This is a genomic window from Amycolatopsis sp. NPDC045836 (assembly GCF_056431745.1).
Genome location: NZ_JBWKKF010000015.1, coordinates 1 through 216,742 on the forward strand (window position 1 = coordinate 1; position 216,742 = coordinate 216,742).

The 216,742-nt window shown below is 72.7% G+C and carries 206 protein-coding genes and 2 pseudogenes; 112 read left to right on the forward strand and 96 right to left on the reverse strand.

What is annotated here, in order from left to right; genetic code table 11:
• Window positions 1-166 precede the first annotated feature (166 nt).
• The 7 genes from AC07EG_RS26835 to AC07EG_RS26865 form a co-directional block, all read right to left on the reverse strand.
• The gene (locus tag AC07EG_RS26835; RefSeq protein ID WP_478255956.1) at window positions 167-505 is read right to left on the reverse strand and encodes a nuclear transport factor 2 family protein; all 339 of its coding nucleotides are present in this window, start codon (window positions 503-505) and stop codon (window positions 167-169) included.
• A 16-nt stretch (window positions 506-521) separates the two neighbouring features.
• On the reverse strand, window positions 522-1,460 hold the full coding sequence (gene ligD, locus AC07EG_RS26840) for a non-homologous end-joining DNA ligase (RefSeq protein ID WP_478255957.1): 939 nt from the start codon (window positions 1,458-1,460) through the stop codon (window positions 522-524).
• Window positions 1,461-1,485: 25 nt separating this feature from the next.
• Window positions 1,486-1,998, reverse strand: a complete 513-nt coding sequence (locus AC07EG_RS26845; protein WP_478255958.1) for a YbaB/EbfC family nucleoid-associated protein — start codon at window positions 1,996-1,998, stop codon at window positions 1,486-1,488.
• A gap of 19 nt (window positions 1,999-2,017) precedes the next feature.
• The gene (locus tag AC07EG_RS26850; protein WP_478255959.1) at window positions 2,018-3,073 is read right to left on the reverse strand and encodes a hypothetical protein; all 1,056 of its coding nucleotides are present in this window, start codon (window positions 3,071-3,073) and stop codon (window positions 2,018-2,020) included.
• An 8-nt stretch (window positions 3,074-3,081) separates the two neighbouring features.
• A complete protein-coding gene (locus AC07EG_RS26855) occupies window positions 3,082-3,459 on the reverse strand; it encodes a hypothetical protein (protein ID WP_478255960.1) in 378 nt (125 codons plus the stop codon).
• Window positions 3,460-3,533: 74 nt separating this feature from the next.
• Window positions 3,534-5,042, reverse strand: coding sequence for an asparagine synthase (glutamine-hydrolyzing) (gene asnB / locus AC07EG_RS26860; protein ID WP_478255961.1), 1,509 nt, complete (start codon window positions 5,040-5,042; stop codon window positions 3,534-3,536).
• Window positions 5,043-5,073: 31 nt separating this feature from the next.
• The gene (locus tag AC07EG_RS26865) at window positions 5,074-5,637 is read right to left on the reverse strand and encodes a hypothetical protein (RefSeq protein ID WP_478255962.1); all 564 of its coding nucleotides are present in this window, start codon (window positions 5,635-5,637) and stop codon (window positions 5,074-5,076) included.
• Between the two features lie 92 nt (window positions 5,638-5,729).
• Here AC07EG_RS26865 and AC07EG_RS26870 point away from each other — a divergent pair, with 92 nt between their 5' ends.
• The 6 genes from AC07EG_RS26870 (at window position 5,730) to AC07EG_RS26895 (ending at window position 9,323) form a co-directional block, all read left to right on the forward strand.
• Window positions 5,730-6,068, forward strand: coding sequence for a hypothetical protein (locus tag AC07EG_RS26870; protein WP_478255963.1), 339 nt, complete (start codon window positions 5,730-5,732; stop codon window positions 6,066-6,068).
• Window positions 6,069-6,154: 86 nt separating this feature from the next.
• Complete coding sequence (locus AC07EG_RS26875; protein WP_478255964.1) at window positions 6,155-6,622, forward strand: hypothetical protein; 468 nt, start codon at window positions 6,155-6,157, stop codon at window positions 6,620-6,622.
• A gap of 2 nt (window positions 6,623-6,624) precedes the next feature.
• On the forward strand, window positions 6,625-7,812 hold the full coding sequence (locus AC07EG_RS26880) for a WXG100 family type VII secretion target (RefSeq protein ID WP_478255965.1): 1,188 nt from the start codon (window positions 6,625-6,627) through the stop codon (window positions 7,810-7,812).
• Window positions 7,809-8,099: a hypothetical protein gene (locus AC07EG_RS26885; RefSeq protein ID WP_478255966.1), complete on the forward strand. Its 291-nt coding sequence runs from the start codon at window positions 7,809-7,811 to the stop codon at window positions 8,097-8,099. The genes AC07EG_RS26880 and AC07EG_RS26885 overlap by 4 nt, the downstream gene beginning before the upstream one ends.
• A complete protein-coding gene (locus AC07EG_RS26890) occupies window positions 8,089-8,796 on the forward strand; it encodes a hypothetical protein (RefSeq protein ID WP_478255967.1) in 708 nt (235 codons plus the stop codon). The genes AC07EG_RS26885 and AC07EG_RS26890 overlap by 11 nt, the downstream gene beginning before the upstream one ends.
• A complete protein-coding gene (locus tag AC07EG_RS26895) occupies window positions 8,793-9,323 on the forward strand; it encodes a hypothetical protein (RefSeq protein ID WP_478255968.1) in 531 nt (176 codons plus the stop codon). Before AC07EG_RS26890 ends, AC07EG_RS26895 begins: the two co-directional genes overlap by 4 nt.
• Here the strand turns inward: AC07EG_RS26895 and AC07EG_RS26900 are convergent.
• Window positions 9,298-10,053 (reverse strand): helix-turn-helix transcriptional regulator, encoded by a 756-nt coding sequence (locus AC07EG_RS26900; RefSeq protein ID WP_478255969.1) that lies wholly within the window; start codon window positions 10,051-10,053, stop codon window positions 9,298-9,300. The two genes, AC07EG_RS26895 and AC07EG_RS26900, sit on opposite strands and share 26 nt — an antisense overlap.
• A 62-nt stretch (window positions 10,054-10,115) precedes the next feature.
• Between AC07EG_RS26900 and AC07EG_RS26905 the strand changes: the two genes are divergently transcribed.
• Window positions 10,116-10,889 carry an ESX secretion-associated protein EspG gene (locus tag AC07EG_RS26905; RefSeq protein ID WP_478255970.1) on the forward strand — a complete coding sequence of 258 codons (774 nt, stop codon included), beginning with the start codon at window positions 10,116-10,118 and terminating at the stop codon, window positions 10,887-10,889.
• Here AC07EG_RS26905 and AC07EG_RS26910 read toward each other — a convergent pair.
• The 8 genes from AC07EG_RS26910 to AC07EG_RS26945 all read right to left on the reverse strand — a co-directional run bounded on the left by AC07EG_RS26910 (window position 10,880) and on the right by AC07EG_RS26945 (window position 16,510).
• Entirely contained in the window at window positions 10,880-11,419 is a 540-nt protein-coding gene (locus tag AC07EG_RS26910; protein ID WP_478255971.1) for a hypothetical protein, read from the reverse strand. The genes AC07EG_RS26905 and AC07EG_RS26910 overlap by 10 nt on opposite strands.
• Window positions 11,419-12,603, reverse strand: a complete 1,185-nt coding sequence (locus AC07EG_RS26915) for a hypothetical protein (protein WP_478255972.1) — start codon at window positions 12,601-12,603, stop codon at window positions 11,419-11,421. The genes AC07EG_RS26910 and AC07EG_RS26915 overlap by 1 nt, the downstream gene beginning before the upstream one ends.
• The gene (locus AC07EG_RS26920) at window positions 12,600-12,908 is read right to left on the reverse strand and encodes a WXG100 family type VII secretion target (RefSeq protein WP_478255973.1); all 309 of its coding nucleotides are present in this window, start codon (window positions 12,906-12,908) and stop codon (window positions 12,600-12,602) included. The genes AC07EG_RS26915 and AC07EG_RS26920 overlap by 4 nt, the downstream gene beginning before the upstream one ends.
• Window positions 12,901-13,146: a hypothetical protein gene (locus AC07EG_RS26925; RefSeq protein ID WP_478255974.1), complete on the reverse strand. Its 246-nt coding sequence runs from the start codon at window positions 13,144-13,146 to the stop codon at window positions 12,901-12,903. Before AC07EG_RS26925 ends, AC07EG_RS26920 begins: the two co-directional genes overlap by 8 nt.
• On the reverse strand, window positions 13,146-13,433 hold the full coding sequence (locus AC07EG_RS26930; protein ID WP_478255975.1) for a YbaB/EbfC family DNA-binding protein: 288 nt from the start codon (window positions 13,431-13,433) through the stop codon (window positions 13,146-13,148). Before AC07EG_RS26930 ends, AC07EG_RS26925 begins: the two co-directional genes overlap by 1 nt.
• Window positions 13,430-14,473 (reverse strand): CHAP domain-containing protein, encoded by a 1,044-nt coding sequence (locus tag AC07EG_RS26935; RefSeq protein ID WP_478255976.1) that lies wholly within the window; start codon window positions 14,471-14,473, stop codon window positions 13,430-13,432. Before AC07EG_RS26935 ends, AC07EG_RS26930 begins: the two co-directional genes overlap by 4 nt.
• Window positions 14,473-15,162, reverse strand: a complete 690-nt coding sequence (locus tag AC07EG_RS26940; RefSeq protein WP_478255977.1) for a transglycosylase SLT domain-containing protein — start codon at window positions 15,160-15,162, stop codon at window positions 14,473-14,475. The genes AC07EG_RS26935 and AC07EG_RS26940 overlap by 1 nt, the downstream gene beginning before the upstream one ends.
• A 205-nt stretch (window positions 15,163-15,367) precedes the next feature.
• Window positions 15,368-16,510, reverse strand: coding sequence for an ROK family transcriptional regulator (locus tag AC07EG_RS26945; protein WP_478255978.1), 1,143 nt, complete (start codon window positions 16,508-16,510; stop codon window positions 15,368-15,370).
• Window positions 16,511-16,605: 95 nt separating this feature from the next.
• Here AC07EG_RS26945 and xylA point away from each other — a divergent pair, with 95 nt between their 5' ends.
• From xylA to AC07EG_RS26960, 3 genes are read left to right on the forward strand one after another with little or no spacing between them, the layout of a single operon-like run.
• Window positions 16,606-17,775: a xylose isomerase gene (gene xylA, locus AC07EG_RS26950; RefSeq protein ID WP_478255979.1), complete on the forward strand. Its 1,170-nt coding sequence runs from the start codon at window positions 16,606-16,608 to the stop codon at window positions 17,773-17,775.
• A 21-nt stretch (window positions 17,776-17,796) separates the two neighbouring features.
• On the forward strand, window positions 17,797-18,741 hold the full coding sequence (locus AC07EG_RS26955; protein WP_478255980.1) for an aminoglycoside phosphotransferase/kinase family protein: 945 nt from the start codon (window positions 17,797-17,799) through the stop codon (window positions 18,739-18,741).
• A 37-nt stretch (window positions 18,742-18,778) separates the two neighbouring features.
• Window positions 18,779-19,891: a glycosyltransferase family 9 protein gene (locus AC07EG_RS26960; RefSeq protein ID WP_478255981.1), complete on the forward strand. Its 1,113-nt coding sequence runs from the start codon at window positions 18,779-18,781 to the stop codon at window positions 19,889-19,891.
• A 333-nt stretch (window positions 19,892-20,224) separates the two neighbouring features.
• On the opposite strand, the gene AC07EG_RS26965 is transcribed toward AC07EG_RS26960, so the two are convergent.
• On the reverse strand, window positions 20,225-21,154 hold the full coding sequence (locus AC07EG_RS26965; RefSeq protein WP_478255982.1) for an extracellular catalytic domain type 1 short-chain-length polyhydroxyalkanoate depolymerase: 930 nt from the start codon (window positions 21,152-21,154) through the stop codon (window positions 20,225-20,227).
• Window positions 21,155-21,273: 119 nt separating this feature from the next.
• Between AC07EG_RS26965 and AC07EG_RS26970 the strand changes: the two genes are divergently transcribed.
• Window positions 21,274-22,554, forward strand: coding sequence for a 3-hydroxybutyrate oligomer hydrolase family protein (locus AC07EG_RS26970; protein WP_478255983.1), 1,281 nt, complete (start codon window positions 21,274-21,276; stop codon window positions 22,552-22,554).
• Here AC07EG_RS26970 and rnhA read toward each other — a convergent pair.
• Window positions 22,551-23,003, reverse strand: a complete 453-nt coding sequence (rnhA, locus tag AC07EG_RS26975; RefSeq protein ID WP_478255984.1) for a ribonuclease HI — start codon at window positions 23,001-23,003, stop codon at window positions 22,551-22,553. The genes AC07EG_RS26970 and rnhA overlap by 4 nt on opposite strands.
• A gap of 122 nt (window positions 23,004-23,125) precedes the next feature.
• Here rnhA and AC07EG_RS26980 point away from each other — a divergent pair, with 122 nt between their 5' ends.
• A complete protein-coding gene (locus AC07EG_RS26980) occupies window positions 23,126-23,926 on the forward strand; it encodes a DUF3050 domain-containing protein (protein WP_478255985.1) in 801 nt (266 codons plus the stop codon).
• On the opposite strand, the gene AC07EG_RS26985 is transcribed toward AC07EG_RS26980, so the two are convergent.
• Genes AC07EG_RS26985 through AC07EG_RS27020 form a run of 8 tightly spaced genes read right to left on the reverse strand, consistent with a single transcriptional unit; the run spans window position 23,877 to window position 33,760 of the window.
• Window positions 23,877-25,340: a class I adenylate-forming enzyme family protein gene (locus tag AC07EG_RS26985; RefSeq protein ID WP_478255986.1), complete on the reverse strand. Its 1,464-nt coding sequence runs from the start codon at window positions 25,338-25,340 to the stop codon at window positions 23,877-23,879. The two genes, AC07EG_RS26980 and AC07EG_RS26985, sit on opposite strands and share 50 nt — an antisense overlap.
• Window positions 25,337-26,791, reverse strand: coding sequence for a CoA transferase (locus tag AC07EG_RS26990; RefSeq protein ID WP_478255987.1), 1,455 nt, complete (start codon window positions 26,789-26,791; stop codon window positions 25,337-25,339). The genes AC07EG_RS26985 and AC07EG_RS26990 overlap by 4 nt, the downstream gene beginning before the upstream one ends.
• Window positions 26,788-27,576: a class I SAM-dependent methyltransferase gene (locus AC07EG_RS26995; protein ID WP_478255988.1), complete on the reverse strand. Its 789-nt coding sequence runs from the start codon at window positions 27,574-27,576 to the stop codon at window positions 26,788-26,790. Before AC07EG_RS26995 ends, AC07EG_RS26990 begins: the two co-directional genes overlap by 4 nt.
• On the reverse strand, window positions 27,567-29,117 hold the full coding sequence (locus AC07EG_RS27000; protein ID WP_478256150.1) for a class I adenylate-forming enzyme family protein: 1,551 nt from the start codon (window positions 29,115-29,117) through the stop codon (window positions 27,567-27,569). The genes AC07EG_RS26995 and AC07EG_RS27000 overlap by 10 nt, the downstream gene beginning before the upstream one ends.
• 11 nt (window positions 29,118-29,128) lie before the next feature.
• A complete protein-coding gene (locus tag AC07EG_RS27005; protein WP_478255989.1) occupies window positions 29,129-30,454 on the reverse strand; it encodes a protoporphyrinogen/coproporphyrinogen oxidase in 1,326 nt (441 codons plus the stop codon).
• The gene (locus AC07EG_RS27010) at window positions 30,451-31,425 is read right to left on the reverse strand and encodes a UbiA family prenyltransferase (protein WP_478255990.1); all 975 of its coding nucleotides are present in this window, start codon (window positions 31,423-31,425) and stop codon (window positions 30,451-30,453) included. Before AC07EG_RS27010 ends, AC07EG_RS27005 begins: the two co-directional genes overlap by 4 nt.
• The gene (locus AC07EG_RS27015; RefSeq protein ID WP_478255991.1) at window positions 31,422-32,579 is read right to left on the reverse strand and encodes a DegT/DnrJ/EryC1/StrS family aminotransferase; all 1,158 of its coding nucleotides are present in this window, start codon (window positions 32,577-32,579) and stop codon (window positions 31,422-31,424) included. The genes AC07EG_RS27010 and AC07EG_RS27015 overlap by 4 nt, the downstream gene beginning before the upstream one ends.
• Window positions 32,576-33,760 carry a DegT/DnrJ/EryC1/StrS family aminotransferase gene (locus AC07EG_RS27020; protein ID WP_478255992.1) on the reverse strand — a complete coding sequence of 395 codons (1,185 nt, stop codon included), beginning with the start codon at window positions 33,758-33,760 and terminating at the stop codon, window positions 32,576-32,578. Before AC07EG_RS27020 ends, AC07EG_RS27015 begins: the two co-directional genes overlap by 4 nt.
• 158 nt (window positions 33,761-33,918) lie before the next feature.
• On the opposite strand from AC07EG_RS27020, the gene AC07EG_RS27025 reads away from it, so the two are divergent.
• The 6 genes from AC07EG_RS27025 (at window position 33,919) to AC07EG_RS27050 (ending at window position 40,465) form a co-directional block, all read left to right on the forward strand.
• Window positions 33,919-34,923, forward strand: a complete 1,005-nt coding sequence (locus AC07EG_RS27025) for a Gfo/Idh/MocA family oxidoreductase (protein WP_478255993.1) — start codon at window positions 33,919-33,921, stop codon at window positions 34,921-34,923.
• Entirely contained in the window at window positions 34,913-35,755 is an 843-nt protein-coding gene (locus tag AC07EG_RS27030) for a sugar phosphate isomerase/epimerase family protein (RefSeq protein WP_478255994.1), read from the forward strand. Before AC07EG_RS27025 ends, AC07EG_RS27030 begins: the two co-directional genes overlap by 11 nt.
• Complete coding sequence (locus AC07EG_RS27035; RefSeq protein ID WP_478255995.1) at window positions 35,752-37,029, forward strand: M20/M25/M40 family metallo-hydrolase; 1,278 nt, start codon at window positions 35,752-35,754, stop codon at window positions 37,027-37,029. Before AC07EG_RS27030 ends, AC07EG_RS27035 begins: the two co-directional genes overlap by 4 nt.
• Window positions 37,026-38,075, forward strand: a complete 1,050-nt coding sequence (locus tag AC07EG_RS27040; RefSeq protein ID WP_478255996.1) for an Ldh family oxidoreductase — start codon at window positions 37,026-37,028, stop codon at window positions 38,073-38,075. The genes AC07EG_RS27035 and AC07EG_RS27040 overlap by 4 nt, the downstream gene beginning before the upstream one ends.
• A 1,113-nt stretch (window positions 38,076-39,188) precedes the next feature.
• On the forward strand, window positions 39,189-40,058 hold the full coding sequence (locus tag AC07EG_RS27045) for a Gfo/Idh/MocA family protein (RefSeq protein ID WP_478255997.1): 870 nt from the start codon (window positions 39,189-39,191) through the stop codon (window positions 40,056-40,058).
• Window positions 40,055-40,465: a DUF6917 domain-containing protein gene (locus AC07EG_RS27050; protein WP_478255998.1), complete on the forward strand. Its 411-nt coding sequence runs from the start codon at window positions 40,055-40,057 to the stop codon at window positions 40,463-40,465. The genes AC07EG_RS27045 and AC07EG_RS27050 overlap by 4 nt, the downstream gene beginning before the upstream one ends.
• Before the next feature lie 47 nt (window positions 40,466-40,512).
• Here AC07EG_RS27050 and AC07EG_RS27055 read toward each other — a convergent pair whose 3' ends face one another.
• The 4 genes from AC07EG_RS27055 to AC07EG_RS27070 form a co-directional block, all read right to left on the reverse strand.
• Window positions 40,513-41,046 (reverse strand): EF-hand domain-containing protein, encoded by a 534-nt coding sequence (locus AC07EG_RS27055; protein ID WP_478255999.1) that lies wholly within the window; start codon window positions 41,044-41,046, stop codon window positions 40,513-40,515.
• Window positions 41,047-41,111: 65 nt separating this feature from the next.
• Window positions 41,112-42,374: a nucleotide sugar dehydrogenase gene (locus AC07EG_RS27060; RefSeq protein WP_478256000.1), complete on the reverse strand. Its 1,263-nt coding sequence runs from the start codon at window positions 42,372-42,374 to the stop codon at window positions 41,112-41,114.
• Window positions 42,371-42,676, reverse strand: coding sequence for a hypothetical protein (locus AC07EG_RS27065; protein WP_478256001.1), 306 nt, complete (start codon window positions 42,674-42,676; stop codon window positions 42,371-42,373). The genes AC07EG_RS27060 and AC07EG_RS27065 overlap by 4 nt, the downstream gene beginning before the upstream one ends.
• A 159-nt stretch (window positions 42,677-42,835) precedes the next feature.
• Window positions 42,836-44,176, reverse strand: a complete 1,341-nt coding sequence (locus AC07EG_RS27070; RefSeq protein ID WP_478256002.1) for a DHA2 family efflux MFS transporter permease subunit — start codon at window positions 44,174-44,176, stop codon at window positions 42,836-42,838.
• Between the two features lie 31 nt (window positions 44,177-44,207).
• Here AC07EG_RS27070 and AC07EG_RS27075 point away from each other — a divergent pair, with 31 nt between their 5' ends.
• The 5 genes from AC07EG_RS27075 to AC07EG_RS27095 are packed head-to-tail and all read left to right on the forward strand — an operon-like array spanning window position 44,208 to window position 49,868.
• Window positions 44,208-44,789, forward strand: coding sequence for a TetR/AcrR family transcriptional regulator (locus tag AC07EG_RS27075; RefSeq protein WP_478256003.1), 582 nt, complete (start codon window positions 44,208-44,210; stop codon window positions 44,787-44,789).
• Window positions 44,790-44,848: 59 nt separating this feature from the next.
• Window positions 44,849-46,204: a PQQ-dependent sugar dehydrogenase gene (locus tag AC07EG_RS27080; protein WP_478256004.1), complete on the forward strand. Its 1,356-nt coding sequence runs from the start codon at window positions 44,849-44,851 to the stop codon at window positions 46,202-46,204.
• A gap of 9 nt (window positions 46,205-46,213) precedes the next feature.
• Window positions 46,214-47,554: a 3-carboxy-cis,cis-muconate cycloisomerase gene (gene pcaB / locus AC07EG_RS27085; RefSeq protein WP_478256005.1), complete on the forward strand. Its 1,341-nt coding sequence runs from the start codon at window positions 46,214-46,216 to the stop codon at window positions 47,552-47,554.
• Complete coding sequence (locus AC07EG_RS27090; protein WP_478256006.1) at window positions 47,551-48,321, forward strand: ABC transporter ATP-binding protein; 771 nt, start codon at window positions 47,551-47,553, stop codon at window positions 48,319-48,321. Before pcaB ends, AC07EG_RS27090 begins: the two co-directional genes overlap by 4 nt.
• Window positions 48,297-49,868 (forward strand): hypothetical protein, encoded by a 1,572-nt coding sequence (locus AC07EG_RS27095; protein ID WP_478256007.1) that lies wholly within the window; start codon window positions 48,297-48,299, stop codon window positions 49,866-49,868. Before AC07EG_RS27090 ends, AC07EG_RS27095 begins: the two co-directional genes overlap by 25 nt.
• Before the next feature lies 1 nt (window position 49,869).
• On the opposite strand, the gene AC07EG_RS27100 is transcribed toward AC07EG_RS27095, so the two are convergent.
• The 3 genes from AC07EG_RS27100 to AC07EG_RS27110 are packed head-to-tail and all read right to left on the reverse strand — an operon-like array spanning window position 49,870 to window position 52,213.
• Complete coding sequence (locus AC07EG_RS27100) at window positions 49,870-50,253, reverse strand: PGPGW domain-containing protein (protein ID WP_478256008.1); 384 nt, start codon at window positions 50,251-50,253, stop codon at window positions 49,870-49,872.
• Window positions 50,254-50,264: 11 nt separating this feature from the next.
• The gene (locus AC07EG_RS27105) at window positions 50,265-51,062 is read right to left on the reverse strand and encodes a GNAT family N-acetyltransferase (RefSeq protein ID WP_478256009.1); all 798 of its coding nucleotides are present in this window, start codon (window positions 51,060-51,062) and stop codon (window positions 50,265-50,267) included.
• Entirely contained in the window at window positions 51,059-52,213 is a 1,155-nt protein-coding gene (locus AC07EG_RS27110; RefSeq protein WP_478256010.1) for a trans-sulfuration enzyme family protein, read from the reverse strand. Before AC07EG_RS27110 ends, AC07EG_RS27105 begins: the two co-directional genes overlap by 4 nt.
• 59 nt (window positions 52,214-52,272) lie before the next feature.
• Between AC07EG_RS27110 and AC07EG_RS27115 the strand changes: the two genes are divergently transcribed.
• The 3 genes from AC07EG_RS27115 (at window position 52,273) to AC07EG_RS27125 (ending at window position 54,238) form a co-directional block, all read left to right on the forward strand.
• Complete coding sequence (locus AC07EG_RS27115; RefSeq protein WP_478256011.1) at window positions 52,273-52,773, forward strand: Lrp/AsnC family transcriptional regulator; 501 nt, start codon at window positions 52,273-52,275, stop codon at window positions 52,771-52,773.
• Window positions 52,774-53,208: 435 nt separating this feature from the next.
• Entirely contained in the window at window positions 53,209-53,619 is a 411-nt protein-coding gene (locus AC07EG_RS27120; protein WP_478256012.1) for a histone-like nucleoid-structuring protein Lsr2, read from the forward strand.
• Window positions 53,620-53,710: 91 nt separating this feature from the next.
• Window positions 53,711-54,238, forward strand: a complete 528-nt coding sequence (locus tag AC07EG_RS27125; RefSeq protein WP_478256013.1) for a GNAT family N-acetyltransferase — start codon at window positions 53,711-53,713, stop codon at window positions 54,236-54,238.
• On the opposite strand, the gene AC07EG_RS27130 is transcribed toward AC07EG_RS27125, so the two are convergent.
• From AC07EG_RS27130 to AC07EG_RS27155, 6 genes are all read right to left on the reverse strand, one after another.
• The gene (locus AC07EG_RS27130) at window positions 54,219-56,354 is read right to left on the reverse strand and encodes an MMPL family transporter (RefSeq protein ID WP_478256014.1); all 2,136 of its coding nucleotides are present in this window, start codon (window positions 56,352-56,354) and stop codon (window positions 54,219-54,221) included. The two genes, AC07EG_RS27125 and AC07EG_RS27130, sit on opposite strands and share 20 nt — an antisense overlap.
• A gap of 109 nt (window positions 56,355-56,463) precedes the next feature.
• On the reverse strand, window positions 56,464-56,712 hold the full coding sequence (locus AC07EG_RS27135; RefSeq protein WP_478256015.1) for a hypothetical protein: 249 nt from the start codon (window positions 56,710-56,712) through the stop codon (window positions 56,464-56,466).
• Window positions 56,709-57,038, reverse strand: coding sequence for an ArsR/SmtB family transcription factor (locus AC07EG_RS27140; RefSeq protein WP_478256016.1), 330 nt, complete (start codon window positions 57,036-57,038; stop codon window positions 56,709-56,711). The genes AC07EG_RS27135 and AC07EG_RS27140 overlap by 4 nt, the downstream gene beginning before the upstream one ends.
• 60 nt (window positions 57,039-57,098) lie before the next feature.
• A complete protein-coding gene (gene metF, locus AC07EG_RS27145; RefSeq protein ID WP_478256017.1) occupies window positions 57,099-57,983 on the reverse strand; it encodes a methylenetetrahydrofolate reductase [NAD(P)H] in 885 nt (294 codons plus the stop codon).
• Window positions 57,980-61,447: a methionine synthase gene (gene metH, locus AC07EG_RS27150; protein ID WP_478256018.1), complete on the reverse strand. Its 3,468-nt coding sequence runs from the start codon at window positions 61,445-61,447 to the stop codon at window positions 57,980-57,982. Before metH ends, metF begins: the two co-directional genes overlap by 4 nt.
• A complete protein-coding gene (locus AC07EG_RS27155; RefSeq protein WP_478256019.1) occupies window positions 61,444-62,409 on the reverse strand; it encodes a carbohydrate kinase family protein in 966 nt (321 codons plus the stop codon). The genes metH and AC07EG_RS27155 overlap by 4 nt, the downstream gene beginning before the upstream one ends.
• 181 nt (window positions 62,410-62,590) lie before the next feature.
• Here AC07EG_RS27155 and AC07EG_RS27160 point away from each other — a divergent pair, with 181 nt between their 5' ends.
• Entirely contained in the window at window positions 62,591-64,393 is a 1,803-nt protein-coding gene (locus AC07EG_RS27160) for a hypothetical protein (RefSeq protein ID WP_478256020.1), read from the forward strand.
• Between the two features lie 43 nt (window positions 64,394-64,436).
• Window positions 64,437-65,141, forward strand: coding sequence for an NUDIX hydrolase (locus AC07EG_RS27165; protein ID WP_478256021.1), 705 nt, complete (start codon window positions 64,437-64,439; stop codon window positions 65,139-65,141).
• A 210-nt stretch (window positions 65,142-65,351) separates the two neighbouring features.
• Here AC07EG_RS27165 and AC07EG_RS27170 read toward each other — a convergent pair whose 3' ends face one another.
• Window positions 65,352-66,071 (reverse strand): NUDIX hydrolase, encoded by a 720-nt coding sequence (locus tag AC07EG_RS27170; protein WP_478256022.1) that lies wholly within the window; start codon window positions 66,069-66,071, stop codon window positions 65,352-65,354.
• A gap of 164 nt (window positions 66,072-66,235) precedes the next feature.
• On the opposite strand from AC07EG_RS27170, the gene AC07EG_RS27175 reads away from it, so the two are divergent.
• The 3 genes from AC07EG_RS27175 to thiG all read left to right on the forward strand — a co-directional run bounded on the left by AC07EG_RS27175 (window position 66,236) and on the right by thiG (window position 70,223).
• The gene (locus tag AC07EG_RS27175; RefSeq protein ID WP_478256023.1) at window positions 66,236-67,153 is read left to right on the forward strand and encodes a 5'-methylthioadenosine/S-adenosylhomocysteine nucleosidase family protein; all 918 of its coding nucleotides are present in this window, start codon (window positions 66,236-66,238) and stop codon (window positions 67,151-67,153) included.
• Window positions 67,153-69,333 carry a hypothetical protein gene (locus tag AC07EG_RS27180; RefSeq protein ID WP_478256024.1) on the forward strand — a complete coding sequence of 727 codons (2,181 nt, stop codon included), beginning with the start codon at window positions 67,153-67,155 and terminating at the stop codon, window positions 69,331-69,333. Before AC07EG_RS27175 ends, AC07EG_RS27180 begins: the two co-directional genes overlap by 1 nt.
• 176 nt (window positions 69,334-69,509) lie before the next feature.
• Window positions 69,510-70,223, forward strand: coding sequence for a thiazole synthase (thiG, locus tag AC07EG_RS27185; protein WP_478256025.1), 714 nt, complete (start codon window positions 69,510-69,512; stop codon window positions 70,221-70,223).
• An 8-nt stretch (window positions 70,224-70,231) separates the two neighbouring features.
• Here thiG and AC07EG_RS27190 read toward each other — a convergent pair whose 3' ends face one another.
• Both AC07EG_RS27190 and AC07EG_RS27195 read right to left on the reverse strand, forming a co-directional pair.
• The gene (locus AC07EG_RS27190) at window positions 70,232-71,005 is read right to left on the reverse strand and encodes an ABC transporter permease (RefSeq protein ID WP_478256026.1); all 774 of its coding nucleotides are present in this window, start codon (window positions 71,003-71,005) and stop codon (window positions 70,232-70,234) included.
• Window positions 71,002-71,898 carry an ATP-binding cassette domain-containing protein gene (locus AC07EG_RS27195; protein ID WP_478256027.1) on the reverse strand — a complete coding sequence of 299 codons (897 nt, stop codon included), beginning with the start codon at window positions 71,896-71,898 and terminating at the stop codon, window positions 71,002-71,004. The genes AC07EG_RS27190 and AC07EG_RS27195 overlap by 4 nt, the downstream gene beginning before the upstream one ends.
• A 91-nt stretch (window positions 71,899-71,989) precedes the next feature.
• Between AC07EG_RS27195 and AC07EG_RS27200 the strand changes: the two genes are divergently transcribed.
• A complete protein-coding gene (locus tag AC07EG_RS27200) occupies window positions 71,990-72,730 on the forward strand; it encodes a TetR/AcrR family transcriptional regulator (protein ID WP_478256028.1) in 741 nt (246 codons plus the stop codon).
• On the opposite strand, the gene mgrA is transcribed toward AC07EG_RS27200, so the two are convergent.
• Window positions 72,699-73,691 carry an L-glyceraldehyde 3-phosphate reductase gene (mgrA, locus tag AC07EG_RS27205; protein ID WP_478256151.1) on the reverse strand — a complete coding sequence of 331 codons (993 nt, stop codon included), beginning with the start codon at window positions 73,689-73,691 and terminating at the stop codon, window positions 72,699-72,701. The genes AC07EG_RS27200 and mgrA overlap by 32 nt on opposite strands.
• Before the next feature lie 101 nt (window positions 73,692-73,792).
• Complete coding sequence (locus AC07EG_RS27210) at window positions 73,793-75,475, reverse strand: tetratricopeptide repeat protein (RefSeq protein WP_478256029.1); 1,683 nt, start codon at window positions 75,473-75,475, stop codon at window positions 73,793-73,795.
• 123 nt (window positions 75,476-75,598) lie between these two features.
• Here AC07EG_RS27210 and AC07EG_RS27215 point away from each other — a divergent pair, with 123 nt between their 5' ends.
• The 3 genes from AC07EG_RS27215 to AC07EG_RS27225 all read left to right on the forward strand — a co-directional run bounded on the left by AC07EG_RS27215 (window position 75,599) and on the right by AC07EG_RS27225 (window position 79,441).
• Window positions 75,599-78,358, forward strand: a complete 2,760-nt coding sequence (locus AC07EG_RS27215) for a helix-turn-helix transcriptional regulator (protein WP_478256030.1) — start codon at window positions 75,599-75,601, stop codon at window positions 78,356-78,358.
• Between the two features lie 4 nt (window positions 78,359-78,362).
• On the forward strand, window positions 78,363-78,794 hold the full coding sequence (locus AC07EG_RS27220) for an SRPBCC family protein (protein ID WP_478256031.1): 432 nt from the start codon (window positions 78,363-78,365) through the stop codon (window positions 78,792-78,794).
• Window positions 78,795-78,868: 74 nt separating this feature from the next.
• Window positions 78,869-79,441: a TetR/AcrR family transcriptional regulator gene (locus AC07EG_RS27225; protein ID WP_478256152.1), complete on the forward strand. Its 573-nt coding sequence runs from the start codon at window positions 78,869-78,871 to the stop codon at window positions 79,439-79,441.
• Here AC07EG_RS27225 and AC07EG_RS27230 read toward each other — a convergent pair.
• Window positions 79,414-80,277 carry an SDR family oxidoreductase gene (locus AC07EG_RS27230; RefSeq protein ID WP_478256032.1) on the reverse strand — a complete coding sequence of 288 codons (864 nt, stop codon included), beginning with the start codon at window positions 80,275-80,277 and terminating at the stop codon, window positions 79,414-79,416. The genes AC07EG_RS27225 and AC07EG_RS27230 overlap by 28 nt on opposite strands.
• A gap of 113 nt (window positions 80,278-80,390) precedes the next feature.
• On the opposite strand from AC07EG_RS27230, the gene AC07EG_RS27235 reads away from it, so the two are divergent.
• Window positions 80,391-80,753: a winged helix-turn-helix transcriptional regulator gene (locus AC07EG_RS27235; RefSeq protein ID WP_478256033.1), complete on the forward strand. Its 363-nt coding sequence runs from the start codon at window positions 80,391-80,393 to the stop codon at window positions 80,751-80,753.
• 356 nt (window positions 80,754-81,109) lie between these two features.
• Here AC07EG_RS27235 and AC07EG_RS27240 read toward each other — a convergent pair whose 3' ends face one another.
• Together AC07EG_RS27240 and AC07EG_RS27245 are read right to left on the reverse strand one after the other, a co-directional pair.
• Window positions 81,110-81,757, reverse strand: coding sequence for a response regulator (locus AC07EG_RS27240; protein WP_478256034.1), 648 nt, complete (start codon window positions 81,755-81,757; stop codon window positions 81,110-81,112).
• Window positions 81,732-82,955 (reverse strand): sensor histidine kinase, encoded by a 1,224-nt coding sequence (locus tag AC07EG_RS27245; protein WP_478256035.1) that lies wholly within the window; start codon window positions 82,953-82,955, stop codon window positions 81,732-81,734. Before AC07EG_RS27245 ends, AC07EG_RS27240 begins: the two co-directional genes overlap by 26 nt.
• A 138-nt stretch (window positions 82,956-83,093) precedes the next feature.
• Between AC07EG_RS27245 and AC07EG_RS27250 the strand changes: the two genes are divergently transcribed.
• The 4 genes from AC07EG_RS27250 to AC07EG_RS27265 are packed head-to-tail and all read left to right on the forward strand — an operon-like array spanning window position 83,094 to window position 86,840.
• A complete protein-coding gene (locus tag AC07EG_RS27250) occupies window positions 83,094-84,020 on the forward strand; it encodes an ABC transporter ATP-binding protein (protein ID WP_478256036.1) in 927 nt (308 codons plus the stop codon).
• Entirely contained in the window at window positions 84,020-84,802 is a 783-nt protein-coding gene (locus AC07EG_RS27255) for an ABC transporter permease (protein WP_478256037.1), read from the forward strand. The genes AC07EG_RS27250 and AC07EG_RS27255 overlap by 1 nt, the downstream gene beginning before the upstream one ends.
• A complete protein-coding gene (locus tag AC07EG_RS27260; RefSeq protein ID WP_478256038.1) occupies window positions 84,799-86,211 on the forward strand; it encodes an ArnT family glycosyltransferase in 1,413 nt (470 codons plus the stop codon). The genes AC07EG_RS27255 and AC07EG_RS27260 overlap by 4 nt, the downstream gene beginning before the upstream one ends.
• Window positions 86,208-86,840: a GOLPH3/VPS74 family protein gene (locus tag AC07EG_RS27265; RefSeq protein ID WP_478256039.1), complete on the forward strand. Its 633-nt coding sequence runs from the start codon at window positions 86,208-86,210 to the stop codon at window positions 86,838-86,840. The genes AC07EG_RS27260 and AC07EG_RS27265 overlap by 4 nt, the downstream gene beginning before the upstream one ends.
• Here AC07EG_RS27265 and AC07EG_RS27270 read toward each other — a convergent pair.
• Window positions 86,837-87,703 (reverse strand): arginase family protein, encoded by an 867-nt coding sequence (locus AC07EG_RS27270; RefSeq protein WP_478256040.1) that lies wholly within the window; start codon window positions 87,701-87,703, stop codon window positions 86,837-86,839. The two genes, AC07EG_RS27265 and AC07EG_RS27270, sit on opposite strands and share 4 nt — an antisense overlap.
• 15 nt (window positions 87,704-87,718) lie before the next feature.
• Window positions 87,719-88,318: a TetR/AcrR family transcriptional regulator gene (locus AC07EG_RS27275; protein ID WP_478256041.1), complete on the reverse strand. Its 600-nt coding sequence runs from the start codon at window positions 88,316-88,318 to the stop codon at window positions 87,719-87,721.
• A 92-nt stretch (window positions 88,319-88,410) separates the two neighbouring features.
• Here AC07EG_RS27275 and AC07EG_RS27280 point away from each other — a divergent pair, with 92 nt between their 5' ends.
• From AC07EG_RS27280 to AC07EG_RS27295, 4 genes are read left to right on the forward strand one after another with little or no spacing between them, the layout of a single operon-like run.
• Window positions 88,411-88,905, forward strand: a complete 495-nt coding sequence (locus AC07EG_RS27280) for a PH domain-containing protein (RefSeq protein WP_478256042.1) — start codon at window positions 88,411-88,413, stop codon at window positions 88,903-88,905.
• Window positions 88,902-90,413 carry a PH domain-containing protein gene (locus tag AC07EG_RS27285; protein ID WP_478256043.1) on the forward strand — a complete coding sequence of 504 codons (1,512 nt, stop codon included), beginning with the start codon at window positions 88,902-88,904 and terminating at the stop codon, window positions 90,411-90,413. The genes AC07EG_RS27280 and AC07EG_RS27285 overlap by 4 nt, the downstream gene beginning before the upstream one ends.
• Window positions 90,414-90,423: 10 nt before the next feature.
• Window positions 90,424-91,443 carry an aminotransferase class V-fold PLP-dependent enzyme gene (locus tag AC07EG_RS27290; protein ID WP_478256044.1) on the forward strand — a complete coding sequence of 340 codons (1,020 nt, stop codon included), beginning with the start codon at window positions 90,424-90,426 and terminating at the stop codon, window positions 91,441-91,443.
• 35 nt (window positions 91,444-91,478) lie between these two features.
• Entirely contained in the window at window positions 91,479-92,171 is a 693-nt protein-coding gene (locus AC07EG_RS27295) for a hypothetical protein (protein ID WP_478256045.1), read from the forward strand.
• Window positions 92,172-92,202: 31 nt separating this feature from the next.
• Here the strand turns inward: AC07EG_RS27295 and AC07EG_RS27300 are convergent, their stop codons facing one another.
• On the reverse strand, window positions 92,203-93,132 hold the full coding sequence (locus AC07EG_RS27300) for a ferritin-like domain-containing protein (protein WP_478256046.1): 930 nt from the start codon (window positions 93,130-93,132) through the stop codon (window positions 92,203-92,205).
• A 112-nt stretch (window positions 93,133-93,244) separates the two neighbouring features.
• On the opposite strand from AC07EG_RS27300, the gene rimP reads away from it, so the two are divergent.
• The 7 genes from rimP to AC07EG_RS27335 all read left to right on the forward strand — a co-directional run bounded on the left by rimP (window position 93,245) and on the right by AC07EG_RS27335 (window position 100,048).
• Window positions 93,245-93,784, forward strand: a complete 540-nt coding sequence (rimP, locus tag AC07EG_RS27305; protein WP_478256047.1) for a ribosome maturation factor RimP — start codon at window positions 93,245-93,247, stop codon at window positions 93,782-93,784.
• A complete protein-coding gene (gene nusA, locus AC07EG_RS27310) occupies window positions 93,781-94,887 on the forward strand; it encodes a transcription termination factor NusA (RefSeq protein WP_478256048.1) in 1,107 nt (368 codons plus the stop codon). The genes rimP and nusA overlap by 4 nt, the downstream gene beginning before the upstream one ends.
• Window positions 94,888-94,961: 74 nt before the next feature.
• Entirely contained in the window at window positions 94,962-95,207 is a 246-nt protein-coding gene (locus AC07EG_RS27315; protein ID WP_478256049.1) for a YlxR family protein, read from the forward strand.
• A gap of 173 nt (window positions 95,208-95,380) precedes the next feature.
• Window positions 95,381-98,374, forward strand: a complete 2,994-nt coding sequence (gene infB / locus AC07EG_RS27320; RefSeq protein WP_478256050.1) for a translation initiation factor IF-2 — start codon at window positions 95,381-95,383, stop codon at window positions 98,372-98,374.
• Window positions 98,375-98,436: 62 nt separating this feature from the next.
• Entirely contained in the window at window positions 98,437-98,730 is a 294-nt protein-coding gene (locus tag AC07EG_RS27325) for a DUF503 domain-containing protein (RefSeq protein WP_478256051.1), read from the forward strand.
• Between the two features lie 15 nt (window positions 98,731-98,745).
• Entirely contained in the window at window positions 98,746-99,192 is a 447-nt protein-coding gene (gene rbfA / locus AC07EG_RS27330) for a 30S ribosome-binding factor RbfA (protein WP_478256052.1), read from the forward strand.
• Window position 99,193: 1 nt separating this feature from the next.
• Window positions 99,194-100,048 carry an alpha/beta hydrolase gene (locus tag AC07EG_RS27335; protein WP_478256053.1) on the forward strand — a complete coding sequence of 285 codons (855 nt, stop codon included), beginning with the start codon at window positions 99,194-99,196 and terminating at the stop codon, window positions 100,046-100,048.
• 154 nt (window positions 100,049-100,202) lie between these two features.
• On the opposite strand, the gene AC07EG_RS27340 is transcribed toward AC07EG_RS27335, so the two are convergent.
• Window positions 100,203-101,234 carry a TRM11 family SAM-dependent methyltransferase gene (locus AC07EG_RS27340; RefSeq protein ID WP_478256054.1) on the reverse strand — a complete coding sequence of 344 codons (1,032 nt, stop codon included), beginning with the start codon at window positions 101,232-101,234 and terminating at the stop codon, window positions 100,203-100,205.
• A 23-nt stretch (window positions 101,235-101,257) separates the two neighbouring features.
• On the opposite strand from AC07EG_RS27340, the gene AC07EG_RS27345 reads away from it, so the two are divergent.
• Entirely contained in the window at window positions 101,258-102,259 is a 1,002-nt protein-coding gene (locus AC07EG_RS27345; protein ID WP_478256055.1) for a DHH family phosphoesterase, read from the forward strand.
• Between the two features lie 82 nt (window positions 102,260-102,341).
• On the opposite strand, the gene AC07EG_RS27350 is transcribed toward AC07EG_RS27345, so the two are convergent.
• The 5 genes from AC07EG_RS27350 to AC07EG_RS27370 form a co-directional block, all read right to left on the reverse strand.
• Window positions 102,342-103,688, reverse strand: coding sequence for an alpha/beta hydrolase family protein (locus AC07EG_RS27350; RefSeq protein ID WP_478256056.1), 1,347 nt, complete (start codon window positions 103,686-103,688; stop codon window positions 102,342-102,344).
• Window positions 103,689-103,786: 98 nt separating this feature from the next.
• Window positions 103,787-104,368 carry an ArsR/SmtB family transcription factor gene (locus AC07EG_RS27355; protein WP_478256057.1) on the reverse strand — a complete coding sequence of 194 codons (582 nt, stop codon included), beginning with the start codon at window positions 104,366-104,368 and terminating at the stop codon, window positions 103,787-103,789.
• Between the two features lie 80 nt (window positions 104,369-104,448).
• On the reverse strand, window positions 104,449-105,126 hold the full coding sequence (locus AC07EG_RS27360) for a hypothetical protein (RefSeq protein ID WP_478256058.1): 678 nt from the start codon (window positions 105,124-105,126) through the stop codon (window positions 104,449-104,451).
• A gap of 237 nt (window positions 105,127-105,363) precedes the next feature.
• Window positions 105,364-106,182, reverse strand: a complete 819-nt coding sequence (locus tag AC07EG_RS27365; protein ID WP_478256059.1) for a helix-turn-helix domain-containing protein — start codon at window positions 106,180-106,182, stop codon at window positions 105,364-105,366.
• Window positions 106,183-106,451: 269 nt separating this feature from the next.
• Window positions 106,452-106,664 carry a DUF397 domain-containing protein gene (locus AC07EG_RS27370; protein ID WP_478256060.1) on the reverse strand — a complete coding sequence of 71 codons (213 nt, stop codon included), beginning with the start codon at window positions 106,662-106,664 and terminating at the stop codon, window positions 106,452-106,454.
• A 143-nt stretch (window positions 106,665-106,807) separates the two neighbouring features.
• Between AC07EG_RS27370 and AC07EG_RS27375 the strand changes: the two genes are divergently transcribed.
• From AC07EG_RS27375 to AC07EG_RS27425, 11 genes are all read left to right on the forward strand, one after another.
• Window positions 106,808-108,127 carry an MATE family efflux transporter gene (locus AC07EG_RS27375; RefSeq protein ID WP_478256061.1) on the forward strand — a complete coding sequence of 440 codons (1,320 nt, stop codon included), beginning with the start codon at window positions 106,808-106,810 and terminating at the stop codon, window positions 108,125-108,127.
• Window positions 108,128-108,258: 131 nt separating this feature from the next.
• Window positions 108,259-109,584 carry an MFS transporter gene (locus AC07EG_RS27380; protein WP_478256062.1) on the forward strand — a complete coding sequence of 442 codons (1,326 nt, stop codon included), beginning with the start codon at window positions 108,259-108,261 and terminating at the stop codon, window positions 109,582-109,584.
• Between the two features lie 21 nt (window positions 109,585-109,605).
• A complete protein-coding gene (truB, locus tag AC07EG_RS27385; protein WP_478256063.1) occupies window positions 109,606-110,520 on the forward strand; it encodes a tRNA pseudouridine(55) synthase TruB in 915 nt (304 codons plus the stop codon).
• A gap of 10 nt (window positions 110,521-110,530) precedes the next feature.
• Window positions 110,531-111,496 (forward strand): bifunctional riboflavin kinase/FAD synthetase, encoded by a 966-nt coding sequence (locus tag AC07EG_RS27390; RefSeq protein ID WP_478256064.1) that lies wholly within the window; start codon window positions 110,531-110,533, stop codon window positions 111,494-111,496.
• Between the two features lie 89 nt (window positions 111,497-111,585).
• Complete coding sequence (locus tag AC07EG_RS27395; protein ID WP_478256065.1) at window positions 111,586-112,065, forward strand: XRE family transcriptional regulator; 480 nt, start codon at window positions 111,586-111,588, stop codon at window positions 112,063-112,065.
• A gap of 1 nt (window position 112,066) precedes the next feature.
• Complete coding sequence (gene thpR / locus AC07EG_RS27400) at window positions 112,067-112,582, forward strand: RNA 2',3'-cyclic phosphodiesterase (RefSeq protein ID WP_478256066.1); 516 nt, start codon at window positions 112,067-112,069, stop codon at window positions 112,580-112,582.
• Window positions 112,583-112,685: 103 nt separating this feature from the next.
• On the forward strand, window positions 112,686-112,955 hold the full coding sequence (rpsO, locus tag AC07EG_RS27405; protein ID WP_209665300.1) for a 30S ribosomal protein S15: 270 nt from the start codon (window positions 112,686-112,688) through the stop codon (window positions 112,953-112,955).
• Window positions 112,956-113,237: 282 nt separating this feature from the next.
• Entirely contained in the window at window positions 113,238-115,523 is a 2,286-nt protein-coding gene (locus tag AC07EG_RS27410) for a polyribonucleotide nucleotidyltransferase (RefSeq protein ID WP_478256067.1), read from the forward strand.
• Between the two features lie 83 nt (window positions 115,524-115,606).
• A complete protein-coding gene (locus AC07EG_RS27415; protein ID WP_478256068.1) occupies window positions 115,607-116,980 on the forward strand; it encodes a M16 family metallopeptidase in 1,374 nt (457 codons plus the stop codon).
• Window positions 116,977-117,723, forward strand: coding sequence for a 4-hydroxy-tetrahydrodipicolinate reductase (gene dapB, locus AC07EG_RS27420; protein WP_478256069.1), 747 nt, complete (start codon window positions 116,977-116,979; stop codon window positions 117,721-117,723). Before AC07EG_RS27415 ends, dapB begins: the two co-directional genes overlap by 4 nt.
• The gene (locus AC07EG_RS27425; protein WP_478256070.1) at window positions 117,720-118,172 is read left to right on the forward strand and encodes a tetratricopeptide repeat protein; all 453 of its coding nucleotides are present in this window, start codon (window positions 117,720-117,722) and stop codon (window positions 118,170-118,172) included. The genes dapB and AC07EG_RS27425 overlap by 4 nt, the downstream gene beginning before the upstream one ends.
• Window positions 118,173-118,497: 325 nt before the next feature.
• On the opposite strand, the gene AC07EG_RS27430 is transcribed toward AC07EG_RS27425, so the two are convergent.
• On the reverse strand, window positions 118,498-119,019 hold the full coding sequence (locus tag AC07EG_RS27430; protein ID WP_478256071.1) for a hypothetical protein: 522 nt from the start codon (window positions 119,017-119,019) through the stop codon (window positions 118,498-118,500).
• Between the two features lie 138 nt (window positions 119,020-119,157).
• Here AC07EG_RS27430 and AC07EG_RS27435 point away from each other — a divergent pair, with 138 nt between their 5' ends.
• Window positions 119,158-119,643 (forward strand): GtrA family protein, encoded by a 486-nt coding sequence (locus AC07EG_RS27435; protein WP_478256072.1) that lies wholly within the window; start codon window positions 119,158-119,160, stop codon window positions 119,641-119,643.
• On the opposite strand, the gene AC07EG_RS27440 is transcribed toward AC07EG_RS27435, so the two are convergent.
• Window positions 119,609-120,169 (reverse strand): N-acetyltransferase family protein, encoded by a 561-nt coding sequence (locus AC07EG_RS27440; RefSeq protein WP_478256073.1) that lies wholly within the window; start codon window positions 120,167-120,169, stop codon window positions 119,609-119,611. The genes AC07EG_RS27435 and AC07EG_RS27440 overlap by 35 nt on opposite strands.
• Window positions 120,170-120,233: 64 nt before the next feature.
• Between AC07EG_RS27440 and AC07EG_RS27445 the strand changes: the two genes are divergently transcribed.
• Window positions 120,234-121,445, forward strand: coding sequence for a winged helix-turn-helix domain-containing protein (locus AC07EG_RS27445; protein ID WP_478256074.1), 1,212 nt, complete (start codon window positions 120,234-120,236; stop codon window positions 121,443-121,445).
• Between the two features lie 214 nt (window positions 121,446-121,659).
• Here AC07EG_RS27445 and AC07EG_RS27450 read toward each other — a convergent pair whose 3' ends face one another.
• The 4 genes from AC07EG_RS27450 to AC07EG_RS27465 form a co-directional block, all read right to left on the reverse strand.
• Window positions 121,660-122,217 (reverse strand): NADPH-dependent FMN reductase, encoded by a 558-nt coding sequence (locus tag AC07EG_RS27450; protein ID WP_478256075.1) that lies wholly within the window; start codon window positions 122,215-122,217, stop codon window positions 121,660-121,662.
• A 112-nt stretch (window positions 122,218-122,329) separates the two neighbouring features.
• On the reverse strand, window positions 122,330-125,203 hold the full coding sequence (locus AC07EG_RS27455) for a helix-turn-helix transcriptional regulator (protein ID WP_478256076.1): 2,874 nt from the start codon (window positions 125,201-125,203) through the stop codon (window positions 122,330-122,332).
• A 40-nt stretch (window positions 125,204-125,243) separates the two neighbouring features.
• Entirely contained in the window at window positions 125,244-126,146 is a 903-nt protein-coding gene (locus AC07EG_RS27460) for a DUF4097 family beta strand repeat-containing protein (RefSeq protein WP_478256077.1), read from the reverse strand.
• Window positions 126,146-126,667, reverse strand: coding sequence for a toxin-antitoxin system HicB family antitoxin (locus AC07EG_RS27465; protein WP_478256078.1), 522 nt, complete (start codon window positions 126,665-126,667; stop codon window positions 126,146-126,148). The genes AC07EG_RS27460 and AC07EG_RS27465 overlap by 1 nt, the downstream gene beginning before the upstream one ends.
• Before the next feature lie 145 nt (window positions 126,668-126,812).
• Here AC07EG_RS27465 and thyX point away from each other — a divergent pair, with 145 nt between their 5' ends.
• The 9 genes from thyX (at window position 126,813) to AC07EG_RS27510 (ending at window position 135,692) form a co-directional block, all read left to right on the forward strand.
• The gene (thyX, locus tag AC07EG_RS27470; protein WP_478256079.1) at window positions 126,813-127,565 is read left to right on the forward strand and encodes an FAD-dependent thymidylate synthase; all 753 of its coding nucleotides are present in this window, start codon (window positions 126,813-126,815) and stop codon (window positions 127,563-127,565) included.
• Window positions 127,566-127,568: 3 nt separating this feature from the next.
• Window positions 127,569-127,961 (forward strand): ACT domain-containing protein, encoded by a 393-nt coding sequence (locus AC07EG_RS27475; protein WP_478256080.1) that lies wholly within the window; start codon window positions 127,569-127,571, stop codon window positions 127,959-127,961.
• Window positions 127,962-128,175: 214 nt separating this feature from the next.
• Window positions 128,176-129,414 carry an Nramp family divalent metal transporter gene (locus AC07EG_RS27480; protein WP_478256081.1) on the forward strand — a complete coding sequence of 413 codons (1,239 nt, stop codon included), beginning with the start codon at window positions 128,176-128,178 and terminating at the stop codon, window positions 129,412-129,414.
• A gap of 98 nt (window positions 129,415-129,512) precedes the next feature.
• Window positions 129,513-131,048 (forward strand): serine/threonine-protein kinase, encoded by a 1,536-nt coding sequence (locus AC07EG_RS27485; RefSeq protein ID WP_478256082.1) that lies wholly within the window; start codon window positions 129,513-129,515, stop codon window positions 131,046-131,048.
• 129 nt (window positions 131,049-131,177) lie between these two features.
• Window positions 131,178-132,191, forward strand: coding sequence for a 4-hydroxy-tetrahydrodipicolinate synthase (dapA, locus tag AC07EG_RS27490; protein ID WP_478256083.1), 1,014 nt, complete (start codon window positions 131,178-131,180; stop codon window positions 132,189-132,191).
• A gap of 5 nt (window positions 132,192-132,196) precedes the next feature.
• Window positions 132,197-133,885 carry a ribonuclease J gene (locus AC07EG_RS27495; protein WP_478256153.1) on the forward strand — a complete coding sequence of 563 codons (1,689 nt, stop codon included), beginning with the start codon at window positions 132,197-132,199 and terminating at the stop codon, window positions 133,883-133,885.
• A gap of 49 nt (window positions 133,886-133,934) precedes the next feature.
• Window positions 133,935-134,576: a hypothetical protein gene (locus tag AC07EG_RS27500; RefSeq protein ID WP_478256084.1), complete on the forward strand. Its 642-nt coding sequence runs from the start codon at window positions 133,935-133,937 to the stop codon at window positions 134,574-134,576.
• A gap of 109 nt (window positions 134,577-134,685) precedes the next feature.
• Complete coding sequence (locus tag AC07EG_RS27505) at window positions 134,686-135,006, forward strand: vWA domain-containing protein (RefSeq protein ID WP_478256085.1); 321 nt, start codon at window positions 134,686-134,688, stop codon at window positions 135,004-135,006.
• An 89-nt stretch (window positions 135,007-135,095) separates the two neighbouring features.
• Window positions 135,096-135,692 carry a DUF305 domain-containing protein gene (locus AC07EG_RS27510; protein ID WP_478256086.1) on the forward strand — a complete coding sequence of 199 codons (597 nt, stop codon included), beginning with the start codon at window positions 135,096-135,098 and terminating at the stop codon, window positions 135,690-135,692.
• A gap of 332 nt (window positions 135,693-136,024) precedes the next feature.
• On the opposite strand, the gene AC07EG_RS27515 is transcribed toward AC07EG_RS27510, so the two are convergent.
• A complete protein-coding gene (locus AC07EG_RS27515) occupies window positions 136,025-136,978 on the reverse strand; it encodes an EamA family transporter (protein ID WP_478256087.1) in 954 nt (317 codons plus the stop codon).
• Between the two features lie 73 nt (window positions 136,979-137,051).
• On the reverse strand, window positions 137,052-137,852 hold the full coding sequence (locus AC07EG_RS27520; protein ID WP_478256088.1) for a lysophospholipid acyltransferase family protein: 801 nt from the start codon (window positions 137,850-137,852) through the stop codon (window positions 137,052-137,054).
• A gap of 129 nt (window positions 137,853-137,981) precedes the next feature.
• Here AC07EG_RS27520 and AC07EG_RS27525 point away from each other — a divergent pair, with 129 nt between their 5' ends.
• Window positions 137,982-140,483, forward strand: a complete 2,502-nt coding sequence (locus tag AC07EG_RS27525) for an FtsK/SpoIIIE family DNA translocase (protein WP_478256089.1) — start codon at window positions 137,982-137,984, stop codon at window positions 140,481-140,483.
• A 14-nt stretch (window positions 140,484-140,497) separates the two neighbouring features.
• Here AC07EG_RS27525 and AC07EG_RS27530 read toward each other — a convergent pair whose 3' ends face one another.
• Together AC07EG_RS27530 and AC07EG_RS27535 are read right to left on the reverse strand one after the other, a co-directional pair.
• Window positions 140,498-140,965: a phospholipase gene (locus tag AC07EG_RS27530; RefSeq protein ID WP_478256090.1), complete on the reverse strand. Its 468-nt coding sequence runs from the start codon at window positions 140,963-140,965 to the stop codon at window positions 140,498-140,500.
• Between the two features lie 139 nt (window positions 140,966-141,104).
• The gene (locus tag AC07EG_RS27535; protein WP_478256091.1) at window positions 141,105-142,460 is read right to left on the reverse strand and encodes an ABC transporter substrate-binding protein; all 1,356 of its coding nucleotides are present in this window, start codon (window positions 142,458-142,460) and stop codon (window positions 141,105-141,107) included.
• 87 nt (window positions 142,461-142,547) lie between these two features.
• Between AC07EG_RS27535 and AC07EG_RS27540 the strand changes: the two genes are divergently transcribed.
• Window positions 142,548-143,915: an LVIVD repeat-containing protein gene (locus AC07EG_RS27540; RefSeq protein ID WP_478256092.1), complete on the forward strand. Its 1,368-nt coding sequence runs from the start codon at window positions 142,548-142,550 to the stop codon at window positions 143,913-143,915.
• On the opposite strand, the gene AC07EG_RS27545 is transcribed toward AC07EG_RS27540, so the two are convergent.
• Complete coding sequence (locus AC07EG_RS27545; protein ID WP_478256093.1) at window positions 143,905-144,426, reverse strand: amino-acid N-acetyltransferase; 522 nt, start codon at window positions 144,424-144,426, stop codon at window positions 143,905-143,907. The genes AC07EG_RS27540 and AC07EG_RS27545 overlap by 11 nt on opposite strands.
• A gap of 51 nt (window positions 144,427-144,477) precedes the next feature.
• Between AC07EG_RS27545 and rimO the strand changes: the two genes are divergently transcribed.
• From rimO to AC07EG_RS27580, 7 genes are all read left to right on the forward strand, one after another.
• Window positions 144,478-145,926 (forward strand): 30S ribosomal protein S12 methylthiotransferase RimO, encoded by a 1,449-nt coding sequence (rimO, locus tag AC07EG_RS27550; protein ID WP_478256094.1) that lies wholly within the window; start codon window positions 144,478-144,480, stop codon window positions 145,924-145,926.
• The gene (gene pgsA / locus AC07EG_RS27555; protein ID WP_478256095.1) at window positions 145,923-146,573 is read left to right on the forward strand and encodes a CDP-diacylglycerol--glycerol-3-phosphate 3-phosphatidyltransferase; all 651 of its coding nucleotides are present in this window, start codon (window positions 145,923-145,925) and stop codon (window positions 146,571-146,573) included. Before rimO ends, pgsA begins: the two co-directional genes overlap by 4 nt.
• A complete protein-coding gene (locus tag AC07EG_RS27560; RefSeq protein ID WP_478256096.1) occupies window positions 146,570-147,049 on the forward strand; it encodes a CinA family protein in 480 nt (159 codons plus the stop codon). Before pgsA ends, AC07EG_RS27560 begins: the two co-directional genes overlap by 4 nt.
• Before the next feature lie 98 nt (window positions 147,050-147,147).
• Window positions 147,148-147,591, forward strand: a complete 444-nt coding sequence (locus tag AC07EG_RS27565) for a helix-turn-helix domain-containing protein (protein ID WP_478256097.1) — start codon at window positions 147,148-147,150, stop codon at window positions 147,589-147,591.
• Window positions 147,592-147,893: 302 nt separating this feature from the next.
• The gene (locus AC07EG_RS27570) at window positions 147,894-148,754 is read left to right on the forward strand and encodes a PspA/IM30 family protein (protein WP_478256098.1); all 861 of its coding nucleotides are present in this window, start codon (window positions 147,894-147,896) and stop codon (window positions 148,752-148,754) included.
• Between the two features lie 28 nt (window positions 148,755-148,782).
• Entirely contained in the window at window positions 148,783-149,802 is a 1,020-nt protein-coding gene (gene pspM / locus AC07EG_RS27575) for a phage shock envelope stress response protein PspM (protein WP_478256099.1), read from the forward strand.
• A gap of 196 nt (window positions 149,803-149,998) precedes the next feature.
• Entirely contained in the window at window positions 149,999-151,261 is a 1,263-nt protein-coding gene (locus AC07EG_RS27580; protein ID WP_478256100.1) for an allophanate hydrolase-related protein, read from the forward strand.
• A gap of 649 nt (window positions 151,262-151,910) precedes the next feature.
• Here AC07EG_RS27580 and AC07EG_RS27585 read toward each other — a convergent pair.
• From AC07EG_RS27585 to AC07EG_RS27605, 5 genes are all read right to left on the reverse strand, one after another.
• Window positions 151,911-152,963 carry a quinone-dependent dihydroorotate dehydrogenase gene (locus tag AC07EG_RS27585; RefSeq protein ID WP_478256101.1) on the reverse strand — a complete coding sequence of 351 codons (1,053 nt, stop codon included), beginning with the start codon at window positions 152,961-152,963 and terminating at the stop codon, window positions 151,911-151,913.
• Between the two features lie 2 nt (window positions 152,964-152,965).
• On the reverse strand, window positions 152,966-153,535 hold the full coding sequence (locus AC07EG_RS27590) for a GNAT family N-acetyltransferase (RefSeq protein WP_478256102.1): 570 nt from the start codon (window positions 153,533-153,535) through the stop codon (window positions 152,966-152,968).
• A gap of 324 nt (window positions 153,536-153,859) precedes the next feature.
• Entirely contained in the window at window positions 153,860-154,882 is a 1,023-nt protein-coding gene (gene add, locus AC07EG_RS27595) for an adenosine deaminase (RefSeq protein ID WP_478256103.1), read from the reverse strand.
• Between the two features lie 124 nt (window positions 154,883-155,006).
• Window positions 155,007-155,810: a DNA-formamidopyrimidine glycosylase family protein gene (locus AC07EG_RS27600; RefSeq protein WP_478256104.1), complete on the reverse strand. Its 804-nt coding sequence runs from the start codon at window positions 155,808-155,810 to the stop codon at window positions 155,007-155,009.
• Complete coding sequence (locus tag AC07EG_RS27605; RefSeq protein WP_478256105.1) at window positions 155,811-156,707, reverse strand: ParA family protein; 897 nt, start codon at window positions 156,705-156,707, stop codon at window positions 155,811-155,813.
• Between the two features lie 43 nt (window positions 156,708-156,750).
• On the opposite strand from AC07EG_RS27605, the gene AC07EG_RS27610 reads away from it, so the two are divergent.
• From AC07EG_RS27610 to AC07EG_RS27620, 3 genes are all read left to right on the forward strand, one after another.
• The gene (locus tag AC07EG_RS27610) at window positions 156,751-157,500 is read left to right on the forward strand and encodes a methyltransferase domain-containing protein (RefSeq protein WP_478256106.1); all 750 of its coding nucleotides are present in this window, start codon (window positions 156,751-156,753) and stop codon (window positions 157,498-157,500) included.
• Between the two features lie 21 nt (window positions 157,501-157,521).
• Entirely contained in the window at window positions 157,522-158,790 is a 1,269-nt protein-coding gene (gene dinB / locus AC07EG_RS27615) for a DNA polymerase IV (protein ID WP_478256107.1), read from the forward strand.
• A 198-nt stretch (window positions 158,791-158,988) separates the two neighbouring features.
• Entirely contained in the window at window positions 158,989-159,393 is a 405-nt protein-coding gene (locus AC07EG_RS27620; RefSeq protein WP_113697168.1) for a DUF3040 domain-containing protein, read from the forward strand.
• 176 nt (window positions 159,394-159,569) lie between these two features.
• Here the strand turns inward: AC07EG_RS27620 and AC07EG_RS27625 are convergent, their stop codons facing one another.
• From AC07EG_RS27625 to AC07EG_RS27635, 3 genes are read right to left on the reverse strand one after another with little or no spacing between them, the layout of a single operon-like run.
• Window positions 159,570-162,125, reverse strand: coding sequence for a transglutaminase TgpA family protein (locus tag AC07EG_RS27625; protein WP_478256108.1), 2,556 nt, complete (start codon window positions 162,123-162,125; stop codon window positions 159,570-159,572).
• Window positions 162,122-163,396: a DUF58 domain-containing protein gene (locus AC07EG_RS27630; RefSeq protein WP_478256109.1), complete on the reverse strand. Its 1,275-nt coding sequence runs from the start codon at window positions 163,394-163,396 to the stop codon at window positions 162,122-162,124. The genes AC07EG_RS27625 and AC07EG_RS27630 overlap by 4 nt, the downstream gene beginning before the upstream one ends.
• A gap of 7 nt (window positions 163,397-163,403) precedes the next feature.
• Complete coding sequence (locus tag AC07EG_RS27635; RefSeq protein ID WP_478256110.1) at window positions 163,404-164,483, reverse strand: AAA family ATPase; 1,080 nt, start codon at window positions 164,481-164,483, stop codon at window positions 163,404-163,406.
• Between the two features lie 296 nt (window positions 164,484-164,779).
• Here AC07EG_RS27635 and AC07EG_RS27640 point away from each other — a divergent pair, with 296 nt between their 5' ends.
• From AC07EG_RS27640 to AC07EG_RS27680, 9 genes are all read left to right on the forward strand, one after another.
• Complete coding sequence (locus tag AC07EG_RS27640) at window positions 164,780-165,136, forward strand: hypothetical protein (protein ID WP_478256111.1); 357 nt, start codon at window positions 164,780-164,782, stop codon at window positions 165,134-165,136.
• Complete coding sequence (locus AC07EG_RS27645; RefSeq protein WP_478256112.1) at window positions 165,133-165,660, forward strand: DUF3558 domain-containing protein; 528 nt, start codon at window positions 165,133-165,135, stop codon at window positions 165,658-165,660. The genes AC07EG_RS27640 and AC07EG_RS27645 overlap by 4 nt, the downstream gene beginning before the upstream one ends.
• Window positions 165,661-165,682: 22 nt before the next feature.
• A complete protein-coding gene (locus AC07EG_RS27650; protein WP_478256113.1) occupies window positions 165,683-166,252 on the forward strand; it encodes a PE-PGRS family protein in 570 nt (189 codons plus the stop codon).
• The gene (locus tag AC07EG_RS27655; protein ID WP_478256114.1) at window positions 166,249-166,980 is read left to right on the forward strand and encodes an ESX secretion-associated protein EspG; all 732 of its coding nucleotides are present in this window, start codon (window positions 166,249-166,251) and stop codon (window positions 166,978-166,980) included. The genes AC07EG_RS27650 and AC07EG_RS27655 overlap by 4 nt, the downstream gene beginning before the upstream one ends.
• A gap of 302 nt (window positions 166,981-167,282) precedes the next feature.
• Window positions 167,283-167,714 carry a division/cell wall cluster transcriptional repressor MraZ gene (gene mraZ, locus AC07EG_RS27660; protein ID WP_478256115.1) on the forward strand — a complete coding sequence of 144 codons (432 nt, stop codon included), beginning with the start codon at window positions 167,283-167,285 and terminating at the stop codon, window positions 167,712-167,714.
• A 207-nt stretch (window positions 167,715-167,921) separates the two neighbouring features.
• Window positions 167,922-168,872, forward strand: coding sequence for a 16S rRNA (cytosine(1402)-N(4))-methyltransferase RsmH (gene rsmH, locus AC07EG_RS27665; RefSeq protein WP_478256116.1), 951 nt, complete (start codon window positions 167,922-167,924; stop codon window positions 168,870-168,872).
• Complete coding sequence (gene ftsL / locus AC07EG_RS27670; protein ID WP_478256117.1) at window positions 168,869-169,558, forward strand: cell division protein FtsL; 690 nt, start codon at window positions 168,869-168,871, stop codon at window positions 169,556-169,558. Before rsmH ends, ftsL begins: the two co-directional genes overlap by 4 nt.
• Window positions 169,558-171,540 (forward strand): peptidoglycan D,D-transpeptidase FtsI family protein, encoded by a 1,983-nt coding sequence (locus AC07EG_RS27675; protein ID WP_478256118.1) that lies wholly within the window; start codon window positions 169,558-169,560, stop codon window positions 171,538-171,540. Before ftsL ends, AC07EG_RS27675 begins: the two co-directional genes overlap by 1 nt.
• A gap of 45 nt (window positions 171,541-171,585) precedes the next feature.
• Entirely contained in the window at window positions 171,586-172,635 is a 1,050-nt protein-coding gene (locus AC07EG_RS27680) for a dipeptidase (RefSeq protein WP_478256119.1), read from the forward strand.
• 586 nt (window positions 172,636-173,221) lie between these two features.
• Here the strand turns inward: AC07EG_RS27680 and AC07EG_RS27685 are convergent.
• Window positions 173,222-173,872 (reverse strand): sortase domain-containing protein, encoded by a 651-nt coding sequence (locus tag AC07EG_RS27685; protein WP_478256120.1) that lies wholly within the window; start codon window positions 173,870-173,872, stop codon window positions 173,222-173,224.
• 153 nt (window positions 173,873-174,025) lie between these two features.
• Between AC07EG_RS27685 and AC07EG_RS27690 the strand changes: the two genes are divergently transcribed.
• From AC07EG_RS27690 to AC07EG_RS27705, 4 genes are read left to right on the forward strand one after another with little or no spacing between them, the layout of a single operon-like run.
• A complete protein-coding gene (locus tag AC07EG_RS27690; protein WP_478256121.1) occupies window positions 174,026-174,970 on the forward strand; it encodes a Ppx/GppA phosphatase family protein in 945 nt (314 codons plus the stop codon).
• A gap of 29 nt (window positions 174,971-174,999) precedes the next feature.
• On the forward strand, window positions 175,000-175,494 hold the full coding sequence (locus AC07EG_RS27695) for a hypothetical protein (protein WP_478256122.1): 495 nt from the start codon (window positions 175,000-175,002) through the stop codon (window positions 175,492-175,494).
• A 41-nt stretch (window positions 175,495-175,535) separates the two neighbouring features.
• Window positions 175,536-175,724: a hypothetical protein gene (locus AC07EG_RS27700; protein WP_478256123.1), complete on the forward strand. Its 189-nt coding sequence runs from the start codon at window positions 175,536-175,538 to the stop codon at window positions 175,722-175,724.
• A 59-nt stretch (window positions 175,725-175,783) separates the two neighbouring features.
• Window positions 175,784-176,431, forward strand: coding sequence for a dihydrofolate reductase family protein (locus AC07EG_RS27705; protein WP_478256124.1), 648 nt, complete (start codon window positions 175,784-175,786; stop codon window positions 176,429-176,431).
• Window positions 176,432-176,434: 3 nt separating this feature from the next.
• On the opposite strand, the gene AC07EG_RS27710 is transcribed toward AC07EG_RS27705, so the two are convergent.
• From AC07EG_RS27710 to AC07EG_RS27730, 5 genes and pseudogenes are all read right to left on the reverse strand, one after another.
• Window positions 176,435-178,726, reverse strand: coding sequence for a glycoside hydrolase family 65 protein (locus tag AC07EG_RS27710; RefSeq protein WP_478256154.1), 2,292 nt, complete (start codon window positions 178,724-178,726; stop codon window positions 176,435-176,437).
• A gap of 53 nt (window positions 178,727-178,779) precedes the next feature.
• On the reverse strand, window positions 178,780-179,511 hold the full coding sequence (locus AC07EG_RS27715) for an HAD family hydrolase (RefSeq protein WP_478256125.1): 732 nt from the start codon (window positions 179,509-179,511) through the stop codon (window positions 178,780-178,782).
• An 88-nt stretch (window positions 179,512-179,599) separates the two neighbouring features.
• Window positions 179,600-179,998: pseudogene (locus tag AC07EG_RS27720) on the reverse strand (FAD-binding domain-containing protein); the annotation flags it as partial.
• A gap of 179 nt (window positions 179,999-180,177) precedes the next feature.
• Window positions 180,178-182,628 carry a M14 family zinc carboxypeptidase gene (locus AC07EG_RS27725; RefSeq protein ID WP_478256126.1) on the reverse strand — a complete coding sequence of 817 codons (2,451 nt, stop codon included), beginning with the start codon at window positions 182,626-182,628 and terminating at the stop codon, window positions 180,178-180,180.
• Window positions 182,629-182,774: 146 nt separating this feature from the next.
• Window positions 182,775-183,260, reverse strand: a complete 486-nt coding sequence (locus tag AC07EG_RS27730) for a MarR family winged helix-turn-helix transcriptional regulator (protein ID WP_478256127.1) — start codon at window positions 183,258-183,260, stop codon at window positions 182,775-182,777.
• 19 nt (window positions 183,261-183,279) lie between these two features.
• Between AC07EG_RS27730 and AC07EG_RS27735 the strand changes: the two genes are divergently transcribed.
• Together AC07EG_RS27735 and AC07EG_RS27740 are read left to right on the forward strand one after the other, a co-directional pair.
• Window positions 183,280-183,756, forward strand: coding sequence for a pyridoxamine 5'-phosphate oxidase family protein (locus AC07EG_RS27735; protein ID WP_478256128.1), 477 nt, complete (start codon window positions 183,280-183,282; stop codon window positions 183,754-183,756).
• Between the two features lie 94 nt (window positions 183,757-183,850).
• Window positions 183,851-184,612, forward strand: a complete 762-nt coding sequence (locus AC07EG_RS27740; RefSeq protein WP_478256129.1) for a S1 family peptidase — start codon at window positions 183,851-183,853, stop codon at window positions 184,610-184,612.
• Window positions 184,613-185,334: 722 nt separating this feature from the next.
• Here the strand turns inward: AC07EG_RS27740 and cobN are convergent.
• The 4 genes from cobN to AC07EG_RS27760 form a co-directional block, all read right to left on the reverse strand.
• Window positions 185,335-188,904 (reverse strand): cobaltochelatase subunit CobN, encoded by a 3,570-nt coding sequence (gene cobN, locus AC07EG_RS27745; RefSeq protein ID WP_478256130.1) that lies wholly within the window; start codon window positions 188,902-188,904, stop codon window positions 185,335-185,337.
• 72 nt (window positions 188,905-188,976) lie between these two features.
• The gene (locus AC07EG_RS27750) at window positions 188,977-189,216 is read right to left on the reverse strand and encodes a helix-turn-helix transcriptional regulator (RefSeq protein ID WP_153034440.1); all 240 of its coding nucleotides are present in this window, start codon (window positions 189,214-189,216) and stop codon (window positions 188,977-188,979) included.
• 13 nt (window positions 189,217-189,229) lie between these two features.
• The gene (locus tag AC07EG_RS27755; RefSeq protein ID WP_478256131.1) at window positions 189,230-190,084 is read right to left on the reverse strand and encodes an ABC transporter permease; all 855 of its coding nucleotides are present in this window, start codon (window positions 190,082-190,084) and stop codon (window positions 189,230-189,232) included.
• Window positions 190,081-190,965: an ABC transporter ATP-binding protein gene (locus tag AC07EG_RS27760; protein ID WP_478256155.1), complete on the reverse strand. Its 885-nt coding sequence runs from the start codon at window positions 190,963-190,965 to the stop codon at window positions 190,081-190,083. Before AC07EG_RS27760 ends, AC07EG_RS27755 begins: the two co-directional genes overlap by 4 nt.
• A 156-nt stretch (window positions 190,966-191,121) precedes the next feature.
• Here AC07EG_RS27760 and AC07EG_RS27765 point away from each other — a divergent pair, with 156 nt between their 5' ends.
• The 3 genes from AC07EG_RS27765 to AC07EG_RS27775 are packed head-to-tail and all read left to right on the forward strand — an operon-like array spanning window position 191,122 to window position 194,314.
• Complete coding sequence (locus AC07EG_RS27765) at window positions 191,122-192,204, forward strand: precorrin-3B synthase (protein ID WP_478256132.1); 1,083 nt, start codon at window positions 191,122-191,124, stop codon at window positions 192,202-192,204.
• A complete protein-coding gene (locus tag AC07EG_RS27770) occupies window positions 192,201-192,824 on the forward strand; it encodes a precorrin-8X methylmutase (protein WP_478256133.1) in 624 nt (207 codons plus the stop codon). The genes AC07EG_RS27765 and AC07EG_RS27770 overlap by 4 nt, the downstream gene beginning before the upstream one ends.
• The gene (locus AC07EG_RS27775; RefSeq protein WP_478256134.1) at window positions 192,821-194,314 is read left to right on the forward strand and encodes a precorrin-2 C(20)-methyltransferase; all 1,494 of its coding nucleotides are present in this window, start codon (window positions 192,821-192,823) and stop codon (window positions 194,312-194,314) included. Before AC07EG_RS27770 ends, AC07EG_RS27775 begins: the two co-directional genes overlap by 4 nt.
• A gap of 168 nt (window positions 194,315-194,482) precedes the next feature.
• Here AC07EG_RS27775 and AC07EG_RS27780 read toward each other — a convergent pair whose 3' ends face one another.
• Both AC07EG_RS27780 and AC07EG_RS27785 read right to left on the reverse strand, forming a co-directional pair.
• The gene (locus tag AC07EG_RS27780; RefSeq protein WP_478256135.1) at window positions 194,483-197,665 is read right to left on the reverse strand and encodes an arabinosyltransferase domain-containing protein; all 3,183 of its coding nucleotides are present in this window, start codon (window positions 197,663-197,665) and stop codon (window positions 194,483-194,485) included.
• 10 nt (window positions 197,666-197,675) lie between these two features.
• Window positions 197,676-198,443 carry a cobalt-precorrin-6A reductase gene (locus AC07EG_RS27785; protein WP_478256156.1) on the reverse strand — a complete coding sequence of 256 codons (768 nt, stop codon included), beginning with the start codon at window positions 198,441-198,443 and terminating at the stop codon, window positions 197,676-197,678.
• A gap of 232 nt (window positions 198,444-198,675) precedes the next feature.
• On the opposite strand from AC07EG_RS27785, the gene AC07EG_RS27790 reads away from it, so the two are divergent.
• Entirely contained in the window at window positions 198,676-200,310 is a 1,635-nt protein-coding gene (locus AC07EG_RS27790) for a protein-arginine deiminase family protein (protein ID WP_478256136.1), read from the forward strand.
• Here the strand turns inward: AC07EG_RS27790 and cobM are convergent.
• Window positions 200,307-201,068, reverse strand: a complete 762-nt coding sequence (gene cobM / locus AC07EG_RS27795; protein ID WP_478256157.1) for a precorrin-4 C(11)-methyltransferase — start codon at window positions 201,066-201,068, stop codon at window positions 200,307-200,309. The two genes, AC07EG_RS27790 and cobM, sit on opposite strands and share 4 nt — an antisense overlap.
• The gene (gene cbiE, locus AC07EG_RS27800; protein WP_478256137.1) at window positions 201,065-202,231 is read right to left on the reverse strand and encodes a precorrin-6y C5,15-methyltransferase (decarboxylating) subunit CbiE; all 1,167 of its coding nucleotides are present in this window, start codon (window positions 202,229-202,231) and stop codon (window positions 201,065-201,067) included. Before cbiE ends, cobM begins: the two co-directional genes overlap by 4 nt.
• Before the next feature lie 121 nt (window positions 202,232-202,352).
• On the opposite strand from cbiE, the gene AC07EG_RS27805 reads away from it, so the two are divergent.
• The 4 genes from AC07EG_RS27805 to cobC are packed head-to-tail and all read left to right on the forward strand — an operon-like array spanning window position 202,353 to window position 207,276.
• Complete coding sequence (locus AC07EG_RS27805) at window positions 202,353-204,311, forward strand: putative cobaltochelatase (protein WP_478256138.1); 1,959 nt, start codon at window positions 202,353-202,355, stop codon at window positions 204,309-204,311.
• Window positions 204,311-204,925: a cob(I)yrinic acid a,c-diamide adenosyltransferase gene (gene cobO, locus AC07EG_RS27810; RefSeq protein WP_478256139.1), complete on the forward strand. Its 615-nt coding sequence runs from the start codon at window positions 204,311-204,313 to the stop codon at window positions 204,923-204,925. Before AC07EG_RS27805 ends, cobO begins: the two co-directional genes overlap by 1 nt.
• 4 nt (window positions 204,926-204,929) lie before the next feature.
• Window positions 204,930-206,267 (forward strand): cobyrinate a,c-diamide synthase, encoded by a 1,338-nt coding sequence (locus tag AC07EG_RS27815; protein ID WP_478256140.1) that lies wholly within the window; start codon window positions 204,930-204,932, stop codon window positions 206,265-206,267.
• Entirely contained in the window at window positions 206,260-207,276 is a 1,017-nt protein-coding gene (gene cobC / locus AC07EG_RS27820; protein ID WP_478256141.1) for an Rv2231c family pyridoxal phosphate-dependent protein CobC, read from the forward strand. The genes AC07EG_RS27815 and cobC overlap by 8 nt, the downstream gene beginning before the upstream one ends.
• On the opposite strand, the gene AC07EG_RS27825 is transcribed toward cobC, so the two are convergent.
• The 3 genes from AC07EG_RS27825 to AC07EG_RS27835 are packed head-to-tail and all read right to left on the reverse strand — an operon-like array spanning window position 207,245 to window position 209,660.
• The gene (locus tag AC07EG_RS27825; protein ID WP_478256142.1) at window positions 207,245-207,991 is read right to left on the reverse strand and encodes an adenosylcobinamide-GDP ribazoletransferase; all 747 of its coding nucleotides are present in this window, start codon (window positions 207,989-207,991) and stop codon (window positions 207,245-207,247) included. The genes cobC and AC07EG_RS27825 overlap by 32 nt on opposite strands.
• Entirely contained in the window at window positions 207,991-209,016 is a 1,026-nt protein-coding gene (gene cobT / locus AC07EG_RS27830; protein WP_478256143.1) for a nicotinate-nucleotide--dimethylbenzimidazole phosphoribosyltransferase, read from the reverse strand. The genes AC07EG_RS27825 and cobT overlap by 1 nt, the downstream gene beginning before the upstream one ends.
• Entirely contained in the window at window positions 209,013-209,660 is a 648-nt protein-coding gene (locus tag AC07EG_RS27835; protein ID WP_478256144.1) for a bifunctional adenosylcobinamide kinase/adenosylcobinamide-phosphate guanylyltransferase, read from the reverse strand. Before AC07EG_RS27835 ends, cobT begins: the two co-directional genes overlap by 4 nt.
• 38 nt (window positions 209,661-209,698) lie before the next feature.
• Here AC07EG_RS27835 and AC07EG_RS27840 point away from each other — a divergent pair, with 38 nt between their 5' ends.
• Complete coding sequence (locus AC07EG_RS27840; RefSeq protein ID WP_478256145.1) at window positions 209,699-210,634, forward strand: cobalamin biosynthesis protein; 936 nt, start codon at window positions 209,699-209,701, stop codon at window positions 210,632-210,634.
• Window positions 210,631-212,100 (forward strand): cobyric acid synthase, encoded by a 1,470-nt coding sequence (locus AC07EG_RS27845; protein ID WP_478256146.1) that lies wholly within the window; start codon window positions 210,631-210,633, stop codon window positions 212,098-212,100. The genes AC07EG_RS27840 and AC07EG_RS27845 overlap by 4 nt, the downstream gene beginning before the upstream one ends.
• On the opposite strand, the gene AC07EG_RS27850 is transcribed toward AC07EG_RS27845, so the two are convergent.
• The 4 genes and pseudogenes from AC07EG_RS27850 to AC07EG_RS27865 all read right to left on the reverse strand — a co-directional run bounded on the left by AC07EG_RS27850 (window position 212,069) and on the right by AC07EG_RS27865 (window position 215,431).
• Window positions 212,069-212,809, reverse strand: a complete 741-nt coding sequence (locus tag AC07EG_RS27850; RefSeq protein WP_478256147.1) for a CbtA family protein — start codon at window positions 212,807-212,809, stop codon at window positions 212,069-212,071. The two genes, AC07EG_RS27845 and AC07EG_RS27850, sit on opposite strands and share 32 nt — an antisense overlap.
• Window positions 212,810-212,819: 10 nt before the next feature.
• Window positions 212,820-212,921: pseudogene (locus tag AC07EG_RS27855) on the reverse strand (CbtB domain-containing protein); the annotation flags it as partial.
• 144 nt (window positions 212,922-213,065) lie between these two features.
• Window positions 213,066-213,962, reverse strand: coding sequence for an alpha/beta fold hydrolase (locus AC07EG_RS27860; protein WP_478256148.1), 897 nt, complete (start codon window positions 213,960-213,962; stop codon window positions 213,066-213,068).
• Window positions 213,959-215,431 (reverse strand): WS/DGAT/MGAT family O-acyltransferase, encoded by a 1,473-nt coding sequence (locus AC07EG_RS27865; protein WP_478256149.1) that lies wholly within the window; start codon window positions 215,429-215,431, stop codon window positions 213,959-213,961. Before AC07EG_RS27865 ends, AC07EG_RS27860 begins: the two co-directional genes overlap by 4 nt.
• Before the next feature lie 110 nt (window positions 215,432-215,541).
• Between AC07EG_RS27865 and folP the strand changes: the two genes are divergently transcribed.
• A complete protein-coding gene (folP, locus tag AC07EG_RS27870) occupies window positions 215,542-216,354 on the forward strand; it encodes a dihydropteroate synthase (protein WP_478256158.1) in 813 nt (270 codons plus the stop codon).
• The last annotated feature ends 388 nt before the right edge of the window (window positions 216,355-216,742 follow it).

Consider the following 216,742-nt stretch of genomic DNA (forward strand, 5'->3'; position numbering starts at 1 on the left):
GGGGGGGGGGGGGGTGGGGGGCGGAAAGGCCTCTCACTTACGGTGCTCCCTCCCACCTCTCCTCCCCCCCCCCCCCCCCCCCCCCCTTCCCCCTTTTCTCCCCCCCCCCCCCCCCCCCCCCCCCCCCACCCGGTGCGCATCGGAAAAGGTCCGGAGTGGACGGTGGTCAGGCCGGTGAACCCGGGTGGACGTGCCATTCGGCGACCAGGTCACCGGCGAGCACGGCGGTCCACCGGGCCGGGCCGTCCAGGTCCGGGTGGCCGGGGCAGACGGAACGCCCGGTGATCGTGACGCGGTCCCCGGAAGCGGTCACCGAATCGAAGACGTTCCGGTATTCCGGGAAGGCCACGAAGAAGGCCGACCACGCCTCCAGGCAGGCCCGCTTCCCGGCGACGATGCTGCCGTCGGTGTCGACGAAGCGGTGGTCGTCGGTCATCAGGCGGCCCAGGCCGGTCAGGTCGTGGGCGTTGATCCGGGCGTTGAACTGCTCGGCAACGGTTTCCATACCCACACGGTAGCCGCTATTCGGCGGGATCCAGGCCGTCCCGGTCGGCCCACTCGAGCAGCGTGTCCAGCCGGTGCGCCACCTCGTCGATCTTCTCGTGCGGATCACCGATTTCCGCGAACCGCCGCGAAACCACGCCGATGGTGCATTCCCGCGGCTCCACCGAATCGACCTCCGCCCAGGTGATCGGGGTGGACACCACGGCTTCCGGCACCCCGCGCACCGAGTAGGCGCTGGCGATGGTGTGGTCCCGCGTGTTCTGGTTGTAGTCCACGAACACCCGGTCCGGCTCGCGGTCCTTGCGCCACCACGCGGTGGTCACGTCGTCCGGGGCACGCCGCTCGACCTCCTTGGCGAAGGCGAGCGCGGCCCGCCGGACCTCCTGGAACCCCCACTCCGGCTCGATCCGCACGTAGACGTGCAGGCCGTCGCCGCCGGAGGTCTTCGGCCAGCCGGTGATGCCGAGGTCGCCGAGCACCTCGTGCGCCACCCGGGCCACCCGCCGCACGCGGCCGAAGTCGCAGTCCGGCATCGGGTCGAGGTCGATGCGCCACTCGTCCGGGCGCTCGGTGTCGGCCCGCCGGGAGTTCCACGGGTGGAACTCCACAGTGGACATCTGCACCGCCCAGATCACGCTGGCCAGCTCGGTCACGCACAGCTCGTCGGCGTGCCTGCCGTACCGCGGGAAGTGCACCCGCACCGTCTCCAGCCACGGCGGCGCCCCGTTCGGCACGCGCTTCTGGTGCACCTTCTCGCCGCTGACCCCGGACGGGAACCGGTGGAGCATGCACGGCCGCTCCCGCAGCGCCCGCACGATGCCCGCACCCACGGACAGGTAGTAGTTGACCAGGTCCAGCTTGGTCTCACCCCGGGCGGGGAAGTACACCCGGTCCGGGTTCGACACCCGCACCGTGCGCGGGCCGACCTCGATCTCCACCGCGGCTGACTTGCTCATGGCCTCGAGGCTATCCCTTCCCCGCTCACCACGAAGGGTCGAACCGGACGCCCTTCTCGTAGAACTCGTCGTCCGACTCGGGCTCGGCCCGCTTCTCCGGCTCCCGCCACGACCCGGACCGGTCGCGCAGGACCCCGCCACCGGCCGCGGGCGCCGGACCCGGCGGCCCGGGCCCGGCCGCGGCCGGACCCGGGTGGAACTTCAGCCGCCACCGCAGCCGGTCGGTCAGGTAACCGGCGCTGCCCAGCGGGCTCAGCAACTCGGCGCTGCGCTGCGCGGACTCCCGCTGGGCCTGCGCGTACGTGCGCAGCACCAGGTTGGCCAGCTGGGCGGGCGGCAGCTTCGCGGCGTTCTCGGACAGGCTCAGCCGGGTCATCACCCCGTCGGTGTTGACCGTGACGCCGACCGTGCCGTCCGGTGACCCGGCGTCCACCGAGAGCGACTGCAGCGCCTTGACGATCGCCGCCCGGTCCGGCTTGGCCGGCTTCTCCGGCGGCTTCCGCTTCGCGCGCCGCGGTACGGGCTCGTCGTCGGCCATGCTCAGCCCACCTCCGCTGTCAGGTTAACGGCGCCGGGGTGCTGCCGGAGTCGTCCACCCGGCCACCCGGGGTGAGGTCCACGCCCGAGTCGCGCACCCGACCCTCGGTGTCCTTGTCCAGCCGCTCGGTCTCGAAGTCGTCCGGGTTGAACGCGCTGCCCGGGCTGACGTCGGGCGGCGGCGGGACCTGCGGCAGGTCGCCCGCCTCGATGCCGATCTGCTCGGCCAGGTCGTCCATCGCGTCGACCATGCCGTCACGCAGCTTGCCCGCGTTCTCCAGGAAGCTGGCGACCAGGTCGAACACGTTGTCCCCGGCGATGTCCGCCGCGTTGGCGATGCCCGCGCTGATCGCCGAGCCCGCCACGTTCCCGGCGATGATCGCACCCTTCGCGGTGGCGGAGAGCACCGCCGCGCCCGCGGCCGCCCCCGCCCCGGCGGTGGCCACGGTGAGCAGTCCGGCCACCGCGCCGGCGAAGGCCGCGCCGAGCACCTTGAGCGCGGCCGACTCGCTCTTGCGGGACTGGTCCTCCCGGTACTTCTCCGCCACGGCCTTGAAGGATTCGCCGAGCTTGGTCAGGTCGGAGCGGGCCGAGGCGATCGCCTCGCGCGCGGCCACCACGTCGGCCTCCAGCACGGTGATCTTCGTGCCGACCCGGTCGTAGGTGTGCGCCAGCCTGCTGATGTAGGACTTGACGTCGTTGGCCGCGTCTCCGCGCCAGTGCTCCAGCCGCTTCTCCGCCTGGTCCAGCTCGGACATCGAGCCGTCGATCAGCGCTTTCCAGATCTTGTCGTGCCCGTTGATCAGCGCCTGCAGCCCGGATTCGGATTCGCGGTCGATGTCGGCCGCGGAGAACTCGCGGTAGAAGTCCGCCACCTGCTTCCGCCAGTCCTCGACCTGCTCCTCCGGCAGCCAGAGCTCCGTCCACCGCAGGATTTCGATGGCGTCGAGCGCGTCGTTGGCGCCGTCGCGCAGATCCTCGCCGATGCCCTCGAGGTGGGTCTCGCGCTTGTCGTCGTAGTCGCCGCCCCAGGAGGTGGTCCCCACGTCGAGCGCGCCGAAGTAGTCGTCGTCCACGGCGCGCCTCAGCTCTCGTCCAGTTCGGCGGCGGCCCGCTGCAGCCGGGTGCGCGAATCGACGTCGGCCTGCTCGTAGAGTTCCGCGACCCGGGCCAGCGCGTGGCTCGAATCCAGCGTGCTCTGGTGCAGTTCGGCGAGCAGCTTCTCGATCTTCGCGCGGTGGTTCTCATACGCCCGCGCGACCTTCTGCAGGCCCAGTGAGCCGCCGAAGGCGTTCTCCACCGGGATCATGCCGGAGAGGTCGTACCAGTGCTCCTTGGGCGGGGCCACCGCCACGTCCTGCTGGTGCTCGCCGTCCCTGGCGTCGGCGGCGGCGTCGGCCGCGTTCGCCAGGTGAACGCTGGACGCGCGGAGGTCGTCCAGGTCCGTTTCGAATCCGATCATGGATTGCATACAAGCACTGTCGATGCAGGTCACCGCGCGGAATGGGGCGTCGAGTGGTGCAACTCACCGCCCGCTCAGGTGGTCGCGAACAAACCCAGCGTCGACCCGGGACGAATGCCATCGAAGGCACTGCGCCAAATGGCGTAGAACCCGGCCTCCTCTTTGGACCGCAGCTCCACGCCCTCGGCCCCGGCCACCTCCGGCGCGGCGTGCACCGCCCGCTCCAGCACGTCCTTGGCGCCCGAGCCGTCGCCGAACTGCTCCTTGCCGCGGCGCAGGATCTGCTCGGGCAACCACCCCTCGAAGGCGTCGCGCAGCAGCTGCTTGGGTTCCCGGCCGGGGCCGGTCATCTTGTGCTCCGGCGGGATCGACAACGCCTGCGCGATCACGTCCCGGTCCAGGAACGGCACCCGCGCCTCCATGCCGAAGGCCATCGTGGTGCGGTCGCAGCGCTGGAGGTTCAGGTGGTGCAGTTCGTTCACCGTGCGCACCAGTTCGGCCTGCAGCGCGTCGGGATCGGTGAACGGTTCGGCGTGGTAGTAGTCGTACCCGGCGAACAGCTCGTCGGCGCCTTCACCGGTGAGCACGGCGTGCACCCGCTTCGAGGCGTACTCGGCCAGCAGCAGGTTCGGCACCGCGCTGCGCACCAGCGACGGGTCGAAGTGCTCGATCGCGCGCACCGCCTCCGGCAGCGCCGCCACCGCGTCCTCGGCGGTCATCACGATCTCGTGGTGCTCGGTGCCGAGGTGCTCGGCGACCACCCTGGCCGCGGCCAGGTCGGAGCTGCCGGGAGCGCCGATGGCGAAGGTCGGCAGCGGCTGGTGGTGGCGCAGCGCGTACTCGGCGGCGACCGCGGCGACGATGGCCGAATCGAGGCCACCGGAGAGGAACACGCCGATGCCGACGTCGCTCATCATCCGGTTCTCCACCGCGGTCACGATCGTCTCGCGCACCGACTTCAGCAGGTCCTCGCTCCAGACCCCGGCTTCTCCGGCGCGACGGGCGGGCCGCAGCACGGCGGGCACGGCGTCGGCGAAGCGCACCAGGCCACCGGCCGGGCTCCAGCAGCACCCCGGCGGGAAGCTCTCCACCAGCGGGCGGTCGGCTTCGTCGAAGGCCCGCAGCTCGCTGGCGAACAAGGTGACCTCCGGGCGCCGCACCCAGTAGAGCGGCTTCACGCCCACCGCGTCGCGGGCGACGAGGAACTGCCCGTCGTCGGTCATGAACGCGAGCGCGAACATGCCGCGCAACCGGGCCAGCCCGGCCGGGCCGTCCACGATCAGCGCGTGCAGCGCGGCCTCGCTGTCGGAGCCGGTCTCGAACAGCTCGTGCCCGAGGTCCTCGCGGATGCGCCGGTGGTTGTAGATCTCGCCGTTGGCCACCAGGTACGTGGTACCACCGGGATCGCTCATCGGCTGGGCGCCGCCGTCGACGTCCATGATGGACAGCCGCTGGTGGCCGAGCCAGACCCGGCCGCGCCGGATCTCCCCGGTGTCGTCCGGGCCCCGGTGCTTGATCCGGGCGAGCATTTCCCGGCAGCGCCGGGTGTCCACTTCACCGACCGCAGCGACGATTCCGCACACGTGCTGTACCTCCCGTGGTCGGGAGACGAGTCTAATTGGCGACCGGTGAATTCGCCGGGCTCGGCCGCAGCGGGCGTGACGCGGCGTACAGGCTGCCCGCCAGCAGCGTCACCCCGGACAGCACCCCGCTGACGACCGGCGTCCAGGCCACGGCCGGGGTCAGCGCCATGACCAGCCCGGCGGCGCCGAGCGCGGTGAGCACGTAGGCGGGCCCCAGGATGCTCCGCTGCCGCCAGATCGTGGCGAACGGGATGAAGTGCACACCGACCACGAACGCCACCCAGGCGACCCCGGTCTGCGGCGGGGCGCCGAGCAGCCGCAGCACCGCCGAGCCGGCCACGAAGAGCACCAGTTCGCCGGTGACCACGATCCAGTACCGGACGCCGAAGAAGGTGGCGCCGCCCGGCTCGGGCCTCGGCGGCGCCGCGAGCCCGCGCCGGAGCGCCGGCACGGCCATGATCAGGAACGAGACCAGTGCGAGACCGGCGAGTACCCGCAGGATCAGGGCGACCGTAGGATTGAGCGGTTCGCCGGCGTTCACCACGACGAACACGGTGCCGAACACGGCACCGATGAGGGCCCCCAGAATTGGCATGGCGCGACAGTACTCAACCGGGGGAGCGCGGGGGCGGGTTAGGGTGAACGCCCAGTGACGCCTTTCGAATGCAAAGGCGAAGGGAGACAGCGATGGCAGGGAGTCCGAAGTTCGGGCGGATCGACCCCCTCTGCTGGGTCGTTGTCGTTCCGATGGTGGTCGTTTCGGTCGTTTTGATCGTCTTTGTCGGGCTCCGTGACGTCGGCATCTACCTCGCCGTGCTCGCGGTGTTGCTGCTCGTGTTCGACTCGTGGGCCAACCGGCCCAAACCCGAGGCGGGCGAAGCGGAGCGGGAGCGCCCGCCGTCACGGCCGGCGCAGCCGCAGCGCGACCGGCCGGCGCAGCCGCAGCGCCAGCAGCCCCGCTCGCCGCAGCAGCGGCAGCCGCAGCGCCGCCCCCAGGAGCAGCGCCGCCCCCGGCAACGCCGCTGAACGGGGTGGTTCCACCCTGTGTAGTTCTCGTGCCTCGTGGTGCAATGAAGCCGACCATGGTCGAGTTCGTCGGCGAGGATGGCGGCATGGCGAGAGTGCGTGACAGGGAAGACGCCCGGCGGCTGGCCGAGAGCGCCGAGAACGCTGAGGAGAACCGCGGGCCGTCGCGGATTCCGCGGGCGGCCGAGGTGGCTCCGCCGACCGGCGCGGGTTCGGCCGGTGTGGTGGCCGGCCCCACCGCGGACGTGATCGAACTCGACTACGACGAGATCCTCGCCGCGGAGGCCGAGTTGGCCCGTCGCCACGAGGAACTGTCCCGGTACCTGGCGCAGGCCGCTCAGCTCGGTGCCACGCTGCGGGACGGCTCGAGCCCGGTGACCCGCCCCATGCGCACCGCGTTCGGCTTGCGCGGCGGCGACTCCGCCGGTGGGCTGCAGGCCGCGTTGCGCGGTTACCTCACCGAACTGACCGCGCTCCGCGAGACCATCGGGCGGGTGCGGGCCGCGCACGAGCAGCACGACCAGGCCGCCGCGACCACCCTCCGGCCGGAGTGAGCATGGAGTACAACGAGCACCGCAAGAAGCGCTACCGCTCCGAAGGCCGGGAGAAGACCCCCGGTCAGCGGAAGCGCGAGCGCAAGGTGATCAGGCAGCGCAAACGGAACTGGCGTGACGACGGGGAGTTCGCGCCGATCAACTGGCAGGTCTACGAACACCGCCAGCTGTGGGAGATGATCAAGACGGCGGAGCCGGGCGCGCTGGGCGAGACCGCGCACAACTGGGGGCAGGTGGCGAAGAACGTCGACCAGGCCACCGAGGACATCCGCCGCACGGTGCAGAAGCTGATGTACTCCTGGCGCGGGCCGTCGGCGGCGCGGGCGGCGGAATCGGTGTCCGCGCTGACCACCTGGGCGGCGCGGGTGAGCGGGCACGCGCACCGGGTCGGCGGCGGGCTGGACGCCTACACCTCGGCCATCGTCGAGGCCCAGCACAAGATGCCGGAGCCGGTGCACTACCACGCCGAGCGCTGGTTCCGGCAGGGCTACGACGTCAAGGCGCTGGACGGGCCCGCCGGGCTGTACCTGATGGACCAGCTGCTCGACGACCACCTGCCGACGAAGAAGGAAGCCACCGAGGCCAAGGCCGAGGCGGTGCGGGTGATGCAGCAGTACGAGTCGGCCAGCAAGGGTGTCCACAGTGGACTACCGCAGCCGTTCGACGCGGCACCCGCGGTGGCCCACCAGGACGCCGGTGCGCCGCCGCCGGTGGTCACCGTGCCGGCGGAGGAACCGCCCGGGCTGACCCCGGTGGCGCCGAGCCCGCCGACGGCGCCGCCCGCGCCGGGAAACGGGGCCGTGGACGACAGCACGCACGCCGCGGGCCTGGTGCCCGGCGGCAGCACCGGCGTGCCGGGAACCGGGGTACCGGGCCCCGGCCCCGGCCCCGGAATCGGCACCGGAATCGGGGGACCGGCGGCCGGAATCCCCGCCGGGCCCGGTGGGGCCGGTAACGGCGGGGTGATCGGCGGAGTGCCTTCCGGCGGGGTGCGCGGCGGGCCCGCGGGCCCGGCCGGTGGTGCCGGTGGCATCCGGGGCGGCGGCGCCGGTGCGGGATCGGCCTTCTACCCGCCGCTCGGCCAGGGCGCCGGTCGCGAGGAGGACCGGGAGCACCGCGTGCGCTGGGCCGACGGCCTGGACCTGCTGGACGACCTGCCGCCCGCCTATCCGTCCGTGCTCGGCGAATGAGCGGGCACCGGGTCGATCCGGCCGAACTGGCGGCGGCGGCCGCCCGGCTGGACGCGGCCGCCGACGACACCCGCGAGGCCGCCGCCGCGCTGGGCACCGGAGCGGGCGGGGAACTGGGCCCGGCGGGCCTCACCGAGGTGGTCGACGAGCTGATCGGGGCTTGGGCGGGCAGAATCGACGGTGTGCACACCCAGCTGAGCCAGGCCGCGCGGGACCTCCGCCGCGCCGCCGGTGCCTACACCGGGGGCGAGGCCGAAGCCGTCCGGGGACTGTCCGATGCCGACTGAGTACCGCGGCCTCGACTTCGATCCCGCACCCGGCTCCCCGGACGCGGTGATGGCCTCGGCCGAGCGCTGCGCCCGCGCCGCGGCCCTGCTGCCCGAGCCACCGGCCGGACCGGCGGGGTGGCGCGGTTCCGGCGCGGCCGGGTTCGGCGAGCGGCTGGCGGCGGCACCGGGGGAACTGGCCGCGGCGGGCCGGGCGCTGCGGGCGGCGGCGACCATCCTCGACGAGTGGGCGGGCACCCTGCTGGCCAACCGGCGCCGCGCCGAGCAGCTGGACCAGCGGGCCCTGCGGCTCAAGCGCGCCCTGCTCACCGCCTCCGACGACCTGGACACCGCCACGGTGACCGCCCAGTTCAGCACCGCGCCGGGGGTGGAGGCCCAGCGCCGCGCCGCGGTGGCGCGGCACGAGCAGCTGACCCAAGAGCTGGAACGCGTCCTGGAAACCGCGCGCCTGCTCGAACGCGACCACCTCGCCGAGGCCGGGCGCGTGCGCACCCGGCTGCGCACCCTCGACGGTGAGGGCGCCGAGGCGGCGGCCAGGGTGCCCGGCCGCGCCGAGTTGTTCGGCGGGCTGGGCCAGGCGCTGACCGGCCAGTCCGCCTTCGCCGCGGGGCTGGCCGCCGCGGTGCTGCGCCCGGCCGCGACGCGGGCGGAGCCGGAGTTCGCGGCGGGGGCCTTCGCCGCGGCCCTGGCGCGATGAAGCTGGGCTCGGTCCCCGGGATCACTTCGGTCTCCCTGCGCTCGCCGGAACAGACGACCGCCGAACTGCGGAAGCTGCTGGCCGTCCTCCGGGAGAACGACCCGACCCTGGAGGCGGCCGCGATCCAAGCCGCCGAACTGGCCCACGAGCACGCCGCGGAACTCCTCGCGCTGGTCGAGCACCCCGCCGCCGATCCGGGCATCCTGGTCGGCGGCACGGTGCCGATGGACCGGGCGGTGACCGCGGAGCACGCCGCCGAACTGCGGTACCACCTGGCCGACGCGGGCGGGCCCGGTATCCGCGAGGTGACCCAGGCCGAGACGCGGCGCGGTTATCCGGTGGTGATCACCGAGCGCATCCTGCTCACCGGCGCGCAACTGCAGGCCGTGGTGCTCGACCGGGCGGGCGCGCGGGCGGCGGTGTTCACCCTGCACTCGCCGTCCGGCCGCGGCTGGCTCGACCTCGCCGCGGTCGCCGGGCGGTTCGTCAGCGGGGTCGACTTCACCCCGCGCGCACCCGTTCCCTGAACTCCCGCGGCGTCTGCCCGACCAGTTTCCGGAACGCCCGGGAGAAGTGCGTGGCGTTGGTGAACCCGCAGTCACGGGAGATCTCGGCGATGCCGCGGGCGGCCTTCGCCGGATCGGTGAGCAGCGCCTTGGCCTTCTCGATGCGCAGCACCCGGATGCGTTCGGAGATCCCGTGCCCGTCGTCGAACAGCTGGTAGAGCCGCCGCCGCGAGATGAACAACGCGTCGGCGATCCGCTCCGCGCTCAGCGCCGGATCGGCCAGGTGGGCCCGCATGTACGCGATCGCCTCGCGCCGCCGCGCCGCCGCCGCGTCGGACCGGTCCAGTTCGCTGCGCAACGCACTGCGCAGCACCAGTTCGGCCAGGCCGAGCAGGTGGTGGGCCAGGCCGTGCGGGTCCAGCGCGTGCCCCGCCGCGAGCAGCTGCGCCACCGCGCCGGAGAACACCGACCGCAACGCCGGGGCCACCTCCACCGGCTGGAACATCAGCGGCCGCAGTTCGGCGAAACCGATGGTCAGCCGGGCCTCCGGCACGGTCAGCAGCACCACCCCGCCCGGCTGGGTCCGCAGCGAGCAGTCCCCGAAGCTGAACGCGGCGGCCTGCGGCACCGGGCAGCCCAGCAGCAGCTGGATGCGGTCCGGGGTGGCCGGTGCCCCGGTGAGCGCGGCCTTCACCGCGTCGGCGCCCGAGGCCCGCACGATGAGCAGTCCGCCGGCTACTTCTGGTCGCATGCTGGGTGATCACCGCGTTCCGTGCCGCTATTCTGCCTACGGTAAACGAGAGAGGACCAGGCATGGCGCGGCGCACGTCGACCACCAGTGGCGTGGTGCTCTCCCACCTGGAGTTCGACCTGCTCTGGGAGGACCTCGCCGACGGCGAACCGCCCTACCCGCTCGAGGTGCCCTCCCACGGCGCCACCCTGCCCGAGCGCGAGGTGCTGGGCACCGAGGTCTTCGCCGGGCTCGAAGCGGCCGGGCTGGCCCGCGGTGACGAGCTGGACGCCGACCTGGTGCGCATGTTCGAGGTGCTCGACCGGCCGCTGGCCTCGGTGGACGCGCTGGTCTTCGGCGCGCGCCCGCTGCGGGTGCTGGCCGCGGGGGACGGGGAGCGGGGGGTGCTGGCCGTGCTCGACGACCGCGAGGTGGCGCTGGAGCCGCTGCCGGTGACCCGGCTGACCACGGCGATCGCGAACGTGATCGGGGAGCTGCCCGCGGGCCCCGGCGAGCCGGTCCGGGTGCCGCGTGCGGCGTTCTCCGCCGCGATGGACGCCTACGCCCGCAACGGTTACGACGGGTTCGAACGGGCGCTGGCCGAAGCCGGGGTCACCGGCCGCGCGGTCCGGGCGTTCGCCACCGTCGCCGGGGCCGGCCGCACGGCCGCCGGGCAGGTGGCGGCGAACGGCCGCGGCGGCCGGTCGCCGATCCTGAGCTGGTACGACACCGAAGCCGGGCGTTACGCGGTGACCGTGGAGGCGGTCAACGGCGAGCAGCTGGCCACGCTGACCCCGGCGGACGGCCAGTGGCTGACGCGGCGGCTGAACGGCTTGCTCGACGCCGTTCACCGCTGACCCGCCGTTGCCACCAGCTCGAAGAACCAGCGCTGGTGCACGTCCCAGCCGCGGGCCGACGGGCCGGTCAGGGTGAGCAGCAGCATCCGGCTGGTCCCGGGGTCGACCAGGAAGCCCTGCAACTGCAGGCTCAGGCGCTCACCGGTGCGGCCCTGCTCGACGCCGGGCACGCGCTGGGTGAGCACGGCCGGCCCGAGCGCGGTCTCCAGCGCCCTGGTCTCCCGCACCCCGGGCCCGCCGACGTCTTCGATCGAATCCCGCAGCGCTTCGGCGCCGGTGGCGTCCCAGCCGTCCGGCACCGCCATCGCCACCAGGGTGAGCAGGGCCGGGTCGGCGTGCTCGGGGGTCACCACGGCCAGCTCGAACGCCCCGCCGCCGACCGCCGTTTCCACCACTTCGCAGGCCATCGGCTCCAGCACGCCCACCGGGTCGCGGCGCAGCCCGGCGAGCACCCCGGTGAGTTCGCGAATGGCTCGTTCGGCGTCGGTGAGCTGGATCCGGCGTGTTCCGGCGGGGAAGGCCAGGCGCATCACTTGGCGATCTCCTTGCCGAGGTTGGTGACGACCCGTTCCACGCGGTCGGCGGACGGATCGGCGGCGAAGGTCAGGCCCTCGCGGAACAAGGCGGCTTCCGGCGGCAGTTTCCCACCCCGGTCACCGAGTTTTTCGTAGCTTTCGTAGCCGTCGAACGGGGTGCGCAGGCCCGCCGCGATCGCCTCCCGGCCGGCCTGCGCCCTGGCCAGTTCCCGGAGTTCGCCGTGCTTGAGCTCCCCGGCGCGCTCGCCCGCCAGTTCGCGGCCCCTGGCCAGTTCGTCCCGGCTGGCCTTGTGCGCCAGCGCTTCCCGCAGCGAGGGCGTGCCCCGCCGGTGCCGTCGCACGGCTTTGACGTCGTTGGCCACCTTGACGAAGCTGTTCTCGCCGAAGCCCTTCTTCGCGCCGTTGAGCGCACCACCTCGGCGGAGCCCTCGGACCGCCGAGGTGGCCGTGCGGACCGGGACCACGCCGAGCGCGAGCGTGCCCCAGCTGGGTGCGTTCGCCGAGCCCGCGGCCTTCTGCCCGAGCCCGGCCAGCGTGTTCACCCCGGCGGCACCCGCCGCGAGCGTGCCCGCCCCGGCGGCCAGCGGCTGCCCGCCGGGCACCACGGCCGCCACCGCGGCGACCGTGCCGCTCCACTTGGCGACCTCACCGGAGGCCACCGAGATCCCGTCGAGCAACTGCACGCCGAAGCCGTCGTTCTCCGGTTCGAAGGCCCCGTCCGGGCCGCTGCGGATCGCCGACGCGGCGGCGTTCGCCTCACGCAGGTGCTTGGCCTGCAAGCGGTGCGCCTGGTCGAGGATCGCCCGGAGCCGGGCTTCCTGCTCGTCGTCGAGCTCGCCGCCGGACGCGCGCATGACCGCCTTCGCGCGGTTCTCCAGTTCCCGGGCCTTGTTCTGGTTCGCCACCAGCTGGCCGAGCCAGGTGTCGAGCGCGTTGCCGACCGCCTGCACGGCGGTCATCCCGGTGCCCAGCGCCCTGGGCAGGTCGTCGCCGTGGTCGCTGAACTCTTCGGCCGCGTCGCCGCCCCATTCGCTGTCGTCGGTGATTTCGACGGCGTCGAGCAGCCGTTTCGAGCATTCGGTGAGCTGGTTGTGCGCACCGGCCATGGCTTCCAGCACCGCGGCCACGGCGAACCGGTCGCCGGGGGCGGGGTCGAAGCCGAGCGTTTCGCAGGTCATGGCGTGACCACCGGGCCGAACTGCTGCCGGAACGCCTGCGCGCTTTCGCTTTCGTGGGTCTCGTAGCCGTCGACCGCGTCGGCCACGTTGCCCGCGATCGTGTCGATCTTCCCGGTCATTTCGGCGAGCCCGTCCCGCCACTGCTGGGCCACCTCGGTGACCGCGGCGTTCAGCTCCCCGGGGCCGAGGTCCCCGCCCGCATCGTCCAAAGCGGACGCGGCGGTGGCGATCGCGTCGGCGACCGCCCGCAGTTCGCCCACCCGGGCGGCCAGGCTGGTGGTGTCCACCGTGTACCCGTCAGGCATGGTCCAGCTCCTCCAAGCCGAGTCCGGTCAGGTGGGCCACGCCGTCGATCAGCGCGGCGGCCGTGGCGGTGGCGGCCAGCCGCCGGATCAACGCGGCCAGGTCACCGGGGGACCGCGTCATCGCCGCGTGGCCGAGCACCAGCCCGGCCAGCCTGCCGCCGTGGTCGACGGTCACCTCGGCGCCACCACCGGCGGCCGACCGCCGGATCGCCGCGAGCGCGGCGGTTTTCGACTCCATCAGACCCTCCAGGTCTCCGGGGTGGTTTCCTCGGCCAGTCCGGCCAGTTCGGCGCCGCCGCCGAGCCCGAGCGCGGTCAGCTCCGCCTCGTCCAGCCCGAACTCGTGCCGCACGCGCTGGTCGGCGGTGGCGGTGGCGGCGCCGGTCAGCCGCAGCAGCGCCTCGGCGAGCCGTTCGCCGCCGAGCCGCATCGACCGCTGGTCCAGCTCGAGCGCGACCAGTGCGCCGCCGGGCCCGACCTCGACGGTGATGCCGTTGTCCGCGTCCCGCGCGGTCCCGGTGATCACGGGTGCACCCCGCCGTAGAAGGTGGCGGAACTGAGCTGGTGCGTGTTGCGGCGCACCTGGTCACCGGAATTGCCTTCGATCAGCGTGACTTCATCGCCGTCGACCTTCTCCACGATGCCGATGTGCGTGCTGGTCGACGGGCTCGACGGCCCGGTGCCGAACAGCAGCACGTCACCCGGGCGCGCCCGGTCCAGGTGTTCGCGGCCGTAGGCCTTGCCGTGTTCCTGGCCCCAGCGGTAGACGTCGCCGGTGAACGGCAGCACCGGGATCTTCACCCCGGCCCTGCGCCACATCGCGGTGGCGAAGGAGGAGCACCACGCGGCGGCCGGGCCGTAGGGGTTGCGGTTGCTGCCCGGCGGGTTCTCCCGCGTGCCGATCTCCCCGCGGGCGGCGGAAACGATCGTGTGTGCCTTGCCGTCGCCGTCGCCGTCGTCGCCGTTGCCGCCGCCGTCGCCGCCCCGGCCGGCCGGTTCGGTCCGGTCGTGGACGCCGTCGTGCTCGATCTCCCTTTCCAGGGCACGCAGCTTTTTCGCGGCCTCCTCCAGGTCCCGGTGCACGCGGCGGAGGTTGGTGGCGGATTCCTCGGTGTAGTGCGGAACCAGGTCCGCCACCGCGGCCACCGCCTTCTGCAGCGCGGCCGGGGCACCGGCCCCGCTGACCGCGAACCCGGCGTCGAGCACCCGCGTGGCCCTGGTGAGGTACTCGTCGATCAGCCGTTGCGCGGCGGTGTGCCCGCCGGACAACGCGGCGCTCACCTCGGAGACCACCCGCTCGGCCTGCCTGCCCGCGGCACCGGTCACCGCCAGCCGGCGGCTCAGGCGGCGGCTCTGGCGTTCGAAGCCCCGTTCGCCTTCGCCCTTCCAGTGGCTGAGCACGTTCTCGGCCGCCTTGGTGTGCGCGTCCCGGTGCTCGTCGAGCGTGGTGGCGGTCTGGTGCAGGGAGAACTGCACGCGTACGGCGTCTTCGGCTTTGCCGGCCAGCTTGTTGCGGTGGGCGAACAACTCGGGGGCGAGTTGCTTCGCCAGTTGCCTGGTGTCCACTAGGGAGCCTTCCTGCCGAGCCGGCGGGCGGTGTCGTCCTCGGTGTCGCGGTAGGCCCTCGCCGCCCTGGCCGTGCGGTCGGCGAGCGCGTCCGCCCCGGCCGAGAGGCCGCGGACCTGGCGGTGCAGGGCGGCGGAGAAGCCGTCGAGCGCGGCGGTGAACCCGGACTCCCTGCCGATGCGCCCGAAGCCGTCCCCGGCGGGGTGTTCCTTGCCGGTGGTGGCGAGTTCGTCGGACAACCGCCTGGTGCGCCTGACGTAACCGGCGACCAGTTCGGGGTCGACGGTGTAGCCGTTGCCGCCGCCGGACGAGCCGCCCTGCGGTCGCTCGCGGGTGGCCCGGCGGGCGTGGTCGAGGTACTTCCGGTAGGCGCCGTTGGTGTAGGCCGACCAGGGGGTGAACGACCGGCCGTCACCGGAGATCCGGTTCGCCGCCCTGGCGTTGACCGCGGGGTCGAACAGCTCGGCGTTCGACTCCAGCCCGAACTGCCTGCGCCGTTCCGGGCCCAGTGCGCCGAGCATGTTGATCTGCCAGAGCCCGTAGGAGTTGTCGGGCGGGGTGTCGTTGTGCGCGCGGGGATCCCCACCGGACTCGGCCAGCGCGACGGCTACCGCCGTGGTCAACCCCTCGCCGCTGAACCCGGCTTCCCGCGCGTGCCGGGCGATCTGCTCGGCGCTCAGCTCGCTCATGCCGTCGATCGTGCGGCTCGGTGCCGGTGGCGGGGTAGCTGCGCTGCACAACCGGTCGGCCGGGCTGCACACCGGGTACAGCCGGATAACGAGCCGGCGGCGAGCCGCGACTCCTTCCGGGGAGGGTCTTCATGCCGGCCAGCCTGCTGCCCGGCTTCCTGGTCGGCCGCCGAGGAACCGGCGCGCCTGGAGAAGCCGGAGTGAGTCAGCTCGCCAGCCAGGACTCCGGGGCGGCCAGGATGCCCCGGACGACCGAGGCCGCCGCGCCCCGGACGGCGGCGCCGGTGCCGAGGGCGGACCGCAGCAGGCTGACCGGGGACCACGCCGAGCTGGCCACCCGCTGCGTCAGTTCGGCCAGCAGCGGTTCCCGCAGCCACGGCTCCAGCCGGGCGTAGGTGCCGCCGAGCACCACGGCGGGCACGTCCACCAGGTTGACCACGGTGGACAGGCCAAGGCCCAGCCAGCGCGCGGCCTCCCGCACCGCCGCCGAAGCGGTGGGGTCGTCCGCTTCGAGCCGGGCGACCAGTTCGTCCACCGAACCGGCGCCGGAGAGCCGCAGGATCTCCTCCTGCCCGGCCATCCGCTCCAGGCAGCCGCGTGCCCCGCAGGAACACCGCGGGCCCTGCGGGTCCACCGGCAGGTGCCCGATCTCCCCGCCCAGCCCGCGCACCCCCTCGAACAGCGACCGCCCGAGCACCAGGCCCGCGCCGATGCCGATCTCCCCGGAGACGTGCACGAAGTCGGGCAGCCCCGAACCGTGCCACAGCTCGGCCAGCGCGGCGAAGTTCGCCTCGTTGCCAACGGAGAAGGTGCCGCCGAGTTCCGCGGCCAGGTCGACGTCGCGCCAGCCGAGGTTGGGGGCCAGCCGCACCACCCCGGTCGACGACTCGACCAGGCCCGGCACGGCGACGCAGACCCCGCCCACCGGCACCCCCAGCGCACCGGCCTCCTGCAACGCCGAGCGCAGGAACCCGGCGGCCCGGCCGAACACCTCCGGCGTGCGGTTGTCGGCGAAGCGGACCTCCTGCGCCCGCACCTCACCGGTCAGGCCGACCAGGCAGTAGGCGAGGTAGTCCACGCCGACCTCCACGCCGAGCCCGTGCGGGCCGGTGGGGGACAGCGACACCGCGGTGCCGCGCCTGCCCGGCCCGTTCCGGCGCTCCGGCTCGCCCTCGGCGACCAGGTCGGCGGCCAGCAGCCGGTCGACCACGCTGGACACGGTCGCCTTGGTCAGCCCGGTGGCCGCGGCCAGCCCGGCGCGGGAGGCCCCGGGGCCGTCGGCGATCGCCCGCAGCACCAGGGCGGAGTTGTGCTGGCGCACGGTGTGCTGTCCGGCGGGCCCGATCATCGGGCGATTGTATTCGTTCGATGCCTGAACGAAAGCCTTGACCCGCCGACGTGCCGCAGATAAGTTCAGGCATCAAACTTATTGATGGAGGCGTGATGACGCAGGCACCGACGCGCGAGGACAAGTTCAGCTTCGGGCTGTGGACCGTGGGCTGGGAGGCCAACGACATGTTCGGCCCGGCCAGCCGGGCACCGCTGGACGCGGTGGACGCCGTGCACCGCCTGTCCGAGCTGGGGGCCTGGGGCATCACCTTCCACGACGACAACCTGTTCCCGTTCGGCTCCGCCGACGACGAGCGCGATCGGCGGATCAAGCGGTTCCAGGCGGCGCTGGCCGAAACCGGGCTGGTGGTGCCGATGGTCACCACGGACCTGTTCAGCCACCCGGTGTTCAAGGACGGCGCGCTGACCAGCAACGACCGCGCGGTCCGCCGGTTCGCGCTGCGCAAGGTCATGCGCAACATGGAACTGGCCGCCGAACTGGGTGCGTCCACCTTCGTGCTCTGGGGCGGCCGCGAAGGCTCGGAGACCGACGCGGCGAAGGACGTCAAGGCGGCGATGGACCGCTACCGCGAGGGCATCGACTTCCTCGCGCAGTACGTGCTCGACCAGGGCCTCGGCCTGCGCCTGGCGCTCGAACCGAAGCCGAACGAGCCGCGCGGTGACATCCTGCTGCCCACCGTCGGCCACGCGCTGGCGTTCATCTCCACCCTGCAGAACCACGAGATCGTCGGGGTCAACCCGGAGGTCGGCCACGAGCAGATGGCCGGGCTCAACGTGGTGCACGGCATCGGGCAGGCGCTGTGGCAGGGCAAGCTGTTCCACATCGACCTCAACGGCCAGCGCGGGCCCCGCTTCGACCAGGACCTGGTGTTCGGCCACGGCGACGTGCTGTCCTCGTTCTTCCTGGTCGACCTGCTGGAGAACGGCGGCTACGACGGCCCGCGGCACTTCGACTACAAGCCGCTGCGCACCGAGAACACCGAGGGCGTGTGGGCCAGCGCGGAAGCGAACATGCGCAGCTACCTGATCTTCGCCGAGCGGTCCCGCGCCTTCCGCGCCGACCCCGAGGTGCAGGAGGCGCTGGCCGCGTCGCTGGTGCCGGAACTGGCCGTGCCGACGCTGAACGAGGGCGAGACCGCCGCCGGGCTGCTCGCCGACCGGTCCGCCTACGAGGACTTCGACCCGGACAAGGCCGCCGAGCGCAACTACGGCTTCGTCCGGCTCTCCCAGCTCGCGCTGGACCACCTGACCGGCGCGCGCTGAAAGATCACCTAGATTGGGGGAGTGCTTTCCCCTGAGGAACTCGCTGCCCGTACCGATCGAGCCGCCCGCGCCGCCGCCGAGGCGGCGCGGGAACTCGGGCTCACCGTGACCGGACCCAGGGTCATCTACGACGTGTTCTCCGTCGTGGTGGTCCTGGACCCGGCGCCGGTGATCGCCAGGGTGCCCACCGTGCTGCCGGGCACGGCCACCCCGCAACAGCAGGGGCGCTTCCAGCGCAACGAGATCGCCGTGACCCGGTGGCTGGCCGGACGCGGGGAGCCGACCGTGGTGCCGAGCCCGCTGCTGCCCGCGGAGCCGGTGCGGCGAGACGGGTTCGGCATCACCTTCTGGGAACTGATCGACGGTGTGGCCGAACCCGCACTGGACACCGCGCCGCGGCTCGCGCTCACCGCCCGGCTGCATTCGCTGCTGCGCGAGTACCCCGGCGAACTGGGGTTCCTGGAGCCGATGGACGGGTTCGTGGACGACGCGCTGGCGCGGCTGGCGGACCGCCCCGACCTGATCGAGCCCGGCGACCTCGACCGCGCCCGCCGGGAATGGGCGATCCTCGAGCCGGTCGTCTCCTCCGAAGCCGCCTTCCGCACCGAATTCCCCGACGCCGGCCTGCAACCCGTGCACGGGGACGCGCCGTACTACAACCTGATCGAAACACCCGGCCGCGTGTACTTCTCCGACTTCGAGCACGTCACCCGCGGGCCGGTGGAATGGGATCTCGCCGGGGTCGGCGACGAGAACATCGACGCCTACAACGCCGAAGCCGCCCGGTTCGGCCTGCGGCCGGTGGACCCGCGGCTGCTGCGGGTCATGGAAGCCCTGCGCAACCTGCAGGCCGTCGGCTGCCTGGCGATGGTCCCGGAACTCCCGCTGCTGGCCGACGGCCTGAAGCCGGTGCTCGAGCACTGGCGCACCACCGAACTCGCGGGCGGGCTCAGCGGCGGAAAATGAGTATCGCCACCCCGGCGACCGCTGCCAGGGTGTGGCCATGGCCGATCGGGTGCTGCTCAACTTCTTCTACGCCCATCCCGTCGGGCACGCGGTGGAAGCGCTGTACTACGCCAACGGGCACCACGCCGCGCGGCCCGGCCGGGAGATCTCCGTGGCGCTCAACGCGGCCACCGCGGTGGAGCTGGCCGGCTTCTGCCCGTTCGTCTCCGGCAGGTACGCGGTGGACCACTCCTTCGCAGAGCCCTGCCCCGATTCGGCGAGCAGGCTGGCGGCGCTGCCCCGCGAATGGGACCTGGTGATCGAGGACTCCCGGCGGTACCAGGACTTCCAGCTGGAGATGTTCCCCGGTATGCGCGACTACTACGCCGCGGCCGACCGGTACTTCGTCGCCGGGGAGAAGCGCACCTTCGCCGGGGACCCCCGGGTCGGTTACCTGCCGCGGCAGCGGCTGCGCTTCGAACTCCCGGAGAGCGCGCGCCGGGAACCCCGGCCGCGGATCGCCGTGCTGCCGGGCGGGTCGAGCGAGCCGGCGATGTACCCGTCGGTGGCTTCGTGGCTGCTCATCCTGGACGCACTGGCCGAGGCGCACCCCGAAGCCGAGATCGTGCTGCTGGGCAAGACCGCCAGGGACGGGCGCACCACCACGGCACTGGGACGGGACGGGCTGCGCCGGTTGCTCGCGCACCGGTCGGCGCCGGTGAACGCGGTCGATGTCCCACTGGTCGAACAACTGGCGCTGGTCCAGGCGAGTGATGTGTTCGTCTCGCCGCACACCGGCTTCGGCCTCGCCGTGCTCGCCGTCGGCACCCCGTGGCTGACGATCTCCGGTGGCCGCTGGTTCGAGTACTTCTTCAACGGCGTGCCGTTCCGCTCGATCCTCCCGGACACCGGCCGGTTCCCCAGCTTCAGCCAGTTCGACCCGGCGCTGGTGACCGAGGACGAGGACGGGCCGCGCACGCCGTCGATGAGCCGCGCGCGCATCGAGGCCGACCTGGATCGCATCGTCACCGCGGCGGGCGAACTCGCCGGGGGCACGGTGACCTACGAGCAGGCGCTGCGTGACTACTTCCCGGCGCTGGTGGCCGCGCACGGTGGTGACGCCTCCGGGCTCTGGTCGATCGACGGTGTCCACCTCGACTATCTCTGCTAGGGTCCCGGCTCGCTTGGGAGCGCTCCCAAACGCCACCCGGAAACGAGGAGCGATGATGCGCCCGCGTATTGGGAAAGCGCTTTCTGCCGCCGCCCTGCTCGCCGCCCTGGTGCCCGCCGTACCCGCCGCCGCAGCCGGTCCGCCGGCCGACTGCGGCACCGGCTCGTTCAGCGCCGAAGCGGTGAACAACGGCGGCACCTGGACCGTGCGCAACGGCGGCAACACCGTCTACACCGGCACCGAGCAGGGAGCGGTGCAGCGGACCTCCTCGACGAGTTCCGGGAGCGCTCCCAAACCCCGCTGCCGACCTTGCCCACTGGCCACCCGGTGCGGTCAGAGCCCCCAGAACGCGCTGATCCGCGCAGCCGCGCAGATCCCCGCGTCCAGGAAGTACGCCCCCGCCGCCCCGCACGCCGGTGGGTCGACCGGCTGGCCGTGGCCCATACCGGTCAGCGAGTACGTCTCCACCACGGCCCGCCCGCCGCCATCGCGGTAGACCGCGTGCGGGTGACCGGCCACGGTGCCGGTTTCGCTCGGAGTGGGTGCGATGCCGTGCACGTTCGTCCACTGCTCGACCAGTTCACGCTGGTTCGCCGCCGCCACGGTGTGGTCCGCGGTGCCCTGCCACAGGCTGACCACCGGCCACGGCCCCTGGTGCGGGCTCGCCGCGCGCACGCTGCCGCCCCAGGCGGCGGGCGTCCGGTCCTTGCCGGGGTTCATGCAGGAGAAGGCGTCGATCATGGTGGCGGCGCAGCCGTGCGGCAGGCCCGCCACCACCGCACCCCCGGCGAACAGGTCCGGATAGGCGGCCAGCAGCACCGAGGTCATGCCACCACCGGCGGACAGCCCGGTGGCGTACGCGGTGGTCCCGCCGAGGTCCGCCCGCGTGTGGCGGACCATCTGCGCGATCGACTCCGCTTCACCCGAGCCACGGGTGGTATCGCCCGACTGGAACCAGTTGAAGCACCTGTTCAGGTTGTTCGACGGCTGCTGCTGCGGCAGCACCACGCTGAACCGCCCGCTGTCGGCCAGCGCCCGCCACCCGGTGGCGGTGCCGTACCCGGTCGCGTCCTGGGTGCACCCGTGCAGGGCGACCACGACCGGCCGCCCGGCGGGCAGCCCGTCGGGCACGTACCGGTACATCTTCAGCGCCCCCGGATTGCTCCCGAACCCGGTCACCTCCACGATGTTCGCCGCCGAAGCCGGGGTCGTTCCCGTCAGCAGCGCTGCCAGCAGGGCCATGGCGATCGTCAGCGTTCGCATCTTTCCCACGGTACGAAACGACCGCGAGCCGGGCCGACGGCCGAACCCACACAATCGGCACCAGCACTGTGTGGCCGCCGGACATGGCCGGGTGCCGCCACCCGGTCTACCTTCGCCGGATGCTGCCGAAACTCGCGCTGGCCGGCGCGCTGCTGGCCACCGTCCTGCTCCCCGGCACCGCCGTCGCGGCGGACGACTGCGCGGCACCGCACGTGCCGGGCGCGGCCCACCAGATCAGCGCCTGCCTGGCCGACCTCACCACGACCGGCACCGTCGCGAGTGGACACACCGTGCCCGCCGACTGGGCCGGGCTCACCTCGGCCGGGCTGCCGCGGCCGGGTGCGGTGCCGGGTGTGCAGGTCGACGGCTACTTCCCGGATTCCTCGGCCACCAACGGAAACCACGGCTGGCGGCACGACGCGCAGTTCGTGCTCCGGTTGCCCGAGCGGTGGAACGGCGGGCTGGTGGTCTCCGGCTCGCCGGGCAACCGCGCGCAGTACGCCGGCGACCGCGCCATCTCCGACCACGTGCTGGCGGCCGGTTACGCCTACGCCGCCACCGACAAGGGCAACACCGGGGTGAACTTCTTCACCGACGGCCACCGGCCCGGTGACGCGGTCGCCGAGTGGAACCACCGGGTCACCCAGCTCACCGTCGCGGCGAAGCTCGCGGTGGTGCAGCGCTACGGTCACCTTCCACGGCGGACGCTCGTGGCCGGGATCTCCAACGGCGGTTACCTGGTGCGCTGGCAACTGGAGAACCGCGCCTGGCTCTACGACGGCGGAATCGACTGGGAAGGCACGCTCTGGACCGAGCACGGCCCGAACCTGTTCACCTTCCTCCCCGCCGCCGTCCGCCATTTCCCGGCTTATTCACAGGGCTCCCCCGAAGCGCACCGGGCAATTCTCGACGCCGGTTTCGCGCCCGGTTCGGAATTTCTCTGGCCCTATCACGACCAGGTCTACTGGAGCCTGACCCAGCGCATCTACCGCACCGAATTCGACCCGGAATACGCCGGTTCCGACGCCGAGTACGACTACGCCGACCGGCCCCGGCGGGTGCACCGGGCGGTGGAACGGAGCTCGCTCACCGGGCGCATCGGCAAGCCGCTGATCACCCTGCACGGCACGCTGGACGCGCTGCTGCCGATCAGCCGCGACTCCGACGTCTACGCCGGGATGATCCAGGACGGAACAGCCCACCGGTACTACCGGATCACCGGCGGCACCCACGCCGACGCCCTCTACGACACCCACCCGGACCGCCTGCGCCCGATCGGCCCCTGCTTCCTCAGCGCCTTCGCCGCGATGGGGGCGTGGCTCGACGGGCACCGGCCGCCGCCGTCACGCACGGTGCCGCCCACCCCGGGCGCGGATCCCGCCACCACCTGCGTGCTCTAACCCGCGGCGACGGCCTCTTCCAGGCCCTTGACCGCGAGCCGGTCGGCCCGCTCGTTCTCCGGGTGCCCGGCGTGGCCCTTGACCCAGTGCCACTCCACCTCGTGCCGGGCGGCGGCGGCTTCCAGCCGCTGCCACAGGTCGGCGTTCTTCACCGGCGTCCGGCCCGTGGTCTGCCAGCCGTTGCTCTTCCAGCGCGGCAGCCACGAGGTGATGCCGTTGCGGACGTAGGTGCTGTCGGTGTAGAGCCGGACCTCGACCGGGCGCTTGAGGCTCTCCAGCGCCCGGATCGGGGCGGTCAGCTCCATCCGGTTGTTCGTGGTGGCGGCCACCTGCCCGCCGTAGAGCTCCTTCTCGTGCCCGCCGTACCGCAGGACCGCACCCCAGCCGCCGGGGCCGGGATTGCCGCTGCACGCACCGTCGGTGTAGATCTCCACGACCCGCTCTGCCACGCCGGTACCCTACCTCGCCCGATCGAGCGCTCCGGTTCGACCTATCGATACGTGGTGGTGGGCAAAGCAATGTGCTTTTCTCGAATCGGCAGCGCACGCCGGAAGGACTGGTGGAAAACCCCGTGCCCGCATTCCAGAATGCCCGCAGTGCTCAGCTCGACCGGATCGGTGCCGCGATCGCCGGTGCCATGGCGCAGGTGACCGGCCACCGGCTCCACCGCGAACTGCGTGACCGGGCCGGCGTGGCGGTGTTCATGGCGCACCACGTCTTCGCCGTCTGGGACTACATGTCCCTGCTGAAAACCCTGCAGGGAAAGCTGACCTGCGTGCGGGTGCCGTGGATCCCGCAGGGCGACCCGGCGGGCAGGCGGCTGCTCAACGAGGTGGTGCTGGTGGAGGAGAGCGACGCGCTCGAAGGCGGCTACGGCAGCCATTTCGAGCTGTACCGCCAGGCGATGGCGGTGGCCGGGGCGGACACCGTGCCGATCGACGAGTTCCTCGGCCTGCTGCGCAGCGGTATCCCGGTCCGGCGGGCGCTGGTCACCGCGGGCGTGCCGGAGGCCGCCGCGGAGTTCGTGCGCACCACCTGGTCGCTGATCGGCGAGGGCGGCGTGCACCAGCAGGCGGCGGCGTTCCTGTTCGGCCGGGAGGAGCTGGTCCCGGCGGTGTGCGAGCAGCTGACCGCCGACGACGACCGGCTCGCGTTGTTCCGCCTCTACCTCGGCCGCCACCTCGAAGCCGACCGGGTGCGCCACGCCCCGATGGCCGGGCGCCTGCTCGCCGATCTCTGCGGCGACGACGAAGACCGCTGGCGCGAGTGCCTCGACACCGTGCGCGCGGTGCTGCGGGCCCGGCTGGCGTTGTGGGACGGCATCAGCGCGGCGCTGCCCCGGCCGCGGGTCGGTTCGGTGCGGCCAGGGTGAGCAGGGAGGTCCGGCAGATCTTCCCGGTGGGGCCCAGCGGCAGTTCCGGGAGCAGGACCAGGGCCTCCGGCAGCTTCCGGCGTTCGAGCCCGCGGGCTTCGAGGAAACCGGTGAGCGCGGGCAGCGTCAGGCCGGAGTCCCGTGGCACCACGAAGGCGCACATCCGTTCGCCGAGGTCCTCGTCCGGCACGCCGACGCAGGCGACCTCGGCGATCCCGGGGTGCGCGCCCAGTTCGCCCTCCACCTCGGCGGGGCTGATGTTGTACCCGCCGCGGATGATCACCTGCCGCTGCCTGCCGAGCACGTGCAGCCTGCCGTGGCAGTCGATCCGGCCGAGGTCGCCGGTGCGCACCCAGCCGCCGTCGGTGCGGTACCGGGAATCGAGTTCGGGTGCGCCGGCGTAGCACAGCGGGCTCATCGGCCCGCGTGCCTGGATCTCACCGTCGACGATCCGGATGCTGGTGACCGCCGGATCCGGGACCCCGTCGCGGCAGTTGACCCCGTCGGAGGAGCCGTAGACCGCGTGCACCCGGCAGCCGAAGCGCGCCTCGGCCGCCCGGCGCACGCCTTCTGGCAACGCGGCCCCACTGGCCACCAGGGCGGCCAGACCGGACAGGTCCTCCTCGGGGCCACGGGGGACGGCGGCCATCCGGCCCAGCATCGTCGGCACCGCGAACACGTGCGTGGGCCGGTGGGTGGTCAGCGCGCGCACCGCGGCCGCGGCGTCGAAGGCGGTCTGCACGACCAGGGTCGAGCCGAGCGCGGCGACACCGACCGGGACCCCGCACGACCCGAACGACGAGGCCAGCGGGACCAGCACCAGGTTCCGCATCGGCTGCCCGGCCCCGAGCGCGCGGACGTAGTTGGCCCGCCCGCCGGCGAACGCGTTGTGCGAGTACGCCACCAGCTTCGGCTCGGCCTCCGAACCCGAGGACACCAGCAGCCGCGCCGGGTGCTCCGGCTCGACCTCCGGCCGTGGCCAGGACCCGGAGCCGTAGGGCACCGCGGTGAGCAGCCCGCGGGCCAGCGACCGGCCGAGCAGCGCACGCAGGTCGCGGGCCCGTGAACTCAGCGGAACGGGCAGCGCGACCGCGCCCAGCGCGTAGACGGCCAGCTCCACCGCGACGGCGTCCCGGCCGTTCGGCAGGTGGATGCCGACCACGTCGCGGGCCCGGAAACCCGCCCGGTGCAATCCGGCGGCGGCCCGGCCGGCCAGCTCCAGCAGACCGGCGTAGTCGAGCGTCCCGCGGGCGTCGATCACCGCGGGGCGGTCCGGGTGCGCCTCGGCGTGCTCGGTGAACAGCGTGAACAGGTCCCGGTCCGGGCAGAAGCCGCGGCGCACCCAGTCGGCCCGGCGGCCGGCGGGCACCAGGTCACGCAGGACGAGACCGGTGTTCGACACCCATTCGGTCAACGGAACTCCCACGGTGGCAGCGGATAGGTGCAACCGGCGAAGCCCAGCGCGGCCCCGAAGCGGGGATCCGCGGCCAGTTCGGCGAGATCGGTGCACACCTCGATCGGCTCGTCGCCGGCGTGGTGCAGCAGGCCGTCGCGGACCTCGATCGCCGATGTCCACAATGGACGATCTTGCGGTATCAAGGAAGAGGCGGAGTAGAGCGAGGAGTCGACCCGTGCGCCCTGGCCCGTCCGCACCCGGTCGAGCAACGCGGAGAGAACGCCCTCGGCGCAGACGAGACCGCCGAGCACGTCGGTCAGCGTCATCAGCGACGGCGTGGCGGGGGACCCCAGTGCGGCGGCCACCCCGGTGTGCGCCTGCACCAGGTAGTCGGTGCCCAGCGGCGGGTGGTCGCCGAAGGCGTTCCCCCAGCCACCGGCCCAGGCGTACACGAGTCCGGAGTGGACGGTCAGCAGCCGGTCGGCGTCCAGGTCCCAGGTGGCCGCCTTGCCCGGGGCCCAGTTGTGCAGGAAGACGTGGGCGCGCGAGAGCAGTTCCACCAGCTCGGCCCGCCCGGCCGCGGTCGACAGGTCGGCCTCCACGGCCGCCTTGCCCCGGTTCAGCGCGAGGAAGCGGGCCGAGCAGTCGCCCGCGATCGGCGGCACCCACCGCGCCGGGTCACCGCCGGGCGGCTCGACGCGGATCACCTCGGCGCCCAGCAGGCCCAGCACGTGCCCGGCCAGCGGCCCCTGCACCCGGCGAGTCGATTCGACGACGACGAGTCCGGACAACGGCTGCGTTCCCGGCGGTGGCGGGACCGCCCCGGCCGCTCCGAGCGGGGTCACCCGGAACGCCGGTCCGGGCACCTCGCCGGGCTGCTCGCGCACCGGCAGCACGCTCACGCCGGTCGCCGCCGCGGCTTCGGCCACCCACCCGAACCCGGCGGTGGCCAGGCGGGAGACCAGTTCGCCGGGCAGCGGGCACACCGCGCTGCCGAACCGCCGCTGGAACGGCGGCCACCCGGCGCGGATGGCCTGCCGGGAGGCGCCGAGCCTGCCCCAGAACCGGCACCAGTCCTCGGCGTTCAGCGTCTCGATCTCCACCCGGACCCCGTCGGCGGTGACGAACGGCGGCCCGCCGGTGCCCCGGTCCTCCACCCAGTCGTCGTCCGTGGTCGCGACGGCGAGGTACTGCGCCACCGCGTGCAGCGCCGCCTGCGCCACCGACGTGCGCACGGCACGCACCGGCAGCCCGCGTGCGGTGGCGATCGAGGCGGCCAGCGCACCCTGGCGCGCGAACACCTCGGCGACCGCGCGGGCGTAGTCCACGGTGATCGGCTCGGGACGGCCGGACCGGCGGCCGTGGACGTGCATCAGCCCGCACGCCGCCTGCACCGCCGGTTCGCTGGTCAGCGGCAGGTCCACCGGCCCGGCCCAGCCGAGCTCGCAGCCGAGGCCGAGCGCGGTCACCGCCGGCCCTGCACCACGAACGTCGGGCACGACACGGCGAGGAACGCCGGATCGGTCATCACCGCCCGCACCTCGGCCAGCTGCCGCCCGGTGAACCCGGCCGCCAGCAGTTCGTCCCGCAGGTGGTGCGTGTGGTGCACGAGCAGCTGCAACCCCGGCGAACCCGCGGTCCACACCTCCAGCGACGGGCGGGCGGTGACCTCGGTGAAGCCGGCCGCGGTCACCGCCGCCACCGCCCGGCGCCCCCAGGTCCGGTCGGCACCGGCCCGGTTCATCACCGTGGCCACCGCCGCCAGGAAGTCCCGGTACAGCGCCGCGGCCGCCGGGGTGGGGGCCCGCAGGCAGTGGCCGTAGGAGGTGTCGAACTCGTCGATCTGCAGCCAGCCACCGGGTTTGAGCGAGGCCGCCAGCTTCTCCAGCACGGCCTGGCGCTCGGGCAGGTGCCGCAGCACCAGCCGGGCGTGCACCAGGTCGAACTCCGCCGTCGGCAGGGGATCGAGCACCACGTCGTGGCGGGCCCAGGACAGCCCCGGCGCCGGGAGCCCTTCGTGCGGGCGGAGGTCGGTGGCCAGCACGTGCCCGGAGGGCGCGGCACGGGCGGCCAGCCAGCGGGCGATCGAACCACCACCCGCGCCGATCTCCAGGCACCGCCAGCCGTCGCGGACGCCGGTGGCGGTCAGCCCCTCGATGGTCAGCGGGTCGTAGGCGGCGGACAGGCAGCGGGCCTGCTCACGCCGGGCGTCCGCGTGGTCGCCGAAGACGTAGGCGGGGGCGGTCACGTCCATCGGCCGGTCCCCGGGGTGTCGGCGCAGCCGGTGAGCGCGGTCCGCAGGGCCAGCCGCCGGACCTTGCCGGTGCCGGTGCGCGGGACCTCGTCCCAGGTGAGCACGCGTGGTGGCTGCAGACCGGGCAGGCCCGCCACCGCGGCCGACCACTCCCGCGGATCGAGCTCCCCGTCGGCGGTGACCACCACCGGCAGCGGGTCCCGGCCGGGCATGGCCAGCACCAGGCACTCCAGCGCGCCGGGCAGCCGGTCCTCCAGCACGTCCTCCAGTTCCAGGCAGCTGAGCCCGGGTGCGGTGTCCACCTCGCGGTCGAGCAGCAGCACCCGGCCGCCGCGCCGGCGCACGGCGATGTCCCCGGTGTGCCACCACCCGCCGGTGTGCTTGTCCTGCCAGCGCTGGTTCTCCCCGACGTAACCGAGGCAGCGCGCGGGGGTGCGGGTGAGCACCAGCCCGGCCCGCCCGCGCGGCACCGGGTCGAGGGTGACCGGATCGACCACCTTCAGCCGGGTCCGGATCGGGATGGCGCGGCCGAGGTCGCGGGTGGCCCGCTCCCGGGCGGCCGCCGAACGCCGGGTGTGCAAGCGGAAGGTGAGCGGGCCGGTCTCGGTCTGCCCCCAGCCCTGCATCCACAGTGGACGGCGGCGCTGCGAGGCACGCAGGTAGTCCCGGATCACCGGCGGGTGCACGGCGTCGTAGGTGCTCAGGAAGAAGCGGACGTCCCGGAAGGCGTTGTCCAGCCGGGACAGCAGCGGCCGCAGCCGGGCGAAGGTGGCGGGCAGCGCCTCGACGAAGGTCGGCGGGAAGCGGCGCAGCAGCACGTCCACCTGGTCGGGGTCCGGCCGGGACAGGACCACGATCCGCGCCGGGGCCAGGCAGAACACGCTCGCCGTCCAGCAGAAGGTGCGGCCGTGGGCGTAGGAACTGGCGTTGGCCAGCGTGTCGTCGCGGCGCACGCCGACCACGGGCAGGCGGAACGACTCCAGCCCGGCGAGCTTGCGGATGATCGTCGAGGTCGAGTGCACCACCAGCTTCGGCACCCCGGTGGTGCCGGAGGTGTGGTTGATCACCAGCGGGTCGTGCTCGCGCGGACGGCGCGGGGCCGGTGGGCGGTGCCCGCGGAGCAGGTCGAGGTGGATGGCGCCGGGGGCCGGGCCGTCCAGGGTGAGCACCCGGCCGGCGAAGGCCGTGCCGAGCGCGGCGTGTTCGGCGGTGGTCACCAGTACCGCCGGGTTCAGCCGGCGCAGCATCGCGGTCAGCGATTCGGGTGGCAGCTGCGCGGAGAGCTGGGCGGGCACCGCACCGAGCCGGATCGCCGCGCAGGCGAGCAGGTCGTAGTCCCAGTGGTTGGGCTTCAGGACGGCCACCCGGTCACCGGCCCCGGCGCCCGCCGCGGCCAGCCAGCCGGACGCCTCGGCGACCAGTCCGGCCAAATCACCCACGCCGTAGTCGGTGCCGCCGCCCGGTGCGATGTCGAACGGCCGGTCCAGCTGGACCCGCGTGGCGGACCCCCGATCGGCGCACTCGTCGAACAGCACGCCCATGTCGTACGGCCTCACACGGCCTCCTTCAGCTCGACGCGGCAGTGACGCAGCACCCTCGACGCGGCCAGCGCCCCGGCGCGGATCGCGCCTTCGCTGCTGGGCCGCAGGGAGATCCAGTCGCCCGCGTAGTCGACCGGGCCGACCGGCCGGGCGGCGAACCCGGCCCGCGACTCCAGCGCGGCCGGGGTCGCTTCGGGCAGGCCGTGCCGGAACCGGTGCACCAGGGTTTCCCGGGTGGCTTCGCCGAGGCCCGGCAGGAACCGTTCCCCGGCCGCGAGCAGGCGCGGCACGATCTCGTCCTCCGGCGCGTCGATCAGTTCGGCGGCCACCGAGGGCGCGGCGCACAGGCTGACCAGGCCACGTCCGCTGGGCGCCCGGCCGGCGTGCTTCTCGTGGTCGACGATCACCCCGGAGAGCACGGCTTCCTCGGCGGACGGTGTCAGCAGCACGTACAGCGGCCGGCGCGCCGCCAGCCCCAGCGGCCGGTCCAGCAGGCAGCTGAGCTTGAGCATCGGGGTGAACGAGCACGCGCCGAGGAACGGCTCGGCCGCGGGATCGGGATTGGCGTGCAGCTCCGCCGCGACCGGGGCGGGCACGCACAGCACCGCCGCCCGCGCGTGGAAGGTGCCCGCCGCCGTGGTCACCCTGGCGTGCGAGCCCTCGCTGACCACTTCCTCGACCGGGTGGCCGGTTTCGACGCCGAGCCCTTCGGCCAGGCGGCGGGCCAGGGTGTCCATGCCGCCGGTGTAGGTGCGCCACGCCGTGGCCGGGCCGACCGCCAGCATCAGGCAGGCCATCGGGGCCATCGCGGACCGTTCCGCCCGCCAGCCGAAGAAGTTCGCGCCCAGCGGCTGGAACAGGTAGTCGTGCAGGTCGCGGTGGAAGCGCCCGGTGAACTCGGCGACCGTGGCGGAGCCGAGCGGGGTGTGCTCGGGCCGGTCGGTGTCGTACCGGCGCCGGTGCCGCCTGGCGTGCACCAGGAACCGGGCCAGGTCCCAGCGGGCCCGCAGGGACAGCGCCGTGCTCTCCGGGGACAGCGCCGGGTGCGCGCGGCCGTCGCGCCACACCCCGACCGCGCTCCGGATCGGGGGCACCTCCGCCGCTTCGAGCCCGGCGCGGCGCAGCAGTTCCCAGGTGGCGCGGTAGCCCTCGGCGGAGATCTGCTCGGCGCCGGCGTCGATGGTGTACCCGCCGTGGCGGACGGTGGCCATCCGGCCGCCGACCCGCCCGGCGGCCTCGAACACCCGCACCGACAACCCGGCCCGGCGCAGTTCGTGCGCCACGGTCAGCCCGGCGATGCCCGCGCCGACCACGGCCACGTCCGGTGCCGCGCTCACGCGATCGCCAGCACGATCAGGTTCGCCAGGACCAGCAGCACCACCGAGACCCGGTGCACCCGGAAGCCCAGCCGTCGTGCGCCCATGATGTCGCCCGCGCGGAACCCGCGGTGGAACTGCACCGCGCGCAGCACCGTCGCCGGGGCCATCGCGAACACGAACCACCACGGCGCGGCGCCGGTCAGCGAGCCGACCGCGCCGATGGCGAACTCGGCCAGTGAAAGCGCCCCGACGAAGCAGGCGTTGGCCCGGGGGGAGACCGTCGAGGCCACGGTGACCCGCCCGACGCTGCGATCGCCTTCGATGTCGTTGGTGTTGGAGTAGACGCCGAACAGCAGCGGCCCCAGGCCGAAGATCAGCGCCTGCACCAGCACGAACGAGTCCAGCCCGCCGGTGGCCAGCCCGTACGGCGCGAGCACCAGCACCCAGCCCAGCGCGGCCAGGAAGACCTCCTGGAACCCGTGGTAGCTCAGCTTGATGCCGTAGCTGTACTGGATGGACACCACGAAGGTGATCGCGATCACCACCACGGTCCACACCGGACTGAACGGCCCGACCAGCACGGCCGCGGCCCACAGCAGCGCGCCCGCGGCCGCCGCGCCCCAGGCGAACCGGAGGGCTTCGGCCGGTGTCAGCGTGCCCGCCACCAGCGGTTTGCGCAGTTTCCGCCGCAGCGGGGCGTCGGGTCCGTAGTTGGCGACGTCGCTGCCGTCGGCGAAGCCGGTGTAGTCGTCGAAGGCGACCAGCGAGGCCAGCACGCACACCTCACCGGCCACGAAGCACAGCAGCATCGGGAAAACGCTCAGGCTGAACTGCTCGGTGGTGGCCAGGATCGCGGTGAAGACCACGAACAGGCTCAGGTAGTAGTCGTAGACGTCGAGCTTGGCGAGCCGCGTGTAACTGCGCAGCTTGCTCTCCCGGATCGGTTCGGACCGCCACTGGGCGAGCAAGCGGTCCTGGCTCCTGGTCATCGTGCCTCCTGATCGGCGAGCTGGCGGAACTCGGTGGCGTGGCGCCGGGCGAAGGCGCAGACCGCGTCGGCGACCCGTTCCACCTCGGCGTCGCTGAGCTGCGCGTGGACCGGCAGCGACAGGATGCGCGCGGCGGCCAGTTCGGCCTGCGGCCAGTGCTGACCCGGCGGCGCGAACCGGGCGAAGGCGGGCTGGCGCGGCAGCGGGTGCGGGTAGTAGACGTGCGTCTCGATCCCGTGGGCCAGCAGGTGTTCCGCCAGCGCTTCCCGGTCTTCGGCCAGCAGGGTGTAGACGTAGTAGCAGCGGCCGTCGCGCCCGGCGGGCGGCGGCTGGATGCCCGCTTCGGCGAGCGGGGCGAAGCGTTCGGTGTAGTAGTCGGCGATGCGGGCGCGGCGTTCCAGGCGGGCGGCCAGCCCGGCGAACCGGTGCAGCTGGAAGGCGGCCTGGATCTCGTCGAACCGGCTGTTGTACCCGATGCGGTGGTGCAGGAACCGGGTCCGCCCGTCCTGGCCGTGGTTGCGCAGCAGGCGCACCGCCCGTGCCAGTTCGGCGTCGTCGGTCAGCACCGCGCCGCCCTCACCCGGCATGCCGAAGGACTTGACCTGCACGAAGGAGAACACCCCGGCGTCACCCCAGGTGCCCGCCTGCCTGCCGCCGAGCGCCGCGCCCTGCGCGACGGCCGAATCCTCCAGCACACGCAGGCCGTAGGTCAGGCCGAGGTCGAGGAACCGCGGCATCTCGGCCATGATCGAGAACAGGTGCGCGGGCATCAGCACCTTGGTGCGCGGGGTGATCGCCGCCTCCGCGAGCTCGGGATCGAGCACCATGGTGCGCGGCCGGATGTCGGCGAACACCGGGGTGGCGCCGAGTTCGGCGACGGTGGAGGCCAGCGGCGCGCAGCCGAACGCGGGCACCACCACCTCGTCACCCCGGCCGACACCCATCGCCCGCAGGGTGAGCGTGAGCGCCGAAGTCCCGGTGGCGCAGGCGATCGCGTCCCCGACCGGCAGTTCGGTGCGCAGCAGCTGCTCGAACCGGGCGGTGTGCTCACCGAGGATGAAGCGCTGGTCGGCCGCGGTGCCGATGGCGTGGAGCAGTTCCAGCAGCACCTCGCGGTCCTGTTCGAACAGGCCGGGCGGGAAGAACGGGATCACGCGGCGGCTCCGGCGTAGAAGCGGCGGATGCGCGAGCAGACGGTGTGCACGTCCCGCGCCTCGAGGTCCGGGTACAGCGGCAGGGCCAGCGCGCGGGTGCACGCCCGTTCGGCGTGCGGCAGCCGCCGCGGCGGGCGGAAGCCGGCGAAGCAGGGCTGCCGGTGCAGGGGGACGGGGTAGTAGGTCTCGGTGCCGATGCCCGCTCCGGCCAGGTACGCGGCCAGTTCGTCGCGGCGGTCGGCTTCGATCAGGTAGACGTAGCAGACGTCGTCCCGGCCGAGCACCGGCCGCCGCCGGACGCCCTCGAGGCCGGCGAGCCCGGCCTCGTATTCGAGCGCGAGCGCCCGCCGCCTGGCGATGTCGTCGTCCAGGCTGGTCAGCTTCGCCAGCAGGATCGCCGCCTGGATGTCGTCCATCTTGCTGTTGGTGCCGATCAGCCCGGAGGCGGTGGAGATGCCGGGGAAGTGGTCGAGGGTGCGGCCGCCGCGGCCGTGGTGCCGCAGCGCGGCCGCGCGACCGGCGATGCCGGGGTCGTCGGTGAGCACCGCGCCAGCGTCACCGAGCGCCCCCAGGGTCTTGCTCGGGAAGAACGACAGCACACCGCCTTTTCCGTGCAGTCCGGCATGTATGCCCCGCTGCCGCATGCCGATGCCCTCGGCGCTGTCCTCGAGCACGGTGAGCCCGTGCCGCCGGGCCACTTCGCCGATCGCGGCCATGTCGGCCATGCCGGTGAACAGGTGGGCGGGCAGCACGAACCGGCTGCCCCGGGTCACGGCCGCCGCCACCGTCTCGGAGTTCAATGCGTAATTGCCGGGATCCACGTCGGCGAATTGCGGGACCCCGCCCGCCAGCACCACGGCGGAGGCGGTGGCGACGAACGAGAAAGCGGGCACGATCACCCCGTCACCCGGTTTCAGCCCGGCCGCCCGCAGCAATAGAACCAGCGCGTCGGTGCCGCTGTTGACGCCCACCACGTATTGGGCTCCGGTGTATTCCCGCAGCCGGTCCTCCAATTGGGCCACCTGTTTGCCGTGGGAGAACTTGCCGTTGTCGAACACCTCGCCCACCCGGGCCCGGATGAGCGGCCACAGTCGCTCGAACGTGGCGTGCTGCGAGAAAAAGCGCACTTCAGGGGTGGTTTCGGCGGGATCGTCGGCGGTCACGCTCCGCTGCGGGGTCACGCACCGAAAGTAGCGGAGCGCCGGGTGCGCGAAAAGAGATGAATGGTGGCGGACCCACTTTTCACTCTTTGCGGTCGGTTTCACCGGGTGGTTCTCGACTAGCCGGGTCCGCGCGGCGGATATTGATGATCATCAGCTCCCCCGAACGACGGAGAATCATGCTGCAAACCCTGGTGCTCGGGCTCGGCCGCGCCGGCGCCGCGCTCCACCTGCCGGTGCTGGCCCGCCTCGGCGAAACCGGATTGCCCGGGGTGTTCGCGGACCACCCGATCTTCGCCTACGACCCCCGGCCGGTGGAACTGCGGCACCTGCCGCGGGTCCGGCAGGTGCGAAGCCTCGCCGAGGCGATCGCGCAGGTGGACCCGGCGCACACCGTGGCCCACCTGTGCACCCCGCCGGGGTCCCGGCTCACCGTGCTGGAAGAGTTGGCGCACCACGGTTTCCGCCGGTTCGTCGTGGAGAAGCCGCTGGGCGCGGGCCGCCGGGAACTCGACCGGATCGGGGTGCTGCGCCGCCGGTACGGGCTGCACCTGGCGGTGGTGGCGCCCTGGCTGGTGGCCGGGCTGACCGAACGGCTGGCGCAGCTGGTGCGCTCGGGTGAACTCGGCGCGCTGCGCTCGCTGACGGTGAACCAGCACAAACCCCGGTTCCACCGCTCGCTCACCAATTCGGGCCACAGCACCGCCTGCGAAGTGGAACTGCCGCACGCGGTCCCGGTGGCGCTGCGGCTGGCGGGTCCGGCCGAGCTGGTCGACGCGGAGCTGTCGGACATGGCCTGCGGTGAGCGCTCGATCCCGCGCCTCGGCGGGGCGCAGCTCACCCTGCGGCACGCCGACGGGGTGGTGAGCAGGCTCCAGTCCGACCTCACCTCGCCGATCCGCGAACGCAGCATCACGCTCAGCCTGGACCGCGGCATCGTCACCGGGCACTACCCGCTCAGCGCCGAGGACAACCACGCGCAGCTGGAAGTGGTGTCCCCCGAACGGATCGAGCGCCAGGTCTTCCGCGACGACGCGCTCACCGCGTTCTTCCTCCGCACCTACCGCGCCTTCCGCGACGGCCTCCCGCTCGACCTCGACGTGCACGAGCGCGCGGCCCGGCTGCTGATCGAGGCGAAGGAGCGGTGCGCCCGGCGCGGACTGGTGGCCTCGCATGCGCCGTGAACTGTGCTTCGCCGGCATCGGCGACGAAGCGGGCGCGAGACTGCCGGACCAGGTGGCCGCGATCCGGCGGCTGGGCTGGCGGCAGCTGGAACTGCGCAGCGTGGACGGCCAGGCCGTGGCGGACCTGGGGCGCGCCGGATTGCGGCGGGTGGAGTCGGCCGTCCGCGACGCCGGGCTCGAGGTGGTCTGCCTCGATTCGCGCATCGGGAACTGGGCGCGCCCGATCACCGTGCCGTTCGCCAGGGAGCTGGACGAACTCGACGAGCTGATCGAGTGGTGCCAGGTGCTGGACACCCGGTTCATCCGCATCATGTCCTATCCGAACGCCGGACTGCCCGAGGACGAGTGGCGCCGCCGCGTGCTCGACCGGGTGCGGCGGCTGGCCGAGCGCGCGGCCGAGGCGGAAGTGGTGCTGCTGCACGAGAACTGCTCCGGCTGGGCGGGTGCCGACGCCGAGCGCGCGCTGGAGCTGATCGCCGCCGTCGGCAACCCGGCGTTGCGGTTGCTCTACGACACCGGCAACGGGGTCGCCCACGGCTACGACGGCCACCAGCTGCTCGCCGAGATCGTCGAGCACGTGGCGCACGTCCACGTCAAGGACGCCGTGGTGGTCGACGGGGAGGCCCGCTACTGCCTGCCCGGCCTCGGCCGCGCGCGGGTGGCCGAGTCGCTGCGGCTGCTGCTGGCACACGGGTACCGCGGGGCGTTCTCGCTCGAACCGCACCTGAGCACGGTGCCGCACCAGGGCCGGGCCGCCGGGGACACCGCGGCCGCCACCTTCGCCGCGGCCGGGCGGGCGCTGGGCAGCCTGGCCGTGGAGATCCCGCGGTGAGCGGGCTGCTGCTGCCGTCCGACCACGAACTGCTGCTGCGGCTGCTGCGCACCCCGACGGTCAGCCCGCTCGAAGCCAGGAACGGGGAACCCGCCGGGCAGCTGTGGCAGGCCCAGGCCGACTACGCCGAGGCGGCGCAGACCATCGGCTTCCGCACGGCCCGCCACGACTGCGCGCGCCCGGCGGACGCGTTGCGCGAGGACGTGCCGGCCGCGGTCCGGGTCGCCGCCGGGCGGCCGGGCTTCCTCGCCGGGCAGCCCAGCCTGGTGCTGCGGCTCGGCCGGGCCCTGCCGTTCGGCTCGACGGTGATGTTCAACGTGCACCTGGACACGGTGGGGGGCCTGGAGCCGGTGAGCTTCGACGGCAGCCGGTTCACCGGGCGCGGGGCGATCGACGCGAAGGGACCGGCGGTGGCGCTGCTCGCCGGGGTCCGGCAGGCGATCCAGTCGAACCCGGCGATCGGCCGCGACATCGGCGTCATCCTGCAGGTGGTCTCCGGCGAGGAGGGCGGGGCGCTGGGCACGCTCGGCACCCGGCGGCTGGTCGCGGCCGGGTTCCACGGCAGGCTCAACATCTTCTGCGAGCCCACCGGACTGCGGTACCTGACCAGGGCGACGGCGGCGATGACCGCCCGCGTGCGGGTGGCCGGGCAGGGCTCGGTCGACGACCGGCCGGAAGCCGGGCACAACGCCACCGTGCTGCTCGGCTTCCTCGCCCAGTACTTCGCCGCCACGCTCGGCGGCAGCTTCTGCGTGGCCGGCCTGCACACCGGCGACCAGCACAACCGGGTCTACGGCACGGGGGAGCTGCTGCTGAACCTGCCGTACGAGTCCTCCGCCGACGGCGAGGAACTGGCGGCGCGGGCCGAGCGGGTCTACCGCGCGGGGCTGGCGGAGTTCGTGACCAAGTTCGGCGGCACGGCGGTGTTCGGCCGGACCGCCGAGGACGTTTTCGAAATCACCTCGCTGGACTGGCTCAAACGCGGCCTGCCCTGCCTCGACGGCGGTGACCGCTGGGCGGAGAACCTGCTCACCGCGCACGCCGGCCTGGTCCCGCACGAGCCGGACGAACCGGCGTTCACCTGCGACGCGATCTGGATGGACGGGGTGCCCGGCGCGTTCACCGCGGTGTTCGGCCCCGGCTCGCTGGCCGCGAACAACGCGCACGCGGCCGGTGAGTACGCCGAGCTGGCCGAACTGGAGGAGTTCGCCGACGCCGTCTCCCGGATCCTGCTCGCCTTCGCCCGCACCCCCGTGCTGAAAGGAACCCGATGACCGCCGAAGCGGTGGCACCCCCGACGATCCGCGTGCCCCACGCCGAGCTGATTTCGTACACGACGCTGGCTTTCGTGCGGTGCGGGGTGCCCCGGCACCGGGCGCGGCTGGCCGCCGAAGCCCTTTGTTACGCCGATCTGCACGGGTTCGCCTCGCACGGCCTGGCGAACCTGCGGCCCCTCTACCTGAAGCAGTTCGAGGAACAGCGCATAGCCGCCGACGCCGAACCGCAGGTGGTCAGCGATCTCGGCGCCTGCGCGGTGGTCGACGCCCGGCGTGCGCTCGGCCTGTGGGCGGCGGCGGAGGCGATGGACGCGGCGGTGGAGCGCGCGGAGTGGCACGGGATCGGCCTGGTGTCGGTGCGGGGTGCCACGCACTTCGGCAGCGCGGGCTTCCACGCCCGGCGGGCCGCGTCGAGCGGATTCGTCGGCGTGGTGATGAGCAACTGCGGCAACCAGCGGATCGCGCGCCCACCGGGTGGTGCGCTGCCGATGCTCGGCACGAACCCGCTGAGCGTGGCCGCCCCCGCGTTGCCGGGACGGCCGTTCGTGCTGGACATGAGCACCACCGTGGTCCCCACCGGCCGCATCCGGGCGGCTGAGCGGGACGGGCAATCCATCCCGCCAGGCTGGCTCACCGACGACGACGGCCACCCGGTGACCGACCCCGCCGCCTTCGACCGGGGCCAGGCCCACCTGCAGTGGCTGGGCGGGACGCCGGAAACGGGGGCCTACAAGGGTTTCGGCCTGGGCCTGGTGGTGGAGTTGCTGGCCGCGGCCCTGTCGGGGGCCGGGCACGGCCCCAGCGCCGCCGCCCTCACCGGCGACCGCGGCCAGGACGACGACATCGGCTTCTTCGTGATGGCCATCGCCCCCCAGGTGGCCGACTTCGCCACCGACGTCCGGGCCATGTTCGATGCCCTGATTTCCTGCCCCGGGACGGTGCGCTACCCGGGCTGGCCAGAAGCAGACCTGGCCGACGCCCACCTCCGGGACGGCGTGCCGATCGGGGCTCGCCTGCATGCCGAGTTGGGGTTGCCGGGGTGAGGGGCGGGGGAAGGGGCTGGTGGTGGGGTGGTTGCGTCGGGTGCCCGATGATTGAGCAGCCGAGCGGCCGGAGGTTCAGGCGACTGAGCGGCTCGGTGCCCGTCCAGCCGGGTGGCTCGGTGTTCGAGCGAACGGGCGGCTCAACGGCTGAGCATCCGGGTGGCTCGGTGTTTGAGCGGACGGTTGGCTTGGCAGCTGGGCGGCCAAGTGCCTCGGCGCCTGCGTGGGTGGGTGGCTCGGTGCCTGTGCAGCCGGGTGGCTCGGTGTTCGATCGAACGGGCGGCTCAACGGCTGTGCAGCCGGGTGGGTTGGTGTTGGAGCGGACGGTGGGTTTGGCAGCTGGGCGGCCAGGTGCTTCGGCGCCTGCGTGGGTGGGTGGCCCGATACTCGAGCGCTCGGCGTCTGCGCGAACGGGCGGCGGCTCAATGGCTGAGCATCCGGGCGGCTCGACGCTTGAGCAGCCGGGCGGCTCGGCGGCTGCGCGGATGGGCGGCCCCATGACGGAGCCGACAGGCAGCTCGGTGCTTGAGTGGCCGAGTGGCTCAGTGGCTAGACCAGTCGCCGTGTGGGACTGGGGTAGTGGGCCCGGTGCTGCGGCAGCGGCAGGAAGATCAAGAAAAGAGCGGCGAGGTGGCTGAGCCATTCGCGAGGCACCGGGTCGATGGGCTGACGGTGCGGTGAGCGCAGGGGCGAAGAGATCAGGCTCCAGCCGGGAAAGTGGTTCAGTGGCTGAGCCACTTGCGAGACAGCAATGGGGTACTGGGCTCGATGTTGCGGCACCAAGATCCGGCACCGAGCGGCGAAGTGGCTCAGTTGCTGGGCGAACGGGCGGCCCAGTAGTCAGGCGGCCAAGCCCGGCCGGGCCGCCCGGTCGCTTGGTGACCAGGTGGCCTAGTGGACCAGTGGATGAGCCACTAGGCCACCTGTACCGGAGCGGCGGCTTGTCCGGTCGGTCGGTTCGAGGGCCTGCCAAAGCGGGGGCTTCTCCCGGTGCTCGCCGGTGCGACTGGCTCAGTGGACTGGTGGCTGAGCCACTCGACCAATCGAGGAAGCCGATGAAGTCAAAGAGCGAGGGAGCCAATGACACCGTCCAAACCAGCCAAACCGGTCCGGATGGGGGTAGCCGGGCTCGGAGTCATCTCCAAGTACTACCTGGCAGCCATCCAAGCCAACCCAGCCACCGAACTGGCCGCAGTCTGCGACCTCCGCCCCGAAGCGCTCGAACCCTTCCGGGGCACCACCGCAACCTTCACCGAGCACACCGCCATGCTCCGCCACCTGGACGCCATGGTGATCACCACACCCAACGACACCCACGAGCAACTGTGCCGCGACGCGCTCCAAGCCGGAGTGGCGGTCTGCGTGGAGAAACCGCTGGCCACCGACGTAGAAGCCGGGCGGGAACTGGCCGAACTCGACGGTCGCCTGTTCACCGCATTGCACAGGCGCTACAACCGCAACGCCGGAGAACTCAAGCGCTCACTGCGCGAAGCCCCCGGAATCACCGCCCTGCGAGTGCGCTACCTCGAACTCATCGAGGAACACGTGGGCGACGACGCGTGGTACCTCGACGTCGAGCGCTGCGGCGGTGGCTGCGTGGCCGACAACGGGCCCAACGCCTTCGACCTCGTGCGGTTGTTCCTCGGCGAAGTGACCGTCGAGGACGCGGCGATCACCCGCGACGCCGACGGCGTCGACCGCCTGGCGGTGGTGGGGTTGCGAGCGGCTGACGGTACCCCGGCACGCGTCGAATTGGATTGGGGGCACGGCGGCGAGACCAAGGACGTCGGCGTCCGGCTGGCTGACGGGAGCACCCGCCGCGCCGATCTGCTCGGCGGCTTCCCCGGGTTCAAGAACTCGCTGTGGCACGAATACGAAGGCGTGCTGGCGGACTTCCTCGGGGGCGGCCCGGACCACGGCCTCGCCGCGCTGGAACTGGTGGCCGCCGCCTACCGCGGGCAACCGGCATTGGAGGTCGGGTGAACGAGAACGGGCCGAAGCGCGCGGTCGGCGGCGTGCTGGTGAAGGTGCTGCTGCACCGGCGGGACGAACGCGGGATGAGCCTCGAACCCCACGCCAGCCGCTGCGTCCGCCGGGGCGAGGTGCACGAGCTGGTCACCACCGACCACCGCGAAACCGGGGCGGGGGCCCGCATCGACCGCGTCGGGTTCCTCGGGTTCGCCGAGATCACCAATGCGGGTGTGCTCGACCGCGGGGACGAGTTCTGGCTCGGTGACCTCTTCGTCGGCACCCTGCTCGGCTTCGACGCCTGCCACTTCCCCAACCACTACAACATCCTGATCGCCCGCGCCGACGTGGTCACCGGCGCCGACCTCGCGCTCACCCCGGAAACCCCGGTTTCCTTCCAGCCCGCCCGCGTGCTCGCCTGACGCGAACCGGCGCCCACCCGGGGGAGGGCGCCGGTTCCGGCGGGAGCTCAGCCCAGCAGCGGCACGTTCAGCTTGCCGAAGTGGAAGCTGCGCACGGCGGCGAGCAGTTCCTCGGTGGAGAGCTGGCCGTCGCCGGAGGTGTCGAGCTGCTGGAACGCCGAGCGCGCCTCGGCCTTGCCCACGCCGACCGCGCTCAGCCAGGTGGCGAACTCCTCGCCGTTGATCTGCCCGTCCTTGTTCTTGTCGCACATGCCGATCACGCCACGGATCACCGGGCGCATCACGCGGTTGAAGCCGGCCTCACCCTCCTCGAAGATCAGCCGCTCGGTCACCGCGCTGAACTGCTCCTGCGACAGCGAACCGTCCGGGGCGACGCCCGCCCGGGAGGCGAGGTATTCGAACAACCCGGTGAACGCGTTCGTCAGGTTCCTGGTTTCCGGGGCGGAGGGGTCCTTGCCGAAGGCGTCCGCGATCCGGCGCGCCTCCTCCTGGAAGTCGGCGAGTTCGAGCGAGCCGTCCCCGTTGGTGTCCCACCTGAGGAAGCGCTGGGCGATCCGGTCCTGAGCAACAGCCGTGGTCATGGAATTCCCTTTCGTACTCCGGGTAGTTCGAACAGCTCCCACCGGTGGACCCGGCGGAAGATCTTTCAGAGCAGCTGCACGCGGTGCCCGGCCACCCGCCCGCGGGTGTCGAGCAGGCAGCGGGCTTCTCGCGCCAGCAGCGCGCTCTCGTAGCACTGGTGCTCCTGCAGCAGCACGGTCAGGTCGGCGGAGGCGAGCGCGGCGGGGAGGTCCTCGACCCGCTCCAGCGCCACTCCGTCCACTTCGAACCGATCGATGTGGGGGTCGTGGAACCGCAGCCTCGCCCCGCGTGCGGCGAACGCCCCGGCCACCGCGAGCGCCGGGGACTCGCGCACGTCCGGCACGTCGGCCTTGTAGGTGACGCCGAGCAGCAGCACCTCGGCCCCGGCCAGGCCGGCGCCCTGCTCCGCGAGGATCGCGCCGGCCCGGCGCACCACGTACTCCGGCATGCCGTCGTTGACCTGCCTGGCCGCGGAGACCAGGCTGAACGAGAACCCCTCCCGCTGCGCCTTGCTGGTCAGGTACAGCGGGTCGACCGGGATGCAGTGCCCGCCGATGCCGGGGCCCGGCCGGAACGGCGCGAACCCGAACGGCTTGGTCGCCGCGCACTCCAGCACGTCCCAGACGTCGATGCCCATCCGGTCGCAGAACACCGCGATCTCGTTCACCAGCGCGATGTTGACGAACCGGTAGGTGTTCTCCAGCAGTTTCGACATTTCCGCTTCCCGCGTGCCCCTGGCGACCACCACGGTGTCCACCAGTCCGCCGTAGAAAGCGGCACCGTGCTTCGCGCACAGCGGGGTGCACCCGCCGACGACCTTCGGGGTGTTGGCGATGCCGAACCGCGCATTTCCCGGATCGATCCGTTCCGGTGAATAAACCAGGTGGAAATCCTCGCCCGCCCGCAGGCCGCTGCCGTTTTCCAGAATGGGCCGCAGCAGTTCTTCGGTGGTGCCGGGAAAACTGGTCGATTCGAGCACCACCAGCGTGCCCGGCCGCAGCCGCCCGGCCACCGCGTGCGCCGCCGCGCGGACCGGGCCCAGGTCCGGTTCGCCCTGCGGGGTGAGCCCGGTCGGCACGCAGATCACCACGGTCTCGGCGGTCGCCAGCACGGCGTCGTCGGTGGTGGCGGTGAAGCCGGCGGCGAGCATCTCGGCGACGTCGGCGTCGCTCACCCCGTGCACCGGCGAACGACCCGCGTTCAGGCTGGTCACCACCGGTTCGGCCACGTCGAGGCCGCGGGTGGCCAGCCCGGCCCGGCAGGCGCGCCTGGCCAGCGGGAGGCCGACGTAGCCGAGCCCGACGACCACCAGGCCGGTGGGGCTCACACGGAGAAGCTTCCGCTGCCGGCGGCCACGTGGGAGCCGTGGTCCGGCTGCACGGTCAGCGACGGGGTGAGGCAGAACGGGTCGCCGTGGACGCGCACCGGCTTGTTCGTTCCGTTGGCCAGCACGTGCGCGGCGAGCGGCAGTTTGTGGCAGCCGGACGGGTTGTCGTACACGGTGAGTTCCTGCAACTCCGTTTCGAACACGACCACCTGCCCGGAAGCCGCCGGGGCCGCCGAAGCCGGTGCGGCGAACAATGCGGTGCAGGCCGCGGCGACCGCGGCCAGGGAAATTGTTTTGCGCATGCAGAATTCCTCGAAACGTGAAAGCGGGAAAGTAATGCGTTGCAAAACGTAACGTAGCAGCGGCCCAAGGGGACGGTAAGGGGTCGCGCACAAGGGAAGCCGGTGGGGTGAACGCGTGGCGGAGCCGGAACCCGTCAGTGGTGAGCGGTCACGGTGCGTTCACCGCGGCGACGGTCCGCGGTGGCCGGAACGCCGAGGCCGGCCCGGCCGGGTGGGCAGCGCGGCGGCGGTGGCCACGGTCAGCACCGACAACGCGGCCAGCGCGCCGAACGCCCACGCGTAGCCGGCCTGGGTGAGCAGGGCGGCCACCCCCGCCGCGCCGATCGCGCCACCCGCCCGCTGCACGATGTTCACCAGTGTGGTCGCGTCGCCGAGGCGGTCCGCGGTGACCACGGAGTAGGCGGCCGCGGTGGCGGGCAGTTGCGCCAGCGCCAGCCCGGCACCCCGCAGCACCAGCAACGCGGTCAGCGCCGGGACCGGCAGCGGCAGCGGCAGCAGGAACGGCACCGTGGTCAGCACCAGCAGCACGGCGCCGGTGACGGCGACCGGCCGGGTGCCGTGCCGGTCGGCCAGCGCGCCGCCGAAGTACAGCGCGCCCGCGCTGCCCAGGCCCATGGCGAGCAGCTGCAGTCCGGTGGCGGTGCTGTCCAGACCGGCGTCCAGTTGCAGGAACAACGGCAGCAGCAGCAGTCCGCCGTACATGTTCGCGCCGGTGCACCCGGTGGTCACCGCCGCCGCGGTGAACCGGCGGGAGGCCAGCAGCCGGAGGTCGACCAGCGGGTGCGCGTTCCGCGAGGCGGTCCACGCGAAGGCGGCGACGAGCAGCCCGCCACCGAGCAGCAACGGGATCGAGCGGACGGTGGCGCCGTAGAGCAGCACCGGCAGCCCGCCGCCGAGCAGCACCAGGCCGACCCGGTCCAGCGGGCGGCCGGGGTTCCGGTCGCCGGGCGGGACCAGGCCGCGGGCGGCGAGCAGGCCGAGCACCCCGATCGGCACGGTCAGCCAGAACAGCCAGCGCCAGGACGCCACGTCCAGCAGCAGGCCGCCGATCGCCGGGCCCAGCGCCGGGCCGAGGCTGACCGCCACCCCGAGCGCGCCCATCAGCCTGCCCAGCTGCCGCGGCCCCGCGACCGAGCCGAGCACCGCCTGGCCGGCGGGCACCAGCAGCCCGGCGGCGAGCCCCTGCAGCACCCGGGCGGCGATCAGCGCGACCACGCCGGGGGCGAGCGCGCACAGCGCCGAAGCCAGCGTGAAGACCGCCAGTGCGACCGTCCACACGCGACCGTGGCCGAAGCGGCCGCCCAGCCAGCCGGACGCGGGCAGGGAGACCGCCAGCGCGATCAGGTAACCGGTGACGATCCACTGCACCACCGGCAGCGTGCTGCCCAGCTCGGCCCGGACGGCCTCGACGGCCAGGTTGACCAGGGTCGAGTCGAGCATCGCGAGCAGGGCGCCGAGGCCGGTCACCGCGGCGATCTTCCAGGTGCGCGAAGGGATCACGGTTTTTATCGTACCGTGGTACTATAAAAACGTGCCGAAGCGAGTCGACCACGAGCAGCGGCGGCGGGAGCTGGCCGCCGCGCTGGTGCGCTGCGCCCGGGTGCGCGGCCTGCACGCGACCGGGTTCCGGGAGGTCGCGGCCGAGGCCGGGGTTTCGCCGAACCTGGTGCAGTACTACTTCCCGAGCAAGGAGCAGCTGCTCCAGGGCGGGCTGGTGCACGTGCGGGAGCGGATCACCGAACGGCTGCGGCAGCGGCTGGACGAGCTGCCCGCCGATCCGGAACGCCGGGTGCGGGCGATCCTGGCCGAACTGCTGCCGGTCGACGAGGCGAGCACCGATCTCTACTGCGTGCACGCCGCCTACGCCGCGCTGGCGCTGACCGAGCCGCTGCTCGCGGCGCAGCCGCACGCCGCCGGGCCCGACGAGTTGCACCCGCGGCTGACCGGGCTGCTGGCCGAGGCGGGGCTGGCCGAACCGCAGGTGGCCGCCGTCAACCTGCTCGCGCTGGCCACCGGCCTGTCCGCCTACGTGGTGTCCGGGTACCACCCGGTGGAAACCGCGCGCGCCGCGCTGGACGCGCAGCTGGACCTCGTCTTCGGCCGGTCGGGCTGACCGGTGCCCGCCGCCGCCGTTTCGGCCAAGCTGGGGGTGGAACGGACGAGGAGGCGGTCATGGCGGAAGGCCGGCGACCAGGACGGCTGCGGCGGCGGCTCGGCTGGGTGGCACTGGGGTTCGTGCTGGTGGTGGCGTTGCTCGCGGCGGTGGGGGCGTATGCGCTCGATCCCGGCGGTGATCCGCCGGACCCGGCCGGGCTGGGGGTGAACCCGCAGGTCGGCGCACCGGACGCGCAGACCGTTCCGACGGTCAACGGGGCGAACGTGATCGGCTGGCCCGAGGACAGGGCGCCGAACGCTCCGGCGGGGTTCACCGTGACCCGGTTCGCCGCCGGGCTGGACCACCCGCGCTGGCTCCGCGAACTGCCGAACGGCGACGTGCTCGCCGCCGAATCGGCCACCGCGCGGGGGGATTCGCTGTTCAGCTCGCTGTTCGACCTGGTGCGCGGCAACGACGGCTCACGCGGGCAGAGCGCCAACCGCATCACCCTGCTCCGCGACGCCGACGGTGACGGTATCGCCGAATTCCGCACGCCGTTCCTGGAGAACCTCAACCAGCCGTTCGGCATGGCGCTGATCGGTGAATCGCTGTACGTCGGCAACACCGACAGCGTGTGGCGGTATCCGTACCGCAGCGGGGAAACCCGGATCGGCGGGCCGGGGCAGAAGATCCTCGACCTGCCGGCGGGTGGTTACAACAACCACTGGACGCGCAACGTCGTCGCCGCGCCGGACGGGTCGAAGCTGTACGTGACCGTGGGTTCGGGCAGCAACATCGGCGAAAACGGGCTGGACAACGAAATCCGCCGGGGTGTGGTGCTCGAGGTCGATCCCGGCGGCACCGGCGAGCGGATCCTGGCCTCGGGCATGCGCAATCCCAACGGCCTCGACTTCGAACCGCGGACCGGTACACTGTGGACGGTGGTGAACGAGCGCGACATGCTCGGCGACGACGTGCCGCCGGACTACCTGACCCGCGTGCGCGACGGCGACTTCTACGGCTGGCCGTGGAGCTACTGGGGGCAGCGCGTGGACGACCGGGTCGAGCCGCAGCGGCCGGACCTGGTGTCGAAGGCGCTGGTACCGGACTACTCGCTCGGCGCGCACACCGCACCGCTCGGACTGGCTTTCTACCGGGGGACCACCTTTCCGGAGCGCTTCCGCGGCGGTGCGTTCGTCGGGGAGCACGGCTCGTGGAACCGGGGCCGCTCGGTCGGCTTCACCGTCGACTTCGTGCCGTTCCGCGACGGCATGCCCGCCGGGCCGCCGGAGGAGTTCCTCACCGGGTTCAAACCGGATCCGGACGACGACGACACCCACGGCCGCCCGGTCGGGGTGATCGGTACGAAAACGGGCAACCTGCTCGTCGCGGACGACGCGGGGAACACGGTGTGGCGGGTGGCCGCGGGATAGGGTGGCGGCATGGACATCGACTCGGGCCTGCTCGCCCCGGTTTGGGCGGGTACCGGGCTGGCGGCACTGGTTTCCGACGAAGCGTGGTTGCGCGCGATGCTCGACGCGGAGGTCGCGCTCGCGCGGGCGCAGGCCGAACTGGGCGTGATCCCGGCCGAGGCCGCCGAACGCATCGCGGCGGGTGTCCGAACGGGAGAGTTCGACCTGGCCGCGCTCGCCGAACAGGCCCGCGGGGCGGCGAATCCGGTGGTGGCGCTGGTCAAGCAGCTCAGCTCGGCGGTCGGTGCGGAAGCCGCCGAGTTCGTGCACCGCGGCGGCACCAGCCAGGACATCTTCGACTCCGCTTCGATGCTGATCGCCAAGCGTGCCCTCGAAACCATCGGAACCGATCTGCAGCGCACCGCCGGGGCGCTGGCCGGGCTGGCCGAGGAGCACCGCCGCACCCCGATGGCCGGGCGCACGCTCACCCAGCACGCCGTGCCGATCTCGTTCGGCCTCAAGGCGGCGACCTGGCTGCAGCTGGTGCTGGACGCACTGGAGCGGATCCGGGCGGTGGTGCTGCCGGCGCAACTCGGCGGGGCGGCGGGAACCCTGGCCGCGTACCAGGAATTCGCCGGGCGGCGGCCGATCGGCCCGGAGCTGGCGGCGGCGTTCGCGCGGCAGCTCGGGCTGGCCGAGCCGGTGCTGCCGTGGCACACCGCCCGCACGCCGGTCGCCGACCTCGGCGCGGCGCTGGCGTTCACCGCCGGGGCGCTGGGCAAGCTCGCGGTGGACGTGCAGGTGTTGTCCCGCACCGAAATCGGCGAGGTGGCCGAACCGGCCGCGGAAGGCCGCGGTGGTTCCTCGGCCATGCCCCAGAAGCGGAACCCGGTGCTGGCCACCCTGCTGCTCTCGGCGGCGAAGCAGGTGCCGCCGAACGCGCTGGTCCTGGTGCAGAGCCTGGTCGCCGAGGACGAGCGCGCCGGGGGCGGGTGGCACGCGGAGTGGCAGCCGCTGCGGGAGTGCCTGCGGCTGACCGCCGGTGCCGCCCGCACCGCGGCCGAACTCGCCGGTGGGCTGGAGGTGCACGCCGGGCAGATGCGGGAGAACCTCGAGCTGACCGGCGGTGGCATCGTCTCCGAACGGCTCACCGCCGCGCTGGCGTCGGCGATGGGCAAGTCGGCGGCCAAGGACCTGCTGGCCCGGCTGAACCGGGAGGCCGCCGCGGGCGGGCGCTCGTTCGCGGACGTGGTCGCCGCCGAGCTACCGGACGCACCCGGCGTCGGTGCCCCGGAGGAATACCTGGGTGCCTCGGCCGAACTGGTGGACCGGGTACTGGACCGCGCCGCGAACGTACTGGGGGAAAGATGACGGATGATCCGGCAATGGGCCTCTACGGCCTGAGCAAGCGCTTCGGCCCGACGGTCGCGGCGGACCGGGTGAGCCTCGAGGTGCCGCGCGGCTCGTTCTTCGGGCTGGTCGGGCCGAACGGGGCAGGCAAGACCACCTCGCTGTCCATGGCGGTCGGCCTGCTGCGGCCCGACGCGGGCACGGTGCGGATCTTCGGCACCGATCTGTGGCGGCAGCCGGACCAGGCCAAGGCGCTGGTCGGGGTGCTCCCGGACGGGCTGTCCATTCCGGAGCGGCTGACCGGCCGCGAACTGCTGACCTACCTGGGACGGCTGCGCGGGCTCGAACCGGCCGCGGTGGCCGAGCGCACCGAGGAACTGCTCGGCGTGCTGGAGCTGGCCGACGCCGAACGCACCCTGGTGATCGACTACTCCGCCGGGATGCGCAAGAAGATCGGGCTGGCGCTGGCCCTGCTGCACGCACCCCGCCTGCTCGTGCTGGACGAGCCGTTCGAGGCGGTGGACCCGGTTTCCGCGGCCACCATCCGCACCATCCTCAACCGGTTCGTCGCCTCCGGTGGCGCGGTGGTGCTCTCCAGCCACGTGATGGCGCTGGTCGAGCAGTTGTGCAGCCACGTCGCGGTGATCACCAGGGGCCGGGTGGTGGCCGCGGGCACGGCGGCCGAGGTCCGCGGCGACGGCACGCTGGAGGAGGCGTTCGTGCGGCTGGTCGGCGGGCGCACCGGCGGCGGGGAAGGACTGTCGTGGCTGGCGTCTTCGTCCGACTGAAGCTCCGCGTCCTGCGCAACTCGCTGCGGGGCAGCCGGATCGTCGGCTGGGTGCTCGGCGGGCTGTTCGGCCTGCTGGCCGCGGCGGGCACGATCCTGCTCGGCCTGGTGCCGTTCGACCGGCCGGAAACCCCGGTCGACCTGCTCTCCGCGGTCTACGCGCTGTGGTTGCTCGGCTGGGTGCTGGCCCCGGTGGCCACCGGTGGTGGTGACGAGACGCTGCGGCCGGAGCACTTCGCGCTGCTGCCGCTGCCGAACCGGCGGCTGGCCACCGGACTGCTGGCGGCCAGCCTGGTCGGGGTGACCACGCTGGTCAGCCTGATCGCCTTCGCCGGGCTGTTCGGCTACGGACTGCGGCTCGGGGCCGGCGCGGCGCTGACCGGGCTGGTTTTCGCGGTGCTGCAACTGCTGCTGGTGGTGCTGGTCTACCGGGTGGTGATGGCCGCGCTCGGGGCGCTGCTCAGTTCCCGCCGGGGCAAGGAACTCGGCATCCTGCTGGTCGCGCTGACCGGGCTGTCCGGTGTCGGGCTCAACTACGCGCTGAACGACGTGGGCCCGGCCATCATCGAGGGGCAGGCGCCCGGACTGGTGGCGGTGACGCGGGCGCTGCCGTCGGGCTGGGGTGCGGTCGCGGTGCGTGCCGCCGGTGACGGTTCCTGGGGCCTGGTCGCCTTGCTGCTCGCGGGCCTGGTGGTGCTGCTCGGGGTGCTGCTGGCGAGCTGGGGCGCGCTGCTGGCCAGGCGCCTGACCGCGCCGCCGTTCCGCGGTGCGGCACGGGTGCGCTCGGCCACGCGGCAGCCGGTTTCGGCGGTGTCACCGGTGGGTGCGGTGGTGCGCAAGGAACTCCGCACCTGGTGGCGGGACGCGCGGCGGCGGGTGGCGCTGATGGGCACGCTGATCATGGGCGTGGTGGTCTGCGTGGTGCCGTCGTTCTCCGGGCGGTCCGAGGCACCGCTGGCCCTGCTCGGCGTTTTTGTCGCGGTGTTCGCTTCGCTGCAGGCGGGCAACCTGTACGGCTTCGACGGCAGCGCGCTGTGGCACACGCTGGTCACCCCGGGCGCCCCGCGGGCCGACGTGCGCGGGCGCCAGCTCGCCTGGTTCGTGCTGGTCGCGCCGCTCGCGCTGGTGCTCGCCCTGGTCACCCCCGGGCTGAGCGGCCGGCCGGACCTCTACCCCTGGGTGCTCGCCACGCTGCCCGCGCTGCTCGGCGCCGGGGCCGGGGTGGTGCTGCTGCAGTCGGTCTACGTGGCCTACCCGCTGCCGGATCCGCGCCGCAACTCCAGCCCGTGGTCCTCCGGCGGGCGGCCCGGGTGCGCGCGGGTGCTGCTGATGCTGGCCATCACGCTGCTGCAGCTGGTCGCCGCGCTGCCGGTGGTGGCCGTGGAGATCGCCGGTTCGCTGACCGGCTCGGCGGTGCTGCAGTGGGCGGGGGTGCCGCTCGGCGTGCTCATCGGCGGCCTGGTCGCGTGGTGGTGGGGCCACCTCGCGGTGCGGCGGCTCACCGCACGCGGCCCGGAACTGCTGGGCACCGTCGCGAAGGAGGTCTGAGTCAGGCCCGCCGGGCCCGCACCCGCCGATAGCTGTAACCGAGCAGGACCAGCAGCACGATGCCGGACAGGATCAGGCTGGTGCCGGTGCTCCAGCCGGCCAGCGGCAGGCCGGGCACCAGGCCCCAGACCACGCCGGCGGCGATCAGCGCCAGCCCGGCCAGCACCGAACCGGTGATCCGCAGCGGCGAGGACACGCTGTCCTCGGCGGCCTTCATCGCGCGCTCCTGCACCGGGTCGACGTAGCGTTCCAGCTTCGGGAACACCGAGGCGAGGATGAGCAGCCCGGCCAGCACCAGCAGCAGGCCGGGCCCGGGCAGCACCAGCAGGACGACGCCGATCACCAGGATCAGCGCGCCGGCCACGGTCAGCAGCACGCGCTTCATCGGGACCAACCCTAACCGGGCGTGGCCGTCCGGGCCGGATGAGCGGCGTACTCGGTGAACGTTCCGGCCACGGTGAACCCGAGCCGCCGGTACACCGGTTCCCCCTCGGCCGACGCCTGCAGGACCAGGGCCGGGAAGCCCGCTTCGACGGCGGTGCGCATGGTCGCCAGCGTCATCGCCCCGCCGAACCCGCGCCGCCGGTGGCCGGCCAGCGTGCTGATGTTGTAGATGCCCGCGACCCCGGCGTGCAGGAAGACCTCGCCGGTGCACACCGGCACGCCGTCGTGGTAGCCGACCAGGTAACGCGCCGGGCAACCGGGCGCCAGCGCGAGCCGAGCCGTTCGCGTGACGAAGTCCACCACGGTCTCGGCGGGCGGCTCCCAGTTCGCGGCCAGCACCCGGGCGTAGTCGTCCAGTTCGGCTGCCGTGCGGGCCCGGCGGATGTCCAGGCCCACCGCCGGTTCCGCGGGCAGCGGACCGTCCACGGTGGTGGACATCGCGGCTTCGGTCTCGCTCGCGAGCAGGCCCGCGGCGGCCAGCCGGTCCGGCAGGTCGGATGGCGTGGAGGCGGGCCCGACCCACCAGGAGAACGGCCGCGGCCCCAGCGACCGCAGCACCTCGGTGATCCGGTGGTCCGCTTCCCGGTCGCCGAAGCGGGCTCGGGCGACGATGTTGTAGGTGTCGTCGTCGAGCCCGCTGTCGGCGATCAGCAGGTCGCCGGGCTCGTGCACGGTCATGCCCGGCGACCCGCGGTGCAGGTGGCAGGCGTGCTCGGCGAGATTGGCCTCGGCGGCCTCGGCGGGGTTCACCCGGCCGATGATCCCAGTGCCTGGTCGAGATCGGCCCACAGGTCCTCGACGTCCTCCAGGCCGACGGAGATCCGCAGCAGCTGCTCGCTGATGCCGCCGTCGGCGCGGTCGGCCGGGTCCAGGATGTGGTGGCTGAGCGAGCCGGGGTGCTGGATGAGGCTGTCCACGCTGCCGAGGCTGACCGCGGGGGTGAACAAGCGCACGGCGCCGATCACCGCGTGCGGGTCGCCGTGGACCTCCACCGCCAGCATCGGCCCGCCGCCGGTCATCTGCTTCTCCGGCCGGTTCTCGTTCCGCCCCGGGTAGTGCACCTCGGCGACCCGGGGGTGCCCGGCCAGCCGGTCGGCCAGTTCGGCGGCGGTCTCGGAAGCCGCCTTCACCCGCAGCGGCAGCGTGGACAGCCCGCGCAGCAGCAGGTAACCGGCCAGCGGGTGCAGCATCGCGCCGGTGAGGAACCGCAGCTGACGGAGCTTGCGCGCGTACTGCTCGTCACACGCCACCACCCCGCCGAGCACGTCGCCGTGGCCGCCGAGGAACTTGGTGGCGCTGTGCAGCACGATCCGCGCCCCGTGCTCGGCCGGGCGTTGCAGGACCGGGGTGGCGAAGGTGTTGTCCGCGAGCAGCGGGACCGGGCCGCAGGCGTCGGCCAGCCGCCGGAGGCCGGTCTCGGACAGCGTCGGATTGGCCGGGGTCTCGACGACGACCAGCCCGGTGTCCTCCCGGATCGCCCCGGCGACCTCCTCCCGCCCGGCGAAGGTGACCTCGTTGCCGAGCAGCCCGGAGGCGATCAGGTGGTCGCTGCTGCCGTACAGCGGCCGGACCGCCACCACGTGCGGGCGGCCCGACGAGACCCCGGCGAGCAGGCAGGCCGACAGCGCCGCCATGCCGCTGGCGAAGGCGACGGCCGCTTCGCAGCCCTCCAGTTCGGCCAGCGCGGTTTCGAACCGGGCGACGGTCGGATTGCCGGCCCTGGCGTAGACCGGCGGGCCGTCCACCTGGGCGCCGGTGCAGAGCACGTCGAGGCGGTCGGCCTCGGCGCGGCTGTCCCGCGAGGGGTGGGTGGTGGACAGGTCGAGCGGGACCGCGTGCACGCCGAGTTCCACCAGGTCGTCGCGGCCGGCGTGCACGGCACGGGTGTTCAGTGTGGTCATGCGGTGAACCTGGCAGCCGGACCGGGCCGCGGCCACCGGTACCGGACTATGTTCGGCGCATGGAGCAGAACGTGCGCCTGGATTCGGTGGACGCCGAGATCCTGCGGCGGTTGCAGAACGACGGACGGCTGGCGAACAAGGAACTGGCGGCGGCGGTCGGCATCGCGCCGTCGACCTGCCTGGACCGGGTGGCGCGGCTGCGGCGGGCCGGGGTGATCACCGGCTACACCGCCCAGGTCGACCCGGCCGCGGTGGGCCGCCCGATCGAGGCGCTGCTGGCGGTGCAGGTGCAGCCGCACGCCCGCCCGCTGGTCGACCCGTTCGTCACCCACCTGCTCGGCCTGCCGGAGACCCGGGCGGTGCACCACGTGACCGGGCCCGACGACTTCATCGTGCACGTCGCCTGCGGCAGCAGCCAGGACCTGCAGCGGCTGGTGCTCGACGAATTCACCGCGCGCCCCGAGGTGGCCCGGCTGCAGACGCACCTCATTTTCGCCACCTGGCCGGGCGGCCCGCTCACCCCATACCCGGGCCGGACCTCCACAAAGGACCCGCGCTGAGCCGCTTTCCGGCGGGGGTGGGCCGGGAAATGCGACCGGCAATTCCACGATGCGGTGCCGGTGGGCCGGGCGCCCGATCCGGCAAATGGCGGATCTGCCCCCGGCCGGCCCGGCGCCGCCCGGCCCGGAGCCGCGGCCGGGTGGCGCTAGGCCGATCGGGCCACGCATAACAGGTGTTTCCACTGCCGCCACCGGCGGCATTTGCCGGGGCCGGTCGATTCGCCACCGCCGGTGCACCGCCCTGAACTGCGGCGTCCTGTGTGGACCGCCCGTTTCTTGTCCGGCGTGCAACCGGATTGCCGGGTCGTTCGAGATCCGGCTTTCGCCACCGGCACCGAGAATGAGAAACTATTCCCGGCGGGGCCTCGCACGCCGCGACTGCCGTGCCCGTTATGGTGCGGCTTGCTGATCAACGAAGCGGGAAGAGAGCACATTATGGCGCAGAAGGTTCTGGTCGAGATGATCGACGACATCGACGGCGAGATCGCCACGCAGACCGTGCCGTTCGGTTTGGACGGTGTCTCCTACGAGATCGACCTGTCCGACGACAACGCCGCCAACCTGCGCGAAGAACTGGCCCGGTTCATCGCGGCCGGTCGGCGCACCGGCGGCCGCAAGGTGCGCCTGGCCACCGGCGAGTCGGCTTCCTCCTCCAGCGGGGCCGACCGCGAGCGGGCCCGGCAGGTCCGGGAGTGGGCCAGGGAGAACGGCTACCAGGTTTCCGAACGCGGCCGCATTTCGGCCGAAATCACCGAAGCCTTCGAGGCGGCGCAGCGCAAGCCCGCCGCGGCTGCCGCCAAGGCCCCGCGCAAGCGCGCCACCCGCAAGAAGGCCGCGGCGAAGTAGTGCCCGCCCAGTCCGGCGCCGCCGGTTCCGGGTGGACCCTCCACTCCGGACCGGTGGCGCCGGACCGCGCGGCCCGGTTAGGCTGCCGGGCATGGGGGCGGCCCACGAGGAACTGGTGACCGGGCGGCTGAGCCTGCGCCGCCCCCGCACCGCCGACATCGACGCCATCCTCGCCATTCACCGCGATCCGCTGGCCTGTGCGCACAACCCGTCCGATCGGCTCACCGCGCGTGACGAAGCCGAACGGCTTTTCCACCGCTGGGACGCGCATTGGTCCGGTTACGGCTTCGGCTATTGGGCCGTGCGCCCGGCCGGGCAGCCCGATCCCGCCGGTTTCTGCGGGCTGAAAGTGGTCCGCCTCGGCGACCGGCTGGTGCTCAACCTGTTCTACCGTTTCGCCCCCGCGCACTGGGGTGACGGCCTGGCCACCGAGGCCGCCACTGCCGTGGTGGAATGGGCCGCCGCGCACCAGCCGGGCTATTCCGTGATCGCCCGCGTCCGCCCGGCGAATACCGCCTCGGCGAAGGTCGCCACCCGCGCCGGCCTGACCAGAGCCACCCACCTGGACGGCCCCGGCCACGACGGGCACGACCTCGTCTTCACCGCGACGGCGAATTAGCCGATTTTGGCCAGGCGCGGTCGCCGAGCAGGGAGAGGGCGGCGGGCAGGAGCACACCGCGGACCACGGTGGCGTCGATGAAGACGGCGACCGCCATTCCCAGGCCGAGCATTTTGTACTCGATGGCGGTCAGCGTGAGGAAAACCGCGAACACCGCGATCATGATCACCGCGGCGCTGGTGACCACGCCGGAACTGGCGCCGATTCCGCGGACGATGGCACCACGGGCGTCGCCGGGGGTGAAGCGTTCGTGGATGCGGCTGAGGATGAAGATGTGGTAGTCCATGCTCAGGCCGAAAAGCAGCACGAAGACGAACAGCGGCAGCCAGCCGACCACCCCGCCGTACGCGGTGAAACCGAGTTGCGCGCTCAGATTGCCGTACTGGAAGACCCAGGTCAGCACGCCGTAGGCGGCGCCGAGGGAGAGCAGGTTCAGCACGATCGACACCAGCGGGATGGCGATCGAGCGGAACGCCGCGGCCAGCAGGACGAACGCCAGCACCAGCACGAAGGCGAAGACGAACGGGCTGCGTTCGGCTATCCGGCCGGCGAAGTCGTACGGGGAGGCCGTGCGGCCGCCGACGGCGTGCTCCGCCTTGCCGTCGAAGGTGGCGGGCAGCACCCGGGTGCGCAGGTGTTCCAGCGCCGCCGTCGATTCCGGGCCGGTGCCGCCGCCGGCCAGCGGGACCCGGACCACCGTGGCCGCGCCGACCTCGGTGACGGTGACCGGTTCGAACAGCTTGCCCCCGCTGTCGGCGACCCGCTGCCGTAGCTCGCCGATGGCCGGGCCCAGGTCTTCGCGGGCGTTCCACAGCACCACGCGCGCCGGGGTCGGCATACCGGGGAAGGCCTCGCCCATCCGGACCGCCGCGTCGACGGCGGGCACGTCGCGCGGCAGGCTCTGCGTGATCGCCGCGTCCTGCAGCCGCATGCCCAGCGCCGGGGCGGCGGTCAGCAGCAGCGCGAGGGTGGCCAGGCCGCCCCAGAGGAGCGGCCGCTTCACCACGGCGGACGCGATCGAGGCCCACGCCCGCGATTCCCGCGCGGTGGTCCGGCCCCGGCCGAACCACGGCAGGCGCAGCGCGTCGATCCGGTCGCCCAGCAGGGAAAGCAGCGCCGGCAGCACGGTCACCGAGCCGAGCACGGCCAGCCCGACCACCAGCGCCGTGCCGATGGTCAGGCCGCGGAACACGCCGAGCCCGGTGCCCAGCAGGCCGGTCAGGCACAGCACCACGGTCAGCCCGGAGACCACCACCACCCGGCCGGAGGTGCGGGCGGTGATCCGCAGGGCGTCGGCGGTGGTGCGCCCGGCGAGCCGTTCCTCCCGGTGGCGCCGCAGCACGAACAACGAGTAGTCCACCCCGACCGCGACCCCGATCAGCAGCACCAGCGCCGAACCCGCGCTGTTGAACGGCACCACCTTCCCGATCACCGCGAGCAGCGAGAAGGTGGCGGCGACCACGGTCAGCGTCAGCAGCACCGGCAGCCCGGCGGCCACCAGCGAGCCGAAGACCACCACCAGGATCAGCAGGGTGACCGGCAACGAGAGCAGGTGCGACCGGCCGAGATCGCTTTGGATCGCCTCGTCGACCGCGCCGGTCATGCTGCGGTCGCCCGCCTGCACCACCCGGACGCCCGGGTGCCGGGCCGCGACCGCCTCGACGGTTCCGGTCGCCGCCCTGGCGTTCGCCGCGAGCTGCTCGCGCGGGCCGCTGAGGTGGAAGGTGACCAGGAACGACCGGCCGTCGGCCGAGACCAGGTTCCCGCCGTCCGGATCGGCGGGGGAGCGGACTCCGGTGACCTCGGTGCGGGCCCGCAGCGCCGTGGTCAGGTCCGCGACAGCGGGCTGCGGGTCGACTGGCGCAATCGCTTGCACCAGCACGTTCTCGTGCACGGGTTCGTCGGCGCCCTGGGCGCGCAGCACGGTCTGGACCCGGCCGGACTCGCCGGGATCGGTGTTGGGGGCGTCCGGGCCGGTGGCCAGGAAGCTGATCGCCACGGTGAGCGCGACCAGGGCGAACCACCCGGCGATCGCCTTGCCGCGGTGCTCGGCCGACCAGGCGGCGACTCTTTCCACCGTCGCGCGGCGGCCTGCCGATTTGCCATCGGGCAGCATGAACTGGTGTCCTTTCGGTGAAGGGGTACGACGCGAAGGACTCGCCCTCGGGCGAGGTGGTGCTTCTTCTCCTGGGCCGCCGAGCTGCAACTCGGCGGCCCAGACCTGTTCACTCGACTTCCTTGAGGATCCTTTCCACCCCGGTCAGCCGGTTGCGCAGCTCGGCGAGCTGCCGCTCGGTCTCCTCCTGGCTGCGCACCGCGCGCTCGGCCAGTTCGCGATAGGCGTCTTCCCTGGCCAGGGCGGCCTTCGCGCGGTGGGTCACGGCCAGCTGCCAGATCGCCACCGTGAGCACGGTGGTGATCAGCAAGCAGATGCCGATCACCCCGGCCAGTTCCTGCCAGTCGTTGTCGCTCATGCCCCAGATCCCTTCTCGCCGGGCTCGCTCAGCGTCTCGGCCGCCTCCGCGATCGACCGCGGGGTCAGCTCGTAGGCGAACGGCGTCACCTCGTAGAACTTCATCGCCTTGCCGTCGGCCGACAGCTCCAGCTGGGCGGTGACCAGCCCGGCCGCTTCGAGCTTGCGCAGGTGCACCTGCAGCAGCGCGCGGCTGATGCCCAGCTCGCGCGCCAATTCGCTGACGTAGTACCGCTGCCGCGCGAGCGTGGCCACCACCCGCACGCGGTGGGGGTTGGCCAGCGTCGCCAGGACGCGCACCAGCTCGTCCCCGGTCGGGCTCACCACGCGGACCTGCACATGCCAAAGAAAGTTAGCAGGTGCAGAGTCGAGTTGGCCAGTGCGGGGTCAGGCGGCGCGGCGCAGGGTGCCGCCGAGGATGCGGCGGTGGATGTCCAGCGCCGCCCCGGACTTGTTCAGGGTGATGTAGTGCAGGCCGGGGGCGCCCTCGGCGAGCAGGCGTTCCGCCATCGCGGTCGCGTGGTCGACGCCGATCCGGTAGGCGTCCTCCGGCGTCGCCCGCTCCAGTGCCTCGGCCAGTGCCGGCGGGAACGAGGCGTCGCTCAGCTCGGCGAACCGGCGGATCTGCCGGAAGTCGGTGGCGGGCATGATCTCCGGGATGATCGGCGTGGCGCAGCCCGCCGCTTCGACCCGGTCGCGCAGGCGCAGGTAGTGCGTCACGTCGAAGAACATCTGGGTCACCGCGTAGTCGGCCCCGGCCCGGCACTTCGCCACGAACCACCGGGTGTCGCTGTCCACATCGGACGATCGCGGGTGCAGCTCCGGGTAGGCCGCCACACCGACCGAGAAGTCACCGATCTCCTTGACCATCGCCACCAGTTCGGCCGCGTAGGTGAAGCCCTCCGGGTGCGCGATCCACCGCGCCCGCGGGTCGCCGGGCGGGTCCCCGCGCAGCACCAGCACGTCCCGGATGCCCGCGCCCGCGTACTGCCCGACGATCTGCCGCAGTTCGGCCACCGAATGCCCCACCGCGGTCAGGTGCGCCACCGCCCGCAGCGTCGTGTCCGCGACGATCGCCTCGGTCATGCTCACCGTGCGGTCCCGCGACGAGCCACCGGCGCCGTAGGTCACCGAAACGAACGTCGGCGCGAGCGCCTCCACCCGCCGCACGGACTCCCAGAACCGCCGTTCGCCCACCTCGGTCTTGGGCGGGAAGAACTCGAAGGAGAAGCAGGGGCGGCCGGTGGCCAGTTCCTCACGCAGCGTGGTCATCGGCGGGCTCCCGTGTTGAAGTACTTCGCCTCGGGGTGGTGCAGCACGATCGCGTCGGTCGACTGCTCCGGGTGCAGCTGGTACTCCTCGGACAGCTCCACGCCGATGCGCGACGGGTCCAGCAGGGCGGCGATCTTCGCCCGGTCCTCCAGGTTCGGGCACGCGCCGTAACCGAGGGAGAACCGGGCACCGCGGTACTTCAGCGTGAACATGTCCTCGACCGCCGCCGGATCTTCGTGCGCGTAACCGAGTTCCGCCCGCACGCGGGCGTGCCAGTACTCGGCGAGCGCTTCGGCCAGCTGCACCGAAAGCCCGTGCAGTTCCAGGTAGTCGCGGTAGGCGTCGGCGGCGAACAGCTCGGCGGTCCGCTGCCCGATCCGCGAGCCGACCGTGACGATCTGCAGCCCGACCACATCGGTTTCCCCGGACTCCTCGGGCCGGAAGAAGTCGGCCAGGCACAGCCTGCGCCCACGCGGCTGCCGCGGGAAGGTGAACCGGGTGCGTTCCGAACCCGTCTCGGACAACAGGATCAGATCGTCCCCTTTGGACACGCAGGGGAAGTAGCCGTAGACGACGGCGGCTTCGAGCAGGTTCGCCGTGTGCAACTCGTCCAGCCAGCCACGCAGTCGCGGCCTGCCCTCGGCTTCCGCGAGTTCCGCGGCGGACTTGCCCTTCAACCCCCACTGCCCCTTGAACAACGCGTCTTCGTCCAACCAGGACGCGTAGTCCTTCAGCGGAATGCCCTTGACCACCCGCGTGCCCCAGAACGGCGGCTCCGGTACCGGGTGGTCGACGGCGACGTCGGAGCGCACCGAACCCTCGTCCGGCGGCGGCGCCGGCACTTCGCTGGTGCGGGCGACCCGCCGTGGCTTCAGCTCCGGCAGCTTCGCGCCCGGCACCCCGCGTTTGACCGCGATCAGCGCGTCCATCAGGCGCAGGCCCTCGAAGGCGTCGCGGGCGTAGCGGACCTCGCCGTCGTAGATCTCGTGCAGGTCCTGTTCCACGTAGGCGCGGGTGAGCGCGGCCCCGCCCAGGATGACCGGGTACTCGGCGGCCAGCTTCCGCTGGTTCAGCTCCTCCAGGTTCTCCTTCATGATCACCGTGGACTTCACCAGCAGCCCGGACATGCCGATCACGTCGGCCCGGTGCTCGGCGGCGGCCTCCAGGATCGCCGACACCGGCTGCTTGATGCCCAGGTTCACCACGGTGTAACCGTTGTTGGACAGGATGATGTCGACCAGGTTCTTGCCGATGTCGTGCACGTCCCCGCGCACGGTGGCCAGCACGATCGTGCCCTTCCCGGCCGCGTCGGACTTCTCCATGTGCGGTTCGAGGTGCGCCACCGCGGTTTTCATCACCTCGGCCGACTGCAGCACGAACGGCAGTTGCATCTGCCCCGAGCCGAACAGCTCGCCGACCACCTTCATGCCTTCGAGCAGCGTGTTGTTGACGATGTCGAGGGCTTTCTGCGATTCCAGCGCCGCGTCGAGATCGGCTTCCAGGCCGTTGCGCTCGCCGTCGATGATGCGGCGCCGCAACCGCTCGTCCAGCGGCAGCGCGAGCAGTTCCTCGGTTTTGCCCGCCTGCATGGACCTGCTGTCCACGCCTTCGAACAACGCCAGGAACTCCTGCAGCGGGTCGTAGCCTTCCCGGCGCCGGTCGTAGATGAGGTCCAGCGCCACTTCGCGCTGCTCGTCGGCCAGCCGGGCGATCGGCAGGATCTTCGCCGCGTGCACGATCGCCGAGTCGAGTCCGGCTTCCACGCATTCGTTGAGGAACACCGAGTTGAGCACCATGCGTGCGGCGGGGTTGAGGCCGAACGAGATGTTCGACAGGCCGAGCGTGGTCTGCACCTCGGGGTGGCGGCGCTTGAGTTCGCGGATCGCCTCGATGGTGGCGATGCCGTCCCGGCGCGACTCCTCCTGCCCGGTGGCGATGGTGAAGGTGAGGCAGTCGACGATGATGTCGCACTCCCGCACGCCCCAGTTGCCGGTGAGGTCGGCGATCAGCCGTTCGGCCACGGCCACCTTGTGCTCGGGGGTGCGGGCCTGGCCCTCCTCGTCGATGGTCAGCGCGATCAGCGCGGCACCGTGCTCCACCGCCAGCCGGGTGATCCTGGCGAATCGCGAGTCCGGGCCGTCGCCGTCCTCGTAGTTGACCGAGTTGAGCACCGCGCGCCCGCCGAGCTTCTCCAGCCCGGCCCGGAGCACCGCCGGTTCGGTGGAGTCGAGCACGATCGGCAGCGTGGAGCTGGTGGCGAGGCGGCCGGCCAGCTCGGCCATGTCGGCGACCCCGTCGCGGCCCACGTAGTCCACGCAGAGGTCGAGCAGGTGCGCGCCTTCGCGGATCTGCTCGCGGGCCAGTTCGACGCAGTCGTCCCAGCGCGCTTCGAGCATCGCCTCGCGGAACTTCTTGGAACCGTTGGCGTTCGTGCGTTCCCCGATGGCCAGGTAGGCGGTGTCCTGCCGGAACGGCACGGTCTGGTACAGCGACGCCGCACCCGGCTCGGGCCGCGGCTCACGCGGTGACGGCTGGAGGCCGCGGACCCGCTCGACCACCTGCCGCAGGTGTTCCGGGGTGGTCCCGCAGCAGCCGCCGACCAGCGAAATGCCGTAGTCGCGGATGAACGACTCGTGCGCGTCGGCCAGTTCGGCCGGGCTCAGCGGGTAGTGCGCGCCGTTGGCCCCGAGCACCGGCAGCCCGGCGTTCGGCATCGCGGACACCCGGGTCCGCGCGTGCCGCGCGAGGTAACGCAGGTGCTCGCTCATCTCGGCGGGACCGGTGGCGCAGTTCAGCCCGATCAGGTCGATGCCCAGCGGTTCCAGCGCGGTCAGCGCGGCCCCGATCTCCGAGCCCAGCAGCATCGTGCCGGTGGTCTCCACGGTGACCTGCACCAGCAGCGGCAGTTCGAGCCCGGCTTCGGCGAGCGCCCGCTTGGCCCCGATCACCGCGGCCTTGGTCTGCAGCAGGTCCTGCGTGGTCTCCACCAGCAGCGCGTCGGCACCGCCGGAGATCAGCCCGGCGGCGTTGTCGCGGTAGGCGTCGCGCAGGTTCGCGTAGGCCGCGTGCCCGAGCGTGGGCAGTTTGGTGCCCGGTCCCATCGAGCCGAGCACCCAGCGCGGACGGCCGTCGGCGGCGAACTCGTCGGCCACCGACCTGGCGATCCGCGCGCCCGCCTCGGCCAGTTCGAAGATGCGGTGGGCGATCTCGTACTCGCCCAGCGCGGCCAGGTTCGTGCCGAAGGTGTTGGTCTCCACGCAGTCCACGCCGACGGCGAAGTACGCCTCGTGCACCGAGCGCACGATGTCGGGGCGGGTCACGTTGAGCACTTCGTTGCAGCCTTCGAGCTGCTGGAAGTCGTCCAGGCTGGGGTTCTGCTCCTGGAGCATGGTGCCCATCGCCCCGTCCGCGACCACCACCCGGCTCGCCAGCGCCGCCCGCAGTGCCGCCACCCGATCCGTCATGTGCGGTCCGCCAATCCTGCTTCGATCTCGTCGGCGGCCGCCTGCCCGTAGCTCTCGGCCGCCCGGGCGGCCAGGTCGGCGGCGACCAGCTTGTACTCCTGCGGCCCGACCGCCTCCAGCACGGCCGTGGCCAGCGTGCAGCCGAGCTGCGCGGCGCGTTCGTCCGGCCAGCCCCAGGCGAAACCGGCCAGGTAACCGGCGCGGAAGGCGTCGCCGACGCCGGTCGGGTCGGCGACGTCGTGCGCGGGCACGGCGGGCACGCGCAGCGACCGCGGGCCGTCGATGGCCACGCCCTCCTCGCCGTAGGTGGTGATCCAGGTGCGCACCCGGCCGAGCACCTGGCGCCGCGTCCAGCCGGTGCGTTCCTGCAGCAACGCGGCTTCGTACTCGTTGGTGAACAGGAACCGCGCGCCGGTCACCAGCTGCCGGGTCTGCTCGCGGTCCAGGGTGGCCAGCTGCTGCGACGGGTCGGCGGCGAACGGCACGTCCAGCTCGCGGCACTGCTCGGTGTGCCGCAGCATCGCCTCGGGGTCGTCGGGGGCGAGCACGGCCAGGTCGATCGGGCCGAAGCGGCTCAGGTCGATCTCCTTGGCCTCGGCCATCGCGCCGGGGTAGAAGGTGGCGATCTGGTTCTGCACGAGATCGGTGGTGCAGGTGAACCGCGCGGTGTGCCGGTGCTCGCTGATCAGCACCGCGGCGGTGTCGACGCCGTGGTCGCGCAGCCAGTCGCCGTAGTCGCCGAAGTCGGGGCCGACCGCACCGGCCAGCAGCGGGCGCAGCCCGAGCCTGCCGAGGCCGAAGGCGATGTTCGCGGCCACCCCGCCCCGCCGGACCTCCAGCCGGTCGGCCAGGAACGACAGCGAGACGCGGTCGAGCCGGTCGGCGAGGAACAGTTCGCTGAACTTCCCCGGGAAGGTCATCAGGTGGTCGGTGGCGATCGAGCCTGCCACGGTGATGCGCACGGCGGTCCTCCCTCGGCCTGGAACCCCAGTTTCGGCGCGGTGGACCCCGGCCCTTCTTTTCGACAGTCACATGTGATCTGGGTCACTTGACTGAAACGTTCCGGAAGCAGCCGGTAGAAAAACAGGTGCGGCTCGCGGCCGTGCTCAGTGTCGTCCGTTCACCCGCCGGGGGTTTCCACGCGTGGCCGTTGTCAGTCCCGTTCGTCCGCAGCTGCCGCCCGCGCTCCCCGTCGTCCCGGCGCCGTGGCCCGGCCGCCGCCTGCGGATCCTGCTGCACGCCTGCTGGATCACCGCGCTCGCCGTGGTGGCCGAACTGCGCATCGGCCGGTTCGGCTTCCACCCCTCCGACCAGGGTTTCGTGCTCGCGCAGAGCTGGCGGATCCTGCACGGCGAGATCCCGCACGCCGACATCGTCTCGGCGCGGCCGCTGGCTTCGGCGCTGCTGCACACCGTGGACTTCTTCCTGCCGGGGCCGCTGTTCGTGGTCTCCGGCGTGCTGTCGATGCTGGAGCTGACCCTGGCCACCGTGGCGCTGGCCGCGCTGGTCACCCGGCGCCCGGTGCTGAGCTGGGGGCCCGGCTTCACCGCGCTGGTGGCCGCGGCGGCACTGGTCAACCTCAACGGCTTCCCGATGATGGCCTGGCACACCATCGACGGCATCGCGCTGGTCGCCTGCGGGGCGTGGGCGCTGGACGCGGGACTGCGCTCGGGCCGTGCCTGGCCGCGCCGGCTGGGGCTGTTCCTGTTCGGCTTGGCCGGTTTCGTCAAGCAGGGGTTCCTGATCGGCATCGTGCTGGCGGCGGTGTGGTCGCTGCTGCACCCGGCGACCCGCGCGGGCGCGCTGCGGGCGTGGCGGTGGTGGCGCCGGACCGTGCTCGACCTGCTGGTGCTCGGCTCGTTCCCGCTGGCCTACGTCGCGGTGGTGTGGCTGGCCGACGGCTACGAGTCGATGTACGCCCAGGTCGCCACCGGGTTCCCGGCGTACGGGCAGCGGCTGGTCGCGTTCTGGGTGGACGAGTTCCACTTCACCCTGGACGGCGTGCCGCTGCCGCGCACCCCGTTGCCGCTGATCTTCGCCTTCGCGGCGATCGCGGTGCTGCTGGTGGGGGTGCGGCTGGCCGGGTGGGCGTGGCCGGACCGGCTGCTGGTGCTCGCGGGCACCGCGGTGGTGGTCCTGGCGGCGGGCGGGGGGTTCTACGGTCGCGAGCCGCGCTGGGCCGACGTGCTGTGGTGGGCGGCGGTCGCCGCGCTGGTGGTGGCCACGGTGTTCCGGCGGCGGGTGCCGCCGGCGGCGTTGCTGGTGGTGGCGCTCGGGTACATGATCAGCCTGTCGTGGGGGGTGGACACGCCGTCGTTGCTGGCGGGCAGCCTCGGCCTGACCGCGGTGCTGCTGCTGGTGGAGCGCATGCCGCCGGTGCCGTCGCCGGGCAGGCGGGGCACCGCGCTGGCCGGGGTGGTGGTGCTCGCGGTGGCCGGTTTCGCCGTGGTGCAGCGCCACGACCGCGCGCCGTACCTGGACCAGCCGCAGGCCGCGCTGACCGAGGACCTCGGCTCGGTCACCCCGGAAATGCGCGGCATCATGACGAATCCGGCCACCTACCGGTACGTTTCCCAGCTCAATTCCTGCCTGCGCCGCTTCCCGGCGTCGAAGGTGGCGGTGCTGCCGGACAACCCGTTCGCCTACCCGGTGTTCGGCCTGCGCAATCCGTACCCGGTGGAATGGCCGCTACCCCTGGAACTCGTCGGCGACGGCCCAATGCGGATGATCACGCGCACCGAGCAGCTGAACCGCGAGGGGGACTACCTGGTGCTCTTCCAGACCGTGCGGCCGGAGGTGCTGGCGGCCGGCGGTGAGGTACCGCGCTGGGTCGCCCCGGACACCCCGATCTTCGACCACGCGGACCTGGAAAACGACATCAAGGCCCGGCTGACCGGCCGTGACGTCACCTGCGGCAGCTTCGTCGGGAAATGGGCACCGCGCTGACACCGAGTTCCTGTCGACCTGACAATTGACTAAGCTGCCGCGCGTGCCACCCCAGCGCCGCGCTCGCCAAAAGGTCAACATCACCGCCGACCTGGTCATCCTGACCATTCGGGACGGGCGCCTGCACGTGCTGCTCGTCGAACGGGCCAACGAGCCGTTCGCCGGGCGGCTCGCGTTGCCGGGCGGATTCCTGCGTGGCCGCGAGAGCCTGGACGAGACCGCCGCCCGGGAACTGGCCGAGGAAACCGGGATGGACGCGGCGGCGCTGCACCTGGAGCAGCTGGGCGTCTACTCCGCCCCGGATCGGGATCCGCGTGAACCGCGCGTGCTCACCTGCGCCTACCTGGCGATCGCGCCCGATCTGCCGCTGCCGTCGGCGGGATCGGACGCACGAGCCGCGCAGTGGACCGCGGTGGCCGACGCCGAACGAACCGCGCTCGCCTTCGACCACGACAAAATCCTGCAGGACGCGGTGGAGCGGGCGAGGGATCGCCTGCAGTACACCACGATGGCCACCGCGTTCTGCGGGAGCGAATTCACCATCGGTGAACTCTGCGCGGTCTACGAGACCGTGTGGGGCGTGGAACTGGACAAGCCCAACTTCCACCGCAAGGTCACCGACGCCAGGGGATTCGTGGTGCCCACCGGGGCCAAGCGGCGGACCGCCGGTGGCAGGCCGGCCGCGCTCTACCGGGCCGGGGCGGCGGAGCTGCTGGTGCCGCCGATGATGCGGCCGAGGGCCGCCTGAGGCGGGTGCGCCTCCGGGGCGGCGGTCATGGCGTAGCTGCCGACGCTGAGCCCGAGGACCAGGCCGGCGAGGAAGGTCAGGACCACCGTGTGCACAGCGCTTTTGAAGGTGCAGTAGATCTTCACGTCGCCAACCCCGTTCGTGTCAAAGTGACAACAACTGGCTTCACGGTAGGATCCGCGGACACTTCGTGTCAAGTTGACAATAACTTCAGGGTTGAGGTCTGCCCGCTTGGCTGCGCAGCAGGGCGGGGTGCAATTGGGTGGCGGGGCCCTTGCGGTAGAGCGAGGCGGGGCGCCCGCCCTGCCGGGTGGTGCGGCCGCCGGTCGGCACCAGGAACCCCTCCACGCCGGTGATCTTCCGGTGGAAGTTGCGCGGGTCCAGTTCCGCGTCCCAGACGATCTCGTAGATGCGCCGCAGGTCGGTGACGGTGAACTCGGGTCCGCAGAAGGCTGCGGCCAGGGTGGTGTACTCCAGTTTGCTCCGGGCCCGCTCGACCCCGTCGGCGAGGATCGTCTTGTGGTCGAACGCCATCGGGGTGCGCTTGCGCAGCACCTTCTGCACGGGCGTCCACAGCGCCGAACTGGCGTCCCCGCCCGCGACCGGGGAGGGCAGGTCCGGCACCAGTGCCAGGTAGCAGACGGTCAGGACGCGGCGGCGGGGATCCCGGTCGGGGCGGCCGTAGGTCTGCAACTGTTCCAGGTGGAGTTCGCCGGCGTCCAGGCCGGTCTCTTCGGCCAGTTCCCTGGCCGCGGCGTGGTCGATGTCCTCCCCGGTGTCGGCGAGGAAGCCGCCGGGCAGGGCGGGCATGCCGCGGAACGGCTCGATCCCGCGTTCCACCAGCAGCACCTGCAGTGCGTCGTCCCGCACGGTGAGTACGACGAGGTCGACCGCCACGGCGATCTCCGGGATCGTCCAGTCGTCAGTCATGCCGCTTCCGAGTGTCCACATGCAACAGCATACCTCCGCTGCGGGGTTTCCCTTGGATGGAAGGGAACTTTCTAATCGTCATATTGACGATAAGTGGGACGCTGGGCTAGCCTCGGATGCGCCTGGCCGGCTTGGCCCGGTACCGACCGCAACGGAGTTGACCGATGATCGTGATGCTGACCGCGCTCGAAGTGGAATACGCGGCGGTGCTGGCGCAGCTGAGGGACACGCGTACCCACGAACACCGGGAGGGCACGCGGTTCGTCGTCGGAGCCCTGGCTGCCCAGCCGGACCGGGAGGTGGCGCTCGCGGAGATCGGCATGGGCAATCTCGGTGCCGCCGCGCTCACCGAGCGGGCAGCGGCCGAGTTCGCCCCGTCGGTGATGATGTTCGTCGGCGTGGCCGGTGCTCGTACGGACTGGCTCGAACTGGGCGACGTCGTGGTCGCCACCCGGGTGTACGCCTACCACGGCGGACGCAGCGAGGACACCGGGTTCCGCGCCCGTCCACGCGCTTGGGAACTCGCGCACGACCTCTGTGGGATCGCCAAGGACGTGTCCAGGGCGAAGGAGTGGTGCGCACCGCTGCGTGACGAGGAACGGGGCGGGTCGCCGCGGGTGCAGTTCGCGCCGATCGCGGCGGGTGAAGCGGTGCTCGACTCGAAGACCTCGCCCTTGGCCGAGCGCCTGCGCAACGACTACAACGACGCGGTCGCGATCGAGATGGAGAGCGCGGGTTTCGCTCTGGCAGGTCACTTGAACCGATCGGTTCGGACGGTGACGATCCGGAGCATCAGCGACCACGCGGGTGGGCAGAAGGACAGGACCGACGCGGACGGCTGGCAGGCAGTCGCGGCGCGCAACGCGGCGGCGTTCGCGGTGGCGCTGGCCGCGGCGCTCCCCGAAGACAAAACCGACAAGACCAGTACGGACGACGCGGCGGGCGAGGCGCGAGCGGGCCGGGTGGCCGAGCCCGTGGTGCAGCACATCAACAAGGCCAGCGGCAACGCCCGGGTCGGCCAGCAGTTCGGCTCGATCGGCGGCAACGTCAACTTCGGCGTCGACCCGACCAGGGAGCAGTGATGAACGTACCCCCGACCTGGGCGCCTGCCGGGCATCCCGGTGTCCAGCACCAGAACGTCGCAGCCGATCACGCACGGGTCGGCCAGCAGATCGGCGTGATCCACGGCGACGCGAACTTCTACGGCGTCAGCCCGGACGACAGTCCGCAGCGCAAGTTCGAAGTCGCGTTGAACCACCTGAAGGCGAGCATTCCCCGCTTCGCGCAGGAGATCCTCCGCGGTCTCGTCCAATCCGGCTGGACCGACAGCAGAACGGCGTACTACTACGCCCTCGCGGTGCTCAGCGGACGTTCGCTGAACGAGATCGACGGCGGCATCTACGGCGAGTTCTGCATCGCCTGCCAGGCGGCGGACAACTTCCCCCAGGACGGCTGGCGGACTGCGCTGAGCGTGGTGCAGGACCTCATGCTGGTGATCTGGGAGCAGGAAGGGGCCGGGGTCGAGGCGCCCACCGCGAGGGAGGAGGTGGCCCGGGATTTCGGGGAACTGCCCGCCGCCCGGCAGGACGAGATCAGCCGCCACCTCGACATGATCCTCAGTGGAGCGGTGCAGGACCAGCTGGCCGCGATCGAGGCGCGGCGGGTCCAGGCCGACCGGATGGACAACAACCGGGTGGGACGGGCGTGGAAGTTCTTCGAGCCCGATCCCGCCGAACCGCGCCTGTTCGTGCCTCCCGCCACGCAGCTGCCGAGGAAAACCTGGGTGCGGCTGGCCCTCGGTGGCCTCGCGGTGCTGATCGGCATCGGGGTGGCCGTCGCTTCGATCGGCGCCGGGTTGGCCGTGCCCGCGGTGATCGGCACCGTGTTGCTCGCCGCGGGGGGCTTCCTGGTGGTGGACTACGGCGCCAGGCGCCGTTTCCACCGCATGCGCTTCCAAGCCAAGGAGTTCGAACTGAACCGGCCGGACCTCCCACCGGTTTCACCCGGTCACTGGGTGCGCACGGATTTTGTGGAAGACCTGCACGAACTGGTCGACCGGGGATTCCGCGAAGTCCGGCCCCACGTGGCGGGGAACTGGGAGCCCGACACCCGGGGGATCCGGGCGACTTTCAAGGCCCGGTTCGTGATGCTGTACGGCAACGCGCAGGTGGCGCCGGGCGCGGTCAGCTGGCTGATCCGCTGGCACGGCAGGCGGGTCGCGGAACAGTGGCTGGCCCGGACGCTGGCCTCGCACCGCGTGACGGCGCAGCCGCCCATCGGGGACAAGCTCCTGTTCACCCTGGGGATCGCGGTTTCCGCCATCGCCTTGATCATCTTCCTGGCGGCGGCCGGGCCGCTGGGTGAGGCCGCGGTCCTGTGCGGGCTCGGCGGGGTGTTCGCCGCGCTGGGCGCCATCGACCTGATCGCGGCACGCCGCTTCGACCAGCAGGAACGGGCAGACAACGAAAAGCTCTTCCACGAGGAGCAGGCCGGCTTCGTGGAGTGGCAGCAGGTGCTGGCCGACCGCCCGGACGACACCGAGATGGCCCGCTGGCTCGACCTCGACCGGGCGTTCCTGAAGATGAGCGCGCTGAACAGGTCCGCGATGAACAACCGGGACCTGGTCGCGCACGTGGTGCTGACCGAGGGCGCGAAGGGAGCGTTGCGGGCAAGGGTGCTGCACGGCCCGCCCCGGTATTCGGCCTACGTGGTGCTGGTGTTCCTGCTCACGCACAGCGGGGTGCGCCAGGTGGAGGTCGACCTGGACTTCCTCGACGGCTCGGTGCGGGACGAACGCCGGTCGTCCTTCCGGTACGACGCCCTCGCTTCCGCGTCGGTGAAGGAGGTCGGGGTTCGGCACGCCGAGAACGGGCGGCAGCTGGTCGATGTGCGGAACGGCGTGCCGCCGAACGCGGCGGGTCAGCTCGTCCGGAGCCGGGTGTTCAAGCTCAGCTTGCTCAGCGGGGAGGAGATCTCGGTCGTCGCGGAGAACTTCGAGCGGCTGGCCGACGCCCAGCGCGAGGACATCGCGCAGTTGATGAACATCGCGCTGGCCACGTCGGGGATCGCCGGCGCGCTGCACGTGCTGGAAGCGGTGGCGGCCGAGGGGCGCGACTGGATCGTGCGCGAGCAGGAACGCCGTCGCCGCCGGTCGCAGGACTGGCGCGACCGGGGCCGTCCGCAGGGCAGGCTCGGCGACAGCTTCACCGCGCTCGCCGCGGCTGAAGAGCCCGATGCCGATGAGGATGACGAGGGGGAGTGAGGCCGGGGGGAGGGGCCTGCGGACGTGGCGTGCTCGCGCGCCACGTCCGCCAGGTCGTCGGTTTCCGGCAACGGCGGCTTGCCCATTGTCGGTGCGAGTGGTAATTCACCGCGCTGATTCATTGCGCATTGTGCAATGGAACTCCTATTCGGGAAAAGATGATTAGACTCGGCCGGGTGCACGCTTGGTTGCGGGTCAAAGGCAGGGAGTTCCGGTCCCGGTTGCTGCTCGGCGCGGAACTCTACGATTCGGCGAAGCTGATCGCCCAGGTGCTCGAGGCGGGTGGCTGCGACGTCTTCATCACCACCTTCGACCTCGGGTCGGGGCGGTCCGGGGTGCCGTTGTCGGAGCTGGCGGAGTTCGCCGACGTCGAGGCGCTGACCTGGATCGGCACGACGTCGTTCGCCCGCAGCGGGGACGAGGCGCTGCGGACCGCGCACCTGCTGCGCTCGTCGTACGGCATCGACATCGTCAAGCTCGACGTGCGCGACGCGACGAACCTGCCGGACGGCCCGGCCACGGTGACCGTCGCCGAGCGGTTGCTCGCCGACGGGTTCGCCGTGCTGCCGCTCGTCGAAGCGGACCCCGGGTTGGTGCGCCGCCTCGCCGACGCGGGCTGCGCGGCGATCCGCGTGGTGGCCTCCCCGGTGGGCAGCGGCCGCGGCATCACCGACGAACGCGCGTTGCGTTCGGTGCTCGAGGTGGCCACCGTGCCGATCGTGGTCGAATGCGGCATCGGCTCGGTCGCGCACGCCGCCCGCGCCCTCGAACTGGGCGCGGACGCCGTGCTGGTCAACACCGCCGTGGCCAGCGCACCGGACCCGCCCGCCATGGCCATGGCCATGCGGCACGCCGTCGAAGCCGGCCGCCTGGCCGCCACCGCTCGCTGAAACCCGGATCAGCGCGCCCTCCGGCGGAACAGGTGGCTGGCGACGGGAATGGCGACGACGAGGAGTGCGGCCCACCACAGCGCGGCCAGCCAGCCGTCGCCACTGGTGGGGTGGCCCAGCAGCAGGGGGCGCACGGTGTCCATGACCAGGGTGATCGGCTGGTTCTCCACCACCACCCGCAGCCAGCCGGGCAGGGTGTCGGTCGGGGCGAAGGCGCTGCTCAGGTAGGGCGCGAACACCAGCAGCACGCTCAGCCCGCTCGCGCCTTCGACGGTTTTCGCCACCATGCCGAGGATCGCCGCGAAGAAGGCCATCGCGATCGAGAACAGCAGCAGCAGGCCCACCACGGCCAGCCAGTCCTCGGCGGAGGCCCGCGGCCGGAAGCCGACCAGCAGGCCGACGCCGAGCATCACCGCCGTGGAGATGCCGTTCCGCACCACCGCCGCCGCCACGTGGCCGATGACCACCGCGGCGCTGAGCACCGGCATCGACCGCAGCCGGTCGACGAAGCCCTCCGACAGGTCCGACCGCACCCCGGTGGCCGTCGTCGTCGAGTTCATCGACACGCTCAGCACGATCATGCCGGCGATCAGGTAGTCGGCGTACGCCGTGGAACCGGTGTCGATGGCGCCGCCGAACATGAACCGGAAGAGCAGCAGGACCATCGTCGGCAGCAGCACCGCGACGACCACCTGCTCCGGGTTCCGCACGATGTGCCGCAGCGACCGGCCGATCAGCGCCCAGGAGTCACCCAGCGCCCAGCTCACGCGCACGGTGGTCACGCCGCCACCCCCGCCCGGCCGGTCACGGCCAGGAACACGTCGTCCAGCGTGGGTTTCAGCACCCGAAGGCCGACCGGTTCCAGCCCGGCGGCCTCCAGCCGCTCCAGCAGCAGCCGCAGCTCCCGCACCCCGGAGATCCGCACCGACGGCCGCGGCACGCCGAGCAGCGCGCACGCCCGATCGGTGGCCGCCGCGTCGGCGAACGACAGTTCCACCCGTTCCTCGCCGACCTCGGCCTTCAGCTCGTCGGCGGAGCCTTCGGCGATGACCCGGCCGTCGCCGAGCACGGCGATCCGGTCGGCCAGCTGATCGGCCTCCTCCAGGTACTGCGTGGTCAGCAGGATCGTGGTGCCGCCGGTGAGCAGCTGCCGGATCGCCGCCCACATGCCCGCGCGGCTGCGCGGGTCCAGGCCGGTGGTCGGCTCGTCGAGGAACAGCACCGGCGGTGACGTGACCAGGCTCGCGGCCAGGTCGAGCCGCCGGAACATGCCGCCGGAGTAGGTCTTCGCCGGGCGGTCCGCCGCCTCGGTCAGCGCGAACTGCTCCAGCAGCTCGTCCGCCCTGGTCTTCGCGCCCCGCCCGAGGTGGTGCAGCCTGCCCATCAGGACCAGGTTCTCCCGGCCGGTGAGCAGTCTGTCCACCGCGGAGAACTGCCCGGTCAGCCCGATCGAGCGCCGCACGCGCGCCGCCTGCCGCGCCGCGTCCAGCCCCAGCACCATGACGCGCCCGGCATCGGCCCGCAGCAGGGTGCTCAGGATCCGCACCACGGTGGTCTTCCCGGCGCCGTTCGGGCCGAGCAGCGCGAGCATCTGCCCCCGCTCGACCCGCAGGTCGACGCCGGTGAGCACCCGGTTGCCCCCGAACGACTTCACCAGCCCCTGTACTTCGATCACGACCCACCCCGCAAACTGTGTATCTGGTACACGCAATGGCGTAAGTGATACACAGTTCTAGGATGGCCGTCAAGCGGATGATGGGTGGGAGATGCCGAAGGACCAGGCCAGGCCGAGCAATCTGGAGCTGATGTGGGGGAGCACCGAGCGGAGGACGAGGGGCCCGCGGCCGGGGCTCACGCTCGGCGAGATCGTGCGCGCGGGGGTGCGGGTGGCCGACGCCGAGGGGCTGGACGCGCTGTCCATGCAGCGGGTCGCCGGTGAACTCGGCTACACCACCATGTCGCTGTACCGCTACGTCTCAGGCAAGGACCAGCTGGTCGCGCTGATGTCCGACACCGCGCTCGGCCCGCCGCCCGAACCGGGGGGCGGCGACTGGCGCGCGGAGATCGAAGCCTGGGTGCGGGCGCTGTGGGCCGGCTACCGCGAGCACCCGTGGGTGATGTCGGTGAAGATCGAGGGCCCGCCGTCGGGCCCGCAGGGACTGGCGTGGCTGGAGGCGGCGTTGCTCGCGCTCGAGGGATCGGGGCTGGACAAGGCCGAGCGGATCGCGGTGACCATGTTCGTCAACGCCGCCACCTCCAGCCTCGCGCGGCTCTCGGTCGACCTCAAGCCGATGGAGGAGTTCGGCGCGGCGCTGGTGCTCGGGGCGCAGACCGGGCGGTACCCGATCCTGGCGAGCATGATCGCCGACGGCACCTTCGAACAGGTCGGCGCGCCGCAGGCCGAATTCGCCCAGGAGGTCCTGCCGGACCTGGAATTCGGCCTGCGGCGCCTGCTCGAAGGCATCGAGCACCACGTCAGTGCGCGGAGGAGCGCGCCCACAGGTTGATGTCGCTGTCCACCGCGTGGCGGTCGATCTCGGCCAGCTCGCCGTCGGTGAACTCGAGGTTGCCCAGCGCGCCGACGTTGGCCTCCAGCTGCGCCACGCTGCTGGCGCCGATCAGCACCGAGGTGACCCGCTCGTCGCGCAGCGCCCACGCCAGCGCGAGCTGCGCCAGGCTCTGGCCGCGCCGCTGGGCGACCTCGTTCAGCGCGCGCACGCGGTTCAGGTTCTCCTCGGTGAGCATGCCCTCGTTCAGCGCGCCGCCGGTGGCCGCCCGCGAGTCCCCGGGAATGCCGTCGAGGTAGCGGTCGGTCAGCAGACCCTGCGCCAGCGGCGAGAAGGCGATGCAACCGGCGCCTGCCGAGTCCAGAGTGGACAGCAGGTCCTGCTCCTCGATCCACCGGTTGAGCATCGAGTAGGACGGCTGGTGGATCAGCAGCGGGGTGCCCAGTTCACGCAGGATGCGCGCGGCCTCGGCGGTCTTGGCCGAGGAGTACGACGAAATGCCGACGTACAGCGCGCGCCCGGACCGCACGGCGGTGTCGAGCGCGCCGACGGTCTCCTCCAGCGGGGTGTCCGGGTCGAACCGGTGGGAGTAGAAGATGTCCACGTAGTCCAGCCCCATCCGCTCCAGGGACTGGTCCAGCGAGGACAGCAGGTACTTGCGTGAGCCGAGGTTGCCGTACGGGCCCGGCCACATGTCGTAGCCGGCCTTGGTGGAGATGACCAGTTCGTCCCGGTACGGGCGGAAGTCCCCGGCCAGCAGCCTGCCGAAGTTGCGTTCCGCCGAGCCGTACGGCGGGCCGTAGTTGTTGGCCAGGTCGAAGTGGGTGATGCCGAGGTCGAAGGCCCGGCGGCAGATGGCGCGCTGGGTCTCGAACGGCCGGTCGTCGCCGAAGTTGTGCCACAGGCCGAGCGAGACGGCGGGCAGCTGGAGCCCGCTGCGCCCGCACCGCCGGTAAACCATGGAGTCGTACCTGTCGGCAGCCGCGATGTAAGTCACGCGCGCAGCCTACGGCACCGGAACCGGGGTGCCGCCGTCTTCTGTGGACGGTCGGGCGCGGCGGTTCACGGTCGCTGGTGCAGCGCCGCCAGTGCCGCCACCGCGGTTTCGTACTCGCGGCGCAGCTCCGCCCGGCGCTCGGCGATCCACGGTTCCCCCGGCAGGCCGTCGAGGAAGTCACCGCGGTAGACCTCGATCGCCGTGCTCAGCCACTTCGCCGGAGCCAGGCCGGCGTCGCGCAGGGCGGCGCGGAAGCGGTCGACGTCGAAGTCGCAGCCCAGTTCCCGGCGGAAGCGGTACCGCCCGTCCTCGTAGCCCACCCAGTCCGGCCGCCGCAGCGCCCGGCGCAGGTGGTGCAGCGTGGTGTGGAAGTTGTTGCGCAACTGCGCCGCGGTCGCCCCCGGCCACAGCGCCCGGCCGATCCGCTGCTTGGTGCAGTCGGTTTCGGTGAGCAGGAAGTACAGCAGCTCGCGGGGTTTGTGGAAGGCCCAGTCGGCGGGCAGCAGCGGTTCGGTGCCGAAGCACACCTCGGCCCGGCCGAGGGCGAACACCCGCAGCGGCGGATCGGTCACCTCGGCGGCGGCCGGGTGCTCGGCCAGTTCCTCGCGGATCACCTCGTCCGCGCTGCCACCGGACCACAGTTTCGCGAAGTGCGGCCGCGGCACGAGGTCGCGTGCCGCGGCCAGGGTGCGTTCCCGGGGCACGCGTTCCACCGGCGGCACCCGGGCGCCGGTCAGCATCCTCAGTTCGGCGGCGGCCCCGAGCAGGCGCACCGCGTGCTCGGCCTCCCGCGAAGCCACGGCGACGGCGGCGAGCGCCTCCAGCTGGCTGGCCACGCGCCACCGGGCGCCCAGCGCGTGGTGGTACCGCAGGCTGGTCCGCAGCAACCGCCGGGCCGCGGCGGTGTCACCGTCCCGCAGGGCGAGCACCCCGAGCTGGCCGAGCGCCCACGCCTTGCCGTCGCGCCAGGCCACCCGGTCGGCACCGGCGAAGCTCTGCGACAGCAGCGCACGGGCCGCGGCGTGCTCCCCGCGGTGGAGCGCGACCGCGCCCCGGCCGAGCTGGGCCTTCGCCTGCACGCGACCGGCCCGCGGCCCCGGCTGCGCCTTGGCCAGCGCTTCGGCGCCGGCGCACACCATGCGGGCGGTGCCGAGGTCCCCGCGCAGCCAGGAGACCAGGCCGAGCTGGTTGAGCGATTCCGCGGTCCGGAGCGGATCGGCCAGGCGCATCGCCAGCCGCCTGCTCTGCGAGTGCCGGGCGAACGCGGCGGCGTAGTCACCGGTTTCGAGCGCGGCGTCGCCGAGGGCGTCGAGCACCACCCCGGCGTTCCGGGCGTCCCCGTACCGGGCGCACAGCGCCAGCGCTTCGGTCAGCCGGTCGGTGCCGCCGAGTTCCAGCAGGCGGCCGAGGCGGGCGCGGTCCACGCCGGAAACCGGCAGGCCGGGAGCAGCCGCCTCGGTGGCGAAGTACTCGCGCACCACGCGCAGCAACCGGAACCGCGTCCGGCAGCGGACCACCAGCGCCACGCCGGTCAGGCGGGTCATCGCGGCGGTCGGGTCCGGGCACCCGGCCCCGGCCAGCTCCCGCACCGCGCGCACGGTGAACGGCCCGGGGAACACCGCCAGCCTGCTCAGCAGCTGCCGGTCGGCCGGGCTCAGCCGCACCACGGCGGCGGTGAGCACCCCACGCACCCCGGTCACCCGGTGGCGATCACCACCGGTGGCCCGCGGTTGCCCGGTTACCGACATGGATCCGCACCTCGTGGCCGCTCGTTCGGTGATCTCCACCTTCTGCATCAGGCGGCTCGTCCGGTATCCGGGGATTCCCCCATCCGGCTTCTCCGGGCCGTGCTCGTGGGTGACCATGAGGCCGTGGGTGACCGAACGCCGCTGGTCGGCCGCGTGACCGAACTGGCGCTGCTGGACCGGGCACTGGCCGGGCCCGCCCCGGGTGCGCTGGTGGTGACCGGCGAGCCCGGGATCGGCAAGACCAGGCTGCTGGCCGAACTCGCCGAGCGGGCCGGTCCGGCGCGGGTGCTCGGCGGGGCCGCGACCGAGTTCGAGCGGCACGAGCCGTTCGCGGTTTTCGTGCACGCCCTCGACCCGTTCCTGCGCTCGCTGGACCCGGCCGAGCGCGCCGCACTCGGCTCGCCGTCGAACCTGTGGCCGGTGTTCCCCGCCTTCGGCCCGCCGCGCCGCCGTGTACCCGGCCGGTCGCGCACGCACCGGGCGGTGCGCGCCCTGCTGGCCGCGCTCGCCGGGACGCGGCCGCTGGTGCTGGTGCTCGACGACCTCCAGTGGGCCGACGCCGCGTCGATCGAGCTGTTCGGCCACCTGGTGCGGCACCCGCCGGACGCGCCGGTGCTGCTGGCCGGGGCGCTGCGCCCGGCCCGCGCGCCCGAGCGGCTGCGGGTGCTGCTCGACCTGGCCCGGCCGGACAGCGCCTTCGAGGAGGTCCCGCTCGCGCCGTTGACCACCGAAGAGGCGGCCGGGCTGCTGCCGGGTGCGGCTCCGGCGGTGGTGCACGCGCTGCACCACGAATCCGGCGGCAACCCCGGTTACCTCACCGCGCTGGCGGCCGAACCCGGAGCCGAGGTGCCGCAGGCGGTTCGCACGGCGCTGGCCGCCGAACTGCGGGCTCTGCCACCGCGAACGCAACTCGCCGCCTGGGCGGCGTCGCTGACCGAATCGCCGTTCGAGCCCGGGCTGGCGGGGGAGATCGCCGAACTGCCACCCGCGGAATACCTGCCCGCGCTCGACGAACTGGCTGCCGCCGGGCTGGTCCGGCCGGACGAAACGCCGTACCGCTTCCGCTTCCGGCACCCGGTCGTGCGCCGGGCCGTCTACCAGGCGGCGGGACCCGGCTGGCGCAAGGCGGCCCACGCCAGGGCCGCGGCGGTGCTCGCCGCCCGCGGGGCCGGGGTGGCGGTCCGGGCGTGGCACGTGGAACGCAGTGCCGAGGCCGGTGATCTGGCGGCGGTGGACCTGCTGGCCGAAGCGGGCAAGGCGGGACCGCCCGCGGAGGCCGCGCACCGGCTCGGGGCCGCGCTGGACCTGCTGCCCAGCGGCGACGAGCACCGGCACCGGCGGCAGGACCTGCTGTCCCGGCTGGTGGTGTGCGCCGCCGCGGCCGGCCGGGTGGAGGTGTGCCGCCGGGCGTCGGACGAACTGCTGGCGCTGCTGCCGCCGTCCGCGGCCAGGGTGGAACTCGTCGCGGTCCGTTCGGTCGCCGAATGCGCCTCCGGCGGGCACGAGTCCGCCAGGGCACTGGCAGAGCGCGAACTCCGCGTGGTGCCCGAGCACCCGCCCGCGTGCCGCGCGGTGCTGCGGGCCGAACTGGCCACCACCGCGTTGCTCCGCGCCGACCACGCGGAACTGGAGCGGCACGCGCTCGCCGCCGTCGCCGACGCGGACCACGGGCCGGTGCACGCCAAGGCGGTCGCGTTGCTCGCCCGCGGGCAGTACGCCCGGGCCCGGATCGCGGAGGCGGCGGCGACGCTCGACCACGCCGCGGCCCTCGTCGACGGCCTGGCCGACGAGGCGCTGCTGTCCCGGCTGGACGCGTGCCTGCCGCTGGTGCTCACCGAAAGCGATCTCGACCGGCCGGAGGACGCCGTCCGGCACGCCACCCGCGCCCTCGACCTGGCTCGCGCTTCGGGACAGGAACTGGTCACGCCGCTGCTCTCGGCCGCCCGCGCGGTGGCGCACGCGTGGCGCGGCCGTCCCGCGGCAGCGCTCGACGACGCGACCACGGCGTACGAACTGTGCCGCCGCGGCGGGAACCGGTTCGGGGCGGCTTGGGCGTTGTGCGTGAGCGGGCACGTGCAGGTGTGGCGGGGCCAGGTGAGCACCGCGGTGTCCCTGGCGGAAGAGGCGCTGGCGACCGGGCGGGCGTCGGGGGCCGCGGTGCTGCTGGCCGGCACGGGCATCTGCTACGCCGAAGCGCTGCACGCCGCCGGGCGGTTCACCGACGTCGAACCGGTGCTGCAGGAGACCACCGGCGACTTCGAGCTGGTGGACCGGCCGTGGTGGCCACGGCTGTACCTGGTGCTCATCCGCGCGGCGCTGGCCACGGGTGACCGGGCCAAGGCGGAAGGGCTGCTCGGCCGGGCGCGTGAAGCCGTCGACGGCGTTCCGCTGGCGTCGCGCCAGGGCATCGTGCGTTACGCCGAAGCGCTGGTGCTGCTGGATCTGGCGGACTTTCCGGCCGCCGCGGACGCCGCCTTCGAAGCGCTGGAGTTCGCCGAAACGGCGGGTTCCGGGGTGCAGGCGGGACAGGCGCGGATCGCCGCCGGGCGGGCGCTGGCCGCCGGCGGCGACCGCGAGCGCGGCCTGGCCGAACTGCTGCGTGCGGAACGGGACATGGCCGCGGCGGGCGCGTACCGCTACCGCGACCACGCCGCGCGCGAGCTGCGCCGCTTCGGCCGCCGGGTGCCGCGGCCCGCCCGCGGTTCGGGGGCCACGCTGAGCCACCGGGAACACGAGATCGCGCAGCTGGTGGCGGCCGGGCGGACCAATCGCGAGATCGCCGCGCAGCTGGTGATCAGCGAGAAGACGGTGGAAACCCACGTCTCCCGCGTCCTCCGGAAACTGCGGGTCCGCACCCGGGCCGCCGTGGGGCGGGCATTATGACCCCATGGCGCGCAAGGTGATCGACATCCGGGCCGAGTTCCCCGCCACCCCGGCACAGCTCTACGCCGTGCTGCGCGAGGGCGCGCGGTGGCCGGAACTGACCCCGCTCGGCTCGTTCGAACTGCACCGGCCGGGGAAGGACGAGCCGGAGGGCGTCGGCGCGGTCCGGCTGTTCCGGACCCCGCCGTTCGCCAGCTACGAGGAGATCGTCGAGCTGGTGCCCGACCGCCGGTTCAGCTACACCCTGCTCCGGGGCTTCCCGCTGCGCGACTACCGGGTCGACGCCGAGCTGACCCCGGTCGGCGGCGGCACCGAACTGCACTGGCACTGCGAGTTCACCCCGAAGCTCCCCGGCACCGGCTGGTTCTACCGGTGGTTCTTCGGCCACTTCCACGCCCGGGTGGTCGCCGGGCTCGGCGGCGGGGCGATCGCGTAGGCGGCGGGCGGGAACCCTAGAGTCACCGCATGCCGACCGCGCAACGCCGCACCCAGGAGGAACGCAGCGCCACCATGCGCCGCCGCCTGCTCGACGCCACCGTCGACTGCCTGGTGGAACACGGTTACGCGGGCACCACGACGACCAGGGTGGCCGAACGCGCCGGGGTCACCCGCGGTGCGCAGGTGCACCACTTCCCGACCAAGGCCGATCTGGTCACCTCCGCGATCCGGCACCTGGCGGCCAAGCGCACCGAGGTGGCGATGGCCCAGATCGACCGGCTCAGGGCGTCGGCCGATCCGGTCGGCGACGCGCTGCAGCTGATGTGGGAGATGCACCAGGGGCCGGTGTTCTCGGCCACCGTGGAGCTGTGGGTGGCCTCGCGCACCGACCCCGACCTGCGGCGGCAGATGTCCGCGGTGGAGCCGATCGCCACCTCCAGCCTGGTCGAGTTCGGCAAGGCGCTGCTGCCGGACTACGCCGGGCACCCCGAGTTCCTGCCCGCGGTCTACACCGCGATGGACACCGTGCGCGGCATCCTGATCGCCAGCTGGGCGACCCGGGACCAGGCGGAACTGGAGGCGCGCTGGGCCCGGGCGCGGCGGCACCTGCGGGCGCTCTACTCGGCGTTGCTGGAAGCGGCCTGAGCTGCTGCTCGGGCGGCGATCCAGGCGCGCAGGGTGACCGGTTCGCGGCCGAGCAGCTTGGTCAGGTCCTGGCTCGCGAGGTCGAGGTCACCGCGGGCGATGTGCCGGTTCGAGTCGACGAGCACCTGGACCACCGGCGCCGGGAGCCCGGCCGAGGTGAGCTGCTCGGCGGCCTGCTCGTCGGTGATCGCGGCGAAGGCGATCTCGCGGCCGGTGGCCTCGCTCAGCGCCTTCGCCCAGTCCGCGTAGGAGTGGGTGACCGGGGAACCGAGTTCGTAGGTCGCGTTCTCGTGCCCGTCGGTGCTCAGCACCACGGCCGCCGCTTCGGCGTATTCGGCGCGGGTGACCGGGGCGGTCCGGCCGTCCCCGGCGGAGCTGGCGAGGGTGCCGGTGGCCAGCGCGGCGGCGATGGTGCCGAGGTCGTTCTCCAGGTACCAGTTGTTGCGCAGCAGGGTGTGGGTCAGGCCGCTGGCCTTGATCAGCTCCTCGGTCGGGCGGTGGGTGCGGGCGAGCAGCATGCCGCTGGTGTCCGCCTTGGTCAGCGAGGTGTAGACCAGGTGCCGCACCCCGGCGCGCCGGGCCGCTTCGACGGCGTTGCGGTGCTGGGTGAGGCGGTGGTCGGAGGCGTCGCCGGTGGAGATGAGCAGCAGCTTGTCCACGCCGGAGAAGTCGAGCGTCTCCGGCCGGTCGAAGTCGCCGTGGCGGACCTCGACGCCCAGGTCGGCGGCCTTGTCCGGGTTCCGCACGCTCACCGCGATCCGGTCGGTGCGGTGGCGCAGGTGCTCGACCACGAGCCGGCCGAGCTGGCCGGTGGCGCCGGTGATGAGGGTGGTCATGTGCTTGCTCCTTGTCGTTGGTTCGGCTGGTCCAACGGGGTGGCGCCGCTGATGATTCCGTTCGGAGAGTAATGACTTTGAAGTTCGCAACTCTCTGTGGGAGAGTGATGGGTATGAGCTTCGTCCTGCCGGACCCCTATGACCGCGACTGCCCGACGCGGCAGTTGCTCGACCGCATCGGTGACCAGTGGACGGTGCTGATCGTCGGGGCGCTGGGCAACGGCCCGCTGCGCTTCACCGAGATCGGCAGGCGGGTGGCGGGCATCTCGCAGAAGATGCTCACCCAGACGCTGCGGGCCCTGGTCCGGGACGGCATCCTCGAGCGGCGCATGTACCCGGAGATCCCGCCGCGGGTGGAGTACGAACTGACCGAGCTGGGGCGGGACCTGGCGGAGCCGTTGTCCGTGCTGGAGGCGTGGGCGAAGCGGAACATGGGGCGGGTGCAGGAGGCTCGGGAGGTTCATGACCGTGCTTGATTCCCATCCCGGTTTTTCCTTGTGTTCTGGCTTTGTATCGTGATGGGGGGGGAGTGAGGGTGGTTCTGTTTCGTTCTTCCTTTTGCTTGCCGGTTGAGTGTGGGGTGGGTGGGTTCTGTCGCGTTTCCCGGTTCCCGGTTGAGTGGGTGAGCGGTTCTGCCGTGCAACTCGATTACCGGTCGAGCCCGGGCGGGCGAGTGGGTGGCCTTGTCGCCTCGTCTCCCCGCTTTCCCGGTTGAGTGGAAGGCTGCCGCGAGTTCCGCTTCTCACGGGAGGGGAGCGGGTGGGTTCTGTCGCGTTGTGCCCCGCCTTGCTGCGTGCGCCCGAGGGGTTGCGGGACCCGAGGTGGCGCGGGGTCAGGCGAGCAGACCTGCTTCGTGGGCCAGCAACCCGGCCTGGGTGCGGTTCGTGCAGTCCAGCTTCACCAGCATCCGGGAAACGTAGCTCTTGACCGTTGCCTCCGAGAGGTGGAGGTGGGTGGCGATGTCCGCATTGGACAGTCCGGAACCCAGGCAGGTGAGGACCTCGACCTCCCGCTCGGACAGGGCGGTGAGGCGGGCGCGGGCGCGTTCGGTGCGGTGGTGTTCGTCGGCGGAGGCGGCGACCAGGCGCCGGGCGGCTTCCGGGGAGAGCACGGTGTGGCCGTCGGCGGCGACGCGGACCAGGCCGATCAGGTCTTCCGGGGGTGTCGACTTGACCAGGAAGCCCGCGGCACCGGCACGCAGGGCGCGGATCACGTAGCTGTCGGCGTCGAAGGTGGTCAGGGCGACCACGGCGGGCGGGTCGGGCAGTTCGGCGATGCGCTCGATCGCGGTCAGGCCGTCGACGCCGGGCATGCGCAGGTCCATCAGCACCACCCGCGGCCGGTGCCGCACCACGGCTTCCACCGCTTCCGCGCCGTCGGCCGCCGAAGCGGTCACCTCGATGTCCGCGGCCGACGACAGGATGGTCGTCAGGTGCGCGCACACCATCGGCTCGTCATCGACGACGACTACCCGGATCATCCCGTGCACCCTCTGCCGTGGGAACGTACGCGGGCAGTATCGCACCGACCTCGAAGCCGCCGCCCGCCAGCGGGCCCGTCCGCAGCGAACCCCCGATCAGCGCCACCCGCTGCCGCAGCCCGGCCAGCCCGGTGCCCGAGCCGCTGCCCGCCAGCACCGGGTCCGGCGGTGCCGAAGCCGGGCCGTTGCGCACCTCGATCCGGATGCCGTCGGCGCGGTACCGGACACACAGGTCCACTGTGGACCCCGGGGCGTGCTTGCGCACGTTGGTCAGCGCCTCGGTGACGATCCGGTGCGCGGTCCGCGAAATCGTCGGGGAGAGCTGCGCCGGATCACCGTCGAGGTCGAGGCGGACGTCGATGCCGACCGCGGCCGACTCGGCGGCCAGTTCTTCGAAGGCGGGCACGTCGGCCGCCGCGCCCGGCCGGTCCTCCCGTATCTTGTCCACTTCGGACTGGTTGCCGTGCAGCACGCCCACCAGGTCCCGCAGTTCGTCCAGCGCCCTGGTGCCCGCGGCCCGGATCTCCTCGGCGGCCGAGCGCACCGCACCGTCGGCGGAGCTGACCCCGAGCGCGCCCGCGTGCAGCACCATCAGGCTCAGCTGGCGGGTGACCACGTCGTGCATCTCCGCCGCCAGCCGCCGCCGCTCCTGGGCCCGCGCCTGCTCGGCCAGCAGGTGCTGCTCCCGCTCGGCGCGCTCGGCCCGGTCGCGCAGCGACTGCAGCAGCTGCTTGCGCGCGTCCACGTACATGACCAGCAGCGCCGGGAGCACCGTGCCGACCAGGCCGAACGGGGTGACGTCCCAGCTCGGCGCCCAGGCCCGCGTCGCCACCACCGCCAGCACCGCGGTCAAGGTCAGCGCCACCCGGCGGTCCAGCACGCGGATCATCGCCACGATCAGCACCGGGGTGATGGTGGGCACGGTGGCCAGGGTCAACGGCCTGGTCGGCGCCAGCAGCCCCGGCGCGAACAGGTCGGCGGCCAGCATGGCCAGCGCACCGGCCACGCCGAGCGCGAACACCGTGCGCGGGAACCGCCACACCACCAGCAGCGAGAGGTCCAGCACCAGCTGGAGCACCAGCCACGCCTCCGCACCCGCCCAGCCGGTGCTCCGCTGCCCGGCCGCGTACAGCGCGACGTCCAGGCCGCCGAACACCAGGGCGGTGATCACCAGCGAAAGCAAGTCGGATCTGGACACCGGGCGCACGGGTTCACCGTAGCGGCGGCGCGCACGGGGCGCTGCCGTCGAAGGGTGGCGGCGGGTGCAACTTAAGTTGATCGGACTACCCACCAAGCCCGGTATCGGCGCGACCCCGCGGCGCGGTCTGCTGGACCGGTGATCCAAGTGAGAGAACTCGTCAAGCGGTACGGCAGCGCGGTCGCGGTGGACGGGCTGTCGTTCGACGTGCGGCCCGGGGTGGTCACCGGCTTCCTCGGCCCCAACGGCGCCGGGAAGTCCACCACCATGCGGATGGTGCTCGGCCTGGACCGGCCCACCAGCGGCAGCGCCACCATCGGCGGCCACCGCTACGCGGAGCTCCCGGCACCACCGCAGGAGGTCGGCGCGGTGCTCGACGCCAAGGCCGTCCACAGTGGACGCACTGCGCACGCGCACCTGAAGTGGGTGGCGCAGGCGGGCGGCATCCCGGTGCGCCGGGTGGACGAGGTGCTCGACCAGGTCGGGCTGTCCGCGGTGGCGGGCAAGCGGGCGGGCGGGTTCTCGCTCGGCATGTCGCAGCGCCTGGGCATCGCCGGCGCGCTGCTCGGCGACCCGGCCACGCTGCTGTTCGACGAACCGGTCAACGGCCTCGACCCCGAAGGCATCCGGTGGATCCGCACGCTGATGCGGGACCTGGCCGCGCAGGGGCGCACGGTTTTCGTCTCCAGCCACCTGATGAACGAGATGGAGGAGACCGCCGACCACGTGCTGGTGCTCGGCCGCGGCAAGCTGGTCGCGGACCTGCCGATCACCGAGCTGACCTTGCGCAGCGCCCACGCCCACGTGCGGGTCGGCACCCCGGAGGCCGCCCGGCTCGGCGGGCTGCTCACCGAGCACGGCGGCCGGGTCCGGGAGGCGGACGGCGTGCTGCTGGTGACCGGCCTCGATCCCGCGTGGATCGGCGACTTCGCGCTGGCGCAGCGGATCGCCGTGCACGAGCTGACCCCCGTCCGCGCCAGCCTGGAAGCCGCTTTCCTCGAACTGACCGCGGGTTCCGCCGAGTACGCCGCCGAAACCGCCCGCGCACTCGAAGGGAGCCGATGATGCGCACCCCCCGTCTCGGTGCGGCGGTCGCCGCCGAGTGGACCAAACTGCGGTCGGTCCGGTCGACCTGGCTGACCCTGGGGCTGGCGCTGGTCGTGGCGCTGGGGACGACCGCCCTGTTCGCCACCGCGGTCGCCGCCGGGCACGATTCGCTCAGCCCGCCGGAGAAGCTCGCGTTCGACCCGGTCGGCAACGGGCTGGTCGGCCTCGGCCTGGCGTTGATCCCGTTCATCGTGCTCGCGGTGAACGCCACCGCGCCGGAGTTCTCCAGCCGGCTGCTCTCGGTCTCCCTGCTGGTCACCGCCCGGCGCGGCCGGTTCCTGGCGGCCAAGGTGCTGGTGGTCGGCGCGGTCTCGGCGGTGGCCGGGCTGGTCTGCACGGTGGCCACCTTCGTGCTGAGCCAGGCGATCTTCGCCGGTGCCGGGGTGCCGTCGGCCGGGTTCGGCGACCCCGGGGTGGGGCGCACCCTGTTCGGCTGGGTGCTGCAGGTGCTGTTGTTCAGCCTGCTCGGCGTGCTGGTCGCGGTGTTGCTGCGCAGTGCCGCCGGGGCCATCGCCACCCTGCTCGGGCTGGTCTACCTGCCCGCGATCCTCGGCTCGGTGCTGCCCGCCTGGGTGCACGAGCACGTGCTGCGGTTCCTGCCGCCCGCCACCGCGGACAGCTTCACCGGCAACGGCACCGGCAACCTGCCGCTGTGGGCGGCCGGGCCGGTGATGGCGGCCTGGGCCGGTCTGCTGTGGACGATCACCGGAGCGGTGCTGGCCGCCAGGGACGCCCGGTGAACCGGTTCGCCTGGCCGCCGGTGCTCGTGGTCGCGCTGCTGACCGGCGCCGCCCTGCTCTACAGCAGTACCCACTACGGCCACGGCTTCGACGAGCTGTACTTCGTCGTCGCCGGACGCGACCACCTCGCCTGGGGTTACTTCGACCAGCCGCCGCTGGTGCCGCTGCTGGCCGGGCTGCTGGACACCTGGTTCCCCGGTTCCCTGGTGGCGCTGCGGCTGCCGGTCACCCTGGCCGGGGCGGGCGGTGTGGTGGTGACCGGGCTCATCGCCAGGGAACTCGGCGGCGGCCGGGCCGCGCAGGTGACCGCCGCGGCGACCTACGCGGTCTCCGGCGCCGTGGTGTTCTCGCACTGGCTGGCCACCTACACCGTCGACCCGTTCCTGTGGACGGTGCTCGCCTGGCTGGTGGTGCGCTGGGTCCGCACCCGCGACGACCGGCTGCTGCTCTGGGCCGGGGTCGTCACCGCGGTTTCGCTGCAGGTGAAGTTCCTGGTCCCGGCGTTCTGGGCGCTGGTGCTGCTCAGCGCGCTGGTGTCCGGCCCGCGCTCGCTGCTCACCCGGCCGAAGCTGTGGCTGGGCGCCGGGATCGCCGCGCTGGCCACCGTGCCGACGCTGGTGTGGCAGGCCGCCAACGACTGGCCGTACCTGAACATGGGCGACGTGGTCGCCGCGGAGTTCCCCGGCGCGGGCGCGTTCCTGCGGGACGGGGTGCTGCTCGCCGGGATGGGCGCGGGTGCGCTGGCCTTCGTGTTCGGCGCCGGCCGCCTGCTGTTCCTGGCCGAGTACCGCTTCCTCGGGGTGGCGACGGCCGGTCTGGTCACGGCGTTCCTGCTGGCGGGCGGCCGCAGTCACTACCTGCTGGGCGTCTACGCGGTGCCGTTCGCGGTCACCGCGGTGACCATCTGGCAGCGGCCGGGGGTGCGGTGGCGGCCGTTCGCGGTGTGGCCGGTGTACCTGCTCTCCGCGGTGGTCACGCTGGCCATGCTGCCGGTCTACCCGCCGTCCGTCGTGGACCGGGTGCCGCCCTCGTGGGGCCCGTTCGTGCTGGGCGCGAGCTTCGCGCAGGGGGAGCGGCCGCAGGGCGAGCTGGGCCGGACCGGGGCGGCGGTGTTCGCTTCGCTGCCGCCGGAGCAGCGGGCGAAGACGGCCGTGTTCTCCGACCTGTACCCGTTCGCGGCCGCGGTCGAGTACTTCGGCACGCAACGCGTTTACAGCGGGCATCGCGGATACTGGTACTTCGGCGCCCCGCCCGATTCCGCGGAGGACGTGTTGTTCGTCGGGCTCGATCCGGGGCGGTTGCGCCCGCACTTCGCCACCGAAGTGCCGGTGGCGGACGGCTTGGTGTGGTTGTTCCAGGGAAGACGAGGCTCGTGGGCCGAACTCTGGCCGGGGATGAGGACGCAATGAACTCGCGGCATTCGTTGCCCGCCAAGGCATACCTGCTGGCCTGGCGGGACGGGAGGGTGCCGGACCGCCAGCGCGCCGGGCACCTGGTCCGGGCCGCCGCGCTGACCGAACTGCTGCTGCGCGGGCGGGTCACCGATCAGGACGGCGCGGTCGGCGCGGTCGGGGGCGGCACCACCGGGGACGCCGTGCTGGACGAGGTGCTCGGGCAGCTCGTCGAGAGCGGGCCGCGGAAGTGGCGGCACTGGGTGCGCAAGGACCACCGGCGGGCACTGGAATCGGTGGAGGAGCAGCTTTCCGCGGCCCGCGTGCTCGAGGTGACGCGGTCGCGGTTCCTCGGGCGGCGCCGGATCACCGTGCGCGACACCGAGAGCGTGCACGCGTTGCGCACCACGGTCGACAAAGCGCTTCGCGGCCACGGAACCGTGCCACGCGAGGACGCCGCGCTCGTGGTGCTGGTGGCCGCCGTCGAACTGAAGGGCGTGGTCGCGGGCCGGGACCGGCGGCAGCGCAAAGCCCGCCTGCGGGAGCTGGAGGAGCAGGGCGGGGCGGCGGTTCCCGCGCTGCGCAAGGTGTTCAAGGAACTGCGCCAGGTGCGGGCGGCGGCCGCTTCGGGCGGCGGCTCGGGTTAGCTGAGCACGGTGAGCTTCGAAGCGGTCAGCTCCAGCAGGTCGAGCGCCGCCGCCAGGACGGCGCCCCCGGTGTCGACGGCGGGGTCGTAGGCCGCGAAGGTGGCGCCGACCACCGGCAGCCGGTCGCTGACGGCCTCGACGATGCGCCGGACCTCGGCCGCGTCCGGGCCGTCCGGCACGGCGTATTCGTTGGCGGGCCCGACCAGCCGCGAATCGTGCACGTCGAGGTCGATGTGCAGGTGGACCCGCCGCACCCGCGTAGGGAACTCCGCCGCCGCCACCGCGTCCGCGCGGGCGGGCAGCAGCCGGATGCCGGACCCGTCGAGCACGATCCGCTCCTCCGCGGACAGGTCACGCGCGCCGATCAGCAGGACCTGCTCGTCGGGCACCGGCCGGAACCCCGGGATCGACCCGGCGAGCGGAGCCCAGCAACGGCCGGTGAGCACCGCCAGGCCCATGCCGTCGAAGAAGCCCGAGGCGGAGGTCTCCGGGGTGTTCAGGTCGCCGTGCGCGTCGAGCCACAGCACGGCCAGGTCGTCCGCCGGATCGGCCAGCCCGGCGACCACGCCCACGCTGGCGTTGCAGTTGCCCGACAGCACCACCGGCGCGGCGCCCTCGGCCACCGCCCGCCGGGTCTGCCCGGCGATGGCCCGCTGCAACTCGGTGGCCGTCCGGATCTCCTGGGGGAACTCGGGGTCCTCCGGTTCGACGGTGACCACGGTGACTGCGCCGTCCACACCGTCCACACCGTCCGCCCCCAGCCGCCGGTCCGCGCCGTGCCGCAGCAGTTCGGCGGGCCCGGCGCCCATGCGCCGGTCGCGGTGGCCGGAGTCGAACGGGGAGAGGATCAGCCGCGTGGTCATGCGGTGAGCCTGCCATCAGGGCCGGAACAGGCGGTCGAGGTGGTAGTCGATGGTGGCCAGCACCTCGTCGGCCGAGCGCTCCTCCAGCACGACCGAGGTGCGCAGCGAGTCGGTCATGCTCCACAGGATGCGCGACTCCTGCACCGGATCGCGGTCGGCGGCGACCTCCCCGGCCTCCTGCGCGGTCCGGAGCAGGCCGGCGAAGAACTCGATCAGCTTCGGCGTGCCCTCGTTGATGATCCTGCCCATCTCCGGCTCGCTCAGCGCCCGGATGAAGAAGGCGATCTCGACCAGCAACTCGGCTCGCCCCGCCGGATCCACCGGCATCAGTTCGGCCAGGCAGGCCCGCAGGATCTGCCTCGGCGACGGCTGGTCCGTGGTGGCCAGCACCCGCTCGGTGATCCGCTTCTCGCGCTCGGCGCTCTGGTGTTCCAGCGCGAAGAGCAGCATTTCGTCCTTGGACCGGAAGTAGTGCTGCACCGCGCCCATGGACAGCCCGGCCTCGGCGGCCACCTGGCGCAGGCTCACCGCTTCCAGTCCGCGTTCGGCCGCCAGGCGCAGCAGGGCCGCGGCGATCCGGCGGCGCTGCTCGTCCCGGTCGACCCGCTTGGGCAAGTGCGTCCTCCCCTGCTCGGCCGCGTTGCCCGCCGCCGAGCCCGTCCTTTACGATGCGATCGCATTGTAAACATGGGGACAGGGGAAGTGCCATGTCGGGGACGGTGCGGCTGCGGCCGCCGAGCAATGAGCTGAGCCCCCGGGTGATCGGCTGGTGGCGCGCGCAGCACGCGCTGCTGTTCGGGATTCCGGTGCTGGTGCTGGTGGGGCTGGGGGTGTGGCTGAGCGCGGCGCGGTTCTGGCTGCTGCTGCCCGCGGTGGTGCTGGCGGTGGCCGGCCTGCCGTTCGTGGTGCTGATGCCGCTGTGGTGGTACCGGGTGCACCGCTGGGAGGTCACCGACACCGCGGTCTACGTGCGCACCGGGTACTTCTGGCAGGAGTGGCGGGTGGCGCCGATGTCGCGCATCCAGACCGTGGACACCCTGCGCGGGCCGCTGCAGCAGGGGTTCAAGCTGGCCACGGTCACCGTCACCACGGCGTCGTCGAAGGGCCCGATCAAGATCGAGGGCCTCGACCACGAACTCGCCGCGGACCTGGCGCAGCAGCTCACCGAAACCACCCAGGCCACGCCGGGTGACGCGACGTGAGCGCGCCGGAAACCGCCGAGCCGTGGCGGAAGCTCGACAAGCGCACGATCTACGTCAGCGCGCTGGTGCTGGCCGGGGTGGCCGCCGGCGCGGGGGTGCCGACCGGGATCGGCATCGCCTCGGGTGGTTCGCTCGGCGTGGCGCTGGCCTGGGTGCTGCCCGCCGCGGTGCTGCTGATCGCCGTCGGCACGCTCTCGGACTACCTGCGCTGGCTCAAGACCCGCTACCGGATCGGCCCGGAGCGCGCCGAACTGCACACCGGCATCCTGCTGGTGAAACGCCGTTCCCTGGCCAGGGAACGCATCCGGAACGTGGACCTGACGGCGAACCCGCTGCTGCGCGTGTTCGGCCTGGTCACGGTGAAGATCGGCACCGGGGAGCACAGCCAGGGCGGGGAGAGCACGCTGGTGCTGAACCCGGTGACCAAGCAGGAAGCCGACCGGCTGCGGCGGGAACTGCTCGACCGCGGGGCCACCGTGGACGAACGACCGGGGGTGGACGGCACGCTCGCCAGGCTCGACCCGGCGTGGATCCGCTACGCACCGGTGTCCTTCGTCGCGCCCGCGCTGGGCCTGGCGGCCGGTGGCGCGGTGATGCAGGGGTCGGACTGGATCGGTGCCCAGGACGGGGTGGTCCGCTGGCTCATCGGCCTGTTCGCCGGCTTCCCGCTGATCGGCGCGATCCTGGTGCTCGCGGGCGTCCTGCTGGTGGTCGGCGTGCTCGGCTCGCTGGTGCTGTTCGTCGAGATGTGGTGGAACTACCACCTCGAACGCGAACCCGGCGGCACCCTGCGCGTCCGCCGCGGCCTGCTGACCACGCGCTCGGTCTCGCTGGAGGAACGGCGGCTGCGCGGGGTCGAGGTGGTCGAACCGCTCGGCACCCGGCTGGCCGGCGCGGCCAGGGTGGACGCCGTGGCCACCGGCATGGTGCAGCGCCAGGAGGACGACAAGACCGACAGCCGGACGCTGCTGCCCGCCGCGCCCAAGGCGGTGGCCGACCACCTCGCCGCGGTGGTGCTGCGGGAGGAGCGGTCGCCGACCGAGGCCGCCCGGCTGATCGGGCACCCGTTCGCCGCCCGCGGACGGCGGCTGCGGTGGGCGATCGGTGCCGTGGTGCTGCTCTGCGCCGTGCTCGCCGGACTGGGCCTGCTGCTCACCGACGTGCTGCTGCACCTGGCGTGGATCGCCGCGGTGCTCGGCCTGCCGCTCGCGGTGGTGCTGGCCATCGACGCGTACAGGGCGCTGGGGCACGCGATCTCCGGGGCCTACCTGGTCGCCAGGGCGGGCACCGTGCGGCGGGCCACGGTGGCGCTGCAACGCGACGGGGTGATCGGCTGGACGGTCCAGCAGTCGATCTTCCAGCGCCGGGCCGGGCTGCTCACGCTGACCGCCACCACGGCGGCGGGCAGCGGTGGTTACCGCGTGCTCGACGCGGGGGAGAGCGAAGGTCTCGCCTTCGCCGACGAGGCGGTGCCCGGATTGCTCGGGCCGTTCCTGGAAAGGGCTTAGTCTCCGGGGTATGCGCACCGCCTTCGGGGAACAGTTCGACGTTCCGGCCGGGTACCTGAACACGCCGAGCATCGGGGTGCCCCCGGCGGCGGCCGCGGACGCGGTGGCCGAAGCCGTGGCGCGCTGGCGTCGCGGTGGCGACCGGCCGCCGGACTTCGACGAGGCGGTGGCCGCCTCCCGGGCGGGGTTCGCGGAGCTGATCGGCGTCGGGGCCGAGCGGGTCGGCAGCGGCTCCACGGTCTCGCAGCTGATCTCGATGGTCGCCGCCGGACTGCGCGACGGCGCGAAGGTGCTCGTCGCCGAGGGCGACTTCACCAGCGTCACCTTCCCGTTCGCGGCGCTGCGCGGCATCACCGTCACCGAGGCACCGCTTTCCGAACTCGCTGACCGCGCCCGGGACCACGACCTGGTCGCGGTCAGCGTGGTCCAGTCCGCCGACGGCAGCCGCGCCGACCTCGACGCCCTGCGGGCCACCGGGGTCCCGGTGCTGCTCGACGCCACGCAGGCGATCGGCTGGCAGCCGCTGGACCTCGGCTGGGCGGACTGGGTGGTGGCGGCCTGCTACAAGTTCCTGCTCGCCCCGCGTGGTGCGGCCTGGATCGCGGTGCACCCGCGAGCGGTGGAGCGCACGGTGCCCGTGGGCGCGAACTGGTACGCGGGCGAGAACCCGTGGCACACCGTCTACGGCCTCCCGCTGCGGCTGGCCGACGACGCGCGGGCGTTCGACCTGTCCCCGGCCTGGCTGTCCCACGTCGGTGCCGCGATCACCCTGCCGTACCTGGCTTCGCTGGAACTGGAGCGGGTCCGGGCACACTGCGTGGAACTGGCCGACTCGCTGCTGGCCGGGCTGGGCCTGCCCGCGCGGGGCAGCGCGATCGTTTCGCTGCCGCACCCCGCCGCGGCGGAACGGCTCGCCGGGGCCGGGGTGGTCTGCAGCGCGCGCGCCGGGCGGACCCGGCTGGGCTTCCACCTCTACAACTCGGCCGAGGACGTTGACCTGGTGCTGGCCGCACTGCACCCGTTCGAGTGACCATCCCGGTGCGTAGTCGGTTACCGTGACACCTCGTGGTTGGTGCCAACTTCTCCTACCCCGGCGGGGACGCCACGGGCGACACCCGGCCGCTGCCGCGCGTGGGCCAGGGGCCCGCTGCCGCGCCGCCCCCGTCCCGCCCGCCGCGCTCGCTGCTGGGCAATCCGCTGGTCAAGGGCGTCGGCCTGGTGCTGGTGGCGGTTTTGTCCGGACTGGTCTGGTGGCTGATCCGGGACGAGGCCGAGCCCGAGGTGCAGGCCCAGCCGGACCCGCTGGTCTCCGGTGAGTTCAAGTACGAGCGCGTGGCCGGCCCGGTGACCAGCACCGACTGCGCCGGCAACTCCTACGGCGAGATCGAGCGCTGGTTCCAGGCGCACCCGTGCCAGCGGGTGGTGCGCGCGCTGTACGTGACCAGCGCCGGGGAAGACGCCAGGGCGCTGGTCTCGGTGGTGGTGGTCACCATGCCGGACCCCGAACTGGCCGGGCAGCTCAAGGCGGTCACCGACACCGACAACACCGGCAACATCAGCGACCTGGTCCGCGACGGCACGGCGAAGCTGCCCAAGGCGCCCGAGGTGGCGAAGGGCAACTACGAGTCCAAGGTCGCCGGCACCGAGGTCACCATCGTCGAAGGCGACTTCTACGACAAGCACTCCGACGACCCCCTGCTCAAGCGCATCACCACCGACGCCCTCCGCCTGTCCGACGCCCTCCGCCCCGGCACCTGAGCAGCCGCCCGCCCGCGCCCCGGGCACCCGATCAGGTGCCCGGCAGGGCCACCGCGGGAGGCTGCTCGCCCGCTTCCTTGCGCCAAGCCGTCCCACGGGTGGCCGAGCCGACCAGTGCCCGCAGCGCGACCGTGCGCAGCGCCGTGTCGTCGGTGCGTTCGAGCACCCCCCGCCAGGCCGCGGCCGCGTCGGCTTCGGCGGTGGCGACCAGCGCCATCGCCGACTTGCCGTCGGTCACCGGCTTCGGCGGCAGGTAGGCGGGCTCGGTCGGCACCGGGGTCGCCCCGGCCGCGGTCAGCAGGCGCTCGCAGGCGTCCCGCCGGTCGCGGTGGGCGAGCGCGCCGTTCTCGGTGCCGCTGCGGAACCCGTTCGGCAGGAACGCGGTGACCAGGCCGTAGACCCAGACCGCCGCGTGCTCGGCGGCCAGCGCGCCCTGCACCGCGTCGACGGCCTCGGGGGCGAGCTGCCCGGCCTGCCCCGGCTCCACGTCGTCCCCGGCGTCGCCCGCGCCCAGCTCCGGCGACAGCTGCTGCACCGAGGCGCAGCCGGCGGCCACCGAACCGGCCAGCGCCGCGCGGTGGCGCGGCAGCGTCGGCACCAGGCCGGCGGCCTGCTCGCGGGCCTGCTCCAGCCGCTTCCCGAGCGCTTCGAGCCCGGACAGCGGCGTGGTGTCGGCGGTGCTCGCGGCCTTGGGCCGGTTGAGCCGGTCCACTTCGGACTGCAGCGCGTCGGCCTGCGCGGTGCGCACGGCGGCGACCTGCTCGGCCAGCGGCCCGCCCAGCGCGCTCGCCGCCGCGGCGTCGGCACGGGCCTGCTCCAGCAGCGGGGCCAGCTCGTCCGGCGCGGTCTCGTAGCCGTCACCGCACGCGGCGGCCAGCGGCAGCGTCACGGCGGCCAGCGCGGTGGCCCGCAGGCCCCGGAGGAAGTGCCGTCGGCTCAGCGGCGTCGGTCTGACTCTCACGACGCCCCATCCTGCCAGTACGCCGATGCCCACCGCGCTCATGCGTGCCTGACGGCGCACCGGATAAGCTGGACCATCACTGAGCCGAACAGCCGAACAGGAGAGCGCCAAGGTGGCAGGAGAACTCGCCGGGCGGCTCGAGCCGATCGTGGCCGAAGCCGTTTCGGGCGCGGGTTTCGAGCTCGATGCCCTCGAGGTGCAGCAGGCGGGCCGCCGCAAGCTGGTCAAGGTCGTCGTCGACGGCGAAGACGGCGTGGGGTTGGACGAGGTGGCCGAAGTCAGCCGGACGGTCTCGGCGGTGCTGGACGAGCAGGAGCACATCCTGGCCGGCGCGTACACGCTGGAAGTCACCTCACCGGGTGTCGACCGCCCGCTGAGCAGGCCGCGGCACTGGCGCCGCGCGCGGTTCCGCCAGGTCCGGGTCACCCCGGTGGAGGGGGCCGGGTTCGTCGGGCGCGTCGGGCACTGCGGCGAGGACGCCGCGCGGATGCTGGTCGACGGCGAACTGCGCACCGTCGGCTACCACGAGGTCGCCAAAGCGGTGATCGAGGTCGAGTTCCGGCAACCGCCCGCCGAGGAGCTGCGGCTGCTGGAAAGCGACGACCATGACGACCACGGCGACCGGAGCCACACGGAGGAGGAGTCGAAGTGAACGTCGACATCGCGGCACTGCGGGCGATCGAGCGGGACAAGGACATCCCCTTCGAAACGGTGCTGGAGGCCATCGAGACCGCCCTGCTGACCGCCTACAAGCACACCGAGGGGCACCAGCCGCACGCCAGGATCGACATCGACCGCAAGTCCGGGTACGTGCGCGTGCTCGCGCACACCCTCGACGACAGCGGGGAGATCGACGAGGAGTGGGACGACACCCCCGAGGGCTTCGGCCGGATCGCCGCGACCACCGCCCGCCAGGTCATCCTGCAGCGGCTGCGTGACGCCGAGCACGAGAAGACCTTCGGCGAGTTCTCCACCAAGGAGGGCGAGATCGTCGCCGGGGTGATCCAGCGCGACGCGCGGGCCAACGCCCGCGGCATGGTGGTGGTGCAGATCGGCGGCACCGAGGGCGTGCTGCCCGCCGCCGAGCAGGTGCCCGGCGAGTCCTACCAGCACGGCAGCAGGCTCAAGGCGTACGTGGTCGGCGTCTCGCGCAGCGCGCGCGGCCCGCAGATCACGCTGTCGCGGACGCACCCGAACCTGGTGCGCAAGCTCTTCGCGCTCGAGGTCCCGGAGATCGCCGACGGCACGGTCGAGATCGCCGCGGTGGCCCGTGAGGCAGGTCACCGGTCCAAGATCGCGGTCCGCTCGACGGTGCCCGGGGTCAACGCCAAGGGCGCCTGCATCGGCCCGGTCGGCGCCCGGGTGCGCAACGTCATGAGCGAGCTGGCCGGTGAGAAGATCGACATCATCGACCACTCCGACGACCCGGCGCGCTTCGTCGGGAATGCGCTGTCGCCGGCGAAGGTTGTCTCCGTACGGGTGGTCGACGAGCGCGCCAAGACCGCCAGGGTGGTGGTGCCGGACTTCCAGTTGTCGCTGGCCATCGGCAAGGAGGGGCAGAACGCCCGCCTCGCCGCGCGGCTGACCGGCTGGCGGATCGACATCCGGAGCGACTCCGCCGGCGACGGCGGGGACGCCGAGAACACCACCGAGAACACCACCGCGGAGGACGTGCCGGGGGGTGCCGGAGGGGGTCGATCAGGACTCGATCAGGACTCGACTCCGCGTCCGGCCACAACCGGTTCCGCCGACTGAAGGGTCAGGGGCTAGACTTGGGAGTGGTTCGAAGCTCGGAACCGGAAATCGCGCTCGAGCACCGGGGTGACCCGGTGCGCACCTGTGTCGGTTGCCGGACCCGTGCTTCGTGCGGTGAACTGCTGCGAGTGGTCGCGGTCGAGGGCAGGCTGGTCGCCGACGAACGTCGGCGGCTGCCGGGACGGGGTGCCTGGGTGCACCCGGTCGCGGAGTGCCTGGCCAAGGCCGAGCGGCGGCGAGCGTTCCCCCGGGCCCTGCGGGTGCCCGGTCCGCTCGACGCGGCGCAGTTGCGGCGGTTCACTTCAGGTGTCACCGGGTGACGGGCTCCTTCCGGAGTCCGCCGCCCGGAACGGCGCGGGACGTCCCCGTGCCGCGTGGAATCAAGGAAGCAGGTCGACCCGTCATGAGTCAGCCGTGAAGCTGAAGCCATGAACGCGCGACAATAGGACGAGGTCTGCGGTCTTGCCGCCGGCCTCCCCAGAACAGGAGTGCTGTGCCAGGCAAGGCCCGTGTCCACGAGCTCGCCAAGGAGCTCGGGGTTACCAGCAAGGAAGTACTCGCCAAGCTCAAGGAGCAGGGCGAGTTCGTGAAGTCGGCGTCGTCGACGGTGGAGGCCCCGGTGGCCCGCCGCGTCCGTGACGCCTACGCCAAGAAGGACGGCGCCAAGGGCGGCCGGAAGCCGGTCCCCGGCCCCGCCAACGGCGCGAAGCCGGGACCCCCGGCCAAGATGACCCCCAAGCCGCCCGCCGCTCCGGCGGCGGCTCCGCAGGCACCCGCCCAGGACCGCCCGGCCGCGCAGCAGCCGCGTCCGGCCGTTCCCGGTGCGCGTCCCGGCCCCCGGCCCGGCCCGCGTCCGGCGGCCCCCGCGCCGCAGGCCCCGGCTCAGCCGGAGCCGGAGCCGCAGGCCCCCGCGGCGAAGGCGGCCCCCGCGCCGCAGCCGCAGCCGCAGGCCCCGGCGCAGCCGGCCAAGCCGGCTACCCCGGCCCCGAAGCCGGAGACGCCCGCCGCGGCCTCGCCCGGCGTGGTGCCGCCGAAGCCGCAGGGCCCCAAGCCCGGTGGCCCGAAGCCCGGTCCGCGCCCGCCGCGGGTCGGCAACAACCCGTTCGGCGTCGGCTCGGGTGCGCCCGCGCCGCGTCCGTCCGCCCCGCGTCCCGGTGGCGGGCAGTCCGGTGGCGACCGGCCCCCGCGTCCCGGTGGCGACCGCCCGCCGCGTCCCGGTGGGGACCGCCCCGCCGGTGACCGTCCCGCGGGCAACCGGCCGAACCCGGGCAACATGCCCCCGCGGCCGAACCCCGGCATGATGCCGGGCCGCACCCAGCGGCCCGCGCCCGGCGGTGGCCGCGGTGGTCCCGGCGGCGGTGCCCGTGGTGGCCCCGGTGGCGGCGCCCGTGGTGGTCCCGGTGGGCCCCGCGGTGGTGGCGGTGGCGGCTTCCGCCCCGGTGGCGGTGGCCCCGGCGGCGGTGGCGGCGGCGGTGGCTTCCGCCCCGGCGGCGGCGCCCCGGCCGGTGGTGGCGGTTTCCGCGGTGGCGGCGGTGGCCGTGGTGGTCCCGGCGGCCGCGGCGGCACGGCCGGTGCCTTCGGCCGTCCCGGTGGCCCCTCGCGCAAGGGCCGCAAGTCGAAGCGGCAGAAGCGCCAGGAGTACATGGACAACATGCAGGCGCCCAGCGTCGGCGGTGTCCGCCTGCCCAAGGGCTCCGGTGAGACGATCCGGCTGCCCCGCGGTGCCTCGCTGACCGACTTCGCGGACAAGATCGACGCGAACCCGGCTTCGCTGGTGCAGGTGCTGTTCCACCTCGGTGAGATGGTCACCGCCACGCAGTCGGTGTCGGAGGACGTGCTGGAGCTGCTCGGCTCCGAGATGAACTACGTCGTCCAGGTGGTCAGCCCCGAGGAGGAGGACCGCGAGCTGCTGGAGACCTTCGACATCACCTACGGCGACGACGCCGGTGACGAGGAGGACCTGCAGATCCGGCCGCCGGTGGTGACCATCATGGGTCACGTCGACCACGGTAAGACCCGCCTGCTGGACACGATCCGGAAGACGAAGGTGCGCGAGAGTGAAGCCGGTGGCATCACCCAGCACATCGGCGCCTACCAGATCGAGACCGAGCTCGAGGGCGAGCCGCGGCTGATCACCTTCATCGACACCCCGGGTCACGAGGCGTTCACCGCCATGCGTGCCCGTGGGGCGAACTCCACCGACATCGCGGTGATCGTGGTCGCCGCCGACGACGGTGTGATGCCGCAGACGGTGGAGGCGATCAACCACGCGCAGGCCGCCAAGGCCCCGATCGTGGTGGCGATCAACAAGATCGACAAGGAGGGCGCGAACCCGGACAAGATCCGGCAGCAGCTCACCGAGTACAACCTGGTGGCCGAGGAGTACGGCGGCGACACCATGTTCGTCGAGATCTCCGCGCGGCAGAACATCAACATCGACGGGCTGCTCGAAGCCATCCTGCTCACCGCGGACGCGGCGCTGGACCTGCGGGCCAACCCGGACATGGAGGCCCAGGGCGTGGCGATCGAGGCGCACCTGGACCGCGGCCGCGGTCCGGTGGCCACGGTGCTGGTGCAGCGCGGCACGCTGCGGGTCGGCGACTCGGTGGTGGCCGGCGACGCCTACGGCCGCGTGCGCCGCATGGTCGACGAGCACAACGAGGACGTCACCGAGGCACTGCCCTCGCGTCCGGTGCAGGTCATCGGGTTCACCTCGGTGCCGGGCGCCGGGGACACCTTCCTCGTGGTGGACGAGGACCGGGTCGCGCGGCAGATCGCCGAGCGGCGCCAGGCCCGCATCCGCAACGCCCAGAACGCGGCCAAGCGGAAGCGCGTCAGCCTGGAGGACCTGGACTCCGCGCTGAAGGAGACCAACACCCTCAACCTGATCATCAAGGGTGACAACTCGGGTACCGTCGAGGCGCTCGAAGCATCCTTGCTGCAGCTGGACGTGGGTGAGGACGTCGACCTCAACGTGGTGCACCGCGGCGTCGGTGGCGTCACCGAGAGCGACATCGACCTGGCGACCGCTTCGGACGCCATCGTGCTGGGCTTCAACGTCCGGGCGCAGGGCAAGGCCACCGAGCGGGCCACGCGCGAAGGCGTGGACGTCCGCTACTACACGGTGATCTACCAGGCGATCGACGAGATCGAGCAGGCCCTCAAGGGCATGCTCAAGCCCGAGTACGAAGAGGTCGAGCTGGGCAAGGCCGAGGTCCGCGAGGTGTTCAAGTCCTCGAAGATCGGCACCATCGCCGGTTGCCTGGTCACCTCCGGGGAGATCCGCCGCAACGCCAGGGCGCGCCTCATCCGCGACAACGTCGTGGTCGCCGAGAACCTGCCGATCAGCTCGCTGCGGCGGTTCAAGGACGACGTGGTCGAGGTCAGGGACGGCTACGAATGCGGTCTGACCCTCGGGTCGTACAGCGACATCAAGGTCGAGGACGTCATCGAGACCTACGAGCAGCGCGAGAAGCCTCGCGCCTGACGCGCGGCACCGGCCGGGGACGGGCACCGGGTCCCCGGCCGGTTCACGCGCCCGGAGGGTGGATGTACGTAGGAGCGCTCGAGTTCGACCTGCTGCTCGGGGATGTGCACTCGCTCAAGCAGAAGCGCTCGGTGGTGCGGCCGCTGATCGCGGACGTGCGCAAGCGGTTCGAGGTGTCGGTCGCCGAGGCCGGTCACCTGGACCTGCACCGCCGTGCGCTGATCGGGGTGGCCGTCGTGGCCGCCGACAACGGGCACGTGCGAGACGTCCTCGATGCCTGTGAACGCCTGGTCGCCGGCCGCCCGGAGCTGGAACTGCTCTCGGTGCGGCGCAGGCTGATCGGACCGGAAGACTAGAAAGGGGTGTGCGTCGTGGCCGATCCGGCACGCGCGCGCAAGCTCGCCAAGCGGATTTCCCAGATCGTGGCCTCCGCCATCGAGCACGACATCAAGGACCCGCGGCTGGCGAACGTGACCATCACGGACACCAAGATCACCGCGGACCTGCACGACGCGACGGTGTACTACACGGTGCTCGGCGAGACGCTGGACTCCCCGCCGGACACCGCGGGTGCGGCGGCGGCGCTGGAGTCGGCCCGCGGGGCGCTGCGGTCGAAGGTGGGGCAGGGGACCGGGGTCCGGTACACGCCCACGCTGACCTTCGTCACCGACAACATTCCCGAGGAGGCGCAGCGGATCGAGGACCTGCTGGCCAAGGCCAGGGAAGCCGACGCCGAGGTGGCCCGCCGGGCCACCGGGGCGCAGCCCGCCGGTGAGGCGGACCCGTACCGCCCGCCGCGGGTGGACGACGAAGAATAGGTTGCCGGGCCGGGGTTTCTCGCGACGGGCGCTGCTGCTGGGCGGTGGCGCCCTCGCGGCCGCGGCCTGCGCTCCGCCCGATCCGGCCGAACCCGCGGTGCCCACGCCGGTGCCGCCGGTGGTGCCCGCGCCACCGACCCCGGCCGGTCCGGTCACCGTGGACCGGGTGTGGTCGGCGGCCCGCGGGGCGGAACTGGACCTGGTGCTGATCTCCCCGGAGGGGGTGCCCGCCGCGGACCTGCCGGTCTGCCTGGCGCTGCACGGCCGCGGGGCCGGTGCTCGGACCTTCGTGGAGCTGGGCCTGCCGTCGTTGCTGACCGAGGCGGTGCGGGCGGGGGTGCCGCCGTTCACCGTGGCCGCGGTGGACGGGGCGCACTACTGGGTCGCGGTCGAGCCGGCCGACGACCCGCAGCGCATGCTGGCCGAGGAGGTGCCCGGCTGGCTGACCCGCCGCGGTCTCGGCCTGCGCAGCGGTGGGGTGCCGTCGGCGGTCATGGGGATTTCGATGGGGGCCTTCGGCGCGTTGCGCTACACCCGTGACCACCGGGACCTGCGGGCCGCGGCCGCGATCAGCCCCGCGCTGTTCGTCGGCTGGGGTGACGCGCGGTCGCGCAAGGTGTTCGCCGACCGCGCCCAGTGGGAGGCGCACGAGCCCCTGCTGCACGCCGACGAGACCGCGCCGGTGCCGGTCGGCCTCTGGTGCGGCACGCAGGATCCGTTCGCGGGGGCGGCCCGCCGGTACATCCAGGCGGCGCGGCCTGAGGTGTCGCGGCTGGCCCCGGGTGGGCACACGGAGAGGTACTGGAAAGCGGTGTTGCCGGAGGTGCTTCGGTTCATCGGGGAACGGGTGGGGTGATCGGCTCCACCCCGGTTTTTCAGTGTGACAACGAGGGCTTCGCCGTGTTTTTGGCTGTGGACCCGGGTGGGGAGGGGGGTCTGGGTGGGGGCTGCTGTGGGTGCCCGGCTGCGGTTTGTTGGGTTGGCTGTGGCGGCGGTTTGGGTGTGCCCTTTCAGGGTGCTGGTTTTGTCGCGACGATCAGGTCTCGCACGATTGATTGGTCTACCCGGTGTTCGAACTCGTCGTAGGGGGCCTGGGTGCGGACGTCGAGGCCGGCGCGGGTGAGGGTGGCGGCCAGGTCCTCGCGCTCGGTGACGTGGGTGTTCCACGAGATGCCGAGCGCGCCGCCCGGGCGCAGCACCCGGGTCCACACCGGAACGGCGGCGGCCAGCAGGTCGCTGGGGCTGCGGGCCAAGGTGGCTTCGCGGTGGCTGCCGTGCTGCACGCCGTAGGGGGCGTCGGTGACGATGAGGTCGACGGAGTTCGCCCGCAGCAGTTCGTCGGTGGTGAGCGTGTCGCAGTTGTAGACGGTCAGGCTCCGGGTGTCGCCGGCCTTGTACTGCTCCTTGGTCAGCCCGTATTCGACCTCGAGCCGCCGGCCGAGGCGGATCTTGTTGCGCCGCAACGCACCCGAGTCGGCGGTGTGCTTGATCCGCTTGTTCCGCAGCCAGGTCTTGAGGAACAGCTCATAGGCGTCGAAGTCCTTGCCGTCCACGTCGAAGCCGGTGGCGTGGAAGCCGTACATCATCGCCTGGTTGAGCGTGGTTCCCCGGCCGCACAACGGGTCCAGCAACCGCAGCGGCTCGGTGAAACCGCGTCCGGACACCAGCAGGGTGACGTTGAGCAGCAGCTTGGTGAACAGCTCGTTCGTCTTGCCGGGGTACTTCTGGATGGTCAGCAGGTCCGAATCGAACCGGTCGGCGCGTCGCACGGCCAGTGGGCGCAGCAGGTCACCGGTCACCTCGAACAACGCGTACAACGCCGAAAGGTTCGACAGGCAGGCCAGATCGGCGTCACCCAGCGGAGCCGCGGTGGTGAAGGTGACGTAACCGACGCCGCCGATCTCGGTCTCATCGATCTCGGTGACCTCGGCCGACAGCGCGGTCGCGCCGAACACGGCCAGCTCGGCGCGGAGCAGCTTGGGGGTGGAGTCGGTGTAGACCCGGTTGGCTGAGGGATAGACCAGGATCGCGTACTGGGGCATCCGCGACAGCGTAGCTTGCGGGGGTGACCACCTCGCAGCTCGACATCGATCGCGCCACGGCTCTGCTCCGGGACGCCGCCGACGTGACCATCCTGTCCCACGTCCGCCCCGACGCCGACACGCTCGGCAGCGCGCTGGCCCTCGGCCGGGTGCTGCGGCGTCGCGGCGCGACCGTGCGGGTGTCCTATTCGGGTGGTGCCACCCTGCCGGACAGCTTGCGCTCACTGGATCCCGACGGCCTGTACGTGCCCGAGGACGAGCTGCCCGCGGCCGAACCGCTGCTGGTCGCGGTGGACACGGCCAGCGCGTCCCGGCTCGGTGCGCTGACCGGCCGGGTCGAGGCCACCCGTGCCGCCGGTGGTGAGGTCCTGGTGGTCGACCACCACGCCTCCAACCCCGGCTTCGGCACGGTCAACGTGGTCGACCCGCACGCCGAGGCGACCGTGGTGCTGGTGCTGCGGCTGCTCGACGCGCTGGGGGAGGAGCTGGACGCGGTGACCGCGAGCTGCCTGTACGCCGGGCTGGTCACCGACACCGCGATGTTCCGGCTGGCCAAGCCCGCCACCCACCGGATGGCCGTGCGGCTGCTCGAAGCCGGGGTCGACCCGGCCGCGCTGACCAGGGAGGTGGTGGACGAGCGGCCGTTCGCGGCGCTGGCCATGCTCGGCTCGGTGCTCTCCGCCGCGCGGTTCGAACCGGACGCCGCGCAGGGCCTCGGCCTGGTGCACACCGCGGTCACCGCCGACCTGGCGGCGACCGTGCGCGCCGAGGAGGTCGAGGGCGTGATCGACGTGGTGCGCACGGTCGGGGAGGCCGGGGTGGCGGTGGTGCTGAAGGAGGTGCCCGGGCCGCGTCCGGAGTGGACGGTCTCGCTGCGCTCGGCCGGGCGGGTGGACGTGTCCGCGGTGGCGGTCTCCCTCGGCGGGGGCGGGCACCGGCTGGCTGCCGGGTGCACCCTGACCGGCAGCGCCGACCAGGTGCTGGAGCAGTTGCGCGCCGCGCTGGAGACCGCCCCGCTGCTCTAGCATGGGCAGCGGAGGTTCGTGCACATCGAATGCTCCGCTTTCCTGGGCCGCCGAGTGGCCGCTCGGCGGCCCAGGCCACGGCTCACGGCAGCAGCAGGCCCCAGTACAGGCCCCACGGGACCAGTAGCACCGCACCGCCGAGCAGCAGGCCGGTCCGGACGCGCCCGGTGTCGGCCTTCCGCCAGGTCACCGCGGTGAAGGCCGCCGAGACCAGCGTGCCGACCGCCAGCAGTTGCACCACCAGCCAGAACAGCGGCCTGCCCGCGACCACCGGGCCGACCTCCTGGCCGTTGCTCAGCATGATCCAGCCCAGGAAGCCCAGCAGGCCGGTGGCGGTCAGCAGGCCGGTCGCCGCGGTCCAGCGCGCCGGGGCCGAGCCGGGGCGCCGTCGTCGCACCAGGGCGGTCAGCGGGTAGGCGGCGAAGCACACGAGCAGGGCCAGCAGCGTGATCGCCTGCACCCACAGCGATTCCCACCAGGCCAGCGGGGACAGCGGCCCGGCGGGCTCGGCCTGCGCGGGCGGTGCGTCCGAAGTGGACGCGGGAGCCCCCTCGGCCAGGCCGTGCACCCAGGTGCCGACCAGTTCGGGGTAACCGGGTTCGAGCGGGTCGAGCCGGTCGAACCCGCTGGTGGTGCGGATCAGCGAGTGGTGCGCCTCGGGGAACACCCGCATGGTGTAGCTGGGGTTCCCGGCCAGCGCACGGGCGTAGATCGCGACGGCGTCACCCGGCGGGCTCTGCTTGTCCTTGCCGCCCCAGATGCCGAGCACCGGCATGCGCAGCTTCTCCAGGGTGGGCACCGGGTCGAAGTTCGCTTCGGGGAAGACCCCGGCTTCGGTGGCGATCCTGGTGCCGGTGGACGAAACGAGGTCCAGCACCGACGGCGAGGTCACGCCCTGGTGCCGCAGCCACTGGCGGTAGCTCCACGACTGGGCCCGCACCGGGCTGACCCCGTTCGCGCCGACCACGATCAGGAAGGCGGGATCGCTGCGGGTGGCCGCCAGCGGGGCCACCCACGCGCCCTCGCTGAGGCCCCACAGCCCGGTGCGGGCCGGATCGGCCTCCGGGCGGGTGCGCAGGTACGCCAGCGCCGCCGCGGCGTCGTCGGCCAGCGCGGAGAAGTTGCGGCTGGTCGAGGAGTACGCGCTGAGATCCTTGTCGTAGATCAGCGTGACGATGCCCTGCGCGGCGAAGGCAGCCGCCTCCTTGCGGATCTTTTCCCTGGTCACCCGGCCGGAGCCGTGGACGAGCACCAGGGCGGGCCGCCGGGTGCCGTCGGGTGGCGGGCCGACGATCGAGCCGTGCAGGGTCTTGCCACCGCTCGGGAACGATATGTCCTCGTCCACCGACGCCCGGGCGGGAACGGGGAGAAGGCTGAAGAGCAAACCGAACACGGCGAGCAGGGTCGCCGTTCGTCTGGTGCGCAGCATGGGGCCGCGGTCCTTCCAATGAGGTTCGTGCACATCGATTGCTTCGGGGAAACCCGGTGCCGCAGGGTGGCCGCCCTCCGGCACGGGTGCGGGTCGTCCTAGTCCACGGGCGCCTCCGGTTCCGGGATCGGGAAGGCGACGAAGCGCACCGCCAGCGCCCTGGCGCCGGCCGGGACGTCCTCGTCGGAGCGCCAGTACCGGCGCAGCAGTTGCAGGTAGTCCTCGAAGAAGCGCTCGGCTTCGTCCCGCGTGAGGTGCAGGGTGCCGCGGCTGAACGGCAGCACGTCACCCCATTCGCCCATCGCTTCCCGCTGCTCCTGGAACCGGGCGAAGAGGGCGAGGTCGGCGTCGAACTTCTGCCGCCCGAACTCGTCGAGCTGGGCACGCAGCCCGGGGCTCTGCGCGCTGAGGGGCGGGAAACGCAGGTCGTGGTGGCGGATGCGCCACCAGCGTTCCCGCCCGCGCGCGGCCTGCCCGGTCTCCTCGACGAAGCCGTGCTCGGCCAGCTGCCGCAGGTGGTAGCTGGTGGCGCCGCTGTTCTCCCCGAGCGCCCTGGCCAGCATCGTGGCGGTGGCGGGCCCGCGCCGCAGTTCGGTCAGGATCCGCAGGCGGCGCGGGTGGGTGAGCGCTTTGAGCCTGGCCGGGTCGTGGACCTGCTCCGGTTCGGGCGGACTGGGCATGGGGGCGAAACTAGCGGTGCACAGTTTTCTGTGCACCGGGTGCGGCCCGATCTCCGGGACATCTCAGGGTGCTCCCGGGGTCAGGCCGACTGCATCCGGCGGGCGAGCGCACCCACCCGCGGGAGCCTCCTGCGGTTGACGTCGATCACGGTGCCTTCGTCGTGGCCCTGTTCCCCGGCCCGGACCCAGCCGCGGTGCAGCTGCCCGGCCACCTCGACCCGCAGCGCCGCCGAGAACGACGCCGCGTCGATGCCGGCGTAGCCCTGCCGGACCACACCCTGGTAGATGGCGTCGGACACGGCCAGCAGCAGCGGGTGGTCCGTGCTGCGGAGGAGGTCTTTCAGCGCCGGGGCGTCGAGCAGGCGGAAGGCGAGGTCCAGTGCTTCGCCGAAGCACCCGTTGCGGTCGAAGTGCACCTCACCGGCGTGCAGCACGGCCCGCATCCGCAGGCGCCTGCCGGGCTGGTCCACGGCGTGGGCGAGCAGCATCTCCTCCAGCGACGGCACCACCTCGGCCAGGAAGACCGTGCGCGGCACCTCGTCCACCGGGCGGACCAGCACCAGCACGCTGTCACCGCGGTCGAAGTAGGGTTCGTGGTGGTCCTCGCCGATGCCCGCCTGCCGCAGGCTGCGCTCGACCATGTCGTACATCGCGGCCCGCAGGCTCGCCTTCGCCGTGTTGTTCTGCTTGGTCGACCCCTCGATGTCCACCGCGAAGATGACCCGGGTCACCGGCGGTCCGGGGTCCAGCGTGTTCACGGCGCACTGCCTGGTGACGGTGCGCTCTTCCCGGTTTCCAGCATGAAGATCGGTCTCCTTCCGGACGCCCCCGACGCCCTTCCCCCTTACGACACCGGAATTACTTGCCTGGCCGGGAGCGCGGCGACGGCGGTACCGTTGAGACCGCGGTGCGACTCCCGCCTGCTGGCCGTGGGTGGTGGTTCTACTCCGCCGGGGCGGCCCCTGTGCCAGCAGAGGCCGCCCCCACTGCTCATCTCATTCGTCCTCTCCCAGTCGTCCGAGCAGCTCGTCGAGGAACACCTGGGTGTCGTCCTCGGAGAGCGCCATCTGCTGCAGTTCGCGGAAGAACTTCATGTACCGCGCGGTCTGCTCGTTCGGTTCGTCGAAGAGCTGGTCGCCGTCCGGGCTTTCCAGCAACAGCGCGTAGTCGTCCTGCTCCTCGGACAGGTCGAGCACGAGGAACGAGCTGACCATGGCCGCCTTGGGGCCGGCGCTGAACGGCATCACGCGGATGTGCATCTGCTTGTACGCGGACAGCTCCACCAGCTGCCGGAGCTGCCCCGCCATCACCTCGGCGTCGCCGACCTGCCGCAGCAGTGCGGATTCGTCGATGATGTAGGACAACTCGGGTCCACCCGAGCGCAACAGCTCCTCGCGGCGCCGCATCCGCAGTTCCACCCCGCGCTCGATGCGGGCTTCCTCCGAGCCGTAGGCCCGCATGATCGCCGCGGCGTATTCGGGGGTCTGGAGCGTGCCCGGCACGATCAGCCCCTGGAACTGGCTGATCCGGACGGCCGAGGACTCCAGGCCGATGAAGTTGATGAACTGCGGGCGGTAGACGTCGCGGTACTGGTGCCACCAGGCCGGTTTCTTGCTCGCCTTGACCATGTCGACCAGCTGGTCGACCCGCTCGCGCTCGGTGATCTCGTAGTGCAGCAGCAGGGCCTTGAGGTCGGTCACCGAGATGCCGACCGTGCCCTTCTCGATCCGGATGAGCTTCGACGGGGACCAGTCGAGAGCTTCCGCGACGTCGCGCTGGGTGTAGCCCCTGCTGTCGCGTTCCTGCCGCAGCACAGCTCGCAGCCTCCTGAGCTGGCCTACGGGGGAATCCGCCCTCGTCATCTATCCGTCCTCCTGGTGGTTGGTGGCCACCTGCTATGTGGCAGATGGTAGCAGTCACAATGCTTACCAGCGAAGGGCTGAGCGCAGAAAGTTGGGTGTCACTCCGACAAATTTCCGTCCGCCAGCTGGCACGGCTCTTGTGGCCTAGTCCACCCTAGGAGGGTGTGCGTGAGCACGGGGGAATACCGGGGTCACCTCATCCGGTGACGTTGAATGGGGGCTCAGGCGCCGGTGCGGACGGCGGCGAGGAAGGCGGCCCAGCCCGCCGCGGAGAAGTGCAACCGGGGACCCCGGCGGTCCTTGGAGTCGCGGACCTGCACGCTGTCGTGGTCGAAGGCCACTTCCAGGCAGTCGTTACCGTCGCCGCCGCTCGCGGAGCTCTTGATCCAGCGAAGGCCGGACGAATCGACTTCGACCACGCGTGGGCTGCCCACGTGTCCTCCCCCGGGTGTGCGCATGACGGGTCCCGATCGAAATTTCAGCTTATGGGCGGTGACTGAGCGTTTACTACCGCCGTCAGAGTCAGGACCGGCCGAGCGAACGGGGGATTGTCGGTACGGATAGTTAGGCTCGGCAAGTGCCTGACTCCGCTCCCGCTCCGGTATCCGCCAAACGGGTGCTCGGCCTCGCCGTGCCCGCACTCGGGGTGCTCGCCGCCGAACCGCTGTACGTCCTGGTGGACACCGCCGTCGTCGGCCACCTCGGCGCGCTGCCGCTGGCCGGGCTGGCGCTCGGCGGCGTGCTGCTCGCGCAGGTGTCGACCCAGCTGACCTTCCTGTCCTACGGCACCACCTCGCGCACCGCCCGGCTGCACGGCGCGGGCCGCCGGGCGGACGCGGTCCGGGAGGGCGTGCAGGCGACCTGGCTGGCCATCGGCGTCGGGCTGGTGCTGCTGCTGGCCGGGCAGCTGCTCGCGGCGCCGGTCGCGCGCGGGCTGGCCGGGGACGCCGAGATCGCCGGCGAGGCGGTGGCGTGGCTGCGGATCGCCTTGTTCGGCGCGCCGCTGGTCCTGATCACCATGGCGGGCAACGGCTGGATGCGCGGCGTCCAGGAGGCCCGCCGCCCGCTCTGGTACGTGCTCGCGGGCAACGGCATCTCCGCGGTGCTGTGCCCGCTGCTGGTCTACGGCGCCGGCTGGGGGCTCGAGGGCTCGGCCGTGGCGAACGTGGTGGCGCAGGTGATCTCGGCGGCGCTGTTCATCCGGGCGCTGGTCGCCGAGCGGGTGTCGCTGAAGCCGGAGTTCGGCGTGATGCGGGCGCAGCTGGTGCTCGGCCGGGACCTGGTGCTGCGCAGCTTCGCCTTCCAGGCGTGCTTCCTCTCCGCGGCCGCGGTCGCCGCCCGCACCTCCACCGAGGCGGTCGGCGCGCACCAGGTGGTGCTGCAGCTGTGGACCTTCCTGGCACTGGTGCTGGATTCGGTGGCGATCGCGGCGCAGTCGCTGGTCGGCGCGGCGCTGGGGGCGGGGCAGCAGCGGCAGGCCCGGGGCATCGCCACCCAGCTCACCCGGTACGGCCTGGTCTTCGGGTGCGTGCTGTGCGTGCTCTTCGCCGCGGTGTCGCAGGTGCTGCCGAAGGTGTTCACCGCCGACGCCGGGGTGCTCGCCGAAATCCCGCACGCCTGGTGGTTCTTCGTCGCGCTGCAGCCCATCGCCGGGGTGGTGTTCGCGCTGGACGGGGTGCTGCTCGGCGCCGGGGACGCGGCCTTCCTGCGCACCGCGACCCTGCTCAGCGCGGCGGCCGGGTTCCTGCCGCTGGTCTGGCTGTCGCTGGCCTTCGGCTGGGGCCTGGCCGGGATCTGGACCGGGTTGTCGCTGTTCATGGTGTTCCGGCTGGTCGCCGTGCTGGTGCGCTGGCGCTCGGGCGACTGGGCGGTGGTCGGCGCGGTCCGGGCGGCCTGACGGGTGGCCGGTGGTGTGGCCAAAGCCACCTCGGTAACGGGTATGTTCCGGCATTGCTTAGGCGATACAACGAATGGGGCGGCACCGGCGGCGTCCTCTGCCCAGTTCGCGTACCGCTCCAGGAGGATGCCTTGTCCGCCCCCACCACCGGACGTGCCAGCTGCCGGTCGTGGTTGATCTGGCTGACCGCCGCCGCGGTCTACCTGCTCGCCGTGTTCCACCGCACCTCGTTCGGCGTCGCCGGGCTGCAGGCCGCCGAGCGCTTCGGCGTCGGCGCGGCCGCGCTCGGCACCTTCACCGTGCTGCAGGTCGGCGTCTACGCCGCCATGCAGATCCCCACCGGCGTGCTCGTCGACCGCTTCGGCCCGCGCAAGGTGCTCGGCTTCGCGCTGCTGTTCCTCGGCCTCGGCCAGGTCCTGCTCGCCGTGGCCACCTCGTACCCGCTGGGCCTGCTCGCCCGCGCGGTGCTCGGGTTCGGCGACGCGCTCACCTTCGTCAGCGTGCTGCGGCTGATCGCCGCGCACTTCCCCGGCAGGCAGTACTCCGTGGTCACCTCGTTCACCACGGCCATCGGCTACCTGGGCAACCTCGCCGCCACCGTGCCGCTGACCTTCCTGCTCGCCGGTCCCGGCTGGACGCCCACCTTCCTCGGCGCCGGGCTGGTCACCGTGCTCTACGCGGTGGTCGCCACCTGGCGGATCAGGGACGTCCCGGTGGGCACCCCGGCCGCGCCCGCCCCGGCGGCCGGTCGCCGTGTGCTCGCCGGGCGGGTGCTCGAAGCCTGGCGCACGCCGGGCACCCGGCTCGGCTTCTGGGTGCACTTCGCCACCATGTTCGGCGCCAACGTGCTGTCCATGCTGTGGGGCGTGCCGTTCCTGATCGACCAGGGCATGAGCCCGGCCGCGGCCGGCGCCATGCTGACCGTGTTCGTGTTCACCTCGATGTTCGGCGGCCCGGTGGTGGGCAACCTGATCGGGCGGCGGCCGTCGGTGCGGATGCCGCTGGTGGTCGGCTTCCTGGCCGGGGCGGTGCTGGTCTGGGCGGTGCTGCTGGCCTGGCCGGGGGCCGTGCCGGTGCCGGTGCTGGCGCCCGCGTTCGCCTTCTTCGCCCTCGGCGGGCCCGCCTCGATGATCGGGTTCGCGCTGGCCCGCGACTACAACCCGCTCAGCCGGGTCGGCACCGCGACCGGTGTGGTCAACGTCGGCGGTTTCGTCGCCACCACGATCGCCGCGCTCAGCGTCGGCGTGCTGCTCGAACTGACCGGCGGCAACTTCCGGATCGCGCTGCTGTCCATCGTGGCGGTGCTGCTCACCGGCAGCTGGCGCACGCTGGTCTGGTGGCGGCGGGCGCGGGCGGTGCTGTTCGCCGCGCAGGCCCGCGGTGAGCGGATCCCGGTGCAGGTGCGCCGCCGCCGCTGGGACGCCAGGGAGAGCCAGCCCGCCGCAGCCGCCGCGTAGCGCCTGAATAGGGTTTCGCGCGTGTCTCGCCAGCAACAGCCGCGCCGCCCGGCCCCGCCCCCCGGTCTCCTGATCGTCGACAAGCCCGCGGGCATGACCTCGCACGACGTGGTGGCCAGGGCCCGCCGCATCATGGGCACCCGCAAGGTCGGCCACGCCGGCACGCTGGACCCGATGGCCACCGGGGTGCTGGTGCTCGGCATCGAACGCGCCACCAAACTGCTCGGGCACCTCGCGCTCGACCGCAAGACCTACCTGGCCACCATCACCCTCGGCGCGTCGACCACCACCGACGACGCCGAGGGTGAAGTGCTCGCCACCGCCGGGCCCGCCGCCGTCGAGGCCGTCACCGACGACGCCGTCGCCGCCGGGATCGCCGCGCTCACCGGGGAGATCCAGCAGCGGCCGAGCGCGGTCAGCGCGGTCAAGGTGGACGGCAAGCGGGCCTACGCGCGGGTGCGCGCGGGCGAGGAGGTCGAACTGGCCGCGCGCCCGGTGACGGTGTACCGGTTCGACCTGCTGGCCACCCGCCGGGAACCCGGCCGCATCGAACTCGACGTGGTGGTCGAGTGCTCGTCCGGCACCTACGTCCGCGCGCTGGCCAGGGACCTCGGCGCCGCGCTCGGCACCGGCGGGCACCTCGCCGCGCTCCGCCGCACCACGGTCGGCCCGTTCACCCTGGCCGCCGCCCGCACCCTCGAGGTGCTGGAGGACCGCCCGGACCTCTCGTTCGACCTGGACAAGGCGGTCGCCACCGCGTTCCCCCGCCGGACCGTCGACGTGGCCACCGCCCGGGCGCTGCGGCACGGGCAGCGCATCCCGGCGGCCGGGCTCGGCGGCACCTACGGCGTGTTCGACCCGCAGGGGCACGCGCTCGCGCTCGCCGCGGACGAGGGATCCGTGGCCCGCGCGGTGGTGGTCCTGCTGCCCGCATAGGGTTGGGGCCGTGCAGCGTTGGCGTGGTTTGACGGATCTTCCTGGCAGCTGGGGCCGGTGCGTGATCACCATCGGCGTGTTCGACGGTGTCCACCGTGGACACCAGGCCCTGATCGCCAGAACGGTGGCGGCGGCGCGGTCGCGTGAGCTGCCCAGTGTGGTGCTCACCTTCGACCCGCACCCCTCGGAGGTGATCCGGCCCGGCAGCCACCCCGCCCAGCTGACCACCTTGCGGCGCAAGGCGGAACTGGTCGAGGAACTCGGCGTGGACGTGTTCTGCGTGCTGCCGTTCACCCCGGAGCTGTCGCGGCTGACCGCGCACGAGTTCGTGCACGAGGTGCTGGTCGACCAGCTGCACGTGGCCGCGGTGATCGTCGGGGAGAACTTCACCTTCGGCAACAAGGCCGCCGGCGACGTCGAACTCCTGCGCACGCTCGGCCGCCGGTTCGGCTTCGCCGCGCAGGGCGCCGAGTTGCAGGGGCAGGCGCTCGGCCCGGCCGAAGCCAACGCCGAAAGCGAGATCACCTTCTCCTCGACCTACGTCCGCTCGTGCATCGACGCCGGTGACGTGCAGGCCGCGGCCGAGGCGCTGGGGCGCCCGCACCGGGTGGAGGGCATCGTGGTCCGGGGCGCCGGCCGCGGCAAGGACCTCGGCTTCCCGACCGCCAACCTGTCCACCCCGCGCTTCGCGGCGATCCCGGCCGACGGGGTGTACAGCTGCTGGTTCACCCGGTCGACCGACCCGGGCAAGCGCCTGCGCGCCGCGGTCTCGGTGGGCACGAACCCGACCTTCTCCGGCCGCGAGCGCACGGTCGAGGCGTACGTCCTCGACGTCGAGGAGGACTTCTACGGCCACGACGTGGCGCTGGACTTCGTGGTCAAGCTCCGCGACCAGATCCGCTACGACTCGCTCGACCCGCTCATCCGGCAGATGGCCGCCGACGTGGACCGCACCAGGGAGGTGCTGACCGAGTAATCTTCGCTTTCCGGGTCGTGGGGGCGCCCGGGCCTGCGATGATGTGCGGACACCGGTCGGGTGCGGCTAGTTAGGGGAGAAGGGCTGACGTGGAGGACCACAAGATCGTCCAGCGCAACATCGCGCTGCAGCGCGAGTGGTACGGGGAGCCGTTGGGCGATCGGGTCCGCAGGCTGGTGGTGGCCTTCGACATCTCACAGGCGTTCCTGGCCGAGGTGCTGGGTATCAGCGCGCCGATGCTGAGCCAGGTGATGAGCGGCCGCCGGGCCAAGATCGGCAACCCGGTGGTGCTGGCCAGGATGATCATGCTGGAGCGCAAGGTCCTCAGCCCGGACGTGGCCGCGGGCAATCCGGCCGCGATGCGGGCCGCGCTGGAGGACGTGCGCGACTCGCGGCCGACCGTCGGCCGCGACAGCTTCCCGGTCGGCGCGGTGCCGGAGGACCACTCGGTGCTGGTCGCGCTGCGCGAGATCGCCGAGGAGGACGAACTCGTGCAGGCCGCCGACCGCCTCGACGAGGAGTTCCCCGCCATCGCCGACCTGCTGCGCAAGGCGTCGAAGGTCACCTGACTTGCAGCTGTTCTCCGCTCTGGTGCCGCCGCCGGCCGTGCTCCGCTCCGCGCGGGACCGGCTCGACGGCAGGCAGCTGCCGGGTTTCCGCTGGTCACCCGTGGCCAACTGGCACATCACCCTGGGCTTCTACGGCGAGGACGACATCGCCGCGCGGGCGGCCTGGCTGCGTGAGCGGCTCGCCGGGCGGCCACCGGTCACCGTGCGGCTGACCGGCGCGGGCACCTTCCCGAAGGTGCTGTGGCTGGGCGTCGGGGGCGAAGGGCTGGCCGACCTGGCGAGGGCGGCGGGCGCCGAACTGGACGGGCGGCCCTACCGCCCGCACCTGACGCTGGCCCGCTTCCCGGCCGAACGCCTGGCCGAGGCACGCGAACTGGTGGCCGGGCTGGCCGGTTTCACCGGTCCCGGGTGGACGGCGGCCGAAGTGGTGTTGATGAAGAGCACCGCGGGGGCGTATGCGCAGGTAGAGCGCTTCGCGCTGGACGGCGGTGCGGGCCGCGGGCAGCCCGGCTGGTAGCCTTGACAGTTGGGTCCGGCTGCAGTCCGTGGCGGCCGTGACCGGCTCACCCGGCGTGGAGCTTCGTCCGGGCCGCACGGCACCGATCCAAGGAGAACACAGCGTGGCGCTGTCCACCGAAGAGAAGAAGTCGATCCTGTCCGAGTACGGCGTGCACGACTCGGACACCGGATCCCCCGAGGCCCAGGTCGCTCTGCTGACCAAGCGGATCGTCGGCCTCACCGAACACCTGAAGCAGCACAAGCACGACCACCACTCCCGCCGCGGCCTGCTCCTGCTGGTCGGGCGCCGCCGCCGGTTGCTCAACTACGTGGCGAAGGTGGACATCGAGCGGTACCGGTCGCTGATCCAGCGGCTCGGCCTCCGCCGATAACGCGCTGACGAGGGGGAGCGACCACGCGGTCGTTCCCCCTCCGCGCAGGGGACTCGCCCGGCCCGCACGGGTATCCGGCCGGTGACGGCGAGTTCTGATAGACAACACACAGGGCGCACGCGACGCGCACGAGGGCATGTCCGCCGGTCCTCGGTAGTGGTTCCCGGGACGAAGGTTCCCGGGGACTTCGATCGAAGACCGGCCTCGTTCCTCGAGCGTCCCCCGGATGGGGTCCCAGGGTGGGAGATCGCCCAGCCCGAGACGAACGAGGAGAACAATTACATGACCGATGTGAGCGGCACCGCCGTGCACGAGACCGAAGCCGTGATCGACAACGGCCGCTTCGGCACCCGCACGGTCCGCTTCGAGACCGGCCGCCTGGCCCGCCAGGCCGCCGGCTCCGTCGTGGCCTACCTGGACGAAGAGACCATGCTGCTCTCGGCGACCACGGCGTCGAAGCACCCGAAGGAGCACTTCGACTTCTTCCCGCTGACCGTGGACGTCGAGGAGCGGATGTACGCCGCGGGCCGGATCCCGGGCGCCTTCTTCCGCCGTGAGGGCCGTCCCTCCACCGACGCCATCCTGACCTGCCGCCTGATCGACCGGCCGCTGCGCCCGTCGTTCACCGACGGCCTGCGCAACGAGATCCAGATCGTGATCACCGTGCAGAGCCTCCACCCGGACGACCCGTACGACGTGCTGGCGATCAACGCCGCCTCGGCGTCCACCCAGATCGCCGGGCTGCCCTTCTCCGGCCCGATCGGCGGCGTGCGCGTCGCGCTGATCGAGGACCAGTGGGTCGCCTTCCCCACCTGGAAGCAGCTGGAGCAGGCCACCTTCAACATGGTGGTGGCCGGCCGCCTGGTCGACGGGGGCGACGGTGATGGCAACGGCGACGTGGCGATCATGATGGTCGAGGCCGAAGCCACCGAGCAGACGCTCGACCTGGTCGCCGGGGGCGCCAAGGCGCCGAACGAGGAGGTCGTGGCCGAGGGCCTGGAGGCCGCCAAGCCGTTCATCCGGGTGCTCTGCCAGGCCCAGCGCGAGCTGGCCGCGGTGGCCGCGAAGCCGGTCGGCGACTTCCCGGTGTTCCCGGCCTACGAGGCCGACGCCTACGACGCGGTGGCCGCGGCGGCCACCGAGGAGCTGACCAAGGCGCTGGCCATCGCCGGCAAGCAGGAGCGCGACAACGCCACCGACGAGGTCAAGGCCGCCGTGCTGGCCAAGGTCGGCATCGGCGAGGGCGAGGCCTTCGAGGGCCGCGAGAAGGAGATCGGCGCCGCGTTCCGGGCGCTGACCAAGAAGCTGATCCGCCAGCGCATCCTGCGTGACAAGGTCCGCATCGACGGCCGCGGCCTGACCGACATCCGGTCGCTGGGCGCCGAGGTCTCGGTGATCCCGCGGGCGCACGGCTCGGCGCTGTTCGAGCGCGGCGAGACCCAGATCCTGGGAGTCACCACGCTGAACATGCTGCGCATGGAGCAGCAGATCGACTCGCTGTCCCCGGAGACCACCAAGCGGTACCTGCACCACTACAACTTCCCGCCGTTCTCCACCGGCGAGACCGGCCGCGTCGGTTCGCCGAAGCGGCGCGAGATCGGCCACGGCGCGCTCGCCGAGCGCGCGCTGGTGCCGGTGCTGCCGAAGCGGGACGAGTTCCCCTACGCCATCCGCCAGGTCTCCGAGGCGCTGGGCTCCAACGGCTCCACCTCGATGGGCTCGGTCTGCGCCTCCACCATGGGCCTGCTCAACGCCGGTGTGCCGCTGCGGGCGCCGGTCGCGGGCATCGCCATGGGCCTGGTCTCCGACGAGGTGGACGGGGAGACCCGCTACGTCGCGCTGACCGACATCCTCGGTGCCGAGGACGCCTTCGGTGACATGGACTTCAAGGTGGCGGGCACCAAGGAGATCGTCACCGCGCTGCAGCTGGACACCAAGCTCGACGGCATCCCGTCCGAGGTGCTGGCCGGTGCGCTGAACCAGGCCAAGGACGCGCGGCTGACCATTCTCGAGGTGATCGCCGAGGCGATCGACGGGCCGGACGAGATGAGCCCGTACGCCCCGCGGGTGACCAGCGTGAAGATCCCGGTGGACAAGATCGGCGAGGTGATCGGGCCGAAGGGCAAGATGATCAACTCGATCACCGAGGAGACCGGCGCCGACATCTCCATCGAGGACGACGGCACGATCTACGTGGGCGCGGCCGACGGCCCGTCGGCGGACGCGGCGATCGACAAGATCAACGCCATCGCCAACCCGCAGCTGCCCAAGGTCGGGGAGCGCTTCCTCGGCACCGTGGTGAAGACCGCCGCCTTCGGCGCCTTCGTCTCGCTGCTGCCGGGCAAGGACGGCCTGGTGCACATCTCCAAGCTGGGCAACGGCAAGCGCATCGGCAAGGTCGAGGACGTGGTCAACGTCGGCGACAAGCTGCGCGTGGAGATCGCGGACATCGACAACCGCGGCAAGATCAGCCTCGTCCTGGTGAAGGAAGAGGACACCGCCGACACCACGGCTTCCGCGGAGGGCGGCGAGAAGCCGGCCGACGAGAAGGCCGACGCGGCTCAGTAGGTCAAAGACGCCGGAAGTGGGGCATTGCTCGCGTTCACACCGCGAGCGGTGCCCCACTCCTGGCATTCGGAGGAAGAAACCTCATGGCGTCCAAGACTCCAGGGCACGCGCAACCCGCCGGGGTGACCCGCCTGCTCGACTCCACCGCCGACGGCGCGGTGGTCAAGCGCACGGTGCTGGCAGGCGGGCTGCGGGTGATCACCGAGCACGTGCCCGCCTCGCGCTCGGCCACGGTCGGGCTGTGGGTGGGGGTCGGCTCGCGGGACGAGCCGCGGCCGGTCGCCGGGGCCGCGCACTACCTGGAGCACCTGCTGTTCAAGGGCACCGCGAACCGCGACGCCAAGCAGATCGCCGAGGAGATCGACGCGGTCGGCGGGGAGTTCAACGCGTTCACCGCCAAGGAGCACACCTGCTACTACGCGCAGGTGCTCGACGAGGACCTGCCGCTGGCCGTGGACCTGGTCACCGACGTGGTGTTCGAGGCGCTCTGCGCGGATTCCGATGTGGACACCGAACGCAGCGTGGTGCTCGAAGAGATCGCCATGCGCGACGACGACGCCGAGGACCTGCTGCACGAGACCTTCGTCGGCGCCATCCTCGGCGACCACCCGCTGGGGCGGCCGGTGCTGGGCACCGAGGCGTCGATCACCGGCATGTCGCCCAGCGCGCTGCGCGGGTTCTACAAGCGCCGCTACACGCTGCCGCGCATGGTGCTGGCGGTGGCGGGCAACGTCGACCACACCCGGGTGCTGCGGCTGGTGCGCAAGGCCCTGCGGGACCGGCTGTCCGGATCGGACAGCCCGGTGCCGCCGCGGCGTGGCCGGGCGCGGCTGTCCACGGCGCCGAAGCTGGCGCTGCGGCCCGACGACACCGAGCAGGCGCACGTCATGCTCGGCCTGCGGGCGCTCACCCGGCACGACGAGCGCCGCTTCACCCTGTCCGTGCTCAACGCCGCGCTCGGCGGCGGCATGAGCTCCCGGCTGTTCCAGGAGATCCGGGAACGCCGCGGGCTGGCGTACCAGGTGTACTCGTCGGTGGCGAGCTACGCCGACGCCGGGCACCTGGCCGTCTACGCCGGGTGCCAGCCGGAGAAGCTGGGTGAGGTGGCCGGGGTGATCCGCGAGGTGCTCGCCGACGTCGCCCGCGACGGGCTCACCGAAGCCGAGGTGGCCAGGGCCAAGGGCCAGCTGCGCGGCGCGATGGTGCTCGGCCTGGAGGACTCGGCGTCGCGCATGTCGCGCATCGGCAAGGGTGAGCTGAACTACAGCGAGTACCTCGGTGTGACCGAGACCATCGACCGGATCGACGCGGTCACCGCCGAAGACACCGCCGCGCTGGCGAAAGCCCTGCTCAGGGCGCCGGGCCGGGCGGTGGGGGTGTCCGCGGCCGCGGTGGTCGGGCCGTACGCTCACGCCGACGACCTTCCCGACGATCTGCACGAGGTGATCGCATCATGAGCATCCGGGTGGCGGTACTGGGCGCGCGGGGGCGCATGGGCTCGACGGCGGTGGGTGCCGTCGAGGGCGCGGCGGACCTCGACCTGGTCGCCGCGATCGACGCCGGTGACCGGCTGCTCGACGTGGTGGACAACGGCGCCGACGTGGTCATCGACTTCACCCACCCCGATTCGGTGATGGGCAACCTGGAGTTCGCCGTGGAGCACGGCCTCCACGCGGTCGTCGGCACCACCGGCATGACCGAGGAGCGGCTGTCCACACTGGCGGGCTGGCTGTCGGACAAGCCGGAGCTGGGCGTGCTGATCGCGCCGAACTTCGCGCTCGGCGCGGTGCTCGCGATGCGGTTCGCCGAGCAGGCGGCCAAGTACTACGCCTCGGCCGAGGTCATCGAACTGCACCACAACCGCAAGGCCGACGCGCCGTCCGGCACCGCCGGGCACACCGCGCGCCTGATCTCCCGGGCCCGGTCGAACGCCGGGCTGGAGCCGGGCCCCGACGCCACCACCACCGAACTGGACGGTGCGCGCGGCGCACTGGTCGGCGACGTGCGCGTGCACTCGGTGCGGCTGCCGGGCCTGGTCGCGCACGAAGAGATCCTCTTCGGCGGCGAGGGCGAAACGCTGGCCATCCGCCACGATTCGATGGACCGGTCGTCGTTCATGCCGGGCGTGCTGCTCGGGGTGCGGTCGATCGTCAAGCGGCCGGGGCTGACCGTCGGCCTGGAGAACGTGCTGGAGCTGTGAAAGCCCGCAACTTCGCCCTGCTGCTGACCGCCGCGCTGGCGCTGTACCTGGTGCTGCTGGCCGGTCGCGCGGTCGCGCTGCTGAAGACCGGTGAGACGGTGCCGGTGGTGTTCGGCATCGGTGTGCTGCTGCTGCCGGTGCTCGGGGTGTGGGTGGTGGTGGCCACCTGGCTCTCCGGGGTGCGCGTCCAGCGGCTCGCCCGGCGGCTGGACCGGGAAGGCGGCCTGCCCGACGTGTCGGACCTGCCGCGCCGCCCGTCCGGGCGGGTCGACCGCGCGGCCGCGGACGAGTGGTTCGAGCAGCGCCGCGCCGAGCTGGACGCCGACCCGGAGAACTGGCGGCACTGGTACCGCTTGGCGCACGCCTACGACATCGCCGGAGACCGCCGGCGAGCCCGGGAAACCATGCGCAAAGCCATCGACCTGGAAGCCGCCGACACCGAGCCCTGACCCCCGTGAGGTGGCGGACAGCCGGTGTCGGGTGGCCAGCTTGCGAGCACCGCTGGTGAGGTGTTGGGCAGCCTGTGTTCGGCCAGCCCGAGAGCGCAGCTGGTGAGGTGGTGGGCGGCCTGGGCTGGGTGACTGGTTCAGTGGCGTAGTCATCCGGTGGTGTGCTGGTTGAGGTGGCGGACAGCCGGTGTCGGGTGGCCAGCTCGCGAGCACCGCTGGTGAGGTGGCAGGCAGCCCGTGCCGGGCGGCCCGGTGCCGAGGAACCACCACCTCGGTGGCGGCCACGCGCAAGGCGATCGAACAGGAAGCGCCCGGCGCCACCCGCTCAGAGGTGCAGCCAGCCCGCGAACATCGCCGGGGAAGCGGCCAGCAGGCTGAACCGCGCGAACCGCCCGGCCAGCCCCGCGCCGAGGAACAGCGACATCGGCATCCGCACCAGGCCGGCCAGCACGGTGGTGGCCATGAACGGCGGCAGCCCGACCACCGCGCTGACCCCGTAGGTGCCGGTCATCCACGCGGGGTGCCGGTGGCAGCGCTCGCGCAGGCGTTCCAGCCAGGCGCGCACGCGTTTCGTGCGCAGCTCCCAGCGGGCGCGCCGCGGGGTCATCGGGCGTTCCCGGTGCAGCCGGTCGTGCAGGAACTTCGGCAGCTTGATCGAACCCCTGGCGGCCAGGTAGTAGAACAGCTTCCCGGCGATCTGGCCGATCGCCACGGCCGCGCCGATGGCCAGCCAGTGCACCCCCGGCTCGCTGCTGGCCAGGCCGATGACGAAGACCTCGATGCTGATCAGCGGCACGATGGCCGAGCCGAACGCGACGCCGAGCGTCACGCAGAGCCAGCCGATCATCGCACCTCCAGTGGGATCCCCGTCTTCCAAGCTATCAGCGTGACCGGCGCGTGACCCGGGGGCTGGCCCCCCTCTTGCCGCACCGGAAGATCACCTGATCGTCGTATTCCGGACATCTGGCGCTGGCAGGGTGACGGCGTGGCCGTCGCCGAGAGAACCGCCGCCGACCGGTTCGCCCAGCTGTGCGCGGCGGTCACCGGCCGCCTGCCGTTCGGGTTGTCGCGGCTGGTGCCGCCGACGTTCCTCGGCTTCTGCGTGATCAACGGCTTCACCTTCGGGGTCGACCTGCTGCTGCTCACCCTCTTGCACGGACAGCTGGGCCTGGCGGTTCCGCTGTCCATCACGCTGGCCTACGTGGTGGCGTTCGGGCTGAGCTTCGTGCTGAACCGGGCGTTCAACTTCCGGTCGCACGCGCCGGTCGGGAAGCAGGCCGTGCGCTACGCGGTCGCGGTGGCGGTCAACTACGCCGCGTTCATCCTCGGCGTCGGCAGCGGGCTGGTGGCGCTGGGCGTGCAGTACCACCTGTCGCGGCTGGTCGCGGGGGCCTGCGAGGGCGTGTTCATGTACAGCGTGATGCGCTGGGTGGTGTTCAGGAAGTCAGCTGGAGGTCGAGCGGACCGGTGAGGCGGAGTTCGCGGATGGTCTTCTCGCCGGTGTCCAGGGTGCGCACGGTGCCGTCGGGGTGCCAGCCCGCCCGCTTGTAGAAGCCGAGCGAGGCGGCGTCGGACTGGGCCACCCAGGCGATGCCGCGGTCGGCGCCGAGTCCACGCAGGTCACGGGCGGCGTACGCGAGCAGGCGACCGCCGTGGCCGCGCCTGCCCCACCGCGGTTCGACCAGCAGCGTGGCGATCAGGCCGACGCTCCCGGCGTCGTCGGGCAGCTCACCGGCCGCGGAGGCGACCTCGTCGTCCGGGGCCTGGCCCGCCACGCAGTAGCCGACGGTGAACTCGCCCTCGGTGGCCACCAGCACGGCCGTGCCGGGGTGCTCGACGGCCGCGGTCCAGTGCTGCTCGGTCTCCGGCGCGTCCAGTGCGGCCAGCGCCTGTTCACCGAGGAACTCCGCGTAGGCGACCCGCCAGGTCTCGCGCTGGATCCTGGCTATCTCGGCGACGTCGCTGGCGGTGGCCGCGCGGACCTGGGCCTGGCTCATGGGGGCAACCTATCGGCCCGGTGGTGCCGGAATTGTCGGTGGGTCCTGGCACCATGGCGCCATCATGCAGACGGTGAGTGATTCGGTGGCCAGGCGCACGGCGCTGGCCGCGCAGGGGTTCGCGGATCCGCGGCCGGGCGGGGAGCCCACGCGGCGGCATCTGCAGCGGGTGTTGTCCAGGGTGCAGCTGCTCCAGCTGGACTCGGTGAACGTGGCGGTCCGGGCGCACTACGCGCCGTTGTTCGCGCGGCTCGGCGCCTACGCGCCTTCGCTGGTCGACGACGCGGCCTGGTCGCATTCGGCGCGGCGGCCGCGGTTGCTGGTGGAGAGCTGGGCGCACGAGGCGAGCCTGGTGCCGGTGCAGGACTGGCCCCTGCTGCGCTCCGGGGCGAAGCGGATGGGCTGGTGGCGCGGGTACGAGAAGCTGCTCGAACGCTCGCCGACGCTGGCCGAGGACGTGCTGGCGGTGGTCAAGGAGCACGGCCCGATCGGTGCGGGGGCGATCGAGCGCGAGCTGGCGGGGGAGCGGGCCCGGCGGCAGGGGCCGTGGTGGGACCGGTCCGAGGTGAAGCAGATCTGCGAGTGGCTGTTCGGCATGGGCCAGCTGTCCACCGGCACGCGGCGCAGCTTCGAACGGCTCTACGACCTGACCGAGCGGGTGGTCCCCCCGGAGATCCTGGCCACCAGGGTGGACAAGGAGGAGGCGGCGCGGCGGCTCATCGCGAAGTCGGCCACCGCACTGGGCATCGCCACCGAAACCGACCTGCGCGACTACTACCGCCTCGGCCCCGACGTCACCCGGCAGGCGGTGGCCGAACTGGTCGAGGCGGGGGAACTGGAGCCGGTGCGGGTGCGGAGCTGGAAGGCCCAGGCCTACCGGCACACCGGCGCACGCACCCCGCGCGCGATCACCGGCCGGGCGCTGCTGTGCCCGTTCGACCCGCTGATCTGGGAACGCGCCCGGACCGAGCGGATCTTCGGCTTCCGGTACCGGATCGAAATCTACGTCCCGGAGCCGAAGCGGGAGTACGGCTACTACGTCTTCCCGTTCCTGCTGGACGGGGAGCTGGTGGCCAGGGTCGACCTGAAAGCCGACCGCGCGGCCGGAGTGCTGCGGGTGCAGGGCGCCTTCGCCGAACCCGGTGCCGACCGCGCCCGCGTCCTGCCCGAACTGGCCGCCGAACTGCAGCACATGGCCGAGTGGCTGGGCCTGTCCGGCGTCACCACCACCCCCCGAGGCGATCTGGCCCCCGCCCTCGCCGCTTTCGACCGCTGAACTCCACCCCAGCCAGCCGACCGGCTCGCTCGGGTTTTCGGAATTCGTGGCGGGGAGCCGCCCCGATCCTTCAGTGCTGTGTTTGGCTGGGTATCGGGGAGGGGGTGGGGCTGGGTGAGCTTGTTGGCCGGATGAGGGGCCGGACCGAAGTCGCCGCCCCGCTCGGAGTGGCCGGCGCCACGCCCAGCGCGGCGGCGGCGATCGCGCTCCACCGTCACGCGTAGGCCCCGAGCCGGATCCGGTCGCGCAGTCCGTGCAGCAGGCCGCCCAGCTTCCGGCGCAGTTCGTGGTCGAGCAGGCGGTCGTCCTCGTCCAGTTGCCGGGCGACCCGGGGGACCGGCAGCGTTTCGTCGAGCACCTCGGCCCCGGCGATCTTCAGCACCTTCCGCAGGTCGTCCTGCGCCCAGGCGGCCCCGTGCACGCCGTTGCTCGCGCCGACCACCGCCACCGGCTTGCCGACCAGCACACCCCCGCCGAACGGCCGCGAAGCCCAGTCCAGCGCGTTCTTCAGCTGACCGGGGATCGAGCCGTTGTACTCCGGCGTGGCGATGAGCAGCCCGGCCGCCTCCTCGATGGCCCGCCGCAGTTCCGCCACCCCGTTCGGCGCCGGCCCGTTTTCGGCGTCCTCGTCGAACGGCGGCACCAGGCCGAGTCCGCCCCAGCGGCGCAATTCCATCCCGCGCGGCAGTTCGTAGCTGGCGGCGGTGAGCAGGCGGCCGTTGAACGACCCCTCGCGCAAGCTGCCCGCGATCCCCAGGATCCTGACGCCCATGGAAGTCCTCCCGATCTCTCGTTCCGTCGGGTTCGAGAATCGCGATAAGACCCGGGGCGGCGCATGGGGCAAGAGCCCTATTTCGCGGTGAGCCGCGCCCGTGATGCCTAAGTCAGTCGAACAGGCCGAACTGGTTGGCCGTGGCCGCGGCCTCCACGCGGTTCGCGACGCCGAGCTTGCCGAGGATGTTCGACACGTGCACGCTCGCCGTCTTCGCCGAGATGAACAGCTCGTCGGCGATCTCCCGGTTGGCCTTGCCCGCGGTCACCAGGCGCAGGATCTCCAGTTCCCGCGGGGTCAGCCCGAGGCGGGCGTGCCCGTTGCCGACCGGCTGCGGGGTGCCCGGCACCAGCTGGATCCGGGCCCGCCTGGCCAGGTCGGCGATCCGGTCGCGCAGCGGTTTCGCGCTCAGCCGGGTGGCCAGTTCGTGGGCTTCGCGCAGCAGCGCGGTGGCGGAGTCGCGGGCGCCGTCGCTGATCGCGGCCGCCGCTTCGCCGAGGCAGGCGTGCGCCAGCGGCAGCGGCTGGCCGAGTTCGCGCCAGGCCGTGGTGGCGGCCGCCCACGCCTCGCGCCCGCCCCGGGTGCGGGCGGTGAACGACCGGGAGAACGCGAGCTGGACCGGCCCGGTGACCGGCAGTTCCGCGGCGATCCGGCGCAGCCGGGTGAGCAGGTCGGTGCCCCGCCAGGACGGGTCGTGCTCGGCGAGCCCGCTGCCGATCACCAGCAGCGGCCAGAGCAACCGCCCCGCCGACATCAGCTGCGGGTGCGCCAGCGCGCGTTCGAGCACGGCCCGCGCCTCGCCGTACCGGCCCTGGATCAGGCGCAGCTCGGTTTCCAGCCGTGCCACCAGGAACGGGTCGAGGTTGAAGCGGACGTCCTCGCCGAACCGCTCGTGCGCCCGCAGGAGCAGCCGTTCCGGCAGTTCGAGGTCACCCCAGTGCAGGGCGAGATATCCCTTGAGGCACAACAGGTGTTCGCGGAACGCCGGGGCCGGGCCGAGGTCGAGCGCCTGCTCCAGCGCGGTCATCGCCTCGTCCCACCGGCCGCCGTCGATCAGCGCGCCCGCCAGGTCGAGGCTGTGCAGGGCACCGGACGCCCGGTGCAGCCCGGTCGACTGCGCCACCACCAGCCCGTGGCGGGCCTTCGCCTCGGCCTCGTCCAGCCTGCCGAACGCCCGCAGCAACGAGGATTCCTCGTGGATGGCACGCAGTCGCACGCGGTGCTCACCCAGTGCTTCCGCGATGGCACCGGCTCGCTTCAGCCTCGGCAGCTGCTCGTCGAGGTCACCGAGGCGCGCGTCGAGCACGGCGAGGGTGATCAACGCGGCGGCCTCGGCGGAGCGTTCTCCGTTGCGGCACGCCGATTCCAGGGCCGCGTCCGCCGCGTCACGGGCTTCGTCGGCACGCGGGATCTCCATCAGGCGCGCGGCGTAGGAGTTCAGCAGGTGACCGCGGGCGGGGTGGTCGGCGGGCACCAGCCGGATCGCCTCGCGGTGGTCCTCGAGCGCACCGGGCTGCCCCAGCTGCGCCCGCAACCGGGCCCGCTGGTCGAGCAGCACGGCGGCACGCACCCGCTGGGCGTCGCGATCGATCTCGGCCAGCGCCAGGGTGGCCAGCCGCTCGCCGTCGACGTTGTCCCCGGCCCGGCTGGCCGCTTCCACCGCCTGTTCCAGCACCGTGGCGTACTCGACGCCGCCCAGTTCGCCGCCCGGGTCGGGAACCCGCGGCCACAGTTCGCGGACCCGGTCGAGCATCTGCCGCTGTTCGGCGAAGGCGAGCAGTTCCTGTGCTTCCCCCGCCGCCCGCCAAGCCGCGCGGATCGCCCCGCGGAAGTCACCCGCCCGGTACAGGTGCTGGGCGAGTTCGGTGACCGAGGGCGCCCCGGCGGACAGGCTGGGATCGGCCGCCATCGCCGCGGCGTACCGCGCGTGCAGGGCCCGGCGTTCACCCGGCAACAGGTTCGCCGTGGCCGCGGCGCCGATCAGCGCGTGCCGGAACCGGTAGCCCTCGCCCTTGACCACCAGCACGTTCGCGTCGACCGCGGCGCGCACGGCGGCGGACAACGCGCGTTCGCCCAGTCCGGCCACCTCGGCCAGGAGCGCGTGGCAGACGGTGACCTCGCTCAGCCCGATCAGCCCGGCCACGTAGGTGGCGTCCGGCGGCAGCCGGTCGATCCTGGCCAGCAGCAGGTCTTCCAGCGATGCGGGGATCTCGGCGTCGCCGTCGCAGTCGAGCAGCGCCTCGACGAACAGCGGATTCCCTTCGCTGCGCTGGTACACCGACCGCACCAGCTCGGGGTCCGGCTCCCGGTCGAGGATGTGACGCACCAGGTTCACCACGTCGCGCTTGCCGAGCCGGCCCAGTTCCAGCCGGTCGGCCCACGGCATCCGCGTCAGTTCGGCCAGCAGCGGCCGCAGCGGGTGCGCGCGGCCCAGTTCTTCGGACCGGTGGGTGACCACGATCATCGAGCCGGGTACCGCACCCTGGTTGCGCACCAGGAAGTCGAGCAGGTCGCGGCTGGACCGGTCGGCCCAGTGCGCGTCCTCGATCACCAGCACCACGGGCTGTTCGGCGGCGAGCCCGCCGAGCAGGGTGAGCACGCCTTCGAACAACCGCGGCCGGGCGTCCTCACCCGGCGGCCCCGCCCCGCGGACGGCACCGAGCAGCAGCGGCGCGAGATCGGCCTTGTCCGGCAGCAGCCGGTCGAAGGCGGCCTGGTCGGCGGTGGCCAGCCCGCGCAACGCCGCGACGAACGGCGCGAACGGCAATCCCTCCGCGCCGAGTTCCACGCAGCCGCCGGCCAGCACGGTCGCCTTCGCCCCCGCGCGGGCGGCGAACTCCGAGACCAGCCGCGACTTGCCGACCCCGGCCTCCCCGCCGATGAACAGGGTCGCCAGGCCCCCGCCGGCCACCCGGTCGAAGGCCGCGGCCACCCTGCTCGTCTCGCCGTCGCGCCCGACCAGCACCGGGCTCACTTGGAGGCTCATTTGTGCCGAGTTTATCGCTGGAGCGGGTGAACCGGGCGGGTCAGCTCCCGGCGCCGGTCACCACCGCGTCGCCGGAGCCGGTGCGCATCCGCGCCCGGACCGCGGCGAGTTCGTCCGGCGGCACGTCCAGCACCGGCAGTTCGCTGGACACGCGCCCGGAGCCGGTGGACACGTCGACCTCGGCGGTCACCCCGGAAGCCACGCCGAACCGGATGTCACCCGAGCCGGTGTTCAGCTCCAGCGAACCGGACTTCGCCTCGGCCACGGTGAGGTCACCGCTGCCGCTGCGGGCCAGCACGTCGCCGGTGACCGTGCCGAACCAGATCTCGCCGGTGCCGGTGACCACGGTGGCCGAACCGGTCGGCGCGGCCAGGCGCACGGCCCCGCTGCCCGAGCGGATCTGCAGGCCGTGGGTGCTCGGCCCGAGCTCGATGTCGCCGGAACCGGTGCGCACGCTGACCGAGGCCTTCGTCGCGCCGAGCGTGACGTCACCGGAGCCGGTGGAGACGTTGGCGCGACCGGCGGTGCCGGTGACCGTCACGTCGGCGGCACCGGCGCGGATGCCCAGGTGCGAACCGGGTGGCGCGTGCACCACCACGTGCAGCGGCACCTTGCGCAGCGGCAGCGCCTTGGGCCCGCGCACCACCACCTGGTCGCCGACCTGCTCGATGCGCGACTGCCGGACCGCCTCGGCGGGTGAGCCGAGCACATCGGTGTCGAACTGGTCGCCGAAGCGGTCGGTGACCCAGCTCAGCACCGCGTTGACACCGTCGGCCCACGGCGCCTGCGCGGCCGGTTCGTGCCGCAGCTCGACGGTGGTCTCGGTGGTTTCGGCCAGCCGGATCTCGACGCGGCCCATGGTGATGCTGACGTCGAGTTCCACCGGGCCGCTCGCCCGGAAGTTGCCGGTGCGGACCAGGTCGTCCGCCTGCTCGCCGGGCATCAGCCCTGCACCCAGCCGTGCATCCGGGTGCTGTTGTTGGGGCCGCGCCGCTCGCCCTGGTCGAACGGGGTCTTGCCCTGCAGCGCGCCCTGCACCGCCTGCTGGACGAAGGTGTTCAGCGACACGCCCTGCGAGGCCGCGGCCCGCTCGGCCTGGTTCTTCACCTGGTCGAACAGGCGCAGGGTCATCCGGCTGATCTCGCCGCTGTCGAACGGCACCTTGTCCTGCTTGGGCTGCTCGCGCGGCTTCTCGGACTCGCGTTCGGCGCTCTCGCCGGTCTTCGTGCCGGTGACCACGACGCGCACGTCGCGGCCGTCGAGCCGCACGTCGACGAGGTAGTCGGGCTGGTTGGCGGTGACTTCGGCGGCGAGGTCGGCGAGCGCGTTCATCAGCGCCAGCCGCATGGCCGGTTCGAGGGCGGCGCCGAGCACCGCGGCGGTCTGCCGGGTCTGCTCGTCACCGGCCGAGGCCGCGGTGGCGAGGTCCTCGCGGAGGCTGGAGATGTATGTGGTCAGGTCCATGACACCACCGTGACGTCATTTGTGGTGTCAGTCAAGGAGCCGGTGACATCATCGGGGACATCCCCGAGGCATCCCGTAGTGGCAGGGGCCCGGCGGTTAGGCTGCCGGGGGTTTGCCGGGATGCGCGGGAGCGAGGGGAGCGGCAGTGGCCGGAACGGTGTCACCGAGGGTGCGGTTGATCGCGAAGACGGAGTTCTTCCCGCCCGGCGACGTGCCCTGGTCCACCGACGCCGACGGCGGCCAGGCGCTGGCCGAGTTCGCCGGCCGGGCCTGCTACCAGTCGTGGCAGAAGCCGAACCCGGGAACGGCCACGAACGCCGGGTACATCGACCACGTCATCGAGGTCGGGCACCTGTCGGTGCTGGAGCACGGGTCGGTCAGCTTCTACCTCACCGGCATCTCGCGGTCGCTGACCCACGAACTGATCCGGCACCGCCACTTCTCCTACTCGCAGCTCTCGCAGCGGTACGTGCCGGAGCGGGACGCGGCGTTCGTCGAGCCGGACGTGATCCGCGAGGACCCCGAGCTGCACAAGAAGTTCCTGGCCGCCACGCAGGCCAGTGCCGACGCCTACGACGAACTACTGGCCGGCCTGGAGGAGAAGTTCGCCGATACGCCGAGCGCGACCCTGCGCCGCAAGCAGGCCAGGCAGGCCGCGCGGGCGGTGCTGCCGAACGCCACCGAGACGCGCATCGTGGTGACCGGGAACTACCGGGCGTGGCGGCACTTCGTCGCCGTGCGCGCCACCGAGCACGCCGACGTGGAGATCCGCGAGCTGGCCGTGGAGTGCCTGCGGCAGCTGCAGCGGGTGGCGGCGAACGTGTTCGCCGACTTCACCATTTCGAAGCTGCCGGACGGCACCGAGGTGGCGTCCAGCCCGAAGGTCCTCGAGGGCTGACCCGTGCGCCGACTCGTCATCGACGTCCAGCCGCTGGAATACGCGATCGCCAGGCTGGACCCCGGGCAGCCGGTGCCCGCCGAACTGTTCGCCCACCCCGGGCAGGTGCTGGTCTCGGTGACCAGGACGCAGCGGGAGGTGTCGATCATCTGCCCGCTGCGGTTCGCCCCGGCGGGCGCCGAGGTCGAAGCCGACTGGCGGCTGCTGTCCGTGCGGGGGCCGCTGGCCTTCACGCTGACCGGGATCATCGCCGCGCTGGCCAGTGAACTCGCCGCGGCGGGGGTGGCGCTGTTCACCCTGTCCACCTACGAAACCGACCACGTCCTGGTCAAGTCGGACGACCTGACCAGGGCCATCGACGCCCTGCAGGCGGCGGGGCACGACGTGTCCATGTGACCGTCCCCCGGCCACCCGTTCGTGCCGCGGCCGGGCAGCCCGGCTGCTCGGCCGTGGAGTTCAGCCGGTGGTCCAAGCCGAAGTGGGAACCGGGATCAGCGGGGTAACCCCGGGTGCGCGAGGCAGCTCACACGAGTGCCGTTTCGGTGGTATGTACACCTATGTTGGGCATGCCTAAAATCCGAGTTGCACGCGCTGAAACTGGAGGTTGGCCATGGCGTTGAAGGAGTCGGTTGCCCCGCGGCTGCGGCGGGTGCGGGCGGGGTCGATGTTGCTCGGCCCGGCGTTCGTCGCGGCGATCGCGTATGTCGATCCGGGCAACGTGGCCGCCAACATCAGCGCCGGTGCGCAGTTCGGCTACCTGCTGGTCTGGGTGATCGTGGCCGCCAATCTGATGGCCTGCCTGGTCCAGTTCCTCTCCGCCAAGCTCGGCCTGGTCACCGGTCTCTCCCTGCCCGAGGCGGTCCGCGAGCGCACCCCCCGCCCGGTCCGCCTGGCCTACTGGGCGCAGGCCGAACTGGTCGCCATCGCCACCGACCTGGCCGAGGTGGTCGGCGGCGCGATCGCCCTGTACCTGCTGTTCGACCTGCCGCTGCTGCTCGGCGGCGTGGTCACCGGCGTGGTTTCGATGGCCCTGCTGCTGGTCCAGGACAAGCGCGGCCAGCGCCCGTTCGAGCGGGTGGTCACCGGCCTGCTGGGGGTGATCGCGGTCGGCTTCCTGACCAGCGTGGTGGTCTCCCCGCCGTCGGCTTCGGGCACCTTCGGCGGCCTGGTGCCCCGGTTCGACGGCACGGAGAGCGTGCTGATCGCCGCCGCCATGCTCGGCGCCACGGTGATGCCGCACGCGGTGTACCTGCACTCCGGCCTCGCCCGTGACCGCCACGGCCGCGTCGAGGGCGAGTGCCGCACGCGGCTGCTGAAGGCGACCAGGTTCGACGTCGGCCTGGCCATGCTGCTGGCCGGGGCGGTGAACCTGTCGATGGTGCTGCTCGCGGCGACCACGCTCCGCGGTCGCGAAGGCGTCGACTCCATCGAAGGCGCCTACCTGGCGGTCGGTGACGTGCTCGGCCCGGCCGTCGCGCTGCTGTTCGCCATCGGCCTGCTCGCCTCGGGCCTGGCGTCGACCTCGGTGGGCGCGTACGCGGGCGCGATGATCATGCAGGGCCTGCTGCGCAAGCGGATCCCGCTGCTGGCACGCCGGTTGATCACGCTCGCCCCGGCGATCGTGGTGCTGGCGCTCGGTGTCGAGCCCAGCCGGGCCCTGGTGGTCTCGCAGGTGGTGCTGTCCTTCGGCATCCCGTTCGCGCTGGTCCCGCTGGTCCGGCTGACCAGCGACCGCGGCCTGATGGGTGCCGACGCCAACCACCGCGCCACCACCGCGGCGGCCTGGCTGGTGGCCGCGGTGATCACCACGCTGAACGTGGCGCTGCTCTACCTCACCTTCGCCGGCTGAGCCCGCCCGCGCACCCGCGCGCCATTTGGCAGGAACCGCCCGGCCGGTCACGCGGTCGGACTACCATCCTGGCCAAACCAGAGGGAGGCGCGCCGATCGTGACCGAGGAAACGACCCAGCGGGCGCAGGCACCCGCACCAGGGCCCCGGGTGATCGCCGAGCGGTACGTCCTGCTCGGCGAACTGGGGCGCGGGGGCATGGGGGTGGTCTTCCGCGCCGAGGACCGGGTCATCGGCAGGCAGGTGGCGATCAAGGAGCTGCGGCTGCCCGACGGCGCCGACGACGCCGGTGTGTTCTCCGAGCGCGTGCTGCGCGAGGTGCGCACCGGCGGCAGGCTGAACGACCCCGCCGTGGTCACCGTGTTCGACGTGGTCTCCGAAGCGGGCACCACCTACATCGTGATGGAACTGGTCGAGGCGCCGACGCTGTCCGACCTGGTGCGCGACCGCGGTGCGCTGCCCGCCCAGCAGGTGGCGAGCATCGGCCTGCAGGTGCTCTCCGCGCTGCGGGCCGCGCACGAGGCCGGGATCGTGCACCGCGACGTCAAGCCGGGCAACATCATGGTCGCGCCCAACGGCCGGGTGAAGCTGACCGACTTCGGCATCGCCCAGGCCGTGGACGACCCGCGGCTGACCACCAGCGGCATGATCGTCGGCAGCCCGGCGTTCATGGCGCCGGAACGCGTGTCCGGGCAGGAGGCCGGGCCCGCCTCGGACCTGTGGTCGCTCGGCGTGACCCTGTTCTTCGCCGCCGAGGGCGTGCTCGCCTTCGAGCGCTCCAGCACCGCCGCCACCCTGCACGCGATCATGAACGAGGTCCCGTACCTGACCCGCACCCAGGGCCCGCTGGCCTCGGTGGTGATGGGCTTCCTGGTCGCCTCGCCCGAGGGCAGGCTGACCGCGCCCCAGGCGCACGGCCTGCTGCAGGTGGCCGCCGCCGGTACCGGCCAGCCCGCGCCGACCTCGGTCTACAGTGGACCGCTGCCGACGATGGCCGGTCCCGCGCCGGCGCACTACGCCAGGCAGCAGCCGCCCACCGGACCCACCGGTCCCGCCGGGACCGGCACGGGCAAGCGCCCGCTGCTGCTCACCGCCGCCGCGCTGGCCGGGGTGGTGCTGCTGGCCGGCGGCTTCTTCCTCGGCCGGTGGTGGAGCACCCCGGAGACGGACCCGGCGATGCTGCCCCCGCTGACCTACGGTCCACAGGGCAACATCCAGCAGTTCGAACCCCCGTCGGGGCAGGAACGCTGCTACAACGTGCCGCTGGAGCCCGGCCGGTCGATCTCGTCGAACAACCGGGTCGCCTGCGACAAGCAGCACGACTTCGAGGTCTTCGCCTGGCCGGGCACGCTCGGCGGGGACAGCAGCACCGCCGACAGCGCCCCGCTGGCGGCCTACCCGGAGGGCGACCGCCTCCGCGTCGCGCTGGAGGGCCACTGCGCGATGAAGTTCCACTCCAACGCGGTGCTGGCCAGCCAGCGGCCGAACCTGCAGTACCGGGCGCTGCTCCCGACCAGGCAGGCGTGGGAAGCACCGGAGGACGACTACGACAACCTGGTCCGGCACGGCTTCTGCGTGCTGAGCCGGACCGGTGGGGGCACATTGGACAGCCCGGCGCTGGTGGAGGTCCGCTAGGCGGAGGAGTTCCGGTGCCGGGCCCGGTCCGCCGGGGATTCTGCACCGACCGGTGACCGGGCCGCGTGATCGTGTCGGATGACGAGGTCGGCGGCGGTTCGGCGGCTCGGGGCGGGTAACGTCGGAGGTATGTCCACACCACCTTCTGCAGCGCCGGGACGGCCGTTCGGCCGTGTGCTCACCGCGATGATCACCCCCTTCGACCGCGACGGGGCACTGGACCTCGACCGGGCCCAGGAGATCGCGAAGCACCTGGTGGAGCTGGGCAACGACGGCCTGGTGGTGAACGGCACCACCGGGGAGAGCCCGACCACCAGCGACGCGGAGAAGGCCGAGCTGATCCGCGCCGTGGTCGAGGCGGTCGGCGACCGCGCCACCGTGCTCACCGGCGCGGGCACCTACGACACCGCGCACAGCGTGGAACTGGTGCGCCAGGCCGAGAAGGCGGGGGCACACGGCGCGCTGGTGGTCACCCCGTACTACTCGCGGCCCACCCAGGCCGGGCTGTACGCGCACTTCACCACCGTGGCCGAGGCCACCGGCCTGCAGATCATGCTCTACGACATCCCGCCGCGCTCGATCGTGCCGATCGAGGTGGACACCCTGCGCCGGCTCGCCGAGCACCCGCGGATCGTGGCGGTCAAGGACGCCAAGGGCGACCTGCTGGCGGGCAGCGAGGTCATCGCGAACACCCACCTGGCCTACTACTCCGGGGACGACGGGCTGAACCTGCCGTGGCTCTCGGTCGGCGCGGCCGGGGTGGTCAGCGTGGTCGGGCACGTGGTCGCCGGGCGCATCCGGGCGATGATCGAGGCCTACGAGGAGGGCGACACCTCCACCGCGCGCACCAACCACCGCGGCATGCTGCCGGTGTACCGGGCCTTCTCGCGCGTCGGCGGTGTGGTGTTCAGCAAGACCGCGCTGCGGTTGCGCGGGTACGATGCGGGCGACCCGCGACTGCCGATCGTGCCGGCCACCGAGGAGCAGATCGCCGCCATTTCGGCCGATCTGACCCAGGCAGGCGTGCCGCTCGACGCCGCTCCGGCGAGCGACTGGCATAGTTCACGGGTGGCGCACGCCGACTCCGCGGCGGCGTACGTCGCACCGACCACCCATACCAGCGTTGGGACGATTCACCGTTGAGTTCACTGTCCATCGGACCCGGCCCCACCTCGGCACCCCCCGCACTGCCCGAAGGCGCGCTCCGCGTGGTCGCCCTCGGCGGCATCGGCGAAGTCGGCCGCAACATGACCGTCTTCGAGTTCGACGGCAGGCTGCTGATCGTCGACTGCGGAGTGCTCTTCCCCGAGGACGACCAGCCGGGCGTGGACCTGATCCTGCCCGACTTCCGGGCGATCGAAGACCGCCTCGACGACATCGACGCGCTGGTCCTCACGCACGGCCACGAGGACCACATCGGCGCCGCGCCGTTCCTCCTGCGCCTGCGCCCCGACCTGCCGATCTACGGGTCGCGGTTCACCCTGGCGCTGCTGGCGGCCAAGTGCAAGGAGCACAAGCAGCGGCCCAAGCTGATCGAGGTCAAGGAGACCGAGCGGCGCACCGTCGGCCCGTTCGACCTGGAGTTCTTCGCGGTCAACCACTCCATTCCGGACGCGCTGGCGGTGGCCATCCGCACCCCGGCCGGGGTGGTGCTGCACACCGGGGACATCAAGCTCGACCAGCTGCCGCTGGACGGCAGGCTGACCGACCTCGCCGGGTTCTCGCGGCTCGGTGACGAGGGCGTGGACCTGTTCTGCGTCGACTCGACCAACGCCGAGGTGCCCGGGTTCGTGATGCCGGAGCGCGACATCGGGCCGGTGCTCGACGACGTGATCCGCCGGGTGGACCAGCGGGTGATCGTGGCCTGCTTCGCCAGCCACGTGCACCGCGTGCAGCAGGTGCTCGACGTGGCCGTGCAGCACGGCCGCCGGGTGGCCTTCGTCGGCCGGTCGATGGTCCGCAACATGGGCATCGCCGCCGAACTCGGCCTGCTCAACGTGCCGGACGGGCTGCTGGTCGACCTGGACCAGGCGGCGAACCTGCCGGAGAGCAAGGTCCTGTTCGTCTCCACCGGGTCGCAGGGCGAGCCGCTGTCGGCGCTGTCGCGGATGGCACGCGGGGAGCACCGGCAGATCTCGATCAAGGCGGGCGACACCGTGGTGCTGGCCAGCTCGATGATCCCCGGCAACGAGACCGCGGTGTTCGGCGTGGTCAACGGCCTGGTCCGGCTCGGCGCGAACGTGGTGCACCAGGGCAACGCGAAGGTGCACGTGTCCGGGCACGCCTCGGCCGGTGAGCTGCTCTACCTCTACAACGCGGTGCGCCCGAGCAACGTGATGCCGGTGCACGGCGAGTGGAAGCACCTGGTGGCCAACGGCGAACTCGCGGTCCGCACCGGCGTCGCGCCGGAGCACGTGGTGATCGCCGAGGACGGGGTGGTGGTCGACCTGGTCGACGGCCGCGCCCGGCTGAGCGGCCGGGTCGAGGTCGGGCACGTCTACGTGGACGGGCTGTCCGTCGGCGACGTGGGCGAGTCGACCCTGTCCGACCGGCTGGTGCTCGGCGAGGGCGGGTTCATCGCGATCAACGTGGCGGTGGACTCCAGCACCGGGCGCGCGGTCAGCCCGCCGACGGTGTCCGGCCGCGGTTTCTCCGACGACCCGAAGGCACTGGACGCGGTGGTGCCGCTGGTCGAGATGGAACTGTCGCGCACCGAGGCCGAGGGCATCACCGACACGCACCGGATCGCGCAGTCGGTCCGCCGGGTGGTCGGCCGCTGGGTCGCCGAGACCTACCGCCGCCGCCCGATGATCGTGCCGACGGTCATTCCGGTCTGACGCCCCCGCCGCCTGATCTGGACTGATCCCCACCAGTCCGGGAGGCGGCATGGGGCGACACTCCGCGGCTCCGGTCCGGCGGTGCCGCCGGCTGCCGGTCCGGCTCACGGCGGCCGTGCTCGGGGTGGCCGGCGTTTCCTGGGGTGCGGTGGTGTTCGTGCGAGCGCGGGCGGGGTGCGCCGAACCGGTGACCCCGCGGGTGACCGCGTTGGAGGAGTCCGCGCCGGCGCTGGCCCGGATCGCCCGCGCGCTGCCGGAGGGCACCGGGCCGGGCTGCGGCCGGGTCGAGGTGCGGGGCCGGAGTTCGCTGCGCACGGTCGAAGACCTGGCGCTGCCGCGGGACAGCGGGCCGCACGCATGGGTGCCGGAGTCCACGCTGCAGGCCGAACGCGCCGCGGCCGGCCGGTTCCTGCGTGCCGTCGAAGCACCCGAGGGGGTGCAAGCCTTGGCGGACGCGGGTTCCCGCACCCCCGGCGGCGAGGCGGTGCGGGACCGGTCGCTGGACAGGTGGGTGCGCTCCCGCGACCTGCCGCCCGCGGTGCTGCCGCCCGCCGACGAGGTCGACCTCGTCCTGAACCAGTGGGCGGGCATCAACCTGAGCGCGCGGTTGCAGTTGCTGATCGACGTGCCCGGCTCGATGAACGCGGTGGAACCGGTCAGCGGGCGCACGCGCATGGACCGGACCGGGTAGGCGGCGCAGCGGGCGCTGCGGTTGTTCCGGCCGGCCAGCGAACTCGCCCACGGTGCGGAGGCGGCGATCGGCGGGATCCAGGCGACCCCGAACGGGCAGACCGGATTGTATGACAGCGTGCTCGACGCCTACCGGACCGCGCGCCGAACGGGAGCCGGGACGGCTGAACCTGGTGGTGGTGCCGACCGACGGCCGCAACGACGATTCGCACGGCATCAGCCGGGCTGACCTGCTCACCCGGTTGCACGGACTGGCCGACGCGAGGCGGCCGATCCAGCTGATCGGCATCGGCGCCGGGCCGGACATCGACGTGGCGGAGTTGCCGGAGCTCACCGCCGCCACGGGCGGGCAGGCGTGCACCACCCCCGATCCGGCGAAGATCAACGAGGTTTTCTACGCAGCGTTGAGCAAGCTCTCCTGCTGCGGCTGAACGGGCGCCCCCCGGTGCGGGTTCGACCAGCGGGTTCTGCGAATCTAGTGCGCACCACCCGATTCTTCCGTTTCTGCGAGGAGCTCCGCATGTTCCGCTTCCCCCGACGGCCGTTGCTGGCCGTCGCCGGTGTGACCACGGCGCTGGTGCTCGCCGGTTGTTCCGGAGAGGACGCCGCGCCCGCACCGGCCGCGCCGGCACCGCCGACGGCCGCGGTGGCCGGGATGCAGGTGTCCACGGAGTTCAACGAGGCCGATGTGGCCTTCGCGACCGAGATGATCCCGCACCACCAGCAGGCCGTGGACATGGCGGCGATGGCCGTGGAGAAGTCGGGGAACGAGAAGGTCAAGGCGCTGGCGCTGCGGATCAGGGACGCGCAGGACGCGGAGATGGCGCAGCTGTCGGGCATGCTCGAGGTGTGGGGGCAGCAGCCGCCGGAGGACCCGGGCCTGGACCACGGCGGCCACTCCGGCATGGTCACCGACGCCGAGATGGCGGCGCTGGAATCGGCCGGTGGCGCGGAATTCGACCGGAAGTTCGTCGAACTGATGACGCGCCACCACGAAGGCGCCGTCCGCGTCGCCGACGCCGAGCAGGCGAACGGCAAGAACCCGCAGGCGAAGGAACTGGCCGGCAAGATCAGCCAGGACCAGCAAGCCGACCTGGCTGAACTGAAAGCCCTGTGAGACCGGCAAGAGCCGAACTCCTCCGAATCTCATGTCCGCGGGCGTGGACTTCACCTGGAGCAGCCGAAGTCCACGCCCGCGGGGCGAGTTCACGTTGGGGCAGTTGAACTCCGCGCGCGTTCGAGCGGCCTTCCCGGAGCCACGCGAAACATCAGGCTGGAGCGGCGCCACCCTTGCCCGGTGAGTTCAGTTGCACGATCAGCGCGCCGCCCTGGGGAACGGCGGCGCTGGTGATCTGCGGCCAGCGCAAGGCTTCCCAGTAGGAGTCAGTCCCGCCGTCAGCAGTGGTTCGCGCGCAGCCCGGGCACGGTGGCCATCGGGCGGAGTGAGCATCAGGCTGGAGCGGCGCCACCCTTGCCCGGTGAGTTCAGTTGCACGATCAGCGCACCACCCAGGAGAACGGCGGCGCCGGTGAGCTGCACCCAGCTCAACGCTTCCCCCAGCAGGAACCAGGCCAAACCCGCCGCCAGCAACGGTTCGCACAACCCCAGCACGCTCGCCACCGGTGCCGGCAGGTGCCGCAGCGAGGAAATGCCTGCCAGGTAAGCGAAAACGGTGGACAGCAGCACCAAAGCCACCAGCAGCGACCAGATCGGCGGCTGCCACGGGCCGAACTCCGCCGGCGCCGAGAGCAGGGAGACCGGGATCGTCCACGGCGGCGCCACCACGCACACCGCCACCGCGCCGACGATCATGCCCCAGGTGACCAGGCCCAGCGGGTGCCGATCGGCCACCGCCCGTTCGCCGAGCAGGAAGTACCCGGCCGAGCAGATCGCCGCGCCGACCCCGGCGAGCAGGCCGAGCAGGTCCAGCCGCAGCCCCTCCCACGCCTGCGCCACCATGGCCAGCCCGAGCATGGCCAGCGCGATGCCGCCCCACATCACCCCCGGCAACCGCACCCGCCGCACGAACCGCACCCACAGCGCGATCAGCACCGGCGAGGTGAACTCCAGCAGGATCGCGATGCCCACCGGGATCCGGCTCGCCGAGACGAAATAACACAGCTGCACCCCGGCCACGCCCAGCAGCCCGTAGCCCAGCAGCAGCGGCCAGTCCGACGCCCGCACCCGCAGCAGCGACGGCCGCGCCAGGGCGACCCCGGCCGCCAGCACCAGCGCGGCGAGCCCGATGCGGGCCGCGGCCACCTGCTCGGGGCTCAGCCCGGCCAGCATCACCGGTTTGCCCAGCGCCCCGGAACTGCTGAAGAACAGGGCCGCGACCAGGATCAGCACCGTGCCGCGGCCACGGTGGGCGACCAGCGCGGGAGCCGGGACCTCGGTGACCATGGACCGCACGATACGGCCGCGCACCGGCAATCCGGAACCCGATTTCGGCTAACCCCCTAAAACGCCTGGCTGGTTACGGTTTCCACGGGCTGACGGTGTCCGTCGGGCGGGTCGGGTCGTGGAACCGCGGCGCGTCCATCTCCCCGCGGCGCAGCGGCACCAGGCCGTCGGTGATCGCGCGCATGATCTTGGCGTGCGCCCGCACCCCGGCACCCGGCCGGTCCGGTTCGATGTCGGCCAGGTCGACCGGCTCGCCGAAGTGCACCCGGAACACCGGCCGCCGCAGCGGTGCGGTCAGCCCCGACTTCGCCAGCGGCAGGATGTCGGCGGGGCCGGTCACCGTCTCGGTGCCCCAGTAGACGGCCTCGTGCGCGCCCCACTGGCTGATCGGCACCACCGGCACGCCCGCGGCGATCGCCAGCCGGGCCGCACCGCTCTTGCCGCGTTCGGGCCACAGGCCGGGGTCGTGGCTGATCCGGCCCTCCGGGTAGACGATGATCGGCGCCCGCGTGGTGCGCATCGCCTCGACGGCCGCGCCGAACTGCGCCAGCGCCGAATCGGACTTGCCGCGGTCGACGCGCAGGTGGCCGCTGGCCTTGAGCGCCGGGCCGATCACCGGGGCGTCGAGGATGCCACCGGCCAGCATGAACCGCGGCGCGATGCCGATCTTGCGGCAGGCCGCCATCAGCACGAACGGGTCGAACACGCCGATGTGGTTGGCGGCCATCAGCAGCGGCCGGTCACGCAGTTCGCCGGGCACCCGGCCGGTGATCCGCAGCCTTCCGAGCAGGCTGACCAGCGAGTGGTCGATGGCGAGCATGGTGCGCCAGATGGCCGGCGCGGGGACGCGCCGGTCCCCCCGGAGAGCGAACATGGGCCGAAGCATGGCACGGCCGGTTTTCACCCGGTTTGGGGACCGGCCGATCGGTAACGTGAGAATTGTTCCACCTGTGCTGCGAGTGGCAGCTGTGACCCGGCGAGACCGGGGGTTACCGTGGAGCCCATGGCTGGAGGGTCGGCAACCAAGGGACCAACCAAGGGAGCGAGCAGAGGACGAGGAGGCAAGGCCCCCGCGCGGAGCACCCGCGGTGGGAGTCGTCCGCGCACGACCGCGAAACGGCCACCCGCGCGCAAGTCCGCCCCGCCCCGCAAGTCCGGTGGCGGGTTCGGCCGGGCCGTGCGCGGTGGCTGGAGCCTGCTGGCCAAGGGGGTCGGCTCGCTGGCCAGGACCGTCGGCCGCGGCCGTGAACTGGAGCCGGAGCACCGCCGGGACGGGCTCGCGCTGGCGTGGCTCGGGCTGGCCATCGTGATCGCGGTCGGCGTCTGGTGGCAGGCGGCCGGTCCGGTCGGCGGCTGGGTGCAGGCCGGCGTGCGCACGGCGTTCGGCGCCGGTTCGGTGACCCTGCCGCTGGTGCTCACCGTGGCCGCGGTGGCGATGATGCGCTCGGAACCGCAGCCCGAGACCCGGCCGCGCCGGGTGATCGGCGTGCTGCTGATGAGCTTCGCCGTGCTCGGCCTGCTGCACCTGATCGCCGGGCTGCCCTCGGCCAACGAGGACCGGATGTACGCCGGTGGTTTCCTCGGCTACCTCTCCGGCGGCCTGCTCGCCGCCGGGGTGACCACCTGGGTGGCGGTGCCGCTGCTGGCGCTGGCGCTGGGCTTCGGGGTGCTGGTGTTCACCGGCACCCCGGTCCGCGACATCCCACAGCGCCTGCGCGAATGGGGCATGGACCCCGAGGAGCTGGCGGAGGAGCAGGCCCGCCGGGACGCCCGCGCCGAGCGGAAGGCCCGCGAGGAGGACGTCACCGAGGCCGACCCGAAGGCGGTGCGGCTGCGCAAACCGTCCCGCCGCCGCCAGGCCACCGCCTCCGACGAGGACAAGGACGAGGACGAGCAGCTCGCGCTGCCGGTCGAGCCGGAACGGCCCAGCCCGCCGAAGGTCAAGGCCGCCGAGGTGCCGGAGAAGAAGCCGCGCAAACCGGCCGAGGCGCCGATGGCGGTGACCCGCACGGTCGAGGGCGACTACCAGCTCCCGTCGGCGGACCTGCTCACCCTCGGCGACGCCCCGAAGTCGCGCAGCAAGGCCAACGACCTGATGATCGAGTCGATCTCCGGCGTGCTGGAGCAGTTCAACGTCGACGCCCAGGTCACCGGCTTCACCCGCGGCCCGACGGTGACCCGCTACGAGGTCGAGCTGGGGCCCGGCGTGAAGGTCGAGAAGATCACCGCGCTGACCAAGAACATCGCCTACGCCGCGGCCACGGACAACGTGCGCCTGCTGGCACCGATCCCCGGCAAGTCGGCGGTCGGCATCGAGGTGCCCAACTCCGACCGCGAGATGGTGCGCCTCGGCGACGTGCTGCGCTCGTCTAAGGCGGTCAAGGACAACCACCCGATGGTGATCGGGCTGGGCAAGGACATCGAGGGCCACTTCGTCACCGCCAACCTGACGAAGATGCCGCACCTGCTGGTCGCCGGGTCCACCGGTTCCGGTAAGTCCAGCTTCGTCAACTCGATGCTGGTTTCGCTGCTGGCCAGGGCCACGCCGGACGAGTGCCGGATGATCCTGATCGACCCGAAGATGGTCGAGCTGACCCCGTACGAGGGCATCCCGCACCTGATCACGCCCATCATCACCCAGCCGAAGAAGGCCGCCGCCGCGCTGGCCTGGCTGGTGGAGGAGATGGAGCAGCGCTACCAGGACATGCAGGCCAACCGGGTGCGCCACATCGACGACTTCAACAAGAAGGTGCGCTCGGGCGAGATCACCGCGCCGCCGGGCAGCGAGCGGGTCTACGCGCCCTACCCCTACATCATGGCCATCGTCGACGAGCTGGCCGACCTGATGATGACCGCGCCGCGCGACGTCGAGGACGCGATCGTGCGGATCACCCAGAAGGCCCGCGCCGCCGGCATCCACCTGGTGCTGGCCACCCAGCGGCCCTCGGTGGACGTGGTCACCGGCCTGATCAAGACGAACGTGCCGTCACGGCTGGCCTTCGCCACCTCCTCGCTGACCGACTCGCGGGTCATCCTGGACCAGCCGGGCGCGGAGAAGCTGATCGGCATGGGTGACGCGCTGTACCTGCCGATGGGTGCCGGGAAACCGGTGCGCGTGCAGGGCGCGTTCGTCGGCGACGACGAGATCTCCGCGATCGTCAACTTCGCCAAGGAGCAGGCGCAGCCGGAGTACCAGGAGGGCGTCACCGCGGCGAAGGCGGGCGAGGCCAAGGAGATCGACCCGGACATCGGCGACGACCTCGACGTGCTGCTGCAGGCGGCCGAGCTGGTGGTCACCTCGCAGTTCGGCTCGACCTCGATGCTGCAGCGCAAGCTGCGGGTCGGCTTCGCCAAGGCGGGCAGGCTGATGGACCTGCTGGAGTCGCGGGGCGTGGTCGGGCCGTCCGAGGGGTCGAAGGCCCGCGACGTGCTGATCAAGCCGGAGGAACTGGACTCGGTGCTCTACCTCATCCGCGGCGGCGGGCCCGCCGCGGACGAGGAGTAGCGCTCCGGATCACCTCAGCTGGCGCCGAACTGGCGCACGGCCTGGTAGTAGGTCCACGCCGCCGCGTTGCAGGCCGCCGCGCCGTTGCAGACGTCCTTCATGTCGTCGTGGAAGTTGTTGTCGATCTTCAGCCGGTTGCTGTCGGTGAAGCGGCTCTGCTTCTTGTAGTTGCGGTAACCGAAGTCGTGCCGCCAGCAGGCCTGGGTGAAGTTGTAGCCCAGCGGCTTGTCCGGCGACCACGAGCAGGCGTCGGTCGACCAGTCCAGGTCGCCGGGGTAGGTGCCGCGCACGCTGACGAAGCCCGACAGCGACTTGCTGAACAGGTAGTCGTCGGTCACCGCACGCACGTCGATGGCCTGCGCGGTGCCCGCGCCGAGCACCAGGCTCCCGGCCACGGCCGCGGAGACGGTGAACTTGCGCAGCAGGCCGCGGGCTGGTCTGCGGGAGCGGGTGGCGGGCTCGGGCAGGGCGGTCTCGGACATCGGCGTTCTCCCTCGCGCTGTGCGTGTTTGAGCGAGCTCAGCATTGGGTAGGGCCACCCCGGGCCGCCACCGCCTTGCGTAGGAAAGTCAGTGAATTCCTTCCAAAAGCCCGGGATCGCCGAATCGGCACCGGGGCAGCTCAGAGTGATATTTCGGCCAGGTTGACCCCGCGGAAAGCCTTGCCGACGGCATTCTTGACCCGCGGTGACCACACCGCGTGCCCGTGCCCGGTCCAGATCGGCGCGGCCGGAAGATCACGCAGCAGCTGGTTTTCCACCAGCCGGTAGCGCTGCGCGCGTTCTTGTTCGTCAGTGGCTGACGAGGCCGCGGCGACCAGTTCGCCGAAACCGGCGCCCGCGTACCCGGTCGCGGCGGACAGGGCGGCGACCGCCGCGCCGGGGGTTTCCGCTTGGACGGTGGTCGCCAGCGGACCGTCGAGAGCGCCTCCGGGACGCGGTTCCGGCACGACCGGGGAGCCGAGCACGCCCTGGATCTGCTCGGCCAGCGCACGGGCCCAGCCTTCGGTGCCGGGGTCGAAGTAGAGGTTCACCTCGCCGCTGAAACCACCCTGCCCGGCCAGCGCTTTCGCCGCCGCCGGGTCGTGGGTGCACGGGCGGCAGGTGGCCGAGCGCTCGCCGGGCAGCACGCCCCTGGCCGGGTCCGCCTGGTCACCGAGCGGTCCCTTCGCCAGCGCCACGCGGTCGGCCGCCATGGCGAAGGCGAACCGCACGGTCGCGTCCTCGAACCGCTTGTCCCCCACGGGGAACACCAGGAAGCCCGAAGACGGCAGCGGCCAGAGCGCGTGCCGGTCGGCGAAATCGGCGTGCATCGCCTCGTGCCGGTCGCCGGGCACCTCGGTGGCCAGGTCGAGCGTGCCCGCCTTGACCTCGTCGTACTGCGTGCCGGCTTCGCCCGCGCGCAGGTCGATTTCCCGGGGTTTGCCCGGTTCCGCGGTGACCCGGGTGAGTTTCGCGCCGCGGCCCGGTTCCCACGGTGTGGTCATCCGGTACGGGCCGTTGCCGACCGGGTGGCGGGAAAAGCCAGCCCAGTCCCGCGAGGCGAGCACCGATTCGGGCAGCGGGAGGAAGGCCGGTGCGGTCAGCCTGGCCGGGAGCTCCGCGGACGGCTGGGCGAGCACGATCCGCACGGTGGTCTCGTCGACCGCGGTGATTTCCTCGGCCCCCAGCGCGTTCCCGGTGATCAGCCAGGTGTCCGCATAGGACTTCGCGGTGACCGGGGTGCCGTCGTGGAAGCGGCCGGTCGGCGGCTTGACCGTCCAGGTGAGCAGGTCCGCGCTGGTCGCCGCGTCCGGCGGGACGGGCGTCCACAGCGCGGAAACCACGGTCCGCCCGGCCTGGTCGCGGACCTCGGCGGGCACCAGGCTGGCGGGTTCGGCCAGGCCGACGGTGAGCACGTCCGGTGGTGGCGGTTCGGGGGCCGGGGTGCACGCGACCGCCAGCAGCACGACCAGGGGGAGCACGGGGAGCGAACGCATGGACAGTGTCTAGCACCAACGGAAGGCGGTTGTATCCGGTGAATCCGCGGCCATACAGTACCCAGGGCTCACCCCGGGAGGTCGCTGATGCTGCGCTCGTTCCTCACCTTCACCGTCGTCGCGGCCACCGCGCTCGTCACCGCGCTGCCCGCGGGTGCCTGCGGGGAGGAGGAAGGCCCGGAGCCCAAGGCCGCACCGGTCGCCGGAGCACCCGGCGCGGTGAAGAACGTCGAAGCGGTCGGCAACGTGCCGGACGCCCAGGGCGCCATCGCGCTGGAGTTCCTCGACTACGGCCGGGGCAAGCGGCGGGACGTCATGGTGGTCTCCGGCGAGTTCGGGCTGAAGACCTACGACCTGGCGAACCCCACCGCGCCCAAGCTGATCGGCCAGCTCAGCATGCCCGGCCTGTGGGAGACCGAGAACACCGAGGTCGACCGCAAGCGCAAGCTGGTCTTCCTGGCGCGGGACCCGCGGGCGTTCGGCGGGAACACCAAGACCGGGGAGTCCGGCATCTACGTGGTCGACGTGGCCGATCCGGAGAAGCCGGTGCTGCGCAGCTACGTGCGGGTGCCCGCCGGGCACACCACCAGCTGCGTCAACGACTGCCGGTACCTGTGGACCGGCGGCCCGGCCAAGGCGGAGGACATGCCCGCCGACTGGGGCGGCCGACCGATCTGGGTGACCGACGTGCGCGACCCGGCCGAGCCGAAGGTGCACCCGGAGCCGATCGAGCTGGCCCGCAACGACGGCAAGACCGACTACGTGCACGACGTGCAGGTGGACGGAACGGGCGTGGCCTGGGTGTCCGGTGCCGGCGGGGTGCGCGGGTACTGGACCGACGGCTGGCGCAAGGACCCCGTGCGGGGGAAGTGGCGGCGGGCCACCGCGCTCGACCCGGTGCCGTACGCCGGTGGTGGCATCGAGGAGACCGCGGCGCCGTCGAAGTTCATGCACAACAGCCTGCGCCCGATCGAGAACGGCAAGTGGGGCCGGAACAACCTGCTGTACTCCGTCGAGGAGAGCTTCGTCGACGGCTGCGCCGGCGACGGTGTGACGGTGATCTCCTCGCTCGAGGGCTCCTACGGCGGCCAGGGCTGGCGGTCCACCCCGGAGGACCCGTTCCGGCTGAAGACGATCGGCACCTGGGCCGTGGCCGGGCAGGAAGGCAGCGACCCGGCCTCCGGCGACTGCTCGGCGCACTACTTCGACCTGCGCGGTGACGTGCTGGTGCAGTCCTTCTACGCCCAGGGCACCCGCTTCCTCGACGTCAGCGACCCGACCGACCCGAAGCAGATCGCCTACTTCCGGCCCGCCGACGCCGCGTCGTGGGCGCCGTACTGGCACAAGGGCCTGGTCTACGTGGCCGACAACACCCGTGGCATCGACATCCTGCGGCCCACCCGTCTCCCACCACCCTCAACGGAGCGCTCCGCGCCGACCTCGCTCAAGAACTGAGCTCGAGCAGCATCCGCGTGTTGCCGAGCGTGTTCGGTTTCACAAACGGGAGGTCGAGGAACTCGGCCACACCGGGGTCCACCGAGCGCCGCATCTCCTCGTAGACCTCCTGGGACACCGGGGCGCCGTCGATCTCGCGGAAGCCGTGACCGGCGAAGAACGAGGTCTCGAAGGTGAGCACGAACAACCGGCGCAGCCCCAGCTCCACCGCGTGCTGGATGAGCCTGCCGACCAGGGCGCGCCCGATGCCCTTGCCGCGGGCCTGCTTGCCCACCACGATCGTGCGCAGTTCGGCGAGGTCCTCCCACAGCACGTGCAGCGCCCCGGCGCCGACCACCTCCCCGTCCACCTCGGCCACCCAGAACTCCTGCACGCTTTCGTACAGGGTGACCAGGTCCTTCTCCAGCAGCACCCGCCCGGCGTCCGCGTCGACCAGCTGCTTGATCTCGCGGACGTCGGCGATCAGGGCCCGGCGGACGGCGACCCGGCCCGCTTCACGCTTGATTGGCACGTCCGCCAACCTAGACCGGCGCCGGAAGCGGCGACAGTTACGCTGAGCCCCGTGCCTTCTTCCACCACGAACGCCTCACCCAGCCCGCGGCGGGTCTCGCTGCTGACCCTCGGCTGCGCCCGCAACGAGGTCGACTCCGAGGAACTGGCCGGCCGCCTGGCGGCGGGCGGCTGGGAACTGGCCGAGGAGCCGGAGGGCTCCGACGTGATCGTGGTGAACACCTGCGGTTTCGTGGAGCAGGCCAAGAAGGACTCGGTGGACACGCTGCTCGCCGCCGCGGACACCGGCGCGAAGGTGGTTGCGGTCGGCTGCATGGCCGAGCGCTACGGCGCGGAACTGGCCGAGAGCCTGCCCGAGGCCGACGCGGTGCTCGGTTTCGACCACTACCCGGACCTCGCCGAACGCCTCGGCGACATCGTCTCCGGCCACGCCGTGCCCTCGCACGTGCCCGCCGACCGCCGCACGCTGCTGCCGATCAGCCCGGTGCAGCGCCCGGCCGCGGCCCAGGAGGTCGCCCTGCCGGGGCACGCCCAGGAGGGCTGGGGCCCGCGTGTGCTGCGCACCCGGCTGGACGACTCGCCGGTGGCCGCGCTGAAGATCGCCTCCGGCTGCGACCGGCGCTGCTCGTTCTGCGCCATCCCCTCCTTCCGCGGCTCCTTCGTCTCCCGCCGCCCGGACGAGCTGGTGGCCGAGGCGCGCTGGCTGGCCGAGCAGGGCGTCAAGGAGCTGTTCCTGGTCAGCGAGAACTCCACCTCCTACGGCAAGGACTTCGGCCGCGAGTTCGGCGGCACCCGGGCGCTGGAGCTGCTGCTGCCCCAGCTCGCCGCGGTCGAGGGCATCGAGCGGGTGCGCGTGTCCTACCTCCAGCCCGCCGAAACCCGGCCGGGCCTGGTCGAGGCGATCGCCACCACGCCGGGCGTGGCCACCTACTTCGACCTGTCGTTCCAGCACTCCAGCGAGACCGTGCTGCGCCGGATGCGCCGGTTCGGCTCCACCGACTCCTTCCTCGCGCTGATCGAGCAGATCCGCGGGTACGCGCCGGACGCGGGCATCCGCACCAACGTGATCGTCGGCTTCCCCGGCGAGACCGAGGCCGACGTGGCCGAGCTGGAGCGGTTCCTGATCGGCGCGCGGATGGACGCCGTCGGCGTGTTCGGCTACTCCGACGAGGACGGCACCGAGGCGGAGACCTTCGACGGCAAGCTGGACGAGGAGACCGTGGCCAAGCGCGTCGCCCGCGTCTCGGCGCTGGTCGAGGAGCTGACCGCGCAGCGGGCGGAGGAGCGCGTCGGCGACTTCGTCGACGTGCTGATCGAGTCGGTCGAGGAGGGCCCAGGCGGTGAGGTGACCGGCCGCGCCGCCCACCAGGCCCCCGAGGTCGACGGCGAGTGCGTGCTCGTCGACGCGGGGGAGCGCGAGGTGGGCGAGTTCGTGCGCTGCGAGGTGACCGACTCCGCCGGGGTGGACCTGATCGTGCGTCCGGTGGGCGCGGACCGGTGAGTGCCGCACCCAGCGAACCGGCCGAGGGCGAGGCGGGCGCTCCGCCACCGCGGCAGGCCGAACTGCCGGAACCGACCCCGGTGCCCACGCTCAACGTGGCGAACCTGCTCACGCTGTCGCGGCTGGTGCTGGTGCCGCTGTTCGTCGCCGCGTTGTTCGCCGGCGACGGCACCGAGACCTTCTGGCGGGCCGTGGCCACCGCCCTGTTCGCCGTCGCTTCGTTCACCGACCAGGTGGACGGCTGGGTGGCGCGCAAGTACGGGCTGATCACCGACTTCGGCAAGATCGCCGACCCGATCGCGGACAAGGCGCTGATCGGCGCCGCGCTGATCGGGCTGAGCGCGCTCGGTGAACTGGGCTGGTGGGTGACCATCGTGATCGCGGTCCGGGAGATCGGCGTCACCCTGCTGCGGTTCTGGGTGATCCGGCACGGGGTGATCCCGGCCAGCCGCGGCGGCAAGGCGAAGACCATGGCGCAGATCGCCGCGATCACCGTGTACCTGCTGCCGCTGCCGTCCTCGGTGGACTTCCTCGGCTGGGTGCTGATGGGCCTGGCGCTGGTGCTCACCGTGGTCACCGGGGTGGACTACCTGGTCCGGGCGCTGAAGCTGCGGGCGCTGGGCGACCGGACGGGCACGGCGTCATGACCACCGGGACCGCGGTGAACGCGCACGAGGTGGTCGCCGCCCTGCGCGACCGGGGTGAGACGGTGGCCACCGCCGAGTCGCTGACCGCCGGGCTGGTCTGCGCGGCGCTGACGGAGGTGCCCGGTTCGAGCGCGGTGGTGCGCGGCGGGCTGGTCGTCTACGCCACCGAGCTCAAGGCCGCGCTGGCCGGGGTCGACCCGGACTTGCTCGCCGCTCGGGGCGCGGTCGACCCGGAGGTGGCCGCGCAGCTGGCCGCCGGGGCCAGGGCCCGCTGCGGCGCCGACTGGGGCCTCGGCCTGACCGGGGTCGCCGGCCCGGCCGGGCAGGACGGCGTTTCCCCTGGCACGGTGCACCTCGGCCTGGCCGGTCCGGGGGTGTCGATCACCCGTGAGCTGCACCTTCCCGGCGATCGGGCGGCGGTGCGGGCCGGCTCGGTGGCGGCCGCGCTGCTCCTGCTGGGGGAACAAATCACCTGAAATCGGCGTTCGCCCTTGGCGTACGAGTGGGTGTACTGATGCTATCCACCGAGTTCTCTGGGTAACGTGGACGCAGATCGATGGAAGGGAGGCGCGCGATGACCGTGCTGTTGCGTGAGGCGATCGGTGATCGGCTCCGTCATGCCCGCACCAACCAGCGGCGAACGCTGCGCGACATCTCCCGCGCCGCCAAAGTCAGCCTCGGCTACCTGTCGGAGGTCGAACGGGGGCAGAAGGAGGCTTCCAGCGAGTTGCTCGCCTCGATCTGCGAGGCGCTGGAGCTGCCGCTGAGCGAGCTGTTGCACAAGGTGGCCGCCGACGTGTCCGCGCTGGACAAGGTCGAGGAAACCCTGGAGAACACCGAGCGTGGTGCCAAGCCGGTGGAGACGGCCTCGGCCGAGCCGGGCTTCGAAGGCGGGCGCCCGGTGCCCGAGGTGGTGGGTAACGATCTGGCCGACCTCCGGCTGTCCCCGCCGCGCATGTCGACCACGCTGCGTACCACCATCACCACCCCGAAGCTGGCCTCGATCGTCGCCGCCTGACGCACCGGGTCCAGCTGACCTGCCACCCTCCGCTGTGGGGCATCGCACGCGTTCCGCGCGAGCGGTGCCCCATCGCTGCCGTTCCGGCTGGTAGCTCTCGGTAGGGGCCATCCCTGAATTACCCCGGGGTCGCCTGGAACGACGGCGGTCAACCTGACACGATGGAACCCAACGCCGGGTACTCAACGTTGCCTGTACGGATCGATCGCCCGCTCGCCATGGGGGAGGGCAGGTTCGACCCCAGGGGGCGCGAGCGCACCCGGTGACAGGACCAGTGGGACGCAAGAAGGCAGGCGGAGGAGATGGCCAACCCTTTCGTGAAGTTCTGGAAGTACCTGATGGCATCGTTCTCGTCGAAGGTCGACGAGCACGCTGACCCCAAGGTGCAGATCCAGCAGGCCATCGAGGAGGCGCAACGCCAGCACCAGGCGCTCTCCCAGCAGGCCGCTTCGGTGATCGGCAACCAGCGTCAGCTGGAGATGAAGCTGAACCGCCAGCTCGGTGAGGTGGAGAAGCTGCAGGCGTCGACCCGGCAGGCCCTCGTGCTCGCCGACGAGGCCCGCGCCAAGGGCGACGAGCAGAAGGCGCAGGAGTTCGAGAACGCCGCGGAGGGCTTCGCGGCCCAGCTGGTCACCGCCGAGCAGAACATCGAAGACCTCAAGACCCTGCACGACCAGTCGCTGCAGGCCGCCGCCCAGGCGAAGCAGGCCGTCGAGCGCAACGCCAGCATGCTGCAGCAGAAGCTGGCCGAGCGCACCAAGCTGCTCTCGCAGCTGGAGCAGGCGAAGATGCAGGAGCAGGTCTCCGCTTCGCTGAACCAGATGTCGCAGCTGGCCGCGCCGGGCAACACGCCTTCGCTGGAGGACGTGCGCGAGAAGATCGAGAAGCGCTACACCACCGCGCTCGGCTCGGCCGAGCTGGCGCAGAACTCGGTGCAGGGCCGGATGCTGGAGGTCCAGCACTCGACCACGCAGCTGGCCGGGCACTCGCGCCTGGAGCAGATCCGCGCCTCGATGAAGGGCGACTCGGTGGCCCAGGTGACCAGCGGGTCGCAGGCCGCGTCGGCGGCCAAGGACCAGGCCGCCGCGGCCAAGTCCAGCGCGAACATCCAGCAGGAGATCCAGCAGCGGGTCCAGGCCGAGCAGCAGAAGAACCAGGCCTGAGACCGGCCGGGGCCGCAGGGGAGTGGTGATGGGGTCGGGTAAGCGTGACTTCGGCGAGCTGAGCGCGAAGCTGGAGAAGCACATCGAACGCCTGCCCGACTACGCCCAGCGCGCCCAGGAGAAGCTGCAGAAGTACCTGCCGCCGGAGTCCGGGCGGGGCACCGGTGACCAGCGGGAACCGCAGGTCTACCGCAAGGTGTTCCCGCCGGAGGAGCGGGCGGGCACGACGCCGCCCGCCCGACCGGCCCCGCTGGTGCCCAAGCTGCCGAACCTGCCCGACTTCGCCTCGCTGGCCTCCTCCGCCCCGGCGGTGGACGGGCTCAAGGCGAAGTGGGCGCAGTGGAACGAACCCGCCGCCAAACTGGAACGGCGCAAGCGGCGGGCGTCCAGGGCCACCACGCTGTGGCTGGTGCTGTCCCTGATCAGCGTGCTGGTGGTGGTGGCGGGTTTCCTGGCCGCGGCCACCACCGCCGCGGCGCTGATGTCCCCGCCGGTGCTCGGCGGGGCGGCGGGTGCGATCGCCTTCACCACGCTCGGTGTGCGCTCCGGCGCCCACCTGCGCCGGCTCAACCGGATGGAGATCCCGGCCAGCACCGCGCCCCCGCCGCTGCCGCCGTCCGGCTCGGCGGCCCGCCGCCCGATGGAGCGGCTGGCCGAGTCGGAGGCGTCGCTGCGGGAGCTGCTGCGCCAGCTGGCCGTTCCGAGCACCACCGGGGTCACCGCGGTGCCCGAGGTGTCGGTCGAGGACGCCCGCGCCACCGCCGACGAAGCCGCCAAGAGCCTGCGTGGCCTGGCCGGTCGCATCCAGGCCATCGAACGCGCCCGCAACGCCGCGCCGCGGGGTGAGCGCGCCGCGCTGGACGGCGCCATCCGCACCCTGGCCGAGCAGCTCGACGACGGGCTGGAGGGCTACGGCGCCCTGGTCGCCGCCGCGGGCCGCACGGTGGCTGCGAGCAGTGACGGCATCGGCACCTCGAGGGAAGCCCTCACCGACGCCACCGATCGGCTGGCCGGGCTGGCGATCGCCCTGCGTGAGCTGGGTTCTTGATTCCAGCTGTCCTCTGTGGACGGTATGGACAGCGGCCCGTCCCCGGTGTCACTCTGTGACGGGGTGAAACACGTACGTAACCGAATGGACGTTTCCGTCGCAATCGGCTTTGCCTACCGTTTTCCTCATGAACATCTTTCTGCCGGAGGCACCAGTGCGCTGATCGAGGGTCTCCCACGAGGAAAGGACGGCGGCTGTGAACACACTTCCTCCCGAACCGGAGCCGATCTGCCCGGCACCGCCGAGTGCTTTCCAGCGGGTGATCTCCGCCTACGAGCGCCTGGCCGAAACCGATCGCGCGGCCGACTGGGAGACGCTGCGCTCCGAGGAGGACGTCCTGGTCGAAGCCAAGGCCATCGACGAACGCGTGCGGGCCGGTGACGAACTCCCGCTGGCCGGGCAGCTGCTCGCGGTGGGCACCGGGCCCGCCATCGCCGGGTTGCCGGACGGCCCCGGCCTCGCCGAGGTCAGCGCGGCCGCCGTGCAGCGGCTGACGCAGGCGGGCGCGGTGGTGCTCGGCCGGGCCGGGAAGGACTCGGTACCGGCCGTGGTCGGCTCCGGGGCCGCCGACCTGGGGCTGGACACCGAAGCCCCCGGCTCGGCCACCACCTTCGCGCTGCGGGCCACCGCCGGGCTGGTTCCGGACGCGCCGGTGGTGCACGCCCGCGAGCTGACCCTGGCGCGGCTGGCGCTGGGCACGGCGACCGACGCGGCCGCCTGGCCGGGTGCGTTCCGGTTGTCCGCCGGGGAGCACCCCCGCGTGGCCGTGCCGGGTGCGGCCCAGCTCGCGCCGCTGCCGATCGCCGTCCGGCGCTCGTTCGAAGCCGTCGTCGCCGCGTTCTCCGCGTCCGGGGTCCGGATCGGCTCGCCGGACGGCTCGTCCGACGTGCTGCTGACCCCGTCCGTGCTGGACCCGGCCGGGCCGGGGGCGCCGTCGGTGACCGTGCCGCTGGGCGCGGCCGGCGGGGAACCGTTCGGCATCACCTTGTCCACCGCGCCGTTCGAGGAGCAGCTGGCGCTCGACCTCGCCGCCTTGCTCACCGCTTCCCCCGCCGGCGATCCGTATCCGGCCACCAGCGTGGAGTTCGTGGTGTTCGGCGAGCAGGTGCGCGGGCGCCCGCTGAGCGCCTGGCTGGCCGAACTGGGCGCGCGGTACTCCGGGGACGTGGTCACCGCCTCGCACTACCGGATGGTGCTGCTGTCCGGGCCGGAGGCCGGGGTGGTGCCCGGGGCGCACTCGATCAGCGGTGAACGCTGGGCGATCTCCCCGGACGGGCTGGACCGCCTGCGTGCCGGGCTGCGCGCCCCCCTGCGCCTGACCGCGGTCCGGCTGGAGACCGGGATTTCGCTACCCGCCATCACCTGCGACCCGATGGCCGAAAGCACCGAACTCTCGTCCTACCGGGACTGGCGGGCCTACCTGCGCCACCTGAGCACCGCCCGGCCGAGACCAGCCTAGGCTGCGCCGCCTGCCACCGGGGTTGCCTGGGGAAGCTGCGCACCGGCGCCCGTGACGCGCTGACCCGGCCGTGGCGCCGAACTCACCATCGTCGCTGTCGTGCGCTGGCTCCGATGGCTCAACGGGCAGCGCTCAGGGCTCGGTGCGGCGGGCCTGCCCGGCCGGTGCCCGTGAGGTGATCGGCGCGACTGTTGCGCCGTACGCGCCGCGTTCACCATCGCGGCCATGGTGGGCTGGTTCGGCTGGCTCAACGGGCAGCGCTCAGGGCTCGGTGCGGCGGGCCTGCCCGGCCGGTGCCCGTGACGTGATCGGCGCGACTGTTGCGCCGAACGCGCCACGTTCACCATCGCGGTCATCGTGGGCTGGTTCGGCTGGCTTGTCGGGCAGGGCTCAGGAGTCAGCGCACCGGGCCTGCGCAGCAGTGCTCGTGACGCGCCCGGCCGCCTGTTGCGCCGTACGCGCCACCTACCAGGCCGAATCCGCCATCGTGCGCTGGCCCCGATGGGTGTAGCGGGCATGGCTCAGGTGTCGGAGGACTGGGCCTGCGCAGCGGTGCCCGTGACGCGCCTTGGCCGCCCGTTGCGCCGAACGCGCCGCTCTGCCAGGCCGGATTTCACCATCGTCGCTGTCGTGTGCCGGCTCCACCGGCTTACCGGGTGGCGCCCAGGCGCCGGTGGACCCGGCGCACCAGGCCGGGGCCGTGCAGGGCGAAACCGGTGTAGAGCTGGATCAGGCTCGCCCCGGCGTCCAGCATGCGGGCGGCGTCGTCACCGGACATGATGCCGCCGACGCCGATGATCGGCAGCCTGCCACCGGACTCCTTGTGCACGAAGGCGACCACCTCGCGGGCCCTGGCGGTCAGCGGGCGGCCGGACAGCCCGCCCGCCTGCTCGCCGATCGACGCCTCCGGCTGGATGACGCCCGCGCGGCCGAGCGTGGTGTTCGTGGCGATGACCCCGGAAACGGCGTGTTCCTCGCACACCTCGATCAGCTCGGCGAGCGCTTCGTCGGTGAGGTCGGGCGCGACCTTCACCAGCAGCGGCGTGGCCAGCTTGCCCGCCTTCGCCGCGAGCGAGGCCGAGGTGGCCTGCAGTTCGTTGAGCAGCTCGCTCAGCGCGCCGCGGTCCTGCAGGCTGCGCAGGCCCGGCGTGTTGGGGGAGCTGACGTTGACCGCGAAGTAGTCGGCGTGCGGGTGCAGCAGCCGCAGCGACTCCTGGTAGTCGGCCACGGCCTCGTCCAGCGGGGCGGCCTTCGACTTGCCGATGCTCACGCCGAGGGGCACCGGCGGTTTGCCGGTCCGCGTCAGCCGCTCGGCCAGCGCCGCGGCGCCGCTGTTGTTGAAGCCCATGCGGTTGATCACCGCGTCGCTGCCGGGCAGGCTGAACAGCCGCGGCCGCGGATTGCCCGGCTGTGGCAGCCGGGTGACCGTGCCGACCTCGACGAAGCCGAAGCCGAGCGCGGGCCAGGCGGCCAGCGCGCGCCCGTCCTTGTCCATGCCCGCGGCCAGGCCGACCGGGTTCGGGAACCGCACCCCGAAGACCTTCACCGGCCGTTCGGCGCCGTAGACGCGCCGCAGCGCGCGGAGCGCGGGTTCGGCGGTGGCCAGCTTGCCGAGCGCGGCGACGGTGCGTTCGTGCACCAGTTCGGCGTCGTTTCGGCTCAGCCGGTAGAGCGCGGGGCGGACCAGGTTGTCGAAGAGCACGGCTACATGGTGCCGCACCGGCTCTTCCACTCGTCCTCGAGCATGGCGTAGACGAACTCGTTGCCCCATTCGCCCTTGAAGATCTGGGCCTCGCGCAGGTGCGCCTCGCGGCGCAGGCCGAGCCGTTCCATCAGGCCCCAGGAGGCGGTGTTGCGTGCGTCACAGCGACCGCAGATGCGGTGCAGGCCGAGTTCCTCGAAGCCCAGCCGCAGCAGTTCGGTGGCCGCCTCCCTGGCATAACCCCGGCCGTGGTGGTCGGGGTGGAAGACGAAGCCGAACTCGCCCTGCCGGTGTTCGCGGCTGAGCCACTGCAGGTTGAGGTCGCCGATCAGCTGCCCGGTCGCGGCGAGTTCCACGGCGACGGCGAGGAAATCGCCTTCGCGGGTCAGCGTCGCGTTGCGGATGCGGGTTTCCAGCGCCAAGGCGGACTGCTCGCGGGAACGCGGTTCCCAGTAGAGGAAGCGGGTGACCTCGGGCCGCGACTGGAAGTCGTTCAGCTCGTCGAGATCAGCCGGGGTGAAGGCGCGGAGCACCAGCCGCGGAGTTCGGATGGGATAGGCGGGACGCAGCAAGGTTCCCCGGTTTCTCGCTGGAGACATGGGTTTCCCCGGTGCGCCTCCCGCACGCCGTCAAACGCGCGGGCCCGAGCCGGACCGATTCTCGGGAGCACCGGGGAACCGGTGACTGCCTGGTATTCACTGGCAGGCAACAAAACGAAAGCAGGGTACGAGCCGACAGGTGGCCGAGTCGCCTGCTTTGGTCAGTCCATTTTCGTTTCGCCGTCCGCTAGCGGACAGTCACCTCACGAGTCCTATAGTCAATCAACTTCGGACCACCTCCCTTCTCGTGTACCACCCACGCTAGGCGGGTTCCCGCTCTCCGGCAACAAGATTTCGTCACTCCGGTTCGGGCACCGCGGCGATCTCGGCGAGCAGGGCCGCCTTGGTCTCCTCGGGCAGGAAGGCCGAGGTCACCGAATTCGCCGCCAGTGCGGCCAGTTCGGCCGGTCGCAGGCCCAGCGCCCCGGCCACCGCGAGGTATTCGCCGTTCAGCGTGGCGCCGAACATCGGCGGGTCGTCGGTGTTGAGCGTCACCACCACGCCGTGGTCGAGCAGGCGCCGCACCGGGTGCGCCTCGACCGAGGGCACCTGGCCGGTGCGCACGTTCGAGGTCGGGCAGACCTCCAGCGCGATGCCGTGCGCGGCCAGGTGCGCCAGCAGCGCCGGGTCGTCGGCGGCGCTGGTGCCGTGGCCGATCCGCTCGGCGCCGAGGTCGTGCACGGCCGACCAGACGGTGGCAGGCCCGGTGGTCTCACCGGCGTGCGGCACGCTGTGCAGCCCGGCTTCGCGGGCGGCGGTGAAGAACGGGGCGAACTGCGCCCGGCCGACGCCGATCTCCGGGCCGCCGAGGCCGAAGCTCACCAGCCCCTCGGGGCGTTCGCGCAACGCGAACACCAGCGTCTCCTGACCGGCCTTCACCCCCTTCTCGCCGGGGATGTCGAAGCACCAGGCCAGCTCCACCCCGTGCTCGGCCGCGGCGATGGCCCGGCCTTCGGCCAGCCCGTCGAGCAGGTCGTCGCCGGACATGCCGTCCAGCAGGTGGTTGTACGGGGTGACGGTCACCTCGGCGTAGCGGGCGTTCTGCCTGGCCAGGTCCGCGGCGAGGCCGGTGACCAGCGTGCGGATGTCGTCGCGGCCCTTGAGCATGGACTGCACGGCCCAGAACACGCGCAGGAAGTGGTCGAAGCCGCGGAAGCGGAAGAACTCCGCCAGCGCGGCGCGTTCGGCGGGCACCCCGGCTTCGGGGTGGCGGCGGGCGAGGTCGAGCACGGTCTCGATGCCTGCCGAACCGACCAGGTGCACGTGCAGTTCGGCCTTGGGCAGGGCCTCGACGAACGCTCTCAGCTTGGTTTCGGGCATGGTGAAGCTCCCTGTGAACGAAATGGGTGGGTGACGGGAAGGCGCGGGCGATCAGGGAGCGAGATCGCCGCGTTCGGTGTCCGCGCCGTAGAGCGGCAGCTTGAACGACGTCACACCGGTGAGCTTAGCCGCTCGGCACCGGTCCGCGCTGGCAGTTCGGGCAGTACCAGGACTGCCGCCGCTGCACGCCGTGGCCCTGGTCGGCCACCCCCACCCGGCCGCCGCAGCGGAAGCAGCCCTGCCTGCCGCGCCCGTAGACCCAGTGCTGCCGCCCGCGGGCCAGCTCGCCGGTGGTGCTCTGGGCGTGCCGCCAGGCGTTGGCCAGCAGCAGCTTGCGGGCCAGCGCCACCACCCGCGCCGGCTCCACCCCGGACACCGGCGTCCACGGCGTGACCCGCAGCAGGTGGCAGATCTCGGCCATGTACATGTTGCCCACGCCCGCCAGCACCCGCTGGTCGAGCAGGGCCAGGCCGAGTTCGCGGTCCGGGTCCGCGGCCAGGTTCGCCGCCGCCAGCGCGGCGTGCTCCTCGGTCCACATCGGATCGAGCAGGTCCGGCCCGAGGTGCCCGACCCAGCGCGACTCCTCCCCGGTGGCCAGCAGGTCGAGGTCGTGCAGGCGGAAGCCGATCACCAGCGCGGTGGCGTTCTCGAAGATGGCGCGGGCGTGGTGGGCGGGCATCGGCCAGCGCGCGCCCGGGGTGAGGAAGCGCCAGGCCCCGTCCATCTTCAGGTGGCTGTGCAGGCTCAGGTCCCCGGAGAAGCGCAGGAACATGTGCTTGCCCGCGGTGCGCACGCCGAGCACCGTGTGGCCGGTCAGGTCCACCGTGGCCAGCCGGGGGTGGCGGAACTCGGCGCGGACCAGTTCCCGGCCGGCGAGCGCCTGCTCCACCCGCTTCCCGGCCAGGAAGACCGTGTCGCCTTCGGGCACCTAACGACCCTGGCCCGGGCCGACCCGGGGGATCTCGCCGGTGGTTTCGGTGACGTCCAGGGTGCCGGTGGCCGGTTCGTCGTCGGCCTCCCAGGCGGCGCGGTGGCGCCCGGCGCGGCTGGACCGCAGGATCTTGGCCAGCACCATGTTGAAGGTCAGCGCGATCTCCTGGGCGCCCGGCGAGTTCCACTCGTGGATCGGCACGCACGCGCCCTGCGCCTGCTGGATCGCCAGCCGGTCCGGAATGGCCGTCGGCATCACCAGCGAGCCGAAGGACTCCCGCAGCTCGGCGATCCGGAACTGGTGCTCGTGCGAGCGCACCCGCAGCTTGTTCACCAGCACCCCGACCGGGCGGAGGCCGGGGTTCACCCGGTCGCGGATCTCCTCGATCGCGTCGAGCGCGCGCTCGGCCCCGGCCACGGCGTACATGGTCGGCTCGGTGACCAGCAGCGCGCTGTCCGCGGCGACCAGCGCCGACTTCGTCAGCCTGCCCAGCGACGGCGGGCAGTCCAGGATCACCAGCTCGTACGGGTCCCCGCGCAGCGGCTCGCGGTGCAGCTCGTCCAGCGCGCGCGAGAGGTTCTCCAGCCGCCGGTTCTCCGGGCCGGGCTCGTTGAGCTGCTCGAGGTCCTCCGAGCCGACCAGCACGTCCAGCTGGTCGTCCCAGACGCTCGGCGCGATGGCCCGCTCCAGCATCGCCCGGTGCGGGGTCTCGAGCACCTCGGCGAGCGTCGCGTCGGTCAGCGGCGGGTCCAGCGACGCGGTGGCGTTGCCCTGCGGGTCCAGGTCGGCCACCAGCGTGCGGGTACCCCGGCGGAGCGCGGCCGAGGCGATACCCAGCGCGACGGTGGTCTTGCCGACCCCACCCTTGAGGCTCAGTACGGCGACGGTGTGCACGCCAAGCAGCCTACGGGCGAAGCCACCACTACGCTGTGGCCCCATGCGAACGGACACCGCGGCGGCCCGCGGCCCGGCGGCGGTGCGCCGGGTGCTGGAATCGGAACTGACCCAGGCGCGGGAACGCGGTTCGGCCGAACCGCACGTGGTCGACGTGGGCGGCGGCAGCGGCGGGTGGGCCGTGCCGTTCGCCTCGGCCGGGTGCCGGGTGACCGTGGTCGAGCCCAATCCCAACGCGCTGGCCACGCTGCGCCGCCGGGCCGAGGAGGAGGGCGTCGCCGGGCGGATCACCGTGGTCGCCGACGACTCCGACGCGCTCGGCAGGCACGTCGGCGCCGGTTCCGCCGACCTGGTGCTCGCGCACGGCCTGCTCGAGGTGGTGGACGACCCGGCGGCCGTGGTGGCGGCGCTGGCCGAGGCGGTGACCCCCGGTGGCGCGGTCTCGGTGCTGGCGGCCAACCGCTACGCCGCCGTGCTGCACCGGGCGCTGGCCGGGCGGCTCGCCGACGCCAGGAACCTGCTGCTGAACACCGACGGCGTGCTGCCGGGGGAGCGCGAGACGCTGCTGCGCCGGTTCGACAGCGAAGCGCTGACCGGACTGCTGGTGGCGGGCGGCCTGGAGGTCGCCGTGCTGCAGGGTGACGGCGTGGTGGCCGACGCGGTGGTGCCGGACGGTGTGGTGGCCACCGAGGAGGACCTGACCGAGTTCGAGGCGGTCGCTTCGGCCACCGCTCCGCTGCGGGAGATCGCCAGCAGGCTGCACGCGCTGGCTCGGCGCCCGAGACTGTCGTAGTCACCGGTTACTGTCGGGCGTATGGGGAGGAACACCGGGCTGCCCGCCGACTTCGCCCGGTTCAAGGTCACGGCCGAGGCGGAGGCCGCCGGGCCGGGTGCGGACGGCTGGCCGGCCGACGAGGGCTGCGCGTTCCTGCACGTGGACATGGACGCCTTCTACGCCGCGGTGGAGCTGCGCACCCGGCCGGAGCTGGTGCACCGGCCGGTGGTGATCGCCGGGGCCGGGCCGCGCTCGGTGGTGCTCTCGGCGAACTACCCGGCGCGCAAGTTCGGCGTGCGCTCGGCGATGCCGGTCGGCGCGGCGAAGCGGCTGTGCCCGCACGCGGTGTACCTGCCGCCCACGCGCGGGCTGTACAGCGAGGTGTCCGCAGGCGTGATGGCCATCTTCGCCGAGCTGACGCCGCTGGTGGAGCCGCTGAGCCTGGACGAGGCGTTCCTCGACGTCAGCGGGGCGCTGAAGCGGTTGCACACCACCCCGGCCGGGATCGGCGCGATCATCCGGCGCCGGGTGGCGCAGGAGCACGGGATCACCTGTTCGGTGGGGGTGGCCGGGGCCAAGTTCATCGCGAAGCTGGCCTCGGGCATGGCGAAACCGGACGGCATGATCGTGGTGCCGGTGGCGCGGGCGCTGGACTTCCTGCACCCGCTGCCGGTGTCCGCGCTGTGGGGCGTCGGCAAGCGCACCGAGGAGCAGCTGCGGCGCCTCGGCCTGGCCACCATCGCCGACGTGGCGAACGTGCCGCCCGCGCGGCTGCGCCGGGCGGTGGGCAACGCGGTGGGCGACCACCTGTACGCGCTGGCCCACGGGCACGACAACCGGGCGGTGGAGCCGGACAGCGCGGAGAAGTCGCTGGGCGCCGAGGTCACCTTCGACGTGGACGAGTACGACCGGGCCAAGCTGGCGCGCGAGCTGCTGCGGCTGTCCGAACGGGTGGCGGCGAACCTGCGCGGGCGCGGGCTGCGCGGCCGGACGGTGTCGATCAAGGTGCGGTTCGCCGACTTCAAGACCGTGACCAGGGCACGCACGCTGCTCTCGGCCACCGATGTGGCGCACGCCATCCACGGCACGGCCGTGACCTTGCTGACGGAGCTGGGGCAGGGCGCGGCGGTGCGGTTGATCGGCGTGCGGGTCGAGGGGCTGGAGGACGCCGGCTCGGCCGAGCAGCTGACCTTCGGCACCGACGGCCCGCGCTGGCGTGATGCCGAGGTGGCGGCTGATGTGGCGCGCTCCAAGTTCGGCTCCGCGGCGGTGCGGCCGGCGTCGCTGCTGTCCAGCCACGAAGAGTGAGGCCGGGCGTTCGGCGCGGGTTCGCATACTCGTTGCGGGTGGTTCCCGGCAAATCGATGAGTGCTTGATACGGGATCGGGTAGTCGTTCGCGCGCTGGACTCGTATCCTGGAGTGCAGACACCCCGGACGGGGTGTAGTTGGGTCCACTACTGTTGCGCGGCCCGGCGCCCGCGACAAGCTGTGCCGGAGGAGGAAAGATGCCACTCTCCGAGCATGAGCAGCGGCTGCTCGACCAGATCGAGCGCGAGCTCTATGCCGAGGACCCCAAGTTCGCATCCACGGTGCGTGGCACCAGGCTGCGCCGACCCGCCCGACGCCGGCGCCTGCAGGGTGTGGCCCTGTTCGTCGTCGGGGTCGCGCTGCTGGTGCTGGGCGTGGTGGTGCCGTTCCGGGTCGCCGAGATCCCGTTGATCAGCGTGCTCGGCTTCCTGGTGATGTTCTTTGGGGTCCTGCTCGCCGTCACATCGTTGCGGCAGCAACCAGAGGGTGAAGGATCAGAAGGCGAGCAGGCGGGCTCCTCACGGGGACGGCCGCAGGCACGCAAGAGCTCGTTCACACAGCGGATGGAGGAGCGCTTCCGCCAGCGTTTCGAGGACCAGTAGCGGATCCGGTCGACCGCACGGAAAGACCACGAATGGGGCACCGCCTGCGAAGGCAGGCGGTGCCCCATTCGTCTGCCCGCCTCCGGCCGTCTCGCCGGGCGGTTCGCGCGCACGAGTGAACTCCGGGCTGCCCGGGTTCCACGTTCGGGCAGCCCGCCCGAAGGGGCGGCGGAGCCTCAGGAGCGGCGGAAGAGGGAGCGGGGGAACAGGCGGCCCCGCCACGACATCGGGGAGTTCCGCGTCAGGCTGGTCCGCACCTCGTCGAAGGCGCGGCCGAACCGCGGGTCCGGCGCCGGCGTGCTGCCGTACCAGGCCCGTTCCACCGCGCCGACCACCGTGCGCAGGCCTTCCTTGCCGCCCTCGTCGAGGCGGTGGCGCTGCGCGATCTTCTGCGCGGTCGTCCGCACGGTGTCGCTCGCCTCCACCGGCACACCCCGGTCCCGGCACTCGTCGAGCAGTTCCTTCCACGCCGCGTTCGCCGCCTGCGGGCCGCTGCCGCCGATCACCTGCAACCGCTGCCGCCGCACCACCGCGCGCACCGTCGACGGCACGACCACGACGATCAGCACCAGCACCAGCGGCACCGCCAGCAACGCCGTCCACGACCAGGCGAGCAGGCCCAGCCCGGCGATGAACAACCCGGCCGCGACCGCGGGCAGCCAGCTCTCGGCGGCCCCCGGTGGTGCGGCCACCACCTGCTCGGCGCGCACCGCACCGGACGGATCGGGGGCGGTGGGCGGCGGTCTGCGCAACCGCTTCTGCGCCCGTTGCCCCAGTTCCCGCAGCACACCCGCGACGATCAGCGCGCCGACCAGCGCGGCGAACGCCAGCCAGAGCGCCCAGTCCGGGCCCTCACCCGGCCGCTGCTCCTCCTCCGGCTGCTCCGGCTGCGCGGCGATCTCCGGCGAGTTCGTCTCCTCACCCGGCAGCCGCGGCGGCGCGACCGAAGTCGAGCTGGTGGCCTGGCCGGGGTCCGTCTCCTCGCCCGCGTTCTCGTCCGGGCGCAGGTACGGCGGGATGTACCCCCGCGAGTCGGCCAGCGGGGTCGGGTCGAAGGTGACCCAGCCCAGGTCGCCGAAGTAGGCCTCGACCCACGCGTGCGCGTCCTGCGAGGTGATCGACCGGTAGTCGGCGGTGGTGTACCCGGGGGTGAACCCGATCGCCACCCGCGACGGGATGTTCAGCGTCCGCAGCATCACGGCCATCGCCGAGGCGAACTGCTCGCAGTAGCCGCGCTTGCCGTAGAGCAGGAAGTCCACCAGCGCGTCGGAGTCGGCGGCCGCGGCGGTACGGGTGTCGTAGGTGAACCCGTTCCGCGAGTTGAAGTAGTTCCAGATCGCGGTGGCCCGGTCGAAGTCGTTCGTCGCGCCCCGGGTGAGCTGCCTGCTCAGCTCCACCACCCGCGGGTCCACCTGGTCCAGTCGCGTGTAGACGGACGGGAGCTGGTCGGCCTCGGTGTCGGCGTTGCGCAGCGCGTCCTTGGTCGGCACCCGCAGCGAGGCGGTCTGCACGTACGGCGGCGACTGCCGCTTGGCCTCGCTGTAGACCGCGCCGCTGACCGAGTCGTACTGCCAGCCGTCGGAGATGTTGCGCAGCGAGCGCGGTGAGCCGTAGACCGGCAGCCAGACGTCGACCCAGTTGATCGGCTCGATCTGGATTTCCTTGGTCTCGCCGGTGCCGTCGTCACCGGGCGCCAGCGGCAGGCTCGGCTGGTTGGCGGGCACCCCCGGCGGCATCCGCGGCTCGTCGGCGATCTTCCAGCCCTGGTTCGGCTGGAAGTGGTTGAGCGTGAACGCCCGCAGCATGCGGCGGTCACCGGGCGCGTTCATCCCGCGCACCCGGAACAGCTCCACGTTCTGCCCCTGGTCGAGCAGTCCGCGCAGCTGGGTGAACGGGTTGATGCCGAGACCGCCGGCCGGCTGGTTGCCGGTGCGGCCGGGGGTCTCCCCGGGGATGCTGCCGACCGTGCCGATCGCGGTGATCGTGGCGCCGGCCACCAGGCCCAGCGACAGCGCCACGGCGACCACCGCCACCGGGGCCGACGCCGCGCTCGGGGAGGCACCCAGCCCGGGTGCGCTCCGGTTGCGCCAGCGCCGGTGCCGGTGGCTGCCGTCCACCGCGAGCAGCCCGGCGAAGGCGGCGGCGCCGAGCAGGAAGGTCCACCACGGCAGCATGCCGTCGGACAGCGAGGCGGGCACCGCGTAGACGCACAGCAGGATCAGCCCGGTGGCCGCCGGGGCCGACGCGGCCACGGCGAAGGTGTCCACCAGCACCGCGACCAGGCCGATGGCGATGACCACCAGGCACAGGATCGGCGGGGTCGGCTCCACCGGCGGCAGGCCCATCCGGATCTGCTCGGACGCCTCGCCCAGCACGTCCTCCAGCTCGGCGAGCGCGGCGGGCCCCGGGATGACCCCGAGGATGCCGCTGCCGGTGAACACCCCGGTGATCAGGAAGACGAGCACCAGCAGCTGGGCCAGCGCGACCACCAGCGTCGGCGCCCGCAGCGAGCGCAGCGCCAGCCCGGTGCAGGCGACCAGGACGACCGCCACGATGACGTAGCCGAACCAGGCCGCGCCGCCGACCACCCCGGTGATCGAGGTGGACGCGCAGATGGTGGCCAGCCCGGCGGCGAGCGGCGCGAAGATCGAGCTCACCCACGGCGCGGCGGGCGGCTCGGGGCGTTCGGCCGGGGTGTGCGGGATCGGCGGTGCCGGCGGCGCGGCGGTCACAGCGAACCCCCGATCAGCGTGCCGCGGCGCGCGGTCGACCGGCACAGCTCACCCCACACCTGCGGCATCGGGCTGGCCGGACCGGCCACCACCACGCCCCAGCCCGCCGCGCGCAGCAGGCTCGCGGACTCCTCGGTGGCCGCGGCCCGGTGCTCCGGGGCGCTGACGCCGCCGGACCACGCCGGGGTGTCCAGCAGCACGGCGAGGCTGCGGATGCCGCGCGGGCGGAACCGGTTCAGCTCGTGCACCGCCTCGTTGCTCACGGTGCCGAGCACGGCGATCAGCTCCTGTCCCTCGGCCGGATCGCTGCCGGTGGTGACGTCGCGCTGGTGCGCGGGCTGCAGCCCGGCGAGCGCGTCGAGGATGAGGTGGTCGTGGTGGTCACCGCCGTCGCCGGGCGCGTCGGCCAGCACCTGGCCGTGCTCGGTGACCAGCCGGACGCGGTGCCCGGCGCGGCGCAGGTGCAGGCAGATGCTGGCGGCGAAGGACACCGCCCACTCCAGGCTGGCCGACGGGCCGGTGCCGTGGTGCGCGGCGGCGCGGTGGTCGAGCAGCACGGTGGTGCCGCCGCGCCACGGCCGCTCCTCGACCCGGACCATGATCTCGTCGCGGCGCGCGGTCGAGCGCCAGTGCACCTTGCGCAGGTCGTCGCCCTGCCGGTACTGCCGCACGATCACGTCGGACTCGCCCTGCCCGGCGTGCAGCCGGACGTTGCCGTCGTCACCGACGCCGATCCCGGCCCCGGACGGCAGCCCCCACAGGCTGACGAACCGCGGCACCACGACCAGCTTGGTGTGCGCGATCAGCTCGCGCTCGAACTCGCACAGCCCGAACGGATCGGTCACCGTGGCCCGCAGCGGGCCGACCTGCTGGACCCCGCGCAGCATCGGCTGGATCGGGTAGCGCAGGGCGACGGCCTGGTGCTGGGGCAGCCGCTCGACCACGAACCGGGGCCGCCCGCCCAGCGAGTACGGCACCCCGTCCTCCAGCAGCACCTCCCCGGTCGGCAGCCGCCCGGTGCGCCACAGCTCCAGCTGGACCTCACCGCTCCCGCCGACCTGGACCCGGTCCGGGAACAGCTTCCTGGCCGCGCCGATGCGCACCTTGGCCGCCGAGATGAACCCGGCGACCAGCAGCGGCAGCGCGATGACAAAAACGGCGACCCGCAGCAGATCGCGCTCGTTGAGCACGGTGGCGCAGACCGCGGCCGCCACGCCCGCGGCGAGCAGGCAGCGGCCGCGGGTGGTCAGGCCGGACAGCGAGCGCAACATGACCGGGCTACCGGCGGCTCTGCCCGTTGGCCTGCGCACCGGCCTGCGGCACCGGCACCCGGCCGAGCACCGCGCGGACCACGTCGGTGGCCGACCGGCGGGCGGCGTGCGCCTCGGTGGTCAGCACCAGCCGGTGCGCCAGCACCGGCACGGCGACCGCGTGCAGGTCGTCCGGGACCACGTACTCGCGGCCGGCCAGCGCGGCCTGCGCGCGGGCGGCGCGGACCAGCTGCAGCGTGGCGCGGGGTGAGGCACCGAGCCGGATCTCCGGCAGCTGGCGGGTGGCCGAGGCCAGCTCCACCGCGTACTGCCGCACCTCGGGCGCCATGTGCACCTTGCGCACCGCGCGGATGAGCCGGTGCACGGTGGCCGCGTCGGAGACCGGGCGCAGGTCCTTGAGCGGGTTGTGCCCGGCGTGCTCGTCGACCATGGCCAGCTCGGCCTGCGGGTCGGGGTAGCCGATCGACACGCGTGCGGTGAACCGGTCGCGCTGCGCTTCGGGCAGGGCGTAGGTGCCCTCCATCTCGATCGGGTTCTGCGTGGCGATCACCATGAACGGCTCCTCCAGCTCGTAGGTGCTGGTGTCGACCGTCACCTGGTGCTCCTCCATGCACTCGAGCAGCGAGGACTGCGTCTTCGGCGAGGCGCGGTTGATCTCGTCGCCGACCACGATGTTCGCGAACACCGGGCCGGGGCGGAACTCGAAGCCGCCGGTCTGCCGGTTGTAGATGGACACCCCGGTGACGTCGCTGGGCAGCAGGTCGGGGGTGAACTGGATGCGGCTGACCGTGCAGTCGATGGACCGGGCCAGCGCCTTGGCCAGCGAGGTCTTGCCCACCCCCGGCACGTCCTCGACCAGCAGGTGGCCCTCGGCGAGCAGGGTGACCAGCGCGATGCGCACCACGTCCGGCTTGCCGACCAGCACCCGTTCGACGTTGGCGGCGATGCGGGCCGCGGTGTCGTGCAGTTCGCCGAGCGACGCGGAGCCGTGGCCGTTGGCGCCGCCGGCGCGCCCGCCCGACCCCGCCTCACCGGGGTAGTAGGGCGCCTGGTCGCCGGGCACCGCGGACTGCGTTCTCGACGTCACTCGACCTCCATGGTGCCGACGCGCACGGCGTCCCCGAAAAGCACTGCGTTCTGGAAAAGGTACGGGCTCACCCGCTCGGGTGTGCCGCTTCCGGCCCGCCGGTTCACCGGTCAGCCTCCCACGAAGTGTGTCAAACGTGAGCGAAACGTTGGTGAGAACCCTTCGATCACTGAGCGCTACTGCCGATATTGCGCCATTCGAGTGAGTAACGCCCTGGTCGGCTGGGCGATGGGCTTACGCCGCGTTCTGTCGTATTCTGCTCAGCGGATTGACCCGACTACGGAAGGTGCTCGCACATGCCGGAGGTCGAGACGAGGGACCGGACGGCTGGAGCCGCCGCGGCGTTCACCGTGGCGCCCGATCTGGCCGGTGACGCCTACACGCGGCTTTCGGAGCTGCAGGACGTGGTCGGCGAGATGGTCCGGCACGCCAAGGTGCTCGGCAGGCAGGTGCCGCTGGGCGGCGGGTACGCCGACGAGGTCGGGCGGTTCATGGCCGAGTACGGCGTCGGCCAGCAGGGCTCGGCGGTGGAGTCGCTGGTCGCCTTCGGCCGGGAACTGGCGGATCTCAAGGTCACCATCGCCGAGGCCATGGAGCGTTACTCCGATGCCGACAAGCAGGCGGCGGACGACGTCGAATGCACCGGCGGATGACCCGGCTCCTGCTCCTCCTGCCCGCGCTGCTGGTGCTGGGTGCCTGCGGCCAGAGCGGTCCGGCCGCCTCCGGGGAGAACCCCGGCCCACCGGCCGTGACCCCGACCACCGCTGGGGGCAGCGTGCCGCCGGACGCGCTCGACCCGTGCGCGCTGCTGTCGCCGGGAGAACGGTCCACCGCGGGCCTGACCTCGGTCGGCGAGCCGAAGGTCATCGGCTCCGCGCGCACCTGCGACTGGACCGAACCCGGCACCTTCGGCCTGGCCATCTCGGTGGACGAGTCGAAGGGCCTGACCGACCTCCGGGCGGAGCGGGAAGCAGCCCGGCGGATCGAAGTCGGGGACCGCGAAGCCCTCAAGGTCGCCGACGCCGAGGCCGATGACGGAACCTGTGCGGTGTTGCTGGGCGCGGGGGAGTCGGCGAGCGTGCAGATCGACGTCAGCAACACGAACTTCACCGGTACCGAGGCCGCGTGCGCCCGCGCGGACAAGGTGGCCGGACTGGTGGAGCCCAAACTGCCCTGAGCCACAGCCCACGGGAGCACCCATGCCCGACCCCAGCAGCGCGCCGATCTCGACCCGCCGTTACCAGGCATACAGCCACCAGGCGATGAAGGACGAGGTCGAGTCGGGGAACGATCCCGGCGAGGCGGGGGCGATCGGCGGCCAGTGGGACGAGCTGGCCGGGCGGTTCCACGAGTCGGCCCAGGCGCTGACCGCGTTGCTGGAGCACAGCCGCGAGCACTGGTCGGGAGCCGGCGGTGAGGCCCTGCGCGGCGTGCTGAGCCAGGCGGCGCGCTGGTCCGGGGAGGTGGCCGGGGTGTCGGCCTCGCTCGGCGGTTCGGTGGCCGCGCAGGCGGAGATCGCGGCCAGGGCCAAGGCGGAGATGCCGGAGCCGGTCGAGTACGACCCGGCCGCGATGATCCGCCAGGCCGCCGCCAGCGGGAACCTGCTCGCGCTGGCCGGGCTGCCCGCGGCGATGGAGGAGACCAGGGCCGCCGCCGAAGCCGCCAGGCAGAAGGCCGTCGACGTGCTCAACGCACGCGACGAGGCGCTGCGGGACGCGATACCGGAGCAGTCCTTCGCGCCACCGCCGCCGCTGACCACCCGGGCATGATCCGGGTCTCCGCCTCCGCGTTCGACGTGCTGTGGGCCGATCTGGGGCTGCCGCACGTCCCGCTGGGCCTCGGCGTCCACAGCGTCGGCACCACCGACGCCGAGCGCGCGGAGATCCGGGAGTCGGTCTACGCCAACCTCGCCGAACGCGGGTTGTACGACCCCGGGTCGGGCCTCGACGGAGCCCTCGCCGACCGGCTGCGGACACTGGCCACGGCCTCGGTGTACGTCGAGTGCGAGGCGCTGCTGGACATGACCTCGGACACCCCGTTCCGCGCGGTGGCCGCGGCCGGCGGCAGGCAGGGGGTGCTGGCCGCGCAGCCGAACCGGACGATCGGGCTGTCCGGCATCCGGGACGGCGAACTGCTGCCGTCCATCGTGGAACTGCTGCCCGCGCTGGAGCCCGGGCCGGGGTACGGCGTCAGCCTGCCCGCCGCCGCGATCGAGGACGCGGTCTCGGGTGGCAACGGGCGAGCCGGGCGGGAGAAGCAGCTGCAGGAGGTGCTCGCCATCCAGGCCAGGCCGATCTACGGCGCCGGGCGGTTCACCGTGCGGGTGCGTGACGGAGCCCACGTCCGGCGGGCCGGCGGCCTCAGCTGGTTCTGGACCGACGTCGGCGCGTACCTGAGCACGCTGGAGCCGGGCCGGGGCGGTCAGGACTGGGTGACGGTGACCCCGGTGGACGGACCGCGCCTGGTGCAGCGCCTGGCGGGCCTGCTGGAGGGCTGACCCCCCACCGCCCCCACCCCTCCCCACCCCGCGGGCCGGGCGGGCGGGCGCCGGGGACGTGTAGCGCATTCATCCGTTGCTCGTCACCCCCGACATGGGGGATCTTGACGCCGCCGCCCCACCGCGCCCCCACCGCGCCCCCACCGCTCTCACCTGCGGAAACGTCCGCCCTGGTGGGTGAATGTGCGGTCAATTGCCGTTGACTGTGGTGAAAAGTGGGGTACGGTGGTGCCCAGTGGGGCGGAAGGGAGCCCCGTGGCCGATCCCCGCCTCGGCGGAGACCGGCGGGGAGGTGGCTGCCGATGTTCCTCGGTACCCACACCCCGAAGCTCGACGACAAGGGGCGGCTCACACTGCCCGCGAAGTTCCGCGACGCGCTGGCAGGTGGGCTGATGGTCACCAAGGGACAGGACCACTGCCTGTATGTCTTCCCGCGCGCCGAGTTCGAGCAGATGGCCCGCAAGGTCGCCGAAGCCCCGTTCACCAACGAGGCGGTGCGTGCCTACCAGCGCTACCTGTTCGCCGGGACCGATGAGCAACGCCCGGACGGGCAGGGGCGCATCACCATCGCGCCCGAGCTCCGCCGCTACTCCGGGCTCAGCAAGGAGTGCGTGGTGATCGGCGCGATCACCAGGCTGGAGATCTGGGACGCCCAAGCGTGGCAGGGCTACCTGGACGAACACGAGGACAGCTACGCGAAGGCACAGGAGGAAGTTTTGCCGGGCGTGTTCTGACACGCGGCCGCCGGCACCCACGCCGTCGGGGGGCGGGGGTCCCACCGGCCGCGAAGAGGGATGCCGCGCCGGACACGCGGATGCCGTCAGGCCTCTGTCCGCTCAGTGGCCCTGGTGCACCTTCCCCGGCACCAGGTTCGCAGCGGGCGGACGGAGACCTGGCGGCATCGGCATTTCGCCAGTTCAGCCGAGAAGGGGGTGGGTGTTGTGGTCGAGCACGTTCCGGTGCTGCTGGAGCGGATCCTCGAGCTGTTCGCCCCCGTCCTCGGCAAGCCGGACGCCGTGCTCGTCGACGCCACCCTCGGCCTCGGCGGCCACGCCGACGCCCTGCTCACCGCGCACCCGGAACTGACGCTGGTCGGCCTCGACCGCGACCCGGCCGCGCTGGAGCGCTCGGCGGAGCGCCTGCGCCACCACGGCGACCGGGTGCACCTGGTGCACGCGGTCTACGACGAACTGCCCGCCGCGCTGGCCGGGCTCGGCCTGTCCACCGTGGACGGCCTGCTGTTCGACCTCGGTGTCTCCTCGATGCAGCTGGACCGCGACGAACGCGGGTTCTCCTACGCCAGGGACGCCCCGCTGGACATGCGGATGGACCCGACCACCGGGCCGACCGCGGCCGACGTGCTGAACACCTACCCGCCCGGCGAGCTGGTCCGGATCCTGCGCGAGTACGGCGAGGAGCGGTTCGCCCAGCGGATCGTCAAGGCCGTGGTGGCCGCGCGCGAGACCGAGCCGTTCGAGCGCAGCGGCAGGCTGGTCGAACTGCTCTACGCGGCGGTGCCGGCGGCGAGCAGGCGGACCGGCGGGCACCCGGCCAAGCGCACCTTCCAGGCGTTGCGGATCGAGGTCAACGGCGAGCTGGAGGTGCTGCGGCGGGCGGTGCCCGCGGCACTGGACGCGCTCGCCGTCGGCGGCCGGATCGTGGTCGAGTCCTACCAGTCCCTGGAGGACCGGCTGGTCAAGCAGGCACTGGCGGCGAAGGCGAAGTCCCGCACCCCCGAGGGGCTGCCGGTCGAGCTGCCGGGGCACGGGCCCGAGCTGCGGCTGCTGACCAGGGGGGCGGAACAGGCGAACGAAGCGGAGATCGAGGCGAACCCGCGGGCCAGCTCGGTACGGCTGCGTGCCGCGGAGCGGATCGGAGAGGCGGCAAAGTGACGGCACCCACGCGTTCTTCCCGCTCGCGCGCGCGCACCGAGCAGCGCGGCGCCACCGGCCGCACCAGGACCTCGGCCGCCGAGCGCGCCTACGCCCGCCGGGCGCAGCGCGCCGCCGAAGCCGGGGAGCCGGGCGACCGCACCCCGGCCGCGGGCGGAACCCCGGCCCAGCCGCGGCCGAAGTTCCAGCTCAAGGTGCGGCTGCCCCGCTCGCGCGCGTCGTTCGTGCTGCTGATGATGGGCCTGCTGGCGGTCGGCGTGATCGCCACGCTGTGGCTGTCCACCCAGGCCATCGCCGACAGCTACCGGCTCGACGAGCTGCGCAAGGACAACGCGAGCCTGGTCGAGCAGGCCGAGCGGCTGCAGCGCGAGGTGACCAAGCAGGAGTCCACCTCCTCCTTGGACGAGCGCGCCAAGGCGCTCGGCATGGTGCCCGGCGGCGACCCGGCCCGGATCATCGTCAACCCGGACGGCAGCTACACCGTGGTCGGCGAGCCGAAGAAGGCCACCGGGCCGGCGGCGCCGGGCGACCGCGACAGCACCGAGCCGGAGAACGCGCCGCCGCCCGCGCCCGCGATGACGCAGGGCCAGCCGGACCCGGCGCTGCAGCAGCCGGAGAGCCAGCGGCAGCAGCAGGAACAACAACAGCAGCAGGAACAGCAGAACCAGGCGCCAGGAGGACAGTGATGACGGGCAGGCCGCGGCGGGGGCCGGTCCGGGTGGCGGGCACCCGGGCGCAGGCCAGGCGGACCAGCGCGCAGGCGGCGGGCGGCACGGGCCGGAGGCCGCACCGCACCTATTCGGCCACCGGGCTCCGCCGCGCCAACGGCAAGACCGCCGAGGGCAGCACCCGCAGCCGGTTCGCCTCGGTGCGGATCATCCTGGTGGTGCTGCTCTCCATCGCCGGGCTCCAGCTGGTCAAGGTGCAGGCCTTCGACGCCGAGACGCTTTCGGCCAGCGCCGAGCGCCAGCGGACCACGCCGATCGACATCCCCGCCCAGCGCGGGTCCATCGTGGACCGCAACGGCACCAAGCTGGCGTTCAGCGTGGAGAACCGCACGCTGTCGGTGAACCTGAGGCTGATGCGCAAGAACTGGGCCGAGTACGCCCAGAAGTACCCGGAGAAGGGCCAGAACTTCGAGACCCGCTCCGCCGCGGCGGCGAAGTTCATCGCGCAGAAGCTGCCGGACAAGACCAACGAGGCCGAGCTGCTGGCCAAGTTCCGCAAGCCGGACGACTTCACCTTCCTGGTCGACGACGTGGAACCCTCGATCGCCGACGAGATCACCGACGGCGAGAACTTCCCGGAGATCAGCAAGGAGAAGCGGGCCAAGCGCGAGTACCCCGGCGGCACCCTGGCGGCCAACGTGGTCGGGGTGGCGAAGTGGCAGATGGAGGACCCGGACGTCTCCAAGCACAACCTGCACGGCCTGGCCGGGCTGGAGGCCACCTGGGACAGTGAGCTGGAGGGCACCCCCGGCCGCCGCCTGGTGGACACCGAGCAGGGCGGCGACGTGGTCATCCCGGGCACCGAGCGGGAGCTGCAGCCCGCCACCGCCGGGGCCGACCTGGAACTGACCCTGGACGCGGACCTGCAGTACGACCTGCAGAGCAAGCTGTCGGACTACGTGGCCGAGAGCCGCGCCAAGGGCGGCAGCGCGGTGATCATGGACGCCAAGACCAGTGAGGTCTACGCGCTGGCCAACGACCGCACCTTCGACCCGAACGACCTGGCCAAGGCCACCCCGGACCTGATGAACAACCGGGCGGTCACCACGCCGTTCGAGCCGGGCTCGGTGAACAAGGTGGTCACCGCGGTGGCGGCGCTGGAGCACGGGATCGCCACCCCGGAGTCGGTGCTGGCGGTGCCGGGGGCGCTGCGGGTGGCCGACCACACCGTGCGCGACGCCTGGACGCACGGCACGCAGAACTTCACCACCACCGGCATCTTCGCCAAGTCGTCGAACGTCGGCACGCTGCTGCTGGCGCAGAAGCTCGGCGAGGAGCCGTTCGCCGACATGCTGAAGAAGTTCGGCCTCGGCCAGCGCACCGGTATCGGCCTGCCCGGCGAGAGCCCCGGGTCGGTGCCACCGCGCAACCAGTGGTCCGGCACCACCTTCGGCAACCTGCCGATCGGCCAGGGGCTGTCGATGACCGTGGTGCAGATGGCCGGTATGTACCAGGCGGTGGCCAACGGCGGCCTGCGCGTGGAGCCGAGGGTGGTGCGCGCCAAGATCAACCCGGACGGCACCAGGGTGGAGCAGCCGCCGCCGAAGACCACCCGGGTGACCACGCCGAAGACGGCGAAGACGGTGCTGGACATGCTGCGGGCGACCACGCAGAAGGGCAAGAACCAGAACTCGGGGACCGCACCGCAGGCGGCGCTGGACGGCTACCAGATCTCCGGCAAGACCGGTACCGGGCAGCAGGTCGACCCGAAGACCGGCGCGTACAGCGACACGCTGTACAACATCACCTTCGCCGGGGTGCTGCCCGCGGACAACCCGCGCTTCGTGGTCGGCATCCACCTCGACGCGCCCGACACCACGCTGCCCGCCGGGCACTCGGCCGGGCCGCTGTTCCACGACGTGGCCTCGTACCTGGCGCAGCGCTACCAGCTGCCGCTGTCGGGCTCGGCGACTCCGGTGGTCCCGCTCGTGCTGAGCTGACCGGTACGGTCGCCCGGGAAGAGCAACTGGGTGAAAGGACCGGGAATGACCTCAGCCGGGGTGGATCGGGCGCGGGCGCTGCTGTCGGCGGCGCAACTGGCCGACGGGCACAACGACCTGCCGTGGGCGCTGCGTGCCCTGGCCGGGCCGGATCCGCGGGAGGCGGTGGCCGCGGTCGACCTGACCGTGCGGCAGGACCGGTTGCACACCGATCTGCCGCGCCTGCGCGAGGGCAAGGTCGGCCTGCAGTTCTGGTCGGTGTTCGTGCCGTGCGACTTCACCGGCGACAGCGCGGTGACCGCGGTGCTGGAGCAGATCGAGGTGGTCTACCAGCTGCTCGAACGCTATCCGGACCAGCTGGCGCTGGCCCGCACCGCCGACGAGGCCGAAGCCGCGTTCCGCGACGGCCGGGTGGCGTCGATGCTGGGGGCCGAGGGCGGCCACAGCATCGCCGAGTCCCTCGGCGTGCTGCGGATCCTGCGTCGCCTCGGGGTGCGGTACATGACGCTGACGCACAACTCGAACACCCCGTGGGCGGACTCGGCCACCGACGAACCGGCGCACGGCGGGCTGACCGAGTTCGGCCGGGACGTGGTGCGGGAGATGAACCGGATCGGCATGCTGGTGGACCTTTCGCACGTGGCGCCGAGCACCATGCGGGACGCGCTCGACGTGACCAGCGCGCCGGTGGTGTTCACGCATTCGTCGTGCCGCGCGGTCCACGACCACCCGCGCAACGTGCCGGACGACGTGCTCGCGCGGCTGGCGGGCAACGGCGGGGTCTGCCTGGTCACCTTCGTGCCGAAGTTCGTGTCCGGCGCGGAGTCGGCGGGGGTCGAGGACGTGGTGGCGCACCTGGAGCACGCCCGCGAGGTGGCCGGGATCGACCACATCGGCGTCGGCGGCGACTACGACGGGGTGAAGGCGCTGCCCACCGGGCTGGAGGACGTCTCGAAGTACCCGGTGCTGTTCGGCGCGCTGCTCGATCGGGGCTGGAGCGAAGACGACCTGGCCAAACTGGCGGGCCGCAACGTACTGCGGGTGCTGCGCGGCGCCGAGGACGTGGCCAAGGGCGCGGGGTACACCGACGCCTGACGGTGGTTCGAGTGCGCTGGCAGTGGCAGCTCGGGCCGCGCCGGTGGGCGGCTCGGGTTGCGCCGGTGGGTGGCTCGCGGGCCGCGCCGGTTTGGTTGGCGGGTGGTTCGGGGCCGCGCTGGCGGATGGTTCGGGCCGCGCTGGTGGGTGGCTCGGGTTGTGCTGATGGGTGGCTCGGGTTGTGCTGATGGGTGGCTCGGGCTGTGCCGGTGGGTGATTCGGGTCGCGTCGGTGGGTGGCCCGGGTTGCGCCGTTGGGCAACTCGGGCCGCGCCGGTTTGGTTCAGGCCGCGCTGGTGTCGTCGGGCGGGTGCCCGGCTGGGCGTCGGCTTCGGTTCGCCGAAGCGGTGGTCGAACCCGGAACCGGTGACCGGTGCGGCCTCGGCGGCGGCACCGGTGGCCACGCCGGTCCCCGGCACGGTCCGGCTGGTGGCGCCGGTGCTCACCTCGGTCACCGGCACCGGTGGCCACGCCGGTCCCCGGCACGGTCCGGCTGGTGCGCCGGTGCTCACCTCGGTCACCGGTACGTCTCGCGGGACGCCCGCTGGAATGGAACTCCGGTCAGCGGCGCGCCCGCTGAGTGGGGGTCAGGTCAGGCGGGCGGAGACGACGATCTCGTCCGCTCGGTCGCTGACGCTGCGGTCGTAGGTGGCGGCGCAGGTGACGAGGCGGAGCTCCGGGCCGTTCCCCGGCGTGCCGGTGTAGTCGGCGGCGGTGGCGGGTTCGGTGCGCTTGGGCCGGTGTTCCACCAGGTAGACGGTGAACTCCGCGGTGGAGCCGTCGGCACGGCCGACGTGCACCACGTCGCCGTGGCGCAGTTCGTGCAGGCGGTGGAACACGCCCTTGGCGAAGGCGTACACCGCGTACCCGCTGATCAGCGACGGACCGGTTTCGCCGGGGGCCGGGCCCGGGGCGTACCAGCCGGCCCGCTTGCCGTCGCCGGGGACCTCCATCGCGCCGCCGGGGGTCTGGCCCAGTTCGGCCAGGCTGCCGGTGACCAGGCCGATCGCCGGGATGCTCAGCGACACCGGTTTCGCCGGGGGCAGCGGGCGGCTGACCGGGGCGGCGGCCTCCCGCGGCGCGACGGCCAGCTCACCGCCGGTCACCGGCACCGCCGCGTACCGGGGGGTGAGCACCAGGGTGACCGCGGTCAGCGCCCCGGTCAGCACCACGACCACGGCCGCGACCACGGTGGCCAGCCGTCCGGTGTCCCCGAGCCCGCGGCGCCCCTCGTCCATGGTCCATTGATCGCCGTCCACCCGGCACGGCGTTACCTCTCCGAGACCCTATCGGTCAATTCATCACCCGGATGAGGTAGGTTAAAAAGTTGTTCACCGGGTTTGACCGCTCGATCACCGGGGAACAATCGAGTTCTGCGGTGGGAGGTCTGGGTGGCGGAGCAACTGGTGGGAGTGCTCGACGTCGGTTCGTTCAGCGCGCGGCTGGTGTTGGTGGAGCGCGGTGGCTCGCCGGTGGAACCGGCGCTGGTGCACAAGACGCGGCTCCGCCTCGACCGCGCGCTCGACGCCGACGGCAGGCTGGGCCAGCGCGGCATCGACTCGATCATCGACGCGGTGCGCGAGGCGAACCGCGTCGCGGCGGGCCACGCGGTGTTCCCCTTCGCCACCTCCTCGGTGCGCGACGCGGTGAACGCCCGGCAGGTGGTCGCGAAGGTGGCCAGGGCGACCGGCACCGAGTTGCGCTTCCTCAGCGGCCGCCGCGAGGCCGAGCTGTCCTTCCTGGCCGCCCGCCGGTGGTACGGCGCTTCGGCGGGTCCGCTGGTGGTGCTCGACGTCGGCGGCGGCACGGTCGAGATCGCCGCCGGGACCGGTGAGGTCGCCACCTTCGCGCGGTCACTCCGGCTCGGGGCCCGTGAGATGACCCGCGCCTGGCTGAGCCACGGCGACCGGGCAACGGCCGAGCGCGTGGAGGCGCTGCGCGAGCACACCCTGGACCAGGTGCGCGAAGCGCTCGGCGGGACCGACGAGCTGATCGGCGGCGCCCGTGCCATCGGCTGCTCGAAGGTGCTGCGCCAGCTGGCCCGCCTCGCCGGGGCGAGACCCCAGCGGGACGGCGACTTCGTTCCGCGCACCCTGCACGTCGACGACCTGCGCCGCTGGATCCCGCGGCTGGCCAAGCTGCCCGCGAACCGGCGCGCCGAACTCCCCGGCATCTCCCGCTGTCGCTCCCGGCAGGCCCTCGCCGGGGCCATCGTGGCCGAGGCACTGCTGACCGTCTGCGGTGAGCGGGTGGAGATCTGCCCCTGGTCCACCACCGAGGGCCTGCTGCTGACCATGCTGGACGGCGAGTCCGCCGGCGGCCTGCGCGTCGCATAGCCGTGCCCCGGGTGGGGTACCCCCGGTCAATGGTCACCCACGTGAGCCGGGACGCCTATCTCGGTACCTACCTCAACGACCACCTGGCCGCCGTGACCGGCGGCGCCAACCTGGGCCGCCGGATGACCGCCGCCGAGCGCGACTCCGACTACGGCCCCGAAGTCCGGCGGCTGGCCGCCGAGATCGCCGAGGACCGGCGCAGCCTGCTGGAAATCATGAGCCGCCTCGACGTGGTCCTCGCCCGGCACAAGGCGGCGCTGGCCTGGGTGGGGGAGAAGGCCGGGCGGCTGAAGTTCAACGGCAAGCTGTTCCGCCGCTCCCCGCTGAGCCGGGTGGTGGAACTGGAGGCGATGCGCCTCGGCGTGGACGGCAAGGCCGCGTGCTGGCGGTCGCTGCGGCACCGGGCGGTCGCCGACTCCCGCCTCGACGTGACCGCGCTCGACCGGTTGCTGGAGCGCGCCGCCGCGCAGAGCGAAGCCGTGGAACGGCTGCGGATGCGCGCGGTCACCGAAGCCTTCGGCTAGGGGTGGTTGTCAACCGGCGCGATCGCGGGTACCCCGGGGGTATGCGTGAACAACAACGTCGGCCGTCCGACGACAACGACGAGGACCAGCCGCTCTCGGCGGAGGTGCCCCGGACACCCCACCCCGACCTCGACCCGCGGGGCACCAAGGACGTCGACGTCGACGACCTGCCCAACACCGGTGAGGTGGAGGTCCCGCCGACCGGCGAGAAACCCGAACCGCCCGACTGACCGATGAGTTTTGCGGGATGGGGCAGTCTCTCCTGGGTACGCGATCCAGGAGGAGCCCAGTGACCCAGTTGCTCAAAGTCCAGAACTTCACCGTCTCGCACGACGGCTTCGGCGCCGGTGACAACCAGAGCCTCGAGCGGCCGTTCGGTGACGCCGACCCCGGCGGCATGTTCGCCTGGGCCGGCGCCACGGCGAGCTGGCCCAACCGCACCGACCCCGGTGGCAGCCGCGGCCTCGACGACTACCTGGTCCGGGATTTCCACCACGGCATCGGGGCGGAGATCATGGGCCGCAACAAGTTCGGCCCGCAGCGCGGGCCGTGGACCGACTGCGAGTGGCAGGGCTGGTGGGGTGACGAGCCGCCGTTCCACACCCCGGTCTTCGTGCTGACCCACCACGTCCGGCCCTCCTTCACCCTGTCCGACACCACCTTCCACTTCCTCGACGCCGAACCGGCCGAGGCGCTCGAACAGGCCAAGAAAGCCGCGCAGGGCAAGGACGTCCGGCTCGGCGGCGGCGCCACCACCATCCGGCGGTTCCTCGACGCCGACCTCGTCGACACCCTGCACGTGGCCGTCTCGCCGGTGGAGATCGGTTCCGGTTCGCGGTTGTGGGAGTCGCCGGACGAACTGCTCGACCGCTTCCACCGCGACGTGGTCCCCAGCCCCACCGGCGACGTGACCCACCACCTGTTCTGGCGGAGGTGAAGCCTACGGCCGCCGCCGGACCGGAGCGCGGCCCGGCGGCTGGACCGGGGCGGGCAGCGACGGCGCGGCCGGAATGGGCAGCACCGTTCCCTCCTCGGTCACCTCGGCCTCCTCGCCGTGGTGCCGGATGTTCAGTTCGCCACCGCTGATCAGCCGGTACTTCGCCTCGTCGGCGGTGATCTCGACGGAGAAGTGGCTGCCGAGGAAGATCAGCCGGAACGCCACCCGGTCCAGCCCGCGCGGCAGGCGCGGGGCGAAGGACAGGCTGCCGTCGTGGTCGCGCATGCCGCCGAGCCCGGCCACGGTGGCCAGCCACGCCCCGGCCAGCGAAGCCATGTGCAGCCCGTTGCGGACGTTGTTGTGCACGTCGTGCAGATCGGTGAAAGCGGCTTCGGCGAGGTAGTCGTACGCCAGGTCCAGGTGCCCGACCTCGGCCGCCAGCACCGCCTGCGTGCCGGCCGAGAGCGAGGAGTCCCGCACGGTCCTCGCCTCGTAGTAGGCGAAGTTGCGGGCCTTCTCCTCGGCGGTGAACGCGTCCCCGCGCAGGTGCATGGCCAGCACCAGGTCGGCCTGCTTGACCACCTGCTTGCGGTACAGGTCGAAGTACGGGTAGTTCAGCAGCAGCGGGTAGTTCTCCTGCGGGGTGCCCTCGAAGTCCCAGTCCACGTGCTGGGTGAAGCGCTCGGCCTGCGGGTGCACCTCGAGCAGGTCGTCGTAGGGGATGACCATCTCGTCGGCGGCCCGCCGCCATTCGGCGACCTCGCCGGAGTCCACTTCGAACGCCGAGGCGAGGTCGGGGTGCCGTTCGCAGGCCGCCGCCGCCTCACGCAGGTTCCGCTGCGCCATCAGGTTCGTGTAGACGTTGTTGTCCGCGATCGCCGAGTACTCGTCGGGACCGGTCACGCCGTCGATCCGGAAGCCGCCGTGCCTGCCGTGGTGCCCGAGCGAAAGCCACAGGCGCGCGGTCTCGATGAGGATTTCGGTGCCGCAGTCGCGCTCGAAGTCCTTGTCACCGGTGGCGGCCACGTACCGCGCGACGGCGTCGGCGATGTCGGCGCTGACGTGGAACGCGGCGGTTCCGGCCGGCCAGTACGCCGAGCACTCCGCACCGTTGATCGAGCGCCACGGGAAGGCCGCACCACGCAACCCCAGCTGCTTCGCCCTGTCCCGTGCCTTGTCCAAAGTGGAGTGACGCCAGCGCAGCGCGTCGCGCGCGGCCTCCGGCATGGTGTAGGTGAGCACCTGCAGCACGAAGGACTCGGTGTCCCAGAAGGCGTGCCCGTCGTAACCGGGACCGGTCAGCCCCTTGCCGGGAATGGCCCGGCTCTCGCCGCGGGCCCCGGCCTGCAGCACGTGGAACAGGGCGAACCGGACCGCCTGCTGGAGTTCGGGGTCACCGTCGATCCGCACGTCGGCGGACTCCCAGAACTCGTCGAGGAACTGGCGCTGCTCGGCGAGCAGCCCCTCCCACCCGGTCTGCAGCGCCCCGTCCAGCGCGGCCTCCACCTGGGCGCGCAGCGCCGGTGCCGACCGCTGCGCCGACCAGCCGTAACCGAGGTACTTGGTCAGCGTCAGCTTCTCGCCCTTGGGCACGTCCACGGCGGCGGTCAGCCGGGCCAGGTCGTCCTCGGCGTGGATGCGGGTGCGCAGCCCGTCGGTGGTCTCCAGGCGGTGGTCCATCGCCGCGGCCATGCGCAACCCGGACTCCCGCGTGTGGTGCACCAGCACCGCGCGGTAGTTCTCGGCCGTGGCGAACTCGCCGACCAGCGGTGAATCCAGCGCGGCCGACACCCGCGGGTCACTGGTGTCGGATTCGATCGGCTCGTTGGCCAGCAGGTCGGACTGCACCACCAGCTGGATCTCCCCGTCCAGCGGCTCCACCTCGTAGCGGATGGCCGCCACCGCGCGCTGGGTGAACGACACCAGCCGCTCGGTGTGCACCCGGACCCGGCGCCCGGTCGGCGAGGACCACTCGGTGGTGCGGCGCAGTGTGCCCGCCCGGAAGTCGAGCACGCGCTCGTGCGCGGTGGCCTGGCCGTAACGCATGTCCAGCGGCTCGTCCTCGACCAGCAGCCGGATGATCTTGCCGTCGGTCACGTTGACCACGGTCTGCCCGTCTTCGGGGTAGCCGTACCCGGCTTCGGCGTAGGGCAGCTGGTAGGACTCGTAGAACCCGTTCAGGTAGGTGCCCGGCAACCCGCGCGGTTCACCCTCCTCCAGCGTGCCGCGCAACCCGATGTGCCCGTTGGACAGCGCGAACGTCGATTCCGTTCGCTGCAGCTGCTCGACGTCCATGCCGATCCACCGCAGTTCCCACTGCGACCGGCCGGACTTGTCGTAGCCGTTCGTCACTTGCCCTCCAGTAGTTCGGCCAGGTCATCGACGACGACGTCCGCGCCCGCGGCACGCAGTTGCCCGGCCTGGTCCTCGCGGTTGACCCCGACCACGTAACCGAATCCGCCCGCCTTGCCTGCCTGGACCCCGGACAGGGCGTCCTCGAAGACGGCGGTCGCGGCCGGTTCGCTGTCCAGCGCCCGGGCCCCGGCCAGGAACGAGTCCGGGGCGGGCTTGCCGCGCAGCCGCTGCTCGACGATCGCCACGCCGTCGATCCTCGCTTGCACGAACTTGGTCAGGTCGGCCCCGTCGAGCACCTTCGCGCCGTTGGCCGAGGAGGTGACCACACCGATCTTCAGCCCGGCGTCGCGAACGGCTTCGAGGTAGCGCACCGAGCCGGGGTACGGGTTGACCCCGCGCTCTTCGATGATTTCGAGCACCAGGACGTTCTTGCGGTTGCCGACCCCGTGCACGGTGTGGCGGTCGGGCGGGTCGTCCGGGGCGCCTTCGGGCAGGGTGATCTGCCGTGAGGCCAGGAACTCCCGCACGCCGTCGTACCGCGGCCGCCCGTCGACGAAGTCGGCGTAGTCGCGATCGGTGAACGGCTGGAAGCCCTCGCCGTCGCGGGCCAGCAGGAACTCGTCGAAGGTCTGCTTCCAGGCCAGCTTGTGCAGTGCGGCGGTGCCGGTGAGCACGCCGTCCAGGTCGAACAGGCAGGTGGTGATCCCATCGGGCAAACCAAGCATGTCCGAACCGTACCGGCGGTGGCGCGCGGGCGCCGGGTTTCACGCGCCGCGCGCGGCGAGGAAGCGGTGGTACCCGGTTCGGCCGCGAGCCGGTGCCGGTCCCGGCCACCCACTGCCAGTTGAGCTGGTTGTCGGCCACGTCGGCGTCGACCAGGTGCGCGCTGAGGTGCCGCGCCCCCGCCCGCCAGTCCAGGTACCGGGTTCTGACCGGGAAGCTGCCGGTGAGCAGCCGGGCGCGGTTGTGCATCCAGCCTTCGCAAAGCAGCTGCCGCACGAACGCCTCGGCCCCGGCCGACGACCCGGCCCGGTGCACCAGCTCGTTCGCCGAGATCGAACCGAAGTGCAGGTGCGGTGACAGCCGGGAGGTGCCGTTCCCGGCCAGGTCGTCCTGCATCCGCGGGTACTCGGTGATGAGCCCGTCCAGCCAGCCGGTCACCCGGTTCCCGGCGCAGCGCGTCCTCACGCCGGTGCGTGGCTCCGCTGACATCGGCGGCCACGTGCACCTGGTCCGGCTTGAACCCGGCCACCTCGGCGACCACGTCACCGCGGTGGATCACCAGTGCCGCACCGAGTCCCCTCAGCCCGGCGTCGAGGTCGCGCAGGCAGTCGGCGGACCGCAGCGCGAACAGCGCCCCGGCGGGGTGGGTCCCGCCGGGGCGCCGGGGCTCAGCCCCGGTTGCGTTCCTTGGTGGCGCGGGCCGAGCGGGTGCAGACCTCACCCACGTCCACCGTCTGCCCGCGATCGGCGAACACGTCGGTCAGCCCGACGACCTTGCCGCGCGGCGAGGTGCAGGTGAGCGTGTACGCCTCCTTGGGCCCGTAGGTGGTCGGGATCGGCGAGGCGAACTCGACCCTGGCGGTCCAGTCGTCCGGCGTGGCCGGATCGGCCTGGTCGTAGTTGACGAAGACGGCCAGGTAGTCACCGGCGGGCGGGTCGAACAGCACGGCCCGTTCCTGGCGCGTGCCGCCGTTCGCCGAGGAGGTGACCATCTTGCCGGTCGAGTCGAACACGTAGACGTCCCAGTCGGTGGCCGTGCTGGCCCAGTCGGCGGCCACGGTCAGCCTGCCGTTGTCCACCGCGGGCAGCCCGTCGACGTGGAACGGCACGCTTTCCACGTTGACGTCGTCGTTCGGGTAGTCCTGGTTCTCCGACGGCACCCCCGGCGGGTTGGCCAGCGCGTACCCGGGCTGCGGCGGGCCCTGCGGGTCGCGGCCGTACCGCCCGGCCACGTACGGGCGGGTGGACGGGTTGACCGACCAGGCGAACCGGCCGCCGGTGGCGGTCAGCCGCGAATCCAGCTTGTCGGTCACGTAGATCGGCGCGCCGGTCGAACCGTCCGGGTTCTGCACCGGCGAGGTCGGCGTCTGGAAGGTCTTGTGCAGCCTCAGTTCGTAACCCTTCGGCGCCGAGCCGATCAGCGTGGAGTGCGCCGCCGGGTCGGCCGCGTTGGCCAGCATGTCGATGAACGCCTGCCGGTTGCCGCCCTTGCCCGCTCCCGCTGCCGGGGCGAGCCCGGCGTACTCGGCGATCACCCCGTCGGCGAACGGCGGGTGGAACTCGTTCGGGCCGATCTCGAAGGTGAAGCCCCAGCCACCGGTGGCCCAGTAGGACCAGTCCTCGGTGGACCCCGTGGTGTCGTAGAGCGCCCACGACGGCTGGTTGGTGTAACCGTTGCGGGAGGCCATCTTCGCGCCGAGCGCGGCGTAGGCGGGCTCGTCCAGCGGGGCGCGCACGTCGGCCACGCCCGGCACCCGCAGCACCAGGTTCGAGTAGGTGTGCAGGGTGATCAGGTTGGTCACCTGGCGGGTCGACACGATGGAGCGGATGTTGCGGGTCTCCGGCTCGGAGAACGGGCCGGAGCCGCGGAAGGTGTCGTCGCTCCACGCCGTTGCCGCGCCCGCGCCGCCCCAGAACCCGGCGTAGTTGCGGTTCGGGTCGGTGCCGCGCAGCCTGCCTGCCGGATTGGCCTTGCACACGCCGGTCGCGTACTGCGGCGGGGAATCGGCGGCGTTGCAGTTCTTCCGCTTCATCTCGTAGTCGAACAGGGTGAAGTCCCCGCGCGGCTCGGCTTCGCGGGAGATGGAGAAGCCGTCGGGGTTGACGATCGGCACCACGAGGTTGCGGGTGCGGCCGACCAGGTCCTTCAGCTCGGGGTTGTTCGTGCGGTAACCCTTGACCAGGTCGTGCAGCCATTCCATGGCGTGCTCACCGGCCGGCCATTCGCGGGCGTGGTGCACCCCCATGGTGAAGTTCACCGGCTTGCCGTCGGCCGGGTTCGTCACGTTGGTGGCCACCTCGGCGGCCACCACGTCCCGGCCTTCGACGGTGGCTTCGGGCAGGGTGAACGCGCGCACCAGGTTCGGGTTGTTCCTGGCCAGCTCCTTCACCTCGAACTCGTAGTCGTAGAGGTGCCGGTAGGCGGTGCGCCCGGACGGCAGCGCGCTCGGCGGCGCCTTGGCCGCGAACTCGGCGTCGGTCTTGGCGTTCTGCACCGACTTCGCCGACAGGTCCGCGATCACCACGGTGGACTGCAGGCCGCTGGCGGCCAGCTTGCCGCGGTCCTCGGCACCGGACAGCACCACCTCGACACCGGTGGCGTCGGCCTTCTCGGTCACGTCCAGGCCGAGGTCCAGCAGCCGGTCCTTGTCCTGCTTGGCCGGGGTGTGCACGCGGACCAGTTCGGCCTTCTCCGGGGTGCCGCCCTGCGGGGTCAGCGCCAGGAAGTCCACGCCGAGCACGGCGTTGCGGGCCGGACCGGCGTAGCGGCACGCCTGCACGACGAGCTGCTGGCCCTGCTTGACGAAGCTCTCGGCCAGTTCACGGGTGCGCAGCCCCGCCGAGGCGGCGACCACCTTGCCGGTGGCCTTGTCGAACACCGCGAGGTCCCAGTCGCCTTCGCTGCCGCGCGAGGGCGAGAGGCGGGCCTGGACCAGGCCGTCGACCGAAGCGGTCACTTCGCGGCGGTCCGCGCCCGGCGCGTTCTTCGGCAGTGGTGCGGCGAAGCACGACCGGTTGACCGGTTTGTCCGCTCGGACCACGTTGTCCGCCGCCGTCGCCGTGGTCGCCGAAGCCAGTCCGGCCGCGAGCGCCGCGGCGAGCGCGGCTGCTGTCGCCACCCTGCGGAGTCTTCTTCGTCCCGGTGAATTGCCCACTGTCCGGCCCTCCCAGAAAGTCGTTGTCCCGCAGGGGATTCGTCCCGCCGGTACACCGGATGAGGACTGTAGACGGTCGGCGGTGGTTAGGCGATGGGCCGAAAGTCGGTTCAGTCCAGCGGACGAACGCGGCGCAGGCGAACCGCGTCGGTGCCGCCGAGGCGGTCGAGGATGCCCGCCAGCAGCGCGCGGGCGTCCTCGACCCTGGTGGCACCCCATCCGGCCTCCAGTTCGGACTCCAGCGCGGCCCGGTGCGCTCGCGCGGATTCGACGGCGCGGCGGCCGAACGCGGTCAGTTCGAGCAGGCGCGCCCGGCCGTCGCCCGGCGCGGGTGTCCGGGTGAGCACCCCCCGGCGGACCAGCTCGGCGGCCGCCTTCGAGGCCGCCTGCTGCGTCACGCCCATGCGCTCGGCGAGGGCGGACACCGTCAGCGGCCCGGTGAGCACGTGCTGCACCACGAACCCGTCGTTGAACCGCAACTCGCCGAAGCCCTCCTGGCTCATCCGCCGCTGCACTTCGCCGGTCATCGCCCAGCCGGCGAACAGGGCGATCAGCGACAGCTCGGTGCGGGCGGGGTCTACCGGTGGCTCGCTCATCCGGCTAAAGTACACAACCATGGTTGTGCAATCGGCGGTGGTCCCGGTGGCGGTCGCGGACGAGTTCGTGCGCGTGGCCCACCGGGTGGTCTGGTGCTCGATGGCCACCGTCGACCGGCTCGGCCGCCCGCGGTCACGGGTGGTGCACCCGTACTGGGAGCGGGACGGTGACGCGCTCACCGGCTGGGTGACCACCCGGCCGACCCCGCTGAAGCGCGCGCACCTGGCGCGCACGCCGTACGTGTCGTGCTCGTACTGGGATCCACGGCACGAAATCGCGGTCGCCGAGTGCGAAGCGGAGTACGCGGAGTCGTCGGAGTGCCGGCGTCACGTCTGGGAGCTGTTCGGCGCCGCCGACCCGCCGCTGGGCTTCGACCTGCGAATACTGGGGGTGGACGACCCGCTGGACGAGCGGTTCACCGTGCTGCGGCTGCGGCCGTGGCGGCTGCGCACCGCCGAGCACGGCTGGCGGCGGGCGGGTCGGCCATCCGGCTGAGCCCGGACCGGCCGATGGGCCGTTCCGAGTGGTGAGAGTCACCCCATAGTGTGGCGCTGGTCAGCAAATCGTCGTCCACGGGGAGATTTCGCCAATGCTTCGCAGAACAGGTGCGCTGGTGGCCGGGCTGGCCGCCGCGGGAGCGGTACTGGTGCCGGGAACGGCGGCGGCCGGTGGGCCGACGCCGTTCGTCATCGGCGGGCACGACGCCACCGAGCCCTATCCGTTCATGGTTTCGCTGCAGAACGGGGGGAAGCACTTCTGCGGTGGCTCGCTCATCGCCGCGGACCGGGTGGTGACCGCGGCGCACTGCGTGCAGGGCGCCGAACCGGAGCAGGTGACCACCAGGGTCGGGGCGCGGCAGCACAACAGCGGCGGCACCGAGACCGGGGTGAGCGAGATCGTCGTGCACCCGGACTACGCCGGGCTGAACCCGCCGGGCGGGGACATCGCGCTGCTGAAGCTGGACCGGGCGGTTCCCGAGCAGCCGATCGGGATCGCCGCCGCGGCCGGGGCCGCGGGCACGGCGACCCGGATCCTCGGCTGGGGCGAGCACTGCGCCGAGGAGGACTGCGGTGCGCCGGAGGTGCTGCAGGAACTCGACACCAAGGTCCTGCCGCCCGCGGACTGCACCAACTTCGCGGTGGGCGAGGAGATCTGCACCGGCAGCGACACGCCGGAAGCGATGGGCTGCTACGGGGATTCGGGTGGCCCGCAGATCAAGGGCGGGCCGGGGGAGTGGGAGCTGATCGGCGCCACCAGCCGGGACGGGGACGCGGATCCCAGGTGCGCCAGCGGGCTGGGGGTTTGGACGGATGTGACGGTCTACCGGGAGTGGCTGGAACAGGCGGGGTGATGTGCCGGGGAGTCCACCCCGGGTTTTCCGGTGTGACTGCGGCGAAGACCTCGATGTCAAGGCGGGAAGGATGCCCTGACATCGAGGTCTTCGCCGTGTTTCTGGCGGTGGACCGGGGCGGGGTGGGGGGGCTGGGTGGTGCTGGGGTGGGTGCCCCGGGTGGCGGTCGGTGCCCCACCTCTTGCGTTTCGGGGTGGGTGTTCTGGTAGCGGTTGGCGCCCCGCTCCTTGCGTTTCGGGGCGGGTGCCCGGGGTAGCGGTTGGTGGAGCTGGGTTTGCTGGTGTGCGTGCCTGGGTGGCGGTCGGCGCGAGTTGGGGGCTTCGGGTCGGTTGCCGGGTGGCGGTTGGTTGTGCGCCTGTCGGTGGGTGGCCGGGGTTTCCGGTTGGCGGGAACTGGGGCTCCGGTCGGTGGCGGGTGGCAGTTGGGCAGCGCGACCGCCGGTGGGTAGCCCGGGTTCGCTTGGCGGGGTTGGGTGCTCGTCGGTGTGGGGGCTCGGGTGGTGGTTGGTTGAGCCCTCGCCGGTGGTAGCGAGGGGCTTCGGGTGGCGGGGTTGGGTGCTCGCCGGTGTGGGGGCTCGGGTGGTGGTTGGTTGAGCCCCCGCCGGTGGGTAGCCAGGGGCTCCGGGTGGCGGGGGCTGGTGCTCGCCGGTGTGGGTGGCTCCGGGAGCGCTCCGTTCTGGGGCGCCTCCGGGTGGCGGTTGTTGCCCACCCCCGGCGTTCCGGCTACTCCTCCAGGTCGCCTTCCAGGTCGAGGTAGACCTGGCGCATGCGGGCCAGCAGGTCCGGGTCGGGATCGGCCCACAGGCCCCGGTCGGCGGCCTCGGTCAGTCGTTCGACGATGCCGCGCAGGGCCCACGGGTTCGACTGCCGCAGGAACTCCTGGTTCTCCTGGTCCAGCACGTACGACTCGGAGAGCTTTTCGTACATCCAGTCCTGCACCACCCCGGCGGTGGCGTCGAAGCCGAACAGGTAGTCCACGGTGGCCGCGAGTTCGAACGCACCCTTGTAACCGTGCCGTCGCATCGCGCTCAGCCAGCGCGGGTTCACCACCCGCGCCCGGAACACCCGTGCGGTCTCCTCGCCGAGCGTCCTGGTGCGCACCGCGTCCGGAGTGGTGCTGTCGCCCACGTAGGACACCGGCGCCTTCCCGGTCAGCGCGCGCACGGTGGCGATCATGCCGCCGTGGTACTGGAAGTAGTCGTCGGAGTCGGCGATGTCGTGTTCGCGGGTGTCGGTGTTCTTCGCCGCCACGGTGATCCGCCGGTAGGCGGTTTCCATGTCCGGGCGGGCCGGGGCGCCGTCGAGGTCGCGGCCGTAGGCGTAGCCGCCCCACACCGCGTAGACCTCGGCCAGGTCGGCGTCGTCGCGCCAGTTGCCCGAGTCCATCAGCGGGAGCAGCCCGGCGCCGTAGGAACCCGGCTTCGAGCCGAAGATGCGGGTGGTGGCCCGGCGTTCGTCGCCGTGGTCGGCCAGGTCCGCCTGCGCGTGCGCCCGGACGAAGTTCTCCGACTCCGGCTCGTCCAGCCCGGCCACCAGGCGGACGGCGTCGTCGAGCAACTCGATCACGTGCGGGAAGGCGTCGCGGAAGAAGCCGCTGATCCGGACCGTGACGTCGATGCGCGGGCGGCCCAGTTCCGCCAGCGGGATCGCCTCGATGCCGGTGACCCGGCGGGAAGCCTCGTCCCACACCGGCTGCACGCCCAGCAGCGCCAGCACCTCCGCGGCGTCGTCGCCCGAGGTGCGCATGGCCGCGGTGCCCCACACCGACAGCCCGACCGACGGCGGCCACTCGCCGGTTTCCTCGCGGTAGCGCCGCAGCAGCGAATCCGCCAGCGCCTGCCCGGTCTCCCAGGCCAGCCTGCTCGGAATGGCCTTCGGGTCCACGGTGTAGAAGTTGCGGCCGGTGGGCAGCACGTTGACCAGCCCGCGCAGCGGTGAACCGCTCGGCCCGGCGGCGACGTAACCGCCGTCGAGCGCGTGCAGCACCGCGTCGATCTCCGCGGTGGTCCCGGCCAGCCGCGGCACGACCTCGTCGGCGGCGAAGGACAGTACCTTGTGGACGGTCTCGTCCGGGGCACCGAGCACCTCGGTGCACACCGCGCCGACCGCGTCCGGGGCCCAGCCGCGCTGCTCCATGGCTTCCACCAGCTTGCGGGCGGTGGCTTCGATGGCGTCCACTTCGGACGTCGGCGCGTCGCTGTTCTCCTTGAGCCCCAACGCCGAACGCAGCCCGGGTACGGCACCTTGCCGTCCGCCGAAGATCTGCTGCGCTCGCAGCATGGCCAGCACCAGGTTCACCCTGGCCTCGCCCTCCGGTGCTTCACCGAGGATGTGCAGGCCGTCGCGGATCTGCGCGTCCTTGACCTCGCACAGCCAGCCGTCGATGTGCAGCAGGAAGTCGTCGAACTCCGCGTCGTGCGGGCGTTCGTCCACGCCGAGGTCGTGGTCGAGCTTGGCCGCCTGGATCAGCGTCCAGATCTGCGCGCGGATCGCGGGCAGCTTCGCCGGGTCCATCGCGGCGATGTTGGCGTGCTCGTCGAGCAGCTGCTCCAGCCGCGCCATGTCGCCGTAGCTCTCCGCGCGGGCCATCGGCGGCACCAGGTGGTCGACGATGGTGGCGTGCGCCCGGCGCTTGGCCTGCGCGCCCTCACCGGGGTCGTTGATCAGGAACGGGTAGATCAGCGGCAGGCTGCCCAGCACCGCGTCCGGGGCGCACGACGCGCTCAGCCCCGCCGTCTTGCCCGGCAGCCACTCCAGCGAACCGTGCTTGCCGAGGTGCACCGCCGCGTGCGCGCCGAAGTCCTGCTCCAGCCAGCGGTAGGCGGCCAGGTAGTGGTGGCTCGGCGGCAGGTCCGGGTTGTGGTAGATGGCCACCGGGTTCTCACCGAACCCGCGTGGCGGCTGGATCATCAGCAGCACGTTGCCCGCCTGGATCGACGCCAGCACGATGTCACCGCCGTCGACGTACAGCTCGCCCGGCGGCGGGCCCCAGTGCTCGGTCATGGCCGCGCGCAGGTCCTCGGGCAGGGCCTCGAACCACTCGCGGTAACGCGCCGCGGGCACCCGGATCGGGTTGCCGGACAGCTGCTCCTGCGTCAGCCACTCCGGGTCCTGGCCACCGGCTTCGATGAGCGCGTGGATCAGCGCGTCGCCGTCGCCCTCGTCCACGCCGGGCAGCCCGTCGCCGAGGTCGTAGCCCTGCGCACGCATGGCCCGCAGCAGCTTGACCGCACTGGCCGGGGTGTCCAGGCCGACCGCGTTGCCGACCCGCGAGTGCTTGGTCGGGTACGCCGAGAGCACCAGCGCGATCCGGCGCTCGGCGGGCGGGGTGTGCCGCAGGCGCGCGTGCCCCAGCGCGATCTTCGCCACCCGCGACGCGCGTTCGGCGTCGGGCACGTAACGCGGCAGGCCGTCGCTGTCGGTCTCCTTGAACGAGAACGGCACGGTGATCAGCCTGCCGTCGAACTCCGGCACCGCCACCTGCGACGCCGCGTCGATCGGGGAGAGCCCCTCGTCGTTGCCCGACCAGGTCTCGTGGTCGTTGGTCAGGCACAGCGCCTGCAGGATCGGGATGTCCAGCGCGGCGAACTCGGCCACGTCCCAGGCTTCGTCGTCCCCGCCCGCGCCCGCTTCGGCCGGCTTGGTGCCACCCGCGGCCAGCACGGTGACCAGCAGCGCGTCGGCCCTGGCCAGTTCCGCCATCATCTCCGGGTCGCGGGCGCGCAGGGTGGCGCAGTAGACCGGCAGCGCCCGCCCGCCCGCGTCCTCGACCGCGTCGGCCAGCGCGTGCACGAACGCGGTGTTCCCGCTGAGCTGGTGCGCCCGGTAGTACAGGATCGCCACCACGGGCCCCTCGGTGGTGCTCGGCTCGCGCTCCAGCACCCCCCAGGCCGGCTGCTCCACCGGTGGCTCGAAGCCGTGGCCGGTGAGCAGCAGCGTGTCGGACAGGAAGCGGTGCAGCTGCGCCAGGTTCGCCGGGCCGCCCTGCGCGAGGTAGGCGTGCGCCTCGGCGGCGATCCCGGCGGGCACGGTGGACAACCGCATCAGCTCGGCGTCGGGGGCCTGCTCGCCGCCGAGCACCACCACGTGCGCCCCGCTGGCGCGGACCGCGGCCAGCCCGTCCGGCCAGGTCCGCTCGTTGCCGAGGATGCGGACCACGACCACCGGCACGCCGTCGAGCAGGGCGGGCAGTTCGGCGAGGTCGAGCCGGGCCGGGTTGGCCAGGCGGTAGTCCGCCCCGGCCGCGCGGGCGCTGAGCAGATCGGTGTCCGAAGTGGACAGCAGCAGGATCATGACGCGGAACCGCCTCCAAGGTGTGGGCCGACCCTCACTCTCCGGGGCCGTGCCCGGCCGCGTCAAGGTGATCTAGGCCGAGCGCTCCGAGTCACCGATGCGGGGGAACGGGGCGGTCGAGAAGATCACCTCGACCGCCACCTCGAAGTACTCCGCGATCTTCAGCGCCAGGTACAGGCTCGGGCTGTACTCGCCGCGCTCCAGGTAACCGATGGTCTGGTAGTGCACGCCCAGCGCCTCGGACAGCTGCCGCCGCGAGATGCCGCGCTCGGCCCGGAGCACGGCGATCCGGTTGTAGATCGCCTCACTCATCCGAGGTCACCGTTCACGTCCCCACCCGCTGCATCGCCCGTTCCCGCCGGGCCGCCACCGCCGAACCCGACTCACGGCGGGCCATCCTACGCAACAGCACCGGGGCCAGCACGAGTCCGGCCACCGCCCACACCCCGAGCACCCCCGCGGTCTCCAGGTACCGCCACGACTGGCCGATCTCGGTGACCACCAGCGCGTCCGGCAGCAGCGCCGCGCGCATGCCGAGGCCGAGCCAGTACATCGGGAACACCTGTGCGACCCACTGCACCCACTCGGGCAGCGCGGTGATCGGGTAGAAGATGCCGGAGATCGCCGCCAGCCCCATGAACGGCAGCATCACCAGGGCCATGTTGCGCGGGTTGGCGGTGAGCGAGCCGATCGCCGCGCCCAGCGGCATGGTGGCGACCATGCCGAGCACCAGCACCGCGACGAAGCCGAGCCAGGCCGCGGCACCCCCGGAGAACAGCCCGTCGAACAGGAACAACGCGGGCACCAGGATCATCAGCAGGCTGACCACCACGGTGGCCGAGAGCATGGTGATCTTGCCGATCAGGTAACCGACCATGCCGTGCGGGGTGGCCTTCGCGCGCAGCAGCGTGCCGTCCTCGCGGTCGACCATCAGCTGCCCGGCCACGCCGATCATGCCGCCGAAGACCACCTGCATGCCGAGCACGCCGGGCACCGCGGCGCTGCCGAGGGAGAAGTCGGTGCCGGGCACGGTGGCGCCGCGCATGAAGATCATCACCAGCAGCAGGATGAGCATCGGGATGAGCGTGCCCGCCAGGTCCTCGCCGGTGGTCAGCGTGTTGCGCAGTTCGAGGCGGCCCCTGGCCAGACCGGCCCGGACGGCGTTGCTGATCGGGTTCATGCCGGTTCTCCCGTGAACTCGCGGACGGCTGCGGTGACCTGCCCGGATTCGGCCTGGTGCACCAGGGTCATGTAGGTCTCCTCCAGCGACGCCCGGCGCACCTCCAGGTCGCCGATCCCGTCGCCGTACTGCTTGAACAGCTCGTGCACGAACTTGGTCGACTCGGTGGTCAGGTGCACGAACCGCTGCCCGTCGCGGGTCCAGCGGATCTCCGCCTCCCCGCTGATCCGCCGGGACAGCTCGTCGGCCGAGCCGTCGGCGATGATCCGGCCCCCGGCCAGGATCAGGATGCGGTCGGCCAGCTTCTCCGCCTCGTCCAGGTCGTGCGTGGTGAGCAGGATGGTGGTCCGCTCGTCGTCGGCGAGCCGGTGCACCAGGTCGTGGAACTCCCGGCGGGCCTCCGGGTCGAACCCGGCGGTCGGCTCGTCGAGGAACAGCAGCTCCGGTTTGCCGACGATGCCGATCGCCACGTCCAGCCGCCGCCGCTGCCCACCGGAGAGCCTGCTCACCCGCTTGTTCGCGTGCTCGGCCAGCCCGACGGTCTCGATCAGCTCGTCGGTGTCCCACGGCCGGCTGATCTGCTCGGTGCCGAACGGCGCGTAGTAGCGGCCCAGGTGGGCCAGCAGGTCGCGGACGCGGAAGCGGCCGTGGTCCCGCCACGACTGCAGCACCACGCCGAGCCGGGCGCGCCAGGCTTCGCCGCCGTGTGCCGGGTCCTCGTCCAGCACGGTCACTGAGCCGCCGGAACGCATCCGGAAGCCCTCCAGGATCTCGATGGTCGTCGTTTTGCCCGCGCCGTTCGGCCCCAGCAGCGCCACCACTTCACCCCGGCGCGCGGTGAAGTCGACCCCCTTGAGCACGTCGTTGCTGCCGTACCGCATCCGCAGGCCGCGGACTTCGAGCACGGCGTCCCCGGTGCTGCCCGGTCCGGGCGCCCGGGTGATCGGCTCACCCACCCTCGTCATAGACCTTCACCACCCCATCCGATGTCTCATGCGGATGATAGTACATGTACTACATAGCTTAGGGTGGCGATCGTGGAGATTCGTCAGCGTCCCGATGCCTGCCCCGGGGTGTTCGCCACCCACGACGCGGCGGACGGGGCGCTGGCGCGGGTGCGCCTGCCCGGCGGCCGGGTCACCGCCGCGCAACTGCGGGAGCTGGCGTCGTGCGCGGAGGACCTCGGCGACGGCGAACTCCACCTGACCTCGCGGGGCAACCTGCAACTGCGCGGCCTGGACCGCGACGACCCGCGGCTGGCGCGGCGGCTGGCGGCGGCCGGGTTGCTGCCGCGACCCGGTCACGAACGGGTCCGCAACTACCTCGCGTCGCCGGTGCCCGAGGTCGACGACCTGGTCGCCGCGCTGGACCGGGCCGTCTGCGCCGAACCGGCGCTGGCCGGGCTGCCGGGCCGCTTCCTGTTCGCCGTCGACAGCGGGCGCGGGGACGTGGCCGGTGAACGCGCCGACGTCACCTGGTGCGACGGTGCCTTCCTGATCGACGGCGCGGACACCGGCGTGCGCGTGCCGCGTGCGCGGGCCGTCGAAGCGCTGGTCACCGCGGCGCTGGCGTTCCTGGCCGCTCGCGGCCAGGCGTGGCGGCTGCGGGAAGCCGAACCGGCGCGGGCCCGGGTCGTCGACGCGGTCCGTCCGCTGGGGACGGTGGTGCGGCCGGTCGAACCACCGCGGTCGGCGCCGCCCGCGGTGGACGGCCGCGTGGTCGCGCCCTGGTTCGGCTGCCTGTCCGGGGCCCAGGCCCGGGCCCTGGCCGCGCTGGCGCCGGGGGTGGTGGTCACGCCGTGGCGGTCGATCGTGCTGCCCTCGCCGCACCCCGAACTCGCCGAAGCCGGTTTCTTCGCCGACCCGGCGTCCCCCGGCGTGGCGTTGAGCGCGTGCATCGGCTCACCCGGCTGCGCCAAGTCGAACGCCGACGTCCGGGCCGACGCCGCCCGCGTCGCCGCCGCGCTGCCGGTGAGTCTCCGCGCACATTTCTCGGGGTGCGAGCGCCGCTGTGGTAGACCCCGGGGCGATCATGTCGACCTGGTGGCCACCCCCGGTGGTTACTCGGTGGACGGGCAGGAGTTCTCGTCGGCGGACGAGTGGCTGGAAGGACGCGTGTGATCGACTACATCCGGGACGGGGCGGAGATCTACCGCCACTCCTTCGCCACCATCCGGGCCGAGGCCGACCTGGCCGTGCTGCCGGGGGACCTGGCGCCGGTGGCGGTGCGGATGATCCACGCCTGCGGCATGGTCGACCTGGTCGAGGACCTCGGTTACACGCTCGACCTGGTGGAGTCCGGCCGGGCCGCGCTCGAGGCGGGCGCCCCGGTGCTCTGCGACGCGAACATGATCGCCAGCGGCATCACCCGCAAGCGCCTGCCCGCGGCGAACGAGGTGCTGTGCACGCTGTCCGACCCGGCCGTGCCCGCGCTGGCCGAGCGGATGGGCACCACCCGCTCGGCCGCCGCGCTGGAGCTGTGGCGCGACAAGCTGCCCGGTTCGGTGGTGGCCATCGGCAACGCGCCGACCGCGTTGTTCCGGCTGCTCGAACTGCTCGACGAGGGCGTCGGCGCGCCGGCCGCGATCATCGGCGTGCCGGTGGGTTTCGTCGGCGCGGTGGAGTCGAAGGAGGCGCTGGCCGAGCGGGCTCCCGCGCCGTACCTGCTGGTCCGCGGGCGGCGGGGCGGCAGCGCGCTGGCCGTGGCCGCGGTGAACGCGATCGCGAGTGAAGCCGAATGAGCGGCGTGCTGTACGGGGTCGGTCTCGGCCCCGGCGACCCGGAACTGGTGACCGTCAAGGCGGCCCGGCTGATCGCCGAAGCCGACGTGATCGCCTACCACAGCGCGCGGCACGGGCGCAGCATCGCCCGCTCGGTCGCCGAGCCGTACCTGCGGGAAGGCCAGCTGGAGGAGGCGCTGGTCTACCCGGTGACCACCGAGACCACCGACCACCCCGGCGGTTACGACGGCGCCATCGCCGAGTTCTACGAGCTGAGCGCCAAGCGCCTGGCCGGGCACCTCGACGCCGGGCGGTCGGTGGTCGTGCTGTGCGAGGGCGACCCGTTCTTCTACGGCTCCTACATGTACATGCACGAACGCCTCGCCGACCGGTACGAGGCGCACGTGGTGCCCGGGGTGACCTCGGTCAGCGGCGCGGCGGCGGTGCTGGGGCTGCCGCTGGTGCAGAAGGAGGAGGTGCTGACCGTGCTGCCGGGCACGCTGCCCGGCCCGCAGCTGGCGATGGAACTGGCCGACGCGGACGCGGCGGCGGTGCTCAAGCTCGGCCGCACCTTCACCACCGTGCGCGACGCGTTCGCCGAGGCGGGCAAGCTCGACGACGCCTGGTACGTCGAACGCGCGACCTGGGGCACCCAGCGGGTCGAACGGCTGGCCGAGGTCGACCCGGACTCGGTGCCGTACTTCTCGCTGGCCCTGCTGCCCAGCCCGGCCTACGCCGCCCGCACGCGGCCCGCACCGGAACCCGTGGCCGGCGCGCCGTCCGAGGGGGCTGTCGTGGTGGTCGGCCTGGGGCCCGCCGGCCCGGACTGGCTGACCCCCGAAGCCGCCGCCGAGCTGGCCGCCGCCGACCACCTGGTGGGCTACGGCCCGTACCTGGCCAGGGTGCCGCAGCGCGCCGGGCAGCGGCGGCACAGCTCGGGCAACCGGGTGGAGGCCGAGCGCGCGGTCGAGGCGCTGGAACTGGCGTTGTCCGGCGAGCGGGTCGCCGTGGTCTCCTCGGGTGACCCCGGCGTGTTCGCGATGGCGTCGGCGGTGCTGGAGCAGGCCGAGGACCCGCGGTTCGCCGCGCTGACCGTCCGGGTGGTGCCGGGCGTGACCGCCGCGCAGGCCGCCGCCGCCCGGGTCGGCGCCCCGCTCGGCCACGACTACTGCGTGCTCTCCCTCTCGGACCGGCTGAAGCCGTGGGAGATCATCGAACGACGGCTGGACGCGGTGGGCGCGGCCGACCTGGTGCTCGCCATCTACAACCCCGCGTCCCGCACCCGCACCACCCAGCTGGCCGCCGCGGTGTCGGTGCTGCTGCGCCACCGGTCCCCGGACACCCCGGCCGTGGTGGCCCGCGACGTCGGTGGCCCGGAGGAATCGGTGCGGGTGGTCACCCTGGCCACCCTCGACCCCGGTGAAGTGGACATGCGGTGCCTGCTCATCGTCGGCTCCTCCCGCACGAAAGCGGGCGCTGACGGCACGGTCTGGACCCCGCGCACCTACTGAGGGCGCGGGGTTACCAGCTCCAGGCGGAGCGCGTTTCCGGCCGGTGTCGCTGTCGTCGCCGCGGTGTTGGCGGAACCCGGGTGCGGCTCCGCGCCCGGGTTCCGCCAGCCACAGCTCCGGGTCGAGCGCGCTTTCCACCGGAACTCGCGCACCTGAGGGCGCGCGGGGCTACCGCGTCGGCTGGGTGCCGTCCGGCTGCGACGGGCCCGGGCCCGGTGACCACCAGCCCGAGTGCACCTCCTGGCCCCGGATCACCAGCGGCGGCGCGCCGTCGGTGAACGGCTCCAGCTGCTTGAGCACGCCCCACGGCGCACCCGGCTGCCCCAGCAGGAAGCTGGGCACCTCCGGCTGGTCGGCGACCTCCTCCAGGAAGCCGTTCGGCCCGCCGGTCTTGCTGCCCGCCCAGTCCGCCTCGAAGGCCAGGTCACCCGCGGTCACCCGGTACGAGGGCAGTTCGGCGATGCCGTCCCGCACCTTCATCGGGTTCATGCACGGGTAGACGAACGAAGCCGGCCAGTCCAGGTACACCGGGGCGTCGCCGACCCGCTCGGTCAGCGTGGTGAACGTCGGCACGCGGGGCGCGGTGACCGCCACCCAGCCGTCCTCGGTCAGGTCGTTGTCGGCGGCGACCACGCGGACCGAGGACACCTCCGGCGGCAGGATGTCCAGCGGGATCCGCACGTCGTTCCAGCGGAACGCCCCGCCACCGGGGAAGAGCACCGGCAGGCTGCGCACGGTCGTCATGCCCTCGTCGGTCTCCACGCCGAACTCCAGGTCCACCGTGGTGGCCTTGGTCGGCGGGGAGATCGCCGCGATCACGATCTGCCCGCCCGCCGGGCGCTCGGACAGGTCGTACCAGTCGCTGCGCAACCGGCCGGTCGGGGTGTCCTTGGTCCGGTAGCTGCTCCACATCGGCACGGTGTCGGTGGCGAACCCGTGCGGTGGCTCGTCGAGCGGGTCGTTGGTGTCGATCGGCTCGCGGTGGAACCCGGACTGCACCGGGCCGTTCTCCACCTCGGGCAGCGGCAGCGCGTTCTCGTCGGCCGGCTCCGGCTGCTCGATCGGCGCGGTCGCCTGCTTGTCCGGCGGCAGCGCCGAGAGCACGCTCGACACCGGCTCCCGCTCCACCATCACGTGGTCGGACAGGTTGCAGCTGCGCCCGAACAGGTGCCCGAAGTTCGCCGCGCCCAGGCTGTAGCTCGACCGCTGCGTCTGGATGGCCCAGGCCATCGAGGCGAACTCGGCGGTGGCCATCAGCCCGCACACCACCACCAGCGACAGCGAGCCCAGCTTCAGCGCCCGCCCGCTGCGTTCCTTCTGCAGCCCGAACATCCGGTCGGGCCGCTGCGCGCGCACGTTCTCCAGGAACGCCACCACCGCCGAGATCGCCGCGGCGACCAGCAGGATGGTGGACAGGTTCACGCCCTGGATGGTCGGGGCCTGCGCGGCCCACGGCACCCCCATGTTGGAGACGAACCAGTAGGCGTTGGGCCCGGTCATCGCCAGCGCCGCGACCACCAGCAACCCGGCCAGGAACCCGGCCCGGTTGCGTTTCGAGCGCAGCACGGTGGAACTGGTGGCCAGCGCGGTCAGCGCCGCCATGGCCGCGCCCACCGCGGCGAACGCGCCGAAGTGGTGGGTCCACTTCGTCGGCGTCAGCGCCAGCAGCAGGAAGAACAACGCGACCGTGCCGATCAGCCGCCGCGACGGGCCGAGCGCGGCGCCGGGGATGCGCCCGCGCCGCAGCAGCACCACCAGGCAGGCGCCGGTGCACAGCAGCACCAGCAGCACCGGGAACCGGCGGGCCGCCGAACCGTCCGCGGTCGGGCTGAACAGCAGTTCGTAGCGGGAGAGCTCCTCGAACCACGACAGGCTCGGGCCGACCTTGCTGCGGATCCGGGTGGCCTCCTGCACGGTGGCGAAGGTCTGGTCGGCGAAGACCACCACCAGCACCATCAGCCCGGCGGCGAAGATCGGCGCGAGCACCGCCGACCAGCTGCCCCGCGACCGCTGCTTGAGCAGGTGGAACAGCGGGCGGCCGGCCACCAGGAACGGGGCCACCGCGATCAGCCCGGTCGGCGTGGCGGCCAGGGTCAGCGCGGCGGCGATCAGGCCGAGGCACAGCGGCAGCAGCCGCCGGGTGACCAGCGCGCGTTCCACCGCGCAGATCGCCAGCAGCGAACCGACCGCGGCCACCGGCTCCGGCCGGACGCCGTTGTTGAACGGCATCCACCAGACCAGGAACACCGCGGCGGCGGCCCAGCCGGCCGCGCGGCTGGTGCGCACCTGGGTGCCCAGCCGCGGCATCACCTCACGGCTGATCAGCAGCCAGCTGATCACCCCGAGCAGGAACGAGGGCAGCCGGATCCACGGCGGCACCACGCTGACGTGCGCCATCAGCTCGTAGACGTGGTAGAACCAGCCGAACGGCGCCTCCGCCACGCCGAACCACCGGTGGTAGTTCGCCAGGAACCCGGCGTCCTCGGTGACCCGCGACATGGTCAGGATGTAGCCGTCGTCCGAGGTGACCGGGCCGATGAAGACCCACACGCCGAGCGCGACGATGACCGTGGCGTCGCGGCCGGTCAGCCGCCACCAGCCGACCGGCGCCCACTTCGGCGCCCGCCGGGCCACCCGCGAGTCCAGCCGGTTCACCGCGATCAGGCAGCCGATCAGGGTCAGCACGCACAGCACGCTGACGCCGGTCTTCCAGCCGGTCGGCGAGGACTGGTAGCGGGTGTCCGGGGTGACCGAGACGCTCAGCCCGGTGATCGGGTCCTCGTCGGCGGTGATGTCGGTGTAGATGCCGACCAGCCGCGGGCGCACGTCGTTGGAGTTGCTGAACAGCACCTGCCCGGCCACGGTGATGGTGGTGGCGTGCACGGTGGAGGAGATGCCGATGTCGCAGTTCTCCGGCGGCAGCGGCTGGCGGGCCAGCTGCTGCGCCCGGTTGGACACGATCAGCAGCCCGTTGTCCACCTGCAGCTGCATGCCGGTGCCCTCGGCGACCCTGGCCTCGGGCACGGTGGAGAACAGCATCGCCGGGCCGTCGGTGCGGCCGTCGAGCGAGCGCACCGTGTCGCACGGGAAGTCCGCGCTCAGCTCCTGGGCCCAGTAGGCGGTCAGCGGCGCGTTGACCTGGCTGGTGTCGCCGTTGGCCGGCCAGGCGATGCGCGCGGTGTCCTGCACCACGGGCATGAACGGGACCGCCAGCGCAGAGGCGGCGGACAACAGGCCGAGGATGATGGCGAACAGGCGCCACACTCGAATGCGGCTGCTTTCGGGGCTCTTGTGCTCCGGGTCTGTCGCCTGGTCAGGCTCGGCCGAACGGCTACGGGTCGCGATCGGCATCGCGACAACGCTAGCGCCCGCCCGGACGGGCCTTGCGCGGGGATACCGGATTCCACTGGTTCGCGTGCGGTAGCCAAGCCAGCACGGCGGGCACGGAGGTGACCGTGCGTGGCGCTCCGGCCGGTGCCGGGCGGCGCACGAGCACCACCGGCAACCCGAGCCTTCGGGCCGCGACGAGTTTCGCGGCGGTCAGCTCCCCGCCGCTGTCCTTGGTGACGAGCACCTCGATCCGGTGCTCGCGCAGCAGCGCGGACTCGCCCTCGACCCGGTACGGACCGCGGTTGAGCAGCAGCTCGTGGTGCCGCGGCAGCGGTGGTCCGGGCGGGTCGACGCAGCGGATGAGGAACCAGAGGCCGTCGAGGTGGGCGAAGGCGGGCAGGCCCTGCCGCCCGGTGGTGAGGAACACGCGCGCACCCAGCTCGGGCAGCAGTTCGGCGGCCTCGGACAGGGAGGCGGCCCAGTGCCAGTCGTCCCCCGGTGCCGCCTCCCAGCCGGGGCGTTCCAGCCGCAGCAGCGGCACCCCGGCCAGCCGGGTGGCGGCGACCGCGGAGGCCGAGATGCGCTCGGCGAACGGGTGCGTGGCGTCGACCACCGCCCGCACCCGGTGCTCGGCCAGCCAGGCCGCCAGCCCCTCCGGCCCGCCGAAACCCCCGACGCGCACCTCACCGGCGGGCAGCCGCGGCCGGGCCACCCGCCCGGCGAGCGAGGAGACCACCGGTACGTCGCGCTCGGTGAGCGCGGCCGCCAGCTCACGCGCCTCCGCCGTCCCGCCGAGCACGAGTACCGGGTTTTCGGCCGTGCCCCCGGCACGGCGGGTGAGGTCGCTCCGACCCGGTAACCGGCGCGACCTCACGGCGTCTTCGGCTGCGGCGTCGGTAGGCCCGATCTCCACCCCGATCTCCTTCCTTCGACCCACGACACCCATCGCCGGGCTCCCTAGCGTCGGGGACAGCCGAAACGAAGGGAAGTGACAAGTGGGGATCCGGGGGCTCGTGCTCACCATGCTCGTGGTGGGTGCGTCAGTGGCGGTACCGGGGGTGGCCACCGCCGTGCCGCGGTTCAGCGGCGAGGGCGTGTTCCTGCCCAACCTGGACGACGACACCCGGCGGTGCGGGCTCGAACCGGGTGACCTGGACCGTCCCGGCCGGGAGGTCGACCGGCGGCTGGCCGCCTGCCACGACGCCGCCGACGAAGTGGTCAACGGCACCCGGGACGAAGCGGACCTGACGAAGCTGCGGCTGCGGGGGAGCGAGGCCGCGCGGGTGGAGGTGGACCGCGGTGACGTCGTGCGGGTGTTCGTCCGGCACGACGGGCAGTACCGGCCGCTGGCGCCGGGCGAGGAGTTCTCCGCCAGGGACCTGCGCACCGGGGTGGACCTGGCGGTGGAGGGCCGCGACATCGTGCGCGACCCGGCGAAGTGGGACGGCCGCGTGCGGCTGACCGCGCGTTCGGCGGGCCGGGCGGTGGTCAGGGAACTGCGGGTGGCGCCGCTGTTGTTCCAGCACGACCTGATGCCGGCGACCACGGTGTTCGCCGCGCGACCGGGGGAGGGGCCCGGGTGGCCGGTCGAGGGGCTGCCACCCGGGCACCCCGGCGAGTGGGAGGCGTTCAGCGGCACGCTCACCGAAGCCACCGCGGGGGTGGAGACCCGGTTCCTCGCGGGCAGCCCGCTGTGGTGGAAGGACGTCTGGTGGCAGGACCTGTTCGAACCGGCGGTGGCCAGCGTGCCGACCGCACACGGGAGGCAGACCATGCGGGTGGCGATCCGCTCGGCCAACCAGTGGGACGCGGGCACGCCGACGCCCCGCCCGGCCGGGCGGCTGCTCTTCCGCGACCTGCGCGGCCCGGACGTCGCCGTGGTGCAGGAGTTCACCGAGGGCCCGGTGCCCGGCGCCTGGGCCGACCAGCGCAACGCCACCGGCAACTTCGAGGCGCTGCCGCCCTACCGCGGCTTCCCGAAGGGCCGCGTCTACTACGGCACGGCGGCCACCGGCGACAAGAAGCCGGACCCGGCGTTCCTGCGGATGCTCGAGGCCCAGGGGCAGCAGCCGCCGGTGGTGCTCGACACCTCCTGGCTGATGGTCGGGCACGTCGACGAAACGCTGCACGTGGTGCGCGCGGACAACGCACGCGGCTGGACGCTGATGGTCGCCGACCCGCGCCTGGCGGCGGACCTGCTGCGCCAGGCGAACGGCACCGGCGCGCGGTTGTTCGCGGGCACGAACCACGACTACCAGCCGACGGTGGAGGAACTCCTCGGCGACGCGGAGCTCCTGGCGCAGAACGAAACCGCGGCCCGGCACATCGACGGCCAGCTGGCGGTCATGCGGCGGGAAACCGGGCTGCGGCCGGACGAACTGGTGCGCGTGCCGGTGCTGTTCCGCGAATCCACCCGCGCTCCCGGCCTGGCGGCGCTGGCGCCCGCGGTGACCAACGGCCTGTCGGTGACCGCGGGCCGCTACGCCGCCCCGGACCCGCACGGCCCGGTGGCCGGCGGGCGCGACCTGTTCAAGGAGGCGACCGAACGCGCGCTGCGCGGCGTCCGGGTGCACTGGGTGGAGGACGTGTTCTGGGCGCACGCCGGCGGGGGTGAGGTGCACTGCACCACCAACGCCTGGCGCGACACCAGGTCCCTGACCGGCTAGAGCGAGCCCGGTTGCCGGGAGCGGTTGCGGGCGGCGGAGTAGAGGAAGCTGTCGGGGAACTTCTCCGCCGCCAGCGTCCGGCCGACGAAGATGACCGCGGCCCGGCCGATGCCCGCCTCGTGCACCTGACCGGGCAGGGAGGCGAGCGTGCCGCGCAGGACCTGCTGCCCGGGCTGGGAGGCGCGGGCGACCACGGCCGCCGGGCAGTCCGCGCCGTAGTGCGGGATCAGCTCGGCGGCCACCCGGTCGACCTTGGTGATGGCCAGGTGCACCGCGAGCGTGGTGCCGCTGGCGGCGAAGGTGGCCAGGTCCTCACCCGGCGGCATCGAGGTCGACCGCGCCTGCACCCGGGTGATCACCAGGCTCTGCCCGACCTCCGGCACGGTCAGTTCGCGGTTCAGCACGGCCGCCGCGGCGGCGAACGCGGGTACGCCGGGCACGACGTCGTACGGCACGCCCGCCGCGTCGAGGCGGCGCATCTGCTCGGCGACCGTGCTGTAGAGCGACGGATCACCCGAGGTCAGCCGGGCGACGTCGTGGCCGTCGGCGTGCGCGGCGGTCAGCTCGCCGATGATCTCGTCGAGGCTGAGGTTCGCCGTGTCGACCACGTGTGCACCCGGCGGGCAGTGCGCCAGCAGGCCGGGCGGGGTCAGGCTGCCCGGGTACAGGCACACCGCGCAGGTGGCGAGCAGGTCGCGCCCGCGCACGGTGATCAGGTCGGCGGCGCCCGGGCCGGCGCCGATGAAGTGCACGGTCATCGGGAAGAGCTCCACTGGGTCACGGTGCGGGCGGGGGTCCAGCCGGTGAAACCGCCGAGCGGCGCCGCCTGCTCGACGGACAGCCGCAGCAGCTCACCGCCGTGCCGCGCGTAGGCCCCGGCCAGCACGGTTTCGGTTTCCAGGGTGACGCCGTTGGCCACCACCCTCGGGGCGCGCAGGCAGGCTTCGAGCACCGGTTCGGTGACACCGCCGCCGACGAAAACCGCGTCGGGCACGGGCAGCCCGTCGAGCGCGTCCGGTGCCGTGCCGACCACCACCCGCAGCTCCGGCACGCCGAGGCGCTGCGCGTTGCGGGTGATGCGCGCGGCCCGCCCCGGGTCGCGTTCGATGGCGATCGCGCGGTTGTCCGGGTGCGCCCGCGACCATTCGATCGCGACGCTGCCCGAACCGGCGCCGACGTCCCACAGCAGCCTGCCGGGCAGCGGTTCGAGCCGGGCGAGGGTGACCGCGCGGACGTCACGCTTGGTCAGCTGGCCGTCGTGCTCGAAGGCGTGGTCGGGCAGGCCGGTGCGCGGCAGCGGCTCGTGCTTGGTCTCGCATTCGACGGCGACCAGGTTCAGCGCCGCGCCCGCCGGTTCGGCCCAGCTTTCGGCGACCCCGCTGACCAGGCGTTCCGCCGGGCCGCCGAGTTCCTCCAGCACGGTCAGCCTGCTCGGCCCGTAACCGGCCTCGGTGAGCTGGGCGGCGAGCACGGCCGGGGTGGTGGCGTCCTCGCTGAGCACCAGCAGCCGGGCTCCCGGCGCGAGCGCCCGGTTCACCCGGTACGGCGAGCGGCCGACCACGCTGATCACCTCGGTGCTCTCGGCGGACCACCGCAGCCGGGCCCTGGCCAGCGCCGGGGAGGACACCGCGGGCAGGACCACCACGTCGAACCGGCGGGCCAGCGTGGTGCCGATGCCGGACAGCAGCGGGTCACCGCTGGCCAGCACGCAGATCCGGCGGCCGTCGTGCCGGGCGAGCAACCCGTCGAGGTTCGGCAGCAGCGGACTCGGCAGGGGCACCTTGACCGCCCGGCTGGCGGGCACCAGGTCCAGCTGACGCGGTCCGCCGATGACCACCTCGGCGGCCTCGACCGCCGCACGGGCCGCGCCGGACAAGCCCGCCCAGCCGTCGGCTCCGATCCCCACCACCGTGATGCGCACGGTGAGACGGTAAACCCGCCACGCGGGGCGAGCCGGGTCGGACTTCTCACGTCCGGGGTGCCGTCGCGCTGTGCGATGATCGGCGGCGGCTGTTGTGACCGGCGGGCGTTGGGAGTTGTGCATGCGGGCGTTCCCGTTCACCGCGGTGGTCGGCCTGGCCGACCTGCGGCTGGCGCTGGTGCTGTCGGCGGTGTCACCGGCCATCGGCGGGGTCCTCGTCCGCGGGGAGAAGGGCACGGCGAAGTCGACCGTGGTGCGGGCGCTGGCCGCGTTGCTGCCGCCGGTGGACGTGGTGACCGGCTGCCGGTTCTCCTGCGACCCCGCCGCCCCCGATCCCGCCTGCCCGGACGGCCCGCACGAACCGGGTGCCCCCGCCGGACGGCGTCCGGCGCGCCTGGTCGAGCTGCCCGTCGGGGCCGCCGAGGACCGGGTCATCGGCTCGCTGGACCTGGAACGCGCGCTGGGCGAAGGCGTCACCGGGTACCAGCCCGGCCTGCTCGCCGCCGCCCACCGCGGCCTGCTCTACGTCGACGAGGTCAACCTGCTGCACGACCACCTGGTCGACGCGCTGCTGGACGCGGCCGCGATGGGCCGGGCGACCGTGGAACGCGAGGGCGTGTCGGTCTCGCACGCCTCGCGGTTCGTGTTGATCGGCACGATGAACCCCGAAGAGGGCGAACTGCGGCCGCAGCTGCTGGACCGGTTCGGGCTGACCGTCGAGGTGCGGACCAGCCGTGAGCCGTCCGAACGCGTCGAAGTGGTGCGGCGCCGCCTCGCCTACGAAGCCGATCCGGACGGTTTCGCCGCCCGCTACGACGAAGCCGAGGCCGCGCTGGCCGTGCGCATCGCCGGCGCCCGCGAGCAACTGCCCGCGGTCACCCTCGACGACGCCGCGTTGCTGCAGATCGCCGAGGTCTGCGCGTCCTTCGACGTCGACGGCATGCGTGCGGACATCGTCACCGCCCGCACCGCCGCCGCGCACGCCGCCTGGTCCGGCCGCACCGAGGTGACCACCGAGGACATCCGGGTGGCGGCCCGGCTGGCGCTGCCGCACCGGCGCCGCCGCAACCCGTTCGACGCGCCCGGTATCGACGAGGAGCAGCTGGAGCAGGCGTTGTGCGACGCCGAGCCGCCGGATCAGGGCCCGGACGACGACGGCCCCGGCTCGGGCGCGGCACCGGAGGCCGGGGAAACCCCGCCGCAGCAACCCGAATCCGATTCCGGGGAGCAGCCACCGGCCACACCGGGGCCACCGCAGACGGTCGGCGCCGGGCAGCCGTTCCGCGCGCGCCTGTTCACCGTGGACGGCACCGGTGAAGGCGCACCGGGCCGCCGGTCGCGGTCGGTCACCGACAGCGGCCGCACCATCGGCGTCAAACCACCGAGCGTGCGTGCCGGCCGCCCGCACCTCCCGGCGACCGTGCTGGCCGCGGCACCGCACCAGCGGACTCGCGGCCGTTCCGGCCCCGGTCTCGAACTGCGGCCGCGGGACCTGCGGTTCGCCCGGCGTGAGGGCCGCGAAGGCAACCTCGTGTTGTTCTGCGTCGACGCCTCCGGCTCGATGGGGGCGCGGGCACGGATGCGCGAGGTCAAGTCGGCCGTGTTGTCGCTGCTGCTGGACGCCTACCAGCGACGGGACAAGGTCGGCCTGGTCACCTTCCGCGGGTCCGCCGCCGAACTGGCGCTGCCGCCGACGGTCAGCGTCGACGCCGCGGCCGCCCGGCTCGAAGCGCTGCCCACCGGCGGGCGCACCCCGCTCGCCGAAGGGCTGCTGCGGGCCGCCGAGGTCCTGCGGGTGGAGGCCATCCGCGACCCCCGGCGGCGGCCGTTGCTGGTGGTGGTCACCGACGGCCGCGCCACCAGCGGCGCGAACGCCGTCGACCGCTCGCACGCCGCGGCCGGCCTGCTCGCCCGGCAGGGCCTCGCGTCGGTGGTGATGGACTGCGAGAGCGGGCGCATGCGGCTCGGGCTCGCCGCCGAACTGGCCGGGCGGCTGGGGGCCGAGCACGTGCCGCTGGCCGAGGTCGCCGCCGACGCCCTCGCCGGTGCCGTGCGCGCGCGGACGGGACGGGCCGCCTGATGCCCAAGGGGAAACCGGAGTTCGTGCCGGACGACGGGCTGACCACGCGCCAGCGCCGGAACCGGCCGCTGCTGATCGTGCACACCGGCGCGATGAAGGGGAAGTCCACCGCCGCCTTCGGCATGGCGCTGCGTGCCTGGAACCAGGGCTGGTCGATCGGGGTGTTCCAGTTCGTGAAGTCGGCGAAGTGGAAGGTCGGCGAGGAAGCCGCGCTGCGGGCGCTGGGGGAGGTGCACGCGAACACCGGCCGGGGCGGGCCGGTCGAGTGGCACAAGATGGGCGAGGGCTGGAGCTGGGCGCGCAAGGCGGGCACCGAGGAGGACCACGCGGCCAACGCCCGCGAGGGCTGGGCCGAGATCGCCCGCCGGATCGCCGCCGCCCGGCACGACTTCTACGTGCTCGACGAGTTCAACTACCCGCTGCACTGGGGCTGGATCGACGTGGACGAGGTGGTCGGGGTGCTGCGGGACCGGCCGGGGCGCCAGCACGTGGTGATCACCGGGCGCAACGCGCCACCGGCCCTGGTCGAGGCCGCCGACCTGGTGGTGGAGATGACCAAGGTGAAGCACCCGATGGACACCGGGCAGAAGGGCCAGCGGGGCATCGAGTGGTGAGCGCATGGTGAACCTGCCGCGGGTGGTCGTCGCGGCTCCGGCTTCGGGGCACGGCAAGACCACGGTGGCCTCCGGGCTGATGGCGGCGTTGCGGCGACGGGGTTTCGCGGTCTCCGGGCACAAGGTCGGCCCGGACTACATCGACCCGAGCTACCACGCGCTGGCCACCGGGCGGCCCGGCCGCAACCTCGATCCGTACCTGCAGGGTGAGGACCTGGTCGCGCCGCTGCTGCGGCACGGGGCCACCGGCGCCGAGCTCGCGGTGATCGAAGGCGTGATGGGCCTGTTCGACGGCGCGCTCGGCACCGAGGGCTTCGCGTCGACCGCGCACGTCGCACGGCTGGTCGACGCGCCCGTGGTGCTGGTGGTCGACGCGAGCGCGGCGAGCCGCAGCGTGGCCGCCACCGTCCACGGCTTCGCGCACTTCGACCCGCGGGTGCGCCTCGCCGGGGTCATCCTGAACAAACTCGGGTCCGAGCGGCACGAACGCGAGATCCGCGAGGCGATCGGCAAAACCGGCATCCCGGTGCTGGGTGCGCTGCTGCGGTCCGACGAGGTGCACTCGCCGAGCCGTCACCTCGGCCTGGTGCCGATGGCCGAACGCGCCCGCGAAGGCGCGCTGATGGTGGACCGCCTCGCCACCTGGATCGAGTCCGGTGTGGACCTCGAAGCCGTGGTGCGGGCCGCCCGGGAAGCTCCTTCGCTGCAAGCCTCACCGTGGTCGCCCCCGGAAGCCGTCCCGGGCCCGCGGGCGGTCGTGGCGGCGGCCGGCGGCGAGGCGTTCTCCTTCCGCTACACCGAAACCGGTGAACTGCTGGCCGCGCTCGGCGTGGACCTGGTCGACGTCGACCCGATCAACGACACCCGGCTGCCGGACGGGTGCGCCGGGCTGTACTTCGGCGGCGGGTTCCCGGAGGTGCACGCCGAAGCCCTGTCCGCCAACGCTTCCCTGCGCGCGGAAGTGGCCCGCGTGGTCTCCGGCGGGCTGCCCGTGGTCGCCGAATGCGCCGGGCTGCTGTACCTCTGCCGCGAGCTGGACGGCCTGCCGATGACCGGGGTGCTCCCGGCGGCGGCCCGGATGACCGCCCGCGGCGCTCTCGGCTACCGCACGGCGACGGCCGTCGCGGACAACCTGCTCGCTCCACGCGGGGAACGGGTGACCGGGCACGAGTTCCACCGCACCGAGGTCGTGCCGGACGGCCCGTTCACCGCCGCGTGGCGCTGGAACGACGCCGACCACGGCTACGCCTCACCCACGCTCAACGCCTCGTACCTGCACGTGCACTGGGCCGGGCACCCGGCCAGGGCCGAGGCGTTCGCCCGCGCGGTGCGCCGTGGTTGACCTGTGGCACCACGGTGACCGGGAGGTCGGACCCGGCCTGGTCGACCTCGCGGTCAACGTGCGGCTCGCCGAACCACCCGGCTGGCTGGTCGCCGAACTGACCGCCGCGCTGCCACGGCTGGCGGCTTACCCGGACCCCGCCGAGGCGGCCGAGGCGGTGGCGGCGCGCCACGGCCGGTCCGCCGGGGAAGTGCTGGTGACTTCGGGGGCCGCCGAGGCGTTCACGCTGATCGCGCGTGGTCTCGGCGCGCGGCGGGCGTGCGTGGTGCACCCGCAGTTCACCGAACCCGAAGCCGCGTTGCTGGCCGCGGACGTGCCCGTCTCGCGGGTGCTGCTCCGGCCGGAGCACGGCTTCGTGCTGGGACCGGTGCCCGAGGACGCCGATCTGGTGGTGGTCGGCAACCCGACCAATCCGACGTCGGTGCTGCACCCGGCGGCGGCGGTGCGGGCGCTGTGCCGTCCCGGCCGGGTGGTCGTGGTGGACGAGGCGTTCCTCGATTCGGTCCCGGGTGAGCCGGAAACCCTGGCCGGCACACCGGTTCCGGGGCTGCTGGTGATCCGCAGCCTGACCAAGACCTGGGGCATCGCGGGCCTGCGGGCCGGGTACGTGCTCGGGCCCGGCGACCTGATCGACCGGCTGCGCGCGGTCCAGCCGCCGTGGTCGGTCTCGGCCTTGGCCGCCGTCGCCGTGGTCGCCTGCTGTCGTCCCGAAGCGGTGAAGGAAGCCGACGAACTGGCGGTCGCGGCCGAAGCGGACCGGGAGTTCCTGGTGCACGGGCTGCGTGAGCTGGGCGTGGCGGTGCACGGGGTGCCGCGAGCGCCGTTCGTGCTCGGCGAGTTCCACGACGGCGCACGGGTCCGGGAACGCCTGCGCGGCCGGGGTTACGCCGTCCGCCGGGGCGACACCTTCCCCGGCCTCGGCCCGGACTGGTTGCGCATCGCCGTGCGCGCCCGCCCGATCATGTCGGACTTCCTCGCTACGCTGAAAGACACAGCAATGCCGCGGTGACCCCGGTTTCGACGGTTGCGCCGAGCACGTCTCCGGTGATGCCGCCGAGCCGCCGGACGCACCGCCACAACAGCAGCCCGCCCGCGCCCGCCGCCGCGCCCACCGCGAGCGCCCCCCGCCACCACGGCAGCTCCAGCAGGGTGCCGCCCCAGGCCGCGAGCGCGGCGAGCACCACCACGGCCCCGGCCGCCCCGAGCACCGGAACCGATCCCGCGACGGTGGCCCCCAGCCCTTCCGGGCGAGCCGGTGGCACCCCGCGCGCGCAGCCGAGCGCCAGCAGCACCCGTCCCGCCGCCACCGCCACCACCACGGCGAGAACCCCGTGCCCCGCGTCGATCGCCCCCGCCAGTGCTCCGCATTGGACGATCAGCACGACGACCAGGGTGGCCACCCCGCTCGGGCCCGAATCCCCCTTGCGCATGACGTCCAGCGCGCGCTCCCGGTCGTACGAAGCCGAAAGCCCGTCGGCGGTGTCGGACAACCCGTCCAGGTGCAGCCCCCGGCTGCCCAGCGCGACCACCCCCAGCGCGAGCGCGGCGACCGGCAACGCGGGCAGCGGCAGCAGCGTGACCAGCGCCCCGGCCACCGCCAGCGGCAACACGGCCAGCGGCGCCAGCAGCATCGCGCCGCGGGCCACCGCCCCGTCGATCACCCGGGGCGCGGGCACCGGGACGACCGTCAGCGTGCCGACGGCCATGCGGATCGCGTCCCGCATCAGGACAGTTCGGCCAGCGAACTCATTTCGGCGAGGATCGCCCGCGCCGCCCGCAGCACCGGCACCGCCTGCACCGCGCCACTGCCCTCGCCCAGGCGCAGCCCGAGGTCCAGGATCGGCTCCAGCCCGAGCGCCTTGAGCGCGTGCGCCTGCGACGGCTCGGTCGACCGGTGCCCGGCCAGCCACCAGTCCACCGCTCCCGGCGCCAGGTCCTGCGCGACCAGCGCCGCGGCCCCGGAGAACACCCCGTCGAGCACCACCGGCACCCCGCGCGCGGCGCCCTGCACCAGGAAACCCGCCGTCGCGGCGGCACAGGCGCTGCCGAGCGCGGTGAGCCGGTCGAACGGGTCCTCGGCGCGCTCGCCGGTCCTGGCCAGCGCCGCCGTGACCGCGGCCACCTTGCGGGCGCGGCCTTCCTCGCCGACCCCGGTGCCGGTGCCGACGACCTCCTCGGCGGGCAGGCCCAGCCGGGCCGCCACCAGCGCGGCGGCGACGGTGGTGTTGCCGATGCCCATGTCACCGGGGATCAGCAGATCGGCACCGTCGTCGATCTCGGCGTCGGCGATCCGGCGCCCGGCGTCGAACGCCCGGCTCGCTTCGCCGGGGGCCAGCGCGTCCTCGCGGTCGATCGAACCCGAGCCGCGGCGGATCTTGTACGCGGTCACCTCCGCCGGGAGGTCGTCGCTGTCGACCGCCAGGTCGAACACCCGCACCGTCGCCCCGGCCTGCCGCGCCAGCACGGTCACCCCGCTCGTCCCGGCCAGGAACACCTGGACCATGGCGGCGGTGATCTCCCTGGGGTACGCCGAGACCTGGGACGACGCCGAAGCGGTGATGCCGTGGTCCCCGGCGAACACGGCGACCCGCACGTCGCGGAGTTCACGGGGCGGCACCGCGTCGTGGGCCGCGCTCAGCCAGGCCGCCAGCTCCTCCAGCCGCCCCAGCGAACCGAGCGGTTTGACCAGGCCGTCGAGCCGGGCCAGCGCGTCCGCGCGAGCTGCCGCCGAGGGTGGCGTGATCTTCATCGGCCGTCCTTCCCGGAGAGTTCGAGCACCCGCCCGGCGACCACCAGCAGCACCCGATCCGCGTGCGCGGCCACCTCGGTGTTCAGCGCCCCCAGCACATCACGGAACACCCGCCCGGAAAACGTGCCGGGCACCACTCCGCTGCCGACCTCGTTGCTCACCGCGACCACCGGCACCCGCGCGGAGCGCCAGGCGTCGATGAAGTCGAGCAGGTGGTCGTCGAGGCGCTGCTGCCAGCCGTCGGCCTGCTCCCACGCCCCCACCTCACCCAGCACCCGCGAGAGCCAGGTGCCGAAGCAGTCGATCAGCACCGGCGCGGACGCCCCCCGCAGCGCACCCGCCAGGTCCGCCGTCTCCACCGTGCGCCAGCCCGCCGGCCTGCGCGCCCGGTGCGCGGCCACCCTGGCCGCCCACTCGGGGTCGTCCTCGCTCGGGGGCAGGCCGGTGGCGAGGTAGATCACGTGCGGGTGCCGGGCCATCAGCCGTTCGGCGTGCCGCGACTTGCCCGACCGGACCCCGCCGAGCACCAGGACCTTCTCGTCCCCGGGGCCGACGGCGTACCGGCGCAGGGCCCGGGCGCCTGCCTCCAGGCGGACGGCCGCGAGCCGGGCGGCGTGCCGCAGGTGCGTACTCATGTCCGGCATTCTGGCCCACCGGTTAGGGTCGCACAGTGGTGCATCCGGTGGATCATGGCAATCGCCGGCCGCGTGGCCGGGTCCGGGCGGCCGGCCTGCTCGCCGGGTACGCCGCCGACCGCCTGTTCGGCGACCCGCGCCGGGGCCACCCGGTGGCCTGGTTCGGCGGCCTCGCCTCGGCGGTGGAACGGCGGATCTGGGCGGACTCCCGCCCGCGCGGCGTGCTTCACCTGCTCATCTGTACCGCAACGGCGACCGGTCTCGGGGTAGCCGCCGAGCGTGTCTCCCCGGCGCCGCTGCGCTTCCTCGCCACCGCGACCGCCACCTGGGTCGTGCTCGGCGGCCGCGGTCTGGCCGCCGAGGGCGCCGCGATGGCGGACTTGATCGATGCCGGGGACCTGCCCGGCGCGCGGGCCCGGCTGTCCCACCTGTGCGGCCGCGACGCCGAGTCACTCGACCTGACCGGCCTGACCAGGGCCGCGACCGAGTCCATCGCGGAGAACACCTCCGACGCCGTGGTCGCCCCGTTGTTCTGGGGTGCCGTCGCCGGCGTTCCCGGCCTGCTCGGTTACCGCGCCCTGAACACCCTGGACGCGATGGTCGGCCACCGTTCGCCGCGCTACGAGCGCTTCGGCTGGGCGTCCGCCCGGGCCGACGACGTGGCGAACCTGCTCCCGTCCCGCGCCGCCGCCCTGCTCACCGCGGTGTGCGCGGGCCGCGGGGCCGGCCGGGTGCTCGAGGTGTGGCGGCGGGACGCCGGGGTGCACCCGAGCCCGAACGCCGGTCAGGTGGAGGCCGCGTTCGCCGGGGCGCTCGGGGTCCGCCTGGGTGGGGTCAACAGCTACGGCGGCGCGGTCTCCGAACGCGGCCACCTCGGGGACGGCGGCCCGCCGCGGCCCGCCGACCTGCGCCGGTCCGTGCGGTTGTCGCTGGCCGTCGGCGCGCTGGCGGCCGCGCTGGCCGCGGTGGTGGCGGCCCGGTGAGCGGGCTGCTGGTCGCCGGGACCACCTCGGACGCGGGCAAGAGCCTGGTCGCCGCCGCGCTCGGCCGCTGGCTCGCGCGCCGGGGGGTGCGGGTGGCGCCGTTCAAGGCGCAGAACATGTCGAACAACTCGATGGTCTGCGCCGACGGCGCGGAGATCGGCCGGGCGCAGTGGTTGCAGGCGCGGGCGTGCCGCGTCGAACCGGAAGCCGCGATGAACCCGGTGCTGCTCAAACCGGGCAGCGACCGCCGCAGCCACGTGATCGCCCTCGGCAAGCCCTTCGGCACGCTCGAAGCGGGTGAGTTCGCCACCGGCCGCGCGGGCCTGGCGCAACTCGCCTTCGGTGCGCTGCGTGACCTGCGCTCCCGCTTCGACGTGGTGATCTGCGAAGGCGCGGGCAGCCCGGCGGAGATCAACCTGCGGGCGGGCGACTACGTCAACATGGGCCTGGCGCGCGAAGCCCGGCTGCCGGTGCTGGTCGTCGGCGACATCGACCGCGGTGGGGTGTTCGCCGCCATGTACGGCACGCTGGCCCTGCTCGAACCCGAGGACCAGGCGCTGATCGCCGGCTGGGTGGTGAACAAGTTCCGCGGCGACCCCGCCCTGCTCCGGCCCGGGCTCGACGCACTGGAAGAACGGACCGGCCGCCCGTTCTACGGGGTGCTGCCGTGGCTGGACGGCGTGTGGATCGATTCGGAGGACGCGCTGGCCGTGGCGGGCTGGCGCCGCGACCGCACCCGGGTGTCCGGCCGCCGCCCGCTGCGGGTGGCGGTGGTGCGCTTCCCCCGCGCCTCCAACGCCACCGACGTGGACGCCCTCGCCGCCGAACCGGGCGTCGAGGTCACCGTCACCGCGGATCCGGACGTGGTCGCGGGCGCCGACGTGGTGGTGCTGCCGGGCAGCCGGGCCACCGTGGACGACCTGCGCTGGCTGACCGACCGCGGGCTCGCCGACGTGGTCCGGGCGCGGGCCGCCGGCGGGCGCCCGGTGCTCGGCATCTGCGGTGGCCACCAGATGCTCGCGCGCCGCATCACCGACGACGTGGAATCCGGCGCCGGGGTGGTCGACGGCCTCGGGCTGCTCCCGACGTCGGTGACCTTCTCCGGGGAGAAGGTGCTCGGCCGCCCGCACGGCGAATGGCGCGGGCACCCGGTCGACGCCTACGAAATCCACCACGGCACGGTTTCCCTCGACGGCGCCGCCGAGCCGTTCCTCGACGGCTGGCGTCGAGGCGCGGTCTGGGGCACCACCTGGCACGGTGCCTTCGACAACGACGGCTTCCGCCGCGCGTGGCTGTCGGCCGCCGCCGAGCAGGCGGGCACCACCTGGGCACCCGCCGCCGGGGCGAAGAGCTTTCCGTTGCTGCGCGAGGAAATGCTCGACCGGCTGGCGGACGCGGTCGAGGAACACCTCGACACGCGCCGCCTGCTCGAACTCATCGAGCGAGCTGGGCCCGCCGGTTCGTGAGCACCCGGTCGGCCAGCGCGCCGAAGACCAGCCCGAGCGCCACCCACGGCACGAGCTGCGTGCCGAGCGAGGCGATCCGGAAGTCCCACAGGATCGAGCCGGGGAACCCGTCGGGCACTTCGTCGATCGACGGCATCATCACCGCCGCCACCGAAACCAGCGCCAGGTAGGCACCGGCCCCGGCCAGTCCGCCGGTCCAGCCGCCGACCCGCCGCCCGAGCACCGCCGCGCCGATCGCGAAAAGCAGTGACAGGCCGACAGAACCGAAGTACAGCGCGGTCCGGTCGCCGATGGTTCCGGCCTGCCCGACCGCCGGCGGATTCGCCGGGTACTTCAGGAACGGCACCCCGGCCACCACCACGAGCGCGGTCACCGCGAGCAGAGCGGACAACGCGCGGGGCCGCAGCGAACCCAGGCGGCCGTAGCAGAAAGCGAAGGCGAGCGAGAACAACCCGCCGCCGGCGACGGCGTACGCGCCGACCCCGGCCAGCAACCCGAGCGTGCTCTGCACGTCGCGGCTGACCAGCTCCGCTTCCCCGCCGTGCTCGTGCGCGCCGGGTTCGGCGTGCGAATGCGCCGCACCACCGGCTTCCTCGATGCCGATGGCGGCGTCGACCGGGGGTTCACCGGCGAAGAAGGCGAAGACGGCCGCGAGCACACCGGCGGCCAGGCCCGCGAGCAGACCGCGGACCAGCAAGGTCCTCATCACGACGCCGCGCTCAGTGGCAGGGGAAGGCGAGCAGGTGACGGCCGTCGTGCACGAACTCGTGCACGTAACCGCCGGAAAACAGGGCGAGCGCGCCCTGTTCGGTGCTGACGAAGTCTCCTAGGGCTTTCGCGGCCCGGTCGGTGTTCGCGACGGCGGCGGGTCTGACTCCCGCTGGGCGGTTACAGTGGCGCGACCGTGCGGATTCTCACCGGCTTCCGGCCACCGTCGCATGGCCGCCCGAGCGTGAGGAGGCCGCTCAGGCGGTGTCAATGTGACGATCGGCTGCGGCTTCGGCGCGATCGGCCGTGCGGGCGATGCCGTTGACGAACCGCGGCCACAGCTCCGGCGGGGTGTCGTGCCCCATCCCGGGCACCACGTCCAGTTCCGCGCCGGGAATGGCCCGTGCGGTGGCCCGGCCGCCGGACGGGTTCACCAGCGGATCCGCCGCGCCGTGCACCACCAGCGCCGGGATCCGCAGCTTGCGCAACCCCGCGGTGCGGTCGGGCGCGGCCATGATCGCGCCGAGGTGGCGCAGGGTGCCCGCCGGATTGGCGCCGCGGTCGTAGGTGGTCGCCGCCCGGGCCCGCAACCGGTCCTCCTCGGCCGGGTAACCGGGGGAGCCGATCACCCGGAAGGTCCGGATCATCTGCTCGATGTAGCTCTCGCGATCCTTCGCGGCCGGTTGCAGCAGCTCCATCAGCGCCCGCGGACTCGGCAGGCCGACCAGCTTGCTGCCGGTGGTGGACATGATCGAGGTCAGCGACCGCACCCGGTCGGGGTGCCGGATGGCCAGCGTCTGCGCGATCATGCCGCCCATCGACACCCCCGCCACGTGCGCGGCCGGGATGTCCAGCGCGTCCAGCAGCGCGGCGGCGTCGTCGGCGAGGTCGGTCAGCTGGTACGGCGAGCGGCGCAGCAGCAGCGCGGGCAGCAGCCCGGCCCGGCCGTGCATCGCGGTCGAGCGGCCGGTGTCACGGTTGTCGTAGCGGACGACGCGGAACCCGCGCCCGGCGAGCTGCTCGCAGAACTCCTCGTCCCACCAGGTCATCGGGCCGCCGAGGCCCATGATCAGCAGCAGCGGGCGGGCGTCCGGGGCACCGAAGACCTCGTAGCACAGCTCGATGCCGTTCGCCTTGACCGTGCACTCGCTCATCCAGCTCCCACCTCGTCGGCCAGCTTGCCCAGTTCGGCCAGCCCGTCCCGCAGGTAGCCGATCAGGTTCCAGACGTCCGGCACCAGCTCGCGGCAGACCACGATGCCGAAGTCCAGTTTGCCGTCGTAGCTCATCACGGTGATGTTGATCCCGCCACTCGCGTCGGTGATCGCCGGGACCGGGTAGTGCCCGAGCAGTTTCGCGCCCGCGGTGTACAGCGGCATCTGCACCCCGGGCACGTTCGACACGACCAGGTTCACCAGCGGCGACGTCGCCCCGGCGAACCGCATCAGCGCGCGGGCCGACAGCGCGCCGAGCGCGGCGGGCAGCATCGCGCTGAAGTCGACCAGCCAGGACGCCGGCAGCGGCTGGTAGCGCTGCTTGGCCAGGGCCATCGCCGAGACCACCTCGTCCAGCCGCGCCTTCGGATCGGCGATGTGCACCGGCAGCGGCGCGAGCATCACCGAGATCTGGTTGCCCGCCGTGCCCGCCTGCTCCGGCGTGCGCACCGACAGCGGCACCAGGGTGACCAGCGGGGTCGCCGGGAGCGCCCGGTGCTCGGCCAGCCACCGGTGCAGCGCCGACGCGCACAACGCCATCACCACGTCGTTCACCGTGTGCCCGAAGGCGTTCTTGATCCGCTTGACCTCGTCCAGCGGCAGCGAACCGTAGGCGAACCGGCGGTGCTGGGTGATCGGGCCGTTGAACGGGGTGTGCGGCGGGACCAGGCGCGGGCGCTCGGCCTCGTGCCTGCCGGGACCGAGCCGGGCCGCCCTGGCCAGCCCACCGGCCGCCCTCGCCAGCGCCGCCGCGCCGGGAACCCTTGCCACGCCGGGGAGTTCGTCCAGGTGCGGCAGCATCTTCGGCACCGCCAGCGCGACCTTCACCGGCTGCAGCGCCAGCTTGCGCACGGCGGTGGCGAGCAGCGACAGCCTCGGCGGCGGCCCCTCCACCTGACGGCTGCCACGCGGGTCGACGTGCCGCGGCTCGGGGGTCAGGTCCATCAGCACCCCGAGCAGCTCGGCCCCGGAAACCCCGTCGATCGCGGCGTGGTGCACCTTGGTGTACAGGGCCACGCGGCCCTGCGCCAGGCCCTGGATGACGTAGGCCTCCCAGAGCGGCCGCCGCCGGTCCAGCGGCCGCGCGGCGATGCGGGCCACCTGCTCGGCGAGCTGCTGTTCGTTGCCCGGGGCGGGAAGCGCGATCTCCCGCACGTGGAACTCGAGGTCGAAGTCGGGGTCCTCGACCCAGTACGGGTGGTCGAGGTTCAGCGGCACCTCCAGCAGCCGCCAGTGCAGCGGGCCCGCCAGGTGCAGGCGCCCGGCGATCAGCGCCCGGACGTCCTCGACGGTGAGCAGGCCGCTGGGCGTGGTCGACGGGTCGAAAACGGACAAGGCGCCGACGTGGCCGGTGGTGGTGGCGGATTCGGCGTTCAGGAACTGCACGTCGAGCGCGCTGAGCTGACGCATCCCGGCCCTCCTCGGTAGCGGTCCCGGCACTGTCTGGAATCGTATCCCGGGTGACCGACGATTTGCTGAGCTTCCGCGGTCGCCGGGTCACCGCGGACCGGGCGCTGGTGATGGCGATCATCAACCGCACCCCCGACTCGTTCTACGACCGCGGCGCGAACTTCACCGACGAGAAGGCGCTCGCCGCGGTCGACCGGGCGGTGGCCGAAGGCGCCGACGTGGTCGACATCGGCGGGGTGAAGGCCGGGCCGGGGCAGGAGGTGACCGTCGCCGAGGAGATCCGCCGGGTGGTGCCGCTGGTGGCGGCCGTGCGCGCGCGGCACCCGGAGCTGGTGATCAGCGTGGACACCTGGCGCGCCGAGGTCGGCCGGGCCGCCTGCGCCGAGGGCGCGGACCTGCTCAACGACACCTGGGCGGGCGCCGATCCGGCGCTGGTCGAAGTGGCGGCGGAGTTCGGCACCGGTTATGTGTGCTCGCACACGGGGAACGCGGTGCCGCGCACCCGGCCGTTCCGGGTGCGGTACCCGGACGTGGTCAGCGCGGTGATCGAGGAAACCACCGCCCGCGCGGAAGCGGCGGTGGCGCTGGGCGTGCCGCGCGCGGGCATCCTGATCGACCCGACGCACGACTTCGGGAAGAACACGTGGCACAGCCTGGCCCTGCTGCGTTACGCCGACCGGCTGGCGGGCACGGGGTGGCCGGTGCTGATGGCTCTGTCCAACAAGGACTTCGTGGGGGAGACGCTGGGGGTGGAGCTGGAGGACCGCGTGGACGGCACCCTGGCGGCGACCGCGCTGGCCGCCGCGGACGGCGCGCGGATGTTCCGGGCCCACGAGGTGCGGCGGACGCGGCAGGTGCTGGAAATGGTGGCCTCGATCAAGGGAAACCGCCCACCTTCACGAGCGATCCGGGGATTGGCCTAGCCAAGCCGAGCGGCCCAAGCCAAGAGCCCAAGAGCCCAAGGGGCAAGGATCAAGGGCCAAGCTCCCAGGAGCCAAGAGCTCAAAAATCAAGGGCCAAGCCCCGGGAGCCAAGATCCAAGCTTCCAGGAGCCAAGGCCCAAGGCTCAAGCTGCCAGGAGCCAAGAATCAAGAACCAAATCCGCAGCCCATTTCGGTGCCGAAAGCAAGAGGGCCAGCACAAACGGGAAGCCCACCCAGACCCCCTTCCCCACCCCGGTCCACAGCCAAAAACACGGTGGAGGGGGGGGGGGGGGGGGGGGTTTTTCCCCCCCCCCCCCCCCCCCCCCCCCCCCCCCCCCCCACCAAACCAGGCGGAGTTTTCTTCCCCCCCTCCTCCCCCCCCCCCCCC

Excerpts from the sequence above, each read along its gene's own strand:
- AC07EG_RS26835 (WP_478255956.1), bottom strand. The coding sequence starts at position 505 with ATGGAAACCGTTGCCGAGCAGTTCAACGCCCGGATCAACGCCCACGAC.
- ligD (WP_478255957.1), bottom strand. The coding sequence starts at position 1,460 with ATGAGCAAGTCAGCCGCGGTGGAGATCGAGGTCGGCCCGCGCACGGTG.
- AC07EG_RS26845 (WP_478255958.1), bottom strand. The coding sequence starts at position 1,998 with ATGGCCGACGACGAGCCCGTACCGCGGCGCGCGAAGCGGAAGCCGCCG.
- AC07EG_RS26855 (WP_478255960.1), bottom strand. The coding sequence starts at position 3,459 with ATGATCGGATTCGAAACGGACCTGGACGACCTCCGCGCGTCCAGCGTT.
- AC07EG_RS26865 (WP_478255962.1), bottom strand. The coding sequence starts at position 5,637 with ATGCCAATTCTGGGGGCCCTCATCGGTGCCGTGTTCGGCACCGTGTTC.
- AC07EG_RS26870 (WP_478255963.1), top strand. The coding sequence starts at position 5,730 with ATGGCAGGGAGTCCGAAGTTCGGGCGGATCGACCCCCTCTGCTGGGTC.
- AC07EG_RS26875 (WP_478255964.1), top strand. The coding sequence starts at position 6,155 with ATGGCGAGAGTGCGTGACAGGGAAGACGCCCGGCGGCTGGCCGAGAGC.
- AC07EG_RS26880 (WP_478255965.1), top strand. The coding sequence starts at position 6,625 with ATGGAGTACAACGAGCACCGCAAGAAGCGCTACCGCTCCGAAGGCCGG.
- AC07EG_RS26885 (WP_478255966.1), top strand. The coding sequence starts at position 7,809 with ATGAGCGGGCACCGGGTCGATCCGGCCGAACTGGCGGCGGCGGCCGCC.
- AC07EG_RS26890 (WP_478255967.1), top strand. The coding sequence starts at position 8,089 with ATGCCGACTGAGTACCGCGGCCTCGACTTCGATCCCGCACCCGGCTCC.
- AC07EG_RS26895 (WP_478255968.1), top strand. The coding sequence starts at position 8,793 with ATGAAGCTGGGCTCGGTCCCCGGGATCACTTCGGTCTCCCTGCGCTCG.
- AC07EG_RS26900 (WP_478255969.1), bottom strand. The coding sequence starts at position 10,053 with ATGCGACCAGAAGTAGCCGGCGGACTGCTCATCGTGCGGGCCTCGGGC.
- AC07EG_RS26905 (WP_478255970.1), top strand. The coding sequence starts at position 10,116 with ATGGCGCGGCGCACGTCGACCACCAGTGGCGTGGTGCTCTCCCACCTG.
- AC07EG_RS26910 (WP_478255971.1), bottom strand. The coding sequence starts at position 11,419 with ATGCGCCTGGCCTTCCCCGCCGGAACACGCCGGATCCAGCTCACCGAC.
- AC07EG_RS26915 (WP_478255972.1), bottom strand. The coding sequence starts at position 12,603 with ATGACCTGCGAAACGCTCGGCTTCGACCCCGCCCCCGGCGACCGGTTC.
- AC07EG_RS26920 (WP_478255973.1), bottom strand. The coding sequence starts at position 12,908 with ATGCCTGACGGGTACACGGTGGACACCACCAGCCTGGCCGCCCGGGTG.
- AC07EG_RS26925 (WP_478255974.1), bottom strand. The coding sequence starts at position 13,146 with ATGGAGTCGAAAACCGCCGCGCTCGCGGCGATCCGGCGGTCGGCCGCC.
- AC07EG_RS26940 (WP_478255977.1), bottom strand. The coding sequence starts at position 15,162 with ATGAGCGAGCTGAGCGCCGAGCAGATCGCCCGGCACGCGCGGGAAGCC.
- AC07EG_RS26945 (WP_478255978.1), bottom strand. The coding sequence starts at position 16,510 with ATGATCGGGCCCGCCGGACAGCACACCGTGCGCCAGCACAACTCCGCC.
- xylA (WP_478255979.1), top strand. The coding sequence starts at position 16,606 with ATGACGCAGGCACCGACGCGCGAGGACAAGTTCAGCTTCGGGCTGTGG.
- AC07EG_RS26960 (WP_478255981.1), top strand. The coding sequence starts at position 18,779 with ATGGCCGATCGGGTGCTGCTCAACTTCTTCTACGCCCATCCCGTCGGG.
- AC07EG_RS26965 (WP_478255982.1), bottom strand. The coding sequence starts at position 21,154 with ATGCGAACGCTGACGATCGCCATGGCCCTGCTGGCAGCGCTGCTGACG.
- AC07EG_RS26970 (WP_478255983.1), top strand. The coding sequence starts at position 21,274 with ATGCTGCCGAAACTCGCGCTGGCCGGCGCGCTGCTGGCCACCGTCCTG.
- AC07EG_RS26995 (WP_478255988.1), bottom strand. The coding sequence starts at position 27,576 with ATGGACGTGACCGCCCCCGCCTACGTCTTCGGCGACCACGCGGACGCC.
- AC07EG_RS27000 (WP_478256150.1), bottom strand. The coding sequence starts at position 29,117 with ATGGGCGTGCTGTTCGACGAGTGCGCCGATCGGGGGTCCGCCACGCGG.
- AC07EG_RS27010 (WP_478255990.1), bottom strand. The coding sequence starts at position 31,425 with ATGACCAGGAGCCAGGACCGCTTGCTCGCCCAGTGGCGGTCCGAACCG.
- AC07EG_RS27025 (WP_478255993.1), top strand. The coding sequence starts at position 33,919 with ATGCTGCAAACCCTGGTGCTCGGGCTCGGCCGCGCCGGCGCCGCGCTC.
- AC07EG_RS27030 (WP_478255994.1), top strand. The coding sequence starts at position 34,913 with ATGCGCCGTGAACTGTGCTTCGCCGGCATCGGCGACGAAGCGGGCGCG.
- AC07EG_RS27040 (WP_478255996.1), top strand. The coding sequence starts at position 37,026 with ATGACCGCCGAAGCGGTGGCACCCCCGACGATCCGCGTGCCCCACGCC.
- AC07EG_RS27045 (WP_478255997.1), top strand. The coding sequence starts at position 39,189 with ATGGGGGTAGCCGGGCTCGGAGTCATCTCCAAGTACTACCTGGCAGCC.
- AC07EG_RS27055 (WP_478255999.1), bottom strand. The coding sequence starts at position 41,046 with ATGACCACGGCTGTTGCTCAGGACCGGATCGCCCAGCGCTTCCTCAGG.
- AC07EG_RS27065 (WP_478256001.1), bottom strand. The coding sequence starts at position 42,676 with ATGCGCAAAACAATTTCCCTGGCCGCGGTCGCCGCGGCCTGCACCGCA.
- AC07EG_RS27080 (WP_478256004.1), top strand. The coding sequence starts at position 44,849 with ATGGCGGAAGGCCGGCGACCAGGACGGCTGCGGCGGCGGCTCGGCTGG.
- pcaB (WP_478256005.1), top strand. The coding sequence starts at position 46,214 with ATGGACATCGACTCGGGCCTGCTCGCCCCGGTTTGGGCGGGTACCGGG.
- AC07EG_RS27090 (WP_478256006.1), top strand. The coding sequence starts at position 47,551 with ATGACGGATGATCCGGCAATGGGCCTCTACGGCCTGAGCAAGCGCTTC.
- AC07EG_RS27100 (WP_478256008.1), bottom strand. The coding sequence starts at position 50,253 with ATGAAGCGCGTGCTGCTGACCGTGGCCGGCGCGCTGATCCTGGTGATC.
- AC07EG_RS27110 (WP_478256010.1), bottom strand. The coding sequence starts at position 52,213 with ATGACCACACTGAACACCCGTGCCGTGCACGCCGGCCGCGACGACCTG.
- AC07EG_RS27115 (WP_478256011.1), top strand. The coding sequence starts at position 52,273 with ATGGAGCAGAACGTGCGCCTGGATTCGGTGGACGCCGAGATCCTGCGG.
- AC07EG_RS27120 (WP_478256012.1), top strand. The coding sequence starts at position 53,209 with ATGGCGCAGAAGGTTCTGGTCGAGATGATCGACGACATCGACGGCGAG.
- AC07EG_RS27125 (WP_478256013.1), top strand. The coding sequence starts at position 53,711 with ATGGGGGCGGCCCACGAGGAACTGGTGACCGGGCGGCTGAGCCTGCGC.
- AC07EG_RS27130 (WP_478256014.1), bottom strand. The coding sequence starts at position 56,354 with ATGCTGCCCGATGGCAAATCGGCAGGCCGCCGCGCGACGGTGGAAAGA.
- AC07EG_RS27135 (WP_478256015.1), bottom strand. The coding sequence starts at position 56,712 with ATGAGCGACAACGACTGGCAGGAACTGGCCGGGGTGATCGGCATCTGC.
- metF (WP_478256017.1), bottom strand. The coding sequence starts at position 57,983 with ATGACCACGCTGCGTGAGGAACTGGCCACCGGCCGCCCCTGCTTCTCC.
- metH (WP_478256018.1), bottom strand. The coding sequence starts at position 61,447 with ATGACGGATCGGGTGGCGGCACTGCGGGCGGCGCTGGCGAGCCGGGTG.
- AC07EG_RS27170 (WP_478256022.1), bottom strand. The coding sequence starts at position 66,071 with ATGACTGACGACTGGACGATCCCGGAGATCGCCGTGGCGGTCGACCTC.
- AC07EG_RS27175 (WP_478256023.1), top strand. The coding sequence starts at position 66,236 with ATGATCGTGATGCTGACCGCGCTCGAAGTGGAATACGCGGCGGTGCTG.
- AC07EG_RS27180 (WP_478256024.1), top strand. The coding sequence starts at position 67,153 with ATGAACGTACCCCCGACCTGGGCGCCTGCCGGGCATCCCGGTGTCCAG.
- AC07EG_RS27200 (WP_478256028.1), top strand. The coding sequence starts at position 71,990 with ATGCCGAAGGACCAGGCCAGGCCGAGCAATCTGGAGCTGATGTGGGGG.
- mgrA (WP_478256151.1), bottom strand. The coding sequence starts at position 73,691 with ATGGTTTACCGGCGGTGCGGGCGCAGCGGGCTCCAGCTGCCCGCCGTC.
- AC07EG_RS27210 (WP_478256029.1), bottom strand. The coding sequence starts at position 75,475 with ATGTCGGTAACCGGGCAACCGCGGGCCACCGGTGGTGATCGCCACCGG.
- AC07EG_RS27220 (WP_478256031.1), top strand. The coding sequence starts at position 78,363 with ATGGCGCGCAAGGTGATCGACATCCGGGCCGAGTTCCCCGCCACCCCG.
- AC07EG_RS27225 (WP_478256152.1), top strand. The coding sequence starts at position 78,869 with ATGCGCCGCCGCCTGCTCGACGCCACCGTCGACTGCCTGGTGGAACAC.
- AC07EG_RS27230 (WP_478256032.1), bottom strand. The coding sequence starts at position 80,277 with ATGACCACCCTCATCACCGGCGCCACCGGCCAGCTCGGCCGGCTCGTG.
- AC07EG_RS27235 (WP_478256033.1), top strand. The coding sequence starts at position 80,391 with ATGAGCTTCGTCCTGCCGGACCCCTATGACCGCGACTGCCCGACGCGG.
- AC07EG_RS27240 (WP_478256034.1), bottom strand. The coding sequence starts at position 81,757 with ATGATCCGGGTAGTCGTCGTCGATGACGAGCCGATGGTGTGCGCGCAC.
- AC07EG_RS27255 (WP_478256037.1), top strand. The coding sequence starts at position 84,020 with ATGCGCACCCCCCGTCTCGGTGCGGCGGTCGCCGCCGAGTGGACCAAA.
- AC07EG_RS27265 (WP_478256039.1), top strand. The coding sequence starts at position 86,208 with ATGAACTCGCGGCATTCGTTGCCCGCCAAGGCATACCTGCTGGCCTGG.
- AC07EG_RS27270 (WP_478256040.1), bottom strand. The coding sequence starts at position 87,703 with ATGACCACGCGGCTGATCCTCTCCCCGTTCGACTCCGGCCACCGCGAC.
- AC07EG_RS27280 (WP_478256042.1), top strand. The coding sequence starts at position 88,411 with ATGTCGGGGACGGTGCGGCTGCGGCCGCCGAGCAATGAGCTGAGCCCC.
- AC07EG_RS27290 (WP_478256044.1), top strand. The coding sequence starts at position 90,424 with ATGCGCACCGCCTTCGGGGAACAGTTCGACGTTCCGGCCGGGTACCTG.
- AC07EG_RS27325 (WP_478256051.1), top strand. The coding sequence starts at position 98,437 with ATGTACGTAGGAGCGCTCGAGTTCGACCTGCTGCTCGGGGATGTGCAC.
- AC07EG_RS27340 (WP_478256054.1), bottom strand. The coding sequence starts at position 101,234 with ATGCCCCAGTACGCGATCCTGGTCTATCCCTCAGCCAACCGGGTCTAC.
- AC07EG_RS27350 (WP_478256056.1), bottom strand. The coding sequence starts at position 103,688 with ATGCTGCGCACCAGACGAACGGCGACCCTGCTCGCCGTGTTCGGTTTG.
- AC07EG_RS27355 (WP_478256057.1), bottom strand. The coding sequence starts at position 104,368 with ATGCCCAGTCCGCCCGAACCGGAGCAGGTCCACGACCCGGCCAGGCTC.
- AC07EG_RS27410 (WP_478256067.1), top strand. The coding sequence starts at position 113,238 with ATGACCGATGTGAGCGGCACCGCCGTGCACGAGACCGAAGCCGTGATC.
- AC07EG_RS27415 (WP_478256068.1), top strand. The coding sequence starts at position 115,607 with ATGGCGTCCAAGACTCCAGGGCACGCGCAACCCGCCGGGGTGACCCGC.
- dapB (WP_478256069.1), top strand. The coding sequence starts at position 116,977 with ATGAGCATCCGGGTGGCGGTACTGGGCGCGCGGGGGCGCATGGGCTCG.
- AC07EG_RS27430 (WP_478256071.1), bottom strand. The coding sequence starts at position 119,019 with ATGATCGGCTGGCTCTGCGTGACGCTCGGCGTCGCGTTCGGCTCGGCC.
- AC07EG_RS27440 (WP_478256073.1), bottom strand. The coding sequence starts at position 120,169 with ATGAGCCAGGCCCAGGTCCGCGCGGCCACCGCCAGCGACGTCGCCGAG.
- AC07EG_RS27445 (WP_478256074.1), top strand. The coding sequence starts at position 120,234 with ATGCAGACGGTGAGTGATTCGGTGGCCAGGCGCACGGCGCTGGCCGCG.
- AC07EG_RS27450 (WP_478256075.1), bottom strand. The coding sequence starts at position 122,217 with ATGGGCGTCAGGATCCTGGGGATCGCGGGCAGCTTGCGCGAGGGGTCG.
- AC07EG_RS27455 (WP_478256076.1), bottom strand. The coding sequence starts at position 125,203 with ATGAGCCTCCAAGTGAGCCCGGTGCTGGTCGGGCGCGACGGCGAGACG.
- AC07EG_RS27460 (WP_478256077.1), bottom strand. The coding sequence starts at position 126,146 with ATGCCCGGCGAGCAGGCGGACGACCTGGTCCGCACCGGCAACTTCCGG.
- AC07EG_RS27465 (WP_478256078.1), bottom strand. The coding sequence starts at position 126,667 with ATGGACCTGACCACATACATCTCCAGCCTCCGCGAGGACCTCGCCACC.
- AC07EG_RS27480 (WP_478256081.1), top strand. The coding sequence starts at position 128,176 with ATGGCGTTGAAGGAGTCGGTTGCCCCGCGGCTGCGGCGGGTGCGGGCG.
- dapA (WP_478256083.1), top strand. The coding sequence starts at position 131,178 with ATGTCCACACCACCTTCTGCAGCGCCGGGACGGCCGTTCGGCCGTGTG.
- AC07EG_RS27500 (WP_478256084.1), top strand. The coding sequence starts at position 133,935 with ATGGGGCGACACTCCGCGGCTCCGGTCCGGCGGTGCCGCCGGCTGCCG.
- AC07EG_RS27505 (WP_478256085.1), top strand. The coding sequence starts at position 134,686 with ATGACAGCGTGCTCGACGCCTACCGGACCGCGCGCCGAACGGGAGCCG.
- AC07EG_RS27510 (WP_478256086.1), top strand. The coding sequence starts at position 135,096 with ATGTTCCGCTTCCCCCGACGGCCGTTGCTGGCCGTCGCCGGTGTGACC.
- AC07EG_RS27515 (WP_478256087.1), bottom strand. The coding sequence starts at position 136,978 with ATGGTCACCGAGGTCCCGGCTCCCGCGCTGGTCGCCCACCGTGGCCGC.
- AC07EG_RS27520 (WP_478256088.1), bottom strand. The coding sequence starts at position 137,852 with ATGTTCGCTCTCCGGGGGGACCGGCGCGTCCCCGCGCCGGCCATCTGG.
- AC07EG_RS27525 (WP_478256089.1), top strand. The coding sequence starts at position 137,982 with ATGGCTGGAGGGTCGGCAACCAAGGGACCAACCAAGGGAGCGAGCAGA.
- AC07EG_RS27530 (WP_478256090.1), bottom strand. The coding sequence starts at position 140,965 with ATGTCCGAGACCGCCCTGCCCGAGCCCGCCACCCGCTCCCGCAGACCA.
- AC07EG_RS27535 (WP_478256091.1), bottom strand. The coding sequence starts at position 142,460 with ATGCGTTCGCTCCCCGTGCTCCCCCTGGTCGTGCTGCTGGCGGTCGCG.
- AC07EG_RS27540 (WP_478256092.1), top strand. The coding sequence starts at position 142,548 with ATGCTGCGCTCGTTCCTCACCTTCACCGTCGTCGCGGCCACCGCGCTC.
- AC07EG_RS27560 (WP_478256096.1), top strand. The coding sequence starts at position 146,570 with ATGACCACCGGGACCGCGGTGAACGCGCACGAGGTGGTCGCCGCCCTG.
- AC07EG_RS27565 (WP_478256097.1), top strand. The coding sequence starts at position 147,148 with ATGACCGTGCTGTTGCGTGAGGCGATCGGTGATCGGCTCCGTCATGCC.
- AC07EG_RS27570 (WP_478256098.1), top strand. The coding sequence starts at position 147,894 with ATGGCCAACCCTTTCGTGAAGTTCTGGAAGTACCTGATGGCATCGTTC.
- pspM (WP_478256099.1), top strand. The coding sequence starts at position 148,783 with ATGGGGTCGGGTAAGCGTGACTTCGGCGAGCTGAGCGCGAAGCTGGAG.
- add (WP_478256103.1), bottom strand. The coding sequence starts at position 154,882 with ATGCCCGAAACCAAGCTGAGAGCGTTCGTCGAGGCCCTGCCCAAGGCC.
- AC07EG_RS27610 (WP_478256106.1), top strand. The coding sequence starts at position 156,751 with ATGCGAACGGACACCGCGGCGGCCCGCGGCCCGGCGGCGGTGCGCCGG.
- dinB (WP_478256107.1), top strand. The coding sequence starts at position 157,522 with ATGGGGAGGAACACCGGGCTGCCCGCCGACTTCGCCCGGTTCAAGGTC.
- AC07EG_RS27620 (WP_113697168.1), top strand. The coding sequence starts at position 158,989 with ATGCCACTCTCCGAGCATGAGCAGCGGCTGCTCGACCAGATCGAGCGC.
- AC07EG_RS27630 (WP_478256109.1), bottom strand. The coding sequence starts at position 163,396 with ATGTTGCGCTCGCTGTCCGGCCTGACCACCCGCGGCCGCTGCCTGCTC.
- AC07EG_RS27640 (WP_478256111.1), top strand. The coding sequence starts at position 164,780 with ATGCCGGAGGTCGAGACGAGGGACCGGACGGCTGGAGCCGCCGCGGCG.
- AC07EG_RS27645 (WP_478256112.1), top strand. The coding sequence starts at position 165,133 with ATGACCCGGCTCCTGCTCCTCCTGCCCGCGCTGCTGGTGCTGGGTGCC.
- AC07EG_RS27650 (WP_478256113.1), top strand. The coding sequence starts at position 165,683 with ATGCCCGACCCCAGCAGCGCGCCGATCTCGACCCGCCGTTACCAGGCA.
- AC07EG_RS27655 (WP_478256114.1), top strand. The coding sequence starts at position 166,249 with ATGATCCGGGTCTCCGCCTCCGCGTTCGACGTGCTGTGGGCCGATCTG.
- mraZ (WP_478256115.1), top strand. The coding sequence starts at position 167,283 with ATGTTCCTCGGTACCCACACCCCGAAGCTCGACGACAAGGGGCGGCTC.
- AC07EG_RS27675 (WP_478256118.1), top strand. The coding sequence starts at position 169,558 with ATGACGGGCAGGCCGCGGCGGGGGCCGGTCCGGGTGGCGGGCACCCGG.
- AC07EG_RS27680 (WP_478256119.1), top strand. The coding sequence starts at position 171,586 with ATGACCTCAGCCGGGGTGGATCGGGCGCGGGCGCTGCTGTCGGCGGCG.
- AC07EG_RS27685 (WP_478256120.1), bottom strand. The coding sequence starts at position 173,872 with ATGGACGAGGGGCGCCGCGGGCTCGGGGACACCGGACGGCTGGCCACC.
- AC07EG_RS27695 (WP_478256122.1), top strand. The coding sequence starts at position 175,000 with ATGGTCACCCACGTGAGCCGGGACGCCTATCTCGGTACCTACCTCAAC.
- AC07EG_RS27700 (WP_478256123.1), top strand. The coding sequence starts at position 175,536 with ATGCGTGAACAACAACGTCGGCCGTCCGACGACAACGACGAGGACCAG.
- AC07EG_RS27710 (WP_478256154.1), bottom strand. The coding sequence starts at position 178,726 with ATGGACGTCGAGCAGCTGCAGCGAACGGAATCGACGTTCGCGCTGTCC.
- AC07EG_RS27715 (WP_478256125.1), bottom strand. The coding sequence starts at position 179,511 with ATGCTTGGTTTGCCCGATGGGATCACCACCTGCCTGTTCGACCTGGAC.
- AC07EG_RS27730 (WP_478256127.1), bottom strand. The coding sequence starts at position 183,260 with ATGAGCGAGCCACCGGTAGACCCCGCCCGCACCGAGCTGTCGCTGATC.
- AC07EG_RS27735 (WP_478256128.1), top strand. The coding sequence starts at position 183,280 with ATGGTTGTGCAATCGGCGGTGGTCCCGGTGGCGGTCGCGGACGAGTTC.
- AC07EG_RS27740 (WP_478256129.1), top strand. The coding sequence starts at position 183,851 with ATGCTTCGCAGAACAGGTGCGCTGGTGGCCGGGCTGGCCGCCGCGGGA.
- cobN (WP_478256130.1), bottom strand. The coding sequence starts at position 188,904 with ATGATCCTGCTGCTGTCCACTTCGGACACCGATCTGCTCAGCGCCCGC.
- AC07EG_RS27750 (WP_153034440.1), bottom strand. The coding sequence starts at position 189,216 with ATGAGTGAGGCGATCTACAACCGGATCGCCGTGCTCCGGGCCGAGCGC.
- AC07EG_RS27755 (WP_478256131.1), bottom strand. The coding sequence starts at position 190,084 with ATGAACCCGATCAGCAACGCCGTCCGGGCCGGTCTGGCCAGGGGCCGC.
- AC07EG_RS27760 (WP_478256155.1), bottom strand. The coding sequence starts at position 190,965 with ATGCGGTACGGCAGCAACGACGTGCTCAAGGGGGTCGACTTCACCGCG.
- AC07EG_RS27775 (WP_478256134.1), top strand. The coding sequence starts at position 192,821 with ATGAGCGGCGTGCTGTACGGGGTCGGTCTCGGCCCCGGCGACCCGGAA.
- AC07EG_RS27780 (WP_478256135.1), bottom strand. The coding sequence starts at position 197,665 with ATGCCGATCGCGACCCGTAGCCGTTCGGCCGAGCCTGACCAGGCGACA.
- cobM (WP_478256157.1), bottom strand. The coding sequence starts at position 201,068 with ATGACCGTGCACTTCATCGGCGCCGGCCCGGGCGCCGCCGACCTGATC.
- AC07EG_RS27805 (WP_478256138.1), top strand. The coding sequence starts at position 202,353 with ATGCGGGCGTTCCCGTTCACCGCGGTGGTCGGCCTGGCCGACCTGCGG.
- cobO (WP_478256139.1), top strand. The coding sequence starts at position 204,311 with ATGCCCAAGGGGAAACCGGAGTTCGTGCCGGACGACGGGCTGACCACG.
- AC07EG_RS27815 (WP_478256140.1), top strand. The coding sequence starts at position 204,930 with ATGGTGAACCTGCCGCGGGTGGTCGTCGCGGCTCCGGCTTCGGGGCAC.
- AC07EG_RS27825 (WP_478256142.1), bottom strand. The coding sequence starts at position 207,991 with ATGCGGGACGCGATCCGCATGGCCGTCGGCACGCTGACGGTCGTCCCG.
- cobT (WP_478256143.1), bottom strand. The coding sequence starts at position 209,016 with ATGAAGATCACGCCACCCTCGGCGGCAGCTCGCGCGGACGCGCTGGCC.
- AC07EG_RS27835 (WP_478256144.1), bottom strand. The coding sequence starts at position 209,660 with ATGCCGGACATGAGTACGCACCTGCGGCACGCCGCCCGGCTCGCGGCC.
- AC07EG_RS27860 (WP_478256148.1), bottom strand. The coding sequence starts at position 213,962 with ATGAGCGAGTGCACGGTCAAGGCGAACGGCATCGAGCTGTGCTACGAG.
- AC07EG_RS27865 (WP_478256149.1), bottom strand. The coding sequence starts at position 215,431 with ATGCGTCAGCTCAGCGCGCTCGACGTGCAGTTCCTGAACGCCGAATCC.
- folP (WP_478256158.1), top strand. The coding sequence starts at position 215,542 with ATGGCGATCATCAACCGCACCCCCGACTCGTTCTACGACCGCGGCGCG.